This window comes from Ensifer sp. Root278, assembly GCF_001429285.1.
GTDB lineage: Bacteria > Pseudomonadota > Alphaproteobacteria > Rhizobiales > Rhizobiaceae > Ensifer.
The window spans coordinates 57,175-286,250 of sequence record NZ_LMJJ01000043.1; the positions used below are offsets into that span (position 1 = coordinate 57,175).

Below are 229,076 nucleotides of genomic sequence, written 5' to 3' on the forward strand. Positions count from 1 at the left end.
AAGCGCCTCCTTGATGCGGCTGTAATACGCCTGTCACGCTGAGTTTCTATCGCAAGAAGGGTAACCACCGCTCAAGAGAGGCTCTCCCATGCGTAAACTTCTCCTCGCCCTGGCATCGGCAACGATCCTTTCCGGCGCAGCACAGGCCGCGACTGTTTATCCCATCGATCGCGCGACGATCCTCGTCGGTTCGCCGTTCGACTTCAAGGTAGAGTTCGATACTGTCGTGAAACCGGAAGACGTGAAGGTCACCGTCAACGGCCAGGACTACGAAACCGTTTTCGGCAAGAAGGCCGAATTCGTCGTCGAGGAAAAGGGCGCGGAAGACAAGGTACTCGGTTCCGCCCTCGTCCTGCGCGGCCTGACGATCGGCACGGCCGGCGCCTACAAGGTTGAGGTTTCAGCCGGCAGCGAAACGCAGTCGGTGGGCTGGGATGTCTACGGCACCGCCGCCGAGCCGAAGGCGAAAAACGTCATCTTCCTGATCGCCGACGGCCTCTCCGTCGCCCACCGCACGGGCGCGCGCATCATGTCGAAGGGTATGACGGGCGGCAAGGCGAATGGCCGCCTCGCCATGGACGACATCCCGCCGGTCGCCTTCATCGGCACGTCCTCGACGCATTCGATCGCAACGGACAGCGCCAATACCATGTCGGCCTACATGACCGGCCACAAGTCGCGCGTCAACGCGCTCGGCGTCTATGCCGACCGCACGCCGGCAAGCCTCGACGACCCGAAGATCGAGACGATTGCCGAGGCACTGCGCCGTACCACCAAAAAGTCCGTCGGTATCGTGACGACCGCCGAAGTTGAGGACGCCACGCCGGCAGCCGTCGTCTCGCACACCCGCAAGCGCGGCGACAAGGCGGAGATTGTCGGCATGCTGTTCGATGTCAAGCCGGACGTGCTTCTCGGCGGCGGCTCCGCCTATTTCCTCGGCAAGGACGTACCGGGCTCCAAGCGCAAGGACGACAAGGACTACATCGCGGAATTCAAGAACGCCGGCTACGCGCTCGCGACCGACAAGACGGAACTGGCCGCTGCCACCGGCTCCAACCAGGACAAGCTGCTTGGTCTCTTCCACACCGGCAACATGGACGTGACGCTCGACCGTGAATTCCTCAAGAAGGGCACCGTCGAGAAATTCCCGAACCAGCCCGGTCTTGTCGAGATGACCAAGGTCGCGCTCGACAAGCTCTCCAAGAACCCGGAAGGCTTCTTCCTGATGGTCGAAGCCGCTTCGGTCGACAAGATGAGCCATCCGCTCGACTGGGACCGCGCACTCGTCGAAACGATCGAGTTCGACAAGGCCGTGGGCGTGGCCCGCGAATTCGCTGCTGCCAATCCCGACACGATGATCGTCGTCACCGGTGACCACACCCACGGCGTCGCCATCATCGGCACCGTCGACGACGAGAAGCCGGGCGAGGACATGCGCGCGAAGGTCGGCACCTATGACGACGCCGGCTTCCCGAACTACGAGGACAAGGACGGCGACGGTTATCCGGATCGCATCGACGTCACGCGTCGTCTCTTCCTGGCCGCCAACAACGGTCCGGATCACTACGAAACCTTCCGTCCGAAGCTGGATGGTCCGTTCGTTCCGGCCGTGCAAAACGAGGCGAAGGAATATGTCGCCAACGAAGCCTATAAGGACGTTCCCGGCGCCGTCTTCGTCCAGGGCAACATCCCGAAGGATGGCGACAGCGGCGTTCATGCTGTCGACGACGTCGTGCTTCAGGCGGCCGGTCCTGGTTCGGAAGGCTTCCGCGGTTACATGGAACAGAGCGACGTCTACCGCGTGCTTGCCGACGCCTTCGCCCTCGGCACCGCGAAGGACTAAGGGCTTACATCCCTTTGACGGACAGGCGGTCCCGCGCCGCCTGTCCGCATGATTGCGAATGAAGAGGGAAAGCACGGCCATGACCGAAGAAACCCGTAGGTTTTTCAACAGACGGCGGGTGCTCGGCGCGCTCGCGGCCCTGCCCATCCTGTCCCTCTCCCGCCCGGCGCTGGCGGCGGAGACGCTTGGCTTCGGCGAGCTCTACAAGAGCTTTGGCGTGCTGGGCCTCGAGTTTTCCGACAAGGTGAAGCGGCTGAATGGCCAGGACGTCACCGTAAAAGGCTTCATGGCGCCGCCTTTAAAGGCCGAAGCGAATTTCTTCGTGCTCACCGAAATTCCGATGTCGCTCTGCCCCTTCTGCTCTTCCGACGCGGACTGGCCGGACAATATCGTTGTCGTCTATCTCGCCCGCAAGCAGACCTTCGTGCAATTCAACGCACCGATCGAGGCGCAGGGCGTACTGGAATATGGTTCATGGATCGATCCGGAAACCGGATTCGTCAGCCAGCTTCGCCTGCGCGAAGCCGCATTCAATACGGTCTGACGATGCTGGCGCTCGCTATTTCCGGCCTCACGATGCGGTTTCCCGGCCTCGACGCGCCGGTGCTCGCCATCGACCGGCTCCACATTCCGGCCGGTGGTCGGCTTGCAGTCACCGGCGCTTCGGGCTCCGGCAAAAGCACGCTGGTCAACGCCATCACGGGGCTTGAAATCGCAACCAGCGGTTCCGTTTCCTGGGGTGGGACGGACATCGCCCGCCTTTCGGCCGGACGCCGCGATGCCTTCCGCGCAGCGCATATCGGCCTCGTCATGCAGGATTTTCATCTTTTCCCCGGCCTTTCGGCCTTCGAGAATGTCGTGCTGCCGGTCCGGCTCTCCCGCCGCCTGACGCCGGTCGAGCGCGAGCGGGCGCTGCATCTTCTCGAAACCACCGGCATCGCTCGCCCGAACCAACCCATCGAGACCCTGTCGCGCGGCGAAATGCAGCGCATCGCGGTGGCACGGGCACTGTTGTCAAAACCTGGCGTGATCGTCGCTGACGAGCCGACCGCCAGCCTCGACCGACGCACAGGCAACGAGGTGGCCGAGCTGATCGTCCGGCTCGCCCGCGAGCAGGGCGCCACACTCGTCGTCGTCACCCACGATCCGGCCCTGGTGGATAGGCTTGACCGTCGGATCGGCCTCGACGGCGGCCGCATCGTCGAAGACAGCGCGGAGGCGCGCGCTGCGTGATCCGTTTCATCCTCGCCGATCTTCGCCGGTTCAAGGGTGGTGCGCTTGCCGTCATCGTGCTGATAGCGCTCTCCGTCGCGCTCAGCGTCACCGTTACCTTGCAGGAGCGCGCCGTCAGGCTCGGCAGCGCCCGGGCGGCGGAAAATTTCGATCTGCTGGTCGGCGCCGCCGGCAGCGAAACCCAGCTTACCCTCTCGGCCGTCTTCCTCCAGCCCTCGCCGCTGCCGCTGATGTCCGGCAGCGTGCTGGCCAAACTCTCCGAGGACCCGCGCGTCGATTTCGCCGCCCCGGTTGGCTTCGGCGATTCCGCCGATGGTTATCCGGTGGTCGGCACAACCGTCCAACTCGTATCGGCTCTCTCGCCAACGCTCGCTGAGGGTGCGATCTTCGCTCGCCTCGGCGATGCGGTGATCGGCTCGGACGTGCCGAAGCGGTTGGGCGCACAGATCAAGCCGATGCATGGTGCAGCCGACGAAGGCGGTCATGCCCACACCGAGCTCGTCTACGAGGTCACCGGCCGCATGGCCCCGACCGGCACCGCCTGGGACCGGGCGATCCTCGTGCCGATCCGCGCTGTCTGGCAACTGCACGGTATGGCTGGGGACGGCGGACACGCCCATGACCACGTGACCGAAGGTACCGCGGCGACCGATCATCATCATGCCGGCGAAGCATCCGAACGCTCGGCCGCAGACGAGCGCGACCGCGAAACGCATGTCGAGGGCGATGCGGCGCTCGACGAGCATTTCGATACCGATACGCCCCGCATTCCCGCCGTTCTCGTCAAGCCGAAGACGGTCGCCGATGCCTATCGCCTGCGCCAGGAGTATCGCGGTGAGACCACGCTCGCCGTCTTCCCCGCCGAAGTGCTGACCCGTCTCTACGCCACGCTCGGTGATGTGCGCAGCCTGCTGCTGGCGATCGCCATCGGCACGCAAGTCATCGTCATCGCCGCCATCCTTCTGGTCACGATCATGCATGTCGGCGCCCGCCAGCGGCAGATCGGCGCTCTCAGGGCCTTCGGCGCGCCAGGACGCGCGGTCGTCGCCATCGTCTGGGGCGAACTCTTCCTGCTCTTCCTCGCCGGTTTCGGGCTCGGCATTCTCATCGGCTATGGCGCGGCGCAATTGATCTCGGCCACCGTCACCGCCACGACGGCCATCCGCATGCCCGTGGAGTTCGCCCGCGAGGATGTTTCGCTGGCCGCCTGGTTCGGGGTTCTGGCTGTGCTGGTATCGATCGTGCCGGCGCTCTCGGCCCTGCGTCTCAGCCCGGCAACGGCGCTGAGGGCCTGACGCCGCCTCGTAATCATTGCCGCGTTCGAACTACCAGTGCTGCCGTTTGCCACCCTGAGCAGCGATGCGGCGCAGGGGTATTTCGCCGACGGCCTCGCGGAAGGCCTCATCACCGATTTTCCAAAGTTCAAGGCCTCCTGGTGATCGCCCGTCATTCGAGTTTTGCCTATCGCGCGCTGGATTTGCGCGATCGCCAACGTCCGCTATCTGGGGCTTTCCGCCGCAAGCCCAGAAACTGCGAAGTTGAAACCGTTGACTACGACAAGTCCGCACATTGGATGACTCGCGTTTTCCTCGCCTTGAGCGTTAACTGTGTTGTTCTGGCGGAGGAGACAAATCATGGCCATTTATCTCACGCGCTTCAGCTACACGCCCGAAACGTGGGCGCGAATGATCGAAAACCCCGAGGATCGCCGAGAGGCGGCGCGCACTTACATTGAATCCGTTGGCGGAAAGCTCCATGGGTTCTGGTACGCCTTTGGCGAGCATGATGGTTGGAATCTGTGGGAGGCGCCTGATAATATATCGATGGCGGCAGTCGCCCTTTCTATTGGCGCAGGAGGCGCGCTCAGTTCTATTGAGACCACTGTTCTGCTCAGCGTCGACGATACGATCGAAGCCTTGGAAAAGGCAAAGTCAATTCGGTATCGTCCACCGGCAGCGTAGGCGGCGACCCACTGCTTGCCATCATGTTGAGATGCGTGCTTCGTGCGTATCTCCGTCGCCGGCGCAAGCTGTCTTTGAATAACGCTGGAGGCAAGAAGAGTCGAGAATGGGTCGACAGTGGCCGCTGATCGCAAATTATCCGATGTTCATGCACGAAGTTGACTCGTAGACGAGCGATGACCCCGTTATGTGCTTCTAGCATCGCATAATGTATCGACCGGAACTGGTCACCAATTGCCTGTCTGCGCCGGTCAGCCGATCGGGCGATAAAACCAAGCCAACAACAGGCTATAGCGGCCGGTAGATTTACTCGGCCCGTGGCTCGCGTTGGCAGAGATAATTTGCAGGGTTACCAGCCACTTGCCTTGCCAATCACGATGACCGCCCGGTGGCGAGGAAAGTAGTTGCAAGCGGGGTCGCCTCAGATGCATCCGCGGGAGCGACGTCCAGGCCATGCGCCGCTCGGTTCATGGCGGTGGCGTCACTAAATGGGGTTGGATCATTCGGAACACCGAACGCGCAAGCTATTCTCCATTCGGAAATCCGAACATTGCCCAACGGCTCGGCAAACCGCAACGTTTGACTTCAATGACTTAGCGGCACGGCTCGGGCCCGCTCGAATTGGCACGCCTGTTGCTCTCTTCAGGTGACACTCGCTCGGCAGCGGGTGGATGGAGAGGAGTAAAACGCCCGATGACTGTTGCCTTGAGCCGTACAGAGCATGATCTGCTCGGGGACCGTGAGGTCCCCACGGACGCCTATTACGGCGTTCACACGCTGCGCGCCGTCGAAAACTTTGCGGTGACCGGCATCCCGATTTCACACTATCCGGATCTGATCCGCGCGCTCGCGCAGATCAAGATGGCGGCGGCGCGGGCGAACATGGAGCTGGGACAGCTCGATGCCGAGAGGGCCGAGGCGATTGTTGCCGCCTGCCACGAAATCGAGGCCGGCGCGCTCAACGAACAGTTCGTGGTGGACGTGATCCAGGGAGGAGCCGGTACGTCCACCAACATGAATGCCAACGAGGTCATCGCCAATCGGGCGCTTGAGCTCCTGGGCCACGCCCGCGGCGACTACCGGCGCCTGCACCCGAACGAACATGTCAACCTCGGCCAGTCAACCAATGACGTCTATCCGACGGCGCTGAAGCTTGCGACCTACAGCGGGATCTTCCGCCTGATCGATGCAATGGCCTATCTCCGCGCAGCCTTCGAACGCAAGGCAGACGAATTCCACGACATCCTCAAGATGGGGCGGACCCAACTGCAGGATGCAGTGCCGATGACGTTGGGGCAGGAGTTCTCCACCTACGCGGTGATGCTTGGCGAGGACGAGCAGCGGCTGCGCGAAGCCGCACTACTGATCCGCGAGATCAATCTCGGCGCGACTGCCATCGGCACGGGCATCACCGCCCATCCCGATTATGCGGCTCTGGTTTGCCAGTTGCTCGCGGAGGATAGCGGCGTGCCCGTGATCACTGCGCCCAATCTCATCGAAGCCACACAGGATTGCGGTAGCTTCGTCCAGCTGTCGGGCGTCTTGAAGCGCGTGGCGGTCAAGCTTTCCAAAGTCTGCAACGATCTTCGCCTGCTTTCCAGCGGACCGCGGGCGGGCTTCGGGGAGATCAACCTGCCGCCGCGCCAGGCTGGCTCCTCAATCATGCCCGGCAAGGTCAATCCGGTGATCCCTGAACTCGTCAACCAGATCGCCTACGAGGTGATCGGCAACGACCTGACGGTGACCTTTGCGGCCGAGGCGGGCCAATTGCAGCTCAACGCCTTCGAGCCGATCATCGCCCACAGCCTGTTCAAGAGCATCGGCCACCTCAGCCGGGGATGCCTGATCCTCGCCGACAAGTGCGTCGACGGCATCACCGCGAACCGCGAGCGCCTGGAGGCGAGCGTGCTGGGTTCGATCGGCATCGTCACCGCGCTCAACCCCATCATCGGCTACGCCAATGCGACCGAAGTCGCGGCGGAGGCGCACCGAACCGGAAAGGGTGTCGCCGAACTCGTGGAGGCGCGCGGGCTGATGACCGCCGAAGCGCTCGCCGAAGTCCTGCGCCCCGAGGCGCTGACCCAGCCGCGCCCGATCACGGCGCGCAGCTGAACCACCCATCTGTTGACTGAAAAACCGCCCGGATGGACCGGGCGGGGGAGGAAGGAGATTATCATGAAGATAAACAAGCAGACGACCTGGATCGTCATCGCAATGATCCTGGGGGTTGTCGTCGGCTACGGCTGCAACGTGCTCTCGGGCAGCCCGGCCGTGGCGAAGGATATCGCCGGCTATTTCGCGATGGTGACCGACATTTTCCTGCGGCTGATCAAGATGATCATAGCGCCGCTTATTTTCACGACCCTCGTCGCCGGCATGGCTGGCATGGGCGATGCCCGGACCGTCGGCCGTATCGGCGGCAAGGCGCTCGGCTGGTTCCTGATGGCGTCGCTCGCATCGCTGGCAATCGGCCTCGTCTTCGCCAATCTTTTCCAGCCCGGCGCCAATGTTGGCGTGCCGTTGCCCGATGTCTCGGCCTCTGCTGACCTGAAGACCTCCTCGCTCAATCTCAAGGACTTCATCACCCACGTCTTCCCCCGCAACATCTTCGAGGCGATGGCGAATAACGAGATCCTCCAGATTCTCGTCTTCTCGGTATTCTTCGGTCTCGCCCTCGGCAGCTTGAAGGACACGAAGGCTCGAGCCCTGATCGAGGTCATCGAAGGCGCCGTCCCGGTCATGCTGAAGGTGACGGATTATGTGATGCGTTTCGCACCGGTCGGCGTCTTTGCTGCCGTCGCCAACGTCGTCACCGTCCAGGGTCTCGGCATCCTGATGGTCTACGGCAAGTTCGTCGGCAGCTTCTACGCAACGCTCGTCGTGCTTTGGGCCGTGCTAGTCGGCGCAGGATTCCTGGTGCTCGGCGCGAACGTGTTCCGACTGGTCAGGGAAGTGCGCCAGCCGATGCTTGTCGGTTTTTCCACCGCTTCCAGCGAAGCGGCCTACCCGCGCGTCATGGAGAAGCTGGAAGACTTCGGCGTGAAGGAGCGTGTCATCGGCTTCGTCCTGCCGCTCGGCTATTCGTTCAACCTCGACGGCTCGATGATCTATACAGCCTTTGCCGCTCTTTTCATCTCGCAGGCCTACGGCCTGCCGCTCACAATGGAACAGCAGATCGTCATGCTGCTGGTCCTCATGGTTTCGAGCAAGGGCATCGCCGGTGTGCCGCGCTCCGCGCTGGTCGTTGTCGCCGCCGTTCTGCCGATGTTCAACCTGCCGGAGGCGGGCGTGCTGTTGATTATGGGTATCGACCATTTCCTCGACATGGGGCGCACCGCCACCAACGTGCTCGGAAATGCGATTGCCACCACAGTTGTCGCCAAGTGGGAAAACGCGCTCGACATTCCTGACGGAACGGAAGAGCGCACACGCGGAAGACTGGCCGCAGCCGAATAGCAGGACGCCCAAGGACAGTCTGCCCGCTTTCCCTTGAGAAGGCGGGCAGTTTCCCGCACGCTCGCTCGGTCTCATCGGATGTGGTAGGGAGCCGGATCAACAACAACACCGTTGCGGCGTGTGCATCCGCTTCCATTCGTTCCCATGTCGATCGCCTCTTTCATTCGCAAATACGGTTTGCTGCTGCCCGGCCTCGTCGCTATTGCGCTTGCCGCCGGCATTGCCGGCTTTCGCGTCAGCGAGAACCTGGGGCTCGCTGAGTTGCAAAGAACGGGAACCCAACGCCTCGAAGTCTACGCCACCAGCCTGAACAGGCAGATCGACAAATACGCCTACTTCCCTGCGACGCTTGGACTGGAGCGGGACGTAATCGACCTGGTCGCGCGCGGAAAACCGCTCACCGACACCGTCAACCGCTACCTCGAACAGCTCAACCACCGGGCGGGCACGCTGTCTATCTATCTGCTCGACCGGCAAGGACATGTGGTTGCTACCAGCAACTGGAACCGACCTGACAGCTTTATCGGAGAGGACCTGTCCTACCGCTCCTACTTCACAGATGGCATGCGGGGCCGGCCCGGCCGGCTCTTCGGCATCGGTATCACCCGCGGCGAGCCGGGCTACTATCTCTCTTCGCCGTTGCTCGCGAATGGCGAGGTTGTAGGCGTTGCCGTGGTCAAGGTCAGTCTTGAACAATTGGAGCAGTCCTGGGCGACCGTCGAAGTGCCCGTCATCGTCACTGATCAGAACGGTGTCGTCATCCTCGCGTCAGTGTCATCCTGGAAATTCACGACGCTGCGCCCGTTGCCGGATCAAGAAAGGCGGCGGCTGGAGCGCAGCCTGCAATATAACGCCCGCCCGCTTCCCTCGCTCGGCCTGACGCGTGAGGAGGCTTTCGATGAAAATGCTGTCCTCGTGCGGCTTGCTCTGCCGTCGGACGTCGACGGCGGCTCCAAGTTGTCCGGCAATTTTCTGGCGCAGACTGCTCCCATGGGCGACACTGGCTGGTCGCTGACCGTGCTCTCGCCCGCCGGCGAGGTCAGGGCTATCGCCTGGACACGCGCCGCGCTGGCGGCGATCGCCAGTGCCTTCGTCGGCATCTTGCTGGTGCTGCTCGACCAGCGGCGGCGGCATCTGCGCGACCGGCTGCGGGCGCGAGAGGCGTTGCAGCGCGCCCATGACGAACTCGAACGCAAGGTGGAGGAGCGGACACGGACGCTACGCGCGGCGCAGGACGAGCTCGTCCATGCTGCCAAGCTGGCAACGATCGGTCAGATTTCCGCAGGCCTTGCCCATGAATTAAATCAGCCTCTGGCAGCGCTACGCACGCTTTCCGGCAATGCGGTCAAATTCCTCCGTCGCGGCGACATCGCGACCGCCGAAAGCAATCTGGACCGCATCGGCAGCATCGTCGATGGCATGGGCACGCTCACCAACCAGCTCAAGTCCTTCGCCCGCAAATCCTCCGGCATGCCGGGCCCGGTCGATGTCCGACGCGCCGTCGACAACGCGCTGTTCCTGCTCGCCCAGCGCCTGCGCCGCGCAAACGTGACCATAACCACCGAGATTGGGGCGGAAATGACGGCGCTCTGCGACGCCAACCGCCTGGAGCAGGTCATGGTCAACCTGATTGCCAATGCGCTGGATGCGATCGAGGGCATTGCGGCACCCATGTTGCGCATTCGCGGCCGGCGCGAGGCGACGCGCGTGATCGTGGAGGTCCATGACAATGGGCCGGGTCTGCCGGAAGACGTGCGCGAGCACCTCTTTGAGCCATTCTTCACGACCAAGGAAAGCAACAGGGGATTGGGGCTCGGCTTGGCCATTTCATTGGAAATCGTGCACCATTTCAGTGGAACGCTGTCGGGGGCGAACCATCCCGAGGGCGGCGCGGTTTTCACCGTCGCTCTTCCCGCAGCCGATATCGGAGAAACGCCATGGGCGACCACCTCAAGGTCCTGATCGTCGAGGACGAACCGAACGTCCGGCTCGGCTGTCAGCAGACGCTCGAGCTCGAAGGCATGGCGGTCTTGGCGGTCGAAAGTGCCGAAAAGGCACGGCAGCTCGTTGCTGCGGATTTTCCGGGTGTCGTCGTCACCGACATCCGCCTGCCGGGCGATGACGGCATGGCTCTCATGCATGACCTCCTACGGCAGGATCGCGACCTGCCGGTGGTCCTGATGACTGGCCATGGCGATGTTTCTCTGGCGGTCCAGGCGATGAAGGACGGAGCGCACGACTTCATCGAGAAGCCGTTCTCGCCCGACTATTTCGTTGAGATTGTGCGGCGGGCGCTGGAAAAACGCACGCTGACGCTGGAGGTGCGCGAATTGCGCGCGCGACTTGAGAACAGGCAATCGACCGCCAGCCGCATCATCGGAGATTCTGCTGCCATCGAGCGCGTACGCCATCTCATCGGCGAGCTTGGAAATAGCGCAGCCGACGTGCTGATTCAGGGCGAGACCGGGACCGGAAAGGAGCTCGTCGCGCGCTGCCTGCATGATGCGAGCCCAAGGCGTAGCGGCAATTTCGTCGCCATCAATTGCGGCGGCGTGCCTGAGAACCTGTTCGACAGCGAAATCTTCGGCCATGAGCCTGGAGCCTTCACCGGCGCCGCCAAGCGCCGGATCGGCAAGATCGAACACGCCAATGGCGGCACGCTGTTTCTCGACGAGATAGAAAGCATGCCGATGGCCATGCAGGTCAAGCTGCTCCGGGTGCTGCAGGAACGCACGCTCGAGCGTCTCGGGTCAAACACCCCGATCCTCGTCGACTGCCGTGTCATCGCTGCGACCAAAGTCGATCTGGCAGTACTTGCCGAAAAAGGCGAATTCCGCGCTGATCTCTATTATCGCCTGAACGTCGCGACACTGCCCTTGCCGCCCTTGCGCGAAAGGCGCGAGGACATCGGTCTCCTGTTCGAGCATTTTGCTCTGCAGGCTGCATCACGCCACGAGCGCCCCGTGCTCGCGCCTGACGCCGAACGCACGCGATGTCTGCTCGCTTACAACTGGCCCGGCAACGTGCGCGAGTTGCGCAATGTCGCCGAGCGCTGCGTGCTGGGGATCGCAGCCGGCTTCCCGCCCTTTGGTGGGGCGACAGGCACCGCCCCTCGGCCGCTGGCGCGAACCGTCGAAGCCTTCGAGCGTGCCCTTATCGCCGAAGCCCTCGGCCGCAACGGCAACAGCCTAGCCCGCGTCAGCGAGGAATTGCTAGTGCCGAAGGCGACCCTGCATGACAAGATCCGTAAGTATGGCTTGTCGTGATGCTGGTCCATCCGCGTTGGGTTGCGGTGTGGTTATATCCTTAAGATCGAATGTTGCTCAATCGCTTTCGCCGGGGACGAGAGCCATGGGCCAGAGAAATCGCTCAGACCTCGCCGGGTAGTAATCTGCAAAGGCTGGCATCGTTGCAAGCAGGGACTCGGCAAGCGCAATCCCGAGGTCGCGCAGCGACAGACTGAAGGATGTCAGACGGGGCGACAGGAATTGCGAATGCGGGCTTTGGCGTCCGATGATCGCCATGTCTCGCCCGGGCTTTATCCCGGCTTCGACAAGCCCCCGATAAAGGCCGACAGTGATTGCTTCGTTGATGAGCACGATTGCCGTTGGCCGGTCCTCAAGCGCGCTCAGTTCGCGGGCGATCTGGTATCCTCCCGCCTCGTTCGGGGTTGAACGAAAAACGTGACGCTCGTCGAGGTGAAGCCCGTGTCGGGCGAGGGTCGCCCGGCACTGATCCGCGAAAACGTAGCCGAGATTCATGTCGTCGTGAGGTCGTGTAACGGCGATGTGCTTGTGGCCGCGGGAGACGAGCCGATCGATGGACGCCTCGGCCATGCCCTCGAAATCGAGATCAAGCCAGGGCTGACCGACATCCGTCAAGCTTCGTCCAAGCGTGATGAACGGGATCTTGCGTTTGGCCAACAGTTCGAAACGAGCGTCGTGGCGCCGGGTCGCCGAAAGAATGATGCCGTCGGCAAACCCACGCGCAACCACGCGTTTCAAATAGTCGTTGGGATCCTCCTCGGAGGAGCAGAGCAGGGCAACAAGATCGAGCTTGTGACGGGCAAAGACGGTCTGAACACCGTCGAAGACGCTCATGAAGAAGGTGTCACCCTGACCGGTAATTTCGGAGCCGGTCTGCATCATGAAGCCGATGACGCCGGTCGCGCCCTTCCTGAGCGCACGGCCTGATTGATTGGCGACATAACCAAGGGATTCTGCTGCTTCAAGAACCCTTTTTCTGGTTTCCTCGTTGACGTCGGGCTTGCCGTTCAGCGCGCGCGATACCGTGCCGATAGAAATATCGAGGTGTTCGGCAAGTTCGCGAATCCCCTTCATTTTTCCGCGTTCCTCCCCAGACCCGCGATTGGTCATTTTCTCACCTCTTGACATAAAAACCCGTTGCCGCATAGTATCGTAAACGTTTACGGAAGCCAATTGAGGAGTTGCCGCTTCCGTTTCTTGGAGGAAATCACGTGAGACACAGGGCCGTTTTGTGCGGGTGCGGAGCTATGGCCAAAGGGTGGCTAAGAGCTCTGACGCAGAGCAAAGTTCTTCGAGAGAAGGTAGAGATTGTCGGCCTTGTCGATCTTAATCAGGCGACCGCAGACGCGCTCGCCGCAGAATTCCACCTTGGCCACATCCTGATCGGTACGGACCTGACGGAGGTTCTTCGCGGAAGCCGGGCGGACCTGCTCTTCGACATCGTCGTTCCTGCGGCGCGGCGCGCGGTGGTCGCTGCCGGTCTTGCGCATGGTTGCCACGTTTTGAGCGAGAAGCCGATGGCCGCCACGCTCGATGAGGCGCGCGAATTGCGCCGGCTTGCGACCGCGGCCTCGCGCGTTCACGCCATCGTGCAGAACCGCCGCTTCATCGGTGGTGTCCGTCGCATCCGTCGCCTCATCCAGTCCGGCGCCTTGGGCGAGCTGACGGCGTTGCATTGCGACTTCTTCCTCGGTCCGCATTTCGGGGGATTTCGCGAGCAGATGGACAATGTCCTGCTTCTGGACATGGCCATTCACACCTTCGACGCAGCGCGCTTCATGTCCGGCAAGGAACCGCTCGCGGTCTATTGCCACGAATACAATCCTGAGGGTTCCTGGTATCGCCATGGCGCCGCCGCCAATGCGATCTTCGAGTTTTCCGACAACGTTGCCTTCACCTATCGCGGTTCCTGGTGTGCTGAAGGCGCGAACACGAGCTGGGAAAGCGCGTGGCGCATAACAGGTTCGAAGGGCACGTTGCTTTGGGATGGCGGCGAGCGCTTTGAGGCCAATGTCGTCACAGGCAGCGAAGGTTTCCTGCGTGCCGTAGAGGCGATCGCAGTGCCTGAGGCCGAAGACAGTGCCGACACCAACGGCCACACGAGCGTCATCGAGCGTTTCATCCGCGCGATCGATGCGGGAACCGTGCCGGAAACCGACGGCAGCGACAACATCAAGAGCCTTGCCATGGTCTTCGGCGCGATCGACAGCGCGCGCGAGGGCAAACGCGTTACCATTGCAGCCTAGGGAGCCCATTTTGACCAACCCCAGCAAATCCATTCGCATCGGCACGATGATCTCGGCCACCAAGGGCGGCGCCGACAGGCGCATCGGCCAGATCGCCGACATGGGCTTTGAGAGTTTCGAGCCCTTCTTCTGGCAGACGACCAACGGCCAGGATCTTGCCGAACTTGGCAAACGTTGCGTGGCGGCAATCGGCGACCGCGACATCACCATGTCTACCCTTGGCATGTTCGGCAATCCGCTGGAGACGACAGAGATTGACGAACAGACTCTCCAGGGCTGGCGAGACTGCATCGACAACGCCCACCACTTCGGCGCCACCTGCGTCGCCGGTTTCACCGGCCGTCTTCGCGGCAAGCCGCTGACCGACAGTCTGCCGCGCTACCGGAAAATCTGGTCAGAGCTATCAAAGCGCGCAGGCGACAGGGGCGTGAAGATCGCCTTTGAAAACTGCGCCATGGACGGCAACTGGCAGAGCGGTGACTGGAACATCGCGCACAATCCGGACGCCTGGGAGCTGATCTTCAATGAGACGCCGGACGATCATATCGGGCTCGAATGGGAACCATGCCATCAGATGGTCTATCTGATCGATCCGCTGCCGCAGATCCGCAAATGGGCAAAGAAGATCTTTCACGTGCATGGCAAGGACGCCACGATCCGTTGGGACGTCATCCGCGAACACGGGATCTTCGGCAAGGAGAAATTCGTCTTCATGCGCACGCCCGGCTTCGGCGACACCAATTGGACCGACGTGATTTCCGAACTTCGGCTGGCCGGCTGGTCCGGCTCGATCGATATCGAAGGCTGGCATGACCCGGTCTATCGCGACGAACTGGAGATGACCGGCCAGGTCCATGGCCTGAATTACCTTAAGACCTGCCGGGGTGGCGACTTCGTCATCGACCCGGCCTGAGACGTGCATGTCGGCCGGCATGGAGGATGCCGGCATCGGGATAACCAAAGGAGGAGAAAATGGCTATCCGCGGATCCGCAATCCTGGGCGCTCTCGCCCTTGCAGGTGTCTCTCTGTTTGGACTTTCAGCCAAGGCGGAAGATGTCACGATCAACGTCTGGTCGCTCGATCGCGACATCCAGCCCGCACCGAACCTGATATCGGACTTCAACAAGCTGAACACGGGCATCAAGGTCGAATATCGCCAGATCCAGTTCGACGATGTCGTCAGTGAGGCGATGCGTGCCTATTCGACCGGGCAGGCACCCGATATCATCGCCATCGACAATCCGGAACATGCGCTCTTTTCGTCACGCGGCGCCTTCCTCGATCTAACCGACATGATCGCAAAGTCGACCGTGGTGAAGACCTCGAACTATTTTCCGGGACCTCTTGCCTCCACCATGTGGGACGGCAAGAACTATGGCCTTCCCAAAGCGACGAACACGATTGCGCTCTACTACAACAAGGACATGTTCAAGGCGAAGGGGCTCGATCCGAGCAAGCCGCCGCAGACCTGGGATGAACTGGTCGATGCGGCTCGCAAGCTGACGGATCCTTCGGCGAACGTCTACGGGCTCGCCTTCTCGGCCAAGGCCAATGAAGAGGGGACATTCCAGTTCCTGCCCTGGGTCCAGATGGCCGGCGGCAGCTACGAGCACATCAACTCGGAAGGTGCCGTCAAGGCGCTCGACATCTGGAAAACCATCATAACCGAGAAACTGGCCTCGCCGGATACGTTGACCCGCGGACAGTGGGATTCGACCGGCACCTTTAACTCCGGCAATGCCGCCATGGCGATCTCCGGTCCGTGGGAGCTCGACCGAATGGTGAGCGAAGCGAAGTTCGACTGGGGTGTGGCGCTGCTGCCGGTGCCCGAGGCCAGTGCGGAGCGTTCGTCGGCCATGGGCGATTTCAACTGGGCGATCTTCTCCAACACGCAGCACCCCGCCGAGGCGTTCAAGGTGCTCGAATACTTCGCCTCCCAGGACGTCCGCATGTTCAAGGACTTCGGGCAGCTGCCCGCTCGATCCGATATTGCCATCCCTGAGACTGGTGTGCCGCTGAAGGACGCGGCCCTCAAGGTCTTCATCGAGCAGCTCAAATTCGCAAAGCCCCGTGGACCCCATCCGGAATGGCCGAAGATCTCCAAGGCCATCCAGGACGCAATCCAGGCGGCCTTGACCGGGCAGATGACGTCGAAAGATGCCCTCGACCAGGCGGCTGAAAAGATAAAGGCAGTCCTTGGCTAAAGCCTCTGGCAAGGCGGCCTGCAGGCTTCCGGACGGACCGGAACAGCCGGCCGCCTTTCACAAGCGCTTAATCCGCTTGAGGCGCTCGGGCGGAAAAACCGCAAAACCATGCCGGCGAGGCCGGCGTGCTTCTGGTCGTTCTAGTTTGCAGGCCGAGTTGTGCGAGCGGTATATGCTGGCGCCTTGGCGGCGGAGGAGCTCATGAAACGCTTTCTATCCAGCATGATCGATGGTCGCGGCTTCGATATCGGCCTTGTCGGCCTGCCGCTCGCGTTCCTGCTCACGCTCTCCGGTCTTCCGCTACTCTACAATATCGCCATGAGCCTCCAGGAGGTCGACATGTTCAGCCTCGGGAGCTTCTGGCGCCCTTTCGTCGGCCTCAAGAACTACCGTGATCTGTTCGCTCAGCCGGAAACGTGGCCGATCCTGGTCAATACCGCGACCTTCGTCGTCGCCTCGATCGCGGGTCAGTTTCTTGTAGGTTTTGGCCTGGCATTGTTCTTCTGGACGAATTTTCCGGGCGCCTCGTGGCTGCGGGGTCTGTTCCTAGTGTCCTGGGTGATGCCCGGTCTTGTGGTCGGTGCGATCTGGAACTGGATCCTCTCGGGCGACTTTGGCGTGCTCAACTTTATCCTGCGTGAAACCGGCCTCATCGACGGCAATATCTTCTGGCGCTCGGACCCCGGCTTTTCGCTCTGGGCCGTCATCATCGCAAATATCTGGCTCGGCACATCTTTCAACATGATCCTTCTGTCCGTTGGCCTGTCGTCGATCCCACGGGATCTTTATGAGGCATCCGAACTGGACGGCGCCAATGTCTGGCAGCGCTTCTGGACGATCACCTTGCCGATGATGCGCTCATCCATCGGGGCCATCATCGCGCTCGGTCTGATCTTCACGCTGCAGCAATTCGATCTTTTCGCCGCCATCACCTCGGGAGGACCGAACAATGCTTCGAACGTCACACAATACTGGGCCTGGGATTTGTCGTTCCGACAGTACGATTTCGCCAAGGGCGCGACGATTTCGGTGATCATGATCGTCTTCGTGATGATCGCCTCAGTCGTCTACGTGCGCTCCACACGGCACGAGGTGCGCGGATGAGCCATCAAACCCGCGACCGTCTGCTGCTCGCAATCGCGATCATCCTCGCCGGCATTTATCTGTTTCCCCTCTACTGGATGTACATAACCACGATCAAATCGGGATCGGAGATGTTTGCCACTCCGCCGACCTTCTGGCCGACCGATCCCCAATGGCAGATCTTCGGCAACGTCTGGCAAGGCCGCAACATGGGCCGGTACATCTGGAATTCTCTGGTCATCGCTTGCGGAGCGGTCAGTGTCATCACCGTACTCGGTGTCGGCTGCGCCTATGTGCTGGCGCGCTATCGTAACATTTGGGTCGATATCGGGCTCTTCCTCATTCTCATGTTGCAGGTGCTTCCGGCCTCACTGATGGTCACGCCGATCTTCGTGGGTTTCTCTCAGATCGGGCTGCTCAATTATCCCCGCCTTGCGGTGATCCTTGCGATCGCGGCGAAAAGCATGCCGTTCTTCGTGGTTCTGGTGCGCGCGACCTTCATGAGCGTGCCGCAGGAATTGGAGGAAGCCGCCCTCGTTGACGGCAACTCGAGGGTTGGCGCCTTCTTCAACATCGTCCTGCCGCTGGCACGAAACGGCATCCTTGTCAGCGCCATCCTGATCTTCATGCAGGCGTTCGGAGAGTTCGTCTATTCGAAGTCGATGATCCAGGCGGTGGAGCTGCAGCCGGCAAGTGTCGGACTGAATTCCTTCATGGGACCGAACACCAACGAATGGAACAATATCATGGCCTATGCGGCGATCTACGTGACGCCAATCCTCGCCATCTTCGTCCTCCTGCAACGCCGCATCGTCTCTGGCCTTACCTCGGGAGCGCTCAAATGACCGCCCAGATCGAACTGACCAACGTCAACAAGTATTATGGTGCCTATCATGCATTGAAGGACATCGAGCTCTCGATCCGCAAAGGCAGCTTCACGGCGCTTGTCGGCCCTTCCGGTTGCGGGAAGTCGACACTGCTGCGGTCGCTGGCCGGCCTGGAGAGCATATCGTCCGGCACCCTGAAAATCGCCGGCGAGGTCATGAACGCGATGCCGCCGCGCAAGCGTGACGTGGCGATGGTTTTCCAATCCTATGCGCTCTATCCGCACATGACGGTCGAGGAGAACCTCACCTACAGCCTGCGGATCAAGGGCGTTGCCAAGGCTGACCGCAAGAAGGCGGCCAATGAAGTCGCTGCAGTGACCGGGCTTACGAACCTGCTCGGACGCTATCCGCGTGAGCTTTCCGGCGGTCAGCGCCAGCGGGTGGCGATGAGCCGGGCGATCATCCGCCATCCCAAGGCGTTTCTGTTCGACGAACCGCTTTCCAATCTTGATGCAGCGCTTCGCGTTCATATGCGCAAGGAAATCCGCGCGTTGCACGACCGTTTGGGTGCCACTTCGGTCTATGTCACCCACGACCAGGTCGAGGCAATGACGATGGCGGACCATGTCGTCATCATGCGCGATGGCGTCATCGAACAACAGGGCAGCCCGCTTGAGCTCTATGACCGGCCGGACAACAAGTTTGTGGCCGGGTTCATCGGATCTCCGGCCATGAATTTTCTGCCAGCAGTCGGCGGTCCGGATGGCCGGTCGATCATTCTCGATCTCGGTATGAAGCAAACGGTCTCTCTCGAACGCGCCGTGCAGCCGGGGCGGGCCTTGGTCGTTGGCTTGCGCCCGGAGAACATCGAGCTTGCCCCGGCGGATGAGGGCGTTGTCTCGGTACAGGTGGCGCTGGTCGAATCGACCGGGGCGACATGCTTCTTGACCATGGCAACGACGCCTGAGCTTTCGGTAGTCTTCAACGGGCGATCGCAGGCGCAAGCCGGCGATCGGGTCGGACTGAACTTTGCACCCGCCAGCATTCATCTTTTCGACGCAGATACCGAACGGCGTTTGCCGGACTGAGGGCAGATACTGACCGCCCTATAGCGCGTGGGTTGCTTCGATATGCGACTTTCCGGCTGGCCCTTGCCAGTGGCTCAGGGACGCACCAGCGCATTCCCGTCCGCTTCTTTGAGATAGCTAACAACGGCGTCGGCGATCATGGTCCGATGCCTGCCGATCGTATGTGGCTCTGAGAGGTCACGGCGAAAGATCGTGCCGAACGTATAGCGGTTGGAGACCCGGAAGAAGCAGAAGGCACTGATCAGCATGTGCACGTCGATCGGGTCGGCCTTTCGCTTGAATACGCCTTCAGCGATACCGCGCTCCAGAATGCCGGCAATCGTCTCGATGACCGAGACATTCAGATCGCGGATCGCTTCCGAACGCAGCATATGTGCGGCGTGGTGGATGTTTTCGATGCTGACCAATCGCACGAAATCGGGATTGGCCTCGTCGTGGTCGAACGTACTGGAGATGAGGGTGCGCAGCGCCTCTTCCGGCGCAAGGCTTGCAAGCTTCAAATCCTCCTCAAGTGTGCGGATCTTGCGATAGGCGCGCTCCAGCACGGAGAGGTAAAGTCCCTCCTTGCCTCCGAAATAATAGTAGATCATGCGTTTGGAGGTGCGGGTCCGCTCCGCGATGGCATCGACCCGCGCGCCAGCCAGACCATGCGTCGAGAACTCCTCCGTGGCGACGACAAGGATGTCTTCCTTGGTCCGTTCCGGATCGTTCTTCCGACTTGCCTCAGCCCGCCCCGCCATTCTTTCGTCGTCACTCCCCCGGCGTTAACCGAAATTTTCTCAATAAAACCAATTCGAAACGGGCGGGCCACAGGGACTCGTCATCTCGCCTCCGTTGAAAGTCATATTGAGGTTGCAGGGGTCTTTCAAGAGACTCCTCTTGACATACGTACTAGTTCGTACATTTTGTTATGAGCGATTACGCCTGGAGGAGGGCGTGGTCGCCCCGTGCCCCTGATGCGCATCCCGAAGCCGATACAACGCTCGGGCGCAAAGACGGCACTCTGCTTTGGGAGGAGCGCATGACCCGCATCATCGATTTCTATTTCTTCGCGCTGAAGGTGGCGATTGCCGTGCTGCTCGCCGGCATGGTTGTCCTCGTCTTCGGCAATGTCGTTCTGCGTTATGCCTTCAATCAGGGGATTACGGTTTCCGAAGAGCTGTCACGCATCTTCTTCGTCTGGCTGACATTCCTTGGCGCCGTCGTCGCCATGCGCGAACACGGTCATCTCGGCGTTGATACGGTCATCAAACGTCTGCCACCCGTCGCGGCAAAGATTGCTGTGCTCCTGGGCCATGCGCTGATGCTTTATGCGACCTGGCTGATGATCAGCGGCAGTTGGGCGCAGACGCTGATCAATCTCCACGTCGGTGCACCGGCGACCGGGCTTTCGATGGGCTTCTTCTACGGCGCCGGTCTCGCCTTCGGCATTCCTGCCTTCCTGATCCTACTTGCCGACGCGTTGGCGATCGCCACCGGCCGCATCGACGTGACAACGGCCGAACTCGTGCGCGAGAGCGAGGACGAGTTGGCCCTCGACGATCTTCCCGAGCCGGTGCTCGATCCCGTTTCCGCGAAACGCTGAGGAGCTGGCCATGACCGTTACGATCTTCCTCGGTGCACTCCTTGGACCCATGGCGCTCGGTGTGCCGATCGCCTTTGCACTCATCCTCAGCGGTGTGGCGCTGATGCTTTACCTCGGTCTTTTCGACGCACAAATCGTGGCGCAGAACGTCTTGAATGGTGCTGACAGTTTTCCGCTGATGGCCGTGCCCTTCTTCCTGCTCGCAGGCGAAGTCATGAACACAGGCGGGCTTTCCAGGCGCATCGTCGCGCTGGCGCTGGCGATGGTCGGCCATATTCGTGGTGGTCTCGGCTTTGTGGCGATCTTCGCCGCCTGTATTCTTTCAAGCCTCTCTGGCTCGGCCGTCGCGGACGCGGCTGCCCTCGGAGCGCTACTCCTGCCGATGATGCTGAAGAGCGGTCATGACGCAGCGCGCGCTGGCGGGCTGCTCGCCTCCGCCTCGGTGATCGGACCGATCATACCGCCGTCGATCGGCTTCATCCTCTATGGCGTCGTTGGTGGCGTCTCGATCACCAAGCTTTTTCTCGCCGGCATCTTCCCGGGGCTGATGATCGCTGCGGCCCTTTGCATCACCTGGCTGATCGTTGCCCGCAAGGAGCAGTTCGAGTTGCCGCCAAGGCAGAGCGGCACCGTGCGGCTCAAGGCGCTCGTCGACAGCATCTGGGCGCTGATGCTGCCGGTGATCATCATCGTCGGCCTGAAGTTCGGGGTCTTTACACCAACCGAGGCCGGCGTTGTTGCTGCCGTCTACTCGCTTTTCGTCGCCATGGTCGTCTATCGCGAACTGCCGCCAGCACAGCTCTTTCACGTCTTCGTGTCGGCGGCAAAAATCACCTCCGTCGTCATGTTCCTGGTCGCTTGTGCCGCGGTCTCCGCCTGGCTGATCACGGTGGCCGACGTCCCCGGTGCGCTTGCCTCGCTGATCGAGCCGCTGATGGACAACCAGACGCTTCTCTTGATTGCAATCATGGTCCTGATCGTGCTCGTCGGCACTGCGATGGACATGACGCCGACCATCCTCGTGATGACGCCGGTGCTGATGCCCATCATCAAGCAGGCGGGAATCGATCCGGTCTACTTCGGTGTCCTGTTCATCATCAACAACTCGATCGGTCTGATCACGCCGCCCGTCGGCACGGTTCTGAACGTCATCTGTGGCGTCTCGAAACTGTCGATGGAAGACCTTATGAAGGGCGTGCTGCCCTTCCTGGTCGCCGAGTTGATCGTCCTGTTCCTGCTTGTCCTGTTCCCCGCGCTGGTGACCGTTCCGGTTACCTGGTTCGGGCACTGACCGAAACTTCAAGCTTCAACACGGCCGGCGGAACTACCGGCCAAATCTGGGAGGAGAACATGTTGAAATTGACGAAACTGGCCTTGGGCCTTGCTCTGCCGCTCGCTTTGCTGACGGCCGGACCGACGCTTGCCGAGATCCGCGATCAGACGATCAAGTTCGCTTCGGCCAACAACAAGGGTCACCCGCAGGTGACCGGCATGGAGAAGTTTGCCGAACTCGTGAAGGACAAGAGCGGCGGCAAGATCGAGGTAAAGCTCTTCCCGGGCGGCACGCTCGGCGGCGACGTCCAGACTGTCTCGGCCCTGCAGGGCGGCGTCATCGAGATGACGGTGCTGAACGCCGGCATCCTCGCCAACAACGTCAAGCAGTTCGGCGCCGTCGACCTTCCCTTCCTCTTCGACAGTGGTGCGGAGGCGGACAAGGTCATGGACGGTGCTTTCGGCGACAGTCTCCTCAAGCTTCTGCCCGATACCGGCCTTATCGGTCTCGGCTATTGGGAACTCGGCTTTCGCAATCTCACCAACAATCGCCATCCGGTGACGAAGCTCGAGGACATCAAGGGTCTGAAGATCCGCACGATCCAGTCGCCCATCCCGATCGAACTCTTCAACACGCTCGGCGCCAATGCCGTGCCGCTGCCCTACACGGAACTCTATACCGCGCTCGAGACAGGGACGGTCGACGGGCAGGAGAACCCGGCCGCAAACATCCTGAACGCCAAGTTCTACGAAGTGCAGAAGTACATGACGCTGACCCGTCACCAATACAATCCGCAGATCGTGCTCGTCAGTAAGAAGTTCTGGGATGGGCTGAATGACGAGGAAAAGGCCGTCCTTGAGGCGGCCGCGACCGAAGCGCGCGACTACCAGCGCAAGGTGTCACGCGACGCGGACGCCGCAGCTCTCGACGAAATTCGCAAGACCGGCATGGAAGTCAGCGAATTCAGTCCGGAGGAAACGCAGAAGCTGCGTGATGCCGTCAAGCCGGTGATCGAGAAGTTCAGTGCCGAGATTGGCGCTGAGACGGTTCAGGCGCTGTTCAAGGAGATTGGTGCCGCACGGGGCCAGTAACAGGGTGCGAAGTCTTCGGCCCGCCCGCAAGTCACGGCGGGCCGGAAGCTGGCTGCCCGTACTTGCGGGCTTTGAGGATGGAAACGCAAATCATGACCGAAACGCTTGTAAGACCCTTGAAGGCCGGTCTGATCGGCGCAGGCATTCAAGCGTCGCTGACCCCAGCGATGCACATGGCCGAAGGCGCGGCTCAAGGGCTCCGCTATGTGTACGAACTGATCGATCTTCGCGAAATCGACGCGACGGAAAACGACCTGCCGCGTCTGCTTGCCGATGCTGAACGGCAGGGATTTGCGGGCCTCAATATCACCCATCCATGCAAGCAGGCGGTCATTGCGCATCTTGACGATCTCGCACCTGACGCGCAGCGGCTTGGCGCCGTCAATACTGTCGTGCTCAAGGGAGGGCGGCGACATGGCCACAATACCGACTGGTGGGGTTTTGCCGAAGGTTTCAGGCGGGGGCTGCCGGATGCCGACCTTTCCTTCGCCGTGCAGCTTGGAGCAGGCGGCGCCGGCGTTGCAACGGCCTATGCCGCACTTTCGCTCGGCCTGAAACGTCTAGCGGTTTTCGACCGCGAGCCGGAGCGGGCACAGTCGCTTGCCGAGATGCTGACCGCCCTGTTCCCCGAGGCGGATATCTCAGCCGGCACGGACCTTGCGGCTGCAATGCGGTCGGCGTCGGGGTTGATTCACGCCACGCCGACAGGGATGGCGAACTATCCGGGGCTGCCGCTCGACGGTGACCTTCTCGATCCGCGCCACTGGGTCGCCGAGATCGTCTACTTCCCGCTCGAAACGGCGCTGCTCAAGGAGGCGAGACGGCGCGGCTGCCGCACGCTCGATGGGGGAGGAATGGCCGTCTTCCAGGCGGTCGGCGCTTTTCGACTGTTTACCGGGCTCGAGCCGGACGCAGCGCGGATGCTCAACCATTTCAAGGCCATGACCGGCTGACACTGACGCCGGAAGTTCCAGCAAGGACAGAAACATGAAGACCTCGATAGCAACGGTTTCGCTGAGCGGCGATCTCAAGGACAAGCTGCGCGCCATCGCCAAGGCGGGCTTTGCCGGTGTCGAAATATTCGAGAACGACTTCCTTGCCTTCGACGAAAGCCCGCGCGAGGTCGGCCGAATGGTGCGCGACTTTGGCCTGGAGATCAGTCTGTTCCAGCCGTTCCGTGATTTCGAGGGTATGCCGGAGCCACTCAGAGCCCGGACTTTCGACAGGGCCGAGCGCAAGTTTGACCTGATGCAGGAGTTGGGCACCGACTTGGTGCTCGTCTGCTCGAACGTGTCGCCGGCGGCAGTGGCTGGCATCGACAGGGCAGCCGCCGACTTTTGCGAACTCGGCGAGCGGGCGGCGAAGCGGAACTTGCGCGTCGGTTACGAGGCGCTCGCCTGGGGGCGCCATATCAGCGACCATCGCGATGCCTGGGAGATCGTCCGGCGCGCCGATCACCCGAGCATAGGCCTGATCCTCGACAGCTTTCATACCCTGTCGCGCAAGATCGAGATCAATTCGATCCGCTCGATCCCGAAGGAGAAAATCTTCATCGTCCAGCTTGCGGATGCTCCGCTGATCGACATGGATCTGCTCTATTGGAGCCGGCACTTTCGCAATATGCCGGGCGAGGGCGACCTGCCGGTGACCGACTTTACCCGCGCGGTGGCGGCGACCGGCTATGATGGATATCTGTCGCTTGAAATCTTCAACGACCAGTTTCGCGGCGGTAACGCCAATGCCATCGCGGTCGACGGCTACCGCTCGCTGATCTATCTCGGGGACCAGGTGAAGCGCGCCGAGCCGGACGTCCGCCTGTCGGTTCCTGAGATGCCCCCGCGCGTCGACGTCAAGGGAGTGGCCTTCGTGGAGTTCAGCGCCTCGGAGGACGAGGCGGGCGAGCTCGAAGCGCTGCTCGTCACCATCGGCTTCAGGAAAGCGGCGCAGCACCGGACCAAGCAGGTGGTGGTCTACCGCCAAGGCTCCATCAATCTGGTGATCAACACCGAGCGGGAAGGCTTCGCCAACGCTTCCTATCTGGTTCACGGCACGTCCGCCTATGCGTTCGGCCTCGTGGTCGACGATGCCAAAGCGACTGCTGAGCGAGCCCGGGCGCTTGGCGCTGAACCCTTCGAACAGCCAGTCGGCCCAGGAGAATTGCTGGTTCCGGCGATCCACGGTGTTGGCGGCGGGATCATCTACTTCCTCGACGAGCGATCCGACCTCGCCAGGATCTGGGAGATTGAGTTCGATCCGGTGCCGGACAAGGGAGCGGCGATACCAGCTGGCCTGACGACCATCGATCACATTGCCCAGACCGTCAAATATGAGGAGATGCTGACCTGGCTGCTGTTCTACACATCGCTGCTCGATGTGCGAAAGACGCCGATGATCGACATCGTCGATCCGGCCGGCATTGTTCGCAGCCAGGTCGTTGAGAATGATGCCGGGACGCTGCGCCTGACGTTGAACGGCGCGGAGAACCGCAACACGCTTGCGGGCCACTTCATCGCCGAGACCTTCGGCTCCGGTGTGCAGCATATTGCCTTTGCCACCTGCGACATCTTCGCAACGGCTGAGGCGCTGCGTGCAAACGGCTTCAAGGCGCTGCCGATCTCGCCGAACTACTACGATGACGTCGAGGCGCGCTTCGGGCTCGACGCGGAACTTGTCGAGCGGCTGAGGGCCGAGAACATCCTTTATGACCGGGACGAGAACGGTGAATATTTCCAGCTCTACAGTCCGACCTACGGCGAAGGATTCTTCTTTGAAATCATCGAGCGGCGCGGGTATCGCGGATACGGAGCCGCCAATGCAATCTTTCGCATTGCGGCGCTGAAAAAATACCTGAGGCCAGAGGGTGTGCCTAAAAACTGATCTTCCAACGTCAGCTTTGCGTCGGTAACTGGCACGGCTCAGGCAAGTGCTCATTCCGATCGTTGAGGCGTCCTAGACGACCCAGCGTCACGCACGCACTTGCTATTGATGCTCTTTCCTTCGCGACCGAGGGGTCCGGCGTCGATGGAATGGGCGCCGAACGCTCTCTCGGCGCCCACATAATCAAGCTGGGGGCTAGGTTGTCAGAAGTAGCGAACCTCTTCGGCCTTTATGCTGAGCGGGTCTTTGCCGCGTTTGGACAGCCAGGAGTAGACGGGCGGCGATCGACTCCACGTGGATGTCGAGATCATGCATGGGCCGTCAGTATAGGCGAAGGCCGCAAGGGCTGCGTCCAATTCCCTTCCGTTTTTTCGCCGTTCATGCCTTCACAGGCAAATTCCGGATGTTTCCGATAGATACGGAAGTTCCATAATTAGTCGTACGCCTCAGCGGCCGTCAGATGTTCGATCCGAGGGGAACTTTACTTATGTCGACCGGTTTTGCAGTGGAAAGCGCGAGCAACGAGTTTATGACTGAGAAAATTGTTCCTCCGCCCAAGAAGGGCGATCCCAAACCACGGCCCGTCCGCCGTCCCGAGCCCCAGGACTCGACGCCGAAGTCCGAAGAACGGATACATCCGCCTCGGGACACGAGAGAGGCGCCGGCGCCAAACCCGAATGGCGAGGATGCCACTCAACCGTGACGGCGCGCCGTCGTGCGCCGAAGGCTAGCTGATCTGCCGCCCTTCGCCCGGCGCAGCCCCGACACGCCAAAAGGGGTTCGAGGGCGGGGAAGAACATAGGGCTCGACAGAACCGGCGTCGTGGGTGAGCCATAAAGCTGCCGTTCAATGGTCAGCAAATTGCCCCGGTACCGCCGCACCGAGCCCTTCCCAGCGTTTCATCGTCACTGACGCGTTCGGTATCCAGCCGACGTGAGTGACGATCGAAAGGCCCTATCGCTGCCGATTACGTCATGAACATCATAGAGGAATGAATATGATCACTCGTTACACGCCAATTTCATCGCTGACGGCTGCAATCTTCAGTTTCATGATCTTCAGTCCAGCATCTGCCTTTGAAATTGCTCAGGCGCAAGAGACGCAGCCGACGCAGGGACAGGCCGACAACAAGGGTACGGACGCCGCCATCAGCGAACAAAAGATCGAAGCCTTTGCTGTTGCCTATCTTCAGGTCGACAAGGTCAGGCAGGAATATTCCGCAAAGATAGAAGCAACATCGGACGAGGCGGCGAAGAAGAAGCTGGAGACCGAAGGCAGCAAGAAAATGGTCGAAGCCGTCAAAGCATCGCCGGCCATTTCGGTCGAAGAATATTCGGCAATTCTTACAGCGGCACAGAGCGATCCGGCAGTCGCCAAGAAGGTTCAGGCAGAACTTCAAAAGACCGCTCCGGCACAGCAGTAGGTGGCCTCGGCAGCAATCGGATTGCCGGACACTTGCGTGCGGCCCGCGAACTCATTTTGCGGGCTTCCGCTCCCGAGTGCTAAATACGCAAGGAGGCTTGCTGGCAGGCCCCGTGGAACTGTCGGCTACTAGCGGCCACTTGCCAAATTTTGGCGGCCATTTCCAGCGACCTTTCGAATGCCTGCACCGGCAAACGCGAAACGCGTGTGGAAGTTGTAGGCGCCGGTGAAGACGTTGGGCGTCGGAATGCCGCGGGCCGAGAGCACCGCGCCATCGGTGCCGCCGCACATCGGGATCAGCTTCTTGTCGATCCCGAGTTCGATGCGCCGCGATCACCACGCCATCCTCGAAGAGGGGATGTGTTTCCACGTCACCCCCTGCCACAAGTTCACGAGGAACCCAGTTCTCTTGCTTCCGCGGCATCGCCCGCGCGACAGGAAGGGTGCTTCAACGATCGCATAATGTATCGTCCGGAACGGTCGCTCGGGCAGGCGGATCGCGCATGGCCAGCCCTCCATGCTTTCCACTACGATTTCAGCGACGATCTCCTGACCGTCGGCGCGCGGTTCTGAGCTTGATCGCCATCGCCTCGGAGCCGATAAGAGCGGGAAGCCATAGGGAGAATCGTTGCCATGAGAGCACTTATCCAGCGCGTTTCATCTGCGCGTGTCACCGTCGACGAAACGGTGACGGGGGAAATCGGCAATGGTCTGTTGGTCTTCGTTTGTGCGATGAAGGGTGACTCTGAAAAGGAAAGCGAATGGCTGGCGCGCAAGATTGTCAACCTGCGCATCTTCAGGGACGATGCGGATCGCATGAACCGTTCGCTTGTCGATGTCGGCGGCTCAGCTCTCATCGTCAGCCAGTTCACATTGGCCGCCGAGACGAAAGGAAACCGGCCGGGCTTTTCTACGGCAGCGCCGCCGGAGGAGGGCAAACGCCTATATGAGACTTTCTCTGCCAATTTCTCGGCCCTTGGCGTTGCCGTTGCGAATGGCGTCTTCGGTGCGGACATGCGGGTGGAATTGGCCAACGACGGTCCAGTTACGATCTGGCTGGACACGACGTCCGGCTAACCGCTTCAGGGTCGCATATTAAGCGGAACGAGCTTGAGGCGATGATCACCTATACTCGCGATCGGATCGCCTGGATGAATGACTGTCGGGCCGGGTCAGAGCCCAGGTTGAATAGCATCGACATGCGATCGGAGGTGCCGGGCTTTGAGTTGAATTACTACGAGCGTCGGTGCCCTTTGTTTGCGTCCACCCGCACGGCCGACGGCGCGATCCCTTCCACAAGGTCTGTGCTGAAAAGGTCGCGTCATCTATCGAACGGAACTGCCAGGCTGGCGCCGAGTACGTCAGCTCCGGCTCCTGGCGAGAATTCCTGCGAGCACTGTAATCTCACGTTCGAGCACTTCGGGCGTTATGCCGACGAACCGTCCTTCAAGGCTGAGAGAGATCACGCCATGAACGGCCGCGAAGAACGTCCGGGCACGAATTGCCACGTCTTGGCGAGAAGCATCAGGCATATGTCGCGCGAGTGGTGCTGCGATGAGCCCGATCAGGAAAGCGTGTTCGGCAAGGTGCCACTCCGGAACGGAGACGCCCTCCGGCATCCTATGTTCGAAAAGGGCGGACCACAGGTTTCGCTCTGCTAGCGCGAAGCGCAGGTATGCCAGAGACAGGCTGAGGAAAGTCTCCTCAATGGCCGCTGATGGCGAAATCGCGGTGTTGAGGGTGTTCTCCAACTGTTTCAGCGTCCCCGAGTTGACGTGGAGAATCAGCCCGTCGAGATCATCGAAGACCGTGTAAAGACCACCGAGCGCCGCGCCGGCGCGTTCGGCGATATCCCGCGCGCGCAGGTTCTTCAGCCCTTGTTCGCGAATGAGCTCCGTGCAGGCGACTATCAGCCTTGCCTTCAGGTCTTCCTTCTTCGTTTGACGCTTTCCGACCACCGGTAACCTCATTTTTGAACGTTGTTCATTTTTAACTTGAACATCGTTCATCTTTGTGACAAAAGATTATTGAACATTGTTCATACATGGAGGTGAGGAAATGTTCAAACAAATCGCAACGCTGATACGAGGTCGCGCCCACGAGGCGGAGGAGGCCTTCGGCGATCGGCATGCGCTACCGATACTTGCGCAGCAGATCCGTGATGCCGCGCGCGGCGTCGAAAGCGCACGTCGGGCGGTCGCTCTGGCGATCGCGCAAAATCGCCTGGAAAAAGAAAATGCCGAGAGGCTCTCTGCCCGCATCGATGATCTCGAAGCGCGCGCTATCGCAGCCCTTGAAAAGGGGCGAGAGGATCTGGCTACCGAGGCTGCAGCCTCGATTGCTCGGCTGGAAACCGAACTGCAGAACGCACGTCAGGTTCAGGCGGAATTTACAGATGGAATAGATCGGTTGAGGCAAGCGGTGCGGCAGAGCGAAACGCGCCTGGCTGCGCTGCGCCGCGGCGAGCGCCTGGCCGAGGCACGTGACCGGACGCGGCGCCTTTCCCGAGACGTGCCTGGCAACGATCTGGCTACGCTCAGCGATGCCGAGGCAACACTTGCGCGGCTCGAAACGCGCCAGCGCGAGGCTGAGTTGACGGCCGAGGCGCTAGTTGAGCTGGAAGACCGGCCTGATCCGACCGCGCTTGCAGAGAAACTGGCCGCTGCCGGTTGCGGCCGCCCGCTCATAACGAGCGCTGAAGACGTGCTCGAGCGTCTGCGTGCCAAGGCAAACCCTACTCTTTGAACCCACTATCTCTCAAAGGAAAACGACGATGAACGACAGTCTGATGAAACACTCCCCGGCCTGGACCTCCTTCTCCTATGTGAGCTTCGGCGTGGCCGCCTTCATGGTGGTGATCGGCCTTTACATGATGCCGATCGATCTCTGGGGAAAGGGCTATCTCGCCATGGGCATCCTGATGCTCCTGCAGACGGCGGTAAACGTCACCAAGACGCTGCGCGACAATCTGGAAGCTGAAAAGCTCATCCGCAGGATCGATGATGCAAAGACCGAGAAGCTGCTGCTCGGCATCAAGGCCGACGACGTTTAATTCATCGTTAGCCCTGTCGCCACAAAGCACAACCTGTGAACGAGAGTGAAACGACTTTCATCTAGAACGCTCAAAAAAAGGGGAGACGTTCCGTGAAAAACAATCTCATGACTTCTCGGCGGTTTGCGCCACTCTTCTGGACGCAGTTCCTGTCGGCGTTCAACGATAATTTCCTCAAGAACACGCTCGTCTTCCTCATCCTCGCCACCGTGGCGGCAAATGATGCCGGATCGCTCGTTACGCTGGCCGGCGCCGTCTTCATGGCGCCGTTCCTGCTCTTTTCCGCACTCGGCGGCCAACTTGCCGACAAGTTCGACAAGGCGGTCGTCGCCGAGAGGCTGAAGCGGTGGGAGCTCGCTGCCGCAGCCGTTGCGGTCGTCGGTATTGCGTTCTCCTCCATTGCCGTTCTGCTGGTTGCGCTCTTCCTGTTCGGTGCCATCTCCGCGCTCTTTGGGCCTGTCAAATACGGCATCCTGCCGGACCACCTGGAGCGCAAGGAACTGCCGCGCGCGAACGCCTGGATCGAGGGGGCGACGTTCATCGCCATCCTCGGCGGCACAGTCGTCGCAGGGCTTGCCGCGGCCGATGGCGTCGATCCCTGGCTGTTTGGCCCCATGATGCTCGGCCTCGCGCTCGCCTGCTGGCTTTCCAGCCGCTACATTCCTCGCCTGGGCGCCAAGGCGCCGGACCTTGTCGTCGATCGCAACGTCCTCCGTTCCACGGGGCGGCTCCTCGCTTCACTGCGCAGCGACAAACGGCTCTGGCGCACCGCGCTGATGGCGGCGTGGTTCTGGCTGGTGGGCGCGATCGTACTGTCGTTGCTGCCGCCCATGGTGAAGAACTATCTCGGCGGCGACGAGACTGTGATCACTGCCTATCTCGCCGTCTTCGCCGTGGCGATCGGCGTTGGCTCGGCAATCGCTGCCTGGATGTCCGCAGGACGTATCGTGCTCCTGCCGGCACCGCTCGGCACCCTGATCATGGCGCTGTTCGGCCTCGATCTCGCCTGGTGCGTCGGACATGCCGGTGCGGCCGCAGCGGCCGAGACGCTCTCCGCCTTTTTCGCCGGTCCCTACACTCTGCGCATCGCCATCGATCTGGCCGGCATGGCCATCGCCGGCGCCTTCCTGGCCGTACCCACGCTTGCGGCCCTTCAGGCCTGGGCGCAAGAGGACGAACGATCGCGTGTCATCGGCGCGTCGAATGTATTGTCCGCGGCCTTCATCACCGCCGGCGGCGGCCTTGTCGCCGTCCTGCAGGCGTCCGGCGTGTCGACAGCGGTACTTTTCGCCGGCCTTGCGCTCGCCAATGCCGTGGCGGCCTGGGTCATGCTGCGCACGTTGCCGACCAATGCTTTCCGTGATTTCGTATCCATCCTCTTCCGCGCCTTCCTTCGGCTGGAAGTGGAGGGCCTCGACAATCTGAAAAAGGCGGGGCGTGCGCCGATCATCGCGCTCAACCATGTTTCCTTTCTCGATGGCGCACTGGCCCTGGCGCTGACGGACGAGGAACCGACCTTCGCGGTCGACTACACTATCGCCAAGGCGTGGTGGGTGAAACCGTTCCTGAAGATGTGCAACTTCCTGCCGTTGGATCCTTCGAAGCCGATGGCAACGCGTACGCTCATCAAGACGGTCAACAATGGTGAGCCGCTCGTGATCTTCCCCGAGGGCCGCATCACGGTCACCGGCGCGCTGATGAAGGTCTATGACGGCGCCGCGATGGTGGCCGACAAGACCGGCTCCATGGTCGTACCGGTTCGTATCGACGGGCTGGAGAAGAGCTACTTCTCGCGCCTCAGTTCCTTGCACGTTCGCCGCCGCCTGTTTCCGAAGGTGAAGGTCACCATTCTAGAGCCCGTTCGCCTCTCTGTTCCGGAAGAGCTGAAAGGTCGCAAGCGCCGCATGGCCGCGGGTGCTGCTCTCTACCAGGTCATGTCGATGTTGATGTTCCGCACCACGGATACCAACACCACCGTGCTCGAAAAGGTGATCAAGACGGCCAAGGAGCGCGGATTCAACCGGCTCGCTGTGCAGGACCCGGTCACCGGTTCCCTGTCGTATGGCAAGCTGCTGACGGGCGCGGCCGTGATTGGCGCGAAGTTCAAGTCGCTCTTCCCGGCTGAGAAGGCGCTCGGCGTTCTCTTGCCCAACGCCAACGGTGCGGTCGCAACCATCCTCGGCGTGATGTCCGCCGGCAAGGTGCCGGCAATGCTCAATTTCACGGCGGGCGCGGCCAACATCATTTCGGCCTGCAAGGCGGCGCAGGTCCGCTACGTGCTGACGTCGCGTGCCTTCGTCACCCAGGCGAAACTTGGCCCCGTCGTCGAGGAGTTGGCGAAGACGGTGGAAATTATCTGGCTCGATGATCTGCGCCAGACGATCGGCCTTGCCGACAAGCTGCGCGGTCTCCTGCAGAAGGCACGTCCGCTTGTTCGACGCACAGCCGACGATCCGGCAGTCATACTCTATACCTCCGGTTCGGAAGGAACGCCGAAGGGCGTGGTGCTGACACACCGCAACATCCTCTCCAATGCGGCTCAAGCAGCGTCCCGCATCGATTTCCACTCGGGCGACAAGGTGTTCAACATCCTGCCGGTGTTCCATTCCTTCGGGCTCACCGCTGGTACTGTGCTGCCGCTCATCTCCGGCGTCCCCGTCTATTTCTATCCGTCGCCGTTGCACTACCGGATCATTCCGGAACTGATCTACGCCTCCAACGCAACGATCATCTTCGGGACCGACACCTTCCTGAACGGATATGCACGGACGGCTCATCCCTATGACTTCCGGTCGATCCGCTATTGCTTCGCCGGCGCCGAACCGGTCAGGGCGGCTACCCGTGCGCTCTACATGGAGAAGTTCGGCGTCCGCATCCTCGAAGGCTACGGTGTGACCGAGGCGGCGCCAGTGATTGCGCTGAACACGCCAATGTTCAACAAGGCCGGTAGCGTCGGCAAGATCATGCCGGGCATGGAGTATAGGCTCGATGCCGTGCCGGGTGTCATGGAGGGCGGACGGCTTTTCATCCGCGGCGCCAACGTCATGGCCGGATATCTCCGCGTAGAAGCGCCCGGCGTAATCGAGCCGACGCCGGACGGCTGGCATGACACCGGCGACATCGTCACTGTCGATGAAGATGGTTTCATCGTCATCCGGGGTCGGGCCAAACGATTTGCCAAGATCGGCGGCGAGATGGTTTCGCTTGGCGCTGTGGAGGCGCTGGCGGGAGAGCTGTGGCCGGGTCAGTTGACGGTTGTCGTGTCGCTGCCTGATGCCAAAAAAGGCGAGCGCCTGGTCATGCTCACTGACGCTCCGGGTGCGACACGCGCCGCATTCCTTCGCTTCGCCAAGGAAAAGGGGGCGATGGACATGATGGTTCCCTCGGATGTGAGGGTGGGAGCCGTGCCTGTGCTTGGAACCGGAAAGGTGGACTTCGTCAGTGCTCAGAAGCTTCTCGCCGAGACTGCAAGGACCGAGGACGCCGCCTGATATGGAAAAGGGAGCCGGCTTCAGTCCGGCTTTCCGTCCAGCACGAGAGCATGGGCCGGAAGGCGATACTTCGGAACGGTCGACGGCGCCGGCCCCACGCGCAGGACATTGATCAGCCGGTGGCCGGGTGGCAACGGGAAGCGCTGCCGCATCGCCTCTGCAGCGGACGGTAGATCAGCCAGCACCGCCATCGGCCAACCGGCGAAGCCGAGACGCGTGAAACCCAGCCAGAAACGATAGAAGGCTTGTCCGGAGACGATTGGGCTCTCGTCTTCCGGCCGATGGAACAGGAGGCAAGCCGCGGCGGTTATCGTCTTTCCCGCTTCGGCGACGAGACTTTTGCCGAGGCCCAGCCGATCGGCAATGTCGAAAAGTGGTGAAGCGAGCACATGCTCCGCCAGTGCGCCTTCCAGCCGCCCCATCTGCAGCGCGGCAATATTGAGCCCATCGAAGGCATAGGCCGGATGGGTTGGAGAAAACCGCATCCACGCCACGAGTTCATTGCGGAACGATCTATCGCGCATGATCGACAGACTTGCGCGGTCGTTAAGTGCGGCAATGAAGGCGAGATCCTCGTGGCCGCTGGCGAGCTTTACATCAGCCGTCTCAGCCACCCAGTGCTCGAGCCTTTCGATCTGTTCGGGCGCCGCGGGCAAGAAGCGGGCACGCCATGTGAAGCGCTTGGTGCTCCAGCCGGCAAGCTCCGTGGGCATCGCCGCGCGCGCAAGGGTCAGCCGCGCGGCCAATCGGTAGTCGGGCCTCCAGTCGAGAATGTTATCGCCCCAGAGATCTTCGATGGCCACACCGATCCCGCGCGCGGCGAGCGCCATCACCATGCCCTCGAGCGCCGCTCCACAGGAGAGCCCCATATCGCGACCGGTCGGATCGCCGATGCCGAGGTGCCGGGAGAGGTCGGCAGCAAGCAGAATGCATCCGTCTTCGTCCAGTATCCAGCGGGCCGGCTGGGTATTGTGGACGGAGGGGGCGAGATTGGCCTCAGCCGCCAGATCGACGAGCATGGCGGTGTCAATGCGGCTCATAATGTCTTTCCGAAGAGATGCAGACGATGCAGGGGCCTTGCGCCGGCTTTTTCCACCTGCCTCAGGCTGGCCGCATTGACGTCCGCGATCCAGGTGCCGCCGGCAGTCTCGTAGCCGGCGCGGCGCATTTCTTTGAGCACACGGGCAAGAAGGAGCGGATTGAGGCCGCGCCCCTGATGCTCCGGTTTCACACCCTGGAATATGATCACGGCACGGCGGCGCTTGAGGCGGTGCTTGAGCAGATGCCAGGGCGCACTCAACCCGAGCCGCGAGCCCATCGCCTTCAGCATCGGATTGACGTCGGGTATGGCAATCACCGCACCGGCTGGCGCGCCGTCTTTCTCCGCGACCGCCGAGATGCGTGGATCCATGATCCACTTCATCTCCTTTGCCTGAAAGTCGTATTCCGCACGGCTGACGGGCACGAACATCGGATTGTCGGCGAAGCTCTCGTTGAGGATCAGCCGGGAATCCTCCAATCTCCGTTCGAGCGTTGCCCGCCGGATCGGTGAAAAACGGAAGCCGTCGTCGAAAAGCGCGCGCATTTGCGCACTGGCGAGCAGACCGTCGACTGCCACAGTGCGGACGTCGATTTCGAAGGTGGTCATCGGGAAGCATGGGGCGTACCCCCGGCGTTCCAGCAGGCGGGGCAGATGCGGTGGCCCCCAGATCTGATCCGTATAGGGCGCGTTCTCGAAACCGCCGGTCATGATGCCGACTTGCTGCATGGCAGTCAGGTTGAAGTTTCCGAGGATTTCCCCAAAGCCCTTCGCGCGCGCCCAATCCTCTGCCCGCTCCAACAGGGCGGCCGCGACGCGCTCGTCGTCGGCACAGTCGAAGTAGCCGAAATAGCAGCGATCGAGGCCAAACTTCGCGTTCGATGCGCGGTGCACGTGGGCTGTTATGCGCCCGCGCACGGCGCCGCCTTCATGGGCCGTGAAGATGGCGAAGTCTTCTGCCGTATCGAAGAGAGGGTTCTTTTCAGCTGAAAGGAAACGCCTGAGGTCGCTGAACATCGGCGAGACATAGGGCGTGCGTGCACCGTAGATCTGAAGGGGCGCAGTGAAGAAGGCGTCGATATCCCCCTCGCGGATCTCAATCATGGAGCGGGTTCCTCTCGGAGATCAGCATGGCCATGCGCTGGACGACCTTCAACTCTGTCTCCGCACCCGGTGTGGCAGTGACGGAGGGCATGTTGAGCGCAATGAGCCGGAACGGCCGGTTCGACACCAGCATGACATGGGTGGCCTCGTATTTTTCGAGCAGCCAGGCAAGCTGCTCGGCATCCGATTGGGAAAGGCTGCCCGTTTCGGTAGTGCGCATCAACGGCCGGGCAGCAAAGAGCGCCTTGATCACCGGCAAGTCGAGGTCTGAAAGTTCATTCTCGCCAAGCAAAAGTGCGCCATCCACCAACGGATGGTTCTGTAATTCCTTGAGGAAGCCGAGCGTGTCGTCGATGCGGTCCTCGGCCAGATGCCGGATCAGGCTCTGCCGCCTTTGCTCCGTGCGAAGGCTTAGGCTGTCTTTCCAGATCACGCCAAGCAAGGCGGCGCTGAGGATGACGCTGGCCGCTCGCACCAGCGCTGCCGGTTCGAGCCCGTTTTCGAAGCCGACGACAAGGGCTGCGAGCAGAGCGACCGAAAGCAGGATGGCGAAGGAAACGACCGTGTCACGATGCCCCGCGGCGCGCTGGCCAAGGCTGATCAGCAGCCAGCACAGGAACAGGATCGCGACCCCGCCGAGCCGCACCGGCTGGTCGATGTAGGCCGAGCGGAAATCGGTGACGAGGAGTGGCAGGATCAGAAGCAGCGAGAGGGCCATGCGGTCAACCGCCTGGTTCTCCGCCTTTGACAGGCTCGCCCGGTCGCGCGTTACCGTCATATGCCCGGCGAGAGCGAAGGTGACGAGTTGATAGACGAACAGCAGCGCGACACGCCAGGGCTCGGCGATCGATGCCGGAAGGAAGGCGAGCGCGAAGAAGGTGGCCGCGCCGCCGGCTGCGATCCATTTCGTCGTCCTCGGTGCATGGCGGCGCAACAGACCCTCGGCGAGGAGAACTGTCGAGAGCGGAACGAGGCCCGCAGTTATGATCGTTGCGGCTTTGAAGATGAAGAGGTCCGTCCACCAGGCGAGCACCCGGCTCGCCATCAATGCCGCCAGCACCTGCAATCCAAAGAGGAAGCGGCGGTTCAGCGGGCTTTCCGTATCGAAGCTACGGATGGTGCCGATCAGCACAAGGAGGCCGCCAAGCGCCGCCAGCGAAACGAAACTATCGGCAACGAGCGGCGTGTTCATGGCGCTGCCGGAGCCGCAAGGCGCTTGAGGTAGCGACGTACCAGCGGACGCAGCAGCGCAGCGACGATTGCATTGCGGGGCCGTTCGATGCGCCCGGCATGGAGGTTGAAGAACCAGCCGCGGCAATCGGCGGACTGTGGACGGCCGAGGACCACGTGGATCGCCTCGTAGGCCATCAATGTGCCGGTGGAGATCACCATTGGCGCGAAGGACATGCGACTGCGGGTGCCGGCAATCACTTCGCCGGCGAGCGAAAGATCGACATGGTGGCGTGACGACGAATGGACCATCACGTATTCCGCCTCGCGCAGGAAAGCTTCCGTCCGCTGGTCGGCCGTCAGTGCGTTCCAGGCGGTTCCGGCAGTCGGATAACCGAGCCGCTCTTCCGGCATCGGATCTTGCGGTCGCGTCACGTACACGGAGGGCAAAGGAGACGCATAGGCGTCGATCACCGTCCGGCCGAGGTTTCGCGAGACGCGATAGAGCAGGAGGCTGGCGCCGAGATCGTCCGTCCCGTTGATGACGACGTCCGCGTCGGCAATGAGCGTCTCGGCATGATCGGTCCAATCCGGGCCGAAGACGGTCACGTCCAAGTCGGGATTGATCTTTAGGCAGAGGTCTCGGGTCGCTTCTGCCTTGGGGGTGCCAATAGTGTCGGCAAAACAGAAGACCTGGCGATTGAGGTTCGACAGCTCGAAGCGGTCGATATCGGCGAGGATGAGACGACCGATGCCGGCCCGCGCCAGCGCCTGGATGCAGGCGCCGCCCATACCGCCGGTTCCGCAGACGAAGACGGTCGCCAGTCTCAAGCGTCGTTGCTCCGCCTCCGTGACGAAGCCGATGTTGCGCGTGGTGAAGGCCTCATAGGAGAAGACGCTGCTCATTGGTTTGAAGGCCTCAATATGCCCCACTGCCGACGGCTGTCCGCCCAATGCAAGACCGGTAGAGCCAGCCTTTGGACGAGGATGACGAAACTTGCGACGGCAAGACGACCGAGCGCGTTGCGCGGCACGCTTTCCATGAGGTAACGCTGCGCCGCGTTGAGGTCGAGCTGTCCGATTTGAAGCAGGTCGTCGCCGCGATCGTAGTCGAGTTCGGCCGCGCAGAAATCGTTGTACTCAGCCTTGCGGTGCTTCGGCGCCGCCTCGAAGGTCTTTTTCAGGTTGTCGGAACCGCCCGTATAGGCGTTGGTGATCACGAAGCGATCGGCGTCGAAACCGGCATCAGGACCGACGCCGAAGACATGCCGATGGGAGCCCATGATCGCCGTGGCGATCAGTTGCTGATGCAACGATCGGCGCGCGCCGCGCGTGGGCGCAGGGAAGACGCCACTGAAGGTCTCGGCCACCATGCCGGCAACGGCCGGCACCTGGGTGACATTTGAAATCCAGAGCGGACGAAGCTGGTTGCGCAGGAAAAGAAGAAAGCAGGTGAGACCGTAGAGCACCCAGGAAAGCCCCTGGCTGCGAACTGCGGGATCGATCATCACCAGCCCCAGGTGGAGAACGTCGACGGGTTTGCCCGAGAGAGAGACCTGGATGACCGGCAAGGCGTTGAAGGCGACCGGCTCGCCGTCGGAAACCCGATAGACGACCGTCACGATCGTCCGGGCGAGGGCGTCTTCACGCTCGGAGAAGACGCCGTAGTCCAGCTCTCCATCGGCAACCGATCGCTGCGCGACCTTTCGCAGATCGTGCCGCAGTCTGGCGACTTCCCGCTCGCTCATCCACAGCCCGGGAGCTTCCACGATCCTCGCGCGGAAATCTGGTGAAGTCTTGAATGAGAGGTCGAGGCGCTTCTTCAGCACGACCGATATCAGATTGTACAATGGCCCGGCCCGGCAGCTTCAATTCTAGAATGGAGGTTTGTGCAAGCTTGGGTCGCATCTTCGCGGGAGAGAGCAAACATTTGGTTTAATTTTTGCCTGAGAGCAAGCGCCAACGGTTTGGTGTCAGGCAGTGATGCCGTGATTGTCCTCGCCGACGCCTCTTTTTCTCACAAGAAGCGCAGATCGTCATAAGACAAGCGCCGTGCGTTCAGATGAACGCACAAAAGTACGCTCCAGCACTTTGATTCTAGGGTATCTTTTCGCTTCTAGTTATTCCACTTGAAAGCGGGAGCTCTAGTCGAGCATGACCATATGAGCGGTCAGTTGTTCCTCGAAGAATTTCGAGAACGTCGCGATGCGCGGCGGTAGGGCCTGGTACGGCGGATAGTAGAGTGTCAACCAAAGGTCTGGTGGCGACCAGCCACGCAGAACATGGACGAGCCGTCCGCTGCGAATATGCTCGGCGATATGAAATCCCGGCAGCATCGCCACGCCCCCGCCGTCTGCGGCCATGTCGGCAAGTACCTCGCCATTGTTGGCGCTGAATGCCCTTCCGGCGACGATGGTGATGCTCGAGCCTCCGTCCGAAAGCAGCCAGTTCTCCCGTCGGCTTTCGCCGCTATAGGCGAGACAATCGTCCGGGGTCAGCTCGCTCGGGTGTTGCATCTCAGCGAACCTGCTGCCTGGTGCGGCCACCAATATCCTCGGCACCACCTTGATCTTGCGCCATATCGTGAACTTGTCCGACGGCGCCGACGAGATGCGGATCGCGAGATCGTAGTCGTCGTCAACGATATCGACCAAGCCGTCCGACAGCGAGATCTCGAAGCACATTTTCGGGTAGAGCTCCCGGAAGCCGGAGAGGATCGGCGGCAGCACCGTCTTGCCGAGCCAAGTCGGCGCGCTGATCCTTAAGCGTCCCTGGTCAGCCTTGTGGGCATTCTTGACGTCGCGCCGCGCGTTTTCGAGCGTTTCGACCGCCGGCTGGATCTGGGCGGCAAAAACGGCGCCGTCCGTCGTCAGCGATACCTGGCGGGTCGTGCGAACAAACAACTGGACCCCGAGATCATCTTCAAGCGCGGCAATGGCCCGCGTGACGGCAGCGGGCGTCATATCGAGCTCGCGGGCAACCTGAGCGAAGTTGCGCTTCTCGGCGGCCATCAGGAAGATTTTCAGGGCTTTATGATCGTTCATCTCTATTGTTTCAAAAATCGCAACTCACTCGAAAGAAATATTGCAATTCTGCGACCTAATCAACCCGAGTACATCTCTTCGCATCGACGGACAAGTCAACGAAGAAAGGCACGGGCCATGATCAAGGATATCAAGGGACTGCATCACGTCACCTCCATGGCGTCGGATGCGCAGCAGAACAACAGGTTTTTCACCGACACGCTCGGCCTTCGCCGCGTGAAGAAGACAGTCAATTTCGATGATCCGAGTGTGTATCACCTTTATTATGGCGATGAGAACGGTACGCCTGGTACCGTCATGACGTACTTTCCGTTCCCGCACATGATGATCGGGCGGCCGGGCGTCGGCGAAGTCGGCGAAACCCAGTTCTCCATTCCAAAGGGGGCGCTGGCCTTTTGGAAAGACCGTCTCATTGCGCAAGGTGTGGGTGGTATTCAGACCGATACGGTCTTCGGCGCCAATCGCCTGCGTTTCACGGGCCCCGATGGTGACGGCCTCGCCCTGGTCGAAGCGGCCGACGACGTCCGCGCCCCCTGGCTTGCCGAGGGCATTTCCGAGGCCAACGCCATCCGCGGCTTCAGCGGTGCCCGCTTCAACCTTCACGACACTGCGGCGACCGAAGAACTCCTCCGTTTCATGGGCTATGAGCGTTCTGAAATCGAAGGGGACGTCACGCGGTTCATCATTCCCGGCGGCAACGGTGCAGACACGATCGACTTGGCGGCGCTCCCGAAGACACCGTTTGCCCGCCAGGGGGCAGGTTCGGTCCATCACATCGCCTTTGCGGTCGAGAACCGTGAAAAGCAGCTCGAAGTGCGCAAGGTATTGATGGACACCGGCTACCAGGTAACCCCCGTCATCGATCGCGACTATTTCTGGGCGATCTACTTCCGGACACCGGGCGGGATCCTGTTCGAGATCGCAACGAACGAACCCGGCTTCGACCGCGACGAGGATACCGCTCATCTCGGCGAGGCGCTGAAGCTGCCGAACCGATACGAGCCTTTCCGCAACAAGATCGAGGCAAATCTGGCTCCGCTTGCTGCATGAGGTCAGCGCCTGACCGGCGCCACCCGCAAGCAGCGCGTCCACCCTGGAAAACGCATCGGATACGATAGGCAAAGCCACTCTGGGCCGACCCGCTCGGAGTGGCAGCTACACCAATCAAGGATCACCGTCATGAAACTCTATCTCCTGTCACTCGGCGCCGGACTGCTCGTCGGCATTGTCTATAGCCTCCTCAATGTCCGCTCGCCGGCACCGCCGGTTATCGCCCTGGTCGGTCTTCTTGGAATTCTCGTCGGCGAACAGATCGTTCCTTTTGCCAAAACTCTGTGGGGCAAGGAGCCGGCGGTGATTTCCTGGATCAACCAGATCAAACCCCACATGTTCGGTCACATGCCGAAGGGAGAAAACCGGAGCGATGTCGCTGCGGCCCAGCGGGTTCGGATCAAGTCTGATAGCTGAGCCCGCGCCGAAAGCCTTTCCGCGTCCAGCACGAGCCCAATCGAAATGGCAGAGCCGGAACGGCAAGTTCTGAAGCCCCTTCGATACCGAGAGATTGCAACCTCGCTGCCAAACGGCGAAACATTGGCAGGGCCGATCCGACAGGCCCTGTCGACCTCTGGAGAACGATCATGAGCGGAACCAGGCTTTTCTCGCCCTTCGAAATGGGATCGCTTAATCTGCGAAACCGCATCGTCATCGCGCCAATGTGCCAATATTCGGCCACGGACGGGCAGATGACCGACTGGCATCTTATTCATCTCGGTAATCTGGCCATGTCGGGTGCGGCTGTGCTCACCATCGAGGCGACCGCAGTCCTGCCTGAGGGCCGTATTTCCTATGGCGATGTCGGGCTTTATTCGGATGCCTGCGAGCGCGCGATGGGCCGGGTTCTGGACGGGGTGCGTCGGTGGTCCGACATGCCCATCGCCATTCAGCTCGGCCATGCCGGACGGAAAGCTTCCAGCGAAGTCCCATGGAAAGGCGGCCGCCAGATCAACCCGAAGGACGAAGGCGGCTGGAAAACCGTCGCACCGAGCCCTGTCCCGTTCCACGATGACTATGACCATCCGGTTGCGCTCGATCGCGCCGGCCTTGCGCAGGTCCGCTCGGCCTTCGCCGACGCCGCCCGTCGCGCCGCCGCTCTCGGGCTGGACGCTGTCCAGATTCATGGAGCTCACGGCTATCTCCTGCATCAGTTCCTGTCGCCCCTCTCCAACCGTCGCACGGACGACTATGGTGGAACGCTGGAAAACCGCATGCGCTTCCCCCTTGAAGTCTTCGAGGCCGTTCGCGCGGCATTTCCGGCGGACCGGCCGGTGACGATGCGGGTCTCGGCGACCGACTGGGCCCAGAACGGCTGGGATATCGAGCAAACCATTACCTTTTGCCAGGCGCTTGAAGCACGTGGCTGCTCGGCTATTCATGTCTCGTCGGGCGGCCTTGCATCCCACCAGCAAATTGCGATCGGCCCAAGCTATCAGGTACCCTTTGCGCGCGCCGTCAAAGAGAATGTGGCGATACCAGTCATCGCCGTCGGCCTCATTACCGAGTTCGAACAGGCCGAAGCAATCCTGACGACGGGTGATGCCGACCTCATCGCGATTGCCCGCGCCATTCTCTACGATCCCCGCTGGCCCTGGCATGCCGCCGCGCATTTCGGCGAGCGGGTGTGGGCGCCCGATCAGTATCTGCGATCGCAACCCCGACAACTCCGTCATCTCTTCGACCGCTAAAGCCTGTCGCGCAAAAGTGCGCAGCGGTTTTGCGACAACGACATGCGAAACATCAAAAACTTAGAGCGCAAGGAGCGAATCTGAAAGATCGCGACGCGCTTTAGGCAGACGTAAGAACCGGCGCCCCCGCCATACCGATGTCGGATCGCGCCCTGGTTCATTCCGGCGCAGAAAGAAGACCGTCTCCTGCGGCAGGAGACGGTCTCAGCGGCCCGGGGCGGCCCGGGGGTTTCGAAAGGTAGACCTGCGCGGTGCGCCACGTAACTACACTTAGGTATCGGTGCGCCTGGACAAGAAGCTTGTTTTGTCCGGCGAAAACGGCGGGAGCGCAAACGGATCGTCGCCTCCTATCCATCAGTTTCTGCAACAGGCCGTTTGAAGCCCGGCCGGAGAAGGGAAAGCGTCCCATGAACCAATCCGAAAACAATGTGGTTATCGAGCGCCCGGAGCTGCACCGCTTCGAACTGGCGGTCGACGGGGGCATCGCCGCCGTCTACTACCGTCAGGAGGATGGGCGCCTAGTGTTGATCCATACGGAGGTTCCTGAGGAATTGTCCGGCCGCGGGATCGGGTCGCGGCTGGTGACCGGCGTTTTCGACCTCGTGAGAGCGAGCCACCGGAAAGTCGTCATCCGTTGCCCGTTCGTGGCCGCCTGGTACGCTCGCCATCTGGACTATGGCGACGTCGTCGACGGTTGACCGGCGCGACCGACCGTCAAAGCTTGGCGTCACCGCGCGCCGCATCAAGGCCGACGGGTCCGCCGCCTGCGGCAGCGAGGTAGAGGAACACGAAACAGAAGATGATGGCGGCCGTACCGCCGTTCTGAGCCGGATAGAAACCCTGCGGCGCATGGCGCAGGAAATAGGCCGACGCCATGAGGCCGGAAAGAATGAAGGCGGAAAGCCGGCTCTTGAAGCCGACCAGCAGCGTGAAGCCGAGGACGAGTTCGAACAATCCGGCAATCCAGGGCAAGGAGCCGACGGGCGGTCCGCCGCCGTCACTTGCGGGAAAGCCGGTGACCTTCTGCGTTCCGTAGCTGAAGAGGACGAGGGCGGAGACGATGCGCAAAAGGCTGAGCAGATAAGGGGCCAGCTGGTTGGATAAAGCGTGCATGCGTGTTTCCTTTGCAAGCGACCCGGTGAGGTCAATGTGGGCGTGATCTGAAACATTCAAAATAATGACCGGCTTCATGCGAAGCCGGTCTTATTGTGGGTCTGGGGTGTTGCGCGGTGGGCAGATCGCCCCGTTATTTTGCCGGGTTGGGGCCGATCGTCTTGCCGTGGCTGACGCGTTCGTCGCCCTTGTGAACCATGGTGACGGCGTAATCGATGCCCATGCCGTAGGCGCCGGAATGCTCCTTCACCAGCGTGGTGACGGCATTGTAGGTTTCCTTAGGACCTGCTGCCAGGTCACCGGGATGACGCCGGCCTGGACCATGCGGTCCATGGCGTATTTGTGCGCATCGGCCGAGGTGCCGCCGGAGGCGTCGGCRACCATGTAGATCTCGTAGTCGGTGTCATGCATGCACGACAGCGCGAAGGTGGTGTTGCAGACTTCGGTCCACAGCCCGGAGACGACGATTTTCTTGCGGCCGTTGGCGGCATTTTTGGCCAGGGCATCGCGGACGTTCTGATCGTCCCAGGAATTCATCGAGGTGCGTTCGAGAATGTCGTTTTCCGGGAAGACGGCGAGCAGTTCGGGATAGGTGTGGCCGGAGAAGGACCCGGTTTCGACGGTGGTGATGGTGGTTGGAATGTTGAAGACCTTTGCCGCCTTGGCGAGACCGACGACGTTGTTCTTCAGCACCTGCCGATCGATCGACTGAACGCCGAAGGCCATCTGCGGCTGCTGGTCGATGAAGATCAGCTGGCTGTTTGCGGGGGTCAGGACTTCGAGTTTGCTGGACATGGANCCTGCCGATCGATCGACTGAACGCCGAAGGCCATCTGCGGCTGCTGGTCGATGAAGATCAGCTGGCTGTTTGCGGGGGTCAGGACTTCGAGTTTGCTGGACATGGGCTTTCTCCTCTTTGAGCTGGTTGGCAAGCGGGGCGTCGGTGCCCGGCCTTGGCCGGTCTGGGGTGAACTGGTTTGGTGAGAACAGGTGTAGCCGACCGGGTTGCGCTGCTGAATTGCAATAATGATTTCGATTGAATTGCGGATAATGAAATAATTGGTGATGACTCGCGGGTTTGTGTATCCGCCACGGTCAAGGCGGCAGCCGGCGGGGCGTGGGGATGCCGGCGACCCGATCCGTCGTGTGCGGCCAAGCGGATGCCGCGTGCGGTTGTTCGAAAGAGGCGCGTCGGGTTGCGCGCCATACCCGGCGTCGCGCACCGTCAAAACGCAGTGCTTCTGCGCCTTTTCCGATGTATACTTCAGGACAAGCGGGGAAAATGGAGGTAAGCCAATGAATAGGCTAACGATCATTGCCTTGTCCATGGCGTCGGCGCTGACCAGCGTTTCGCCAGCCATGGCATTTCCCACAGCAGCGGACGTCCCGAAGATCGAAACGACGCAAGCGCAACTGGTTCAGTACAGACGATACGGTGGCGGTTACCGCGGCGGTTACCGCGGCGGTTACCGCGGTGGTTACCGAGGTGGTTACGGTGGCGGTTACCATCACGGGCACCACAACGGTGGCGACGACGATTGGGCCTGGGCGCTCGGCGGACTGGCCCTCGGTACGATCATCGGTGGAGCGCTGGCGCAGCCCTATTATGGCTCGGGCTACTACGATCAGGGCTATTATAACCAAGGCTATTACGGCGGCCCGACCTACTATCGCCCGCGTTACTATGCGCCACGCTATTACCGGCAGACCTATTATGGCGGCAACGCGCATACGAGCTGGTGCTATGCCCGCTACCGGTCCTACAGGGCTTACGACGACACGTTCCAGCCCTATTACGGTCCGCGGCAGATTTGCATCTCGCCCTACTGACGGGTCAAAGGCCTTCGAGCGAAGGCCAATATTTGACGAACATAGGCCTATATCCTAGATCTACACCCAACGTCAGGTTTAGGTGGGTGCCATTTGTCGTCCCTCATGCAGATTGGAGAACTGTCGGAACGTGCAGGCGTCAGCCACCGCACGATCCACTATTACGAGCGCCTCGGGCTGGTGAAGCCAGCCGAGCGTGAGGGCACGGGCTATCGCTACTATGACGAAGTGGCCGTCAAGCGGCTGGAAAAGATCGCCGCACTCAAGCGACTCGGCTTGCGCCTCGACGAAATCGCCGCCGTCATCGACCTCTATTTCGAGGATGCAAACGGCATCAAGGGCAAGGAAAGGGTACTGGAAATCCTGGAGGCCCAGCTCGTCAACGCCGATGCCCAGCTTGATGAACTCACTGCATTCAAGCGCGACCTGGAATCCAACATTACCCGTATGCAAGAGCTGATCGCGCAAGCGAGGCGGACCTAGAGCAAGGCCGGCGGGGACAATTGCGTCCACGATCTACACTTAACGTCAAGTTACATATTGCCTCACCCGGTCTCCAAGCCAACCGAAGGAGTTTTGACATGCCTCGCATACGCCCCCTCATTGCGCTCGCTGCTCTCGGTCTCGTCTTCTCGCCAACCACAGCCAGCATTGCGCTTGCGGAAACTCAGAAGGGAACGTCCATGAAATCGGCAACGCTTTCGGCGCAGTCCGTGGCGACCGTCATCAGAACAGTCATGCCGGTTGGCTACGATGAGGTCGCTCGACGCCCTGCCACTCTGGACGGTCAGGGCGCCGAGCTTGTGCGCTATGAGCGAACGGATGGCCGCAACGCGGCGCTTGGTGGCGAGCATTTCAGCACCGTCATCGCCGCGGATGGCCGGCTCAAGGGGTTCGCTCGCATCGACCTTGCTCTGGTTGGCGGTCAACTGCCGACGCGCGAGGAGACGCAGGCGATCGCCATCGATTTCCTGCGCGACGCGGCACCTGATCTCCTGCCGGTGCTGAAGATCAGCTGGATCGACCCCTATGACGAGCCGCTGCGGGTCGCCCGCAATGGGCGCACGGAAGATCTGACCCTGACGGGCATGAAAGTCAAAATGCGGAATACGGCCGATGGCCTCTGGATGTGGGTCATCGTCGGCGCGGACCGCAAGGTCATGGTGTTCGAGCGCGATATCAACTGGATCACATTCCCGGGCCATCGCGGCACGGAAAAGTGGCTTCACGACTCGTGGCTCGTCGAAAACGGACACGATGTTGACCGAGGCTGACCGTCGTCCTCCGATCGGCCGGGACGCCGCCTCTATGCGCTCGCGACCAAGATGCCGGCTGACGACCTCATCCTCCAGTTAAGAGCGCGAAACCGGTCTCTGATGACGATCTTTCCGTGTGTGATGTCCGCGCGGATACCACTTCGGATTTCTTCCGAAAGAATCCTTGCAAGGCGGCGCGAACCGTTTTTGGCGCGGTACAGCCGATCCGATGCCGCTTCGAGGGCCGCTGTTCAAGTTCGATCTGCCGACGTAGTGTCCGCGCATTGATTTCTAAGGCAGGACGGAATGACGACGATCACGATGAACGAAGCGCTCGACCGTGCCGGCACGGGACCCTATCAGTACCGCTTGATTGGCATCTTCGGTTTGGTCTGGGCGGCTGATGCCATGCAGGTTCTTGCCGTTGGTTTCACGGCAGCCTCCATCGCCGCGACGTTCGGTCTGACGCTTCCGCAGGCACTGCAGACCGGTACCCTGTTCTTTCTCGGCATGCTGATCGGAGCGGTTGGTTTTGGTCGGCTTGCCGATCGCATCGGTCGGCGGCGGGTGCTGATTGTCACCGTGGCCTGCGATGCCATCTTCGGCATGCTATCGATCTTCGCACCCAGCTTCGGCGTCCTTTTGTTCCTGCGGTTCCTCACGGGTGCTGCAGTCGGCGGTACCCTGCCGGTCGACTACGCCATGATGTCGGAGTTCCTGCCCGCCCGAAGCCGCGGTCGCTGGCTCGTCATGCTCGAAGGGTTCTGGGCCGTGGGAACGTTGATCGTGGCGGTGGCGGCATGGCTCGTCGCGCTCGCGGAACTCACGGACGCATGGCGCTATATTTTCGCGATCACGGCCATCCCGGCGGTGCTCGGCCTCGGCCTGCGCTTCCTCGTTCCGGAGTCGCCGCTCTATCTGCTTCGTGCGGGCAAGGCTGCCGAGGCAAAAGCCATCGTCAACCAGATGCTCGTCACCAATCGTCACCCTCAGCTCGAAACGACCGTATCGATCGCACTTCCTGCGGCCTCACCGAGTGCCGGCATCTTCTCTGGGGATCTGCGCCGCCGCAGTCTTCTGATCTTGGCCGTGTGGTTCCTCGTTTCGGTATCCTACTACGGCGTCTTCACCTGGATGCCGCCGCGGCTCGCGGGAGAAGGCTTCGGCTTCGTCCGCGGTTATGGTTTTCTCGTTCTGATCGCTTTGGCGCAAATCCCAGGCTACGCGCTCGCCGCCTATGGCGTCGAGACATGGGGACGCCGGCCGACGCTGGTCGGCTTTTGTCTTCTCTCCGCCTTGAGCTGCCTGCTTTTCGTCGTGGCAGATGGGGCGACGATCATCGCAGCGTCGCTGCTCATCATGAGTTTTGCGCTGCTCGGCACCTGGGGCGCGCTCTACGCCTATACGCCGGAGCTCTATCCAACGGAGTCTCGAGCAACCGGAATGGGTGCGGCGGGCGGCATGGCGCGCCTCGGCGGTCTGCTCGCTCCTTCCTTGATCGGCATCCTGGTGACCCAGAGCTTCGGGCTTGCAATCGGCACCTTTGCCGGTTTGTTGCTGGTGGCTGCGATCGCGGCCTGCCTGATCGATGCGGAAACCCGGCTTGCATCGCTGGCGTGAGGTCACGGACGAATACGCCCATTGCTCCCGGTGAAAAGGGCACTAATCACAGAGGTGCGGAAATGGCAGATCTGCCAAGGTGTTGGGACACGATCGGCCTGTGCACAACCGGTGGATAGAATGCGGACAACTCGGGGAGCAATGACGTCGGGCTTTCTGATCGAGAAAACCGTTCTAGCATGCACATGCGGCCGATCCCACGGTCGCTAGTGTAGCAGCTATATCATCGGGACCGGTGCATTGCGCCGGTCCCGATCCTCTATCCAGATCTTTCTTCGGCAGCAGGCGCCGTTCCGCCACGGTTCTGCAACACGCCGCGCCGAGTGCCCGGAGTCAACCGGGTATCACGTGCGCCTCCTCATGTGCGGTGCACGCATAGCTGCATTGCACAATAATTGTTTTCCAGGTGGTCAAAAATCAGGCATAAAGCACACAGCTGATGCATATGGCGGTTCTCCTCCCAATGCCGCCGCAGCAGCTGTTCCCCTCTGGAGGTTTATTGACCTTCACACCTTATGGGCCGCGGTCTTCCGTCGGCCCTTTTTTCTTTTCTGGCCGCGCCTGTTTTCTCCGCTCAAACCGCCCGCGCCAATTGCGTTTCGGCAAAGCGCGTTCTGTAATGCCCTCATCCTGGAGGGGTGGAGGCAGAGCGCGTGGAACCGACACATTTGTTCGAGCTGGTGATTGGCATGTTTGTGGCGATCATCGCCCTGCACTATGTCGCCGACAGGTTCGGGTCACCGCCTTCCGTCGCACTGCTGGCCGGCGGCGCATGGACGATCGCCGTTGGCCGACTGCGCCGGCATCTGATCGGCATCGCCTCGCTGGCGATCGGCGCGGTGTTCTTCACCTGTGCCGTGGTCGCCGTGGTCACGCATCTGCTTTTCCCCTCGCTCCCCTGGGCCGCCTGCGCGGCGCTAGGGGCGATCGTGTCGCCGCCCGACGCGGTTTCGGCCCGTGCCGTGCTGCAGCGTGTGCGGCTGCCTCGGCGGCTGCAGATCCTGCTCGAGGGAGAAAGCCTGCTCAACGACGCGAGCGGCCTAGTCCTCTTCCGCTTCGCGATTGCCGCCGGCGTCACCGGGGCCTTCAGCGCGAGCGAAGCGGTCGGCAGCTTTTTCGTGCTGGCGATCGGCGGCGCCCTTGTCGGTACCGCCATCGGCACGGCCTGGGTCCTGCTTGCGCGCCGTCTTGGCGACGAATACCTGATCATCGCGGCCACGGCCCTGCTGTCCTGGACCTCCTACCTGCTCGGCGAGTTCCTGCATGTTTCAGGCGTCATTGCCACCGTCACCACCGGCCTGATCGCAAGCTGGCACCAGCACACCGTGCTCACGGCGGCAACGCGCATGCGCGGCTCGTCGTTCTGGACCGTCATCGTCTTCCTGATGGAGGCTGCCGTCTTCATTCTGATCGGCCTGTCGCTTCGCGGCGTCGTCGAGCGCGGAGGCGGCTTCGATGTCGTCGCCGCCACCATGTGGTGGCCAATCCTAGCAATTCTCGTGGCGCTCTCCGTCGCGCGCTTTGCCTGGGTGTTTGGCTCGGATTTCGCCATCCGCCTCGGAAACGCCCTTGGGATGGAGCGCTATCGGCCGCTTGGGGCACGCGCGGCAACGGTGGTCTCCTGGGCAGGTGTGCGCGGTGTTGTCACGCTGGCCTTGGCCCTCAGCATACCGGAGGGCTTTCCCGGTCGCGACTTCATCCTGGTGACATCCTTTGCCGTCATCTTGGGGACCGTGCTCGTCCAGGGCACCACGCTCGGGCGGGTGATCGCATGGGCGGGGCTCGTCGAGCCGCCATCGGAAAAGGCGCGCCTCAGCATGAGCCAGGCCGAGGCGGCCATGGCGCAGGCGCAACTCGTGACCATTCAGAGCCACGCTTATGATGGCGGAGGCACCCTCATCCATCCGCAACTGCTCGATAGGTATCAGCGCCGGGCGGTGTCGATCGTCGATTACGCCGAGCGCACGGAGCACTACGCGCCCATTCTTCATGCCCATTTCGACGTCGTGCTCGAAGCGGTCGCAACCGGACGGCGCGAACTCATCCGGCTTCATCGCGCCGGCGAGATCGACGACGAGACGCTGCACGAATTGGAACGGGACCTCGACCTTGAAGAATTGAGCGCGCTCGCCGCCAAGGCGTGAGGAGCGCTCCCAGTGGATAGGGAACAAAGCGCGTCGGCTATTGCCGGCGCCGTTTTATCTCAGGCAAACCGGATCGCGTTTCGGGCGCGGGCCTTGGCCGCTTCTTCTTCGCGGTTGCGCGGCGGCTGCGACGTTTCGAGTGAATAGAGCAATTCCCGGGCGCAGGCCGCGATCGAATTGACGGCGTGCTCGAAGGCCGCCTCGTTGCGCTTGGCCGGTTTGGTTGTTCCGCTCAGTTTGCGCACGAACTGCAACGCGGCGTCATGGATCTCCGCGTCCGTCGCCGGCGGCTCGAAATTGAACAGGGGTTTTATGTTTCGGCACATGACGGGCTCCCGGTCCTCTTCGTTCTCGCTCCTGTAGAGGCCCGGATCTTAATGCTCGTTCCCCATTGGCGAAAGACCTTTGCCGTCTCTCTCCTGCAATCCGACTGTTCGGCGCCTCCTGTCAGGAGCTCCTGCCGTTCGATGCCAAGCGCGTGCCGGCCGCGCGTCCGCCGCTCGGCACCACGACGATCTGCTTGACCTTGCCTTGTTTGAAGGCGGTCAGGAAACGCGGATAGTCGGCGAAGGCGACGCAGCCATGGGATTCGGCGCGCTTGCCGCGCAGCAGATAGCTGTGGGTCAGGAAGCCGTCGCGGCCGTGTTTGTTCTTTCCGTCGATCGGCAGCATGCGGATCGCCTCGACCCCATGGAAGCGCGTCTCGCGCATCTTGAGATTATAGATGTGCGGCGGGGTCGGCCCGGTCATCTTGACACCCACGTAGCGCGGATTATCGGCCATCTTGCCGATGCCGGAATGGGCCTCGAGCACGCTGCCATCGGGCATGTAAACCTTGGCCGCGGTGATGTCGTAGACGGCGACGCCATTTCCTGCCTTCGCTCCGCTGCCGAAAATGTTGCGCAGCGCCTGGCCGAAGCCGGTGCCGGAACTGTTTTCCGTCGGATCTTCCGGCCGGGCATAGGCGAGCTTCGGCTTTGCCGGCGCTTCGCGTTCGCCGGTCTTCCCGGTCTCTTCGGTCTTTGGCGCAGCCTCGACTTCGGCCTGCTCGGCCTCAGGTTTCTCGGTTTCCGCAACAGGCTTCTGCACTTGTTCTGTGCGCGGGCGGAACTGCGGCATGGGACCGACAGACGGCGTGTCCTCATGGCTCGGCAGTGTGGCCGTGTCGTCAGCTGCGTCCGGTTCCGGCTGTTCGGCGAGATCGTCCTCGACGGGCGCGGTCAGCACGGCGGAAAACGCGCTGCCTTCCACATGGCTCTGAGAGGGGGTGGCATAGGCGAGCTGGACTGCCGGCTTGTCAGCGAAACCGCCGGTCATCGGGGCGAAGCGTTCCGACGCAGGCACGCTCAGCGTTGCGGCCTGGTGGCGAGATTGCGCGGAAGCGGAGGGGGCGGAATTGCTGGCGAGCTTTTCCGACGCCAATACCGCTTGCTTCACCGCCGCCGCCAGGCGCGCGCTCTTGCCGAGCATTTCGGCATCTTTCGGAAATTCAAGATCGCGCGCGAATCTCGCTTCGCTGGGCGTCAGGCTTGCGACCACGGCCGGCTGCGTCGCAGCGGCCGCGACGAGCCGCGTCGCCTGGTTGACCCTGGCGTGTTTGTCCCAGGCGCGCTCCTTTGTCTTCTCGGCCAAATGGAGCTGCGGTTTGGGCAGCAGGCGGCCCGAACCATGCGTGAAGGAACTGTTCATCGCGACCATACCGACGAGCGACCACGCAGCCGCGCCGACAAGAGCGGTGCCGCAGCAAGTGATCAGCAATGGACGCAACAGACGATTCAAAGACTGTGGGCGAATGATCTTACTCAACAACGCAAATCAAGCCAGAAATTCACGCAAAAGGCCCTCAGGCCGGCGAGCGACCACCGCTGCGCGACTTCCGGATTGTCCCCTTCTTGACGACTGATGGACAAAAGATGGAGAAGTATGGTTAAATTTTGCTTTCCAAGCGGCGAAAATCAGCATTTTTTCGACGCTCGCCTCAAATCGGCGAGCGAGCCTGCTCGTAGAGGTGGCTAAGGCGCTTCAGGGCCGTCCACTGCGTGCGAGATGCTCGAACAGGCTAAGCGCGGGCGGCGTCAATTGTCCGTCACTGCGGATGCACACCGACAGCCGCCGCACGGCCCATTTTTCCTGAAGGTGAATGACAGCGATCTGAGCGGGCCGGCGGCATCGGCGAGCCGCTTTTTCCGGCACGATGCCGATCCCCACGCCAGCGCCGGCCATGCGGCAGATATCATCGAAGGTGCGCAGTTTCACGCGCAGCTTGAGCCTGGCGCCGAGCTTGGCCGCCTGCCCCTCGATGTGATCCTGCAAGGCGCCGCCCGCCAGGCCGATGAAGCGTTCGTCGAGAAGGTCGGCGAAGCGGACCTGCGTTCTCTCGACGATCGGATGGTCGTGCCGGGCCACCACGACGAGCCGGTCGGTTGCGAAGGGGCTGAGCGTCAAGCCGCTTGTCTCCACCGCATCAGAAAGAATGCCGATCTCGGCGAAGCCGGCAGCGATGCTCCTGGCAATCTCGATGCTTTGCCGCTCCTTCAGGTCGATGTCGATCTGCGGGTTGGCTGCCATCCAGGCCGCGAGCCTTTCAGGAATGAACTCGGTCATCGCTGCGGTGTTGGCGAGGACGCGAACGGTGGCGCGCAGCCCCTTCGCATAGCTTCCCAGTTCACTGCGCATCTGCACCGTCTGGCGGATGATCATGCGCGCATGGTGGACGAGCGCCTCGCCCGCCTCCGTCGGAGTGACACCGCGTCGCCCCCGCGTGAGCAGGGCAACGTCGCCCGCCACCTCCATGGCGCGCAGCCGTTCGCTTGCCGCCGGAAGGGAAAGCCCAACCTCCAGCGCGCCATGGGTGATGCTGCCGGCATCCACGACGGCGAGAAACAGGCGAAGATCATTGAGGTCGAAGGACATTCAGCAAGGATAATCGATAAACAGCCTTCGGGCCAGCCGAAGTCTGGGATCGGGACTTCCGCATTGTCTATGCCGCCGAACCGGCTATGCCGTTCACATGTTCGATGCGTCGTTTTCTTTTCTGTTAGCCGTGGCCGCGACATTTTTCGTCGCCGGTCTCGTCAAGGGCGTGACCGGAATGGGCCTGCCGACCGTGGCGATGGGCGTGCTGGGTGCGCTGATTTCACCGGTCGCGGCGGCAAGTCAGCTGGTTGTTCCGTCCTTCGTGACCAATGTCTGGCAGCTTCTGGCGGGACCCGGCATCCTGTCGCTCGCGCGAAGGTTCTGGTCGATGATGCTGGCGATTGTCGTCGGAACGCTGCTCGGCTCCGCATGGCTGGTGAGTGGGGATACACGGCTGACCACCGCCGCGCTCGGGGCCGCGCTCGTCATCTATTCCGGCTACGCGCTGCTTGCGCGGCCGTTCCGTATAGCTGAACGACAGGAACGGTGGCTCTCGCCGATTGTCGGAACGCTGACCGGCGTGGTGACCGGCTGCACCGGGGTCTTCGTCATTCCCGCCGTGCCCTATCTGCAGGCCCTCGGCCTTGCGAAAGACGACCTCGTGCAGGCGCTGGGACTTTCCTTCACCGTTTCGACTGTCGCATTGGCGGCCGGGCTTGGCGCCCAGGGTATCTTTCAGGCCGAAACCCTTGCACTTTCCGTGATTGCAGTCGTGCCCGCGCTTCTCGGAATGTGGGTGGGGCAACGGTTGCGCGGCAGAGTGGGCGCGCAGGCGTTCCGCCGCGGTTTCCTGTTCTGCCTGTTCCTCTTGGGCGCGGAGATGGCTCTGAGACCCGTGTTTTGAAACCGAGGCATGGATAAACTTGGCAGCCGCTTATCCCGCTGTAGTCGGCAACCGGTAGATTTCGGTCTGTTCCGTCCGACCGGAAAGGCAGTGTTTGCCAAGCGGCGTGAGGTCGGAGCGGCCTTCGGTCAGGAAATCGACGGTTTCACCGCTCAGGAGCACGACGATCTCTTCGCTCGGCGCCACCGACTTGCCGAGCTGCTCGATGCGGTTGCAGACATTCACCGCATCGCCGACGATCGTATAGGCGGACCGCCCGCTCATGCCGATATTGCCCGAGACGACCGGACCGGAATGGACGCCGATGCGCACTCTGAGGGGAGCTAGCCCCTGCCGGCGCCGATCCGCGTTGTCCTTAGCGACCGCAAGCGCAATGGCGCGGGCCGCGCGCATGGCGCGATCGGCATGATCCGGCTGGTCGTCCGGAGCACCCCAAAACGCCATCACGCAATCGCCGATGAACTTGTCGATCGTGCCGCCCTCGTCCTCGATGCATTGGCCGAGTAGATCGAAATGCCTGTTCAGGAGTGCGGCGACTTCGGCAGCGGTGGTCTTTTCGGCCGTGGCGGTGAAATCGACCACGTCGGTAAACATGATGGTCACCGTTCGCTGCGTCGAGACGAGATCTCCGCTTCCCAGCAGATGGCGCACCAGTTTCTTCGGCACGTAGGTTTCGAGCCAGCGCAGCCCGGTCAACATCGTATTGTAGGCGCGCGCCTGTTCGTTCAGCTCCGTGAACAGGCTGCCGGGCAGGGGGCGAAGAGCCGCGAAGTCGAGCATGCCAACGGCGCGGACCTCACGCGCCATGCTGGTGACTGGGCGAACAATCAGACGGCTGACGACCCATGCAATGACGATCGCCGCGAGAAGCACTACGAGACCGGCGACGCCGGCGCGCAGCAGGTCGGAAATCGGTTTCTCCAGGGCTTCGATCGGCACCTCGACGCCGACGATGAGAGGAGCGGGTGCGTAACCGCTGACCTCGCGGGTGAGAATGACACGACCCTTGTCCCCCACTTCCACGACACGAGCCTCCAGCGCCGAGTCGTGGAAGGTCTCGGGTTCCCCATCCCACAATGCGGCAAGGAACGGATCGCCAAGTTCGCTAAGCTTCGGCAGCCGGTGCTCTGCGGACAGGAGCGGATGGCCCGATGCCATCATCGGATGCGCGAGCACCTGATCGCGGCCGTAAAGGACGAAGGGTGTCGTCCCGGGATTCGAGACGGCGATCTGGCGCAGGAAGTCCGAAATGGCATCGACCGTGATCGTTGCCCTGAAGACGCCGGCAAACTGGTCGCCGGCGCTTGCCGGTTGCTGCAGGTTTGTGACCGACGTGCGTATCGCCGGATCTGGAACGAAGTAGACCGGCCCCCATTCGGCCTTGCCGCTACGGCGCGCCTCGTCGATCTCCGTTCGCTCGTTGTCGGTCCTGATCGTGTCGGCGAAGGAAAAGACGCCCTTGGGGCCCTGGGTCACGCCGAAGATTTCGCCATTTGGCTTGACGAAGGAGAGCACGCGCACCTGCGGGGTCGCCGCGAGCGCGCCCGTCATCACCCGCTCCAGGGCCAGCGTGTCCGCCGGATCGAGGCGCCCGGCCCCGACTTCCTTTGCCAGGAACGCCAGCTGGTCCTCAACCGGGGCGAACCGGCTGCCGATTTTCGTCTGGACGGCGTCGAGGCCAAGATGGGCCGATTGGGCGAGCAATTCGCGCGTAGCACCGGCCGACATGTACCAGACGACGGAGAGGATGACGGCGGCTGTCAGAGCCACCAGTGCCGCCATCACGATCGCCAGCGTGCGCGACAGGGATATGGTTCGCTTTCGTGTGTCGGCGTCGACCGCCCCGGTTGTCTGCAAAGACATGCCCCAAGTTGGAAACGGCGCCACATACGTCATGGCGCTCGTAAGGATGATAGTTCTTCTAACGATTCCTGCCCTTTTTTCAAACAGACCGGGGTCCGCTTGGGTAGGCGAAGGCTGCGACGTGATGTGCATCGCAATCGAGCGCTTTTGTGACGCCCGCGCGGAAACTAGTCACGCCTGACGGCCGGTACGCCCCGGTTCCCGGGCGTACCGGCGGGACGCGGTCACTGATCCTCGGCGAGCCGCCGGCTGATGGGCGCAAACTCCGGCGTCGACTTGCGCGGCGTCGTGTCGCGCTCATTGGCTTCCATCTGCTGCCAATATTTCCAGCCGACGGTCTTCGAGCCGAGCTCGTAGTCCATGCCATCCCAGGCATCTTCCCGGAAGCTGTAGAAGGCCCAGTGCAGATCGTCCTCGTCGAGGGCGGTCAACACGTCCTCGAGATAGGTCTTGCAACCCGACCAGCGTCGCATGCAGCCAAATTCGCCGGCGACGAGGCGGTTGAGCGGCACGCCCTTGTCCTTGGCCCATTGTACAGGCCTTGCGAGGTAAGCGGCCGCCCTTGCCCGGTCCCAGGTCTCTTCGCCTTCGCCAAAGGGCACCTTGCCAGGATAGGCATAGGGCTTGTCGCGCTTGATGTTCGGCGCACTGGTCGCCGCATAGGGTTCGTACATATGAAAGCTGTAGAGCACCTTCTGGTCCGTGAGCCCCGATGGCCAGTAGGAAAACGCATCGGCCGCCGCATACCAGCCGGCATCCGCCATGATGGGGGTCGCTGGATCGACCTCGCGGATCGCGGCGATGACGGTCTCATAGAAGGCTTTGAGATCCGAAGCGCTGCCTTGCTTACCGTCGTACCAGGCCTGCATCGCCTGCGGATCGGCGTGCTCGGCAAGGCCATTGTTCTTTTCCGGTGCCGGTTCGTTGACGATGTTGTAGGCGGCGACCGCCGGGTGGTCCTTCAGTTCGCGCGCCAGATCCTGCCAGAAGCTTGCCGCCTGGTCCCACCAGGCCTTGTCTCGCCAAAGCCGGCCGTCGAACTTGTTGCCATTGTTCTGGGCCCAGCGCATGCCCGGCAGTGACAGCGGCGCGATGACCACCTTGAGGCCCGCCTTGTCGGCGTCGTCGAGCGTCTGTCTGAGCGTCTTCAGATCGGCGGCAGGAATACCGTCGTATTTGTCCGCGTCGCCGATCAGGTAGTCGCGTTTTGCCGGTTTCCACTTGTCGTAGGAAAGGCGCACCCAGGTGGCGCCGTAGCCTGCCAGCGCCTTGAAATAGGCCTCGTCCGGCGGCAGCCGGTTGAAGCTGTTGCCGCCATGCTGGGGCTTGTCCCAGAACGTCATGAGATCGGCGGCATCGGCCGAGCCGGCGAGGCTGAATGCGAAGAGGGTGGCGGCAATCAGGCGCATGAATCGGTCCTTCGGGCTCTGGTTTAAGTGCCGCTAACCTACTGGCGGATCGCATCGCCGGTGTTCCCCAGGGAACAGTGCCAGATTTTGTCGGCTTGCAACGGTTCGATCGTATGCTCGTCCCGCGGCGTGACATGGGTGGGGCGCGAGATTACGGGCGGCTGAATGTTTCGGCGAGAAAATCAAGAAACGCCCGGATCTTTGGCGCGACGTGCTGCCGGGACGGATAGATGGCGTAGAGCGTGGTTTCGACCGTCTCCCAGTCGGAGAGTACGCGCTGCAGTCGACCGCTCTTCAGGTCGTCTTCGACATAGGGACGGGGTATCAGGCTCAGCCCGAAGCCGGCGCGCAGTGCGTCCGGGCGAATTGCCGGCAATGCTTCTCGCGGTTGGCCGTGCCGTTCCCGGAAACTGGCCGCAAAAGCCCCGCAGGCCGCTTGGCGAGGTTCTTCACTTCTCATGAAAACAGGCGTTTCCGATATCGCCCTGACGGCGATTGCTCCCGTCATCTGGGGCAGCACCTATATCGTTGCCACCGAGTTTCTGCAGGGCTTCTCGCCGCTGACGGTCGCCCTGTTGCGGGCATTGCCGGCCGGGATGCTACTCCTCCTGATCGTCCGGCGATTGCCGCACGGCATCTGGTGGTTTCGCGCCATTGCACTCGGCGCGCTCAACATCTCGATGTTTCTGAGCATGTTGTTCGTCGCGGCCTATCGCCTTCCCGGCGGCGTCGCGGCAACAGTCGCGGCGGTCCAGCCCTTGATCGTCGTTTTCATCGCAGCGCTTCTCATGAAGGCGCCGATCCGTCCCATGTCCCTCGTCGCGGCCATTGTCGGCATTGTCGGCGTCGCGCTGCTGGTGTTGACGCCGCAAGCGGCGCTCGACGAAATCGGCATTGCCGCAGGCCTCGTCGGTGCCGTTTCCATGGCCTTCGGCAACGTCCTGGCGCGAAAGTGGAAGTCGCCGGAATCGTTGCTCACATCCACCGCATGGCAACTGACGGCCGGTGGCTTGCTTCTCGTCCCCGTGGCCCTTGCCTTTGAACCGGCGGTGCCATTCCCGACCGGTCTCAACCTGCTTGCTCTCGCCTGGTTGAGCCTGATCGGCGCGGCGTTGACCTATGTTCTCTGGTTTCGTGGCATCGCGCGGCTGGAATCGGCGGCGGTGTCGGCACTTCTCTTTCTGAGCCCGCTGACGGCGGTTTTGCTCGGATGGGTGTACCTGGGGCAGTCTTTGAGTGTGGTTCAGATTGTCGGCGTCCTTTTGGTCATCGGCAGCATCTGGCTCAGCCAACGCGTTTCCGCTCGATCGTAAACGGCGCGTTGGAAAGCGACGATCCCGGCCTATACTCCCTGGCGTGCGGAGGGGGCGGGTGTCGTGAAAATCGGAGTGTTCGGTGCCGGCGCGGTCGGCGGTTTTGTCGGCGGATGCCTTTTGGCCGGTGGCGCAGAGGTGATCTTTGTCGGCCGGGCGGCGCGCGGTGCCGCTTGGCGAAAGGACGGGTTGCGCCTGACCGACCTGGATGGGCGTGACGATTTCGTCGCGCCCGAGCGGATCGTTTACTCCGACACGGCTTCCTCCCTGGCGGATTGCGATCTCGTCCTCCTGACGGTCAAATCCGGGCAGACGGGCGGTGCCGCGACCGAGCTCTCTTCGGTGCTGCGCTCCGGCATCCCGGTCCTCAGTCTGCAGAACGGTGTGAGCAACAGCGTCACCCTGCAGACCTTGCTGCCGTCCGCAAAGATCCTGCGGGGCATGGTTCCCTTCAACGTGACGCCCCCCGGCCCCGCCCATCTGCATCGTGCGACGGAAGGCAATATAGCCGTCGCGGATGACCCGGTTACGGCCGCCGCCGCACCGTTCTTCACGGCTACGGGACTGCCTCTCGACCTGCGTCGTGACATGGAAGAGGTGCAATGGGCGAAGCTGCTGATGAACCTCAACAACGCAATCAATGCGCTCTCCGGATTGCCCTTGCGCGCGCAGCTCCAGACACGGGGCTTTCGTCTTTGCCTGGCGCTCGCCCAGCGGGAGGCATTGGAGCTGCTCGCCGCTGAGGGACGCCTTCGGCCGGCGCGCCTGACACCGCTGCCACCGGGTTGGTTGCCGTCCGTTCTCAGCCTGCCGGATGCCCTGTTCCGTGCCATTGCCGGTCGCATGCTGAAGATCGACGCCACCGCACGCTCCTCGATGGCAGACGACCTTGCCGCCGGCCGCTTCCCCGAAGTGGATTGGATCAACGGCGCCGTCGTCGCACTCGCCACCAAGCTTGGCCGTCGGGGGCCGGTCAATGAACGGCTTTGCACGCTGGTCAAAGATGCGGCGACCTCCGGGCGCAAGACGTGGGCGGCGGATGCGCTGCTTGCCGAGCTCAGGCAGAACGTGCGCTCAGGATAGAAGGGTACCGGCTTGCGTCTCGTGGGCGCCGGATGTTTTCACACAAAGCCGCTTGTCGCGCGTTAAAACTTGAGAGCGCCGCCCGGGAACCGGCCCCGTCAATTCAGCAGGCGGACCAGCGCCAGCGCAACGCCCGGGGAAACGGTAACGATGACCAGCCTGATGAGGTCTGCGATCACGAACGGCATCACGCCTCGGTAAGTCTGCGCGATCGGCACGTCGGTCGCCAACTTGTTGATGATGAAGACATTGAGGCCGATCGGCGGGGCGGAGAGGCCAATGCCGACGACGATCAGGACGAGAATGCCGAACCAGATGGCGACGTCGTCCGGCGGCATGCCGAGGTCGAGCGTCATGACGATCGGGATGAAGACGGGAAGGGTGAGCAGGATCATCGCCAGTTCGTCCATCACGGCGCCGAGCACGATATAGATCAGCAGCATGCCGCAAACGACAGCGTAGGGCGGCAGCCCGGACTCCCCGATCATCGATGCGAGCATCATGGGCATCTGGGTCAGCGCCAGGAATGCGCCGAAGACTTCCGCCCCAAGCAGAATCAGGAAGATCATCCCGCTGGTTTCGGCTGTCTGCAGCAGCGCGTTCTTCAAGGCTGCAGGGCTCAGCGTCCGTTGCAGCAGGCCGATCGCGAGCGTCACCGCGGCACCGACCGCAGCACCTTCCGTCGGCGTGAACACCTCGCCATAGATTCCTCCGACGACCGTGACCGCAACGGCGGCGGCGGGTACGACGGCGAAATCCGCGGCGAGCAGAAGCAGGCCGAAGATTGCCAGCAATATCGCACCGACGGTGCTGAGCGAACCCAACAACCAGCCGACGGTACCGCCGACAAGCAAGACCAGCCCCGCCGGCCGCGCCCAGAACGGACGCTGCGTCTTTGCGACTTCGACGACCGTCACTGGTGGCGCGAGATGGGGCTTGCGCCGCACTACCACGGCAATCGCGATCAGATAGAACGCCGCTGCCAGCAACCCCGGCACCAGGGCGGCCTGGAACAGCTTGGCGATGTTCTGCTCGGCGGTGATTGCATAGATCACCAGGATGACCGAGGGCGGAATGAGGATGCCGAGCGTACCGCCGGCGGCGATGGTGCCGGTTCCAAGCCCGGCATCGACCCGCGCGCGGCGCAGTTCCGGCAGTGCCGCGCGTCCGAAGGTTGCGGTGGTTGCGACCGACGAGCCGCAGATCGCGCCGAAGCCGGTGCAAGCCGCAATCACCGCCATCGGCATTCCGCCCCTGAACCGTCCGAGCCTCCGCTCGGCCACCCGGAACATGGTCGCGGCGATGCCCGATTGTTCGGCAAGCGCGCCCATCAGGATGAAGAGGGGAATGACGGATAGCGTATAGCTGGCAAACTGGCTGTAGGTGTTGGTCTGCAGGTAATAGACCAGCGCGTGCGGGCCGGAGAGATAGGCATAGCCGGCGGCGCCGACTGCGAGCATGGCGAGCGCGATCGGCATTCTGATGGCGATCAGGACCAGCATCGCAGCGAAGCCCAGGCAAGCGATGGCAAAGCCGCTCATCGAGGGCCTCCGATCTTGAGAATGGCGACGGACAAGCCGATGACGGATGCGAGCGCTGCCAGCGCGGCGCAGGTCAGATAGACCGGCCAGATCGGCCAGGGCAGCTGGATCAGCGTCGTTCCGTACAGACGCGCCTCCAGGCCGCCGGTGAGAAGGCCCCAGGCGAAGAATGCCAGGCAGGCGGCCAGCACGAGGTCCCAGGCACCGTCGATGACCCGTGTGACACGTGACGGAAGGGCGAGCGTAAAGGTATCAACGGCAATGTGTCCGTTGCGCGCCTGGGTGTAGCCGAGGAATGAGAAGACGGCGACACCGATCGCGACCTCCACCAGTTCGTAGTCGGCCGGCACCGGCCGATTGAAGAGCCAGCGACCGAGGACGCTGATCGTCACCAATGCGGCTGCGAGGCAGACGAGCGTTCCACCTATGAGTGCCAATCCGGCCGCGAGGCGCTCGACCCCGCGGCGGCGCGGCACATTCACCACGCCCTCGTGCATTGCTTGTTCCGTCATCCTGGCCTCGAGCTCTTGAACGGTCCGATGCGCCCGAGTGCAGGCGCCTACTGCATAATTCCTCAAATTGGCATCGACTTAAGGACAAAATTATGCAGCAAAACTAAAGTGTTACAGCGACCTTAGCGCGCCTAAAAAGACGCGCGGCGCTGTAAGGCTGGCAGCGCCTTTCAGGCGTTCGCGTATTTCTGAACGAGCCCCTGGGCGGCATCGATCAGCGCCTGGCCGTCGAGGTCCTTGGCCTTCATGTCCTCGATCCACTTGTCGTGGACGGGCTTGGTCGCCGCGACCCACTTCGCCTTTTCGTCCTCGCTGATGGCACTGATCGTTCCGCTTCTGGATGCTTCGATCGCGGCCCGCACTTCGACGCCGACGCTATCCCACATCTCGCCGGCTTTTCTGGCGAAGGTCATGCCGCTGTTGGCGTCCAGCACCGCCCTCAGGTCGGCCGGCAGCGCCTCATACTTGCCCTTGTTCATCGCCAGGAAGAACGTTGCCGTATAGAGCGTCGGGGAACCCGGGATTTCGGTATGGAACTTGGTAAGCTCGTTCACCTTGATGGACGGCACCACTTCCCAGGGGATGACGCAGCCGTCGATCGCGCGCTGGGCCAGCGCTTCCGGCACCTGCGGGATGGGCATCCCGACCGGGGTCGCGCCCAGGGCTGCCAATGCCCCACCGGCAAGACGGGTCGGATTCCGCAGTTTCAGGCCGACCAGATCGGCACCGGACTTCACTTCCCTGTTGGTGTGGATCAATCCGTGGTCGTGGGCCCAGAAGCACAGCAATTGCGTGTCGGCGGTTTCCTTCAGGACATGCGTCTGCCCGTATTCCTGGCACGCCTGGGCGTTGACGATCGCTTCCTTCGCCGCAACGAAAGGAAGTTCGAACACCTCGGTGGAGGGGAAGCGCCCAGGCGTGTTGCCAGGTAGGGTCCAGACGATATCGACGACGCCGTTGGCCGCCTGATCGTAAAGCTGCGGCGGCTTTCCGCCGAGCTGCATAGCCGGAAAGATATCGACCTTGATCGCGCCCTTGCTCTGCTCCTCCAGGGTTTTCGCCCATGGCAGCAGGAGCCGTTGATGGACGTTTGACGCCGGCGGCAGGAAATGGTGCAGCTTCAGCGTGACTGCGCTCTGGGCGCGCGCAGCACCTGTTCGCAAGATGAGAGGGGCCGCAAGCATGGCTCCGCCGGTCTTAATCAGGCTCCGTCTGTTCAGTATCATAGATCCCTCCCATTGATCTGTTTCGATCCACCCGGAAACAGGGCACGCCTGTGTCGCTTCACGTCAACTCAAATGACGGCGATCCGACGGTGATGCAGGCCCTCCTCGATGGCTTGAACCTTCCTCGCTCCTCATCGGGAACATTCAATCCATTAACATGTTAAGTTTATTTTGAACCGGCTGTCAAGCGACGTCGCGCGATGGGTCCGGGCGCCGATCGGGCAGCCCATGTTCTGGCTCTGGGCTTGCGCCTTGCCAATCGAAAGGCAGCCGACCGCAGCTTGATCGAGGACGTGAATTGTCCCCCACGCCGCTCGGCGTGGAGGACAATTCTCTGTGGGATTGACCCGTTGCTCTGCCTCTCAAGAGAGCGTCTCAATCATCATCGGAAGACGAGTTCGACGACGAATTGGAGGACGAGTTCGAGGAGGAGTTGCTGGAGCTGTTCGAGCTGGAGTTGCTCGACGAATTGGAACTGCTGTTCGAGCTGGAGTTCCGCGAGGCGTTCGACGAGCTATTGGAACTGCGGTTGGAGCTCCAGCTCCCACGTCCATCGTCGTCCCGGCCATAGCGCGCGTGGCTTGTTTTGCCGTTGCCGGTGGCTTTCTGCAGGAAGCGGGTGACCGAATCGTCGGCGACGGCAGGTGCGGGTGCTGCCGCGCCGACCACCAGAAATGCACTCAGAATTGCGAGGACCTTCTTCATGACGTTTCTCCTTTGCGGGGACAGCCTCGTTGACTGCAAGGGAGGAACGTCGGCCGAACGTGGTTATTAGCCCGGCAGTGGGGGCCACAGGACGTCCAGAAATTCTTGAAAAAATTGCAGTCCCGCGCTTGAACCGCGAAAATCGAGATCCCATTTCTCCGCCAACCCGCTGGTCCGGGCCCCTCTGGCGAGAGCTTCGGCACTCTTGCGATGTCGGACCTTATTCCGACAACATGTGCCTAATGGGGACCCGTCTGTGGACTTTTCCTTCATGTCTGAAGTGTGGCTGGGAACGCCGCTCTGGATGTGGGCGAGCTTCTTCGCCCTCGTCATTACCATCCTGTCCTTCGACCTCGGCATTCTCCATAAGGAGAACAAGGAGATCGGCGTCCGTGAAAGCGTCAAGCTTTCGGCCTTCTACATCGCGCTCGGCCTGACCTTCGGCGGCTGGGTGTGGTGGTACCTCGGTTCCGAGTCCGGCCTCGCCTATATGACGGGCTTCGTGGTCGAAAAAACGCTGGCGCTCGATAACGTCTTCGTCATCGCCCTGATCTTCTCCTTCTTCGCCGTGCCCCGCATCTATCAGCACCGGGTCCTCTTCTGGGGTATTCTCGGCGTCATCGTGCTGCGCGCAATCATGATCGGCGTCGGCGCGACCCTTGTCGCTGAGTTCGCCTGGATCCTCTATATCTTCGCGGCGTTCCTCATCATCACTGGTATCAAGATGCTGGTCATGAAGGAGGCCGAGCCCGACGTTTCGAACAACATGCTCGTCCGCTTCATGCGCAGTCGCTTCAACGTCACCGAAGAGCATCATGGCGAACGCTTCTTCGCGAAGCTCGTAAACCCGAAGACGGGCAAGATGACCTGGTTTATCACGCCGCTCTTCATGGCGCTGGTGATGGTCGAGGTGGCCGATGTGATCTTCGCAGTCGACTCGGTTCCCGCGATCTTCGCGATCACCACGGACCCCTTCATCGTCTATACGTCGAACATCTTCGCTATCCTCGGCCTGCGCGCCCTCTATTTTGCCCTTGCCGCGATGATCCATCGCTTCCGCTACCTGAAGCCTGCGCTCGCCGTCGTCCTGATCTTCATCGGCTCGAAGATCTTCGTTGCCGATCTCCTGGGGCTTGAGAAATTCCCGGCGGCTCTCTCGCTCGGCGTCACCTTCGCGATCATTGCCGCTGGCGTGGTCTGGAGCCTCGTGAAGGAAGAACAACAGCCCGCATAACACCGCGTCGTTGGGTTCAAGGATAGCGAAGGCGGCGCTCCGCGAGGGGCGCCGCCTTCGTCTATTGGGAAGAACGACAGCCGCACCAGGGCGATCACAGCCCGAGTAGTTGGAACCGCAGGGCGACTGTGCCTTCCAGAGTTTCGCCGGGCGCCAGTCTGACGAGGCCACCGTTTTCGGGCTGCCGGTGCGCGTTCGGTCGATGGCTCATCGGTTCGAAGCAGAAGAAGTCGGCGTCGGTGGAAGGAGAATAAAGGACGAAGAAACGAAAGTTCCCGTCGGCGTCGAGCGAAAGCGCAAGGCCGGTTTCCGGCCACTCGATGCGCATCTTTCCATCCCAGCCGTCGAAGGCATTGTTCAGCCAGCCGGGCGGCAGTGGCGCGCCGGAGGTAAAGTCCAAATCCTGCGGAATTGACTGCGCCGCACCCGGCAGGTGGTTCTCCCGTTCCGTCCAGTAGTGATCGGCGTGGGCAAAAAGGCGGGTTCCCGGCGTGCGCGGAAAATGGGGATGAAAGCCCAGTCCGTAGGGGAGCGCCTGCGCGGCCCGGTTGGTGACGGTGAGCGAAAGGGTCAGGTTCGCACCATCGATCGTCATGGTCTGCACCGCCTCATAGGCGAAGGGCGTGGATGCGTTTGCCTCGTGCCGGTAGTGCAACGCAAGGGAATGACGGTCCTGGTGAAGGATCGACCAGCGCCGAAGCCAGCCGTCGCCGTGGAGCACCAGCGGGTCGGACGTATTGGATGCGAGCGTGTAATCGCGACCTTCGAAGTGGAAGCCATTGTCCTCGATGCGGTTGCCGAAGGGCACCAACGGAAAACACGCTTCGGCGCAGAGCACCTGAGAGGCGAGACCTGGCGCCGGCGTCGGCGCGAGCACGGGAATACCGTGCCAGCGGGTCGAAAGGATGGCGCCGCCGAGCGGACTCACCTCGACGGTGAGCCCTTCGTCATTTTCGAGGACGAGGATGTCTTCCGCCATTCGCTAGCTGCGGCGGCCGGCGGCGGCCGAGCGCAGATTGTCGAGCAGCACGGCGAGCAGAAGGATCAGGCCGCGCACGACATACTGGTAGAAGGCCTGGATGTTGAGCAGGTTCATGACGTTTTCGGCAATGCCCATAATCAGCACGCCGACGATAACGCCGGTCATCGCCGCACGGCCGCCGGCAAGCGAGACGCCGCCGAGCACGCAGGCCGAGATGACCGAGAGTTCGAGACCGGTCGCTGCGTTCGGCTGGCCGGAGGTGATGCGGGAAGCAAGCAGGACGCCGGCAACGGCGCAGACGAGGCCCTGCAGCGCGAAGATCCAGATGCGCATATTCGAGACGTTGACGCCGGCAAGGCGCGAAGCCTCGGGGTTGCCGCCGATCGCCAGTGTGTTCTTGCCGAAGACGGTGCGGTTGAGCACGAAGCCGAAGACGACGAAGAACGCGCCCATCACCCAGATCGGCGTCGGGATACCCAGGAACTTCGACAGCGCCAGCTGATAGAAGCTCGGATCGTTGATGCCGACCGCGCGGCCGTCGGACGCGATCAGCGCGAAACCGCGCACGATCTGCATGGTGGCAAGCGTGGTGATCAGAGCGTTGATGCGGAAATGGGCGATGACGACACCGTTGACGAGGCCGACGAAACCGCCGCACAGGAGCGCGGCAACGAGGCCGATAAGGATCGAGCCCGAAGCGTTCGACGCCATGACGGCGGCCATGCCGGAAAAGGCGACGGTGGAGCCGACCGAGAGATCGAAGTCGCGCGAGGCAAGGCAGAACATCATCGTGCAGGCGACGATGCCGATGGTGACGACCGATTGCAGCAGGCCCAGCATGTTGCGTTCGGTCAGGAAGTTTGGAACCGTCAGCGCGACGATGGCGAAGGCGACGGCAAAAATGACGACCAGACCCTGTTCGCCGAGAAGAAGTTTTTTCAAGGAAGTCATGACGGCTGAACCTGCTCGGTTGGAACATCGGGAAGGGCGGCGGCGAGGATGCGGCGCTCGTCGAAATCGGCGCGCGCAATATCGGCGGCAATCCGGCCCTGGCACATAACGAGGATGCGATCGGTGATGCCCATCACCTCGGGCAGCTCGCTGGAAATGACGACGATCGCCATGCCCTGAGCCGCGAGTTCGTAGAGAATCTCGTAGATTTCCGATTTCGCGCCGACGTCGATGCCGCGCGTTGGCTCGTCGATGATGAGGACCCTTACGCCCTGTTCGGACAGCCAGCGGCCAAGGATCACCTTCTGCTGGTTGCCACCGGAGAGATTGATGATGTCCTGCTTGCGCGATGGCGTGCGCACCCGAAGCTTGGCGATGAAACGATCCGCAAGCTCGGCTTCCTTTTTCAGGTCGAGGATGCCGAAGGGCGAGAAGTGCCGGCGGGACGAGATCGCCATGTTTTCTTCGATGCTGCGCCCCTGGACGATGCCGTCGAACTTGCGGTCCTCCGGACACAACACCATGCCGGCCCTGATCGATTGTGGCGGACTGTCGGCCGGCACGGTCGTGCCGTCGATTGTCACCGTTCCCTGGTGGCGTCTGTCTGCACCATAGACCAGCCGGGTCATCTCGCTGCGGCCGGCGCCGATCAGGCCGAAGAAGCCGAGAATCTCGCCGCGCCGGACGGAAAAGCTCAAGGGCGTTTTCAGTTTCGGACCGGAGATGGTGTCGACGCGCAACCGTTCGGTTCCGAGGTCGCGTGTCCGCCAGCCCCAGATGTTGGAGATCTCTCGCCCGACCATCTCGGCAATGATCTGGTCGCGCGTCACTTTGGAAATATCAGGATGATGGGCCGCAAGCTTGCCGTCGCGCAGTACTGTCAGGCTGTCGCAGAGCCGGAAGATTTCGTCGAGACGGTGCGACACGTAAAGGATCACGGTGCCGTTCGAACGCAGGCGCTCGATGAGCGCAAAGAGGATTTCGCTTTCCCGCGACGACAGCGACGATGTCGGCTCGTCGAGCGCGATGACCCGCGCATCGAGCATGACCGCCTTGGCGATCTCGACCATCTGGCGCTCGCCGATCGAGAGCGAGGCGATCTTGGCTGAGGGATCGACGTCGATGCCGATTTCGGAGAGCTTCTCGCCGACAATGCGGATCAGCCGGCGGCGATCGATCACCCCGCCCTTGCCGGGAAAGTGGCCGAGCCAGAGGTTTTCGGCGACCGTCAGCTCCGGAACGAGCTGCAATTCCTGATGGATGACGATCACGCCGGCGCGAAAGGCGTCACGCACGGAACGATAGCTCTGCGCTTCGCCATCGATCAGGATCTCGCCCTCATCGGCCGACTGGTCGCCGGAAAGCAGGCGGATGAGCGTCGACTTGCCCGCGCCGTTCTCGCCCATGAGCCCATGGACGGCGCCCTTGCGCACGGAAAACGAGACGTCCGACAGCGCCTGGACGCCCGGATAGCCCTTTGAGATGGAACGGAATTCAAGAAAGTCTTGCATGCGCGGCTCCGAGGTGGAACGCCCGGCGGCCAAGCCGCCGGGCTGATAGTGTCGCGAGCAGCGACTACTCGATTCCGAGGTCCTTGCGCACGGCTTCGTAGTTGTCGCGCAGGGCAAGCTGGCCTGCGGTCAGGGTCAGCTTTTCCGGCTCCTTGCCGTTGGCGATCCACTCATACATGTTGAGTGCGGTCTCGTAACCGTGACGCTTCGGCGAGATGATGACGGTGCCGAAGAAGCCGGTGGCCGAGGGCTTCTTGAATTCGTTGATCGCCGAATCCGCGCCGCCGATGCCGACGCCGATCATGCTGTCGGCGGGAATGCCAACCGTCTCGGTCGCGCGCACAGCGCCGAGCACCGCTTCGTCATTGAGGCCGATGGCGACCCACTTCTTGATGCCGGCATTCTTGTTCAGAACGATCGTCGAGGCGTTCAGTGCTGCCTCGGTGTCGGTCTTTGCCTGCGGGGCGTCGAAGATGTTGGCTTCGGGAAGGCCGTTGGCTTTGAGCACCGAGAGGGCGCCCTCGACACGGTCGACGGCGGTCGGGAGCTGGTCGTAAGAAACGCGGATGGCGCCGACGTCCTTCATGTCCCAGCCACGCTTCTTGACCTCGTCGACGATCGCCTGGCCGACGGCTTCGCCGATTTTCGTTGCCGAGATGCCCATATGCGGAACGTCCTCGATCGGGCTGCCATCGGCGTTGACCAGCCGGTCGTCGACCGTCATCAGTTTGAGCTCATTGGCGGCCGCCTTGGCGACGATGCCGGGGCCGAGCTTGACATCAGGCGTGCAGACGATGAAGCCCTGTGCGCCCTGGGCGCCGAGGTTGTCGATCGCCGACTGAACCTTCTCGCCGTCTTCAGCGCCGATCTTCACCAGCGTGAAGCCCTTTTCCTTGGCGGCGACGTCGGCGAACTTCCACTCGTCCTGGAACCACGGCTCTTCCGGCTGCTTGACGATGAAACCGATCTTGACGTCGGCAGCGAACGCTGAGGTTGCCGTGAGCACGGCGACGGTACCAGCCAGAATGGCTGCCTTGATAAAGCGCATGATCTCTCTCCCTGGTGAACTGCCTCCTGCAGTGGACATTTGTGTATGATGAATCATCATATTCGTCAATTGCCTTTGTATGATGAATGAGATAGTGGTGTATAACGATAGCAGCGTGCTTCGGTGCGTTGTCGCGTTCGGGCGTCTGCGCTAAGCAGCAGCTGGGAGACGCGAGCGGGAGGAGATGGCGGTGGAAGAACAGCAGCACCAGAGTGCCATTGAGGAACGCGGCCAGCGCCGCCCACGCGTCCAGAAGAACGTGACGCGCGCAATCGCTTCGGACATCTGCGCCGACGTTTTTCCGGTCGGCTCCTATCTGCCGCGTGAGAACGATCTTTGCGAACGCTATGGCGTCAGCCGAACCGTCATTCGCGAAACGCTGAAGGTGCTTGAATCAAAGGGAATGGTCCGTGGACGTTCCCGGGTCGGCACCGTCGTCTGCAACAAGGACGAATGGAACATTCTTGATTCGCAGGTGCTTGAATGGATCGGCGAGCGCATCTTCGAGTTCGACCTCTTGAACTGCATTCTGGAAGCCCGCCGGGCGATCGAGCCAGCGGCGGCGGAGTTTGCCGCCGAACGCGCCACCGTTCAGGAAATCGCCGATCTCGAACGCGCCTGGCAGGCGATGCGTGACGGCGAGCGCGATCTCGTTGGTTTCACCGATGCCGACGTCGCCTTTCACACATGCCTGCTCAAGGCCAGCCACAACCAGGTCTTCTTGCAACTCGTCGGCATTATCCAGGCGGCGCTGAAGTTCTCGCTGCACGCCTCCAACGAAGTCGCCGATCGCCGTGACGAAGCCGTCGACATTCACGGCGAACTGGTCGAGGCGCTGCGCCTGCGCGACAAGGCGCGGGCGCGCGACTGTTCGATGCGCATGCTCGACCTTGCGGCGCGCGACCTCAAGCTTGCCGTCGAACGTCACCGACCCGCCCATACGGCGGGCTGAAATCCTCTCTGAAGCGGCCATCGCCGCCTCGTTGCACCCAGCGGATATCGCACCATGAAAATCACCAAGCTCACCACCTATATCGTTCCGCCACGCTGGCTGTTTCTGAAGATCGAGACGGACGAGGGCATCGTCGGCTGGGGCGAGCCGGTCGTCGAAGGTCGAGCCCTGACGGTGGAAGCCGCGGTTAACGAGCTCTCGGACTACCTGATCGGCAAGGATCCGCTGCTGATCGAAGACCATTGGCAGGTCATGTATCGCGGCGGCTTCTATCGCGGGGGGGCGGTCCATATGTCGGCACTTGCCGGCATCGACCAGGCGCTCTGGGACATCAAGGGCAAGGCCTACGGCCAGCCAATCCACGCGCTGCTCGGCGGACAGGTGCGTGACCGCATCAAGGTCTATTCCTGGATCGGCGGCGACCGTCCGTCCGACGTCGCCAACAATGCGCGCGATGTCGTTGCCCGCGGCTTCAAGGCGATCAAGCTCAATGGTTGCGAGGAGATGCAGATCGTCGACACCTGGGAGAAGGTGGAGAAGGCGGTCGAGACCATCGCAACGATCCGCGAGGCGATCGGCCCGCATATCGGCATCGGCGTCGATTTCCACGGTCGCGTGCATCGGCCGATGGCCAAGGTGCTGGCGAAGGAACTGCAGCCCTTCAACCTGATGTTCATCGAAGAACCGGTGCTTTCGGAAAACCGCGAGGCACTGAAGGAAATCGCCAACCATTGCTCGACGCCGATCGCGCTCGGCGAAAGGCTCTATTCGCGCTGGGATTTCAAGTCGGTGCTTTCAGACGGCTATGTCGACATCCTGCAGCCGGATCTGTCGCATGCCGGCGGCATCACCGAGTGCCGCAAGATCGCGTCGATGGCGGAAGCCTACGACGTGGCACTGGCGCCGCATTGCCCGCTCGGACCGATCGCGCTCGCCGCCTGCCTTCAGGTCGACGCCGTCAGCTACAACGCCTTCATCCAGGAGCAGAGCCTGGGCATCCATTACAATACGGGCAACGACATCCTCGACTACATCTCCAACAAGGAAGTCTTCCATTACGCAGACGGCTTCGTGTCGATCCCGCAGGGACCGGGCCTCGGCATTGAGGTGGACGAGCAATATGTCATCGAACGCGCGAAGGAAGGCCATCGCTGGCGCAACCCGATCTGGCGCCATGCCGACGGCAGCGTCGCCGAGTGGTGAGGAGCGCGGACATGGCGGGTCGTCTCGAAGGAAAGCGCGTCGTCATCACTGGGGCGGCTCAAGGCATCGGCCTTGCTATTGCCGACACCTTCCTTGCGGAAGGCGCGAGCCTCTACCTCATCGATCGTGATGGCGGTCTGCTGGCGACCGAGGCCGAACGGCTCCGTGCGACCGGCGGAAAGATCGGCTACACCACGACCGACATCACGGATGCGGATGCCATCGAACACGCGATTGCCACGGCCAGCCGCGAGATCGGCCAGCCGAACGCGCTGGTCAACAATGCCGGCGTCAACGTCTTCTTCGAGCCGCTGAAACTCTCGGATGCCGACTGGCAGCGCTGCTTCAACATCAACCTCAAGGGCGCATGGAACTGCAGCAAGGCCGTGCTGCCGGGCATGATCGCTGCGGGTGGCGGCGTCATCCTCAACATCGCCTCGACCCACGCCTTCACCATCATCCCGCACACCTTCCCCTATCCCGTCGCCAAACATGCGCTTCTCGGCATGACCAAGGCGCTGGGGCTGGAATATGCCGGGCAGGGCTTGCGGGTGAATGCGCTGGCACCCGGCTACGTGCGCACGCAGAAAGCCGTGGAATACTGGAACTCATTTCCCGACCCGGCCGCGGCGGAAGCCGAAACGATGAAGCTTCATCCCGGCGGTCGCATTGCGACGCCGGAGGAAATCGCCAAAGCCGCCCTCTTCATGATTTCGGACGAATGTCCCTTCATGAACGCCACCTGCCTGACGGTCGATGGCGGGGTGAGCGTGCTGCATCATCCCTAAACCGTCGGCTGATGCGCGCGCCTGTATGGCGATCTCTGCTACAGCAGACGGGTAGAGCATCCTTTTTCATTGGAACGGCGCTGGGCACCAGGCGGTTCGGAGACCGAAGCATCACGGCCGCGACCCATCCTCACTTCCACATGGAACGCATCCGGGCGCCGACATCGATGCGGATCTGCTTGGCGCTGCGTTCGCCGACGGCCGCCGAAATCTTCGGCCAGTTCGTCGTCTCGAAGAACTGCAGCAGCGTCGCCGGAATGAAGCGGGTCCGCGATGCGTAGACATGCCGGTCGCCTTGGCTGTTCTGGCCGTAGGTGAAGAACCTTTGCGGCGTCACCAGCGCCAGGTGGTCGCGCGCCCGGGTCATGCCGACATAAAGCAGTCGCCGCTCCTCTTCGAGTTCGGCGGTTGTGCCGACACCAAGATCGGACGGGATGCAGCCGTCGACGACATTGAGCATGAAGACCGAGCGCCATTCCTGTCCCTTGGCAGAATGAATGGTCGACAGGATCAGGTAGTCCTCGTCGAGCAGGGGCACGCCTGCCTGGTCGCTGGTGGCATCCGGCGGATCGAGCGTCAGTTCGGTCAGGAAACGCTCGCGGTTCTGGTAGCCGCCGGCGATCTGCTCGAGTTGCACGAGGTCGGCCTTGCGCGTTTCGGCGTCTTCGTGGATGCGGTCGAGATGCGGTTCGTACCAGGCGCGCGCCGTCGCGATTTCTCCCGGCCATCCCGCGTCCGCTTTCCGCAGAGCGGAAACGAGATCAACGAAGCTCGCCCAATCCTCCCCGGTCTTGGGTGGCGCTGGAATTTCCGCGAGCGCTGCGAGCGGTTCCGGATCGGCGGCGATCGCGTCTAGGATTTTGCCTGCCGTCTGCGGGCCGATCCCGGGCAGCATCTGCAACAGCCGGAAGCCGGCGACGCGGTCACGCGGGTTCTGCGCGAAACGCAAGGTTGCCAGCAGATCCTTGACATGGGCGCTGTCAAGGAACTTGAGACCGCCGAATTTCACGAAGGGAATGTTGCGACGGGTGAGCTCGACTTCGAGCGTGCCGCTGTGGTTGGCGGAGCGAAACAGCACCGCCTGCTGCTTCAGGGCTATGCCGACCTCGCGGTTGGCGAGAACCTGCTCCACGATATAGGCGGCCTGGTCCGCCTCGTCCTTGACGGTGACAAGCTGCGGGCGCTGCTCGGACTGCCTGTCCGTCCAGAGGTTCTTGGTGAACCGTTCCCGCGCAAGCCCGATGACGCCGTTGGCGGCAGCGAGGATCGGCTGCGTCGAGCGATAGTTTTGATCGAGCGTGATGACGTCGGCGGGTTCCGGCGAAAACGCATTCGGGAAATCGAGGATATTGCGGACCGTCGCGGCCCGGAAGGAATAGATCGACTGGGCGTCGTCTCCAACGACGGTCAGGCCTTGGCCCTCGGGCTTGAGCGATAGCAGGATCGAGGCCTGAAGGCGGTTCGTGTCCTGATATTCGTCGACCAGGATATGATCGAAACGACTGCTGATATCCTGCGCCAGCTCCGCGTCGGAAACCATCTGGGCCCAGTAGAGAAGGAGATCGTCGTAATCGAGCACGCTTTGCGCCTGCTTTGCCTCGACATAGCCGGCAAACAGTTCCTTCAATTGCTGTTCCCAGCTCACAGCCCAGGGATACGCGGTCTTCAAGACGTCGATGATCGAGCTTTCCGAGTTCACGACGCGCGAATAGATCGCAAGGCACGTGCCCTTTGTCGGGAAGCGGCTTTCCATCTTGGAGAAGCCGAGCTCGTGGCGGACGAGGTTCATGAGATCGGCGCTGTCTTCGCGATCATGGATGGTGAAATCCGCGCCAAGGCCGATCTGTTCGGCATAGATCCTAAGGATCCGCGCGCCGATCCCGTGGAACGTGCCGGCCCAGGAAAGTGCATCCGTCATGACGGCGGCATTGTCGCCGAGCACCTGGCGGCAGATGCGTCCGACCCGGCGCGTCATTTCAGCGGCGGCACGGCGGGAAAAGGTCATCAGCAGAATGCGACGCGGATCGGCACCATTGACGATCAGATGCCCCACCCTGTGGGCGAGCGTGTTCGTCTTGCCCGACCCGGCGCCGGCAATAATCAGCAAAGGGCCGCCGACCTGGCCTTGCGGCAATCCCACACCATGCACCACCGCCTGGCGCTGGCGGTCATTCAGTTTTTCGAGATAGGCGGCGCTCATACGTGTCCAAGCGTTGTCAGCAAGATTCCCAAAATCTTCGTTCCGTTTCATCTCCTTGAAAGAGTTCACGGATTCCGCTTCACGGCGTCAAACTCTTCGCCCGAAGCAGATGACTCGGAACAAAAATGGAACGTATCAGCTTCGATTGCCGCTGGAAACCCGGCTGGCCGGGCTTTCACAGGCTGCTATGCCGCAGAATATCCGGAACATCGAGGAGCGGAGCCGTGGACGGCCGAATTTTCGATCTCGAGAAGCAGATCCGGGGGCTATTGGTCACCGTGTTCGGAAACCTTCGACCTGGCCTTCGGTGCGCCGAACAAGCCAACCCGTCGGTGTTTAGATTGCCCGGGCCACGACCTGCGCAGCGACCGACACCAACAAGGTTGCCAGAGCGACGGCCGTGCCAAATCGTGCGATCTTCATGCGGCGCCCGCGTGCGCCATCCCAATCGTAACCCATCGTGCTCTCCCATAGGCATCATGCCATGGGTCCGATGGTGGGCAAACTTCGTAACAGGGGAGTAAATTTGCGATTGCTACTTCTGCGGGTCGAGCTGGTGCCCTTGGTGAGTGACAAGCAGCATCTCCCGCGCGCGCCGGGCGCGCGCGGGAGTGGAATGAGCGGTTACACGCTCTTGCGCGTGACGAAGCGGGTTTCCAGATAGGCTTCGATCGCCTCGGAGCCGCCTTCCGTGCCGTAGCCGGAATCCTTGATACCGCCGAAGGGCACCTCCGGTAGCGCCAGGCCGAGATGGTTGATGGAGATCATTCCGCTCTCGACTTCGCTTGCGAGGCGATGGGCGCTTCGCTCGGAGCCGGTGAAGGCGTAAGCCGCAAGCCCGAACGGCAGGCGGTTGGCCTCATTGATCGCCTCATCGAGCTCGTTGAAGCGGTTGATGATGGAGACGGGACCGAAGGGTTCGTCATTCATGATACCGGCGCTGACCGGCACGTCGGCAAGCACCGTCGGCTCGAAGAAATAGCCCCGGTTGCCGATACGATGACCGCCGATTGCGAGCCGGCCGCCATGCTCCACGGCATCGGCGACCAGGCTTTCGATCGCGGGGATGCGCCGCTCATTGGCCAGCGGCCCCATGTCGATGCCAGTCTCGAGGCCGTTACCGACCTTGATCTTCCGCGATGCGGCGACAAAACCTTCAAGGAACTGGTCTGCCACCCGTTCCTGGACCAGGAAGCGGGTCGGCGACACGCAGACCTGACCGGCGTTGCGATACTTGCTACCGGACATGATCGCGACGGCCTGCTCGATGTCGGCGTCCTCGGTGACGATGACAGGGGCATGGCCGCCGAGTTCCATCGTCGCGCGCTTCATGTGCTGGCCGGCGAGTGCCGCCAGCATCTTGCCGACCGGGGTCGAGCCGGTGAAGGACATCTTGCGGATTACCGGATGCGAGATCAGATACTCCGAGATGACCGCCGGCACGCCATAGACGAGGTTGACGACGCCTGCGGGAATACCAGCATCGACGAAGCACCGGATCAGTTCGGCCGGCGATGCCGGTGTTTCCTCGGGTGCCTTCACGATGATCGAGCACCCGGTGGTCAGCGCGGCGGACAGCTTGCGTACGACCTGGTTGATCGGGAAATTCCAGGGCGTGAAAGCGGCGACCGGGCCGACGGGCAGCTTGACGGTCATCTGGGTGACATCGGGCGTGCGCGGCGGAATGATCTGGCCATAGGCGCGCTTTCCCTCCTCGGCAAACCACTCGATGATTTCGGCGGCGCTGAGGATTTCGCCCTTGGACTGGGCCAGCGGCTTGCCCTGTTCCCGCGTCATCAGCCAGGCGATGTCGCCGGCACGCTCGCGCAGCAGCGCCGCTGCCGTTCGCATGACCTTTGCCCGGTCGAAAGCCGAGGTCGCACGCCAGACTTGGAAACCTTTTTGGGCGGCGTTCAGCGCTTCATCCAGATCCGCCACTTCTGCCCAGGCCACTTGGCCAATCGTTTCCTCGGTGGCAGGGTCGATGACGGGAATGGTCTTGCCCGCGCGCGCCGGCCGCCAGGTGCCGTCGATATGAAGGAGGATATCGGGATACTGGGTCATGGGGGAACCTTTGAAGATTGACGTCTATCGCTTCGAGTGCAGGACGCGCCGGTGAGGAAAGTGCGAAGGAGCGCGATGCCGATCAGTTGGGCGCTTCCGCCGGCAATATCAAGACGCGATTTGTCAGGAATAGGCGTGTCGGGTTTGAAGCCCGATGGCGATGGGGGATGGGGGCTACCCGCGATGATGTGCTCTGGCGATCGCGCCAGACCTTGAACATTGATCCTTCCAGCAGGCGGAATTCACGGCCGCGTCAGCAGCATCGAGATGCCCTGTCCGACGCCGATGCACATGGTGGCGATCGCACGCTTCGCACCGTGCTCCTCAAGCTCCAATGCTGCCGTCAGCGCCAGGCGTGCTCCTGACATGCCAAGCGGATGGCCGAGCGCGATGGCGCCGCCATTCGGATTGACGTGGGACGCATCGTCGGCAAGTCCGAGCTGCCGCATGCAGGCGAGCGCCTGTGCCGCGAAGGCTTCGTTCAGTTCGACGATATCGATGTCGCCGATATCAAGACGGAGGCGCTCCAGGAGCTTGCGGGTCGAAAACACAGGGCCGATGCCCATGATGCGTGGCGGAACACCCGCCGTTGCCATTCCGTCGACCCGGGCGAGAGGCTTTAGACCGTAGCGTTCGACCGCTTGGCCGGAGGCAAGGATGAGGGCAGCCGCGCCGTCGTTGACGCCGGAGGCGTTGCCGGCCGTTACCGTGCCGTTGGCGCGGAACGGTGTCGGCAGACTGGCGAGCTTCTCGATGGTCGTTTCGCGCGGGTGCTCGTCTTGCTCGACGCATGTCGTCTCGCCCTTGCGTGCCTTGATCGCATAAGGGGCGATTTCGCGGGCGAAACGCCCGCTCTTTTGCGCAGTGGCCGCCCGGGCCTGGCTGCGCAGTGCAAAGCCGTCCTGGTCTTCGCGCGAGATGGAAAACTCGGTCGCGACGTTTTCGGCGGTCTCCGGCATGGAGTCGATGCCGTATTGGGTTTTCATGACAGGATTGACGAAGCGCCAGCCGATCGTCGTGTCATGGATTTCAGTGCTGCGCTGGAACGGGCTTTCGGCCTTGGGCATGACGAAGGGCGCGCGCGACATGCTCTCGACGCCGCCGGCGACGATAATCTCGGCTTCACCCAGTCGGATCGCGCGGGCGGCGTAGCCGACGGCGTCCAGCCCGGAACCGCAGAGCCGGTTGATCGTCGTTCCGGCTGCCGTCTCGGGCAACCCGGCGAGCAAGGCGGCCATGCGCGCGACGTTGCGGTTGTCTTCGCCCGCCTGGTTGGCGCAGCCAAGAACAACCTCATCGATCGCCTCAGTCGGAACGGACGAAACGCGCGCCAGCGCCTCGCGGATCACGTGGGCGGCAAGATCGTCCGGGCGCGCGCTCGACAGCGCGCCGCCATAGCGACCGATGGGCGTGCGGACGCCGCCGACGATATAGGCTTCACCCATGGGATTTGTCCTTGCTTTGCTCGGCTGTAAACATCGGCCCGCCCTTATGCGCGGGAAAGCCGTAGCCGTTGATCAGCACCAGATCGATGTCGCCGGGACGTGCGGCAATGCCTTCCGCCAGCAGGGCCGTTCCTTCGTCGGCCATCGCTTTCAGAAGCCGGCTCATGATCTCGTCCGCGGTGAAATCGCGCGGCGTGATGTTCTTCACCGCCCTTGCGGTGTCGATGATCGCAGTGACCTCGGGATCGACGGTCCGCTTGCCATCGGGATAGGCGTACCAGCCGCGGCCGCTCTTGCGCCCGAGACGCCCCGCTTCGCAAAGCCTGTCGGCGATTTCGACATAACGGGCAGCGGGATCCCGCGTCGCAGCCTGTCGCTTGCGGCGCGCCCAGGCGATATCGAGCCCGGCCATGTCATTGACGGCGAAGATACCCATCGGAAAACCATAGGCCTCGAGCACGGCGTCGATCTGCTCAGGCAGTGCCCCATCCTCCAGCATGAACTCCGCCTCGCGGCGATAGGCGGAGAAAACTCGGTTGCCGATGAAGCCTTCGGTGACGCCTGAGACGACGGGCAGCTTGCCGAGACGTTTGACGAAGGCAAGCGCGCTCGCCAGCACGTCAGGTGTGGTCTTGGCGCAGTTGACGACTTCGACAAGCCGCATGACGTTGGCGGGCGAGAAGAAATGCAAGCCTACGACCCGCGACGGATCGGCTGCCGCGGCTGCAATCGCATCGGGATCGAGGTAGCTCGTATTGGTCGCGAGGATGGCGCCGGGTGCGACGATGCCGTCGAGCCTCTGAAACAGCTGCGTCTTGACCTGAAGGTCATCGAAGACCGCTTCGATGACGAGGTCGGCTTTCGCGAGGTCTCCGGCCTCCGCGGTCGTCTGCAGTCGCGCGAGGCAGTCGTCGCGGCCGGCCGCAGTCAGCCGTCCGGAGCGCAGGGTCTTGTCGAGGGTCTCGGCGATACGTGCCCGCCCGCTGGCGGCGGCTTCTTCCGTCTGCTCCAGCGCGACCACGCGATAGCCGGAGGTCAAGGCGGAGACGGCGATGCCGGAACCCATCAACCCGGTGCCGACGACACCGACGGTCTCGATCCTGCGCGGCGATACCTTGTCGAGCCCCTCGACCTTGCCGGCGGCACGCTCGGCAAAAAACACGTGTCTGAGCGCAGCGGACTCGGTGGAATCGCGCAAACGCAGGAAGGCCGCGCGTTCCTCGCTCAGGCCTTGTTTCAAATCGAGTTCGCCAGCTGCCTTGACGAGGCGAACGGCCTCTGCGGGGGCGGCTTGGCCGCGGGCTTTCGCCAGAACCTTGGCTGCAGCGACGTCCACGGCTGCGGCGTCCGCCGGCGGAACGGCGATCATGCCGGTCCGGTGGAGCGGTTTGGCAGCGCGTTCCTGCACGAAAGCCAGTGCGGCACCTACGGGATCGGCGGCAACGCTGTCGGCAAGGCCAAGCGTCACAGCTTCGGCGGCCTTAACGGCACGCCCGGTTCCGATGAGGTCTATCGCCACGACGATACCGGTCAGACGCGGCAGGCGCTGCGTCCCGCCTGCGCCCGGGACGAGGCCGAGTTTGACTTCGGGGAGGCCGAATGATGCCTTCTCGCCGGCGACGCGGCCATGGCAGGCGAGCGCGAGTTCGCAGCCGCCGCCAAGGGCGGCGCCATTCACTGCGGAGATGACAGGCTTGTCGAAGGTCTCGATGCGCTCGATCACGTCCGGAAGCGTCGGTTCGACCGGTGGTTTGCCGAACTCCCTGATGTCGGCGCCACCGATAAAGGTGCTGCCGGCGCCCGTGATGACCACGCCGCTAATCGTCGGGAGACTGGCCGCATCGTCGAGCGCCGCCATCAGGCGGGAGCGGACATGGGCAGAGAGCGCGTTCACGGGCGGATTGTCGATGGTGACGACCAGAACGCCGCCTTCAATACGAGCGGATACGCTCTCAGAAAATCGGACCTCGGACATGGTGGCAGCCTCAGTCGGGGATGACGGCCGTGGCCTGGATCTCGATCTTTGCGCGGTCCTCGACCAGCGCCACGACCTGCATCGCCGCCATGGCCGGGAAATGCCGGCCGATGATCTCGCGATAGGCCTGGCCGATGCCGCGCAGATTACCGATATATTCCTGCTTGTCGGTGAAGTACCAGGTCATCGTGGTGATGTGTTGCGGCTCCGCGCCGCCGGCAGCGAGCACAGCGACGACGTTCTTCAGCGTCTGGCGCACCTGCTCGACGAAATCGTCGGTCTCAAACTCGGATTGCGCATTCCAGCCGATCTGGCCGCCGACAAAAACGGTGCGGCCCGTTGCAGCCACGCCGTTGGCGTAGCCGATGGGCTTTGCCCAGCCTTCAGGTTGCAGGATGGTGTGCATCGGTCGTCTCCAGATGTTGTGTCAGCGCAGCGCGGATGTCGTCCGGCCATGCCAGTGAAGCGTGATTGTCGAGCGAGGTGGCGACGACGCGCTGTTTCGCCGTCCAGAGCACCGTGTCCCTTGCCGAGACCGTATGCTCCATGTCGAGCGACGACCGACCGATGCCGTGGACCTTGAGCGTGAAATCAAGTTCGTCGCCCTGAAAGCCCGGGCGAGTGAAGGTGAGATCGAGGCGCACGGTCGGCACGCCGATCCGCAGCCCGTCGTTCATCGTCCTCCAGGGAAAGCCGAGCGACGCGAAGAAGTCCTCCGTCACCCCGACGAGAATGTTGAGGTAGGACGGGAAATAGGCGATGCCCGAGGGGTCGCAGTCTCCAAAGCGCAGCGGTCTATTGGCCCTAAACATGATCTCGATCTCAGTTCGCGAAGGCGGCGATGCCGGTGATGGCACGACCGAGGATCAGAGCGTGGATGTCGTGCGTGCCTTCGTAGGTGTTGACCACTTCGAGGTTGACGAGATGGCGGGCCACCGGAAACTCGTCCGAAATGCCGTTGCCGCCGAGCATGTCACGGGCAGTCCGGGCGATTTCCAGTGCCTTGCCGCAGGAATTCCGCTTGAGGATCGAGGTCAGCTCGACCGGCGGGTTGCCTTCGTCCTTCATGCGTCCGAGGCGCAGGCATCCCTGCAGGCCAAGGGCAATTTCCGTCGCCATGTCCGCCAGTTTCTTTTGGATCAGCTGGTTGGCGGCGAGCGGCCGGCCGAACTGCTTGCGGTCGATGACGTATTGCCGTGCCGTCTCGTAGCAGGACTCAGCCGCACCGAGGGCGCCCCAGGCGATGCCGAAGCGCGCGGAGTTGAGGCAGGTGAAGGGGCCCTTCAGCCCGGTCACATCGGGCAGCATGTTTTCTTCCGGCACGAACACCTCGTCCATGACGATCTGGCCGGTAATCGATGCCCTGAGACCCACCTTGCCGTGGATCGCCGGCGCGCTGAGCCCCTTCCATCCCTTTTCGAGGATGAAGCCGCGGATCAGACCATCCGCGGTCTTCGCCCAGACGACGAAGACGTCGGCGATCGGCGCATTGGAGATCCAGGTCTTGGAGCCGGAAAGCAGATAGCCGCCATCGACCTTGGTGGCCTTGGTGATCATCGAGCCGGGATCGGAACCATGATCGGGCTCGGTGAGACCGAAGCAGCCGATTTTCGTGCCGGCAATCAGTCCCGGCAGGTATTTGCGTTTCTGGTCCTCGCTGCCGAAGGTATAGATCGGCACGATCACCAGGGAAGACTGGACGCTCATCATCGAGCGGTAGCCGCTGTCGATGCGTTCTACTTCGCGGGCGATCAGACCGTAGGAGACGTAGTTGAGGCCCGCGCCGCCGTATTCCTCGGAGACCATCGGTCCGAGCAGGCCGAGTTCGCCCATCTCGGCGAAAATCGACGGATCGGTCTTCTCGTGGCGGAAGGCCTCCTGCACGCGCGGCGCCAGTCGGTCTTCGGCAAAACCTTGCGCGGTGCGCCGCACCATGCGTTCTTCTTCGGTCAACTGCGCATCCAGGTTGAATGGATCCTGCCAGTCGAATGACGCCTTCGAACCATGCATGTTCGACATCCCCCTCGTTATCGTCCCGTACCTTTCATCAGCTCGCGGCCGATGATGAGCTTTTGAACCTCGGTCGCGCCCTCGTAGATCCGCAGTGCCCGGATCTCACGATAGAGCCGTTCGGTGATTTCGCCGACGCGCACGCCGCGGCCGCCGAAGAGCTGCAGCGCCTGGTCGATGACCCATTGTGCATTCTCGGTCGCCGTCATCTTGGCCATGGCCGCTTCCCGCGTGGTCGGCCGCTTCTGCACGTCGCGCTGCCATGCCGTGCGGCAGGTCAGAAGGGCGGCGGCGTCGATCGCAGTCGCCATCTCGCCGAGCGTGCTTTGCGCTGTCGGCAAATCGGCAAGGGTTGCGCCGAACATCTTGCGGTTCTTTGCATGCGCCACTGCCTCGTCGAGCGCCCGGCGGGCAAAGCCTGTTGCGGCGGCCGCGACGGAGGGGCGGAAGATGTCGAGCGTGCGCATGGCGATCTTGAAGCCTTCGCCGGGGCTTCCGAGAAGCTGCGACGCCGGGATGCGGCAATTGTCGAAGCGAAGCCGGGCAAGCGGATGCGGCGCAATGGTCTCGATGCGCTCGGCGATCGTGAAACCCGGCGTGTCGGCGAAGACCACAAAGGCGGAAATGCCGCGCGTGCCGGGCGCTTCGCCGGTGCGGGCAAAGACGGTGTAGACGTCGGCGATGCCGCCGTTCGAGATCCAGGTTTTCTCGCCATCGAGCACGAAATGATCGCCCTCGCGTCGCGCACTACAGGCCATCGCTGCGACATCCGAGCCAGCCTCGGGTTCGGAAAGCGCAAAGGCGGAAATCCACTCGCCGCGGCTGACCTTGGGCAGGACGGCCTGCTTCAGTGCCTCGGAACCGGAAAGGCTGATCGCGCCGGTGCCAAGCCCCTGCATGGCGAAGGCGAAATCGGCAAGACCGTCGGTATAGGCAAGCGTTTCGCGGATGAGGCAGAGCGACCGGCTATCGATCTCCTCGCTTGCGCCGCCAAATGCTTTCGGCACGCAATGGCGAAGCACGCCTGCGGCGCCAAGGGCGCTGACGAGGTGTTTGCACGCGGCATCGGCATTTGCGTGATCGATCTCGCCGAGGCCGCCACGGGATACGAAGTCATCCAGCTCCGTAGCAAACGCACGATGACCATCGTCGAAGAACGGCCAGTCGAGATGGTCGCGGGTTGGTGGGCGCAAAGCCGTGTCACGGGAACTCATGCTCAATTCCCTTTGAATTCCGGCTTCGCCTTGGCGGCAAAGGCCTCGAAGGCGCGGCGGAAATCGCCGGTCGCCATGCAGATCGCCTGGGCCTGGGCTTCCGATTCGATCAGCTGGTCGATGCCCATCGCCCATTCCTGGTCGAGCATCTTCTTTGTCATCGCATGGGCGAACCAGGGGCCATCGGCGATGGTGCGTGCGAATTTCTGCGCCTCGGCAAGCAGCGACGCACGCTCGTGCAGGGCGTTGTAGAAGCCCCAGGCATGACCCTCGGGCGCGGTCATGACCCGGCCGGTGAAGAGCAGTTCGGCGGCGCGGCCTTGGCCGATGATGCGGGGAAGAATGCCGCAGGCGCCCATGTCTGCACCCGCGAGCCCAACGCGCGTGAAGAGAAAGGCGGTCTTCGCTTCCGGCGTCGCGACGCGGAAATCGGAAGCCATCGCCAAGATAGCCCCGGCGCCGGCGCAAATTCCGTCCACGGCCGCGATCACGGGTTGGGGGCAGGCGCGGATCTGGCGCACCAGTTCGCCGGTCATGCGGGTGAAATCCAAGAGGTCCGGCATCGACATGCGCGTCAGCGGCTCGATGATTTCGAAGACGTCGCCGCCGGAGGAGAAGTTGTCGCTGGCGCCGGTCAGCACCACGGCGCGCACGTCGCTGGCGCGGGCAAGCGACCGGAAGAGGTCGCAAAGCTCCTCGTAGCTCTCGAAGGTCAGCGGGTTCTTCTTTTCCGGACGGTTGAGCGTGATCGTCGCGACCCGGCCGTCCGCGTCCGTTTCGAACAGGAAGTGCTTGGCCTTGTAGTCCTTAAAGGCGCGCTTCTTGGCCTGCATCGGGTTTGTCATCTCTATCCTCCGAGAACTTCGCCACCGGCAACGGCGATCGCCTGGCCGGTGATTGCGGTCGCTCTTTCCGACACCAGCCAGGAGACCGTGTCTGCCACCTCATCCGGGGTCACCAGGCGCCCTTGCGGATTGGAACGGGCAAGGCTGGCACGTGCCTCCTCGCGCGAACGACCGGTCTTCTCGCTGATCGTGTCGAGTGCGCCATCGATCAGCGGCGTGTCGGTGAAACCCGGGCAGACGGCATTGACGGTCACGTCGGTTCGCGCCAGCTCGAGTGCCAGAGCGCGCGTCAGCCCGACGACGCCGTGCTTCGATGCGCAATAGGCAGATACATAGGCATAGCCGGTGAGGCCCGCCGTGCTTGCGACATTGACGATGCGGCCGTTGCCGGCCCGGCGCACGGAGGCAAGGGCTGCCTGCGTTACGAGAAAGACGCCGGTGAGGTTGATCGAGATTACCCGCTGCCAGAGCGCGAGATCGGTCTTCTCGAACGGCGCCGAGGGCGCTTCGCCGGCGCAGTTGACGAGAACGGCGATCTCTCCGCTCTTGGCAATCGCAGCCGCAATGCCTTGCTCGATGGCGGACGGGTCGGTCACGTCAAACCCATGGTGGACGTGGGCTTCGCCGCCCGATGAGAGAATCTCTGCTCGCACGGCTTCCAGCGGTGCTGCGCGTCGCCCGGCAAGGCTGACGATATGGCCGTCGGCGGCAAGCGCAAGCGCGATCGCCTTGCCGATCCCGCTGCCCGCGCCTGTGACAAGGGCGTGCCTCTTGCTCATGGCTTGCCCGCCGTCGTTGCCGCACGCGTTAGATTGTTCACATATTGCGCGCGGGCGGAGTGGTACTGCTTGGGCCAGGGCTGATCGTCATAGCCGATCTTTGCCGCCTCATGCATGACGAAGGATGGGTCGGCCAGATGCGGGCGGGCAATCGCGCAGAGGTCGGCGCGACCGGCAGCGATGATGGAATTGGCGTGGTCGGCCTCGGATATCGCCCCGACGGCAATCGTCGCGACCTGGATCTCGTTGCGGATCTTGTCGGAAAAGGGTGTCTGGAACAGGCGGCCGTAGACCGGCTTTTCCTCTTTCACCACCTGACCGGAGGAGCAGTCGATCATGTCGGCGCCGGCCTCCTTGAACAGGCGGGCAAAGATCGCCGCGTCCTCGGGCGTGTTGCCGCCTTCGTGCCAGTCATGCGTCGAAAGGCGCACCGACATCGGCCGATCCTCGGGCCAGGCCTTGCGGACCGCATGGAACACCTCGAGTGGGAAGCGGGCGCGAGCCGCATGGTCGCCGCCATATTCGTCCGTGCGAAGGTTGGTGAGCGGCGACAGGAAGCTCGACAGCAGGTAGCCGTGCGCCACGTGCAGTTCGAGGATGTCGAAGCCGAGATCGCGGGCCCGTTCGGTAGCGTGCACGAAGTCCGCGATGACGCGGTCCATGTCGGCACGCGTCATTTCGCGCGGCATGTCCGAATGCTTGAGATAGGGCAGGGCAGACGCCGAGATGAGCGGCCAGGCGCCTTCGCTCAAGGGCTGGTCGATGCCCTCCCAGGCGAGCTTGGTTGCGCCCTTGCGTCCGGCGTGGCCGAGCTGGATGCCGATCTTGGCGGGTGTCTGCTGGTGCACGAAATCGACGATCCGCTTGAAGGCATGCGCCTGCTCGTCGTTCCAGAGACCGAGGCATCCGGGCGTGATGCGGGCATCGGCCGATACGCAGGTCATTTCCGGGAAAACGAGAGCGGCGCCCCCCATGGCGCGCGCGCCGAGATGCACCAAGTGGAAATCGTTCGGCACGCCATCGGTCGCCGAATACATCGCCATCGGCGAAACGACGATGCGGTTCTTCAGCGTCAGGCCGCGGAGCTTGAACGGCGTGAACATCGGCGGCGGGACCGTGCCGTTTGCGGCCGGCTCGACGCCGGCGCGTTCGGCAAACCAGCGCTCGAAGCCTTCAAGCCAGTCCTTGTCGCGGAGGCGAAGGTTCTCGTGGCTGATGCGCTGCGAGCGGGTCAGCATCGAATACATGAACTGCTCGGGCTCCAGCGTATCGGCATAACGCGTGCCGGCGACTTCGAACCACTCCATGGCATTGCGGGCCGCATTCTGGATGCGGGCGACATCGACCCGGCGTACCTCCTCGTAAGCAGCGAGAACGGCGGGGATATTGGCCTTGTCGTGGCCGAGAATGTCGAACTGCCGGGTGAGCTCGATGGCGTCGTCGATCGCAAGCTTGGTGCCTGAGCCGATGGCGAAATGGGCTGTATGGGCGCTATCGCCCATCAGAACGACGTGGCTGCGGCCGTTGAAATGGCTCCACTTCTCGCAGATCAGCCGACCGAAATTCAGCCAGGCCGAGCCACGCAAATGGCGTGCATTGGTCATCAGCTTGTGGCCGTCGAGGGTCCCGGCAAAGAGCTTTTCGCAGAATTCGATCGACTGCTGCTGGTCCATCTGGTCGAGACCATGGGCCCTAAAGACGTCATCGGTGGTCTCGACGATGAAGGTCGAGGTGTTTTCGTCGAAGCGGTAGATGTGCGCCTGGAACCAGCCATGTTCGGTGCGCTGGAAATCGAAGGTGAAGGCGTCGAACTGTTTGTTCGTGCCGAGCCAGACATAGCGGTTCGGCCGAACGACCATATCGGGCCGGAAGACGTCGGCGTATCTGTTGCGGATGCGCGAATTGACGCCGTCGGAGGCGATGATCAGATCCGCGTCGGCGAACTGCTCGTCGCTCTCGACATCCTGCTCGAACACCAGTTCGACGCCGAGTTCGAGGCAGCGCTCCTGAAGGATGTTGAGCATCTTCTTGCGGCCGATGCCGACGAAGCCGTGGCCGGTCGTCCTGATCTTGCGGCCCTTGAAGACCAGCTCGATATCGTCCCAATGGTTGAAGGAGATCTCGATCGCCTCGGCTGTCTCCGGATCCCATTGGCGCATCGATTGCATGGTGGCATCCGAGAAGACGACGCCCCAGCCGAAGGTGTCGAAGGCGCGGTTCCGCTCGACCACGGTTACGTGGTGTTCCGGGTGCTGGCGCTTCATCAGCAGCGCGAAATAGAGCCCGGCTGGCCCGCCACCGATACAGACGATCCGCATGTCGTTCTCCTCCCGAGTTCCGGCTGCGTGGGTCGCTGTCGAGATGCCGTTGGCCGTCATCCCGGACTGCTGGGAACAAGGTGGACTCGTTCGGGAGAAATTTCAAGCTTAAAATTGTTTTGGGTCGACGTGATGCCTATACGCGCGTTCAGACGACGGCGCGTGGTCATCACGCCGCTCTATGCTCTTGGGAAAAGGGAAGAGTGTTGCCCTCAGGAGTTGCGGGCCAGGGAAGCGATAACGGACCGCTTGAGCTTGGCAAGCTCGTCCATCAGCACGCCACCGTCCTGCGGTGAAACACCCGCGAACAGGTCGGAGATCCAATCGGCATGGGTTGCTGCCATCTTCTCGAATTCGGCGCGGCCGAAGGGGGTCAACGCGATGACCTGCACGCGGCGATCCGTCGGGAGCGTCGTGCGGCTGATGTGGCCGCTCTCGGTCAAGCGCTCCACCAGCACCGTAATGTTGCCGGGCGAAACCATCATGCGCTTCGAAACTTCGCCCAGCACCATGCCGTCAGGGGCGCGTTCGAGCTGGGCCATCAGGTCGAAGCGCGGCAAGGTCGAATCGAATTCTTCCCGAAGCCGGCGACGAATCTCGCTCTCGACCAGCGTCGAGCAGGTCAGCAGGCGCAGCCAGAGCCTGAGCTCGGCGCGGTGATCGCCTGGAGCTTCGAGCGCCTTGGTCTCGCCATCCACCCATTCCGGCGAAGTATCGAACTTGTCTTCACCCATCATTGCAAACGCCCGCTTCTTTTCCTGCGCCTTGGCAGGCACTTCCCTGTCTCTTTGCTTTTAGAGACGTTTCCGGCTCTTGGACAGGCTGTCACGCGCCGTCATTTGGACGCATGCCGCGGCAACAGCGCTGCAGGGCGGCCGCCATCTTCGGACTGGTCGTAGACATTGACCGTAAAGCCGATGTGGTCGGTCATCAGCTTTCGGGCGCGGTCGACGTCGCGGTCGAGTGCGGCCTCCATCAATTCCGTATGATGCTCTATCGCCATCGCGTCCTGCAAGGCGGCAACCGCTTCCTCGTAGCCCTCGCTCATCCCTGCCGCAGCGCGCAGTGTGGGGGCAAGGCTCAGGAAACGGTGGTGGCGGCGGAGCTGGTCGGAGATCGTCGCCTGGAAGCGGGAAAGCCAGCTCGATCTCGCCGCACCGATCAGCGCGGTGTGAAAGGCGGCATGCTTCTCGTCCCACTCGTCGATCTCGCTTTCGGAGACGTTTTCGACGGCAATCTTGCAGCGCGACAAGCGATAGTGGGCGGTGACGACGGCGGACTCCCATGCGCTGTCACCATTTTCGATCGACTCGATGAGCAGCGGAATTTCGACGACCTGCCGCGCTCGGGTGAGGTCGTCGAGCGCCTCTCGCGAGACCGGCGCGACGGCAAAGCCGCGATTGCTGATGGCCGTGACAAGACCCTCCGCTTCCAGCCGCGACAGCGCTTCGCGCAGAGGCGTCCAGCCGATCCCGTAGCTTTCGCGCAGCGCGCTCAGCTTCATCGGTGCGCCGGGCTGCAGCCGCGTCGCCAGAATGTCGCGGCGGAGCAACCGGTAGGCCGATTCGGTTTTGGTCGACTGTTCGTGGTCTTGCATCAAGTTCCCTTAACGCCCACATCGGATCGACACAATTATATATAGTTCTGCGGCTCAGATGAAAATATATATATTTATTTGACAAGACCTCCGACCGTCGCCATCATCCACGCACGCCGCCGAGGAGGGCGGTAACGCTCGTCAAATTCTGGGAGGGATGTATGAGCAGGCTTAAGAGCACTTGGCTTTCGGGGTTGGTCGTCGCCGGCGCAATGGCGTGGGGGCTGGGAACGGCTGCCGCTGATCCGATCCGCATCGGCATCGCCAACTTCGGCGAACATCCACAACTGAGCGCGTCGATCGCCGGCTTCAAGAAGGCGCTGGCTGAAAACGGCTTCGTCGAAGGCAGCGACGTCGTCTACACCGAGAGCCACACCAATTTCGACGCCTCGCTGGTTCCGCAGATGATTGCCAAGCTGCAGGCCGAACAGCCGAAACTGATCTACACCATCACGACGCCGGTCTCGCAGATCGCCAAGAAGGCGCTCGCCGGCTCCGGCATCCCGGTTGTCTTTTCTGCCGTCACCGATCCGGTGGCCGCCAAGCTCGTTCCGTCCTGGGAGGCCGGTGACGAGGGGATGACCGGTGCGACGGACCTTCAGGACGTTGGCGCCGTGATGGCCTTTACCCGCAAGCTGCTGCCCGAAGCCAAGCGCTTCGGCGTGCCCTATAACCCGGGCGAGGCGAACGACACGGCGCTGCTCGACAAGATCAAGGAAGCCGCACCTGCCGCCGGCTTCGAAGTCGTCGCTGTCGGCGTCGACAACGTCAACGACATTCAGCAGCGCATCGCCTCCTTCGCCGGCAAGGCCGACGTGATCTACACGCCCGCATCCAACCTGCTGCAGCCGGCAATCGGTGCCGTTTCTGCGGCGGCACGCCAGGCAGAGATCCCGATCGTCAATTCCGACGATGGCGCCGTCCGCGATGGCGTCGTGCCGGCAAGCTTTGCCGTCAACTACGAGCAGGTCGGCGTCAATGCCGGCAAGATCGCTGCGGAAATCCTCAAAGGCAAGGACCCGAAGACCATCGCGCCGTCGCGCCCGAGCTATGAAGACCACGCGCCGCTGATCTCGAAAAAGGCGACGGCCGCCTTCGGCATCGAAGTGCCGGCAGCGCTCGCCACCGACTGCAGCTGCGTCGTCGACTGATCTCCAATTGGTCTCAACAGTGGCGGCGCCGGGAGCGCCGTCACTCCACGGATAGGGGGAGCCAATGCTGGAAATCAGATCGGCCCGCAAGGTTTTCTACAAGGGGCAGGCAGACGAGAAGGTCGCGCTCGACGGCCTCAAACTCAGCCTCGCCACAGGCGAATTCGGTGTCGTCATCGGCTCGAACGGCGCCGGCAAGAGCAGCATGCTCAACGCCATCTCCGGCGCGCTCGTGCTCGATAGCGGCCAGGTCGTCATCAATGGCGACGACGTGACGGCCATGCCCGTGCACAAGCGTGCCATGCGGCTTGCCCGCGTTTTCCAGGACCCGATGCGCGGCACCGCCGCCAGCATGACGGTGGCGGAAAACATGTTGCTCGCCGAACTGCGCAGCAACAAGCGCACCCTGCGTCGCGGGCTGAATACGACGCGGCTCGCCACCTACAAGGAACGGCTGTCGCTGCTAGGCCTTGGCCTCGAAAACCGTCTCGATACGCGGGTGGAGCTTCTGTCCGGCGGACAGCGGCAGTCGCTGTCGCTGATCATGGCGGTCGGCGGTGAGCCGGAACTGCTGCTGCTCGACGAGCATACCGCAGCACTTGATCCCCGCACCGCCGATATCGTCATGCAGGCAACGATCCGCGCGGTCGAGGCGCTGAAGCTGACGACGCTGATGGTGACACACAACATGCAGCATGCGGTGGACTTCGGCCACAAGGTGATCATGCTCGATGCCGGGCGCGTCCGCCTCGAGATCGACGGCAAGGAAAAGGCCCAGACGACCGTGCCTGAGCTGATCGGCCATTTCTCCGTCAAAACCGACCGCATGTTCCTGGCGAGCTGACGATCATGGATATTCTTCAAAACACCATCGCGAGCTTCGTCTCGCTCGTTCCCGTCACTCTGGCGCAGAGCCTGATCCTCGCCTTCGTGGTGCTCGGGATCATGATCCCGTTCCGCATGTTGAGCTTCCCGGATCTGACCAGCGAAGGCGCGTTTCCGCTCGGCGGCTGCGTCTGCGGCGTGCTGATGGCGGCGGGGATGTCGCCGCTGGCCGCGATCGCCATCGCGCTCGTCGCCGGCTTCGTTGCCGGCTGCTGCACGGCTTTCATCCACCTGCGGTTCCGGATCCACACCCTGCTCGCCGGCATCCTGATGATGACGATGCTCTATTCGATCAATCTGCGCATCATGGGCCGGTCGAACCTCTCGGTCTTCGGCGCAACGACGGTGTTCGACTGGGCGCCGGGGCTGCAGCCGGGCTTCCCGGCAAGCAAGATTGTCGTTGCCGGTTTGATCGCGCTCGTTGTCTTCTTCGTGCTCTATCATTTCTTCCGCACCGAGAAGGGCACCGCCGTCCGTGCCGTCGGCGCCAACCCTGATATGGCCGAAGCGCAAGGCATCAACGTCTGGCTGGCGACGATCGGCGGTGTCGGGCTTGCCGGCGCGTTTTCCGCAGGCAGCGGCGCGCTGATGGTGCAGTCGCAGGGCTTCGCCGACGTCAACATGGGCCTCGGCATCCTGATCAACGGCCTTGCGGCGCTCATGATCGGCGAGGCGATCGTCGGCAAGCAAAGCGTGCTGCGCCAGCTCGCGGCCCCCTTTGTCGGTGCGATCGTCTACTATCAGCTCGTCTCCTTCTGCCTGGCAGCCGGTATGCCCCCGCCGGACCTGAAACTTGCGACCGGCCTGTTCGTTCTCGCCATGCTGGCTCTTCCGAGCCTCAAGCGAAGCCGCGGACCGGCACCTGCCCGCGAAACCGTTCGCGAATAGATGAGGACCACCTTCATGAATGCAGTTCCTGATTTTGTTGCGATCGAGGCGATGGATGCGGCCGATGTGCTGCGTCCGATGCGCGAGCGTTTCATCTTGCCGCAGAACCTGATCTACCTGGACGGCAACTCGCTTGGCGTCGCCTCGACCGCCGCTTTCGACGAACTTCGCAAGGCCGCGACCGAGGAATGGGGGCAGGATCTCATCCGCAGCTGGAACACGGCCGGGTGGTTCGAGATGCCGCTTGCGCTCGGTGACCGGGTCGGGCGGCTGATCGGGGCGGCCGCCGGCCAGACTGTCGTTTGCGATACGACGTCGATCAACATCTACAAGGCCCTGCACGCGGCCATGGCGCTGCGGCCCGATCGCTCTGTCATCGTCAGCGAAGGCGGCAGTTTCCCGACGGACCTCTACATGGCCGAGGGCGTGGTTTCGACGCGCTCGGGCGCTTCGTTGCGGCTCGAAGGGGTCGATGCGCACGATATCGAGGACCTGATCAACAGCGACGTTGCCGTGGTTCTGGTCAACCATGTCAACTACAAGTCCGGTGAACTGCGCGACATGGCGGCGCTGACACGCAAGGCGCATGAGCATGGCGCGCTGGTCATCTGGGATCTCTGCCATACCGCCGGCGCCCTGCCTGTCGATCTCGATGGCGCCAATGTCGATTTTGCCGTCGGCTGCACCTACAAGTACCTGAACGGCGGTCCTGGCGCGCCTGCCTTCATCTATGCCGCGACCCGTCATCACGGCGATATCCGCCAACCGCTCACCGGCTGGTGGGGCCATGCCCGCCCCTTCGCCTTCGAGAAGCACTATGCGGCCGGCGAGGGCATCCGTCGTTTCCTCTGCGGCACGCAGCCGATCCTGTCGCTGCGGGCGCTGAAGGGCGCGCTCGACGTCTGGGACGAAGTCGACATGAACCAGTTGCGCGAGAAGAGCATCCGGCTCACCGATCTCTTCATCACGCTCGTCGAGGCGAAATGCGCTGCCTACGGCCTGGAACTCGAGAGCCCGCGCGACGGGACAAAACGCGGAAGCCAGGTTTCGTTCAGCCATCCGAACAGCTACGAGATCATGCAGGCGCTCATTGCCCGTGGCGTCATCGGCGATTTCCGCGCCCCCACGACGATGCGCTTCGGCTTCACGCCGCTCTATGTGAGCTATGCCGATGTTTGGCGGGCGGTCGGAATCCTTGAAGAGATCCTTCTCACGGGCGCATGGCAGGACGCGCGCTTTGCGGTCCGCGCAGCCGTGACCTGATCTCGATGGTGGACTGCGGGCGGTCTGCCGTCCGCAGTCGAAAGCCGAGTCATAGGTCGCGATCCGCACGCCCGAACGCGTGAGGCAGACAGGAGACTTCGCAATGACTGCGCCGCAGCGCCCGACACCGGACGAAATCGCGGACGCTCGCGGCCGCATCGCTCCCCACTTCGCGCGAACCCCGCTGGTGCGGCTCGACCTTGGGTTCCCGGACCGCCAGATCTTTCTGAAACTGGAGACGCTCTCTCCGATCGGCGCCTTCAAGCTTCGCCCGGCGCTGAACGCACTCTTGTCGCGTGATCCGGCCGATCTGCAAAACGGCATGGCCGTCACCAGTTCCGGCAACATGGCCTATGGCATGGCCTGGGCCGCCCGCCTCATCGGTGTGCCGATGGTGGCCTACATGTATCGCGGCGCGCCGCAGACGAAGATCGACGGCGTGCGCGAGCTTGGCGGCGAGGTGCGCTTCGTCAGTACCGCGACCTGGTGGGACTACATTACCGATGCGGCCCGTCCGGATGCGCCGGAACTGCTGATCAATCCGGTGACCGATCAGGCGGTGCTTGCCGGCAACGGCTCCATCGGCATGGAAATCATCGAGGACTTGCCCGATGTCGACGTGGTGCTCACCCCCTATGGTGGCGGCAGCATGACGACCGGGGTCGCAAGCGCTGTCAAGGCCACTTCCGACCGTTGCCGTGTCTTCGCCGTCGAGGATGACAGCGCCGCTCCGGTTTCGGCGGCACTTGCGGCGGGACGGATCGTGACGATCGAGACCCGCCCGTCGTTCATCAAGAGCATCGGCGCGCCATCGCTTGTGCCGCAGCTTTGGCCAGTGGCACGGGAACTCATCGACGGGGCGATTGCCGTCAGCCCGGCCCAGGTGACCGATGCGATGCGGCTTCTGTTCAAAAAGGCCAAAGTCGTCGCCGAGGGGGCAGGGGCCGCCTCGCTCGCCGCCGCGATCTCGCGGCCCGACCTGACCGGAAACATCGTCTGCGTCATCTCGGGCGGCAACATCGACGCGGCTGCCTATTCCGTGGTCCTTGGCGGCGGCATTCCCTCGGCCTGAACGGCAAGCTCAGACGCCGAGATAGCGGTCCTGAAGTGCCGGTGTCAGCGCTGCCGGCGATCCTTCGAACACCGTCGCACCCTTTTCCAGGACGAAGCAGCGGTCGGCCACCGGAAGCAATTCCGAAAGCGTCTTGTCGACGACGAGGATCGATTGGCCGGCGACCTTCAGCGTGCGGATCGCCGACCAGATGTCCTGCCGGATCACCGGCGCAAGCCCCTCGGTTGCCTCGTCGAGAATGATCAGGCTGGGATTGGTCATCAGCGCCCGGCCGATGGCAAGCATCTGCTGCTCGCCGCCCGAAAGCGTGTTGGCATATTGGTCACGCCGTTCGCCGAGACGGGGGAAGAGCGCGACCACTTTCTCGAAGGTCCACTCGCTGCCGCGGGCCGTGGCAACCAGGTTCTCCATGACTGTGAGATTGGGAAAGCAGCGCCGTCCTTCGGGCACGAGGCCCAGGCCGAGTCTCGCTATCCGGTGCGGTCGCATGCCCGAGATCGCCTTGCCGGCGAAGCTGATCGCGCCGGAGCGCGGCCGCACGAGGCCGAGGATCGAGTTGATCGTCGTCGTTTTGCCCATGCCGTTGCGGCCCATGAGCGCGACCACCTCGCCCTCCCGCACATCGAGATTGACGCCGAAGAGTGCCTGCGATGCGCCGTAGAAGGTTTCGAGACCTTTCAGTTCGAGCAGGCTCACGCGGCTTCTCCCAAATAGGCGCGGCGAACGTCCGGATCGCTGCGGATTTCATCGACCGTACCTGTTGCGATGATGCGGCCATAAACGAGCACGGAAATGCGATCCGCAAGCGCAAAGACCGCGTCCATGTCGTGTTCCACCAGCAGCATCGGCGCTTCATGGCGCAAGCCGTCGAGAAACGACGTCAGCCGCTTCGAGCCCTCCGGCCCCATGCCGGCCATCGGTTCATCGAAGAGAAACGCCTTCGGCGAAAGCGCCAGCGCGATGGCGATTTCGAGCTGTCGGCGCTCGCCGTGGGAAAGCTCTGCCGCCGGCACATGGGCGCGCGCGGCGAGGTCCACACGCTCGAGCATCGCCATTGCCGGCTCGGTCAGGTCCCTATCGCTCGTAACCTGGCGGAAGAAGCGGAAGCTGCTGCCTTGCCGCGCCTGCACCGCCAGCATGACGTTGCGAAGCGCTGAGAACTCCTGCGCCAGCGACGAAATCTGGAAGCTGCGCGCAAGGCCGAGCCTCGCGCGGGCTGCCATGTCGAGCCCGCTGATATCCTCGCCGAGAAAGCGGATGCTGCCGCTGTCGGCCTTGAGCGAACCGGCGATCTGGTGGATCAGCGTGCTTTTTCCGGCACCGTTCGGACCGATCAGCGCATGGATCTGTCCCGGACGAAGCTCAAGGCTGACCCCGTCGGTCGCCTTGAGGGCGCCGAAGGATTTGCGGAGATCGCGGATTTCGAGAACAGGCTCAGACATGGCGCGGCTTTCCGGAGAGAAGGCCCAGCAGCCCGCCGCGTGCAAAAAGCACGATGCCGAGCAGGATGAGGCCGAGGAAGAACTGCCAGCGCTCGGTGATACCGCCGAGCACATATTCGAAGACGACGAAGATCATCGCGCCGGCGACGGGGCCGAACAGGCGGCCCTTGCCGCCGAGGATGATCAGCACGATCAGTTCGCCCGACATGTGCCAGGAGAGCATGGAGGGCCCGACGAAGCGATTGAGGTCGGCATAGAGCGCGCCGGCAAATCCGGTGATCATGGCCGAGGCGGCAAACGCGACGAGCCGGATATTGAAGGGCGCGATGCCGACGGCGGCAAGGCGGATTCCATTCTGTCTCGCCGCCTGCAGGGCGCTGCCGAAGCGCGAACCCTCGACCACGCGGAACAGGAGAAGTGCGGCCATGAGTGCCGCATAGCAGATCAGGAAATAGGGCAGGGGCTTGGCGGTGTTGACGCCGGGAAAGGCGTTGCGCACCGACATCGAGAGACCATCTTCGCCGCCATAGGCCGGCCAGGAGATCGCGAAATAGTAGATCATCTGCGCGAAAGCGAGCGTGATCATGATGAAATAGACGCCTGATGTGCGCAGGCTGATCGCGCCGATCGGCAGCGCGATGAGGCCGGCAACCGCCACGGCCGCTATCCAGATGAGCGGCATCGACGTTGTCGCCGGAATGCCGGCAAACAGCGGCTCGCCATTGAAGGCGTGGGTGGCGAGGATGCCGGCGACATAACCGCCAAGGCCGAAGAAGGCTGCGTGGCCGAAGGACAGCAGCCCGCCGGACCCGAGCGCCAGGTTGAGGCCGACGGCGGCAAGCGCCAGGACGACGACGCGGGTCGCGAGCGTCACATAGAAGGGTTCGCCCATGCCGGCGGCGACAAGCGGTGCGCCGAGAAGCAGAAGGGCAAGCAGCAGGTTGACGGTGGTTTCGCGGCTCATCTTGACCTCACGACTGTGCCGAAAACAGGCCGCTCGGCCGGAAAGCGAGGATGAGGGCCATGACCACATAGATCAGCATCGAAGCGAGCGCCGCGCCAATCGTAGTCGCCTGCGATGCGGGCATGGTGAGCGCCAGGACCGATGGGAGCAGGAAGCGGCCCATCGTGTCGACGACGCCGACGATGACAGCGCCGACAAGCGCGCCCTTGATGGAGCCGATGCCGCCGATGACGATGACGACGAAAGCGAGGATGAGCACCGGCTCGCCCATGCCGACCTGCACCGACTGCAGCGCGCCGACCAGGGCGCCGGCAAGACCCGCGAGTGCCGCGCCGAGCGCAAAGACGACCGTGTAGAGCGTGCCGATGTCGACGCCGAGCGCGCCGATCATCTCGCGGTCGGATTCGCCCGCGCGGATGCGCATGCCGAGCCGCGTCCTGGCGATCAGCAGATAGAGACCGATGGCAACCGCGATGCCGACACCGATGATCGCCAGCCGATAGAGCTGGTACTGGCCGCCGCCGGGCAGAGGCACCGCGCCCTGCAGCATGGGCGGTATGTCGAGATAGAGCGGGAAGGAGCCGAAGAGCCAGCGCGCGCCCTCGGACAGGATCAGGATCAGTGCGAAGGTGGCGAGCACCTGGTCGAGATGGTCACGATCATAGAGCCTGCGGATGACGGCAACCTCGATGATTGCACCGACGCCCGCGGCTGCCGCAAGACTGGCGATCAGGCCGATCCAGAAGGAGCCGGTGGCGGCGGCGACCGTGGCGCAGGCGAAGGCGCCGATCATGTAGAGCGAGCCGTGGGCAAGGTTGATCAGGCCCATGACCCCGAAAATCAGGGTCAGGCCGGCGGCCATTAGAAACAGCATGACGCCGAGCTGTAGCCCGTTGAGCAGTTGTTCGATCAGGAGTGCGGTGAACAAGAGGTCGGTCCAAGCTTGATGTCGGGATGACGGGGGTCATCGACCGGATGGCGGCGTCAGGGCCGCGCATCCGGGCAACGACGGGTGCGAGCGTTACATGCTGCACTTGTCGGCGTAGGCGTCCTTGTGGTCTTCGAAGGCGGTGGCGATGATCTTGTTGGTCAGGACGCCATCGTCTTCCTTCACCACCTCACGAACGTAGATGTTCTGGATCGGGTGGTTGTTGTTGTTGAAGGTGAACTTGCCGCGCACCGACTTGAAGTCCGCCGCCTTGAGCGCCGCGCGGAAGGCGTCCTTGTCCTTGACGCTTGCCTTCGATAGCGCGGCGAGGATCAGGTTTGCTGTATCCCAGCTTTGTGCGGCGTAGATCGAGGGCAGGCGCTTGTACTCGGCCTTGAAGGCCTCCACGAACTTCTTGTTGGCTTCGTTGTCGAGGTCCTTGGACCAGGTCGCTGAGTTCTTGACGCCAAGGGCAGCGTCGCCGATCGCCGGCAGGACGTCCTGGCTGAAGGAGAAGCCCGGGCCCATGACCGGGATGTTCACGCCCGACTGCGCATATTGCTTCATGAAGGCGATGCCCATGCCGCCGGGCAGGAAGAAGTAGACGGTATCGGCGCCGGAGGCGCGGATCTGGGCGATTTCGGCGGCATAATCCGTCTGGCCGACCTGCGTGTAGATCTCGCCGGCAAGAGCGCCCTTGTAGTAGCGCTTGAAGCCGGTCAGCGCGTCTTTGCCGGCCGGATAGTTGGGCGCCAGGATGAAGGCGTTCTTGTAGTCCTTGTTGGCGTATTGCCCCATCGCCTCATGGAAATTGTCGTTCTGGTAGGCGACGTTGAAATAGTTCGGGTTGCAGTTCGCACCGGCCAGTGCCGAAGGACCGGCATTCGGTGAGAGATAGATCACGTCCTGCGCGACCGCGTTCGGCACGACCGCCATGGCGAGATTCGACCAGATGATGCCCGTCATCAGGTCGACCTTGTCGCCCTGGATCATCTTCTCGGCGATCTGAACCGCAAGTTCCGGCTTCTGGGCATCGTCCTCGATCACCAGCTCCACGTCCTTGTTGCCCGACTGTTTGATTGCCAGCGTGAAGGCGTCGCGCATGTCGATGCCGAGGCCGGCGCCGCCGCCCGAAAGCGTGGTGATGACGCCGATCTTCACCGGCTCGGCATGGGCAAGGCTCGACGTCGCAAGCGAGAGGCCAAGAAGGCTCGCTGCCAGAATGCGGTTCATGCTGTTCTCCTCCTAATAGGTTCCCTTATGAGTTGTGTTCTATCAGAGACCCGTGCGCACGTGCCAGAGCTCTGGGAAGAGTTCCACTTCGAGCATCTTCTTCAGATAGGACGCGCCGGATGTACCCCCGGTTCCGCGCTTCAGGCCGATGATGCGCTCGACCGTCGTGACGTGATTGAAGCGCCATCGGCGGAAATAGTCCTCGAAATCGACCAGCTTCTCGGCGAGTTCATAGAGCATCCAGTAGCGCTCCGGGGCGCGGTAGACGGTCTGCCACGCCGCAAAGACCTTGTCGCTTTCCACGCGCGTTTCGCGCCAATCGGTCTTGCTCGCTTCGTCCCCGACGTCGAAGCCGTTGCGCGAAAGCAGCCGGATCGCTTCGTCGTAGAGCGACGGCGCGGCCAGGATCGCCTCGAGCTTTTCCATGATGTCGGGACGGTGCGCGTGCGGGCCGAGCATGGCGACGTTGCGGTTGCCGGCGAGAAATTCGATCGCCCGGTATTGCCACGACTGGAAGCCGGAGGATTGGCCGAGCGATTCGCGGAACGTGGTGTATTCGCTGGGCGTCATCGTGCGCAGCACGTCCCAGGCGCTGTTCAACTGTTCGAAGATGCGCGCCACGCGCGTCAGCATCTTGAAGGCGGGTTCCAGCCGGTCGTCGCGGATCGAGCGGACTGCGGCGTTGATCTCGTGCAGCGCGAGCTTCATCCAGAGCTCCGACGTCTGATGCTGGATGATAAACAGCATCTCGTCATGGGCCTTGGAAAGCGGCTCCTGTGCGTCCAGCACCTTCTCCAGCATGAGATAGTCGCTGTAGGACATGCGTCCCTTGAACGACATCTGGGCGCCTTCTTTCGAAGGATCGTATGATTTGCTCATGGTTTTAGTTCTCCGAGCGCAATCGGAACCGCTGGATCTTGCCCGTGGCTGTCTTCGGCAGGCTCTCCAGGAATTTGACCGATCGCGGATATTTGTAAGGCGCGATCGTCGCCTTGACATGATCCTGCAGGCGCTTGATCGTCGCGTCGTCGGCCGAGACGCCTGAAATCAACACGACATAGGCTTCGACGATCTGGCCGCGTTCGGCATCGGGGGCACCGACGACGGCGCATTCCGCGACTTCCGGGTGCGAGATCAACGCCGCCTCGACCTCGGGGCCGGCGATGTTGTAGCCGGCGGTAACGATCATGTCGTCCGAGCGGGCGGCGAAATGGAAGAAGCCGTCTTCGTCCTGGTAGAAGGCGTCGCCGGTCAGGTTCCAGCCGTCGCGGACATAATCGCGCTGGCGGGCGTCCGCCATATAGCGGCAGCCGGTCGGGCCGCGCACCGCGAGCTTGCCGACCGTACCGCGAGGGACCTCCCGCATCTCGTCATCGACGATCCGGGCTTCGTAGCCACCGACCGGCTTGCCGGTCGAGGCGGCCTTGCGGTCTTCGAAGCGGTTGGAAATGAAGATATGCAGCATCTCTGTCGCGCCGATCCCGTCGAGGATCGGCTTGCCGGTTTTTTCCGTCCACTCCTCGAAGACAGGCCCCGGCAGCGTTTCGCCCGCCGAGATCGCTACCCGGAGCGACGAAAGGTCGGCACCGTTGTCCATCGCCTTCATCATCGCCCGATAGGCGGTCGGAGCGGTAAACGAGATCGTTGCTTTGTACTTCTCGATGATCTCCACCATGTTGGCGGGCGTCGCGTGCTCGAGCAGCGTTGCCGCCGCGCCGAAACGCAAGGGGAAGATGGCAAGGCCGCCGAGACCGAAGGTGAAGGCGAGCGGCGGTGAGCCGACGAAGACATCGTCGGGTGTCACCCCGAGCACCTCCCTGGCATAGCCGTCGGCAATAACAAGGAGATCGCGATGGAAGTGCATGGTTGCCTTCGGGACCCCTGTCGTGCCCGAGGTGAAACCGAGAAGGGCGACGTCGTCACGACCGGTGTGTACCGCTTCGAAGACCACAGACTTGTCGAGCGCAATGCGGTCGAGTTCGGCGTCGTGGTTTGCTGTCCCGTCGAAGCCGACGACCTGCTTCAGGTAGCGACTGTCCTTGGCGCAGGCGATCATCTCGTCCATCAGGCGGGTATCGCAAAGCGTCAGGCTGACCTCTGCCTTGTCGACGATCTTGGTCAGTTCGCCGGCTCTGAGCATCGGCATGGTGTTGACGACCACGGCGCCGGCCTTGGTGGCCGCCAGCCAACAGGCGACCATGGCCGGATTGTTGGCCGAGCGGATGAGCACACGGTGTCCAGGCTTCACGCCGTAGTTTTCGACGAGGGCATGGGCGAGCCTGTTCGTCCAGTCGGACAGCTCCTTGTAGGTTCGCCGGCGCCCGTTGCCGATCAGCGCGGTATGGTCGCCAAAACCCTTGGCGACCATGGCATCCGTCAATTCGACGGCGGCGTTGAGATGGTCCGGGTAGTCGAAGTCTTCGAGACGGAATTCCGGCCATTCTTCCGGTGGCGGCAGATGGTCGCGTGTGAACGTATCGACGTGCGAAGTCGGTCCAAGCATATGGCGGCTGTTCCCTTGTTCAGTTTCTGCCCGTTGTCCAGGCATTTTCAAAGCCGGCTAAAGTTCTGGTCGTCGCGCGGAGCCCTGCCGTGCGAACAGACGCCAAGCCTCGCCGCATCGTCGTCGATGGGCGCATGCCGTCGCTAGGGCGGCTCCAGTGATCGTGATGGGCACAGCGAGACCTCCACTTCTCGGCTGAACATGGGGCAGCATCGCACCAGTCCAAAATTATTTCAAGCCTAAAGTTTTTTTGAATGACGCATTGCGTTTCTTGATGGGGCAGGCGATTTCTATGCGTGGGGAGACATCGAAGGGAGGATTGCATCGATGCTGGAACACCGTGTTTCCGATTGGAACGACGCCTATGCCAATGGCGTGAACATTGCGCGGGGCGACCGGTGGCCGCAGGCATGGGTTGGGCCGGCGGAGGCATTCCGCAATGCGCTTTCGGCATCAGGGCTGGCGAAACTCGACCTTGCCTATGGCGAGCGATCCAGAAATCGCATGGACCTTTTCTTCCCCGATGGCGCGGCGAAAGGCCTGGTCGTCTTCGTGCACGGTGGATTCTGGCTGCAGCTCGACAAGAGCTTCTGGTCGCATCTCGCCGCAGGCGCTGTCGCCAGCGGTTACGCCGTCGCCATGCCGTCCTACACGCTCTGCCCGGAGATCCGTATCACCGGGATCGTCGAGGAAGTCGCCGCGGCAATCGGTGAGGCAGCAAAGCTGGTCGAAGGGCCGCTGATGCTGACAGGCCATTCGGCTGGCGGCCATCTCGTCAGCCGAATGATCACGGCGACCGCGCCGCTCTCGCCGGATGTCCAGGGACGCGTCCGCAACGTCGTCTCGATCTCGGGTGTGCATGACCTGCGGCCGATCATGTCGACCGGGATGAACGAGAAGCTTGCGATCGATGAGGCGGAGGCTCTTTCGCAAAGCCCGGCGCTGCTGCGGCCGATGCGGGATACCCGCATCACCTGCTGGGTCGGCGGCGGCGAGCGCGCCGAGTTCCTGCGCCAGAATGCCCTGCTTGCCAATATCTGGACGGGACTGGGTGCAACCACGGCCGCCATCGTCGAACCGGACAGGCACCACTTCAACGTCATCGACGGCCTTGCCGACGCCGGGCATCCGCTGACGCGAACCCTGCTTTCGGTGTGAAGCGCTGTGCCGGACCAAGGGCGGGTGGTTGCGAAATCCGGGTCGCCCTTCTGGCTCGCCCTCGAAATGTCATCGAGAGGTGCCATAACACCCTAGGGTTATTGGCATAGCCCTCGGTTTCCCCGACGCTTCCAGTCTGTTCGTTGGAGGAGGGGAACATGACACAAAACATTAAACTCGATCGAACCCTTGGTCTGTGGTCCGTGGTGCTGTTCGGGCTTGCCTACATGACGCCGATGATCGTGTTCGGCACGTTCGGGGCGCTGGCCTCGGCAAGCCAGGGCACGACGGCGATGGCCTATTTCATCGCGGCGCTTGCAATTTTCCTGACGGCCGCGAGCTACGGGATCATGGCGAAGGTCTATCCGGTCGCCGGATCCGCCTACACCTACGCCCGCAAGTCGCTGAATTCCGGTGCAGGCTTCCTCGTCGGTTGGGCCGTGCTGCTCGACTATTTCTTCCTGCCGATGGTGATCTGGCTGATCGGCGCCGCCTATCTGGGTTCCGCCTTCCCGGCCGTACCGGCCTGGCTGTGGATCGTCGGCTTCATTGTGCTGACGACGGCGGTAAACGTCATCGGCATCGCTTTCGCCAACCGGGTGAACGTTGTGCTGATGCTGGTGCAGCTCACCGTGCTGATCGCCTTCGTCGCGCTGGCAGCACGCTATGTCGTTGCCATCAATGGCGTCGGTGGGCTTGCGTCGGTGCGGCCATTCTTCGAAGCGAATGTGCCGTTCAGCGCCTCGGTCGCCGGTGCGGCAATCGCGGCCTATTCTTTCCTGGGCTTCGACGCCGTCTCAACCCTGACGGAAGAGACGCGTGACCCAACCCGCACGATGCCGAAGGCGATTATGATCATCGCGGTGATCGGCGGGATCATCTTCACCGGTTCGGCCTATGTGACGCAGCTCGCCCATCCCGGCGGCGAATTTACCTCTGTGGATTCCGCTGCGTCGGAAATCGCTCTGATGATCGGCGGCGATATCTTCGTGACCCTGTTCCTCGCCACGCTCGTGGTTGCCCAGTTCACCTCGGGGCTTGCGGCACAGGCGAGCGTCGGTCGGCTGCTTTTCGCCATGGGCCGCGACGGCGTGTTGCCGATGGGGATCTTCGGCAAGCTGCATGAGAAATGGCGCACGCCGGTGTTCAACCTCGTGCTCGTCGGCATCGTCGGCCTGCTTGCGCTCACACTCGACGTGACGACCTCGACGTCCTTCATCAATTTCGGCGCATTCCTCGCCTTCACCGCCGTCAATGTCTCGGTGATCGCGCTCTATCTGCAGGGCAACGCAATCGTCCGGCCGCTTGGCGCGCTGCTGGGGCTTGTCGTTCCGGCTGTCGGCGCGGTCTGCGACCTGTTCCTGCTGTGGAATCTCGATGGCCACGCCAAGCTCCTGGGTATCATCTGGCTGGCCATTGGGGTGTGTTATCTCGCCTACCTCACCCGGTTCTTCCAGTCAGCGCCGCCGGAAGTGGAGTTCGTCGAATGATCAGCGGCGGCTGAGGAAGAGATGGAAGAGCTCCGCCTGGCTGGAAATGGAGAGCTTGGCATAAGCCTGGCGACGATGGACCTTGACCGTATTCGGCGAGAGGCCGAGCGTCGCTGCGATGGAGTAGGTCGAGTGACCCTTGAGGATCAGGGTCACGATCTCCAGCTCCCGTTTCGAGAGCAACGGGTGGCTGATCGTCGCCGCGGCGTCATCCTCCTCGCGGGGCGGGTCGAACCGCGCGCGCCAGTGCCGTTCGGCGAGTGCCCGCACGATCGGCGCAGCACTTTCCAGCCGGGCGATGTCACGGCGGGAGAAGCCGGGCACGTCGCCGATGCGCGAGAGCGACAGCACGGCATCGACATGCGGAAGCTTCAAAATGAAGCCGATCTCATCGACGATGCCGGTCGCCTGGTAGTGGCGGCGGAAGTATTCCGTCTCGGTGAAGCGGTCCGGCGCCAACCGTCGCATCACCAGGACGCCGCCGTCGAGTTTTGCGTTGCGGACAGCATCGTAGAACGGGTCGAGGATATAGGCGCCGGCAAGGTAGTGATCGACGATGGTGACGCGGTCGCCGACGATGCGCTCGTTATGGAGATCGAAGGCCTTGCCGCCTGGCGAATAGGCAAAGCCGTTCATCATTTCGAAGGCGACGAGTTGCCGAAGCGCGCGCTCCAGGGTTTCCGGGAAGCCGGGCTCGCCGAGGTTCGATATGGCCTCTGCGAGCCCGGCGTTCCAGGCATCGATATAGGCGCTCGCTCCGCCGGATGTTGCTGCCACGTCCATTCCCCACCTGTCGAAGACAAGACCTAGCACGGAGTCCGCAGTCATGCAGACGGTTTCTCGCACCCTTGCGCCCACGCATCCGCTCGACCTGCCCGCAACGGAGATCGCTGCCGGCATCCGCGCCCGCCATTTTTCGGCTGAAGCGGTCGTTGTCGAATCGCTGCGCCGCGCGAAAGTCGTCAATCAGACGCTGAACGCATTCACGCTGCTGCGGGAGGAGGCGGCAATCGCATCGGCGCGGGCGGCTGACGAACGCGTCGCAACCGGCGGTGACACGCCCGCTCTTCTCGGCGTCCCCTTCGCCGCCAAGGACCTGACACCGACCAAAGGCGATCTCACCACGCTCGGCTCCTGGACGCGTGGAAATTGGATTCCAACGGAGACGGCGCTGTGCATCGAGCGGCTGGAGGCTGCCGGCGCGATCCTGATCGGCAAGACGACGACGCCGGAATTCGCCCATTCCAGTTTCACGTCGAGCCCACGCTGGGGCGTGACCCGCAATCCCTGGAATCCGGAGCGAACCTCCGGCGGCTCCTCGGGCGGATCAGCGGTCGCTGTCGCGACCGGCGTGGTTCCCTTCGCCGAAGGCACGGACATGGGCGGGTCGGTGCGCATTCCTGCAGCACTTTCGGGCGTCGTTGGCCTCAAGCCCAGCCTGGGGCGAATTCCGATGACCATCCTGCCGAGCGTCTTCGACAACATATCCCATTTCGGCCCGCTGGCGCGCACCGTCAGCGATGCTGTCGCTTTCATGGCAGCGGCTGCCGGCCCCGATGATGCGGATATCGCCTCGTTGCCGCTCTCCTTCGCGGCCGACCGGGCAAGAGCAGGCTCACTTGCGGGCCGGCGCTTCGCCCTTTCGCTGGACCTTGGCTACTACAGCGTCGATGCCTCCGTGCAAGCCGCGATCCTTGCGGCGGTCGAGCAGCTTCGTGCGGCTGGCGCCACGGTGGAACCCGTGGACATCGGCTGGTCCCGCGCCGTCAACGACCAGTGGTACGATCTCTGGTGCGTGTTCATGGCCGCATTTTTCGGCGACGCGATCGATGGCTACCGCGAGCGCATGGACCCGATCGTCGTCGAGCTCATCGAACGCGGGCTTGGTATGAATGCTACAGTCTACAAACGGGTGGAACTGCTCCGGACTGCGATGTGGCGTGATCTCGCCATGATCCTCGCCCGCTACGATGCGCTGCTCTGCCCGACTTGCGCGGTCACGGCCCCCTCGGCTGACGCGGACGACAACGACTACATTGCCGATACGCCGGACGGGCGCTTTCGCGGGCTGGACATGACCTGCCCGTTCAACCTGCTGCCGCAGTGTCCAGCCCTGTCGGTGCCTGTCGGCCTCGCCAATGATGGCCTCCCAGTCGGCCTGCAGATCGTCGGTCGCCGCTACGCCGATGAAGACGTGCTGTCGCTCGGCGGTGCCATCGAGAGCGTGTTGCAGGCTTCGGGTCTTGCCGTCGGCCGGGCGGAGCGGTGGCGCTGGTAACGTGCGCGCCGCCGACGATCGGCCGGCTCCGACCCCTCAAAGCAGCAGGAGCTTCCTCAGCACCGAAACGACTTCCACGGCTTGCTTTTCGGCGATGTCACATCGGGCGATGAACTGGAATTAATTAAATCAATTGCTTGATTGTTGTTGTACCGGCGTGTTCCGCGAATGCGAAGCTCGGTATCGAAGAATCCGCCGATCGCGCGAGGGGCGGTCACCTCGCACTGACCGGCTAGTGAGCCACGCCATGACTTGGTGTCAGCGAATGAAGATCAGCGCCATGCCGAGGACGACGAGGGCAGCACCGGCCCAGGCGCCGGCGGCAGGCCGTTCGCCCGTCCTCAGCCACAGCATCGGCAGGATCATGACCGGCGAGGTCGCGGACAAAGTCGATACGATGCCCACCTTGCCGCCCGAGAGCGCGAAGAGCAGCAGCGTCATCCCCATGCCAAGAGCGAGGACCCCGGTCAGTGCGGTCATTGCGGCAACCTTCAAGGTCAGCGGCGCCCTCGGCTTGACCGATGGAATGGGCAGCTGGATCAGGATGCTCAGGCAGAAGGCGGCAATGCCGACACGCAGCATGGAGGCGACAAAAGGATCGATGCCGGCGGCCATGACCGGTCGTACGATGATCGAGCCGATCGCCTGGCCGGTGGCGGCGCCAAGACCGAGCAGGACGCCGATCCAAAGCGGCCCCTTGACCTTTTCCCATTCGTGCATCTGCGCCCGGCGCTTGCCGAAGAGAATGGCGAGGAACACGCCGGTGGCCGTCAGCGCGATGCCTCCAATCGCGGTTGGTGACAGCGCTTCGCCAAGCACCAGCCAGCCGAGCAAGGCGGCGATCGGCGCGTTGAGGGCGAAGAGGATGCCGGAGCGGCGCGGACCGAGCCGGTTGAGCGCGGCAAAGAGCAGCGTGTCGCCGATGAAAATGCCGATCAAGCCGGACAAAAGCAGCGGCGTGAGGCTTGTCGCATCCAGCCCACGCCACGCCCCGGTGGCGAGCACATAGATTGCCAGAAGTCCCGTGACGAAGATCTGCCGAAGGCGGTTGAAGGCGGGTGCGCCGAGGTGGCCGGCCGGTCCGGCCGAGATCAACCCCGTCAGGGCCCAGCAGGTCGCGGCCCCCAGCGCGGCGAGTTCATGAATTGGCATGATATTCCGATCGGTAGACTGCGGCCCCGAAGGAGCTCTCCTCGGCCTCCGTTAAAGCTTGAGCGAACGGCATTCGTCCAGCGCTTTTTCAGCCGCATCAACAGGGCGCTTCGTGCCGGGCGGCAGACGCTGCAACAGCGCTCATCATGGTCGTCTTGTGCCCACAGGCGATATGTCCAAGGGCCCACGCGCCGACGTTGATTCCGAATGAATTTTTCAGCACTTTTCGCCAGGCGATTGGAACGCCTGAAGCCGGCTGCCGTTAGGTTGGACATCAAAGGAATCCGCCATGAAAAAGCTCCTGATTGCCCTTCTGGTCTTCGGAGCGCTCGCGGCCGCGGGCGGCCTGAGCCTCGGCTATCTGTCGCGACGGGAGGCTACGGTGCCGATTGAAAAGACCTACGGTCCCGATCCGGTCCTGGTCGAACCAAAGGTGGAGCTCGTGCCATCCGTCGCTGTCGCGGAAGCCACGCCCTGGCCTGCAGGCATGATGCCATCGGCCGCGCCGGGCCTTGCCGCCAAGGAATTTGCGGGCGGCTTCGATCATCCCCGCTGGCTGCACGTGCTGCCGAATGGCGATGTGCTGGTCGCAGAAAGCAATGCGCCACCCCAACCCGACCCCGGCTTTTCGGTGCGGGCCTTTGCTGCTCAGCTCATCCAGGGCAGGGCCGGCGCCCGAAGTAAGAGCGCCAATCGCATATCGTTGTTGCGCGACGCGGACGGTGACGGCGTGGCGGAAACGAAAACGCCCTTCATCACCGGGCTCAATTCACCGTTCGGTATGACATTGCTCGACGGTAAGCTCTTCGTAGCCAATGCCGATGCGATCGTGGCCTTTCCCTATCAGGAAGGCGCGACCGAGATTACGGCGCCCGCAGAGAAGATTGTCGACCTACCCGCGGGCCGCAACCATCACTGGACGAAGGACGTCATCGCCAGCCCGGACGGGACCAAGCTTTACGTCACGGTCGGCTCCAATTCCAACGTCGGCGAAAACGGCATGGAGGAGGAAAGGGGACGCGCCGCGGTGCACGAGATCGACCTTTCCACCCGGCAGATGCGGCCGTTCGCATCCGGACTTCGCAATCCCAACGGCCTCTCATGGCAGCCGGATAGCGGTGAGCTATGGGTTGCCGTCAACGAGCGCGACGAACTCGGGCCCGATCTCGTTCCCGATTACATGACCTCGGTCAAGGACGGCGCCTTCTACGGCTGGCCCTATAGCTGGTACGGGCAGCATGTCGACGAGCGGGTGAAGCCGCAGAAACCCGAACTGGTGGCGCGCGCGATCAAGCCGGACTATGCGCTCGGCCCCCACACCGCCTCGCTCGGCCTGACCTTCAACACCGGCGACGTGTTCGGCCCGGAGATGAAGAATGGCGCCTTCGTAGGCCAGCATGGCTCGTGGAACCGGATCCCGCGCAGCGGCTACAAGGTCATCTTCGTGCCTTTCAGCAACGGCAAGCCTTCCGGCCCGCCGCGGGATATCCTGACGGGTTTCCTGACCGACGACGGCAAGGCGCTCGGCCGTCCGGTCGGCGTCGCAATCGCCCGTGATGGCGCGCTGCTTGTTGCCGACGATGCCGGCAACAAGGTGTGGCGGGTCGCCCCCATGCGGTGAGCGATCTCGCGGCTTAGGGGGCACTGGGGCATTTGTGCAACTATTTGGTTGCGCATCTGTCTGCGATCCCTATACTTGCAACCAAATCGTTGCACGAAAGGAAAGCGTCATGAGCTCGTTCGATCGTATCGAGAAGGCAATCCTGTTGCGCGCGCCCATCGAGCGCGTCTGGCGGGCGATAACCGATGTCTCGGAATTCGGGCAGTGGTTCGGCGTAAAGCTGAACGAGCCTTTTGCTCCGGGGCGGGCGATAGCCGGCTCTTTTAAGGGAGAGTTCAAAGCGGAGGACATTGCGAAATATCAGGCTTCGATCGGGATCGAGCCGACACCGATCCGCCAGCCCGAGCCGAATGCCGTTTTTTGCACCGTCGAGGAAATGGATGCGCCGCGGCTTTTCAGTTTTCGCTGGATACCCTATGGCCTCGATGCCGAATGCGATCCCGCGCGGGAACCGACGACACTCGTGGAATTCCGGCTGGAAGCCGTTGCCGGGGACACACGGCTGACCGTCACGGAATCCGGCTTCGAAGGCGTGCCGGCGCATCGGCGCAAGCGCGCATTTCTCATGAATGACGGTGGCTGGAGCGCCCAGATTGAAAACATCAAGCGCCATGTCGAACACGCCTGAGCGAGAACTGGCGGGCGTCTTCGCCGCCCTGGGCGATACGACCCGCCTTGCGCTGATCACGCGGCTTTTGGCTGCCGGTGCCCTGACGGCAACCGCGCTGTCCGAGGGGCAGGCGATCACCCGGCAGGCGATCGTGAAGCACCTGCAGGTGTTGGTAGCGGCTAGGCTGGTGGTGCACGAGCGTCACGGCAAGGAGGTCCTCTACGCGGTCGATCCGCGCCGTCTCGAAGAGGCGCGCGCGTTCCTGACGGCAATCGCTGAGGGTTGGGACAAGGCGCTTGGCCGGCTCAAGTCGCTTGTCGAGGCGCCCTGACGCGAGACACCCAACCGCGCTGGGCCGCTCGGAGCAAAGTGCGTGCCCGCCGGCAACCTGGGTGACCTGGCCGGTGATCCAATCGGACGCGTCGCTGCGAAGAAACAGCACTGCGGCTGCAATTCGATGGTTGCCGACGGCCTTAGCCGTGGATGCTTTTTCGCCGACGGACCGCCTGCCGACACGCGCGGCGAGCGCCTTGCCTAGGTTCGCGAAGCCTATATCGCGCCGATCAAGGTCGAGAGCCCCCACCCGGTCGCTCCCCGCACTTGCCCGTGATCGGTCCAATCGACTGCTCCAGCAGGCTTGAAATCGAAACGCCCCGCTACAGTTGTCTCCTTTTGGTCACCGGGCGTGGGACCAATTTCACAAGCGGATTCGTGATCGCAGTCTTTAGCGGTGGTCCCCGTAGATCGCTGGCCGGGACCCGGAGTGCAGACATGAGGCAGAGTTCGTCCGGCGTCGATAGCTCCTGGATCAAGAAGGCGGATGAACTGGCGGCTCTGTTTCAGTTCACGGATGCGCTCTATCGTGCCAATTCGCTGGCCGACATTTTCGATGCCACGTTCGATGCGATCGAGCGAGCCTTGCGCTGCCGCCGCGCCTCCATCCTACTTTTCGACTCTGCGGGGGTGATGCGTTTCGTCGCTTCACGCGGGCTCTCCGAAGGCTATCGCCGGGCGGTCGACGGTCACTCACCGTGGAGGCCCGGTGACCGCGAAGCCACCCCGATTTTCGTCAGCGACATAGAGCTTGCCGAAGAGCCTCAGGCGCTCAAGGACACCATAAGGGGCGAGGGGATTCGCGCGCTCGCCTTCATTCCCTTGACCGCCAACGGCGTGGTCATTGGAAAGTTCATGACCTATCGCGAAGTGGTGCATGTCTTCACGGAGGAGGAGGCCGTCCTCTCCCTGACGATCGCTCGGCAACTGGGCTTCAGCATCGAGCGCAGACGGACCGAGGAGGCGCACCAGCGTGCCGAGGAGGGACTTCGCCGCAGCAACGAGCGGCTGCGGATCATCCTCGACAGCGCCAGCGAGTATGCGATCATCACGCTCGACGGTGCCGGACGGATCGCAAGCTGGAACAGTGGCGCCGAACGGCTGCTCGGCTATCGCGACACCGAGATCCTCGGTCAGCCGGGTGACATTTTCTTCAGCCCGCAGGACCGAGCATCGGATGTCCCCGAGCAGGAGATGCGAACGGCGCGCGAGGAGGGGCGCGCGACCAACGAACGCTGGCACTATCGCGAGGATGGATCCCGTTTCTGGGGCTCCGGCGTCATGCTTCCCGTCGAGGAGAGCGGACCGGATCGCTATCTCAAGATCTTCAGGGATCGAACCGAGGAGCGCAGAGCACAAAAGCGCCAGAAGCTGCTGATCGGTGAGCTCAACCATCGTGTGAAGAACACGCTTGCAACCGTGCAGTCCCTTGCCGAACAGACGTTGAAGAGTGCCGATAAGCCGGAAGCCTTTGCCGAAGCGTTCAACGGCCGACTGCTTGCTCTTGCCGGGGCACACGACCTGCTGACCCGCGAGGCATGGCAGGCGGTGTACCTGAACGACATCGCCCGGGCGGTTCTCGCAGCCTGGATCGAAGACGGGCGCGTGGCTCTCCACGGGCCTGCGATCCGCATCAGCCCGAAACAGGCCCTGCCGCTTTCGATGGCGTTCAACGAATTGCTGACCAATGCGATCAAATACGGTTCTCTATCGAGCCCCGGTGGCCGTGTTGCGCTGTCATGGCAATGTAGAGACGTGTGCACGGTCCGGTGGGAAGAGCGCGGAGGACCACTGGCATCGCCCCCTCAGCGGCAGGGTTTCGGGCTGCGCGTTCTCAACCGCGGCCTCGCCAACGAACTGGGACACCCCGTCGATCTCCGGTTCGAGCCGGAAGGTGTCACCTGCACGATCGCGATGGACTTCGTCGACGGTGAGCGTGCCGGCATGGACGACAAGGGGGAATGACCATGTCTGGGATATTGACGGGACGCCGGATACTTGTCGTCGAAGACGAGATGCTGGTGGCCATGTCGATCGAGGACACCTTGGTCGATGCCGGCGGCGAAGTGATTGGTCCTGCGCCAACCGTCGGGCGGGCATTGGGGTTGCTGCAGGAGGAGACGAAAATCGACGCCGTCGTGCTGGACATGAATCTCCAGGGGCACAGCGGGCTCCCGGTCGCCGACGCATGCGATGAAAGATCGATCCCGTTTCTCATATTGAGCGGCTATGGCGACACGGCCCTGAACGGCACGCACCATGCGGCCCCGATCCTTTCCAAGCCCTTCGCGAGTGCGGTGCTGGTGGAGACGCTCAAGACGCTTTTCGGAGGCAACCGCGCGTGACGGGCCCGGGTCGTACCCGGTTGCTGACACCAGCACCGATTGCGTACAGCCGGGATGAGGAACCGCATTTCATCCCGCGGAGTTTGTTCGTTGGACCCAAATGCGTTGGGTGGCCCAATGTGTCGGGTGGATTGTGATCATGAACGCGGAACGCTGGATTCATATTTGCGTCGACATGCAGCGAATGTTCAACGAGGAGACGCCGTGGCAGGTGGATTGGATGGCGACGATCTCCGACCAGGTGGTGGAGGTCGCTAGCCGCTTTCCGGATCGCACCATTTTCACCCGGTTCGTCCCGCCACATTCGCCGGCGGAAATGCCGGGCATGTGGCGGCCCTACTATGAAAAATGGCCGATGATGACCGCGACACGGCTCGATCCGGGCCTGATCAATCTCCTTCCTCCCTTGCAGCGTCTGGTGCCGCCCGCCCGTGTTCTCGACAAGCGCACCTATTCCCCCTGGTTAAGCGGCAAGCTGGAAAGCCTGCTCGCTCACCAGGATATCGGAACGATCGTGGTGACCGGCGGTGAGACGGATGTCTGCGTCCTGGCGACCGCGCTCGGAGCGATCGATCTTGGCTACCGGGTGATCCTGTTGAAGGATGCGGTCTGCAGCTCGGTCGATCAGACGCACAATGCCGCGCTCGAGCTTCTCGGCAATCGCTTTTCGGTTCAGCTGGAGATCGCAACGACCGATGAGTGGCTTGCGCAGGCGCGGGCTTAGGCGCGGCCCATTCGGGAACCTTTGCGCGCCACCCTGTTCGCCGCCCTTCAAGCCATGCTTGGTTCCCTCTCTGGCGATGCCCGGCTGGCCATCAGCCCCATGAGCCCGACACCGATGATCGCTGCCGCATAGATGTCGGTCGTAAGCTGGTAGCCCACCGCCTTCGCCAGGAAGCCGGCCAGAATTGCCGGCAGGCTGAACGCCAGATAGCTCTGGATGTAGATGGTAGACAGCAGCCCGGCGCGCTCCTCGGCTTTTGCCAGCGGCATGACCGAGCCGAGCGTGGCGAGGAAGCTCGTGCCGAAACCCATACCGGTGAGAAGCGTGCCGACGATCAGGATGGGCACATAGGCGAGATGGGTTCCGGCGACCACGGTCAGCATGCCGAATGTCGTGCTCAAGACACCGAAGGTCAGGTTTGCCTTGGGGTTGCGGGCGCGGCGAAGGAAGACGCCCAACGCGCCGGCGGCCATCAGCGCCGCGACCACGGCGCCTCCGGTGAGCGGGTTCTTGCTTCCCGTGGTGGCGGCGACAAGCGAGGGGACGAGTGAGAGGTAAAAACCCCCAAGCGCCCAGTTCGCGATATTTACGGGGGTGACGAGCGCCAGCGGCCGCTTGGCGCGCTGCGGAACGGCGATCCGCGGCATGAGCGAGGACAGCGCTCCGGGACGACGCGCGCCGGTTTCAGGGATCAGCCAGATCGCCGCCGCCTGGACTATGAAGCCGACGAACAGCAGCACATAGATGAGATGCAGCGGAAGGGGGCCGTACTGGATCAGCGCGCTGGTGCCGAGCGCCCCGACCGCCAGGCCGATCAAAGGTGCGAGCGAGTTGACCAGCTGTCCCCTGACGTGATCGACATCGACGAGCGCCGCGCCGATCGAAGCGCCGGCAACGCCGGTCGCAAGACCCTGCACGATGCGTGCTGCGATCAGCCAGCCGGTTCCGTCGGCAAGGACGAACAGAGCCATCGCTGCCATCTCGACGAGCAGCGCTGCGAAAATCACCGGCTTGCGCCCGAGATGATCCGAGATCGAACCGGCGATCAGCAATGCCACGAGAAGTGCGAAGGCATAGACCGCGAAAATAACGGTCATCTCCACCGGGCTGGCGGCGAAGTTCTCCTGGTAGAAGCGGTAAAGCGGGGTTGGGGCCGAGGAGGCGCCGAAGAATGTCGCGAGCGTGACGGCGTAGAAGGCAATGGGATTTGCCGCGCGAGTGCTCTCTCTGGATTCGGAGGATGAAGACATCTATATAACCCTTAAAGCTAAATCGTTGCGTTTCGCAGATTTAGGTATGCTTCGCGCTAAAAGCAAATAATTTGCTTTTATGTTGTTGTGAGAATTTCTGAAGCATCGGCCGCACGGCCGAAGAAAGACGGGGTTGGAGCGAATGGCGACAAAGGAAAGCCCGCGGCCGGGCGGACGAAGCGCCCGGGTTCAGGCATCGGTTCACAAGGCCGTGCAGACCTTGCTGGCGACGCTCGAGCGCACCGAGGTCACAGTTCCGCTGATCGCAGCGGAAGCGGGCGTCACGCCTTCGACCATCTATCGCCGCTGGGGCGACCTGCAGGAATTGCTCGCCGACGTCGCGGTCGAGCGGCTGCGTCCCGACATGGTGCCGGTCGACACCGGAAGTTTTGGCAGTGATCTGATGGCCTGGGCCGAGCAATATGCCGAGGAAATGTCCTCGGGGCCGGGTCGCGAAATGATCCGTGACGTGCTTGCGGCGCAGGATGGCAGCGGTGCCTACCAGTGCTGCAACTTCACCAGGCAGCAGATCGAAGTGATCGCCGAACGCGCCGAGGAGCGTGGTGAAGTCTTTACGGATGTCGAGGCCGTTATGGACGGCGTCGTCGCGCCGATCATGTACCGGATCCTCTTCGGCGGTGCGCCGGACGCGGCGCATGTCGAGCGTCTGGTGACGGCATCGCTGGCATCAAAGCCGGCGCCTTGAGGCGTAGTTGCTTCCAAGAAGCATAACACCCGCATCCCGCGTAGGTCTGGTGAGGATCCCGCAACCGGAACCTAAACCCGTTCCCGGGGTTGGAACGCCTGCTCAACACCTGTTCTGGAGGATGCGAGATGAGACCGTTCCACAAGAGTTCCCTTCTGGCTGGCCTTGCGACTATTGTGATCTTGGCCGCCGGCGGCGTTTCGGCCGAAACCCTGAAGTTCAAGGCGGACATGACGGGATCGGGTGAGGTGCCGCCGAACGAAAGCGCGGGCAAGGGCACAGGCGAGATCACCCTCGATACGACGACGAAGAAGGTGACCTGGACGGTGACCGCCGATGGCCTGTCGGGGGATGCGACCGCCGCCCATTTCCACGGTCCGGCAGCCGCGGGCGAAAATGCCGATCCGGTCGTCGACATCTCGACCTCGATGAAATCTGGTTCTGCCGAGCTTACCGATCAGCAGCTCGCAGATCTGCAAGGCGGAAAGTGGTACCTCAACATCCACACGGCGAAATTCCCCGACGGCGAGATTCGCGGCCAGGTGGAGAAGGCACAGTAGACGCTGGCGGTCTTCTACTTCACTGCGCCATGGGCCAGTCCGCTGACCAGATAGCGCTGCATGAACAGCGCGATCAGGTAGACCGGGGCGATGCCCGCGAGCGAGGCTGCGGCCATCTGGCCGAAATTCACCAGCCTGTCGCCCTGGAAAAGAGAAATGCCGACCGGCAGCGTTCGCGTGGCATCGGAGAAGGTGAAGGCCGAGGCGAAGAGGAACTCGTTGTAGGCGAGCACCGTGACGATGATGAAGGTCGCCACGATGCCGGGCGCAATGATCGGCACCACGATCTGCAGCAGAATGCGCAGCGGCCCCGCTCCGTCGATGGCGGCCGCCTGCTCGATCTCGAGCGGCATCCGGCGCAGGAACGGTGTCAGCAGCCAGAAGGCGACGGGCACGTTGGCAAGCCCGTAGATCAGAACCAGGCCGGCGCGCGTGTCGAGCAGGCCGCTCGTCCTCAGCAGGAAGAACAGCGGGATGAGTGCGACGATCGGCGGCGCCATGTAGCTCGAGAGCGTCACGTCCGAAAGCCATTGGCCACCGATCTTCAACCGCAGGACCGCGTAGGCCGACGGCAGCGTGAGCGCGATGGTGAGCAGCCCCGCCAGCAGCGACACGGTTACGGAATTCACGATGAAGCCGATGACATTGGCCGCCTCGAAGGCCGCCGGCCAGTTGGCAAGGGTCGGCGCCGTCGGCCAGAACGAGCCGTTCAGCACGTCGTCCTTCGTCTTCAGGGAAACGGCGATCAGATAGAGGATGGGCAGGGCGAAAAAGCCGACGATCGGTGCCGTTGCCAGACCCAGCCAGAGATGGTGTCCGACGCGCCTCATAGTTCGCGCCTTTCGAAACGCTGATGCAGGCGCACGACCGGCAGCGTCGCCAGACCGATGACCAGCGCATAGACGATCGTCTCGGCGGCCGCCCGACCGACATCGAACTGCTCTATCGCCCGGCGATAGATGGAAAATCCTGCCGAGGTCGTCGCAAACCCCGGACCGCCGAAGGTGAGGATGTAGACCAGGTCGAACAGCTTGAACGAGAGGATCAGCTTCAGGAGGTAGATGGACGAGAGCGGGGCGGCGACGAGCGGCAGCGTGATATGCCAGAAGCGCTGCCAGCCATTCGCGCCATCGACGAGCGCAGCCTCGCGCACACCCTCCGGGATGGTCGAAAGCGCTGCGAAGCAGAGGATGACGATGAAGGGCGTCCATTGCCAGAGATCGGCGACGGCGATCGCCAACCAGGCCAATAGGGGGTGGCCGAGGAAAGAGATCGGCTGGGAGATCACGCCGTAGTTGATTAATGCGCCGTTCAAGAGCCCGCCTGCGGGCGCGAAGATCAGCTTCCAGGCGATCCCGACCATGACGGGCGGCGTCATCAATGGCAGCAACACAAGGCTCATTAGGAAGCGGCCGCCTTTCAGCAGCGACGTGAAAAGCAGCGCGATCAGGAAACCCAGTGCGAGCTGCAGCAGCGACGTCGACAGCGCGTAGGCGACGCTTCTGCCGATTGCCGAAAGGAAGATCGGATCCTGAAGCGCCGTTGCGAAGTGCTTGACGCCGACGAAGCCGCGAAACGGTTTTCCAAGCGTGCTCTTGCTGAAGGCAAGCCCCAGCAGGAAGACTGTCGGGTAGAGCGTCGTGACGGCCAGTGCGAACACGACGGGAGCGATCCACAAGGCGCGGCCGAGACGCGCTGCAAGGATGCCTCGTCGCGCGGAATGGCGCTCGGCGCCCGGCTCGAGAGCGTCGAGGGTGAAGGCGGTCATGCCGCCTCTGCCAGAACCGGCCGCGTCGGCCCGCTGCCGGCCCGCGTGGCAACCAGCATGTCCTCGATGTCATCGAGGTCACCGGGCGTGAGCGCGACGGTTGCCGCTTCGATCCAGCCGTCGATATGCGTTGGCTGACGTGCCCCAATGATCGCCCCGGTCACACCGGGCCAGGAGAGCGCCCAGGCGGCAGCGATCGCGGCAATGGTCGTCTCGTGCCGCGCGGCGATGGGCCTCAGTCCCTCGGCGAAAGCGAGATTGCGGTGGAGCGCCTCGCCGGAAAATTCCTCGTCGCGCGACCGCCAGTCGTTCGTCGGAAGCGCCCGGGCGCGGGCCGGCGTGAAAGCGCCAGTAAGCAGGCCCGACTGCAGCGGACTATAGGCGATGACGCCGCTGCCATGCGCGCGCACCCAGGGCAGGTCGTTCTCGGCGAACCTGCGTTTGATCGCGGAAAAAGGTGGCTGCACCACGTCGACGGGAGCGACCGTGGCAGCGCGCTCCAGCAGTTCCCGGTCGTGGTTCGAAAGACCGATGGCCCGGACCTTGCCCTCTTTCTTGAGGTCGGCAAAGGTTGCCCAATAGTCTTCGACCGGTGTGCCGTCGTTGGTCGGCCAATGCATCTGGTAAAGGTCGATGACCTCGACGCCGAGCCGCTTCAGCGAAGCCTCCACCTCGCGGCGCAGCGATTTGGCATTGCCGATGCGGGCCGGAAGGGCGTTGCGATTGTCCGGATCCCATACCAGCCCGGCCTTGGTGAAGATCAGCGGGCGCTCGGATTTCGGCAACGTCGAGAGCGCTTCACGAACGATCGCCTCGGAATGACCGAGACCGTAGACCGGTGCCGTGTCGATCCAGTTGATGCCGCGCTCGACCGCATGACGGATAGCTGCAATGGACTGGCTGTCGTCCTGGCTTCCCCAGCCCCATCCCCAATCGGGGCCGCCGATCGCCCAGGCGCCGAAGCCGACGGGAGTGATGTCGAAGCCGGTACGGCCGAGCCTGCGCTTCGGCAAGATTTCCGTGGTCATGATCTTTCACCTCTAAAGAGAAGAGGGGGCGCTGCCGGGAGGAAGCGAGCGCCCCCAGGGAGCAATCAGCCGTTGGTCTCGATGATCTCGGTCCAGGCCTGGTGGGCATCGGCGATCGCCTGTTCTGCGCTCTTGGTGCCGGCCAGCGCCAGCGCCAGCTCGTCGGTCAGCGCGTTTTCGAGCTTCGGCGCATAGACGGCGGTCGGCCAGGCAAGGCTGTTTTCCAAGGCGCCGTCGTCGAGCAGCGGCTGCACGAGCGGCTGGAACGCCCTAAACTTCTCCGACTTCAGGCCCGACTGGCGGTCCGGGTCGATGCCGGATCCGGTCAGCGCCAGCAGCTGCTCGTGATAGTCCTTACTGGTGGCGAGCTTGATCAGGTCCCAGGCGACATTCTTGTTCTTGGATCCGCTGGTGATCGCAAAGCCGAAGCCGGCGTTGAAGGCGAGGCGCGGCGTCTTGTTGCTGCCGCCGGTCGGAATACGGGCCACGCCCCATTTGTCGACGATCTTCGAGCCCTTGGGATCCTGGGCGTAGCCGCCAAGATCGGTCCAGAAATCGATCTGCGCCGCCTTGCCGTTGAGAAAGGCGGGCAGGCCTTCCTCAAAGCGCGTTTCGAGCGGGGTCGGCAGCGCGTGGGGTGCGGAGGCGAGCAGCGACTTCAAGGCCTCGACGGCCTCGGTGCTGTCAAGCGCGGAGGTGCCGTCCGGCTTCAGGAAGTTGCCGCCGAAGCCGGTCAGGCGGTTGGCATAGGTCGAGAGGATGATGACCGGGATCTTGGCGCCCAGGACGGCCGCGCCATAGATGCCGTTCTTCGATTCGGCCTCGGTGATCACCTTGGCGTTCTCGTTGTATTCGTCCCAGGTGGAGGGCGCCTTCAGGCCGTAACGGTCGAAGAGTTCGCGGTTGTAGAACAACAGGTGGCTGTCGCCGTCATAGGGCAGGCCATAGCGGCGGCCGTCGTGCAGCGTGTACTGGTCGTAGATGGTCTGGATGAAATCTTCCGGCTGGATCTCGACCTTGTCGCGCTCGATAAGGTCGGTCACGTCCTCGATCACGCCGTCCTCGGCAAGCTGACCCTTGTAGGTGTAGAAATAGTCGATGACGTCGAACTGGTTGGCGCCCGATTGCACGTCCAGCGTCGCCTTGACGCTGACCTGGTCATAAGGCACCGCCGTGACGTTGACCTTGGCGCCGGTCAGCTTCTCGAAGTCCTCGGCAATCTTCTTGCCGGTGACGACATGCGGCTGGATGATCAGCAGATTGATCGTGCGCCCGGCGTACTTGTTGCCGGAAGCAAGGGCCGTCGACGAGGCAAGTGGGGCGATGAAGGGCAGGGTGCCCGCGGCGGCAAGCGATTTCAGCACGCTGCGGCGGCGATAGGCCTGGCCGAAAATGGAAATGGACATGGAATCCTCCGTCGAGATCTGAGTTCTGGCGGTCGGCGATGGCGTACGCCAATCCGTTGGCCGGCGGTCTGCGCCGTGCGACTTTGCTTCAGCATCATGGGGGAGAAGAGGATTCTGATACACAGATAATACATATATTTTATGGATTATATGAGAACGATTTTCCTGCGGCGAGCCGCCGGTCGGGGTAGGAATTTCTCAGGCGACCCGATCGCCGCATGAATGCCGTTGGAGGCGGAAGACGCTCCCGTCGGCGCTGTTGCGGGAACGAGCCGCGCCAGACCGTAGAGACGGCAGAGGAAGCCGATTGGGCCTACTGCATGTTTCCTTTAATCGTAGCCGGTTAAAGGACAAAAACATGCAGCAAATCAAAGTGCTACAGCGACCTTTGCGCGTCTGATAAGACGCGCGGCGCTGTAGGCGCTCAGACGCTCAGGGCCCAATCGCTGTGGTCATACCTCGAAGACGTCCTCGAACGATTCCGGGAAGCTCTGGCGGGCAACCTTCTCGTTGATGATGAGCAACGCTTCATAGGACACGGGATCGAAATCCTTGTCGACCGGCAGCACCTCGCGTCCGAACAGGAGGTTCAGCCGGGCGGCATCGAGATTGCCGCGCTCGAAAGGTTCCGCACCGAAATGATGCCAGAGGGCGTGGAGGAAGGCCGCATCGATGCGGTGCGCCCCAGATCCCGGCCGGGCATGGCGAGGCAGCGCCTTGATCGGCGTTGCCCCCTTGGGATTGGCCCGACGGATGACGAACTGGATGCCCGTGCCCGGCATGGCGTAGGGAAAACCCCGATGTTTCGTCATATCAGCCAGCTTGGCCATTCTGTTCTCCTTACGCGGTCTGCTTCTCGACGATCTTGTCCTCAGTCTTCGTGTCGAAGTCGGAGGCGTCGTGACGCTCATGCAATTGCTCGGCCGGATCGCCGCTCAGCCGGTTGACCATGCGGCCGCGCTTGACCGCCGGGCGAGCGGCAATTTCGGCCGTCCAGCGCTGGACGTGCTCGTAGCTCTGAACCTCGAGGAAGGTGCCAGCGTCGCCATAGGCCTGGCCAAGTGCCAGGTTGCCATACCAGGGCCAGGTCGCCATGTCGGCGATGGTGTATTCGGAGCCGGCGAGGAACCGGTGGTTGGCAAGATGGCGGTCGAGCACATCGAGCTGGCGCTTCACTTCCATGGCGTAGCGGTCGATGGCGTATTTGATCTGCATCGGCGCATAGGCGTAGAAATGACCGAAGCCGCCGCCCAGGAACGGTGCCGAGCCCATCTGCCAGAACAGCCAGTTCAAGGTATCGGTGCGGGCGCGAAGCTCGCTCGGCAGGAAGGCGCCGAATTTCTCAGCGAGATAGGTGAGGATGGAGGCCGACTCGAAGACGCGGACCGGCTCGCCGCCGCCCTTCGGCTGATGGTCCGTCAGCGCCGGGATCTTGGAGTTGGGGTTGACGTCGACGAAGCCGGAACCGAACTGGTCGCCATCGCCGATCCGGATCGGCCAGGCGTCATATTCGGCGCCCGAATGGCCCGCCGCCAGAAGCTCTTCGAGCATGATCGTGACTTTCACGCCATTCGGAGTCGCGAGCGAATAAAGCTGCAGCGGGTGCTTGCCGACCGGCAGGTCCTTGTCGTGTGTCGGTCCGGCGATCGGGCGGTTGATGCTGGCAAACGCGCCGCCGTTGCCTTTGTCCCAGGTCCAGACCTTGGGAACTTGGTAGCCGGCAGGGAAATTGTCAGCGGGGGATTTTTCGGTCATGAAATCTGTCCTTGTCGTCTAAAGGCATATCCAACGGGCAAGCAACGTCACAAAACATGCGATGTCGGCCAGCTGCTTCGCGCAGTTCTATACCGTCCTTTCGGTACCTGCCAGAAAAACGGTTTCTCTTCGTGCCCGCGCGCTAGCAAGCAAGTTTCGGAGACGTGCGACTTTTTCGACATGCGCATGTCCGCTTTGGCCAGCGGGAACACCAGCGGCAGATCGCCCGCCGCGGTGCAGCATCAACCGCGCCGTGCCGCCTCGATCGCGGCCACGTCGATTTTGCGCATGTCCATCATGGCCTCGAATGCGCGCTTCGCCTCGCCGCCGCCGGCCGCCAGCGCTTCCATCAGGACCCCGGGCGTGATCTGCCAGGAGATCCCCCATTTGTCCTTGCACCAGCCGCACGCGCTTTCCTCGCCGCCATTGTTGACGATGGCGTTCCAGTAGCGGTCGGTCTCTTCCTGATCGTCGGTGGCGATCTGGAACGAGAAGGCCTCGTTGTGCTTGAACATCGGCCCCCCGTTGAGGCCGAGACAGGCGACGCCCGCAACGGTGAACTCGACCGTCAACACATCGCCCTCCTTGCCGGACGGATAGTCGCCGGGCGCCCGGTGCACTGCGGTCAGACGGCTGTCCGGGAAGACCTCGGCGTAGAACCGCGCAGCGGCTTCGGCGTCCTTGTCATACCAGAGGCAGATCGTGTTCTTTGCCATAGCCTTGTTCCTTTCGCGTTGAAGGCTTGCGGCCCTCTCCATGGGGTCTCATACGAAATAGGTAGCAGCCCGGTTATCTCCAGCCCGAAAGTGCTAGTGCGCTTTGCTGAGCGCAGATGATGACGACGCCACCGCTTGCGGCTTCTACGCGTCGGTTCGATCGCGTACGATCTGATTTCCGTTCGTCGCAAGATCAATCGTCTACATATGTGAACGATAAGTCTATTTTCGGCAGTCTACAGAGGTAGCGTCCACGCGAATATATCCATGGCATCAACCATGGAGAAACCGACATGCACACTATCGCTGAACCGATCTTCACCGCGGGCTTTCCGCTCGGCAGTTCCGCCGGACTGGTCACCGCGTTTGAATGGCTCGGCCAACCCTACCGCCTCACCCGCGTCGACATGCTCGGTGAAATGCGCACCGAGGCCTATCAGCGGCTGAACGGCCGGGTCGAAACGCCCGTGTTGGTCACCGACGAAGGGCGTGTCCATACGGAAACGATGGCGATCGCGCTGTGGCTCGAGGGGCGGGACCATGAGCGCCGCATCAGCTTCGCGCCCGGAACCTACGAAGCCGACCGGATGCATCAGTTCATCGCTTTCCTCAACACCGGCTTCACCGGTGCCTTCTTCCCGATGTGGGTGGCGCTGGAGGCGGAAGAGGCTACGGAAGAATATCGCCAAACGCTCCGCGTCTTCGGCCGTGAGTTTGTCGCTAAGCGCCATGCGCAGCTCGAGGCGATGATGGGGGACAGCGACTACCTGCTGGGCGGCCGGCCGACACTGGCCGATGCGGTTTTCGTCGGCGTCGCCCGCTGGGTGGATTTTCACGAGGCGATCGAGCCCGAGGACTATGAACGGAACTACCCGCGCATCCATGCGCTGCGCAAACGCATCGAGGCTGATCCCGCATTCCGCTTCGCATTGGCGATCGAAGACGGCGAACCTGCCGCCGGCAACGGTTCGATGAAAGGTCTCGTTCCGCTTGAGGACGTGTTGCGTTTGACGGGCGCGATTGCGGTCTGAGCCGCCGGAGTGTTGCGCGCCGATGGTCGCGGCGCGCGACCTGCCACGCTGTCAGAGGCGCCGCGCGAAATCGATGATCGCGTCGCTCACGAGGTCCGGACGCTCCTGCGGGAGCCAATGTCCGCTGCCGGGCACGACGATCTTGCCCTTGAGTTGGGGGACGAGGCCGGGCATTGCATCGATGATATCGAGCATCCCCGGTATGCTGAGCCCGGTGTCCCGCTCGCCGATCATGAACAGGGCCGGTACATCGACCATGACGCCGGCGAGCGCCGCTTGCAGTTGCCAGTTGCGATCCAGGTTGCGGTAGTAGTTCAGGCCACCGCGAAAACCGGAGCGAGCGAAAGCCGCCGCATAGGCGTCGAGGTCGGCAGCGGTCAGCCAGTCCGGCATTTGCTGCGGATCGGGAAGGGCTGCGAGCAGCCCGTCGCGCCGCGAGACCATTCCGAACGGATTTGGCGTCTGGTCTCCGGCTTGCCGCGGGCCGGCCTCTCCCGAAGCCGCGAAGAGGATTTTCCGCAGCGCCTGTCGAATGTCCCGCTCCAGTTTTTCCTCGGCGATGCCGGGTTCCTGGAAGTAGAGTGTGTAGAGTTGTGCCTCATCGGTCTGCGGGAAGATGCGGGTTGGCGGCACGGGTGGCTGGGCCATCATCGGAACGCTGATCGCGACCACGCCGCGGAAGCGGTCGGGCCGCATCTGCGCCGCCTGCCACGCGACCGTCGCGCCCCAGTCGTTGCCGACGATGAGGGCGGTCTCTGCGCCGAGGGCGTCCAAGAGCGCGACCATATCCCCGACAAGGTGAAACAGGGTGTATTCGTCGATCGCCGAGGGGCATTCCGTATGCCCATATCCGCGCATGTCCGGCGCCACCGCACGAAATCCGGCCTTGGCCAGCGCCGCGATTTGATGACGCCAGGCGTGGGCCGTTTCCGGAAAGCCGTGGCAGAAGAGGACAAGTGGCCCTTCTCCCTGTTCGACGACATTCATCCGGATCGTTCTCGTCTCGATGGTGCGAGCAGGCATTTTCGGTCCTTCCGCTCTTGATGTCGTACCGCAGATGGCGCTCGGCGCGGCGCTACACGGCCATGCGGCCGCCAACAGACAGGCCAACATCGTTCGTCTTCGCATCCCTGGGCCCTTGATTCCGTAATTATCTAAGTTACAGAATTGGGTGAGGTCAAGTATGCGTAACAATAAAAGTTACGCTTTAGGGGTGGCATATGAAACGAGACAGCCGGCTGGCGCGCATGATCCACGTGCTCATCCATATGGGGCTTTTGGGCGGGCGCGAGACCTCGGAAACCATCTCAAAGATGCTGAACACCAATCCCGTGGTCGTGCGCCGCACGATGGCGGCGTTGAAGCGCAAGGGCGTGGTGGGTTCAGAGGGAGGGCGCGGTGGCGGATGGGTGCTGCTGCGGTCTCTGGACGACTTGACGGTCCTGGACATCCAGAAAGCGCTCGACGAAGGCGAGGTTTTGTCCGCCGGCGTTTCGGAAGATCATCCAACCTGTCCGGTGGAGCGGGCGGCGAACGCCGCCCTGGTGCAGGCCTTCGACAAGGCGGAGAGCACTCTGCTGGACGAGTTCGCAAAGCTCAGGCTATCGATCATCGCGGAGCATGCCCTGTCGGCGGACAGGCAGCTGACACGGCACCAAGACGGAAGAAATGATGGCTGACAACAGCGCTGACCATCCGCGTTTCGTATGGCGCGGCGACTTCGCGAATGCCGAGTTGAATGCGCTGCATGCCGAGTGTTTCGAACACGCGCTTGCCGGTGACGATTGGTGGAAACAGGTGAACACCTTCAGCCTCGGCTGGGTTTGCTTGCGTCTCTCGGGCAAGCTTGCCGGTTTCGTCAATGTCGCCTGGGATGGCGGTGTGCACGCTTTTCTGCTCGACACCATGGTCTCAGCGCCCTGGCGGCGAAAGGGTTACGCGCGCCGGCTCGTCGAAGAGGCGGTGGCAAATGCAAGGCTGTCGGGTTGCGAGTGGCTGCATGTCGACTTTGATGCGCATCTTCGCGACTTTTACCTTGAAGTCTGCGGGTTCGTTCCCACGGATGCCGGCCTGATCCGCCTTCGCCAGGACTAGCGAATGCGAGCCCCGATCGGGGCTTCCGTTGCGAATTAAAGATGAGTAAAGAAGGAAGGAATTAGATCGAGGCGCGGCCTCTGATTCCCCGAGCATTGGGCAATTGATGACGTTCCAGCCACGGATGCAGAACAAGATCTCCGGCTTCAAGGTCCTCGGCGGTTTGCGCCGCCGGGAATGGAACGGGATCATCGCCGACGTCTGGGATGTCGAATGCGAGGCGCGGGCGGGCGGTCACTATGTGTCGGATGATCCGCGCATGTTCATCGTGCTCGATGCCCAAGGCGGGAGCCGCTGCAACGTCAAGCTTTCGCCCGGCGGCCCCGGGACGGTGCAGAACTATCGCGAACAAGGTCTTTCCTACATCCCGGCGGGCATGGAAATCTGGGCCGATGTCGTCGATGTGCAATACATCCGCCATCTCGATCTGCACTTCAATCTCGATGTCCTCAGCCGACGGCTGATGGAAGACCTCGACGCCAGCCGTTGCAACGCGCCCCGGCTGATGTTTCATGATGAGCGTTTCCTGCAACTCGCACGGCTCATCGCTGCGGAGTGCCTCAATCCGCAGCCATTGCATGATCTCTACGGGGACGGCCTCACGGTCGCGCTGTTCATCGACCTGATGAAGCTCAACCGTGCCGATCCGCGCAAGCGCAGTCCGCTTGCTGCCTGGCAGATGCGCCGCGTGGCCGATTACATCGAGGAGAACTTCGGCCGCAACATCCGGCTTGAGGAATTGGCAACGCTTGCCGGGTTGTCGCAATCGCATTTCAGTCATGCCTTCAAGGCCTCGACCGGCATGCCGCCGCATCAGTGGCAGACGAAAACGCGCGTCGAACGGGCCAAGCAACTCCTGCTCAAGAATGACGCGTCGCTGACGGCGATTGCCGTCGAGACCGGGTTTTCGGACCAGGCGCATTTCACCCGGGTCTTCCGCAAGGTTGTCGGCACAACGCCGGCGCAATGGAAGCGGAGCCGATTGGCCTGAGCAAATCGCCGCGCGCACGGGCGATTGTTCGCCGCAAATTGCCCAGGATCGTTCAATTGTCGCGGATCGCTCCAAGCGTCGGCATAATAGTTGATATAAACACTCATCTTATAGGGATTACTTTCTAACGCCGCATATCGCTCCGGGGATTGGCGCGATGGGCGGCTCGGGGCGATGAAGAGATGATGGTGAGTGGCAGGGCGGCAGGTTTCGCCGAATGGCTGGCAGATGGGGTAGCCGGCATTGCAATTCTGGCAGCGGGTGCCGCGATCGCGCAGGACGCGCCGGCGACCCGGCTGGAAAAGATCGAGGTCCAGGCTGGAGCGACCGCAGACGACGCAACCGGTCCGGTCGAGGGCTATGTCGCCAAAGCGACGACCACCGGCTCGAAGTCTGCCACCCCGATCAACGAAATTCCCCAATCCGTATCGGTCATCGGCCGCGACGAGCTGGACGATCGCGGCGTCGTCAACAAGATCGACGAGGCGCTTCGCTATACGCCCGGCGTGATGGCCGAGCCCTTCGGCGTCGATCCGGATACCGACTGGTTCTACATCCGCGGCTTCGATGCCACGCAGACCGGCGTCTTCCTCGATGGCCTCAATCTTTTCTCCTACGGTTTCGGGGGTTTTCAGATCGATCCGTTCATGCTGGAGCGCGTCGAGGTGCTGAAAGGGCCGGCGTCTGTGCTCTATGGCGGCGCCAATCCGGGCGGCATAGTCAGCCTCATCAGCAAGCGGCCAAGTGATGGGAGCTCCACCTATGTGGAGACCGGCATCAACAACAATGGCAATGCCTTCCTTGGCATCGACGTGAACCGCCCGTTGGACGATGCGATCAACTACCGCGTCACCGGCAAGGTCTCCGGCGGCAACAACTACACCGACCACTCGGAAGACATGCGCGGGTTCATCCTGCCGCAGATCACCTATCAGCCCGACGATGCGACCAGCCTGACGGTCTACGGCCTGCTGCAGGGCCTTGATCAGGTCCATACCGGTGGCGGCTTCCTGCCCTATGTCGGGACGGTCGTCGATGCGCCGTTCGGCAAGATCGATCGCAAGGCCTTCTTCGGCGAACCGGCTATCGATACCGGCACCTATGTGCAGCAGATGCTCGGCTACGAGATCAAGCACGAGTTCGATAGCGGTTGGCAGTTCAGCCAGAACCTGCGCTACGGTCACCTCTACAAGCATGAGAACGGCCCGTATACCTACGGCTATTACGATCCGAGCCTGCCGTTCCCGGTTTCGCCGACGCCGGCCACACCTGACAATCTGCTCTATCGCCTGGGCTTTGAGGCGACCTCCAAGGTCGATACGTTCGGCGTCGACAATCGTCTTGAGGGCGAATTCGAGACCGGCGCGCTCGATCATACGCTGCTGGTCGGACTCGACTACAAGCTCTTCCGCCTGGATCACGTCCAGGCATCGTCGGCGGCAACGCCGATCAGCGCCACGGATCCGGTCTACGGCGCACCGCAGCCGGCCAACGCCATCTATATCAACCAGGTGATCACCCAGCAGCAGCTCGGCGTCTACGCGCAGGACCAGATTCGATTCGGCGACGGTTGGCTCGTCACGCTCAATGGCCGTTACGACTATGTCGACACCAAAACTGACAATGGCCCCACCTTCTGGGCTCCGACGCAGAACTCGAGCTTTGATTACAGCGAGGGCGCCGTCAGCGGCCGCGCCGGACTTGCCTATGAATTCGACAATGGGCTGACCCCCTATGTCAGCGTTGCCACCTTCTTCAATCCGATCGTGGCGGTAACGGCAACCGGCAACACCAAACCCGAGGAGGGCGAGCAGTTCGAGGCCGGCGTCAAGTACGAGCCATACTTCTTTGATGGCGTGTTGACGGCGTCCATCTACCAGCTGACCAAACGCAATGCTTTCGTGACCGACCCGTTGACGAGCATTTCCACCCAGACGGGCGAGGTGCGTTCCCGCGGCATCGAGCTCGAAGGCAAGGTCAATCTCAACGAAAGCTGGAAGGTGATCGCCGGCCTCGACTTCATGGATATCGAGGTGACCGAGGACGCGAACCGCGCGCTGGTCGGCAAGTCGCCCTATCTCGCTCCCGATGCGCAGGCCTCGTTGTGGGTCGATTACACCGTGCAGCAGGGCGCGCTCGAGGGCGTCAGCCTCGGTGCCGGTGTTCGCTACCGCGGCGAAAGCTGGGCGGACAAGGAGAACACGGCGAAGGTGCCTTCCTCGACGGTGTTCGATGCCGGGCTGCGCTATGAAAAGGACGGATGGGGTGCCGCTCTCAACGTCACCAACCTTTTCGACAAGGAATATGTGAGCGGTTGCAGCGGCGTGCTCGTCTGCGGTTACGGCGACGCCCGAACCGTCACGCTCAAGCTCAGCAAGACATGGTAGACTGAGCCCATGGGCGGGGCCGGAGTGTACCGGCCCTGCGCCACTTCGCGTACAGGTTGAGCGTCGTTTCTGCGCCACAACCACTGTCTGGCGAGCCGCCCGGCTGCTATGTCGCGGGCGGGCATTTCCGCGCGATCGGTGAGGCGATCGACGTCTCCTCGAAGTCGCTGGTCTCTCGCCTACCTGTTCCAATTCCGCGGACGAACCGACCTGGCAAACGGGTTTCCGCAGAGCGTTTGACAAACACATAGCCAATTGGCTATACGTCATCCCATAGCCAATCGGGTATGAGACATGTCGCAGTTACAAGATGCGGTATTTCGGGCACTTGCAGATCCCACACGTCGCGGGCTCTTCGAACACCTCTGCCGCCAAGGAGATACGACGGTCGTCGGATTGCTGGCCGATGCCGGGGTTTCGCAGCCGGTCGTGTCCAAGCATCTGAAGATCCTGAAGGCGGCAGGGCTCGTGCACGATCGGCATGAAGGCCGTTACACCTATTACAGCGCCAAGCGCGAAGCTCTTGCCACCCTGGTCGATTGGACGACCGAGATGGCCGGCTTCTGGCAGGAGCGCTTCGATGATCTCGATGATTTACTAAAGAGAATGGACCAATGAACGAAACAACCGAAACAACACGCTCTGTCGTGGTCGAACGCGAATTTTCTCATGCGCCGGAAAAGATCTGGCGCGCGCTGACCCAGCCCCATCTGATTGCCGAATGGCTGATGCGGAACGATTTCGTGCCCGAAGTGGGCCGTCGCTTCACGCTTTCGGCCGACTGGGGACAGTCGATTGCGAAGTCGAAACGATTGAGAAGGACCGCTCGCTCGCCTATCGCTGGGACACAAAAGATCTCACCAGCGTCGTCACCTGGACACTCGTTCCCACCAACGGCGGCACCAACTTGCGTATGGAACAGCGCGGCTTCAAGGCGGATCAGAAGTCTTACTACCAGGGCGCAACCGTCGGGTGGCGACGCTTCATCGACCAGCTGGCCGAAGTTGTCGCAAAGCTCGACTGACCATCTCCCGGCTTCAGGACCCTTTCTCAAACAACGAGGTGCCAGAAATGACCGCTCTCATCCGAACAATCCATCGCTGGACGTCGGTGCTTTTCTCGCTGGCCGTTGCGGCGATCTTTGCCGGCATGGCTCTGACGACGCTTCCCGAATGGGTCTATCTCATGCCACTGCCGCCGCTTGCCGTGCTTGTGCCGACCGGCCTCTATCTCTTCGCGCTGCCCTATCTGAGCAAGCCGCGAGAGAGGATTCAGGCGGCCGAGTAGGGGCGGCAGCCTGCCAGTTTATCCGGCCGGAAGAGCCGGGCTGGCGAAGCGCTTTCGGTACTCTGCCGGCGTCACGCCGACATGGCGCATGAAGGCACGGCGCAGCGTATCGGCATCGGAAAAGCCGCATTGAGCCGCGACCTGCTTGGGGGCTTCGTGTCCCTGCTCGAGAAGGCGGCGGGCAGCGTTGACCCGCGCCTCCTCGACCCAGGTTGCCGGCGTGATGCCGACCTCGCTGCGGAAGAGCCGGGAGAAACGGCGCGGGCTGAGATCCATCCGGCTGGCGAGTCTTGCAACGCTGTGATCGTGCGCGGATTGGCCGCGATCCAGCGCTGCAATTCCTGAAGCGCGGACCGGCCCGCTGGCATGGCCTCGCCCTTGCGGCTGAACTGCATCTGCCCGCCGGGCCTTTTGAAGAACATCACCAGCTGGCTCGCCACGCGTTTGGCGATCTCATGCCCGAGGTCCTCCTCGACCAGTGCCAGCGCCAGGTCGAGCCCCGCCGTCACGCCGGCCGCCGTGCGCGCCGGCCCGTCGCTGACATGGATCGCGTCCTCGTCGACGGTGACCTCAGGAAAGCGCCGCGCGAGATCTTCGGCGACGGCCCAGTGCGTAGTCTCGCGCCGCGGCAATTTCTGCTGCGTGATCCGCTGCTCGCACTGGCACGGCTGAGGCGTCCTGTGCGCGGGGATGCCACATGTCCTGAGGCAGCCCCGCGCCTGTCAGCCTATTCCAAAAGACACTCAATCAACGCTCGTGTTGCGGAAGAGAGATGACGATGCGGCGGGTAGATGAGGGAGAAGGGCCGCGATCGGCCGCCAAAATCCGGCAGGAGTTCGACCAGGCTTCCCTGCGCCAGGCGATCGCGCACGACGAAGTCATAGGTCTGACATATGCCAAGGCCCGCCTCTGCCAGGGATACGGTGCCGAGCACATCATCCTCGACATGGACAGGACCCTGCGGCACCCAGTCGATGTCATGCCCATCGACCCGGAACAACCACGGACCGGGACGGCCGGTTCTCGGCATGATGAACAGCAGGCACGTATGTGCCGTAAGATCGTCGATCGAGCGTGGCAGCCCGTGCCGCGCCACATAGGCGGGAGATGCCACCAACCTTAGCGGTGCGTCCTCGAGTTTTCGCCCGATCATGCCGCTATCGGGAAGTTGGCCGAGTCGTATGACCAGGTCGTAGCCTTCCGCGACCAGATCGACGTTGCGGTTGGCCACTGACAGTTCGACGATGACCGACGGGTGCTTCAGCGCGAAGCGTGTCAGCTTTTCCGGCAGGCGGAAATGACCGTAGGTGGTGGAAACGCTGAGGCGGACCCGACCGGCCAGAATGCCTGTGCCTTGAACGGCCCGCTCCGCCTGATCGATCGTCTCGAACGCCGAGCGGACCTGTTCCAGATAGGTGCGTCCCGCTTCCGTAAGGCTGATGCGCCGCGTCGTTCGCCGCATCAGTTGGGTCCCGAGCTTCGTTTCCAGCCGGGTGATCGCCCGGCTCAGCACCGAAGGCGTCGTACCGAGCGCCACGGCGCCGGCCGTCATCGAACCCCTGTCCATGACCGTGATGAAAGCCTCGACGTCGGCGAGGTGATCGAAGCGGCGCATCTTTGCCTTTCAAGACCAAATCATTTCCTTCTAAGCGAATTTATCGCCGAAATCGGAGATAATAAATAGACGCCATCAGCAACGCCCGCGACGTCGGGCCCATTCCAAAAAGGGAAGTGATGATGACGGAGACAGCCCCGTTAGCCGGAAAACCCGTGCTTTTCGTTCTCACCAGCCACGGCACCAAGGGCGACGGCGGCCAGCCGACCGGCTTCTATCTCGGTGAGGTCACGCACCCGCTGGCCGTGCTCGAAGCGGCTGGGATCTCCGTCGAATTCGCGTCGATCAAAGGGGGTGAACCGCCGATCGACGGTCTCGATCTCGAAGACACGATCAACCAGCGCTATTGGAACGACGAGGCGTTTCGCGCCGCGATCCGCACGACCGCCAAGCTCGATGAGGTCGACCCCTCGCGCTACGCTGCGATCTTTTTCGCCGGCGGCCACGGCGCCATGTGGGACCTGCCGCAAAGCGGCGCGGTCGACCGGGTGACCCGTTCGATCTTCGAGGCCGGCGGTGCTGTCGCGGCGGTGTGCCATGGCCCGGCGGCGCTCGTAAACGTCAAGCTTTCCGGCGGCAGCTACCTGGTGTCCGGTCGTAATGTCAGCGCCTTCACCGATTCAGAAGAACGCGCCGTCGGTCTCGACAAGACCGTGCCCTTCCTGCTCGCCAGCACGCTCGTAGAGCGCGGCGCGCGGCATCACCCGGCGCCGGACTGGACGTCGAAGGTGGTCGTCGATGGCCGATTGATCACCGGCCAGAATCCGCAGTCCGCCACAGGCGTCGGCGAGGCCCTTCGTGACGTTCTTGTCGCCTGAAAACCCAGTTGCAGGAGGTCGTGAGACTTCCATTTGGAGATATAAAAATGAAAATGCTGATGACCCTGACGGCGACGATGGCAATCGTCCTCGGCGCCACGCACGCGCATGCCGGCAATATCCTGGTCGTGCTTTCGGATGAAAACAGCCTGGACCTCAAGGATGGCAAGGTTTTCGAGACCGGCTTCTACCTCAACGAATTGATGCAGCCGGTGAAGGCGTTCCTGGACGCCGGCCACGAGTTAACCTTCGCGACGCCGAAAGGCATGGCGCCCAGCGTCGACCGTACGTCGATCGACAGGATGTATTTCGGCGGCGATGAAACGGCGATGCGGGAAAGCGAAGCGCTGCTCGGCAAGCTCAAGATCACCTCGCCGGCGGAGACACCGGTTGTCAGTCTGTCGCGGGTGGAACAGATCGGCTACGACCATTTCGATGCCGTCTATGTTCCGGGCGGGCATGCGCCGATGCAGGATTTGCTTGTCGACGCGGACCTCGGCGAGTTGCTTCGGCATTTTCACGCGAGCGGCAAGACGACCGCCCTGATGTGCCACGGGCCGATCGCGCTTCTGTCGACACTGTCCGAGTCGGTTGCGTTTACCGGCGAACTGGCAGCGGGCCGTCAGGCTGCCGCCGATGCCGGCTGGATCTATGCCGGCTATCGGATGACGGTCTTCAGCAATGGCGAGGAAGAAATGGCCAAGCCGCTGCTGAAGGGCGGCGAGATGAAGTTCTATCCGCAGGATGCGCTAACCTTGGCTGGCGGCGCAATCGCCAACGGTGATACGCCCTTCCAGCCGAACATGATCGTCGACCGCGAACTGATCACCGGCCAGAACCCGGCGAGCGCCACGGAGGTCGCGGCAGAGATCCTGAAGCGCGTCCAATAGACTCTTATTGTCGCGGTGGCCCTCGGGGCTCGCTTAGATTTCGTTTGCGAATTAAGTCTATGCAATGCATAGGTTTTTGATCGCCTTCACGAGGTTGCTCCGAGGTCGCTCATGCCCATCGCAAGTCTTGCCATGTATGTCAGTCCGGCGCCGCTGAAGGATGCGACGCGGCAGTTCTGGGAGGCGCTGGCGGACCGCCTTCGTGCCGTGGGGGTCGATGCGCCCACGGCTCTGCAAGAGGATATGCGCTATGACGAGGCCTGGCTTCGTCCCGACCTCCTGTTCGGCCAGACCTGCGGCTATCCCTATGTCCAGCGTCTGCGCGGTCAGGTGCAACTGGTGGCGACGCCGGTCTACGGACTGCCGGGCTGCGACGGTCCGCTCAAATGCAGCTTCATCATCGTCAGCGCCAAGTCCGCCGCGCGCTCGATCGAAGATCTGCGGGGGGCACGCGCGGCGATCAACGATCCCGGCAGCAATTCCGGCTACAACCTGTTCCGCGCCTCTGTGGCGCCCCATGCGATCGACGGACGGTTCTTCTCGTCGGTGCTTCAGACCGGCGGCCATGTGGCGAGCATCGACGCGGTTTCGAGCGGGGTCGCCGACATCGCGGCGATCGACTGCGTGACCTTCGGCAACACCTTGCGCTTCGACCCCGATCGCGTCGCAGGCGTGCGCATTCTGGCGGAGACAAAAAAGGGTCCGGGTCTGCCTTTCATCACCGCGGCATCGACGCCGGCAAAGGATCTCGTGCTGCTGCGCCGCGTGCTTGCGGAAACCATCGCAGATCCGGCGCTTGCTGAGATCTGCGATACGCTATCGCTGCGCGGTATCAGCCTGCTCGGAGACAGTGATTACGAGGCCCTGGCGGCGCTTGATCGCGATGCTGCCGGTCAAGGATACCCGACGATCGCCTGACGGTTCATCGGCACATGGCGACCTGTCGCGAACACAACGACCGAAATAGAATATAAATTACATAGAATAAATATTTTACCGCTGCGGCGTTTGGCGCAAGCAGTATTCCCGTTTGCGCCGCTTCGCCGCAAAGCCATGCGGCGCGTTCCCATTGGCCGGCTTTTTATATTGGCGATTGAAATCTATCGCTTTTCCGGCCGGACACCGCATGTCGACTGATGCACTGCCCCCACAATCGAACCTAACTGCCATCGCCCGCGTCGAATGGCAGACCATAGCGCTGGTCGTGGCCATTTATGGTGGCTTTCTCGCTCTGACCTGGTTCTGGCAGTCGCTTCCGATTGTCCTCGTGATCGGTCTTGGCGGCTGGCTGATTGCCTGGCACGGCTCGCTGCAGCATGAGGTCATTCACGGGCACCCGACGCGCAATCAGCGTATCAACGATGCGATCGGATGGCCGCCGCTGTCTCTCTGGCTGCCCTATGCGATCTATCTGGAAGGCCACCTCGTCCACCATCGCGACGAACATCTGACGGATCCGATCGAGGATCCGGAGTCCTCCTATTTCACCCGGGCCGCCTGGGAAGGCATGGGCAAGGTGGGGCGGAAGCTTGCAGAGTGGAACACGACTTTGCTCGGTCGGCTGACGCTCGGGCCGCTGGTCATGATCCTGAGCTTCCTCGCACAGGAACTGGTGCTGATCGTGCGGGGTGACAGGGAGCGGGCAAGGACCTGGCTCTCGCACGGGGCAGGCGTCGCCATCGTGCTCGCCTGGGTCGTCGCGGTCTGCGGCATGCCGCTCTGGCTCTACCTTTTCGGCTTCGTCTATGTCGGTGCCGCACTGACGCGGCTTCGCTCCTATGCGGAACATCGTTATGCCGGCCATCACGAGGAACGGACGGCGATCGTCGAAGACACGCCGCTTTTCGGTCTCTTGTTTCTCTACAACAACCTGCATGTGCTGCATCACCAGCGGCCGGGTATTCCCTGGTACCAGATCCCGGCACTTTATCGCCGGCACAGACGTGCGCTGCTGGCGATCAACGGCGGCCTCGTCTATCGCGGTTATCGCGATGTGGCCCGTCGCTTCCTTCTGAAGCCGCATGATGATCCGCGCCATCCGCAGCATCTCTGATGTTACGGACGCGCGCCGCCATCCGCGAAGGCCTGCGCGAAGCCCTAGGCGCCTCGCGTGTGGCGCGCCCGGTGGTGGGCGACGAAGGCGCGCACGGCCGCCGAGCCTTCGACCTTGCGAGAGGCGACCGCGAGGTCCGACGTGACGCGGTTTCGCGCCAGTGAAACATAGCGCACGCCGGGCAGCTGCAGGCATTGCAGCGACTGCGGCACGAGCGCGATGCCGAGCCCCACCGCGACCATGCTCATGATGGTGGTAAAATCTCGGCCTGTTGCACTGACCTTTGGCGCCAGCCCGGCGTCCTTGCAGGCGTCGAGCGTATTGGAGTGGAAGCCGACATCGGCGGGTTGGCGCGGCGTTATGAAGGTCTGGTCCGAGAGCGCTGCGAGATCGATCGCATGCTGGGCGGCGAGCGGATGCGCCTCCGGCAGCGCCACCACCAGCGGCTCGCGCAACACGGTGGTCGTCGTCAGGCCGGCCGGGATCGGCGCTGGCGGGCGGATGTAGCCGAAGTCGAGTTCGCCTTCCGAGATCATCGTGAGTTGCTGGCGCATTTCGATCTCGACAAGCTGAAGCTCGATGTCGGGAAATTCTTGTCGGAAGGTAGTCAGCGATTCCGTCAGCACGCCCGAATAGGCGGCCGAGGCGACATAGCCGATCGATATTCTGCCCGTCTGGCCGCGGCCGACCCGCTGCAGTTCGGACAGCGCGAGGTCGGCCTGGGCGACGATCTTTCGGGCCTCATCAAACAGCAATTGCCCCGACAGTGTCAGCTGCACGGAACGTTTCGCGCGGTTCAGCAGCGGGATGCCGACCAGGCTTTCCAGATTGAGGATCTGCTGGCTGAGGCCGGGCTGGGCAATGCCGAGCCGGGCGGCGGCGCGCTCGAAATTCTTTTCCTCCACGAGAGCGATGAAATAGCGCAGATGGCGAAGTTCGAAGGTCGCGGCGCGTGGCGATTTTGGAGCCGACATGGGGCCTCGCAATGCAATAACTGAAAACGATGCTGTGCGCGCATATCATAATCGATAGTTCTGAAAAATCCTGTGCCGAGTTATTGGAAAGCCGGAAAATTTGACTATAGAAAGATGACAAAATTACTCCAGATTGAGCGCGCAGATGCCGCGCGCGCAGAGGCTTTCGTCATCCCATGTCACGCATTCATTGGCTGCTGTTAACGTCCGTCGCCTTCGTGGGGTCCGCCGGACAGAGCGCACTGGCGCAGCAGCAAGCCGAGACCAAGCTTGAGGCGATCGTCGCGAAAGGCGACAGGGAGGCCGGCGGCCCGGTTGAGGGCTATGTGGCGAAGTCGAGCCGCACCGCTTCGAAGTCCGGCGCGCCCCTGCTCGAGACGCAGCAGTCGGTGTCCGTCATCACCCATGACCAGATCGAGGCGCAGGGTGCCCAGACCGTGGGGCAGGCGCTGAATTACACGCCCGGCGTTTTCGGACAGCCCTTCGGCGCCGACCCCCGCTTCGACGCGCCGATCATCCGCGGCTTCGACGGTCGCCAGGTCCAGTTCCTGAACGGGCTCAGGATGATGCGCACCGCCGGCGCACCGGCCGTTGAAATCTACGGGCTTGAAAACATCGACGTCCTTCGCGGACCCGCTTCGGTCATGTATGGCCAGGGCAATCCGGGCGGCATCATCAACATGATCAGCAAACGGCCGGTCTTCGAGAATTTCGGCGAAGTCGGCGTGCAGGGCGGAAGCTACGAGACCTTTGGTGGCTTCTTCGATTTCGGCGGTACGCTTCGCGAGGAGTCGGATTTTGCATACCGGCTGACCGGTCTTGGCAAGAACGCCGCTGCCCAGGTCGACGAACTGGACAACGATCGCTACTTCATTGCGCCGGCGCTGACCTGGCAGCCGGACGAGGACACCAAGCTGACGATCCTTGCGAGCGTCCAGCACGACAATCCCGGCACGCCCTCGGGCCTGCCGCCGCAATATACGCTGAACGCCACCGACTTTCGCCTGCCGCGCGACTTTTATGTCGGCGACGAATCCTTCGACCGCTCCAGCCGCACGCTGACAAACCTCGGATACGAACTCGAGCATCGCCTGAGCGAGAACTGGATCTTCCGGCAGAACTTCCGCTACACCGACTTCGACTGGGACTACCAGTCGCTTGGCATGTCGACGCTTGGTCTTGCCGCTGACGGCCGGACACTCCGCCGAAACGCGACCTTCCAGGACGAGGCGCTCAACACCGTCAATATCGACAACAATCTGCAGGGCGAATTCTCGACCGGCGAGGTCGACCATACGCTGCTTGTGGGCCTCGACTATCGCTACTTCGACAACAATGTGCGCACCCGCTTCTTCCAGGCAACGCCGCTCGACGTGCGCTCGCCAAGCTATGGCGGACCGATCCGGCTGATCGCGCCGACGCTCGATACGACCGTCGATAGCGAGCTTTTGCAGCTTGGCGTCTACGTGCAGGACGAACTGGCGCTCGGAGGCTGGCGCGCAACGTTGGGCCTCAGGCAGGATTGGACCAGCAGCTCGGGAACGTCGCTCAATGGGCTCTCGCGCGTTTCCCGTCCGCTCGACCAGGACGATCATGAGCTGACCGGCAGGGCCGGCCTCAGCTATATCTTCGACAATGGCATTGCGCCCTATGTCAGCTACTCGACGTCCTTCGAGCCGGTGATCGGCGCTGCTCCGGACGGCAGGCCTTTCGAGCCGACTTCGGGCGAGCAGGTCGAGCTCGGCGTGAAATACGAACCCACGGATTGGAACGGCTTCTTCACGGCGGCCGTCTACGACCTCAAGCAGAAGAATGTGCTGCGCACCATCGCCGGCATTTCGTCGCAGATCGGCGAGGTCAATGTCCGCGGCCTGGAACTCGAAGGTGTCGCGAGCATAACACAAGGGCTCGATTTGCGGGCGGCCTACACCTACACGGATGCCCGGATCGCAGCGGGCGCCGACGACGGCAATCGCGTCGAAAACGTGCCGGAGCATATGGCGAGCCTCTGGGCGAACTACACCTTCCAGGAAGACACGGCACTCGAAGGTCTCGGCATTGGGGCGGGCGTGCGTTATGTCGGCCAGCGCTACGGCAACAGCGCCAACACCTTCGAACTAGATTCGGTCGTGCTCGCCGATTTCGCGCTCTCCTATAAGAAGAATGGTTACAAGGCGTCGCTCAACGTTCAAAATCTCTTCGACAAGGACTATGTCGCAAGCTGCAGCTCGTTCGGCTGCTACTACGGCGACGGCCGCACGTTTATGGGGAAGCTGACCTATAGCTGGTAGCGAATTGAGAGAGCGGGCATTGGGTCCTTTTGTCAGTCGCCGGGAGCTGCTTCTCGGCGCGGCGCTTTTGCTCGCCGCGCCGATGGCCAGGGCCGGCGCGCCCTTGCGCATAGCCGCGATCGACTGGGCGATGCTGGAGACGCTGTGCGCGCTCGGCCTTACCCCGGTCGCCGCGACGGAGCTCATTCAGTTTCGAAGCGATGCCGTCGAGCCCGACTTACCTGCAGATGTCGTCGATCTCGGTCTGCGCGGCTCGCCCAATTTCGAACTGCTTCACCTGCTCAGGCCGGACCTGATCCTGATCTCGCCGTTCTATGTACGCCACGAGGCGGCGCTCGGCCGGATCGCGCCGCTTTTCTCCCTGCCATTCTACGTGCGGGGCGAGCCGCCTTTCGAAAAGGCGCTCGCAGCGGTGAAGGCGCTCGGCGAGCGTCTCGGACGCTCCGACAGGGCGGAGGCGCTGCTGAAGGAGATAGTCGGCGAAATCGAAGGCTTTAGGCAGACGCTCGCTCCCTTCGCGAACAGGTCCACCTATATCGTCAATATCGGCGACGCGCGGCATGTCCGCGTCTTTGGTTTCGACAGCATGTTCGGCGACATGCTCGCCCGGCTCGGCCTGCCGAATGCCTGGACGGATCGTTCGCGCTTCACCTTTGCGGCACCCGTCTCGATCGAAAACCTGGCGGCAGATCCCGACGCACGCATCGTCATCGTTTCCGAGGTGCCGGTCGAGGCGCGCAGTGGCCTTCGAAACAGCATCATCTGGAATTCGTTGGAGCCGGTCCGCAAGGGGCGGGTCATCCAGCTCGCCAACGTCAATCCCTACGGCGGTGTTACTGCGGGCCTGCGGTTTGCGCGCCTCTTTGCCGAGGCGATGCTTGCAGGAGACCGGCGCGGATGACGATGCGGGCATGGTCCTTCCTGTCGGCCAGCCTGCTCGCCAGCCTCATGCTCTTCGCGCTGGCCGCATCGAGCCAGGTCCCGTTTTCGCAATGGGGAGACCTGTTGGCCCCTCCCGCCGAGCTCACGCTCGACAAGATCATCCTGGCCTATAGCCTGTTCCCGAGGGCAGCGGTCGCTCTGGTCGCGGGCGCCGCACTCGGACTATCCGGGGCGCTTCTCCAGCAATTTCTGCGCAATCCGCTTGCCGATCCCTCGACCCTCGGCATCTCGGCCGGCGCTCAGCTCGCGATCGTAGCGGCGACGCTCTATGTGCCTGAGATCGTCGACGGCCACCGAACTTTGGTCGCGCTCGCCGGCGCCGCCGGGGCAGCGGCGATCGTCTTCGCGCTCGGTTGGCGTCGGGCTTTCGAGCCGGTGACGATGGTGGTCTGCGGCCTGCTTGTGGGGGTGACAGCCGCAGCCCTGTCCGCAGCGATGACGCTCGCGCGGGGTGAGTACCTCATGTCGCTTGTGACCTGGAACGGCGGATCCCTCAGTCAGCAGGACTGGTCAGTGTTCCAAAGCCTTGGCCTGGAGTTGGTGCTCCTCGGCCTGTTTGCCGGCCTGTTGATCCGCCCGATGTTGGTGTTGGGGCTTGGCGACACGAGCGCGCGCAGCCTGGGTGTCAATCTCGGTGGCATTCGCTTCGCAATCGCCGCGATCGCCACGGCACTTGCCGGCTTCGTCGCCTCAGCGGTTGGCCTGGTGAGCTTCGTCGGCCTTGCCGCCCCAGCCTTCGTGCGCGCCTGCGGTGCCCGCCGCCCAGCGGCGATCGTCGCGCTGTCGCCACTTGCGGGGGCGCTTTTCCTCTGGCTCTGCGACAGCATCGTGCAAACCGTCGCGCGTGCCTCCAGCGAGAATTTTCCGACGGGCGCGGTCACCGCACTTGTTGGCGGTCCTTTGCTGCTCTGGCTTCTGCCCAAGGTGCGAAGCATGGAAGTGCCGCACGAGGCGCGGGAAAGCGTCCACCGCGGCAATCTGAAAATAGCATTTGCCGCCTTTCTGGTTCTCGTGCCGGTCCTTGTCGCGATCGCATTCGTCGTCGGGCCGTCCGGACATGGCTGGAAGATCCTGAGTTGGGCGGAGACGCTCGACTTGGCACCGCTCAGATGGCCTCGGCTCCTGGCGTCTGCCGCGGCCGGCGGCCTGCTGGCCGTGACCGGCGCGATCCTGCAGCGCATGACCGGCAATGCAATGGCCAGCCCCGAGGTCGTCGGCGTCAGCGGCGGTGCCGGCCTTGGCTTTGCCGCAGCGCTCACATTCGCGCCGGATGGCGGCACAGTCGTGGTCTTCACTGGCGCAGGGCTCGGCGCGCTCATTGCCATGCTGGCGGTGCTGGTCTTTGCCAGCCGCCGGCATCTGCCGCCGGAAAAGCTGTTGCTTGCGGGCGTGGCGGTCGGTTCCTTCAGTTCGGCCGTCCTGTCGGCGCTGCTGGCGATCGGTGATCAGCGGTCGTGGCAAATTCTCTCCTGGCTCGGTGGTTCGGCATCCACGGCAACGCCGGCGACTGCGATTTTCCTCGGCATTCTTTCTCTGCTCGTCGTTGCCGCGGCACTGCTGTTGAGCCGCTGGTTGACGATCCTGCCCTTCGGACCGTCGATCGCCCTGTCGCTTGGCCTGTCGGTGCGGTTGAGCCGCGTGCTTCTTCTGCTTCTTTCGGGTGCTGCGACCGGTGCGGCGTCCCTGCTTGTCGGGCCCTTGAGCTTTGTCGGGCTCGTCGCGCCGCATATCGTCCTGCGCGCCGGTCTCGTCACGGCGCCGCAGCACCTGGCAGGCTCGTTCCTGCTCGGCTCGATCCTGATGGCCCTTGCCGATTTCGGCGCCCGCACGGCGACCTTCCCCTACGAGCTGCCGCTCGGCCTCTTCGCGGCACTCGTCGGCGCGCCCTACCTCATCTGGCTTCTGGGACGGCACAGATGATGGTGAACCAGCTTCCGGTGCTTCCGATTCCGTTCGCGGATGCAGCCCTGAGCCACGCAGTGCCGGCTGAAGACGATGATCTCGTCAGCCTGGACAGCATTCTCGAGCCAGGGCCGGTTGCGAACGCACTGGATGGACTGTTGCGGCGGTGGGGGCCGGGCGATCGCCGGGCCGCGGCGTCGCTATGGACGCAGGGTTACTTCGGCCGGCTGCTCAGACCCGTTATCGCCTATGGCCTCGTTCACGACATCTGGTTTTCGATGACGTTACCGGACGTTCAGGTCGGCCTATCCGATATGGCGACGCCCGTCCGGTTCGTGCTGAAACGCGCGGCTCCCGCTCCGTTGAGCGCGCGCCTGCGGGGGATTGTCGAAGACAATGTGCGACCTTTGATCGTCCGGATGGCGAACGTGACGGCCACGTCCGAACGGGTGCACTGGAGCAATGCGTCCTTCGCGTTTTGCCGCGCCTGCCGTCATGTTGATGATCTTTGGTCACAGGAGGCCATGCCGGTAGATGTCGCGGCGCGCTTGCGCGAGATGGAGACGCTGATCGCTGCGGACCATCCCCTTTTTCGGCTGACGCAGACGATCCCGGGTGTCGCGGGCGGTGCCTGTCTCCAGCGCAAGGTCTGCTGCATCCGCTACAAGCTCGACGGCCTGAAGAAATGCGGCACAGCCTGCCCGATCAATGCTTCGACCTTTTGCAGTCAATGATATCTATCGATGAGACCAACAGCAGGTCCAGCAATCCTGTCCGGAACGAAAAGATGCAGAACCACGCGACTGAAACTCCACCCATCGCCCGCGACCAGGCCGTTCTGTCGCTCCATGATGTGAGCTTTGCGATCGATGGGCGCAACCTGCTGCACCCTCTGACGTTGGAGATCCCGGCCGGGCATTCCATCGCGCTGATCGGCCATAATGGTTCCGGCAAATCGACGCTGCTCAAGCTGATCGGGCGACAGCTCGCGCCGACGACTGGGCGTATCGATTTCGAGGGAAAGCCGCTTGCTGGCTGGGGAACGCGGGCCTTCGCCCGGCGGCTCGGCTATCTGCCGCAGAATACGCCGCCAGCACCCGGCATGCTGGCACGGGAACTGATCGCACTTGGCCGCTATCCCTGGCACGGCGCGCTCGGCCGCTTCGGGGCGGCCGACAAGGCGAAGGTCGAAGAGGCGATCGAGGTCACCGGCATCGAGCCGTTTGTCAACCGGGAGGTCGACAGTCTGTCGGGCGGGGAACGCCAGCGCGTTTGGCTTGCCATGCTCGTCGCCCAGGATGCCACCTGCCTGCTGCTCGACGAGCCGATCTCCGCCCTCGACATCGGCCACCAGCTCGAGGTGCTGGCACTGACCCGCGACCTTTGCCGGGACAAGGGCATCACCATCATCTCGGTACTGCACGAGATCAATATGGCCGCGCGTTTCTGCGACCGCATCGTGGCGCTCCATTCCGGCCGCCTTATCGCGGAGGGCACGCCTTCCGACATCATGACGCCGGAAGAACTGGCGCGGATTTACGACGTGCAGATGGATGTTCTGGAACAGCCCGTCAGCGGACGCCGCGTCGCGCTGGCGCGGTAGGCCACACGGCCACGGATCTGGCCGATAGTCCGACCGAGCGCGTACTGAACAGAGGTCCCGTTTGCTCGAACGGCGAGGACGGGCTTCGCCGTCCCAAGCGATCAAGAGCCACAGATCCCAATAACAACCCGGCATTTGGCACCAAGGCGCCTGACCCGCAATTGACATGAGTCAATGCGGCAGCCTCGTCCTTCGGGCCTATTCCCGGTTGTGTTTGAGTGGTCGCGGGCTATTCTCGTGGTCCGTTTTGATGGTGGGACGCTGAAATGGAAAAAGCCCGGAAGAATTGGCTCCTGGTTGGTCTGGTCATTCTGGCGCTCGCGGGCGGCTACTATGCCTGGCAGAACATGGATCGCAATGCGCTACCCGCCGGGATCGCGAGCGGCAACGGACGCATCGAAGCAGTTGAGATCGACATCTCGACCAAGACGGCAGGCCGGATAAAGGAAATCCTGGTGGATGAGGGCGATTTCGTCACTGCCGGCCAGGTGCTCGCCCAGATGGATACCGTGCAATTGGAAGCGCACAAGCGGCAGGCCGAAGCGCAGCAGCAGCGTGCGATCATCAGCGTCGAAGCGGCGAAGAACCTGGTCACGCAGCGCGAAGCGGAAAAGGCGGCGGCGGAGGCTGTCCTCGCGCAGCGGCGCGCACAACTGGACGCTGCCGAACGGCGGCTCGCCCGGTCCGAACAACTCGTGAAGACGAGCACCGTTTCGCAACAGGTGCTCGACGACGACAGGGCCACCGCCGAGGGCGCGCGCGCTGCCGCCAGCGCCGCGGAAGCATCGCTCGCCGCGTCAAATGCGGCGATCAATTCGGCGAAGTCCCAGGTCGTCGATGCCGAAGCCTCGGTCGAGGCGGCCAAGGCGTCGGTCGAAAGCATCATCGCCGACATCAACGACAGTACCCTGGTCTCGCCGCGCGACGGCCGTATTCAGTATCGTGTGGTCCAGCCGGGCGAAGTGCTGGCGGCCGGCGGCCGCGTGCTTAATCTCGTCGATCTCGGCGATGTCTACATGACGTTCTTCCTGCCGACGGATCAGGCCGGACGCCTGTCGATCGGCAGCGAAGTCCGGCTCGTGCTGGACGCCGCACCGCAATACATCATTCCCGCCAAGGTTTCCTATGTCGCCGACGTCGCGCAGTTCACGCCGAAGACGGTCGAGACGGCAGAGGAGCGGCAGAAGCTGACCTTCCGCATCAAGGCGCAAATTCCGAAGGAACTGCTGAAGAAGTACATCCGCATGGTGAAAACCGGTCTTCCGGGCGTCGCCTATGTGAAAGTCGATCCGAATGCAGAGTGGCCGGCGAGCCAGACCGGCACGCTGGTGCAGTGATGGCAGCCCCTGATCGGGCCGGCCTGCCGCCGGCAGAGCCCGTGGTTCGTCTGAGCGCCGTCACGCTTTCCTATGGCAAGACCAAGGCGCTGGATGACGTGACGCTCGACATACCCTCGGGCTGCATGGCCGGGCTGATCGGGCCCGACGGCGTTGGGAAATCGAGCCTGCTGTCACTCGTCGCCGGCGCACGCGCCGTACAGGCGGGGCGCGTCGAGGTGCTTGGCGGCGACATTGCCGATGCCGGCCATCGGCGCCGGACCTGCCCGCGTATTGCCTACATGCCGCAGGGTCTTGGGAAGAACCTCTATCCAACGCTTTCCGTCTTCGAGAATGTCGACTTTTTTGGCCGGCTCTTCGGCCACGATCGCGAGGAACGCGAGAGGCGGATTGCCAGCCTGCTCGAAAGCACCGGGCTTGCCCCCTTTGCGGAGCGCCCTGCCGGCAAGCTCTCCGGCGGCATGAAACAGAAGCTCGGGCTTTGCTGCGCGTTGATCCACGATCCCGATCTCCTGATTCTCGACGAGCCGACGACCGGCGTGGACCCCCTGTCGCGACGGCAGTTCTGGGAGCTGATCGACGACATCCGCTCTGAGCGGCCGGGCATGAGTGTCATCGTCGCGACCGCCTATATGGAAGAAGCGGCGCGCTTCGATTGGCTGGTGGCAATGGATGCGGGCCGGGTGCTGGCAACGGGCACGCCCGATCAACTGCTTGAAAAGACCGGCGTCGACACGCTTGACGCCGCCTTCATCGCGCTGCTTCCCGAGGAGATCAGGGGCGAACATCACGACGTCGTCATTCCGCCGCGCCCCGAAGGCGCGAGCGACGACATCGCCATCGAGGCGAACAACCTCACCATGCGTTTTGGCGATTTCGTTGCCGTCGACAATGTGAGCTTCCGCATCGGCCGCGGCGAGATCTTCGGCTTCCTCGGCTCCAACGGCTGCGGCAAGACGACGACGATGAAGATGCTGACGGGCCTGCTTGCCGCCAGCGAAGGGAAGGCAAAGCTCTTCGGGCGTGAGGTCGACCCGCGCGACATGGACGTGCGTCATCGTGTCGGTTACATGTCGCAGGCCTTCTCGCTCTATACCGAGCTCACGGTCCTGCAGAACCTGGAACTGCATGCCAAGCTGTTCGGCATGGCGGCGGACAGCATTCCCAAGCGGATCGAGGAACTGGCGAAGCGCTTCGATCTCTCGGATGTGATGGAGGCCTTGCCGGACGCCTTGCCGCTCGGCGTGCGCCAACGGCTCTCGCTTGCGGTCGCGCTGATCCATTCACCCGATATCCTCATCCTCGATGAACCGACATCCGGCGTCGATCCCGTGGCGCGCGACAGTTTCTGGCAGATCCTCGTCGATCTCTCCCGCAACGATCAGGTGACGATCTTCATCTCCACCCACTTCATGAACGAGGCGATGCGCTGCGATCGCATGTCGCTGATGCACGCGGGCAAGGTGCTCGTCAGCGATACGCCGGCCGGCATAATGAAAAGCCGTTCGGCCTCGACGCTGGAGGAGGCTTTCATCGCCTATCTGGAAGAGGCGATCGCCGGGGCAAAGCAACCGGCGCCCGCAGTGGTCAGGGCCAAGGCGCCGTTGGAGCCCGTCGAGACCAAACGGCCTCCGAAGTCAGGGTTTTTCGACGTCGGGCGGATGTTCAGCTATACCCGCCGCGAAGCGCTGGAACTGGTGCGCGATCCCATCCGCGCGACGCTTGCCACCATCGGCACGGTCATCCTGATGTTCGTCATCGGCTACGGCATCAACATGGATGTCGAGGACCTGACCTTCGCGGTGCTCGACCGCGACCAGACGACGACCAGCCGCGACTACATCCTCGAGATCGCCGGTTCGCGCTACTTCATCGAGAAGGATCCGATCACCGACTATGCCGATCTCGACCGGCGTATGCGCAACGGCGAACTGAGTCTCGCAATCGAGATCCCGCCGGGCTTTGCCCGCGATGCGGCGCGCGGCGACACGGTGGAGATCGCCGCCTGGATCGATGGCGCGATGGCGAGCCGTGCCGAAACGGTCAAGGGCTATGTGCAGGGACTGCACGCCCATTGGCTGACCGGCAAGATCCGCGAACGCTATGGGGCGGCTGCGACCACCGGCAGCTTCAAGATCGAGACGCGTTTCCGCTACAACCCGGATGTCAAGAGCATCGTTGCCATGGTGCCGGCGGTCATCCCGCTCCTGCTGATGCTGATCCCGGCCATGCTCTCGGCGCTCAGCGTCGTGCGCGAGAAGGAGCTGGGGTCGATCGTCAATCTCTATGTCTCGCCGGTGACGCGGCTCGAATTCCTGATCGGCAAACAGATCCCGTACATTGCCCTGGCGATGCTCAATTTCGTGCTGCTGACGGCATTCGCAATCTTCGTGTTCCGGGTGCCGTTTACCGGCAGTCTGCTCGCCTGGACGGTCGCAGGGCTGATCTACGTCTCGGCGGCAACGGCCATGGGGCTCGTCATCTCGACCTTCATGTCGAGCCAGATCGCCGCGATCTTCGGCACGGCGATCCTGACGCTCATTCCGGCAATCCAGTATTCCGGGATGATCGATCCGGTCTCCTCGCTCGAAGGGGCGGGCGCCTTCATCGGCCAGATCTACCCGACCACACATTTCATGACGATCGCCCGCGGTACCTTTTCCAAGGCTCTGGGCTTCGGTGACCTCGGCGGCGCCTTCGTGCCGATGCTGATCGCGGTGCCGGTGCTGCTCGCGGTGGGCACGCTATCCCTCAAGAAACAGGCGAGGTGACGATGCGCCTGTCCCATATCTACCATCTCGGCATCAAGGAACTCTGGGGGCTCTGGCGCGATCCGATCCTGCTGATCCTGATCGTCTATTCCTTCACGCTGTCGGTCTATACCGGCTCGACCGCGATGCCGGAAACGCTGAACCGTGCGGCAATCGCCATCGTCGACGAGGACCGCTCGCCGGTTTCGACGCGGATCTCGACGGCTTTCTATCCGCCCTATTTCGTGCCGCCGCAGATGATCACGCCGGCGGAAATGGACCGCCGCATGGACCAGGGGCTCGATACCTTCGCGCTCGACATTCCGCCGAATTTCCAGACGGATCTATTGGCCGGCCGCTCCCCGACGATCCAGCTCAATGTCGACGCAACGCGCATGAGCCAGGCCTTTTCCGGCAATGGCTACATCCAGCAGATCGTCACCGGCGAGGTCTCGGGCTTCCTCGATCGTCACCGCAGCGAGCAGAAACTGCCGGTCGATCTGGTTCTGCGGGCGCGGTTCAATGCCGAGCTCAACAAGGGCTGGTTCGGCGCGGTGATGAACGTCATCACCAACATCACCATCCTGTCAATCGTGCTCACGGGTGCCGCCCTCATCCGCGAGCGCGAACACGGGACGGTGGAGCACCTCCTGGTCATGCCCGTGACCCCGTTCGAAATCATGGTCAGCAAGGTCTGGTCGATGGGGCTGGTGGTGCTGCTCGCCTCGGCGGTCTCGCTGATCGTCGTCGTCAAGGGCGCGCTTGCGGTTCCGGTGCAGGGCTCGTTCGCGCTGTTCCTGCTGGCAACGGCCCTGCAACTCTTTGCGACCACCTCGATGGGCATCCTGCTTGCCACGATTGCCGGCTCCATGCCACAGTTCGGTCTGCTGCTGATGCTCGTACTCTTGCCGCTACAGGCCCTGTCCGGGGGCATGACGCCGCGCGAAAGCATGCCCGAGATCATCCAGAACATCATGCTGGCGGCGCCGAACACACACTTCGTCATTCTGGCGCAGGCGGTTCTCTTTCGCGATGCCGGTCTGGACGTGGTCTGGCCTCAGCTTCTTGCCTTGCTGCTGATCGGCGCCATCCTCTTCGCCTTTGCCATGCGGCGCTTCCGGGTGTTCCTGAAGTAGGCATCCCATACATGGCTGATCGGTTGACGTGACGTGCCGACCGACCAGCGCTTTGTCGGAAAAACGCTATTGTCGGCACCGTGCGCGAGGCGTCAGGCGGGAATGAACTTTCCGTCGTAGCGCACGCGAAAATTCCGGCGTTGGGCGTCTTCCTGGAAGCAGACAAACACCAGTTCGAGATCGTGCGTGCTGCTGCGTCTGCCAAGCAGGCTCAACGTGATCACGATGACGCCGCCATAGGTGCGCGTCAGATTGATGGCGGCGCGCCGGATTTCATTGGTTCCGGCATCGTCCCGGTCTTCGCGCCGCTCGTATACCTGCCAGAAACGCGCGCTCTCCCAGGCGGACCGCAGGGCTTCGGTTATCTCGGCCTTGAACTCGTCCACCGACCTGCCCTTGCTCCATGAAACGGTCCGCTCGGTGTGATCGCCAAAGATATCGAGATAGCCGTCATAGTCGTCCGGATCGGAAAAACACCGCTCGATCATTCCGAATGCTACGTCGTCGGAAATTGCTGCCTTAAAGAAAATCGTCATCGAATCGCAATCCTGCCTTGAGCGCCTATGTTGTCAAAGCGTCGACGGTGTATCCAGCCCCTCGGCGTCTGATCGCCGCCGCGCGAACAACTATCGTCTCGCTGCAATGGCTTAGGTGGGTCGATCGCATCGCGCCGGCGGCCGATTCCGCGTCCATGATCGTTGCCTTATGTTCGGGCTCCATGCTATCTTTGGTTTCATTATTGACTGACGCAACTTTCATTTCTCTTTCGCCATCCCGCGCACGTTCGCAGCAATGGATGCGAAAGAACTGTTTGTTTTGATAGTCATATTTGCAGAATGAAATTTGCGGGGGGCCGCGCACCACGCTGATGCGAAAAGGGATCGGGCGAGATCCCTGGACCGCCGGCGCAGGGACAGTCGGGAGAGGGACAGTTTTTTGATCGGCATGGCATTTCCACGAGAAGTTTTCTCGCGTTCAGTGGTCATTGTCTGTCTGTTGGTTGGGCTCCTGGCCTCGGCCGCGACGGTTCGAGCGGCGCCGGCTGGCGGCGCTGACATGCAGTTCTTCGTGGTTCGCAGCGGTCAGCCAGGGTGCGAGCCAACCTGTCCGGAGTGGATATCGGCGGAGGGGACGATCGTTCGCGAAAGCCCGGCGCAGTTCAAGAAGCTGCTCAAAACCATCGGCAAGCGCCGCCTGCCGGTCGTGGTGACGTCACCTGGGGGAGACGTCGACGCTGCGCTGGCGCTAGGGCGGCTCATCAGAGCGCGAAGGCTTGAAGTGGCGGTCGGCAAAACCCGCTTCATCGGTTGCCAGCCGCAGCAGAAGGATTGCCGCGAAAACGACGGCAAGGGCGCCCGCTATATCGGTATCGCCTATTCGGGCGGAGCCTACTGCAATTCGGCCTGTCCGCTGATGTTCGCCGGCGGAACCCGCCGAGTGGCCGGGGAATGGGCCTATCTCGGCGTTCACCAGATCACCACTGTCTTCGTTCAGACCCAGACGCGGTATCGGGAGGAGTACCGTATCGTCAACGGCAAGAAGAAGGTGACCAGCAAGAAGGTCGTCAGCCGCAAGAATGTCGGCAGCCGCAAGATCTACGAGATGACCAAGGCGCAGGAGCGCGAGTTGACCGCCTACCTCGCGGAAATGGGCATCGGCCGCACGGTTATCGATCTGATGAAGATCACGCCCGCCTCCGATATGCGCAAGATCGAACCCGTCGCGATGACCGAGATGAAATTGATCACGCAGCTGGGCGGGGTCGAATTGCTGACCTCGGTCGAGACCTGCAGAACGGTACCGGCGTCCGCCAATTGTCGGGTTTTCGTCATGTCGGACCTGAAGCGTTAGACCAGGGGATTTGGGTTGGAGACCGGAATGCGAATATGGAGTTCTCCCGTCGGCGCAGCCACGCCCCGCCTGCTACGGGTTGCGCTGGTAATCTGTCTGCTGGCCGCAAGCCTGTTGATGGAGCGGCCGGCAATGGCGGCTGAGCAGGAGATGCGGTTTGTCGTCGTGCGCTCCAACCAGGCCGGGTGCGAGCCGACATGTCCGGAGTGGATTTCCGCCGCGGGCACCATCGGGCCGAAGACACCGGCCCTGCTGAAGGCAACCTTGAAGACGCTCGCAGGCCGCAAGCTGCCATTGGTCCTGCGATCGCCCGGTGGCGACATGGCGGCTGCGATGGCACTCGGCCGCCTCATCCGCAAAAGCAAACTGAGCGTGGCGGTGGGCACGACCGTTTTCTTCGGGTGTCAGCGCGATCAGAAGAACTGTACCGCAAACGACCAAAAGGGAGCCGCCTATATCGGCAAGGCCGTTTCGCTCGGAGCCTGCTCACAGGCATGTACGCTCGTCCTTGCGTCAGGCAGTCGACGGCTCGCGGGAGAAGGGACGATCGTCGAAGAGATTCCGATGGTGACTGGAAACGAAGCCAGCAGCAAAAAGCTGGCGGCCTACTATGATGAAATGGGCGTGCGCTACCAGATGCTGGCCGAGGGCCCGCGCGATGCGGCTGGCAATCCCGGTCTCTGGCAATTGTTCAAGGCCCTTCTGCTGACGAACACGCTGGCAGTGGACCAACTGGTCGATGCGCAGATTTGCAAAAGCACGCCTGCGCCCGACAATTGCCGCGTCTTCACCACGATGGATCTGGAGTAGCTGCGCCCAAATAATTGTCGGCCAGTCTCGGCCGTCGATCCGTCTCCCGCCAAGATCTCCGGGCGACGCACGCGGGTCTCCAGGCGGGCAAGGAGCGATGGTGGGTTGAGGTGGCAGCAAGCAATGGCTATGTGGTGCGTTCCGTACTCAACGAACCATAAGGCCAATCGGGATGATCCCAGCGTTTCTCGTTACCCATTCCGGTGGCTTCCATGCCGACGAGCTGTTGTCCACCGTCATTCTCACGCGGCTTTTCCCGCAGGCTCGCCTGATCCGCAGTCGGGCTCCGGAATGGATCAGGCCCGGTGCAGACCGTATCGTCTACGATGTGGGTGGCCAATATGACGCCGCGGCCGGTATCTTCGATCATCACCAGCGCGGCGCGCCGCTGAGAGAGGACGGCCAGCCCTACAGTTCGTTCGGGCTGATCTGGAAGCACTACGGCCGCGACTATCTCGCCGCTTCAGGCGTTCCTGAAGACCATATCGAGGCGGTCCATGCGGCCTTTGATGCACGCTTCGTGCTTCCGGTCGACCTGGTGGATAATGGTGCGCTCGACCCTTCCGTTGCCGGGCCGCTCGCAGGGCTCACCCTGCCGGCGCTTTTGGAAACCTTGAAGCCGGTTTTCGACGAGGCCGGCCAGGAGGCTGACGATCGCGGCTTTCAGGCGGCCCTGGCGGTTGCCCGTGCGCTCGTCGAGGCCAGCGTCGCCCAGCGCGCCGCCAAGCTCAGAGCCGAGGCACTCGTTCTTCAGCAAATCGCCCGTGCCGGGGATGGTCGCGTTCTCGAGCTGCCGATGGGCATGCCCTTCCGTCCGGCCGTCGTGAAGTCCGGTGCCGATCACCTGTTGTTCGTCGTTCACCCGCGTGACAAAGACTGGTGCCTGACGGGCATCCGCAAGGCCGATGAGGGCTTTGAGCTTCGCGCAGACCTGCCCGCAGCCTGGGCCGGCCTGACCAACGGAGAACTGGAAGCGGCCTGCGGGGTCGCGGGCGCAAGCTTCTGCCACAATGGCCGCTTCATCGCGGCTGCCGCAACGCGCGAAGCTGCCCTTGCCATGGCCGCGTTGGCCGTCGCAGAGGCCACGTCGCTTGCAAGTGAAACCAAGGCGTAAGCCAGGACATGCCCTGCTTCGGGCCGGCGCTGCCCGGAATCGGCTGCACATGGTCCGACCGCGGCGCGGTCGGCCACAAGACGCAGCTTCGCGCTAGCTTTTGGCGAGCCCGCTACCCGCAGTCCTGATGAAATCGACGAAGGCGCGTAGCGCCGCCGGCATTTGCCGTCGGCTCGGATAGTATAGATAGAGGCCGCCGTAGTAGGGGCACCAGTCCTCGAGCACCCGAACAAGTTTTCCTTCGTCTATCAGCGACAGCACCTGATCCTCGAAGGTGAAGGTCACGCCGGCTCCGGCAAGGGCAGCGTCCACCATCATGTCCTGGTCGTCGACGATCAGGGGGCCGCTCACTTCGACCTGAAGTTCCACGCCGCCGCGCTCGAATTCCCATGCGTAAAGCCGGCCGCTGCCGAAGCGCAGTCCGACACAGGGGAGTTCCCTCAGGTGATCGGGAGCGGTCGGTTTTGGAAAGCGCTCGAAGAAGGAACGCGTTGCCACAATCGCCGTGCGCTGGCGCGGCCCGATCGGTACGGCAATCATGTCCTGCGCGATGACCTCGCCGAAACGAACGCCGGCGTCGAAACCCTCCGACACCATGTCGACGAGGTCGTTGTCGGTGACGATCTCGATGCTGATTTTCGGGTAGGCTTCGAGAAAGCGTGCGACCAAAGGCAGAAGCACCATCTTCGCGGAGGCGCGCGCCGCATTGAGTTTCAAGCGCCCGACAGGTGTGCCCCGGAAGTTGTTGAGGTCGTCAAGCGCATCCTCGATGTCGCGGAAGGCGGGGGCGACGCGCGCGAGCAGAAGTTCGCCCGCTTCCGTCAACGCGACGCTGCGGGTCGTTCGGTTGAAGAGGCGGAGATCGAGCCGCTCCTCAAGTGCCTTCAGGGCATGGCTGAGTGCCGATGGCGTGCAGCCGACCTCGTCAGCGGCGCGGCGGAAGCTTCGGTGCCGGGCCAAAGCCAGGAAGGAGGACAGGTCGGAAGGCGATACGGTTCTCATTGATGAATTTTACTCATTAGCTCAAGGAGAATCCAGTCGATTTTCTCAGCAGATGGAGCGCGGTAAAACCTTCTCAGCCGCCGACGATGGAGCGGCGAAACAAACAGGAGGTTCACATGCATACATGGTTCGTTACCGGAGCATCCCGTGGATTTGGTGCTCTCATCGTTGAGAAGGCACTCGCCAAGGGCGATCAGGTCGTCGCGACGGCGCGCAATCCGAAGGCGATCGCCGAGCGTTTCGGCAAACAGCCCAACCTTCTGGCCGTAGCGCTCGATGTTACCGACGAGTCCCAGGCGCATCAGGCCGTCGGGCAGGCGATCGCCCGCTTTGGCCGGATCGATGTTCTGGTCAACAATGCCGGCTACGGACTGCTCGGTGCGGTCGAAGAGGCAAGCGGTGCCGAGATCGAGGCCCTGTATCGCACCAACGTCTTCGGCCTGCTGGCCGTCACCCGTGCCGTGCTGCCGCACATGCGCCGCCAGCGTTCGGGACGCATCCTGAACTTCTCGTCGATCGGCGGCTATCGCAGCGGCCCTGGCTTCGGGGTCTATTGCTCGACGAAGTTTGCCGTTGAAGGCCTGACCGAAGCGCTCGCAGCAGAGCTTGCCCCGCTCGGTATCCATGCGACGGCGATCGAACCCGGTTACTTCCGCACCGACTTTCTCGACTCGACCTCACTCGGCATCAGCCCGATCGAGATCGAGGACTATGCCGAGACGGCCGGCTTCGTTCGCAGCAAGGCGAAGGAGATCAGCCATAACCAGCCGGGCAATCCCGACAGGCTGGCAGAGGTCTTGATCTCGTTCGCTGATGCCGAAAATCCGCCGGTGCGGTTGCCGCTTGGCAGCGACACGGTGGCCACGATCGAAGCCAAGCACGCATCGGACGCAGAAATCCTTGCCCAATGGCGTGCCGTGTCCCTCTCGACCGACTTTGAACCGGCCGCATAAGCGTCGAGGAGCGGCGGTCGACCGTTCCCTCAGAGGCCCCGCCATCGTGCGGGGCCTTCTCGTTGGCTGAGCCAACCTCGGTCCGCGCTGTCGCAGCTCACTCAACCGTTCAACGCTGCGCGTCTTCCGCATGCTTGGATCCCGTAGGTCTTGTCGCCAGCCAGAAGAGCAGCGAGGTAAGGCTGATCGCCGCGCCCATCAGGCAGACGCCGTTCCATCCCGCATGCGTATAGGCGACCGTGGAGAGAGAGGATCCGATCGCGCTGCCGAGCGAATAGAAGAGCATGTAGGCTGCCGTCAGTCGGTTCTGCGCTTCCGGACGGACGCGATAGATCAGGGCCTGGTTGGTCACGTGGACCGCCTGGAGCCCGAAGTCGAGGACGAGCACACCGGCGATCAGCCACAGGATCGAGTGATGCAGCAATGAGATCGGCAGCCATGCGATGAGCATAAGCGCGAGTGCAATCCCCGTCGTCGCCTGGCCAAATCCGCGATCGGCCCAATGGCCCGCACGAGAAGCGGCCAAAGCCCCGGCGATCCCTGCCAGACCGAAGAGGCCGACCTCGGTATGCGACATGGAGAAGGGCGGTGCGCTCAGCGGCAGGACAAGCGGGGTGAGCAGGGTCGTCACGTTCGCGAAGATCAGCATGGCGATCACGCCGCGGGTGCGCAGCACCGGCTCTTCCCAGATCAGCTTGAAGGTGGAGCCGACAAGGCGGGGGTAGCTGAGCTTGCTCGTTTCCCGTCTCTGGTGCGGCAACAACCTGTACAGCAGGCCGGCGATCAAGAGCGTTGCGACACATGATGCAAGATAGACCGATCGCCAGCCGGAGAGATCCGTCAGAAGGCCCGCGACGGTGCGTGCGGAGAGGATGCCGATCACGATGCCGCTGGTGACAAACCCCACCACCCGGCCGCGTTCTGACGGTTGGGCCAGGCTGGCCGCATAGGCGACCAGCGCCTGTGTCAGGACGGCCAGCATGCCGACCGCCGCGATCGCGGCCATCAGCATTTCGGCGTTGGCCGAAAGGGCGACGAAGCCGAGCGCGACCACTGAAAGCAGGGATTGAATGATGATGACCTTGCGGCGATCGAAAAGGTCGCCAAGAGGAACAAGCAGGACCAGGCCGAGCGCGTAGCCGATCTGCGTCGCGCCGACGATCAAGCCGGCGCTGGTCTGCGAAAGGTCGAGATCCGCGGCCATCACATCCAGCAGGGGGTGGGCAAAATAGGCGTTGGCGACCGCAAGGCCAGAGGCGAGGGCAAAGAGTGTCATCATCGGGCGCGTCAACAGTGATGCCGTGGCATCTCCGGCATTTGGGCGCGCAGCGTCGTTTGCGGCGTCGATCGACGCCGCAGCAGCTCCACCATCCATTGGACTTCTTCCTTATTTCGGTTTAATAATGAAACCAAATTTATGGATACCGATTTGGTTTCATAATGCAACCAAAATCTCGTGGCCGCGAGAGAGGAGAGTTCGTATGGTGGCGCGCAGAAGCCTCAAGGGAGACTACTGCCCCAGCGCGCGATCTCTGGACGCGATTGGCGACTGGTGGTCGCTGCTGATCGTGCGCGATGCGTTCGACGGGCTCCGGCGTTTTAGCGATTTTCAAAAGAGCCTCGGCATTGCCAAGAACATCCTGACGGAGCGCCTACGCACGCTCGTCGATCGCGGCATTCTGGAGACGGTTCCCGTCGGAGAGGCGAAAGCGCGGGTCGAGTATCAATTGACGGCGATGGGCCGGGACCTCTTTCCTGTGATGGTCGCCTTGCGCCAGTTCGGCGAAAGGCACCTCTTTCAGCCCGGCGAGGAGCATTCCCTGCTGGTCGAAAAAGAAACAGGACTGCCTGTGAAGCTCGACATCCGCACACAGGATGGCAGGCCGATCGAGGCCGACGAGACGGTCCTGATCAAGGTGCCCGAAGACTGACCGTGCCTGCAACGCCCGGCGCAGGCGAACCGATCTAACTTTAGACGAATATTCAGTTTTCTCTGCTAGCTTGCTGGAGTCCTTCCGCAGCCGGGGAAATTGGTAATGGGCGTTGTCACGCTAGACCAGGTAGAGAACCAGATCGCGCGCGGCTTTCGTTATCTGCAATTCTCGCCGGAGATCGAGGCGCTGTTCCGCAAGGAATATGCGGCCGAGCGTGTGCGGCTCGCGGTGATCTGGGGCGTGATCGGCGTTTTCATCTACGATCTGGTCTATTTCGGCGATCGTACGATGCTGCCCGACGTGTTCAACGAGCTGCTCGTTGTCCGCTTCCTGGTGTTCACGCCTTTCGTCATCGGCTGTATCCTGGCCGTGCGCCGCTGGCCGGATGCGCTTCTCTACGACGTTCTGGCGGTGGCGATCGCCGTGCTGGGCGTCACCTTGCCGATGGCTGCGGCCACGCAGAGCGCCAGTTCCTACCTGTTCGTCTATCAGAACGGCAACTCCGCCGCCTTCCTGTTCTTCGTCATTGCCTTGCGGCCACGCTTCTTTGCCGTCGTGATCGGGCTCGCGCTGCTGTGCGCTTCCCATTTCACCACCACGCGCCTGACCGGCGCCTTCGACGATGTCACCTATTCCGGCATCATCACCTTCTATTTGACGCTGTCGATCTTCCTGGCGGTCAGCGCCTATTTTCTGGAGCAGAAGGACAGGCAGAATTTTCTCAACCAGTTGAGAGGAATCCTTCTCTATCGTCAGCTTGAGCGTAATGCCGAACGGGATGAACTGACGGGACTGTTGAACCGCCGCTCGCTGGCGCGGGTTGGCGAGATGCTGTGGAACGACGCGCCTCGCCTGGCGCCGGTTTCGGCGATCCTGCTGGATATCGACCACTTCAAGCGGTTCAACGACGTTCACGGCCATATCGAGGGCGACGCCTGCATCCGCGACACGGTGGATGATGCCTCCTTCGTCTTCCGTTTCGGCGGGGAGGAGATGCTGGTGCTCGTGGCGGATCGGGAGCCGCTGCAGGCGTTGGCGATGGCCGAGCGTATCCGCACGGCGATCGAACGGCTCGCCATTGCCCATCGCGGACTTGGCAATGGGTGCGTGACGGCAAGCCTGGGCGTCGCCTCTGCGCTTGCGACTGAGACGACGCTTGAAAAGCTGCTGCAAAAAGCAGACGCGGCTCTCTACGAGGCAAAGCACATGGGCCGCAATACGGTCGCTTTGGCAAGCGCGCCGAAGGCCGGCGCGCAGGTCGCCTGAAACACGGGGATTGCCGCTCAGCCAATGATCGCCTTCGGCTCGAGGAAGGCTTCGAGGCCGAAGGGCCCGAATTCGCGACCGATGCCGGAATGCTTGAAGCCACCGAAGGGAGCCTGGGCATCTGCCGGCGCCTCGTTGAGGACCACGCGACCGGCCTCGAGCCGGCTGGCCACGCGGCGCATGCGTTCCACATTGGTGCCGAGAACGTAGGACTGCAGGCCATAGTCCGTGTCGTTGGCGATGGCGATCGCCTCGTCTTCGTTGCGATAGGAAAGAACGCTGAGGACGGGGCCGAAGATTTCTTCCCGCGCGATCCGCATGCCGTTGGTGACATCGGTGAAAACGGTGGGGCGAACGAACCAGCCACGTTCGAGCCCTTGCGGGCGACCTTCGCCGCCGGCAAGCAGCTTTGCTCCGTCCTCCTGACCGAGACGAATATAGGACTGGACGCGCTGCCATTGTCTGGCGCTGACCATCGGGCCGATATCCGAGGTCGGGTCGCTCGAAGGGCCGATCTTCAATGCCGAGACGGCGGTGGCGAGACGCGAGGTCACTTCCGCTAGTCTCCGCTCCGACACCAGAAGCCGGGTGCCGGCAATGCAGGCCTGGCCGCTGTTGCGGAAGGCGGAAGCAAGCACGCGCGGGATGGCGTGGTCGAGATCGGCATCGTCGAGCAGGATCTGCGGCCCCTTGCCGCCGAGCTCCAATGTTACGCGCTTGAAGCTCTCCGCCGCGGTTCGAAGGATCGTCCGTCCGGTCGTGGTCGAGCCGGTGAAGGTGATCTTGGCGATGCCAGGGTTCTGGCTGAGCTCGGCGCCGACGACATGGCCGTAGCCATTGACGACGTTGAGCACGCCGCGCGGCAGACCGGCTTCGTGCAGCGCTTCCAGCAGAGTCTGGGTCTGGATGGCGCTCATTTCCGACGGCTTGATCACGATCGTCGTGCCGGCCGCGATTGCGGTGGCGAGCTTGGTGCAGATGAAGCCGATGTTGCTGTTCCAGGGGGTGATGGCGGCGGCAACCCCAACCGGTTCCATGACGACCGCGGCGTTGCCGATCTGCCGGGTAAAGGCATAGCCAGCCACGGTCTTCGCGGCGACCTCGAAAACGTGCGAAGCATGCGGCACTGAGAAAGCGAGGAAGGACTGCGGTGCGCCGTATTCGGTCGCCATGGCCTCATGCAAGGCATCGGCGTGCGCAGCGACGGCGTCGCGCAGCGCCTGCAGCATGGCAATGCGCTCGGCCGGTGTCGTGCGCCGCATCGCGGGGAAGGCGCGCCTGGCGGCTGAGATCGCGGCGCGGGCGTCTTCCGCATCGCCGAGACGAACCTCGCCGATCTTCTCCTCGGTGGCGGGATTGAAAAGCTCGAAGCGCTCGCTGCCCTCAGGGGTAACGAAAGCGCCATCGACATAGATCTGCTCGATCATCTTCATCGTTCGGTTTCCTGTTGCGATGAAGGGGATATGCGCCGGAAGCATCGCTAGGATAAGATCATCAATCATAGACAGGTTGATGAGGAAAATAGCGCAATGAGACCCAGTCTGTCCGAACTAGAGGCGGTGACGACGATCGCGCGGCTCGGCGGCTTCCGGGCCGCTGCCCGTGAACTCGGCGTTTCGTCCTCCGCGCTCAGCCATGCCGTGTCGGCGCTGGAGGAGCGGCTGGACGTCCGCCTGTTCAACCGGACGACCCGGTCGGTGGCGCTCACAGCGGCGGGCGAGGCCTTCGTCGCCGAGGTCCTGCCGGCTCTCGCCGCGATCGACGGTGCCGTCGAGAGGGTGACGGAATCCCGGTCGCGGCCGACCGGGACGCTTCGGCTGAACACCTCGCCCGGAGCGGCACGCATGGTGCTGCAGCCGCTGCTGATGGAATATCTCCGGCGCTTTCCGGAAATGGCGGTGGAGGTGGCGACCGACAATGCGCTGGTGGACATCGTCGCCCTCGGCTTCGATGCCGGCTTCCGGCTGGTTGAGGCGGTGCCGCCGGACATGATCGCAGTGCCGGTCACGCGCCAGTCGCGCATGATCGTCGTCGGATCGCCGGATTATTTCCGGGAGAGGGCGGCGCCTCAGCGACCGGCCGATCTCGTGAATCACACTTGCATTCGGGCGCGCATGGCGAGCGGCCGGATTTATCACTGGGAGTTCTCGCGTCATGGCGAGAGCGTGGAGATCGATGTGCCCGGACGGCTCATTCTGGACGAGAGCGGGCTGATGCTCGAGGCGGTACTGTGTGGCGCAGGGCTGGCCTATCTCTCCGACTATGCGGTCCAGGAGCACGTCGCTGCCGGACGGCTGGTGCAGGTTCTCGAGGATTGGACGCCACCCTATGACGGCCTTTGCCTCTATTTCTCCGGCCGGCGACACGTACCGGCAAAGCTCCGGGCGTTGATCGAGCTCGTCAGAGAGCTGCGTGTCGAGGGCGGGGGCGCGGATGTTGCGCCTTGAATCTCGATGAGAAAGTGAGACGAACCGGACAGGTTGGGCGCTCGACTGCCGTTTCGTTGGCCATGGCGAGAAACCGGAAAAACCGCCATGTTCGCCATCCCTGCCGCGTCCGGTTGACACGGTTCGCGCTCAGATAGGTAATCCGCCCTCGGAGCGAAAAGTTCCGCTTCTGCAACGGGATACGGTCTCCGGCCAAGGACGCTCAGGCTCGGCGGCGAGGCGTCGAGGCAATTGGCTGGAAAAATAACATGACTATTACAGACAAGTTTATTTACGCGTGCTAAGAGACGTCGCGTTCGTTTGGCCACCCGGTCCACCGATCGCGTCGCGGCAAGCAGTGCGAACGACGCTGGACGCCACATCAAAGTTGTTTTGTTCGGATCAGACGCCTTGGTCGACATGGAAACGCGCCATCAGGTCTATTTCACCAATCGTACCGCTTTGGTCGCCTATGCCACGCGCATCGTCGGGTCGCGTGAGACTGCCGAAGACATCGTGCAGGAGGCATTCATCCGCTTCGCGCCGGCCAACACCGACAATGGTTCCCAGGGCCTCTCGCCTGCCTATCTCTACAGGATCGTCCGCAATCTGTGCCTCGATCTTCTCAAGCGTCGGAAGATAGAGGCGCGGGAGGAACAGGACGAGCCGCCGTTCTGGTCGATGCCGATCGAGATGCCGACGCCCGAAGACATTGCCGTGGTGGCCGACGAGATCCGGCGCATTTCCGGCGTCCTCGACGATCTTCCCACGGACGTTCGTGTTGCCCTTGAGATGCACCGCTTCGGTGGATACACCCTGGAAGAAATCGCCGCCCACCTGAATATCTCGGTCGCAACCGCACATCGCCATGTTCGCACCGCCATGATGCGGGTGGCGACAACTCTGGCGGGCGATGCCTCATAGAATTTTGGGCCGGCGTGAAAAAAAATCCGAAGCAATTCGTCTTTGTGACAGACCGAATGATTCCGCTACTGCATGTTGCCTTTAGTCGTACCCGACTAAAGGACAAAAACATGCAGCAATTCAAGGTGCTACAGCGACCTTTGCGCGTCTGATAAGACGCGCGGCGCTATAGTGTCTCGTCGAACACGTAACCAGCAGGCAGAACTTTGACAAAGGACAACCAGATACCGGAGGCGTTGCTCGAAGAGGCCATGGACTGGTTTCTCGAACTGAAGGCGCGTCCGAACTGTCGGGAGACGGAAGTCGCATTCCGGACCTGGTTAGGCAGGTCGGAGCTGCATGCCCGATCCTGGGAGACGGCGTTGAAAACCTGGCAGCTGCTCGGAGAAACGCCGCCGGTTCATGAGCACCTTTGGCGCGGCGCCACGCCATTGGTTTCATCTGCGGCAACCACCGGCCAACCGAAGCGCTGGGCGGCCAGAACCTTGGTTGCCGGCACCGCAGTCATGGCGCTTGCCGCCTGCCTGGTGCTGTTCGTCGCGCTCCCGTCGCTGCTGGTGTGGTGGCAGGCCGATCATGTGACCGAGACCGCTGAGAGCAGGACGATCACGCTGGAGGACGGCACAACTATCCAAATGGGCGGCGGCAGCGCCATCGCAACCGAGATCAACACCGCGGCCCGGCACGTCCGCCTTCTCAAGGGCGAGGCCTATTTCGATGTTGCACGCGACCCGTCGCGTCCGTTCGTCGTCGATGCCGGCGGCGTGGAGGTTTCGGTTCTCGGCACCTCTTTTGACGTGCAGCTTGCGAGTACGGAGACAACGGTCGAGCTCGCCCACGGCACGGTGGCCGTTTCGTACAGCGGGGAAAACCATAAGCAGAATTTCGAACTCGCGCCGGGAGAAATGGCGACGGTGGCGCATGCGACGGGTGCTGTCACCCGAAGCGCGATCGCGGCCGAAGAGATCGGCGCCTGGCGCAGCGGCAAGATGTTCGTCAACAACGTCACCGTTGCCGCTGCCACCGAGCGGCTGCAACGTTACCATTCCGCCTGGATCTCCATCCCGCAATCCGACCTCGCGGCGCGACGGGTAACGGGCGTCTATGATCTCACGGATCCCGATCACGCTCTTCAGGCGTTGGTGCAGCCGTTTGGTGGCAAGGTGCGCGAGGTGACATCCTATGGCCGCGTTCTGACGCAATTTTAATTTGGACTCAAAAATTCAAGAAAAAATCGCGGACCGGTGAAAAAAAATCCGGAGCCCGTCGTCTTTGGTCCGAAGCGCCTGCCCGAGAGGCAGCGCGCTGATCATCGAGACGGGGGTAAAATGAGTTCGCCGAAATGCCGCAAGGGACATCTTTCCTTCAATGCAGGATATAGCCATGCAGGACTGCGCCTGCTGACAACGACGGCGATCGTCGGGCTTTCCTCCCTTGCCTTCATGCCCCTTTCCGTCGCCTCCGCCCAAGAGACGACGTCGCGCATCAGCACCGCCCGCACGTTCAACATTCCGTCGCAACCGCTGGCGAGGGCATTGAATGCCTTTGGCCGGCAATCCAGCCTGCAGGTGACCCTGGCTGCAGCGACGTCCGAGGGCATTCGTTCGACCGCCGTCAGCGGCACGCTGGAGCCGCAGCAGGCCCTGGCGCAGCTGCTCTCAGGCACGGGCATCTCCTACAGGGTATCGGGCGGAACGGCGCTGATCGGCTCGGCGACGGCGGCCGGCAGCGGTGACGGCGTGGATGCTTCCGGCGCCACCGTCCTCGACCCGATTTCCGCCTTTGGCAGTGGACCGCTCGGCGCCGGCGAGCTCGTCATCTCGTCGGAGGACCTGAAGCTGAAGAACCCCGCCAACATTGCCGACGTCTTTTCAGGGGAGCCGGGCATAGCCGTCGGCAGTTCGCTGCCGATGTCGCAGAAGGTCTATGTCCACGGGATCGAGGAAACGAGCCTTGCCGTGACCATGGACGGCGGCCGCCAGAACAACAAGGTCTTCCATCACAATGGCACGAACCTCATCGATCCGGGCCTCCTGAAGGCCGTCAGCGTCGATGCCGGTGTTGCCCCGGCCGATGCAGGCCCGGGAGCGCTCGCCGGTGCGATCGCCTATGAAACGATTGATCCGCGCGACCTGTTGGATGCCGATAGCTTCGGTGGCTTCGTCACGTCGAGCTACAATTTCAACAGCGACACGGTGACCACGGGCCTCTCTGCCTATGGCATGCATGAAGGGCTCGAGTTCCTGGGCTATTTCAACTTCGGCAAGGGCAACGATTTCACCGCCGGCAACGGCAAGGAGGTCGAAGGCACGAGCACCAATCTGCTGAGCGGCCTCGGCAAGCTCGCCTACGAGTTCGACAGTGGCGACCGTTTCGAGATCAGCCACGACCGTATCAATGACGATGCACCCCGGCCGTTCCGCGCCAATGTGGGTTCGATTTCGAACCCCAAGCCGTGGGAGCCACGCATCCGCGACTATACGCTCGACCGGCAGAACACCGTGTTCACCTATACCGACAGCACGCCGGAAGGGTGGTGGGACCCGAAGCTCCTGCTTGCCTACAGCAAGACAGAGGTCGATCTGCCGATCTTCCCGAAGCCGGCACCGGGCGTTCCGAAGACCTATGACGCCACCGGCACGTCGGATAGTTTTAACGGCAAGTTCGAGAACAAGTTCCCTTTCGACATTGGCAATGTGATTGCCGGCATCGACTTCTACAGCGACAAGGCGGAGCTTGAGGATCTCTACGATCCCGGTACCGAGAAGGCGCGCAATGTCGGCATTTACGCGCAGGCGAGGCTAGAACCCTGGGAGAGGACACGCCTTTCCTTTGGCGCGAGAGGGGATAACCAGCACTTTACCGGAACGACGGGGGAGAAATGGACCAGCTCGGGCTTCAGCGGTAACGTCTCGGGCGAATACGATCTCATCGAGGATCTCTTGATCGCCAAGGCCGGCTACTCGCATGTCTGGGCGGGTATTCCGCTTGCCGAGAACTTCATCATCAATCCCAATTGGGACTATGGCAACGGTCCGAAGCCGGTAACGGCCGACAATTACATCTTGGGACTGGAGGCCAACTACAACGGCTTCATAGTCGAGGGCAGTGTCTTCCAGACCGATCTCGATGATGCGCGCGCACCGCGCTTCCGGGCAGACCTCGGCATCGCCGCCCATGATGTTCGCTCTCGCGGATTCGAAATCGGTGGCGGCTACAATTGGGGTGATGGCTATTTCAAGGTGAAATACGCCAATATCGACGTCGAGATCGACGGCAAGCCTGCCGATTCCGACCTCGGCACCTATCTCGCAGCACCCGCTGGCCAGATCATCACGCTCCAAGCGATCCACACGCTGGCCGACTGGGGCGTCACCTTCGGTGCCGACGCCGAGATTGCGCTCGACTACGACGACGTCGCTGCCGGCAGCAAGCCCCTCGAGGGCTACGAGGTCTTCAACGCCTTTGTCGAATATGTACCGCCGCAACGGCCAAACCTGACACTGCGGGCCGAGCTCAAGAACATCTTCGACGAAACCTATTCGGACCGGGCGACCTACGGCCAGGAGTTCGGGAACGTGACGCCGCTCTACGAACCCGGCCGTTCCTTCATCCTGACCGCCCGAGCGACCTTCTAGGCCGACGGTCCGCAATCGTGGCTGCCGCGTCCTCCCCGCGGCAGTCGCCTCAAGACGCGACGGCGGCCACCCAAGGGCCGCCCGAGCCAGTGAAAGCCGAAACAGGAGTTCCAGATGCAAGAAGCGACCACCCATTTTGCAACGGACGACGGCCAGAAATACCTGACGCAACTCTGCAAGCACTTCGCCCACAAGATCGACGTCGAACAGGCTGGCGATCGCGCCGAGCTCCGGTTCTCCTGCGGGACCGGTTATCTCCAGGCGACACCGGATGGCCTGAGCATCCGCGCCCGATCGCCCGGCGAGGCCGATCTCGCCGACACGAAGTCGGTCATCGAAAGCCACCTTCTGCGCTTCGCATTTCGCGAGGAGCCGGGATCGCTCCACTGGCAGGCTGCCGGCTGAGCGCCACGGGCTGACAACGCTCTCACTAAGAAAATTCAATGTGTTGGTCGAAAACGCCCAACGCCATTGCGCGGCTATGCGTGTCGCGTGCCGAGGATCGACAGGATGCAATCGTCTAGGCAAATCGCAGAAATCGCCACCTTTCAAAGCTTCGCCAACTGCTACCTGCGCGAAGTGAATCCGGGTATCCGGGTCATGCACCGAACCGCCGCCGGCGCTTTCGACTGCGTGGAATGGTCCCTTCCGAGGCAGCACATGATCGTGCGCGTCGAGGTGACGTCGCCGTCCCTTTGCGGCCCGCATCACTTCGGCCGGGTCTGGGGCAGGGGCGTTTCCGACGGGACATGGCGCCAGATCGAACTGATCTCGGCGCTGCATATCCTCATCCACGAGTGCTACCGCCAGGGCGATGAAAACCAGGCGGATACCTTGCGCGGCTTTGAACTCGAACTGCTGATGCGGGTGCTCGAAAGCTATCAGCAGACTGCACTCTACATCGATAAGGCGGAGCCCGAGCCGGCGAGCGGCGGCCATTTCATCGAAGCGGAGCAGTCGCTCGTCTTTGGACACTGGCAGCATCCGACGCCGAAGAGCCGGCAGGGCATGACCTACTGGCAGCAGGAATCCTATGCGCCGGAACTGCGCGGTGGGTTCAGATTGCACTATTTTGCCGCCAGGGCGGAGTGTGTGCGACACGCGTCCGCCCGTTCGGCGGCGGCCCATGAGATCGTCCGTTCGCTGATGGGGCCGGACGCAGAGAGCATCGCGCTCGGGAGCGACGAGCACCTGCTGCCGATGCACCCGCTCCAGGCGGAAGCGCTGCTGCTCGATCCCGATATTCAGGCTATGTTTGCCGAAGGGAAGCTGCGCCCCCTCGGTCCAGCGGGCCCCGTTTTCACGGCGACCTCATCGGTGCGCACGGTCTACGCCTCCGATGCGGATTGGATGCTCAAGTTCTCCCTGCCTGTCCGCATCACCAACTCGGTGCGTCTCAATCGGCGCCAGGAGCTCGAGGCGGGCGTCGCCATGGCGAAGTTCATCGATTGCATCGGCTTTGCCGCGCGGTCCCGCAACTTCCGGATCATCCAGGACCCGGCCTACATCACGCTCGACCTGCCCGGCCGGAGCGAAAGCGGCTTCGAAGTCATCCTGCGGGAGAACCCGTTTTCGGGCGTAAAGGGCCGTGGCGTTGTGACCGTTGCCGCCCTGACGGCCGATCCGCTTCCGGGACAGATTTCCCGCCTGGAGCGCCTCGTCCGAGCTCTCGCCGCGCGCACGGGTGAAAGCCTGCTGGGCGCGGTCCTCCTGTGGTTCCGACGTTATCTCGATTGCGCGGTCGAGCCTTTGATCCGCCTTTATGACGACTATGGCATCGCGCTCGAGGCGCATCAGCAGAACAGCCTGCTGGACATCGCCGACGGTTATCCCTCTGCCAGCTATTATCGCGACAACCAGGGCTTCTATCTCTCCGAACGCTATCGCAGCCTGATCGTCAGCCATGTTCCCGAGACGCAAACGATCGCCTCACTCTATTTTGCCGACAGCGAAATCCGCGACCGCTTCGCCTACTACCTGATCGTCAACCAGGTCTTCTCGGTCATCAGTCGCATGGGCCATGACGGCGTCTGCGACGAGAGCCTGCTCTTGCGCGAACTGCGCCTGCATCTCGAAGGTTATGCCGCCCGCATGAGCGGAGCCGGCCGCGAATTCGCGCGTCATGTCCTCGACCTGCCGACGATCGCCTCCAAGGCCAATCTGACGACCCGCCTCTATGACGTGGACGAGCTGCAATCCAATCACGCACCGACGCTGTACCGCCCCGTGCCGAACCCGCTCAGGGCGCCGGCCGTCCTGACAGTGCCGAGGACCGATCATGCCATTGCCTCTTGATCTCAAGGGACGGCCGGAGGAGCGGGTGCTTCGCCAGCTCGTTGTTGCGCTGCTGTTCGAGGGCATCGTCGATGCCAGTGAGCGAGTCCACGGGGATGCGGTCGACTTTTCTTGGTCGCTCGGCGGCCGGGACTACCGTTGCCGCGGCGCGATTGGCCCCTTCGGACGGCTTCGCCTGGTGCCGGATTCTGTAGAGATGCGCCAAGACACGGACAGCTGGGTCGCGCCGCCGCTGGCGCAACTGGTTGCCGCTTTGCCGGGCAGCGGTCCGACACGCGGAAAGCTGCTCGACGAGCTCACGCAGACGATCGCCTTCTGCCAGTGGAACGAACGTCACCTCCCTGCGCGGTCGCGGCGCACGATGTCCTTCGCCGAACTCGAAGGCGCACTTGATGAAGGGCATCCGTACCATCCCTGCTTCAAGGCGCGCACCGGCTTTTCCTTCGCCGACCATGCGGCCTACGGACCGGAAACGGGCCGGGCATTCCAGCTCGTCTGGCTGCTGGTGGCACGCAAACATCTTCACCAGGCAATGCCCGGCGGCGAGGATGCCTTCTGGCGCGTGGAACTCGGACATGAGGTGTGGGCCGAGCTGCTCGCGAAGCAGCAGCAACGCGGCGTCTCGCCGGAAGATTTCGGGCTTGTCCCGCTGCACCCCTGGCAGTGGCGCGAACTGCGCGAAACTGAGCTTGCCGGTTGGATCGCATCGGGGGACATCCATTATCTGGGGCCGGCCGGCGACCGCTACACGGCGACGCAGTCGGTGCGCTCGCTGCTGAACCAGGACCGGCCTCATGCCGCGGGCATCAAGCTGCCGCTCAACATCGTCAACACCTCGTCGCGGCGGACGCTCGAGCCGCATTCGGTCTGCACGGCGCCGGTGATCTCGCGCTGGATTGCCGGGATCGTCGGGAACGATCCGGCCTTTGGCGAACGCTACCCGCTCACGATCCTGCAGGAATATGCCGGGATTATCGCCGATCGCGACGGACCTTTGGCGGGCCAGGTAGCGGCGATCTGGCGCGAGAGCGCTGAAGCCACCCTTGCAACGGGCGAGGCTGTCGTTCCCTTCAATGCCCTGATGATGGTCGAGGCGGACGGACGCCCGTTCGCCGACGACTGGATCCGCCGCTTCGGCCTCATGCCGTGGATCAACCGGTTGATCGAGATCGCCGTCCTTCCGGTCTGGCATCTGCTCGTCCATCATGGCCTGGCGGTCGAGGCGCACGGGCAGAATATGCTGCTCGTTCATCGCGACGGCTGGCCGGTCAGGCTCATCCTGCGCGATTTCCACGAGAGCATCGAGTTCTCGCCGGGCTTTCTGCGCGAGCCGGAAAAGGCGCCGGACTTCCTGGCACTGAACCCGGCCTACCGTGATGCTGAGCCGGACCAGTTCTATTGGACGGACAATCTGGATTCGCTGCGCGAATTGGTGATGGACACGCTGTTCGTCTACAATCTCAGCGAGATCTCCCATTTGCTCGACCACTGCTACGACCTGCCGGAGCCACTGTTCTGGCAGCGGGTCCAAAACGTGCTCGCGTCCTATGAGAGCGAGCATGGGGCGACCGAGCGGCTGAGCCAGCTCGGCTGTGGCCAACCCCGCATTCTCACCGAGTCCCTGATGACGAGGAAGCTCCTCGCGGCGAAGCCCGAATACCACCACACGGTGCCGAACAGCTTGGCCGCGAAAGCGCTTCAACGAAGGAGAAAGTCATGATACGCATCGATGACAGGCTCTACGACGAGTCCTATTTCGGCGAAACATCGGCACGATTGGCCGCCGAAGTCGGCCTTCGCGAACGCGATACCGGCCGCTATGCCGTTTGTTTTGCCGAGACGGTCGACTGGCTGTCGCTGTTCTTCGCCATCCGCAAGGCGGGCGCGAGCGTGCTGCCGATCCACCCCGGAACACCCTATCCGGCCGCACGCAAGCTCGCGATCGGCGCCGGTTGCGATCGGCTGTTCTATAACAGCCTGACGGCCGAAGTTCTCGGGGAAGCCGAGGACGCTTCGCCGCAGGGAACGCTGCTGCAGATGAGTTCCGGCACGACAGGCGCGCCGAAGTGCATCGCGCGCAGCTGGCAGGAGATCGGCGCCGAAATCGAAAGCTATGTTCGCACGTTCCGCGAGCCGGAGGACATGACGCCGGTCATCGCCTGCCCGACCACCCATTCCTACGGGCTGATCTGCGGCATTCTGGTGGCGTTGAGGCGCGGCCAGACGCCCGTGATCGTCAACACCGGGAACCCGAAATATCTGCTGAAGGTGCTGCGCGAAACGGAGCGGCCGTTGCTCTATTCGTCGCCGGCGATCCTGCACACCTTGGCGCGGCTTCTGCCCCAGGGCGAACAGATCCACGCGACGATGACGTCCGGCACCCTGCTCCCCGATCCATGGTTTGCCGATATCCGCGCCAAGAGCCAGTTCATGTTCCAGCAATATGGCTGCTCCGAATCCGGCTGCATCGCCATCAATCCGGATGTCGCCGCCGCTGGCGACATGGGCTTCGTGCTGCCGCATCTTTCCGCGGAAACGGGCAGCAGTTTCGAAGACGCCGGAGAGATTGTCGTCAGGAATGGCGATGGCGCGCCGATCCACACGCGTGATCTCGGCTATCGCCGCGCCGACGGCATGCTGGTCTTCGTCTCGCGTCTGGACGACATGATCAATGTTTCCGGCCTCAACGTCTATCCGAAGGACGTGGAGGATGCCGTCATGGCCATGCCCGCGATCACCGATGCGGTCGCCTTCCGCAAGAGCGACCGTTTTGCCGGGGAGCGCGTCGCTCTGCTCTTCAGCGCCGAGGTCCAGGTGGCGCCGCAGGCGGTACGCGAATGGTGCAGCCGCCATCTCGCGGGCCACCAGTTGCCGATGGAGATCCTGCAGGTCGACGCGGTCCCGCGTCAGGCGAACGGCAAGATCAGCCGTCGCGATGTCGCGGCCCGCCATATGGCAGGGGAGTTCAACAGGCCGATGGCGGGAGCTGCATCATGAGCGAGAACGAAATCCTGGCGGCGATCGAGACCGTTCTCATCGAAAAGATGGCACATGGGCACATGGAGGGGTTCGGCCCGGATGCCCGCCTCAACGAAGACCTCTATCTCGATTCCGTCCTGATCCTGGAGATCTTCCTCAATCTCGAGCTCGAATACGGACTTTCCGTGCCGGAAGAGGCGATCGCAAAACAGGAGATCGTGACGGTCGGCGATCTCGTCTCGCTCTATCTGCCGAGGACAACGGGTACCGTCGTTCCCGCCTTTCCGCTCACAGGCGGGACGACCGACGAGGGTGTCCATGGCGAAGCCTATTATGACATCAAGGTGCATTGCTTCGTCAGTTGCGTCTCCGATGGCTTGAAGCGAAACGGGCTGGACCAGCGGCCGTTCTATTTCGGTGTCTGGGATGCGAAGTTCGCGGTCAGCGACCGCTTCGAGCTTCTCTATCACGCACCCGACATTACCCAGGAATTCTTCCGCGGCTGGTTCGAGCGGCTCTACGGTGTCTCCTTCGTCGAATGGTACGATCCGGAGCGCACCAAGCTCGACAACCTCGCAGTGCTCACCGGTCTTCTCAAACAGCGCAGCGAAACCGGCTCGGTCATGGTCATGCTCGATATGTTCCATCTGCCGGAGCGCGAGAACAAGTTTAATCAGAACCCGTTTCCGCACTATCTCATGCTGCAGGAGACCGCCGATCCCGAGACCTGGTTCGTGCATGATCCGGACTATCGCTGGGAAGGCGAGATCGCCAAGGAAAAGGTCATTCACGCGATCCTGCAGCCGACGGTCGGCGGCGGCTACGTCTTCGATAATGCCGAAGCGCGCGCGCCGCACGCGGAAGACCTGAAGGCCTATTTCGAGGCATGCTTCGTCAGAGACCGTAATCCGCTTGTCGACGCCGTCCGCGAAATCGTCGCCGCGCACCTCGACGAACGAGACGGGCTTATGCTCTCGAATCTTGGCGCCGCGGTGCGCGAATTGCCCGTCATCACCATCCGCAAATACGCCTATGAACACGGCTTTGCCTTCTACTGGCGGGCGCTGAAACTACCGGCGGCGGAATTCGAGGGGTGGTGCGCGGAAATCGAGGCGCTGGTTCAGGCGCTGAAGACCCTGCACTACGCCGTGATGAAACTCGCTCAGACCGGCGATCGGTCCCTGGCGGGACCAGTCCTTGAGCGTCTCGACGAAGCGGACCGGCTGGAAACAAAGCTTAAAGCCAGGCTCGCTGAGGTCTTCGATCTCTGGTGCGACCTCGTCCTTCCCGCAGAAGTTCCCCATTGAAGAGAGTTGCACGATGAGAGTTTCGCTCTGCACCATCACCTTCCGGCATCATCTCATCTCGCTCGATGAGATCGCCGCCTGGGCGGAGGCCAACGATTTCCAGGGCATCGAGCTCTGGGGCGCGCATGCGCGCAACCTGGCGCCGCGCTCGGATCGCAACGCCGAATGGCTCGACGGCTACGGCCTGTCCGTGCCGATGATCAGCGACTACTTGCCGCTTGATGGCGATACGGAAGCGTTGCGGCACAAGACAGTGGAGCTTTGCAGGCTTGCCCGCCGCTGGCGCACCCGCAAGATCCGCACCTTCGCCGGAAGCCGCGGCAGTCTGGCCGTCGGGGCGGACGAGCGGCAACGGATCGTCGCTCGGCTGAAGGAGATCTGCGAGATCACCGCCAGCTACGGCATTCAGCTGCTTGTCGAGACGCACCCGAAGACACTGGCCGACACGGCGGCCTCGACCATGCAACTGATCGAAGAGGTCGACCATTCCCATTTCGCAGTTAATTTCGACACGCTGCATGTCTGGGAGGGCGGTGACGATCCGGTTGCGGTCCATCGGGCCATGAAGCCGCACATCCGCCACTACCACCTGAAGAACATCGTTAGCCGGGCGGATCTCACCGTCTTCGAACCGGCCAATGTCTATGCCGCCGCCGGCAACAGGCGCGGCATGACACCCTTGTTCGAGGGAACCGTCGACTACGATCGATTCCTCCGGGAGATTTCCGGCGATCCGCTGGCCGATGCGTCGCTGGAGTGGTTCGGCAATGATTGCCTGGACACCCTAAGGCGCGACCGCAGGCAGGTGCGCCAGGCGATCGAAGGCGGCGAGCGCCCGTTGCTGACGGCAAACGTCTAGGAACGTGTGCAGAAAAGCCTTCGCGGCGGACTCGGCAGTCCGGCACGAAAGTGAGTAGAACACCGCGCTTTAATCGAACAGCGCGGTGTTCGATGGAGAAGGGCGAAAGTCGGCTGTGTCAGCCGTCCTTGTAGTAGTAGCTGTAGCCGTTGAGCGCCGGCGCGCCGCCAAGATGAGCGTAGAGGACGCGGGATCCTTCGGGGAAGAAGCCCTTGCGGGTGAGATCGATCATCCCCTGCATGGATTTACCCTCATAGACCGGATCGGTGATCATCGCTTCGGTGCGGGCCGCAAGCCGGATCGCCGCGTTCGTTTCCTCGGATGGTACGCCATAGGCGGGGTAGGCGTAATCGGGATTGATGACGATCTCGTTTTCGCGGATCGCCCGGTTGAGCCCGACCAATTCGGCTGTGGAATCGACGATGTTGCGGACCTGGGCGCGGGTTTGCTCGAGCGTGCCCGATGCGTCGATGCCGATCACCCGCTCGGCCCGGTCCTGCGCCGCAAAACCGACGATCATGCCGCCCTGGGTCGAACCGGTGACCACGCAGACGACGATGTAATCGAAGGTGAAGCCGAGTTCCTTCTCCTGTTCCGCGACCTCTTCGGCAAAACCGACATAGCCGAGCGCGCCATATTTGTGCACCGAGGCGCCGGCCGGAATCGGATAGGGTTTGCCGCCCGCATCCTTCACCGACTGGATCGCGTCCTCCCAGCTCTTGCGGATGCCGATGTCGAAGCCGTCATCGACCAGCCGGCTGTCCGCCCCCATCAGCCGCGTCATCAGGATGTTGCCGACACGATCATAAACAGCATCATAGTGCGGCACCCATTTTTCCTGGATCACCACGCATTTCATGCCGATCTTCGCTGCGGTCGCAGCGACCATGCGGGTGTGGTTCGACTGCACGCCGCCGATCGAGACCAGGGTGTCAGCGCCGGAGGCGATCGCATCCGGAACGATGTATTCGAGTTTCCGGAGTTTGTTGCCGCCCATGGCAAGACCGGAATTGCAGTCTTCGCGCTTGGCATAGATCTCGACTTTTCCGCCAAGTGCTGCCGTCAGCCGCGGCAGATGCTCGATCGGCGTCGGGCCGAAGGTGAGCGGGTAGCGTTCGAACTTTTCGAGCAGTGACATTGATCCAGGCCTCCGTGTGGAAATTGTAGGCAAAGGATAGGGGAAGATGCGTGAAAGGTGCTCTCTAATTTCCTGTTCTGGTTTTTTGCAGATGAGATAGAGTTCTCAAACGATTTCGTTGTTCTTCAAGATTGTGGCTCAGAAATGAAAGATTCTTCCAACGAAGATTTCGACAGGATCGACATCAAGATCCTGCGCGCCCTGCAATCAGAGGGCCGGCTGACAAATGCTGACCTGGCCGAGCGGGTGAATGTCAGTCCGGCCACCTGCCACCGGCGGACGCAAAGGCTGTTCGACGAGGGTTACATTACCGGCGTTCGGGCGGAAATCGCACCCGCTGCCGTCGGTCTCGGCGCTTTGGTGATGGTCGGCGTGGTGCTCGACCGTTCGACGCCCGAAAGTTTTGCGGCCTTCGAAGGCGCGGTGATGGAGATGAAGGAAGTGCTCGACTGCAACCTGGTCGCCGGCGATTTCGACTATCTCCTGAAGATCCGCGTCCGCGACATGGCCGATTTCAACAAACTGCACGGCCTGAAGCTGATCGCCTTGCCCGGAGTGCGCCAGACCCGGACGTTCTTCGTGATGAAGGAAGTCAAGGAGAACGCGCGGCTGCCGTTCTGACGGCCGTCATACGGTTGGCCGCCCGCGCAGGAAGGTGCGCGCGGCTCACCTGTCTCGATCGAGAAGGATGCGGCCGGCTTGACGCAGTCCGCCTAGACCTGGACGAAATGGTCCTCGGCGACCTGTTGATAGCGCCGCTCGACCGGAACGTAGTCGGGCGCGCGCAAGGGGCTTTTGAGCTCGTCGCTCGCAACGCCACGGCGCGTGTGGCGGCGGGTCGGGTCGGCGATCGGGACGGCGGCGATCAGCTTCCCGGTATAGGGGTGCTGCGGGTTTTCGAACACCTGTGCGCGTGAACCGATCTCGACGATTTCGCCGAGATGCATGACCGCCACACGGTGGCTGACGCGCTCGACGACCGCCATGTCGTGCGAGATGAACAGGTAGGCGAGGCCGAGGCTCGCCTGCAGGTCGAGCAGCAGGTTGATGACCTGCGCCTTGATCGAGACGTCGAGTGCGGAAACGGATTCGTCGGCGACGATCACCTTCGGGTCGAGCGCCAAGGCGCGCGCGATGCAGACGCGCTGGCGCTGGCCGCCGGAGAATTCATGCGGGTAGCGCGCCGCCATGTCGGGTTGCAGGCCGACGCGTTCGAGCAGGTCGGCAATCCTCTCGCGGGCCTGGCGTGGCGTGCCGAGCTTGTGTTCGAGATAGGGCTCGGCAATGGCCGCCCCCACCGTCATGCGCGGATTGAGGCTCGCGAAGGGATCCTGGAAGATCATCTGCATGGTGCGGCGCATTTCGCGCAAGCTCTTGCGGTCCATCGCCAGCACGTCCTTTCCGTCAAGCATCACCGAGCCGCTTTCCGGTTCGATCAGCCGCATGATCGCGCGGCCGGTCGTCGATTTGCCGCAGCCGGATTCGCCGACGAGCGACAGCGTCTCGCCCGGCTGCAGGCTGAACGAGACGTCTTCGATCGCGTGCACGCGGCCCTTGAGCTTGCCGAGCAGGCCCGCATGGATGTCGAAGCGCTTGACGAGGTTCTTCACCTCAAGGATCGGCTTGCGGTCGGATTGAACCGTGTCGGTCGCTTCAGCCACGGTACCCGGAAGACCGGTTGCCGCATCGATGACCGGAAAGCGCATAGGCTGGGGCTCGCCCTTCATCGCCCCGAGCATCGGCACTGCCGAAAGAAGCGCGCGGGTATAGGGATGTTTCGCCCTGAGGAAGATGTCTTCCGTCTTGCCGGTCTCGACCGCGTCACCGCGGAACATCACCACGGTGCGATCGGCGATCTCGGCGACGACGCCCATGTCGTGGGTGATGAACAGCACCGAGGTGCCTTCCTCCTCCTGCAGCACTTTGATCAGGTCGAGGATCTGGCCCTGGATGGTGACGTCGAGCGCCGTCGTCGGCTCGTCGGCGATCAGGAGCTTCGGACGGCTTGCAAGCGCCATGGCGATCATCACGCGCTGGCGCATGCCGCCGGAGAAGCGATGCGGATACTCGTCGAAGCGCGAGGCGGCCGAAGGGATACGGACCTTTTCCAGAAGGCGAATGGTTTCTGCTCTCGCCTCCGCCTTCGACATCGGGCTGTGGCAAAGCAGGGCTTCGGAGATCTGGTCGCCGATGGTGAACAGCGGATTGAGGCTGGTCATCGGCTCTTGGAAGATCATCGCGACGTCGTTCCCGCGCACATGACGCATCTCGGATTCGGGCAGGTCGAGGATGTTGCGGCCGCCCATCATCACCCGGCCCTCGACGCGGCTCGTTTCCTTCTGCAAGAGCCGCATGATCGAGAGCGAGGTGACGCTCTTGCCCGAACCGGATTCGCCGACAATCGCGACGGTCTCTCCCGGCGCCACCTGGAAGGAGATGTCGCGCACGACGGGCTTCCATGCGCCATCGACCAGGAACGAAGTCGTCAGGTTCTCGACGGAAAGAACAGGCGTCGTCGAGCGGGCCTCTGCGATTGCGGTGTCGGTCATGTCGGCTCCTCCGCCTGTTGCTATGCGTCTTGTCGTTTTCGGTGTCCGGTCAGTCGGGCCAGCGCAGCAGGCCGGCGAAGCGCCGGGCGTTGCGCTCGCTGAGCGAGGTGGCGATGATCTCGTTCGAGGCGCGCGCCTTGTCGAGTTCCTCGGCAAGGCGGCTTGCGACCACCTTCTCCTGGCCGGGGTGCAGGTTGCACGGGTCGAGATAGAAGTAATTGTGCTCGGCCTCGTGGTCCCGCACGATGATCGGCGGTGTGCCGCGGGCGAGCGCGTCGGCGAGATCCCAGGCGGTGATGTGGGCTTCCTGCGGGTCGATGTTGACGCGCAGGCGGTCGAGCGGGTTGTTGGTCGGATCGGCCTCGACCACCGGCTTGATGCCGGGGCGGCCGCTCAGCGTCTCGTGCCAGAGGTTCAGGTAACCGGTTTCACGCTCACGGATGCCGGCGTGGTCGCGCTTTTCCCAGGCTTCGAGTGCCGCCATCACGCCCAGCATGCTTTCCTTGCCGACCTTCATGCCGCGGCCGATGCCGAGGTTCTGCAGGAAGGTGTTGCGCACCAGGTCCTTTTTTCCGGCGACGATGCCCGAAGTCGGGCCACCCAGGAACTTGTGGCCGGAATAGAGCACGATGTCGGCGCCCTCATCGAGGAAGATGCGCAGATCATATTCCGAGGCCGCGTCGACGATGACCGGCACCCCCTTCGAATGGCAGACCTCGGCAAATTCCTTGAGCCCCAGGAGGCCGTATTGCACCACATGGTGCGAGACGACGTAGACGGCGCAGGCCGTACGCTCGTTGATCGCGCCCTCCAGATGGTAGCGATAGGCCGATGTCGCCTGGCCGACCAGCACCGGCTTGGCGCCGGCGATGCGGATTGCCTGGTCGACGGGCGCGCCGTAGCTCACCACATGGCCCATTTGGATGACGACCTCGTTCTTGAGGCCGCTGGTGTCGGGCAGGCGCTCGATCGCGGCAAGGTCGCTGCCGGTCATGGTTCCCGAGACGGCAAGGCTGATGCCGGCGGAGCAGGACGCCGTGACGAAGCCGGCTTCGGCACCCGTCAGCCGCGCGATCACGGGGCTCACCTTGCGCTGCAGGTCGTTGATCTCGACGAATTGCGGCAGTATGCCTGTCATCGCGGCGATCGCTTCCGGGACCACGATCGATGCGCCGAGCCCGGTCATCGTGCCGGAGACGTTGATAACGGGACGAAGTCCGAGAGCTTCGCGAATGTCACGGTCAGGCATAGTGGTCTCCATGTGATTTTTTGGCAGGCGATTTTCTGGCAGGCGAAACGGATAGACTATTCCGTTTTCGCGGAATATCTACCATAGTAATGAAGTATGGGTGAGGCCTTCCGCCATCTGTCGCGGCCGCCATCGAGGGCGCGGCAGCAGCGGGACCCGACACTTTCCCGGCAGGCGCAATTCGAGCCGCGCAGGAGTTGAGCAGTGGACAAGACGATGACCGGCGTCGAGCCGAACGAGGACATAGAAACGACCGGCAAGCCGCGCCGTTCGCGCGTGAGCGGTATGGACCGCGCCTTGCAGGTGCTCGATTTCCTTTACGAGACGGGTTCCCCGAGCGGCGTCTACGCGATTGCCAAGGCAGTCGGCGCGCCGCTGTCGACGGCCTATGTGATTGTCGACGACATGGTCGAGAAGAACCTGCTCAGCCGCGATGCCGATGGGCTCGTCTGGCTTGGCGACCGGCTCTATCATTATGGCCTCGCCTATGCCCGTTCGCTCGATTTCCTCGGCGTTGCCACCCGCGAGATGCATGACCTTGGTCGGGAAGTGTCCGAAACGATCCAGCTTTGCGGTCGCGACGGCGACTACATGCAGGTGCTCGCCATGGCCGACGGTCCCGGCCATTTCCAGGTGACCTCGCGCGTCGGTACCCGTGTGCCGCTCAACTGGACGGCATCCGGTCGCCTGCTCGTCGGCCATCTGCCGGCCGACGAAAGGCTCGAGCTCTTCCGCCGCTGCGCCCGCACCTCGCCGACCGGCCGCGCCGACATCGATCCGGCGGCACTTTCCGATCAGGCCGGCAGCGCGCTTGCAGCAAGGCTGTCTATCCAGGCCGGCGAATCCGATTACGCGGTCGCCTGCGTCGCCGCTCCCATTCTCGACGACAAGGGCAATTGCGCCGCGACGATCTCCATCGTTCTGCCCGAGCAGAAGATCGTCGACGACCGGGCGTTCTACGCCGATCACGTCAGGGTATCCGCCGAGCGGATCGAGAAGATGATGGGCTGGCGCAGCCATTGATCCAACCTCCCGTCGTTAATCGTGCAGAGCGACGATCGCTTCGATCTCGACGGTGATGTTGCCGGGTAGCGACCCGAAACCCACCGCCGAGCGCGCATGGCTGCCGGCCTCGCCGAAGACATCCATCATCAGGTCCGAGCAGCCGTTGATGACGCGCGGGTGCTCGGCGAAATCCGGAACGGCATTGACCATGCCGAGGATCTTGACGATGCGCTTGACCCGCCCGAGGTCGCCCAGTGCATCGTGCATGACGGCAAGCAGGTTGATGCCGGTCAGCCGGGCGTGATCATAGGCGCTGTCGATATCGACATCGGCGCCCACCTTGCCGGCGTGCAGATGGCCATCGACTTCACGCGGGCCCTGGCCTGAGAGGTAGAGGATATTGCCTTCGCGCACATGCGTCACGAAATTGGCGATCGGCGGCGGCGCCGGCGGCAGGTTGATGCCGAGGGCCTGAAGCCGTTGATAGGGCGAGACGGCGGCAGGGCTGTCTTTTTTCTGATCCAGACTGTTCACGCGATGTCCTGTCATTTCTGTATTCTGTCGTCTCGAGTCAGCGGTAGCCGAAGCCATGGCTGTGATCGGGGCACTCGATATGCGGCGGCTGGTAGCGGTTGGCCGCGACCACCTCAGCGCCCATGACCGCGTAGCGTGGCTCGAAGAGGCGGTTGAGGTGCGCCTCCGCCCCAAGGGAATCGAAGACCCGCAGTTCCGAGTCGACGAGGTCGAAGAGGGTGAACTCGGCGCGGGCGCCGACGCTCAGGAGATTGTCCATCGGCAGGCGGATCACCGAGGCCGGCGCCTGGGTCACGGCCTCGACCACCTTTTCAAAGGGCATGCCGACGCTGAGCAGCTTCGACATGGTGGTGCCGAGATCCCAGACGGACTGGTTCATGCTGCGCAGATGTACGTCGGTGGAGATTGAGAAGGGCAGCAGTCCGCGGGCGATCGCGACTTCCGCGACGCGGAAGGAGAAGGAGGCGCCGCCATGGCCGATGTCGAGGCGGATGCCTTCGCCGGCGCAACGTTCTGCAAGCTCGAACAGGTCCTCGTCCTCGATGATGCTGGAGCCGGCCTTGCCGTTGAAGCAGTGGGTGACGATGTCGCCGGGGCCGAGGATCTCCAGCACCTCGTCATAGAGCGCCGGGGGTTCGCCGACATGCACCATCATGGGGACCTTCAGGATCTTGGCGATCTTCTTACCGAGCTTGACCGGCGTCACGCCCCAGGACCCGGTGATCATATGGCTGGCACGAACCTTCAGCCCGACGATGTGCTCGCGGTTTTCCTGGTAGCAGGCGATGATGCGGTCGATGTCGATCGAGCGGATGTCGGAGAGTTCACTGACGCGGTTGCAGGCGACAAGGCCGATCGAGCCGAGATTGAGAAACGCCTTGATGCGCTCGCGCGACGGCTCGATGATGTATTCGCGAAAGCCGTGGAAATTGGCTTCGCCGGCGGAACCCGCATCGACGATGGTGGTGACGCCGCGCTCCATGCCGCAAAGCTGCGGGCGCACGGAGATGTCGGTGCCGCCATGCCAGACATGGGCGTGCAGGTCGATCCAGCCGGGCGAGATCCAGGCGCCGTGACCCTCGACGCGACGCACGCTGCCGGATGCGTCCAGGTTCGGGCCGAGGGCCGAGATGCGGCCTCTGCCATCGACGAGTATATCGATCGTTTCGGCCGGCGCGTCCACGCCGAAGGCGACGGGTTTCACCTGCCGGATCAGGACCGGACCGGCGTCCTTGGTTGCGTTCGTCATGACTTACAGATCCTTTCTGAGGCGGGGGTCAAGCATGTCGCGCAGGCCGTCTCCGACCATCTGCAGCGACAGCACCGAAAGCACGATGGCGATGCCGGGGAAGAGCGTCACCCAGTCGGCCTGACCGATATATTGGCGACCCGAGGCGATCATCGTGCCCCAGGTGGGAATTTCCGGGCTGACGCCGACGCCGAGGAAGGAGAGGCCGGCCTCGGCCAGCATGGCATGGGCAAAGAGGAAGGTGCCCTGCACCAGCACCGGAGACAGAAGATTGCGCAGCACATGCCGCGTCATGATGTGCGGCGTCGAGATGCCGAGCGCGCGCGCCGCCTCGACGTAAGGAAGCTCGCGGATCACCAGCGTCGAGGCGCGCACCACGCGGGCGAGCCTCGGTGCATAGACGATGCTGAGCGCAATGATGACGGTGGTCAGCGATGGCCCAAGCGCGGCGACAAGCGCAATCGCAAGGAGGATGTCCGGGAAGGCCATCATCGCGTCGATGACGCGGGCGATCGGCGTGTCGAGCTTCGGGAAGAAACCGGCGAGCAACCCGAGCACGACGCCGATCACGGTCGCGAGCGTGACGACGGCAGCACCGACGAGGAGCGACAGCCGGCCGGCATAGATAGTGCGGGAGAAGACGTCGCGGCCGAATTCGTCGGTGCCGAAGAACCATTGCAGGCTCGGCGGCTGCAGCCGGTTGACGATCGACAGCTTGCCGGGCGCATAGGGCGCGATGAGCGGCGCGAAGACGGCGAGCAGCACGAAGACGGTCAGCACGATCAGGCCGAAGGCCACCGTCTTGCGCTTCAGCAGGCGGCGGACGAACTTGCGGCCCTCGCTCTCGGCGGGGACTGATACGGTGACGGTCATCAGTAGCGTACCCTTGGATCAACGAGGAGATAGAGCATGTCGATCGCGAAATTGATCAGCACGTAGAGGGCGGCGATCACCAGCAAGGCCCCCTGGATCACCGGATAGTCGCGGCGAAGCACGGCGGAGACGACGAGGTTGCCGACACCCGGCAGGCCGAAGACCGTCTCGGTGACGACGGCGCCGGAAATCAGCACGGCGGCGGTCAGGCCGATAATGGTGAGGATCGGGATCAACGCGTTCTTGAGAGCATGTTTCATCACCACCTTGCGCTCGCCAAGCCCTTTGGCTCGGGCGGTGCGGATGAAATCGTCGCCGAGCACATCGAGCATCGAAGCGCGGGTGAAGCGCAGGATCAGCGCGGAGGAAACGACGCCGAGCGCGATCGCCGGCAAGGTCAGGTGATACATGCGCTCGGTAAAGGAGGAGCCAGGCCCGCCATAGCCGGAAACCGGGAACCAGCCAAAGCGCACCGCAAACACCTGGATGAGAATCAGGCCGAGCCAGAAGCTCGGTATGCTGGCGGCGAGCATCGCAAGCGTGGTTGCCGCCTGGTCGACGAAGGAGCCGCGCTTATAGGCGGCGTAGATGCCGATCGGCAGCGCGATGGCGCAGGCGATCACGATCGAGAACAGCGTCAGGAAGAAGGTCGGCTCGGCGCGTTCGGCCAGCGCTGAGGTCACCGGCTGATTGAGGAAGATCGACTGCCCGAGGTCGCCCCGCAGCAACTGGCCGATATAATAGACATATTGCAGGCCGAGCGACTGGTCGAGGCCGAGCCGGGTGCGCAGCGCCGCAATGTCCTCCTGGGTCGCTTCCGGACCGAGCATCACGGCGGCCGGATCGCCCGGTGTCACGCGGACGATGACGAAAACGATTGTGACGACGATCGCCATGACGACGATCATGCCCATCAGCCGCTGGAAGATGTAGCGTAACATGGTGGCCTCGAACCTTTCCTGTGCGCCGCAACCGCCGGAGCGGGCAACGGCGCGCCCTTCCGGCGGGCGCCAGGCTTGTAGCCGGGCGCCCGCCGAAGTCCCTGGGAGGGTGGGAGCTTACTTCTTGATCGAAGCGTTCCAGAAATACGGCCATGGCGCCGGGGACACGCCTTCAAGCGTCTTCGACTTTGCCGAGAGCGCGTTGAAGTCGCCGATCTTGATGAAAGGCACTTCTTCGAAGATCACCTTCTGCACATCGGCCCAGAGTGCTACGCGCTTGGCCGGATCGGATTCGGCGTTGAAGGCATCGACGGCCTTGGCGCGGGCGGGTGTGTCCCAGTTGCCGGGGGCCTTGGTTGACATCATGCCGATCAGCGCCGGCTCCGGCAGGAAGGGGCTGTGGGTGATGTAGATGTCCCAGAGCGTCGGGTCGGCGCGGCGCTGCGTCAGCGTCGCCCAGTCGACCACCTGCAGATCGACCGTGAAGCCGGCGAGCTTCAGATACTCGGCGGCGACCTGCGCCATCTTGTAGTGGAACTCGTACTGGCGGCTCGTCAGGATGCGCAGCGGTTCACCCTTGTAGCCGGCGGCCTTCAAGAGTTCGCCAGCCTTTTCCGGGTCGGCGATGTTGTAGGCGCCTTCGGTGCCGGCATCCGTCCGCCAGGTGAATTGCGACGGATAAAGTGCTGCATGGAGCGCATAGAAGTCGGTGCTGCCGAAGGCGGCGGCCATCATGTCTTCCATGCTGAGCGAGGCGCGGATCGCCTTGCGCAGATCGAGGTTCTTGGTCATGCCGTTGCCGGAGTTCAAGACGAAGACCGGCCAGCCGAACGGCTGGAGCATGACGGGATCGGAGGCGCTCGAACCCTTCACGCGATCGAAGGATTCGACCGGCAGGGAGTCGACATAATCATACTGGCCGGAGACGGCCGCCTCGACGCGGGTGTTCGGGTCCGGAACCGGCACGAAACGGATTTCGTCGGCATACTGGTGGCGGGCGCCGCCATAGCCATTGGCCTCGCCTTCCGGCGACGTGTAGGCATCGTAGCGGGTCAGCTGGATATACTGGTCCGCCTTGCGCTCCTTCAACTGGTAGGGGCCGGTGCCGACGAAATCGGTCATCGGCTCGGCCTGCTTTTCCGAGGGAAGCACGATCGCCGCGGAGTTGTTGAAGGCGAGCAGCGAGACGAGCGGTGCGTAAGGGGTGTTGAGCGAGATCTTGACCGTCAGCGGGTCGACCGCCTCGATGCCGGCAATCGTGGTTGCCGTCTGCTTGCCGCGCGAGGCGACCTTCGTCCAGCGCTCGAGCGAGGCGACGACGTCCTTGCTGTCGAGATCGCTGCCATCATGGAACTTGACGTTCGCGCGCAGCTTGATCGTGTAGGTTTTGCCGTCGGCGCTGATCTCGGGCAGGCTGGCAGCAAGCAACGGCGTTGGCTTCCAGTCCTTGTCGAAGGTGTAGAGCGTCTCGAAGATGTGCTGCGAGATGATGCCGACGAGGTCGGCGGTCGATGCCATCGGGTCGAGCGTCGGGGGCTCCCCGACCGTCGCGACGTTGATGACGCCGCCCTTTTCCTGTGCAAAGGCAAGGGTTGCCGATGCCACGAGCGCGGTTCCGATAAGCAATGCAAGTTTGGTCGATTTCATATTTGTTCCTCCTCATATTCCATAGTTATGCTATGTCGTTCTTTATTTTGGAATATAAAAGTCCACGAAACCGGAAATGTCAACCGATCGTCGTCGTCACGTCACGCAGCTTTGCGGAAAAGTCCGTTGATGGGGGCGGGAAAGGCGCTCGGCGGAGACCGGCGTTGAGCCCCGCAATTGCGTTCTGCGCCGGTCGCTGGAGCTATCGCGATGGCTCGCGATTTGTTAGCTCAGAGTCCGGTTCGAAAATGGAGCGCGCAAAGTGAAGGTCATCGGCCTGATTGGCGGCATGAGCTGGGAGAGCTCGGCCGAGTACTACCGCATCATCAACGAGACGGTTCGCGGCCGCCTGGGTGGCGTGCATTCGGCAAAATCGCTGATGTGGTCGATGGATTTCGGCGAAATCGAACGGCTTCAGCATCATGGCGACTGGCCGGCGCTGACGGAGGAGATGATTGCGGCGGCGCGGCGCCTGGAAGCTGGCGGCGCCGATTTCCTGATGATCTGCACCAACACGATGCACAAGATGGCAGCCGACGTTTCGGCGGCCGTTTCCATTCCGCTGCTCCATATCGCTGACCCGACGGCGCAGAAGATCAAGGCCGCGGGCCTGAGCAAGGTCGGTCTGCTTGGAACCGCCTTCACGATGGAGCAGGATTTCTACAAGGGCAGGCTGAAGGACACCTTCGGTCTCGATGTTCTGGTGCCGGAGGCGGACGACCGCGCCAAGGTGCACGAGATCATCTATCGAGAACTCGTCGCCGGCATCGTCAAGGACAGCTCGCGCGACGCCTATCGCGCCGTCATCGCGCGCCTGGTCGATGCGGGGGCCGAGGCGATCATCATGGGCTGCACCGAGATCATGCTGTTGATTTCGCAGGCCGACAGCCCGGTTCCGGTGTTCGATACGACTGAAATTCATGCGCTGGCTGCGGTCGACCTCGCGCTCGAAGGCGCGTGAGACGCCTAATGGCCCGCTGAGCAGCCGCCGCGGCCGGTCGAGGATAGTCATCATCGACCGGTGCAAAGTGGCAACGGCCGGCTGGTCGCCGGCCGTGGTCGTGAGCTTTAGTGCAAGGTGAACTCTCGGGGCTCGCCCTGAAACAGGCTGATCAACGCGATACCTTGCTGCAACAGAAGTTCGGCCGCCGGCAGATCGCCAACGACCAGGTCGTCAGCACAGCTGATGATGATGTTGGCGAGGCTGATCGAATTCTCTGCAAACCGGTCATCGCCGATCTCGTAGGCCTTCTCGGCCGTTGCTTCGAGTGCGTCTGCGACGAGCGCCATCATGTCCGAGCGCTCGTGGAGCGTCATCTTGTCCAGTGTCTTGGCGTCAAGCGTCTTGGCAGAAGTCTGCATGATTACCTTCCCTATTGTTCAAGCCGGAATTGGCCGCGCCGGCCGGGGGCCGGGGGAAAAGTCTACGACTGGGATGGAGTGCTGAAGGGAGCCGGCGTCGAACGCGGCTTCATCATTAAGATCGTGAATAGCGGCGCGGGATGCAAGGAATGGCTACTATGCGCCCTGCGCATGGGTCGGCGGATCGAAAGTGAAGAGGTGCCTTCGAGACGCTCATATGGGTGGTGTTCGTCGGTTATGCCAGACTCTCGTCGACCGTCAGGCGATCGGCAGCGCATTCCCGGGCGAGAAAGTCGATCAAGGTGCGAACCGACGGCAGAAGCCCGCGCCTTGAGGGATTGCCTTGGCTGTTACGCGCGGCCCACGGCTTGCTGGGCGTCCTGCGCGCTCACGCGAGCGGCCGGCTTCAAACGGCCGGTCAAAAGCAGGCTGACGGCGAGGAAGGGTACGAGCACGCCGAGACCGAAGCGCATGTCGCTGTGCTCGGCGATCAGGCCGATAAGTGGTGGTCCGAGCAGGAAGCCGAGCAGAGCGATGAAGGACAGGATGGCGACGCTGGCTGCGGCCGGTCGGTCCTTCTGGTCGGCGGCCGCCGTGACGGCGAGCGGGAAGCCGACGGAGACCCCGAAGCCCATGGCGGCAAAGCCGAACAGCGCTGCCCAGGCGGCGGGGCTTGCAACGACCAGAAACAACCCGGCAATGCTGGCGATGCCACAGGCGCGCGCAACCGCCACCGGACCGTAACTCGCCTTCAGCCGGTCACCGGCAAAACGGCCGGCTGCCACCATGAAGGCGAAGATCGAATAGCCGAAGCCGGCGCTGGCGCTGAAGAGCCCGAAGACATCGCGCAGGAAAACGGCCGACCAGTCTGCCACAGCGCCCTCGGTCATGGTGATGCCGAAGACGAAGAAGCAGACGCCGAGAAGCGCAAAGCTCGGTAGCCGCCCCCTGGACGGCGCCGCCTCTGCAGCCGCGGCCTCGCCGGTTTGGAGGAGCGGCAGCTTTCTGGCGAAAAAGACGCTGATCGGCAGCATGACCGCGGCCGCCAGCGGCACTGCCCATTCCGGCGCGACGTGGAGCGCGGCGAAGCCGACGCCGATCAGGCTGCCGGTCATGATGCCGAGACTCCAGAAGCCGTGACAGGTGCTCATGATCAACTGTCCGGAGTGCTTCTCGATCGCATCTGCCTCGACGTTGAGGCCGAGCTCGAGGGTTGCCAGCGCCACACCGACGATGGCAAGAGCGACGAAGAGCACTTCGATGCTCGAGGCCCATGTCGGCAGCCAGACCAGCGCCAGGAAAACGACGAAGCCATAGAGGATCGTGGCGCGGCCGCCGATCCAGGCGACGAAACGTCCGGCGAAAGGCAGCGTCAGCAAAATGCCGACGGGCATGCCGAGAAGCGCGATCGCCAGTTCGGCCGGTCCAAGGCCGAGCTTCTGCTGCACATCGGGGATGCGCGGCAGCCAAGCGCCGAAGGCGATCGGCTGAAGGAAGAAGATCAGCATGATGAGCCGTTGATTGGTCATGCGCATTGGTCCCCAACAGGTATCGCATCGCACGATCAACCACGGCAGCGGCGGCCGGGGTGATGTGGTCTATGAAGCAATTCTGATATTCTGAAAATCGTTTTCAGAGCTTGTCGCGCACGACAGGGGCCGTCAAGGCTAGAAAAAGTTGCCAAGCCGGAAAGCTATGTCTTTTCGGTCGAATGGGCGGGAAGTGTTGCGGATGTGTCGCCACCAATTCCGCCATTGGTCTGGTCGCGATGAAAAAAATGTACACGCCGGGCAAGGAGGCGGGGTCTAACGCCTCCCGCGCCGTTGCGGGACTTTCGCTTCATCGCAGCAATTTCAGGGATCCCGTCAGCGATTTGACCCACTTGGTGGCACCGGCCAGTCCAATGCCGTCGATCGTTTCCTCCGAGAGATCACGCTCGGGGAATTGCGTTTCATAGTCCGCATAGCTGTGCAGAGAGCGCGCAAAAGCCGGAAACGGCACGATGATGCGGTCTTCCTCTTTCGGCAGCGCCTTCAGGAGCAACGCGCCGATCGTCCTGCTGTCGGCCTGCAGGATCGGGATGGGTCGGTTGGAACTGATGTCGATCGTATTTTGATTGCTGTCGGTAAGGTGCTGATTGCCGAGAACGGGCATGGCCGCGCCGATGCCGATGGAAATCGCCGCGATGGTGTTGGCGAGATGACCCGGCGGCAGCTCCGGATTGACGATAATGGCGAGGCGGATGTCCTGAAGCACGGTGGTCTATTCCTTCTCTGTTTCTCGACGGGGAGAATAGACCGGGCCTTGAGGTAAGTTCTTTCGGATGTTGCGGAGATTTACGAATATGGGGTAGTTTCTACCTGCATTGACAAAGCATGAGGTAGGATGTGCCTACAATCTTGACGCCCGCCGATGTGAAGATTTTGACCGCGCTGCAGAATGACGGGCGCCTGAGCAACCAGGCGCTTTCGGAGGAAGTGGGCATGTCGACATCGCCCTGCTGGCGGCGCGTGCGCCAGCTTGAGGATGATGGCGTCATTCAGGGCTATATGGCTGTCCTGAACCGGAAGGAAATCGGCTTGGGAGTGCTCGCCTTCATCCGGGTGAAGATCGACAGCCATACCGAGGCGGAAGCCGATGCTTTCGCCGATGAAGTGATGAAGCTCGACAGCGTTGTCGCCTGCTACAGCATAGCCGGTGATGCGGACTTCCTTCTGCAGGTCGTTTCATCCGACCTCGATTCCTATTCGGATTTCGCCATGAAAGTGGTGCGACGGCTGCCCTGCATCAAGGAAATGCAGACGACCTTCGTGCTGAAGGAGATCAAGGCGTTCAACGGACTCCCGCTGCGCGCAACGATCGGTCAACGCTGAGCGGCGTTCCGCTGTCAGGAGGCGGACGCCATCAACGGATCTTCCTTCACTGCCTCGACAAGAAAATCGAGAACGGTTCGCACACGCAGCGGCATGTTCCGGCGCGACGGATAGACGACGCTGATCGGCAGACGCGCTGGCGGAAAGTCCGGCATCAGGTTCACCAGCCTGCCAGCTTCGATGTCGGGGCAGGCGAGGATGTGCGACAGGATCGCCAGGCCGCTTCCCGCAAGCACCGCACGGTGCACGGCCACCGCATTGTTGGCGACGAGACGCGCTGCAATGCGCACGAAGATGTCGTCGGAACCATCGGAAAAGGTCCAGGAGCGTCCGTCACCGGCACGACTGTAGCAGATGCACTCGTGGCCCCCGATCTCGTCAGGCGTTTTCGGTGTGCTCCTTCCGTCCAAATAGCCGGGTGCTGCAACGAGGAAGGCGGTCGTCCAGCCGATGCGCCGGCACATCAGGCTATTGTCCGTCACAGGCCCGAGGCGCACTTCGAGATCAATGCCTTCGCCGACCAGATCCGACGACTCTTCACGGAAGATCAACTCGACCGACAGGCCGGGATGCCGCTCGAGAAAGCCGGCGAGCCGATCGCTGACATAAAGGCCGAGGGGTGCGGGCAGGGTGAGCCGGACTCGACCGGAGACCGAGGCAGTCTCGGCACACGAGGCTTCGTTCAGGGCGTCGACCGCTTCCACCACCCGGAGCGCCATCGGGATCATGTGCTCGCCCTCGGCGGTAAGCGCCAATGCGCTCGTCGTCCGGTGAAGAAGGCGCGTGTTCAGGTGCTCCTCGAGAGCCGATACCTGCCGCGAGACCGCCGGCTGCGTCAGGTTGAGATCGAGTGCGGCGGCGGAAAACGAGCCCGTCTCCGCCACGCGCAGGAAGGCTCTCAGCGCTGAGACAATATCCATCCGGTCCCTCAAACGTTTCGGCATAAGCCTTATGCGCCGAGTGTATGACCATCGCGCTTTACTGTCCAGTAATTACGGATATCTTGTATCCATAAGGATAGATAATATCCTTAATTACGGAGCGAACCCATGACACAGCGCCTGAACTACGCACAGCATTCCCCCGAGTTCTTCAAGAAGATCTCCGACCTCAGCCTCAGCCTGAGGGACAGCGTCATCGAACAGAAGATCCGCGACCTCGTGAACATAAGGGCCTCGCAGATCAATGGCTGCGCCTTCTGCGTTGACATGCATGTGAAGGAGGCAAAGATTCACGGCGAGAGCGAACTGCGTCTCTACCACGTCGCGATCTGGCGTGAATCGAACCTCTTCATCCCGCGCGAACGCGCAGCGCTTGCCTGGGCCGAGGCGGTTACGAAACTGCCCGAAGGCGGCATTCCGGACGAACTTTACGAGCGTGTACGCGGCCAGCTTTCGGAGAAGGAGATCTCCGATCTCACCTTCTCCATCATGGTCATCAATGCCTGGAACCGCGTCAGTGTCGCCTTCAAGGCCGTGCCCGGTTCGGCCGACAAGCTCTATGGCCTCGACAAGGCCGGACTGAACTAAACCCTGTTCCTGAGTGATCGAACAACGCGGCCAGCCGCCGCAACGATTGGAGGATCCCATGAAAATCGTCATTATCGGCGGAACGGGCCTGATCGGCTCCAAGACGGTCGAACGCCTGCGCAAGCAAGGCCATGAGGTGGTTGCCGCCTCTCCGAATACGGGCGTCAACACCATCACCGGCGAAGGTCTCGCCGAGGCGCTTTCCGGTTGCGAGGTGGTCATCGACCTCGCCAACTCGCCCTCCTTCGAGGACAAGGCGGTGCTCGAGTTCTTCGAGACCTCCGGCCGCAACCTGCTTGCGGCGGAAAAGGCTGCCGGCGTCAAACACCATATCGCGCTTTCGGTCGTCGGGACCGAGCGTCTGCAGGAAAGCGGCTATTTCCGCGGCAAGCTCGCCCAGGAAAAACTGATCAAGGCCGGCGGTATCCCCTATACGATCGTGCATTCGACCCAGTTCATGGAGTTTTTGGGCGGCATCGCCCAATCCGGGACTGTCGGCGACACCGTGCACCTCTCGCCGGCCTATGTGCAGCCGATCGCGTCCGATGACGTCGCCGATGCCATGGCCGCGGTCGCGCTTGCCGCCCCGGTCAACGGCACGATCGAGATTGCCGGACCGGAGCGCTCACGCCTCAGCGATCTCGTCGCCCGCTACCTCAAGGCAAGCGGCGACAACCGCAAGGTCGAGGCCGATCGGGAGGCTCGCTACTTCGGCGCGCTGCTGCAAGACGGCTCGCTGGTCTCCGACAACAATCCCCGCCTCGGCCGGATCACCTTCGAAGAATGGTTCGCCACGGCTCCTCGCAAGTGACCACATACGGGTGCGCCGGCGGCGCACCTCCAGCCCCCTGAAAGGACTTCCGACATGATCAAGTCTCTCATCGCCGCCACTGCGGTCGCCACCGCATTGTTCGGCACGGCCGCTGCGGGCGATGCTGCCAAAGTCACCCTGGTCTATGAGCACGAGTTGCCGAACGCGCCGGGCAAGAGCATCAAGGGCGTTCTGGTGGAATATGGGCCCGGCGGCTCTTCGGAGGCGCACACCCATCCGAGCACCGCCTTCATCTATGCGACGGTGCTGGAAGGCTCGATCCGAAGCCAGGTCAACGATGGACCGGTCAAGGTCTACAAGGCCGGCGAGAACTTTTCGGAAATGCCCGGCGACCGTCACGGCGTCAGCGCCAACGGCAGCGAGACAGAGCCCGCCAAGCTGCTCGCGGTCTTCGTCGTCGATACCGCCGAAAAGGAACTGACCTATCCGATGAAGTGATCCCTGCAGGACCGGCCGCACAAGCGCCCGGTCCTGCAATTTGTCTGCAATCGTTGGAGCCCAAGATGTTCGCCGACCAATTACCGTTGCCGCTCGTGCTGATCAATCTTCTTGGCATCACCGGCATCGTTGTCTGGCATGTGCAGGGGCGCCGTCGCCCGCTCGCCAGGCTGATTGTCCAGATCCTCTTCTTCTGCGTGATGACGGCGGTTCTCCTCCTTTCCGGCATCATGCCGCATCGGAGCGACGATCAGCATCTTCAGGGAGCGCTCGCCTTTCTGGCGACGTCGGCACGGGTGCTGTGGTGGACGCACCTCGCCTGGTCGCTTATCGGCTTCGTGCGTCTCTACATCGTCCTTGAAAGGCGGCCGCAGGAGGCCCGCCTGCTGCAGGACCTCATCGTCGCCATTGTCTATCTCGGCGTGGCACTGTCGATACTGGGCTTCGTCTTCCGGGCGCCGATCGGCACGCTGGTTGCGACCTCCGGGGTGGTTGCCATCATCTTCGGTCTCGCGCTTCAAAATACGCTCGGCGACGTGTTCTCGGGTATCGCGCTGACGCTGGGGCGGCCCTTTGCCATCGGCGACTGGATAGTGCTTGGCGACGGCACCGAAGGCCGTGTCATCGAGAACAACTGGCGTTCCACGTTTCTGCTCACCGGAGCGCACAATGTCGTCGTGCTGCCGAACAGCGCGCTCGCCAAGGTCGGGCTCACCAATCTCAGCCGTCCGGACGAGACCCATCAGATCGCTTTGTCGATCCGTCTTGCCGCGGATCATCCGCCACGCCGGATCGAAGAAACGATGCAGAGAGCTCTGCAAGGGTGCGGCCTGATCGTGCGCGAGCCGCCGCCGGTCGTCGCCCTCAAGGCGATCGACGCCGTGGCCGTCGAGGTCGAACTGCAGTTTCGCGTCAAGAACCCGGCTGAGCGGACGCCGGCACGCAACGAGGTGATCGACCGCGTTCATGAACAATGCCGTCTAGAGGGTCTCTCGCTTGCGCCGCCGCCTCAGGCCTATTTCTACGTGCCGCCTGCCGGCACAGACGCCGGTTTTCGCTCAGCCGGCGCGCTCTAGAACCCACGCGAAACTCCGTTTCAAGAGATCCGAGGGAATTTCCTGCGAGAGGATCTCGATCAGGTCGGATAGGCGCACGCTGCGCAGCTTGTCGCGCCAGGCTTCGTCGGCCTCCCACATGATGCGCGCCACCGCGCACGGCGTCTCTTCGCAGTAGCCGGGTGCGCGACAGGGATTGTTGGCCCTGATATTGGTGCAGACGAAGGTTCTCGATCTGCCTTCGACCGCCTCGACGATTTCGAGAAAGGTCAGCTCGGCCGGCGCTTTTGCCAGCCGGTATCCGCCCGATGGACCGAGGGTCGTGTGGACGAGACCGGCCTGCGAAAGGCTCTGCAGCGCCTTCGACAGATACTCCTTGGGCAGCCCGTGAAATTCCGCCAGCGCCTTGGTTGAGAGGTAGCGGCCTTCAGGCAGGCCGGCGAGAATGGCACAACAGTGCAACGCCCATTCGACTTGGCTTTTGAGGATCATGTCTTCGTCCGGCGGATGCCAAGGTGCATATTAAGGATAACAAATATCCCTATTTTTCTGCTGTGTAAACAGTGTCAAACCGATGCGGCCGGTCCCGTCTTCATGGTGCGGCACGCACGACGCGGAAAATCAGGAGAGGTTCGGCGATCTCGGCGCTGAGCCGCCCCTTGAGGATTTCAGCGAAAACAGCGCCGCCGCTGGAGTGCCGCCGGTGGCAGGCCCGGCGGACGAAAGCGCGCAGGCCGAGCCAGATCATCGCGAGCGCCAGTACCGCAAGCGCATTACCGAGCGAAATGGTGACAAAGTTGTAGCCATCACCGCGCAGCGTCAGCAGGACGAAGCCGACCGCGCCGATGGAGAAGGCCGAGGACCACAGAAGCAGTTCGAGGCTCTTGCGCTCCTGTCGCCAGGCAAGGCCGAAGAAAACGGCGAAGACCACCAGCGTCGCGAACGAACTGAGCATGATCGTCGGGGTATGCAGGATGTCCGCCGTCGTCTCCTGATGTTGGTGCGGAACCTTGCCCGACAACCGTAAAGCTTTCGCAAATGGCTGCGCTTTCGACCTGCGCTTGATGTCGAGCAGCCCGTAAGCGGCGGCCACCGAGGCAGGAAACGGGTTGAATTCGTCGCCCTCCGGCACGATTTTGATAGTAGAGACACAGGGAGGCTATACGGATGGGGCAGGCAGGACATCGCTATTTCATCTTCGAGACTGCGGCCGGCTTCTGCGGCATCGCCTGGAACGATGTGGGCATCACGCGATTCCAACTGCCGACCCGGGCGGCAGAGGCAACCCAGCGGCTGCTGTTGCGGCGTCTGTCGGCCGCCGAGGCTTCCCAGCCGACACCCGAAATCCGGGAGGCAGTGGAGGCCGTCCAACGCTACTTTGATGGCAAGGAGGTCGATTTCTCCGGCTTTGCGGTCGATCTGGAAGGGCAGGATGAGCTTTTCCAGCGCATCTATGCTGCGACCCGCCAGCTGCGCTGGGGGCAGACGACCACGTATGGCGCGCTGGCAAAGGAACTGGGCGCAGGCCCGGAAGCCGCGCGCGACGTTGGTCAGGCGATGGCCAAGAACCCGGTGTCCCTGATCATCCCCTGTCACCGGGTACTTGCCGCCGGCGGCAAGATCGGTGGGTTCTCGGCGCCTGGCGGTTCCACCACCAAGACCCGCATGCTGGAGCTGGAAGGCATACATCTGGGGCAAGCGCCCGAACCGACGCAACAGTCCTTCGGTTTTTAAAGATATCGACAATCGTCAGGCCGACCGGACACTCAAAGCGCTTTTGCTCAAACAATTGTGCGCGGCCCGCGTGCGCAAGCGCGTGAATATTGACTGAGGGTTGCGCGTTGCTACCTTCTTTCCGAGAGGTTCTCAGGCTCGCTGCTCAATATATGTTACAAGCTTTATCGGCGCTTCGAGAAATATATAGTATTTTCAATCTGTTGCTGATGCAGCCCGATCGGATTAATTCTGATTTTCTCATGACAGACTATCAGAACGGAAATATTTTAGGCACCGCAACTTGTCGCGAACGAATCCTGGGGGTGACGCATGTCCATCAGTTCAGGAACGCCGTGCCGCAAGGACCGTACGCCGACCGGGATTGTGATAGAACACCAGACGCTCGTGCGCAGCGTCATCGTTGCCGTTCTCGAATACGAACTCTCCGGTTGGAATTTTATCGATATGGTCTCGACCGACAGCCTGGACCAGGCGCTCGGGTACGATGTGCGTTTAATCGTGCTGGACCTGAGCGCTCGAAACGACGGCGGGTGCAACTTGCATGATGAGCTTGCGGAAATCCGCAAGCGCTTTCCGGACGTGCCGGTTGCGGTGCTCTCGGACACGGACGACAGGACGACCGCTGCCGATGTCCTCAAGCTTGGAGTTCGCGGCTTCTTCACGACGTCCTTGCGGATCGAGCTTGCGCTTGCCGGCTTGCGGCTGGTCCTTGCCGGCGGCATCTTCTGTCCAGACCCGCTTGCCGCGCTCACCGAATGCGCGGCTGCCGCTCGTCATATCGAAAGGGTGCCGATCAGCGCTTATCGAAGCGAGTTTGCGCTCGCCGACTTCACGCCGCGCGAGGCGGACGTGCTCGCGGAATTGCGATGCGGCTCTTCGAACAAAGTGATCGCTGGAAAGCTCAATCTTTCCGACCATACGGTGAAAATGCATCTGCAGCACATCATGCGCAAATTGCAGGTGCAGAACCGCACCGAGGTCGTCGCCTTGCTTGCAGACCGGGGAACCGCCGGCAACGGTCATGGCGTCGCCACCAACGGCAGCAGCATCGTCAACGTGATGTCTTTTCGAGCATCTCGCTGAGCGTTGCGGCCGTCAGCATGGCTTCGGCCAATAGCCTCTTGAGCTTCTGATTTTCCAGTTCGAGCGCCTTTACGCGCTCCGCATCGAAATTGGGGCCCCTGCTTTGCAGCGATTGCCAGCGATAGAAAGTCGGCTGGCTGATGCCATGCCGGTGGCAGACATCGGCTACGGTCGCACCGTACTGATGCTCCTTGAGGATCTCCAGGACTTCGTCGTCATTGAACTTACGTTTGCCCATCGCAGCTGTCCTTCCGGGAACCGACTGGCACATATGATCGCGGGGCCGGATAACAGAGCCCATGTGGTACGCCCACGGCGTTCCGCGCGGCACGCCTCAGTTCTCGCGAAATGCGGTGTTGAAACTGTCAAGCAACGGACGCAGCGCGTAAAGCGCCACGCTGCTCGTACCGGTCTCTATCATGGCCCGCACCGGCATGCCCGGTACCATCTCCACGCCCGGCATATGGCTTAGCCGCTCATCGGTAACGCGGATTGTTGCCGCGTAGTAGGTGTGGCCGGTTTGCCGGTCGACCAGATGGTCGGCGGACACATAGGCGACCGTGCCCTTCAGCAGCGGTACCCGCCGCTGGTTGTAAGGAATGAGATGAACCTGTGCCTCGAGCCCGGCATGGACCTGGGCGATATCTTCCGGCTTCACCCGCGCCGCGACGACCAGTGCGCCGGCGTCCGGCACGAGGTCGGCCAACGGCTCTCCAGCGCCGATGACGCCGCCTGTCGTGTGGACACGTAGATCCATGATCACTCCGTCGTCGGGCGCTCTGATCTCGGTTCTCGCCAATTGATCATCGATGGCGTTCAAACGCTCACGCAGCTGCGCCAGCTGGTTTTCCGTATCGCGCAGTGTGAGCGCGACTTCATTCAGCCGGTCGCTGCGCAGCTTGACGATATAGGACTGTGACTCGCTGATAACCTGGTGGGCGCGGGATATGCGCGCGGAGACTTCGCCGATCTGACCGCCGATGTCGGCCCTTTCCCGCGCCAGGATGAGAACCCGGCTCTTTCGTTCGAGACCCTTCGCGGTGAGCGCCGAAACCGTCTCAAGCTCCTGGCGCGAAATGGCACTCCTCTCCATCAGGGACGCCTTCTGGGCGCTCAGTCCGGCGACTTCCTCCAGCACTTCCTTGATCTTCTGCTGCGTGATCACGATGTCGGACTGCATCACCTGGCGACGGGCATCGAATATATTCTGCTGACCGTCGAGAATGTCGTGGATCACCCGGTAGTTGCCGGCTTGCTCCACGAGATCGGGGGGAAAGGCGACCTGATCCCAGCCGTTCTGCTCAGCGGTGAGCCGCGCCTGTCGCGCCTCCGCATCCCAAAGTTGGCCGCGAAGGCTGTCCCGTTCCGAACGCGGCTTCGTATCGTCGAGCTTGATCAGCACCTGGCCGGCGGACACGGCATCGCCGTTGCGCACAAGGATCCGCCTGACGATTCCGCCTTCGAGATGCTGGATGGTCTTGCGGTTCGCCTCGGTTTCAACGACGCCGGACGCGATCGCGGCGCTGCTGAGCGGTGCGAGAACCGACCAGATGCCCAGGCCGAAAACAAAGACGCCGATCAGCAGGTTTCCCGTCCAGGCGACATGCCGCAGCCGCGACATCGGTGAGGCTTCGGCAAGCGTCACCGGAAGGCGGGTGGAGACCGCTGTGGAGGGCTGGGGCCCGGCTATCCCATTGGCGTCGCAGGCATAGCCTACAATTTCAGGGCCGCGTCGGGTCAGGTCGGATTTGATGAGCTCCATCGTTCTCGCGCCTCCCTTCTCACGTGCCCGCTCGGGCCGGTGGCTGCAGATAGGTATCGAAGACCCAGTCGCTGTCGCCGAAGGCTTCGATCGTGCCATTGCGCATGATCGCGATCTTGTTGGTCACCGGGAGAATGCCCATGCGGTGCGTGATGATGATGATCATCATCCCCATGGCGCGCATGCGGGCGATTGCTGCAAACAATCGGCGTTCGCCGTCGTAATCCAGACTGGAATTGGGATCGTCGAGGACGACGAGGGCGGGATTGCCGTAAACCGCGCGCGCCAGTCCCAGCTGCTGGCGTTGGGCCCGAAGCAGGGTCGCGCCGCCATCGCCGACATCCGTCTCGTAGCCCTGAGGCAGTTGCATGATCGCATCGTGCAGCCCGACAAGCTTTGCCGCTTCGATGACCTTGCCGACGTCGGTTCCGTCGAGCCGGCCGACGACGTCCTTCACCGCGCCGCCGAAGAGTTCGATGTCCTGCGGCAGGTAGCCGACATGACGCATGCCGCCGCCGAGCCGGAGGGTGGCAATATCGACGCCGCCGAGCAGGGCGCTGCCGCAGGTCGTCGGCTGAACGCCCGCTATGATGCGGCCAAGCGTCGACTTTCCGGAACCGGATGGACCGATCAGCGCAAGACAATCGCCCGGCGCCAGCCGCAAAGTAACGGCATTCAGTATCTGACGGTTGCCCGAAGGAAGCATGTAACCGACGCGGTCGAGCACGAGCCCGCCCGCTTCGGGCATCGGTATCGTGCGTGCGCTCTCCTGCGACGCGATCGATATCAACATCGCGTTGATGCGATTGAATGCGGCATAGGCGAAGGCCACGGCGCGCCACCCGCCGATCGCGCCCTCGATCGGGGCAAGCCCGCGACCGAGAAGCAGGCTGGAGACGAAGATGATGCCGGGGTTTCCGCTTTCCTCCAGGACGAGCCAGGCTGCGGATCCCATCATCAGGATCTGCGCCAGCATGCGCACCGATTTCGAGAGCCCGAGAATGGTTTCGGTGCGCTTCATCGCATCGTCTTGCGCCTGTCGTGCGGTCTCGGCGTCGCGATAGACGAGTTGGGCGGCGCCATTCTGCATGTTCATCGCGCGGATGACCTGGATATACCGCAACGCCGTCGCGAAACGCATGTGGCTGCGGGAGAGCGCCAGGTTCGCTTTCATTAACGGCTGCCGGGTCGCGAATTCCGTCGCGATGGCGAGCAGCAGCAAGGTGAGCGCGGTGAATAGCCCGATGGTTCCGAGCAACGGATGGACTAGGAACAGAAGCAGCAGGAAGATCGGCGCCCAGGGAACGTCGAAAAGCAGCGAGCTGGCCGGGGCGTCGAGGAACTGGCGCAGGATCGATAGGTCGCGGTAGCAATCGTTGGCGAGGTTCGTTTCGGTGCGGGCGCCATATTCGAAGCAGGCCGTCAGCACGACGGGCCGCAAGCGGTGATCGAGCCAGCTGCCGATCCGCGACAGCGCGGCGCGGCGAACGATATCCAGGATCGAGCCGACCAACACCGCTGCCGCGATGATGAGCGTCAGCATCAACAGCGTGTCGGCGCTGCGGCTCGACAGGACGCGATCGTAGATCTGCAACAGGTAGATGGAAGGCGCCAGCAGGAACAGGTTGTAGGCGCAGCTATAGAGGAAGACCAGCAGGAACGCTCCCGTGCAGGCCTTGAGAGCCAGGACCAGATGGGTTGGAGAGTGCTGCGCCCCTGTCGGATTCGTCGTCATTATCGGATCTCGATCGGATCGGCATGATCGATGCTGATGCGGTCGGCTTGGCTGCTTCAGGCTTCTTTTGCTCGGGCTCGATCCGTGGCCAAATGCAACTCAAAGGTCCCGTAGCGTTCTTGCACGCCGCGACACAGGTGAAAGGAGGATCGCCGGCCATGGCCGGCGATCCTTGTCGAGCGACTCAGATACCGATGTCGCTGATGTTGCCTAATGTGTTGTCGAAATTGTCGAGAACGTTCGAGACCGCCGTGGTGGTAGTCGTCGTGGTGGTTTCCGAGATCGGGTTCGAATGAACCAGAGCGGCGGAAATATCGCCACCGAGCGCCGTTGCGCCGCTGCCGCCAGCCCCGCCCATGCCCGAGATGATCGTCGCACCTTGGTCGGCGAGCAGGGTCGTGGTTTGCGTAGCGGTGGTGTTAGCACCTACCGTTGCCGTGTTGCCGCCGCTGGTGTTGCTCTGGTCGCCACTCGAGGTCGGATTGCCGCCTGCGCCGCCTGCACCGCTGTTGGTAAGCGAAGCAAGGACGGCGATCGGTACCTGGATGAAGCCACCGCCATCAGCGCTGCCGGTGCCCCAGGCCGCAGCCTGGCCGACGTCATCGCCGTTGTCGACGGTGGGGACTGAGCCGACGACGGTCTGCGTCGGGGCAACCGTGACAACTGGGGTGTAGTTGATATCGCCGTTGTTGGTGCCGTCGCCGCCGTTGCCGGCGCTCGCGTCGCCCGCGACGGGATTGGTGAAGTTGATCGTGTCGGTGGTTAGTTGCGAGATAGGCATAGCGTCGCTCCTCTACTTGTTGCCCCGTAGTCTTGGACGGTTCGATGCCACAGCACACCGCCGCAGCGGGGGACAGCGCGAAGATATGGTGCGCGTGATCATCGGGGGGAACCAGCCGGACATTCGGGGACGTTCCTTTGGGTAGGGTCCGCCCGCGCTTCAGGCTTCGGCCGGCGTCAAGCGCTCCGGCGGCGCGCGGTTTCAAGTATATTGGCCGTGGGTGATGGTGGCAGAACGCCATGTCTCCGTGGCGCCAGAGCCGCTTGTTGGGCTTGATCTGGAATGCGGCGGGTCAGCCGTGCAGGACGTCGTCGATCAGCGCGGCATTGGTCTCGGCGATGTTGCCTTCGCCGCCCGCTCCCCCGATGCCGCCGATCTGCAGTGTATGCTGGTCGACGAGCAGGTGGTTGAGCTGGTCCGCCTCGGCGGTGCCGCCGGCGGGCACGGCGATGTTGAGCGGGTGGAAGTAGCCGATGTTGACGTCGACTGCGCTGCCGTTCGAATAGCCGTCACCGCCGCCGCCGGCGACCCCGCTTCCGGTGAAGATCGTGTCCGATGAGAGGTTGAAACCACCGCCCTTGCCGCCGATGCCGGCGATCTGCACGCCGCCCTGGTCGAAGATCACGTTGTTCGACTGCGTGGCGTGGGCATCGCCGCCGGCCGCGCCGACAGCAATGTTGATGGGCGAGAACACAGCGACGTTCACGTCGACCATGCTGCCGATGAAAGTGCCGTCACCACCATGGCCCGCGTAGGCGTCGCCATTGAAAATGAACGTCGCGCCCTGCGGCTGGGCCGGCGCGGTATTGCCGGCAACGTTATGATCCCCGCCGGAGCCGCCAACACCGCCGATCTGGGTGGCGCCTTGAAGGAAGGCGGCATTGTTTGTTTGTCCGGCCGTGGAGGTCGAACCCTGACCGGCCGCGACAGCCAGGTTCAAAGGCGCAAACACCGCGGTGTCGGTGCTGACGAGGCCGCCAAAAAAGCTGCCGTCGCCGCCACCGCCGGCCACGCTGCCGCCGCCGTGGCCGCCGGCAACATTACCATTCCCGCCTTCACCGCCGATGCCCGCCATCTCGGTGACGTGCTGATTCATCAGTGCGGTATTGCCTTGGTGCGCATCGGCGTCCGTGTGCGAGCCGGCGATTGCCGCGTTCGACGGTGTGAACATTGCCAGCGTGTTGCTGCCGATCGTACCCAGGCTTGTGCCGTCGCCGCCGCTTCCGGCGGAGTTCTGCGCCGGCGCTATGTCGAGTGGAAGCCACGTCGGGACCAGTGCGAGATGTCCGCCGGCAACTGTGCTCTGATTGGAGTTCGCGTTCGGTGCCTCTTCCGACAAAAGACGAGTTTCCGCCATCGCCATCACTCCCATAGACTTCATCCCTCGCAGCACGATCATGCGACGTGTACGAGCGCGCATCGCGAGCTATTTTGAAGGCGGTTGCGGCAAAAGGTGAGCCTGCAATTCGGCTACGTCCGTTCGGGGAGGTCATTAGCCAATCGGCTATCGTGGCCAGGCACCCCGAGTGGTAATGCAAGGCTCACTTCGGCAGTGTCGCGCGCATTTGGCGCGGCGACTGGCCGAAGGTCTTGGCAAATGTCCTGGAGAAATGCCCCGCGCTTTCGAAGCCGACTTCGAGGGCGATCTCGATGAGCGAGGCATCGGTCTGGGCGAGAAGGTGCTTGGCGCGTTCCAGCCGGAATTTCCTGTAGACGTGCGCGGGCGACATCTTGGCTTTTTCCATGAACAGGCGCTCGAGTTGCCTGCGTGACAGACCGACGGAGGCCGCCAGCTCAGGGATCGAGAGCGTGTTCTCGGTATTCTGCTCCATGATGATAAGCGCAGCGTTGAGGCGGGGGTCGTTGCTCTCGATCGCGAGCGGCTTCCTCGGCTGGACATGAAGATGCGAGCGGGCCTTGTCGATCTGCAGGACTTCCAGCGCATTGCGCTCCGCCTCCCTGCTGATGTGGAGGCGCACGATGTGGGCGGCCATGTCGGCCGCGCTGCTGCCGCCGGCGCAAGAGCCGCGGGTGCGGTCGAGATTGAAGAGGCGGTCCGAGCGCACCTTCAAGTCCGGGAAGCGTTCGCGGAACGCCTGATAGTGGAGCCAGCTGACGCAAACGACGTGCCCCGCCATGAGCCCGGCTTCCGCCAGGATGAAGGTGCCGGTGCACAGGCCGATCAACGGCACTTTCTTCGCGGCTGCCTTCTTCAGGAAAGCGATCGTCTCGTTGTCGATCGGGTGCTCGTTCTTGAGCAGGCCGCCGACCATCACGATGTAGTCGAACTGGCCGGGATCGACGAGGTCAGACGTGGGCGCCACCTGTACCCCGCAACTGGATGCGATCAGATGGCGGGTGTTGCCAAGCACCTGCCAATCGGCACGCACGCGGCCCGATTTATCGAGCTCGTCGCTCGCCAGCCGAAGCGTGTCGATGAAGAGAGCGAAGGCCGAGAGTGTGAACGACCGGGCGAGCACGAAACCTATCTTGAGGCGATTGGCTGCAGCATCGTTGGATTTCGTGTTCATCGTCATTGCGAACCCACTTTAAACTCGTCATGCCCATTGGTTGGCGCGCAGGTCACTTGTCGCGGCCCGACGGTCGTCGCGCGACTTTGCAAGCGCCGATAACAGGAACCGCAAGCCTCCGGTTCCGCCGAACCTGGTCCCGATCCGTTATCCTATCTGAAATCTGCGTGCTAGGGGATCACAATCATCCACGAAGATCAGCCGGCGCCCGATGCGCTCTACTCTTTCAGTTCCCTGCTGGCTGTTGCTCATCGCGGGATGAAGCAGACCTGCAACGGGCACCATGTCGCATGACGACAGCCTGCGATCAGAATGGTCTAGAGTTGTAATATTAGAACAAAAAAAGTTTGACATTTCAATCGAAAGAATAGTTATAAAGATAACAACAAATCGTTTGGATCTATCAGATGCTCGCCATTGTCGCTGATGACCTGACCGGCGCACTGGATGCCGCGGCGCCGTTTGCTGCGAGGGGCTTCCATGTCGAAGTCGCATTGGCGATCGAAGCGATCGGCGATGCTCTGGGGGCAGGTCCGGACGTGCTCTCGATCAATCTCGGCTCGCGCGAACTGAGCGCCGAAAGTGCCAGGCAACGTGCCGCAGCCGCTCTCGGCGCGCTCCCTTCCAGTTGGCGGATCTTCAAGAAGATCGACTCTCGTCTGAAAGGCAACATTGCCGCCGAACTCGATGCGATGTTCTTCCATTCTGCCTTAGTGGCGCCGGCCATTCCTGCCTTTGGCCGGGTGGTGACATCCGGCCGCGTTCAAGGCTTTGGGGTGGATGCGCCCATTTCCGTTGCCGAGAGGCTCGGCCGGCATGCGGCAAGAGCCTTGATCCCGGATGCATCCACCGAGGCCGAAATGCGCGCTCTGCTCGAAGAGGCGGAGCGAAGCGGCACCGATCTGCTGATCGGAGCGCGTGGCCTGGCCGAAGCGCTTGCCGAGCGGATGAGTGACGGAGAGGAAGCAAGCGCTGCCGAAATGTCGGGTGGCCCGGCCTTGTTCGTTATCGGGTCCCGCGACCCGATTACCCTTGCCCAGATCGACGCGCTTCGCAGTGTCCTTGCTCTTTCCTACCTGCCGGCGCCGAATGGGCGGCTTGTCGGGTCAAGCGACGCTGGCGGCGCGATCACCCTCGTTCAGGCGGTGCCGGGCGAAGGGGAGGTGACGCCGGAGGCGGTTTCCGAGGCGCTTGCTGAAAGCGTTTGTCAGGGCCTTGTCGAAGCGGCAGGAACGCTGCTTCTGTCCGGTGGCGCCACCGCAGAGGCGGTTCTGAAGAAAATGGGCGTTCAGCGCTTTCGCCTGCTTGGTGAGTGCCTGCCGGGCCTGGGCTTGGCTGAGGTCGATGGACGTTGCATCATCGCCAAGTCCGGCGGATTCGGCGTGCCGGACACGCTGAAGGAAATCGCGGAGGCTGTCCTCCGCAAGATGGGATGACGGATGGGACTGGAGAACGGAACAGCACGCAAGAGCCTCGGCGATCTCGTCTTTGAGCGCATGCACCGAGCGATCAAATCCGGCGCCTACAAGCCGGACGAGCGCTTGCCGACTGAGCACGATCTGGCAAGCGAGTTCGAGGTTTCCCGCCCGATCATTCGCGAAGCGCTGCGCCGGCTGCGCGAGCAGGGTTTCATCTATTCGCGGCGCGGCGCTGGCAGCTTCGTTCGCGCTGTCGGCATGCGTGAGCCGCTTGGCTTCGGGCAGTTGGAGAACGTCGCCGATCTTCTGAACTGCTACGAGTTCCGCCTGACGGTCGAGCCGGCTGCAGCTGCAGCTGCGGCCGAGCGGCACGACGCTGCCACCTTGGCCGCCATCCGTCAGGCACTGGAACTGATGCGGGACGCCACCAACCGGCAATCGCACCGGGAGGATGCGGACTTCCAGTTTCATCTCGCGATCGCGCGCGCCGCCCAGAACAGTTATTTCTTCACGGCGATGGAAGCGCTGAAGGACCATATCGCCGTCGGCATGCGGTTTCACGGTGCTTCGGTCAAGCGGGAGACCACCGGGCTGACGCGCGTCTTCGCGGAGCACGAGGCGATTGCCGAAGCCATTGCCGCGCGCGAAGCCGCAAAGGCGAGACAACTCATGCAAGACCACCTCGCCGGGTCCCGCGAGCGCCTGTTCCAGGCGACCAAATAGTGATCTCGAATGCGAAAACCCCGGCTGCTGCCGGGGTTTGATTTTTGCAGTGGCCGGTGGGTCAGAAGGCTGCCCTGTAGACGGCGAGCACGTCTTCGACGCTCATATCGACGGGATTGTTGTCCATCAGCCGGCGGTTGGCATGGGCCTCGCTGGCATAAAGCGGCAAGTCGTCGGCATTTGCGCCGTGGGCGGCAAGCGACATTTCGATGCCGAGATCGCGGCAGAAGCCGCATGCTGCATCCAGGAGTTCCCGGGGGGACAGATTTTCGCCAAGACCTAAGGCCTGGGCGACTTCCGCCGTCTTGCTCACGGCTACCGGCTGGTTGAAGGCGAGCACGTGCGGAAAGATGATGGCATTTGCCAGGCCATGGGGCAGGCGAAGCCTCGTGCCGAGCGGATAGGCGATGGCATGTCCGGCAGCGGTGTTGACCGGGCCAAGGCAGATGCCGCCGTAGTAGGAGGCAAGCATCATCCCTTCACGTGCCTCGGTATCGGCACCATCCCTGACTGCGCGCGCGAGATACTTGCCGGCGAGCTTGAAGCCCATACGGGCAAAGCCGTCGATCATCGGATGGGCGCGCCGATTGGTGAAGGCTTCCACGCAATGGGCCATGGCGTCGACGCCGGTGGCCGCGGTTACCGCCGACGGCACCGAATAGGTGAGTTCCGGATCGAGAACGGCGAAGTCAGCGATCATGTGTGGGCTTTCGACCGCGATCTTGTTCCCCTTGGCGGGATCAGTGATCAGCGAGCGGATACCGGCCTCCGAGCCGGTGCCGGCGGTCGTGGCGACCTGGGCAAGGCGCGTTTTGCGGCCAAGAACCCGGTTTGGCCCGGCGACATCGGCAAGCGTCTGCTCCGAGTCCCAAAGCACGGCAACCAGCTTGGCGACGTCGAGTACCGATCCGCCGCCAAGGCCGACGATGAGGTCCGGCTTGCTTTGACGCGCAGCGTCGAGCGCGGCGTTGAGCGTATCGACATCGGGTTCGCCCGGGATGGCGTCAAACACCGTGACGCGGCCCGAAAGCGTCAGGCGATCGACGAAGCCGGCGGTGATCGGCGTTGCGATGACGAGCACCGAACCGGCGTCGGCCGCCCAGGTGCCGACGTCTGCGATCGTGCCGGCGCCGACGGCGAGGCGACGCGGCTGGTGAAGGGTAAGGGGAGCGATGGTCATCGTGTCATCCTCGCTTGGCGTCACCCGCGACGAGCTTGCGGGCATAGGCGATGGCGGAATTCATGTTGCCGTGGTTGGCGATGCCCTGGCCGGCGATGTCGAAAGCGGTGCCGTGATCGACCGAGGTTCGGTCGATCGGCAGGTCAACCGACACGTTCACGGCGGTATCGAAGGCGACGAGTTTCACCGGGATGTGCCCCTGGTCGTGATACTGCGCGACCACGAGGTCGAAGGCGCCGGAATAGGCGCGGTGGAACACCGTGTCGGCGGAGATCGGGCCATAGGCATCGATCCCTTCTGCCCGCGCCGCCGTGACGGCCGGCGCGATCTGGTCGTCATCCTCGGTGCCGAAAAGGCCGTTCTCGCCGCAATGGGGATTGATGCCGGCGACTGCGATTTTGGGTGCCGCGTAGCCGATGCGTTTCAGATGGGCGTCGCCGGCGCGGATGGTGGCGAGAACCCGTTCGGTCGTCGAGCGCCGGATTGCTTCCTGCAGCGCCACATGGGTCGAAACGTGGATGACCTTGAGGCGCTCGGAGGCAAGCAGCATGTAGGCAGCCTTCGATCCCGTGAGGCTGCGCAACATGCCGGTGTGGCCGTCATAGTGATGACCGGCAAGGTTGAGGGCTTCCTTGTTGATCGGCGCCGTCACGATGCAGCCGATGACGCCGGCTTCGGCGTCGCGCACCGCCATTTCGATGAAGCGGAAGGCGGCGTCGCCGGCGACCGGGCTCAACTGTCCCCAGGGAAGCGGCGCGCCCTCGATCGGCAGATCCACGACATGTGCGGTGAGATCAATCTCGAGGCCAAGGGCCGCACGGGCCGCCTCGAGCGTGGCGAGATTGCCGTAGATCCGGATCGTGTCGCGCTCTTGCTGCGACATGTCGGCGAGGGCACGCACCGAAATCTCGGGGCCGACGCCGCACGGGTCGCCCATGGTTATGCCGATGATGTTGCTCATGAAGGTCTCCGTTGGTCGGCGTGGTCCCAGCCAGGGGCCAGGCGAACATATTTGATGGCGCGCCGGTGGTAGGTGTAGGCGAGATGCACGGCCCCGTCCGGTCCCTCAAGCAGCCAGGGATAGGACATCTCCTTGTTGCGGCCGTCGGTCGAGTCGTTGGAAAGGCACGTGCCGGGGCCGTCTTCGATCAGCAGCCGGACGGGAAAGGTCTTGCCGCCATCCTCGGAGAGGCAGAGGGCGACCGGCGCGCGCCGGACACCCCAGATTGGAACGCAGCCGCCCGTGGGGTCTGCGTCGGGGCGGCTGTCGTTCTCGCCGATTTCGTCGTAAAGCGAGGTGCGCCGCTCGGCGGTGTCGGCCGCGCTGACGGGATTGCAGATCATCGCGATCCGACCATCGGCAAGGCGCAGGGCGGCGATCGAGGAATTGTTGTTCGGGACGTCGCTTGCCTCGGGCGCGGACCAGGTTCGGCCCTCGTCGAGGCTCTCGGTCCTATAGACCCAGTCGGCCTGCCGCCGGCGGAAGAGGGCGGTAAGGCGGCCATCGCCGAGTGATACCGGCGACATGTGCACGCAGCCAATGGAACGCTCCAGTTCTTCGAGCTGCCATGTTTCCCCTTGGTCGAGCGAGATGCCGATGGCCGCGGTATCGTGGCTTCCGTTCCACTTCTGACCGGGGCGCTGAACGCAGCGGAAGATCGGCAGCATCCATGCGCCGTCGCCGCGGACCACGAGGGGCGCGCGGATGAAGCATCCACGCGGGAGGTCGAGATAGCGGCCCTCGGTCGTCGTCAGTGCCAGCGGGTCGGATGCATCGCGGCGGATCTCTGCCATCCGGATCCGGCACTCATCCTGATTGCCGGAGGGTTGGGACGTGTGGAAGAGCCACAGCCTGCCGTCGGGTGCGGTGAAGAGCACCGGGTTCTGCTCCGAATGCGCAGGGTCAAAGCTCAGGCGCTGTGGCGGACCCCATTGCGTAGCGTCCTTTGGCAGGACGGAAGCAAAGATCGAGATATCCGACTTGCCCTCGAGCGTACCGCCGAACCAGGCGCAGGCGAGCGCGCCATCTGAAAGCAGATGCAGAAAGGCAGCATGGTTCTGGATCATCGGCGAAGGCAAGAGCGCTTCCATGCGCCCGGGGGAGGCGGATTGAAGCAGGCCATTCATGCCGCGGGCGATTTCTTCAGGGTTCATGGGCTCCTCCTGTGTGCTTCGAAAATCGCTGAATTTTCAAAGTTGTCAAGTTTGATAAAGTTACAAATTGACCTGTGTTTGCTCGTTTATGTCATTAATATATTGAATTTACGTAATTATTTATTGTGAGAATTCTAGAATGAATTTTACATCGCAAATTAATTTGACAAACTTGAGCGAAAAGTGGATTGTCTGGACAAGCCGGCGAGAGGATGCCGGGGAGGAGGATCTCATGCCGGAAGCCAGCCCCCAGGGGGCCAAGATTGCTGTCACCTTCGCGGTCGGTGCCGCGATTCTGGCGGCAGTCGACGCGGTGATCGTGCGGGTGCTGAACGGTGCCGTGCATCCCTTCGTCATTGGCTTCTTCCGTGCCTTTTTCGGTGCGGTCATCCTTTTGCCCTTTGTTGTCCTGCGCCCATCCGTGCTCAAGTCGAGCCACCCCTTGCGTCAGCATGCGGTGCGTGCCGGCTTCAAGCTGCTCGCCATGGTCGCCTTCTTCGCCGCCTTCAGCTGGGGTCCGCTTGCCGACGTGACGGCCATCGCCTTCACCTCGCCGATCTTCCTGTTGCTCGGCGCCGCGCTGGCGCTGGGCGAAAAGCCCGGCGCGGCGATGATCGGTGCGGTGGCGCTTGGTTTCGTGGGTGCGATGCTGATCATTGGCCCCTCGGGCGCCGGCTTCAGCTTTGCCATCCTTCTTGGGCTTACGGGCGCGGTGCTCCAGTCGACCATTCAGTTGATCCTGAAGTCGATGTCGAAGGGCGACTCGACATCGACGCTTGTCGTCTGGAACCTCCTCTTGACCGTTCCGATCGCGCTTTTTTTCGCTCTACCGTTCTGGGTTATGCCGGGGGCGAGGGAGATGACGCTTCTGGCGCTGCAAGGCGTCGTCGGAACTGCCTGCATGGGGATGATGACTCACGCCTTTTCGCTCGCACCCGCCACGATCGTCGCGCCGGTCGATTTCCTGCGCCTGCCGCTCGTGGCGCTCGGCGGCTTCGCGCTGTTTGGGGAACACATTGCCCTCACCACCCTTTGCGGTGGCGGGCTCATCGGTTGTGCGGCGCTGATCGCTGCGCGATCCGGAAAAGCAACATCCGGCTGAACGAATTTCACCAGGGAGGAAATGCCGTGAAGAAACTGTTTGTCTTGAGTGCGCTCATGCTGAGCTCCGCTCTTTCGCCCGCCTTTGCCGGGTCCGGCCCGATCAAGATCGTGCTGGCCGAGGAAGCGGACCTGCTCGAGCCCTGCATGGCGACGCGTTCGAACATCGGTCGCGTCATCATGCAGAACGTCAGCGAAACACTGACCGAACTCGATGTTCGCGGCGACAAGGGCGTCATGCCGCGGCTTGCCGAAAAATGGGAACAGAATGAAGACGGCAGCTGGCGCTTTCACCTGCGTCAGGGCGTCAAGTTCTCGGATGGCACGACCTTCGACGCCAAGGATGTCAAGCACAGCTTTGACCGTATCATGAGCGACAAGAACACCTGCGAGTCGCGTCGCTATTTCGGCGGCATTACGGTGACCCCCACTGTGGTCGACGATTACACGATCGACTTCAGCGCCGATCCGGTCCAGCCGATCCTGCCGCTCTTGATGTCTCTCGTCACGATCGTGCCCGAAGAAACGCCGCTTGAGTTCATCCGCGAGCCGGTCGGTACCGGTCCCTACAAGCTCACCAACTGGACGCCGGGGCAGCAGATCGTGCTGACGAGCCGCGACGACTATTGGGGCACGAAACCCGAGGTCACGGAAGCCACATATCTGTTCCGCGCCGACCCATCGGTGCGCGCCGCCATGGTGCAGACCGGCGAGGCCGATCTCTCGCCGTCGATCTCGCAACTCGACGCCACCAATCCGGCCACGGACTTCTCCTACCTCGACAGTGAAACCGTCTACCTGCGCATCGATCACAACATCGAGCCATTGAACGACGTTCGCGTTCGCCGCGCGCTCAACATCGCCATCGACCGCCAGGCCTTCCTCGGCACCCTGGTTCCCGAAAGCGCACTGCTCGCGACCGCAATCGTGCCGCCGCCGACGCTTGGCTGGAACCCTGACGTAAAGGTCTTCCCCTATGACCCGGAAGGCGCGAAGAAGCTGCTCGAGGAAGCCAAGGCCGATGGCGTGAAGGTCGATACGCCTATCACCATCATCGCCCGTTCAGCAAACTTCCCGAACGTGACCGAGATCATGGAAGCCATTCAGGCACAGCTTCAGGAAGCGGGCTTCAAGGTCGAGCTGAAATTCGTCGAGGTTGCCGAGCACGAACAGTACTATTCGAAGCCCTTCAAGGAAGGCCGCGGTCCGCAGATCGTCGCTGCCATGCACGACAATTCCAAGGGCGATCCGTCATTCTCGATGTTCTTCAAGTATGCGACCGACGGTACGCAGTCCGGCTTTTCCGATCCGAAGGTTGACGACTTGATAAAGCGTGCATCGGCTGCCGTCGGCGAGGAACGTGCCAAGCTCTGGTCCGAACTGATCGCCTATGTGCATGACGATGTCGTCGCCGACGTCCTGCTCTTCCACATGGTCGGTTTCTCGCGCGTTTCCGAGCGGCTTGATTTCAAGCCGACGATGGCGACCAACGGGACGCTGCAACTCTCGGAGATCAAGATCAAGTAATCTGCCCTGGCGGACGATCGGTTCGCCAGTCACAACAGAAATCAAGGCGGTGGGATGATCCCGCCGCCGGATTCCTTCGAGGGCGCCATGCTGAAATTCGTTCGAAAACGCGCCGTGGCCAGTCTGATCTCGCTCGTCGGGCTGCTCGTCATGGTCTTCTTCCTGTCGCGGTTGACGGGTGATCCGGCCGCCTTGTTCCTGCCGGTCGAAGCCTCCGCGGAGATGAAGGCGCAGTTCCGCGAACTGCATGGCCTGAACGATCCCATGCTGATGCAATTCGCGCGTTACGTCGGCGACGTCGTGACCGGCGATTTTGGCGAATCCCTGCGCAAGGCCCGCCCCGCTCTGGAGGTCGTGCTCGAGGCCTTCACATGGACGCTCTGGCTTGCCGTCATCACCATGACGCTCGTCGCCGGTGCTGCGATCGTCGTCGGCTCGCTTGCCGCCTTCCGCGCCGGCGGTTTTTTCGACCGGCTATCTTCGCTGATCTCGCTGGTCGGCGCTTCCGTTCCCGATTTCTGGATCGCCATCGTCGCGATCGTCGTGTTTTCGGTAAACCTCGCCTGGCTGCCGACTTCGGGCACGGGGTCTCTGCTTCATTGGATCCTGCCGATCTCGGTTCTGTTCATCCGGCCTTTCGGCATCATCGTGCAGGTAGTGCGCGGCTCTATGATCGGGGCACTGTCCTCGGCCTATGTGAAGACGGCGCGCGCCAAGGGCGTCAAATCCGGGCCGATCATCTTTGTGCATGCACTGCGCAATGCCATGCTGCCGGTCATCACCGTCATCGGCGACCAGGCGGCGAGCCTTCTGAATGGCGCAGTGATCGTCGAGACCATCTTCGGATTTCCGGGGGTCGGCAAGTTGATGATCGATTCCATTTTGCAGCGCGATTTCAACGTCGTGCTTGCCGCCATCCTCGTCACGGCTCTGGCGATCTTCCTCATGAACCTGCTCATCGACCTCGCCTATGCGCTGCTCGATCCGCGAATTCGACACTGAGGAGGCGACCATGACCCTCCAGACTGCCGATACCGTCATTGCCGAAGAACCGCGCTTCGCGATGCGCATGTTCCGCATGCTGCTTGCCGACAAGTTCGCGCTATGCGCTGCGATCTTCCTGATTTTCGTGCTGATCCTGGCGATCGTGGGGCCGAGCTGGCTCGGCGATCTCGCGACCAAGCAGAACCTCAGAGGGCGCAACGCCGTGCCTTTCGACTGGGAGCGCGGATGGGTCTGGTGGATGGGGGCCGATGCTCTCGGGCGACCGTTGCTTGCCCGCATGATCGTTGCCACCCAGAACACGCTGATGGTGGCCGCAGGTGCCGTCGCGCTTTCGGCAACCGTCGGCACCTTCCTCGGCCTTGTCGCCGGCTTTGCCTCGCCGCGCGTCAATCAGGTCATCATGCGGCTCGCGGACGTCATCATGTCCTTCCCGTCGCTGCTGATCGCCGTCATCGTGCTCTATATTCTCGGCTCGTCGATCCTCAACCTGATGCTGGTGCTGGCGATCACGCGCATCCCGGTCTACTTGAGGACGACGCGCGCCGAAGTGCTGGAAATCCGCGAGCGCATGTTCGTGCAGGCGGCGCGCGTGATGGGCGCATCCAGCAAGCGCATCCTCTTCCGCCACATCCTGCCGGTGGTGCTGCCGACACTGACGACGCTTGCCACGCTGGATTTCGCCTATGTGATGCTGGCGGAAAGTGCGCTCTCATTCCTCGGTATCGGCATCCAGCCGCCGGAAATCACCTGGGGGCTGATGATCTCTCAGGGCCGCCAATACCTCACCAACGCTTGGTGGCTTTCCTTCTGGCCCGGGCTTGCGATCATCCTCACCACCATGTCGCTGAACCTCCTGTCGAACTGGCTGCGCATCGCGCTCGATCCGGTGCAGCGCTGGCGCCTCGAAATGAAAGGTCGCAAGAATGGCTGACCATCTCCTGGAAGTCCGCGACCTTTCGGTCGAGTTCCACACCGCAGTCGGCGTGGTGAAGGCGGTCCGCAACATTTCCTACCACCTCGACCGTGGCGAGACCCTAGCGATCCTCGGTGAGAGCGGGTCCGGAAAGTCGGTCTCCTCCTCGGCGATCATGAACCTGATCGACATGCCGCCGGGACGCATCAGCTCCGGAGAAATCCTGCTCGACGGTGCCGACCTGCTGACGATGCCGGCGCATGAAAGGCGCAAGGTCAACGGGCGTCGAATCGCCATGATCTTCCAAGATCCGCTGAGCCACCTCAATCCGGTCTATACGGTCGGCTGGCAGATCCGCGAGGCGCTCACCACCCACGGAACCGATGCTGCCAAGGCTGCGTCTGAGGCGTTGCGACTTCTGACGCGAGTCGGCATCCCCGACCCCGAGCGCTCACTGGACAAGTATCCGCACGAATTCTCGGGCGGCCAGCGTCAGCGCGTCATGATCGCCATGGCGCTAGCGCTCCGCCCGGACCTCCTGATTGCCGATGAGCCCACGACGGCGCTCGACGTCACGGTGCAGGCCGAGGTGCTCGCTTTGCTCGAGGAATTGCAGCAGGAGACCGGAATGGCGGTTCTCATCATCACCCATGATCTCGGTGTCGTCGCCGAGATCGCCGACCGCGTCGTCGTGATGGAGAAAGGCGTCCTGGTCGAGGCCGGCACGGTGAGCGAGGTTTACAAGAACCCGCAGCATCCCTATACGAAAAAGCTCATTGCCGCCGCCCCCGGCAAGGGCGAGATGCACGCACCTGCGGCTCGCGCCGAGCCTGTTCTCTCGGTCCGTGACGTGCGCAAGCGCTACGGCTCCTTCGAGGCGTTGAAGGGCTTGTCCTTCGATCTCATGCCCGGCGAGACCATGGCCGTCGTCGGCGAGAGCGGCTCGGGCAAGTCGACGCTGGCGCGTATCCTGCTGCGCCTCGACGAACCGGATAGCGGTAGTGCCTTGTGGAAGGGCCGCGACCTATTCACCATGTCGCCCGCCGAACTCTATAAGCTGCGCCGCGACCTGCAGATGGTGTTCCAGGACCCTACGCAATCGCTCAATCCGCGCATGACGGTCTATCAGCTCATCTCCGAGGCCTGGGTCATCCATCCGGATATCCTGCCCAAGGCGAAATGGCGCGAGCGCGTGGCTGAACTTCTGGTGCAGGTCGGTCTCGGTCCGGAACACATGGGTCGCTACCCGCATCAGTTCTCCGGCGGCCAGCGCCAACGCATCGCAATCGCCCGCGCACTTGCGCTCGAGCCGCAGCTCATCATCTGCGACGAGGCGGTCTCGGCACTCGACGTCTCGGTTCAGGCCCAGGTGATCGCGTTGCTCGACAGGCTGCGCAAGGAAATGGGCATCGCCTTCATCTTCATCGCCCATGACCTGCCAGTCGTGCGCGACTTTGCCGACCACGTCATGGTCATGCAGAAAGGCAACATCGTCGAGCTCGGCACGGTGCGCGAGGTGTTTGATACGCCGCGGCAAGACTATACGCGCGCGCTACTCGCCGCAGGCCTCGACCCCGATCCCGACGTCCAGGCCGCTCATCGCGCCGCCCGTCTTCAGCGCGCGTCTTGAGACGCGCCCATTCAAAGGAATGCCCGCATGACCAAGCAAGCCTTCGTCGCCCTCGTGACCTGCTTCAACGAGGACGAGACCATCAACTACCAGGCCACGCGCGCCCAGGTCCGCCGCCAGGTGGCGGCGGGCAACAACATCATGTGCGCCGGTACCAATGGGGACTTCACCGCGCTGACCTTCGAGGAGAAGGTGCGCCTGACGGAAGAGGTGGTCGATGAGGTCGGCGGCCGGGTCAAGGTGATTGTCAATGCCGGCATGCCGGCGACCTTCGAGACGGTGAAGCTTGCCCGCGAATTCGACCGTATCGGCGTCGATGGGATCGCTGTCATCACACCGTTCTTCATCGCCTGTACGCAGGATGGCCTTGTCCGCCACTTCTCGACCGTTGCCGACGCCGTGAAGACACCCGTCTACCTCTACGACATCCCGGCCCGCACGCAGAACCACATCGAACCCGACACCGCGCGCACGCTTGCCGGCCACGGCAACATTGCCGGCATCAAGGATTCCGGCGGCGCAAAGGAGACGCTGGAGGCCTATCTGCAGGTTGCTAGGGAGGTCGAAAGTTTCGAGGTCTATTCCGGCCCAGACCACCTCGTGCTTTGGGCACTGCTGAACGGTGCGGCCGGCTGCATTTCGGGCCTCGGCAACGCCATGCCGCATGTGCTTGCCGGCATCCTGAAGGCGTTCAATGCAGGCGAGATCGGCGAAGCCGAAAAGCAGCAGGCGATCTTTACCGCTTTTCGCACCGACCTCTACGCGCTGGGTTTCGCCCCGGCCATGGTCAAGCGCGCGCTCTTCCTGCAGGACGCCTCCGTCGGCGCCAGCCGCCAGCCGGCCCTGCTTCCGAACGCAGAGCAGGACGACCAGATCGCGGAAATCCTCCGCAGATACGAACTTCTGGGGTGATGCCGCCAGTGCCGGCGACCACACGGCAGCCGGATCGGCGATGGAAGGCTATTCACGCGCCGGCTTCTGCAGAAGCTGGTTGAACAGTTTTCCCAGGGTGCCGCTTTCCTCCGCAGGCTGCTCCGTTTCAGCAGCCGGTTGCTGGTCGGGCTGCTGCCCCTCCGGTGCCGGTTGCTCGGTGGCAACGTCCGGCGTCACGGGTTGTTCTTCAGCCGGTGGCGCGGGTGGCGTCTCGCTGCCTTCTGTCGCCTTGCCACCGATGATCTCTTCGATGGAGAGTTGATCGCCTCCGTCTTTCGCTGGCTTGCCGATAGCGCCACCAATGATGTCGCGGATCGATCCGGCCTTTCCTTCGCCGGAGAGCAGCTCGTCGAGCTTCAGCTTCCCGGTCGGCAAGCCCAGCTTCTGCAGCGCCGAGAGTGCGGCGTCCGGGTTCTTCAGCAGGCCTGAGAGATCGGGATAGATGCGCGGGGCAGCAAAGGAACCCTCGATCATCACAGGCACGCCGATGCCTTCGGTCGCGATAGCGGCGCCCTGGCCTTCGAGTGAGGCGACGACGCGTGGATCCAGGCGGAAGTTCAGCTGGTCGTTTGGAAGGTTTGCCTCACCGCTGCCGCTCATACGCACCAGCGGGCCGATGAGTTTGATATCTTCGGTGCGCGCGACGCCGTTTTCGATGGCAAAGGATGCCCCAAGCTCGGTGAAGCCGGTCGCCTTGTTTTCGTTCTGCTTGAAGCCCGACGACATCAGGCCGACAAGGTTGTTGTAGACATCGGCGACGTCGATGCCGCGGATGGCGCCGTCGAAAAAGCGGACATTCGCCGACCCCTGAAGCGCGCGCTTGAGCGCGCCGGCCGTAGCGCCTGCGCCGGTGATGTCGAACTGGGCTTGCAATGCGCCTTCGAGATACTTGAAATTTGCAAGGTCGATCAGCAGCGGGGCGGCCGAAGCGCCGGCGATCGAGGCCTTCAGGGCGATCGAAGCGTCCTCTCCCGTGCCGTCAGCTCTAAGGTTTGCGGCCATCCGCCCGCCATAGAACGGGCTTTCGGGAAGGTCGAGGCTGGCCACACCCTGGGAGATCACCAGGGTGGTTGCTACCGGTCCGGCAAAGACGCGGCCATAGCCGAGCTTCTCCGCGTCGACCTTGATGGATGCATCGATCGTTCGAAGCGACGACAGGTCCAGCGGCGCGTCGGGGGTGGGGCTGCCTGCTTTGCCCTTCGCTTGCGACGGTGCGGGGCGTGCACCGGCAAGCCGCGCGAGGTCGAGTTCGGCGAAATGGAGCGCGCTGGATATCTTGAGGGGCGTGCCCAGCTCTACGGAACCGTTGCCGGTTCCTTCGACCCCGTTGACGGACAAGGTGGCTTTTTGAAACGCAACGCCGGTGGGGCTTGCGTTGACATCGCCCTTGAAGGCGAATTGCTCGACGCTGTCGCCGCCGCCCTGGCCGAACCAGGCAAGAAGCGCGCGCAGATCCGTGGCCGCGAAGTTCACCTTGCCGGCATAGCTGCCCGCGAGCGCCGCCTTGCCGTCAAGGGAGAGTGTCGCTTCTGGCATGCGCAGATCGAGTGTCAGGGGCAGCTCACTCGAACCCGAGAGCAGTTCGCGGACCGGTAGTCGCAAATCGATATCGGCTGCTTTCCCGCGCCAGACCAGGTTGCCGGATAGGAGCACGGGCTTGGTAAGATCGTCGATCTGGACCGCCAGCTTCTTGATCGTCACTTCGCCCATCGATGGGTCGGTGACACCGGGTGCTACGAAGGTGGCGTCGCGCAGGCTCGCAGTGCCGCTCAGGTTGACGGTCTTTCGGAACGCATCTCCGCCGAGCCCGCGGAACGCAAACCCGGTATCCATCGCAAGCGTTCCCGACAGTGAAACCGATTGGCCGGCGAGGCTCGCGAGCTTGGAGATGTCGAGCCCTTTGCTTGCGACGCGTCCCTTGAACGTCGGCTCGCTCTTGCGGACGTCGGCGGTGATTTCGGCCGAAATGCCGCCGGCGTCTATGCCGAGATGTTCAAGCCGGGTCCTGAGCAGCCCATCCTTCAGCGTTGCCGTCAATGCCGCATCGGAGGCGGAAATATCGTTGACGGTAATGGCGCCCACAGTGACGCTGACATCGGCATCGAAGCCGGCGAGTGCCTGCAAGCCGGCCGAGGCCGACTGCCTTTCCGATTGCCCTGCCGGTTGTGACGACCCCGAGGCGCTGGTTCCGACAAACGCGCTGAAATCCAGCTGATCGGCACTGAGGTCGGCCAGGAACCGCGGCCGGTCACCGGGAATGAACAGCGCATCGAGGCTGAGCTCTTCGTCCCCCGCTAGCAGCTTGCCGCCGCGGATCTGGTAGCTGCCGTTGCTGTTGAGCGCCACCTGCCCGCTGGCCTTGAGCTCGGTCAGGCCCGGCGCAAGCAGGGGGTCGGCTTCCACCGAGAGGCTGAGGTCAGCGGGCTTGCGCTCAAGGAGAGGGCGAAGCGGGGAGACGGAGAGAGCGACCTGGTAGCGCCGGTCTTCAAGCCGAGCACCGGCCGAAAGCGAAAGCTCGCCGTCGATGTCAGGGGCCTGGAGTGTAAGGTCGAGATCGCTGACAACGTCAGCTGTCCCGGCGGCGTTCTCTTGTCTCAGCGTGCCCCCGGTGATCGAAATCGTATCGATGGCGCTTCGTTCGAGGAAGGCGACCAGGGCTGCGAGCGGGTCGTTCTGCTTGGCCTCGCCATTGCCGCCCCCGCCGTCTTCCACCGTCGATGCGTTCTCCGGTTTCTGCCGTATCACCACGACCGGCCGGGTGAGCCTGACCTCCTTGACGTGCAGGCGGTTCGACCACAGCGAGGAGAGCGTCACGGAGCCTGCGACTTCGCCAATCTCTGCCGTCACGCCATCGCTTTGCGCATCGAGCGAAACATCCTCGGCCACAACAGCCAGATGGGGGATGACGGAGAGCCGGACGGGACCCTTCAGCGCGATCGAACTGCCCGTCGCGCTCGAGAGCTGACGGCTGAGCTCGGCGCGCATCCAGTCGCTGGAAACAAAGCTCGGCAGGACAATGAGAGAGACGACTGCGAGAACCCCGAGCGCCAGCAGGCCGAGAAAGAAACGCCGCATGTGTCTCTCCGTTGCGATAGCAATTGATTCGGTATCGTTTTCCACGGAGGCGTGTTTTGCAACTCTTGCGGTGTGTTCACCTGGACGCCGCGGGACTTCCCGCATCTGCAGTGATGTCCGTCGTCGTCTGTGCTTCGATGTTCGTAGTCGATACGTTTCCGGCTGCCGGCGCGTAGTTTCGCGGGCGATGGACGAGCGTGACCAGCACGAAAGACAGGATCATCAGCAGGTACCAGGCGCCGAGCTTCTGGAGCGAGACCGGGGTCCAGCCGTTGTGCTGCGAGGGATAGATCCAGGCGCGTGACCAGGTGCCGATGTTCTCGGCAAACCAAATGAACAGGGCGACGAGTAGAAAGCCGAGAAGCAACGGCATGCGGTGCCGAAACCGGAAGACGCGATAGTGCACTGTCGTGCGCAGAAACAGGACCGCCGTGATCGCAAACAGCGCGTAGCGCAGGTCGATGACGAAGTGGTGCGTAAAGAAATTGGCATAGATCGCCAAGGCGAGCAGCATCGTCGCCCAAAGCGGCGGATAGTTGCTGTAGCGCATGTCGAGGATACGGGTCACGCGGGCGAGATAGGAGCCGACGGCGGCATACATGAAGCCCGAGAATAGCGGAACGCCGCCGATGCGGAAGATGCTTGGCTCCGGGTAGATCCAGGACCCGACCGACGTCTTGAAGATCTCCATCACCGTGCCGACGATGTGGAAGATCAGAATGACCTTGGCTTCGGCGACGGTCTCAAGCTTGAAGACGAGCAACGAAATCTGGATGACAAGGGCCGCGACGAAAAGGAAATCATAGCGGGCAAAGCCCATGTCCTCCGGCCAGAACAATTTTGTCGCGAGCATCAGGGCGAGCATGGCGCCGCCGAAAAGGCAGGCGAAGGCCTGCTTGATGCCGAATACCAGGAACTCCGTCAGGCCGCCGAGGAGGCCGGCCGCCGGCAGCCGATCGAGCAGGCGGTGCGCCGCAGCGTCGATACGCGCTTCCCGGCTCGTGAAACGCCTATCGTCCGCCATTCGAGCCATCAGTACCGCCTCCGCTTCGCCGTTGGGGACGCGATGCCGGGACAATGCGGTTGAATTAAGGGTGGACAACAACTGCCGGGTGGGCGGACAGGCAGCCGCCCCTGCGGGTTGCCCGCCTCACCGGGGGAAGGAATAGCGCTCGACGATCGACCAGATTTCCCTGTTGACCACCTGCAACTGCTCGATGACTTCGTTGATCCGCAAAATCTCCGCATCGTTGATCTGCTCGATCTTGCCGTATTTGATCGTGTCCTTGCTGTCGAAGATCGCCATCAGCTGGGTGCTTGCCTGGTCTCCGGTCTCGTCGAAGGAATAGATGCAGTGGCTGTATTTGTTGCGAAGCTTCGCTTGCCGGCCCAGCTGCTGGGTCAGCGCGAGGATTTCCTGCCGTTGGTTCAGAGGTGTCTTGTTTGTTTTGGCCAATCGCTCGACCAGCTCGATCCGAGCCCGCGTCGTGTTCAGCGTCAGGAAGATGATGATCGCGGTTTCCTTGTCCACGCGCGCAAGACCGGCGATCAGATAGATGAGCAGGCTTTCCGTGTTGGTCCAAGTGTAGTTTAGCTGTCCGATCAGGAGAAGGATGTCGTGAAATCTCGCCATGGGCACCTGCCGAGCTTCTGTTCAAGAACAATAGTGTTTCAGAATAGCGCATTCCCGTCGTCAGTACATTCTCCCAATACGGCTATGCGGCGCACGCATTCGGTGCCGTTGAGCTTTGTGCAAGGAATCCGTTTAAAAGCAATTTCTAATAGGTACTACATTGGGCGGACCGGCGGCTAAGTCAATGCTACCCCGGCAAGGCTAGCCCGAAGTGGCAGCTTACAACGCATGTCTGTTTGCGACAGACTTGCCTCCGTAATCGGCGAGCAGGACGTGTTCAGGCCTTTGAGGGCTAGTACTGCAGCGAATTGGAGAATGCCCTTTTCAGAACCTGAAACCGCTGCTCTCCACCAAGTAAAGGGAGAGTCAGCCCAATATTAAATTGATTGCATATTAGAGCATATAGGCGCGCAAGCGCCTCGGAGGATCCAAACTTTCATCAAATCCAACCGCAGCCCGCCAATGGCCCAAATCCGCGTAAGAGAAGAATGCGGTTCGGCTATGGCGGCCTCAACTTGAGGTGATCGTCATGAGCAAGGACAAGAATATTCTGTTCCCATGGGACCCGAGCCAGGATCAAAGCCAGGACCAGGACCAGGGTCAAGGCCAGGGTCAAGGGCAACTGCAAGCTGAGCTCCAGGCCCAGCTCCAAGGCCAGGGACAAGGTCAGGGCCAGGGACAAGGCCAGGATCAGGGTCAAGACCAGGGCCAAGGCCAGGGTCAGGATCAGTCGCAATACAGCGAATCCTACAATGGCAACCTGAACGGTAACGGCAACCTGAACGGCAACGGCAACGGCAACCTGAACGGCAACGGCAACCTGAACGGTAACGGCAACGCCAACCTGAACGGTAACGGCAACCTGAACGCCAACGGCAACCTGAACGCCAACTTCAACGAAAACAAGACCGACGTTGACGTCGACAGTAAGACCAAAGTCGACGTGGATGTGGACATCGACCTCGACGGCTACAAGCCGTCGGACGACGACTTCAACGACATCGACCATTCCAAGATCGACGGTATGGCCAGCACGAGCTTCAAGGACATCTTGAATGACTCGCTCAACGGCAACAACAACGTTGCCAATGTCTTCAGCCAAAACGCCATCATGTCGGACGACGACAAGGCTGAAAACATCCACAACAGCGGAACGCTGAACCAGAACGGCAGCGCCTGGGGTGGTATCGCCAAGTCGGGTGACGGCATCCAGTCCGGAGCAGACGGTGGCGAGGGCGGAAGCAAAGCTTATGCCGATGGTGGCGCCGGTGGTGACGGCGGTCACACGGTCGGCGGCTTTGCCGCCGGCGGTAAGGGTGAGGGCGGTGATTCCGACAACGACGGCGACGCAACTGGCGGGCACGGCCTTGGTGGTATTGCAGCCAGCGTTGGCGTCGGCGCCGATGGCACAAGCGGTGACGCGAACGGTGGTGCCGCCACAGGTGGTGCCGGTGGTCAGGGTGCTGCTGGTCTCGGCGTAGGTCTTGGCCTCGGTCTTGGCCTCGGTGTCGGCGCAGCAGGCGGCGGTGATGGTGGCGACAACACAGCCGGCGCCGGCGGTCAGTCTGGCAACGTCCAAAGTGGGGATGGTGACGGCGGTGACGGCGGTGATGCTGGTGACGGCGGCGACGCTGGCGGCTTCATCCTGCCGATTCTGAACTTCGCTGGAGACGGCGGCGACGGCGGCGACGGCGGCGATGGCAACAGTGTTGCACTCGGCAGGACCGGCAGCGCTGACGGTGGCGAATCGGGCGATGCCGGCGACGGCGGCAATGCTTTCGGCGCAGGCCTCGGGGCTGGTGGCGGCTACGGCGCAGGCGTTGGCTACGGCGGTGACGGCGGTGCCGGCGGCGGTGCCAGCGCCAACGGTGGAGCCACGGGTGATGCCTATGGCGGTGACGGAACCGGTGGCGCGGCGGCCGGTGGCCATGGCCTCGGCGGTCTTGCTCTCACGGGCTCGTGGGCCAGTGGCGGTGAAGGCGGTGCTGCCTATGGCGGCGACGCCTGGGGCGGAGACGGTGGTGCCGGCGGCAACGGCGGCTTTGCCACGAATGGCGACGGTGGTGCAGGTGGCAATGCCGGCACTTGGGGCTCCTTCAATGGCGGCGACTCTGTGGTCGAGGGGCTCTCCCAGGCGACGGCAGATGCCGTGATCGACACCAACGCCTTCAACCAGCAGATCGTGCTCGGCGCGAACCTGCAGGGCAACACGATCGACATGACAGTCGTCGGTGGCGACTACCATGCCGACGTAATCGGTCACGACGACAACGCTTGATTGTAAGCGACGCGGCCGGTTGCGATCATTCGCAATCGGCTTCGAACCGGGCTGCGCGGGTCTCCCGCGCAGCCCGTCATGACCCGATGCGCTTAGGGGCACTACCCGCTACCAAAAGGAGGCCCTGACCTTGTATTCCGCAAAAATCACCGAAACCATCGCCCATTTCATAGGTCTCTTCCAACTCTCGATCGAGGACGCCCGCCTACGCGAAGCGCACGAGAAGTTCGACCCCAACCGAGAGATTCACAAGGACCCGAAGGACCTTGAAACCGCCCCGGTCAAAGTGCAGGCGCCGTACGATCTCGACGACTTCAATCCCGACGTTCCCTACCGGCCGCTCGATACGGACATTTATACGCCCGTTCCATACGGCTATGCCGGCTTGCCTTTCCCGCAGTACCCACACTCTGAAGGGACGTACGGTCGTCCGGAAGCCGATGGCGCCGTGCAGAACTCGTCGTTCAAGTCGACCTATTTCAGCACCCCGCACATCAATCCCCCGGGTTCGGTCGTGGTCTACAGTCAGCAGACCGCCGAGCTCTCGGACAACGACTATGTCAACATGGGCGGACACGGCCTGAAATCCGTCCTGCACATCGATAGCAGTGCGGTCATGGCGGAACTCATCGAAGGCTCGCTGCAGATTTCGCCGCTAGGCCTCGAGGATCCCGCAGGCTCTGCCGAAACCGTCGCCAGCCTGGTGACGACCACCGCCGCGACGCTCGATGCCTACTCTGCCGGCGATGAAAGCCAGGTGGGCGGGCTGGCCGCCAGCACATTCGTCGCGAAGGCAGCAACGCTTGAAGGCGTTTATGTCAACGGCGATCTGGTGGAGACCGCGCCCGTTCTCAAGGACCATCTGCCGAACCAGGACGAAACCGAGGAAACGCCGGAACCTGAACTGACGGAGGGCCCGAAGGAGGCGAGTGGTGCCGTTGCGCATGGCGAAGGGGAGGTTGCGATCTCGGCCTCGGTAGAGCTGGAGGCCGGCAGCAATACGCTGGTGAACGAGGTTGTCATCACAAACAATTGGCTGCAGTCGAACGTCCTCGCCGTTGCCGGCGACCATGTTCAGCTCAACGCCATCGTCCAGACCAATGCCTACTACGACAGCGATCTGGTAAGCTCCGCGCTTTGCGGCGGCAGTCTGGCGGCGGACAAGGCGACCGAAGCGCTCAACATCGCGTCATTCAAGCACGTCGCTTCCACGGAAACGACACATAACGAGTCGGGTGTTTTCCCAAAGGCATGGGCGATCACCGAGGTCAAGGGCGACCTGATGATGGTGAACTGGCTCCAGCAGTTCACGTTCATGTCCGACAACGACACCGCTATCCTGGCGGCCTCCGGCTCCAAGCTTTCGATCATCGCCGGCGACAACACCTCCGCCAATCAGGTGTCGCTGCTTGAACTGGGGTTCCGCTACGACCTGATATTCGTCGGCGGAAACGTCTTCGACGCCAACATCATCCACCAGACGAACATCCTGCTCGACAACGATTTTATCGGCGCCGTCGGCGGATTCCAGATGAGTGGAAACGGATCCGTTTCGACCGGCGGAAACCTGTTGTGGAACTATGCCAATATCGTCGAGGCCGGTGGCGCCAGCGCCGTGAACCCGATGTCGGAAGGATATCTCTCGGCCTTGCAAGACCTTGCGGAAGGCAAGGACCCTTCGTCGAAGGACTTCATGCACGACGCCGCATTTGCCGGACTGCTGGGCCTGCGTGTGCTCTATATTTCCGGCGATCTGCTCAGTCTCAACTACATTTCGCAGACCAACATCCTCGGCGACAGCGACCAGGTGACGCTGGCAATGAACGCGCTGACGGCGCTTCCGGATGCGGATTGGACCATCTCGACGGGCTCGAACGCCCTGCTCAACTATGCCGGGATCGTCGATGTCGATACTGGCGGGACGATCTATGCCGGCGGTGACGTCTATTCGGACGAAGTCCTTTTCCAGGCCGAACTGATCAAGGATGAACCCTATCTTGGAAGCGAGGATCCCGACGCGCTCGTCAGTGAAGCGGTGGTATTTCTCGGCGATGACATGTTGGCGCCGGATCCCGGGCCCCAGTCGCCCGATCACGAACCGCCTGGCCACCAGAAAAACGGGCACAAGAACCACGAAGCAAAGGATAACGGACATTCCGACCATGGGTCGGCGCATAACGGGTCGCACTCGATCGATTCGGCAGACGCCGATCCGATGCAAAGCGTATTGGCCTGATCGGGACGCGGGAGGAAGACATGACCGACCGTGGCAACCCCTGGCAAGCGTCTACAGAGGGCGGTGGCGTGGCTTCGCCCGGCGCCGCAGAAGGGGGACGGCAACCGGAAAAGCCCGATGCAGAGGCCGTCCGGCGGCAATTGATCCGCCAGCTTGACCAACAGGAATACAGTCTGGATCGCGCTGTAAAGGAGATCGACGGGGTGGCGGACCAACTTCGAAGAGCGGCAGCAAACGGCTCCAACGAAAACGAGAACTGGGCCAATAAGGCAGCAGTCCCGCTTCCGGGACCGGGCGCCAGGGTCGCGAGCGTCACGCCCGCGCCCATCGACATTACCCCCCCGCCGACAAATACCGCATCCGCGACAGCAAAGTCCCCGCCCGCGCCAACGGGCACCGCAGAGGCTGCCAGCTTTACGCCGCGGCCCTGGCCCCCCAGAGCCGAGACCCCTTCCAAGGTCGAGACGCATCCGAAAAACGAGACACCGGCGAAGACGGAGACCCTGTCCGCCTTGCGCGATCGGATGTCGGTGGAACGGCAGCCGTCTCAGGACGAGCAAAAGCCGGAACCGCGTGCCGAGCGGCCGGTTATCTGGCCGACGGCCGAGATGAAGGAGAGGAGCTCGCCGCCCGGCATGGTCGTGATCGATGGCGATCGCGGACCCATCAAGGCCGAGGCGCGATCGCCCGGCAAGGGCGGTGGCTCGTCCAGCGGCAATGGTGGCGGCGGCGGTGGTGGCGTCTTTCATAAACGCCTCGGACCCGTCGATTTTTCCGCGAGCCTCAAGGCTGGCCTCAAGGCGATCCGTCAGAATCTGATGATCGTGATGGTGTTCACAATCGCGACCAACGTGCTCGTTCTGGCGATACCGGTCTATCTGTTCCAGATCTCGGACCGGGTGCTGACCAGCCGGTCGCTCGACACGCTGGTGATGCTGACGGCCCTGATCGTCGGCGCCGTGGTGCTGCAGACGATCTTCGACGGTATTCGCCGCATGATCCTCATGCGGACGGCGGTCGAAGTCGCCGCTCAGCTCGGCGCACCGATCCTGAGCGCGGCCGCGAGGGCATCCCTTCATAGCAATGGGCGCGAGTATCAGACGCTCGGGGATTTGCAGCAGCTGCGCTCCTTCCTGGTTTCGGGCACGCTGCTTTCCTTTCTCGATGCGCCGATCGCCCCTTTCTTCGTGCTGGCGGTGTTCCTCATCCACCCCCATCTCGGCGCGATCGTGCTCACATCGGCCTTTCTGCTTCTGATCATCACGCTGATAAACCAGAAGGCGACCGCGCGAGGCTTCGGTGAAGCCACCAACTACCAGACGAAAGCCAACCTGCATCTCGATTCGATGTCGCGTAATTCGCAGATCATCAATGCGCTGGCGATGATCCCGGAGGCCGTGCAAATCTGGGGCAAGGACATGGCCGGTTCGCTCAAGGCCCAGGTGCTGGCGCAGGACCGCAACATCGCCTTTGCGTCGCTTTCCAAGGCTGTGCGCCTTCTCACCCAGGTGACGATGCTCGGCTGGGGCGCCAATCTCGCGCTCCACGGTCATCTGACCGGCGGTATGGTCATCTGCGCCTCGATCATCGCCGGCCGCGCGCTCGGTCCGATCGAGGCGGCGATCGAAGGTTGGCACCAGGTCATCCAGGCCCGCGCCGCCTATGGACGCATCTCCTCGCTGCTGCAGACGTCGCCGTTGAACTTCGAACGGCTGAAGCTGCCGCGGCCAGAGGGGCGGCTCGATGTCGAACGCCTGCTCTTCGTCCCGCAGGGCACCAAGCGTGTCGTGCTGAACGGCATCACCTTCGCGCTCGAACCGGGCGATTCCCTCGCGGTGATTGGCAGTTCCGGCGCCGGCAAGACGACGCTCGGTAAGATGCTCGTCGGTTCGATCCTGCCGACCTCCGGCAACGTCCGGCTCGACCTGATGGATCTGAGGAACTGGGATCAGCGTCAGTTTGGTGAGAGCATCGGCTATCTGCCGCAGGATGTGCAGCTCTTCCCGGGCACGATCAAGGCCAACATTGCCCGCATGCGCGAGGATGCCACGGACGCGGACATCTATGCCGCCGCCAAGCTCGCTGACGTGCACGACATGATCGCCATGCTGCCGCATGGATATGAGACGGTCGTTGCCGCTGACGGTTCGCCCTTGTCGGGTGGCCAGAAGCAGCGCGTGGCGCTTGCCCGTGCCTTCTTCGGCAATCCGCGCATAGTGGTGCTGGATGAGCCGAATTCCAATCTGGACACGTCGGGCGAGGCGGCGCTGACCCGAGCACTCACGCATGCAAAGCGCGAGAAGATCACCGTCGTCACCATCACCCAGCGGCCCGCCCTTCTCAACAGCGTGGACAAGGTGCTGCTCCTGGTGAACGGCACGGTCGCGCTCTTCGGCCACCGGCAGGACGTCCTCAAGGCGCTCGCTGCCCGTGGGGTGAACACCGAAGGCAACCCGCTCGACCAAACGCAGCTTCCGTAAGCGACCAGGACGGACATAGCTCTATGACGGACATAGCCAAAGTACAGGACCTGACGTGGTACGCGGAGGTTCCGCGCTCGATCTGGCAACACACACTGATCGGCGTCGTGCTGATAGCGATCACATTCGGCGGGTTCGGCTTTTGGGCCGTTACTGCGCCGCTGGCCGCGGCCATCATCGCTCAAGGGAGCTTTGTCGCAACCGGCCAAAACAAGGTGATCCAGCATTTCGAAGGGGGGATCATCAAGGACATCCTGGTCAGCGAGGGCGATCACGTGACTGTCGACCAGCCGTTGGTGCTGCTGGACGAAACGGCGGCGCTCGCCAATGAGCGCCAGTTCTTTCTGCGGCGGGCACGGCTGGAGGCGATCGTCGCCCGCCTCAATGCGCAGACGCACGGTCTGAAAGAGATCGTCTTGCCCGATATCCTGACCCCGCACCTGAAAAATGACCCGGAGATCGGCCCGATCGTGCAAAGCCAGCAACTCAGCTTCCAGACCTGGAGAAGCAAGCTGGAAAGCGATCTCGGCTTGCTGAAACGCAACATCGAGAGCCTGGAATTCCGGTCGCAAGGCTTCTCGGAGCAGCTGAAGTCGGTTCGGGAGCAGCGCCGGCTGCTGCAGGAGGAATATGAAGGCAAGAAGACGCTGCTTGCGAAAGACCTGATCCGCAAGACGGAGATCAAGACCATCCAGCGGGCAATCGCCGACGCAGAAGGTCAGATCGGCAGGCTGATGTCCGAAGTCTCCGAAACGGGCTCCCAGATGCTCAAGCAGGAACAGCAGGTCAACCAGACCGAACAGAGTTACCGCGAGGCGGCGCAGGACGACTTGCAGAAGGCAGAGGCTGAACTGGACACGGTGCGCGAACAGCTGCGCGGGGCCACCAACGTTCTTCGCCGCGCCACGATCAACGCGCCGGTGACCGGTACGGTGATCAGGATGCACTACCACACGTCCGGCGGCGTTATCGAAAGCGGCAAGCCGATCATGGAGATCCTGCCGGCTGACGTGCCGCTGATCATCGAGGCCCAGGTGCTGCGCACCGAGATCGACAACATCAAGGTCGGCGAGAAGGCAACCGTACGGTTGACGGCTCTCAACCAGCGCACGACGCCCGTGCTGAACGGCCAGGTCTTCTATGTATCGGCCGATGCCCTGCCGGTGCAGACTCAGGAGGGGACGCGCGAGGTCTACGTCGCCCGCATCAGCCTGCCGACGAGCGAGCTTGCAAGGGTGCATAACTTTGCCGTGACGCCGGGCATGCCGGCGGAAATCCTGATCCAGACCGCTGAACGGACCTTCTTCGACTATCTTACCAAGCCGATCCGCGACAGCATGGCCCGCGCCTTCATGGAAAACTGACCGAGGCCTTCGCGTTCTGCCTTGCCGACTGCCCGAGATCTGAAATGATCTGGGAGGGAAGGTTACATTGGTTCTCCCGCAAGGCTTCAGTTCGCGGCGAAGCAATAGAAGAGGCCTTCGCCGCCCGTACCCTTGAAAGCTTCGATGGTGCAGCCTCCCCGCGTCGTGTGCGACGAGTTCCAGGATTTGGCTTCGGCGGAATCGTTCGGGCCCGTGCGGTCGCTGTGGCCGACGATCGCCGCGCCGTCGGCGCCGCCCATCGTCCAGTTGCCGCAGGTATCGGGTGCCGCAGTGCCATCCGCCTTCGAGCCGGTCAGGATGTCATGACGGTTGGGTGTGTCGCCACGCCCGTTGATGACCTCGCCTTTTTCATTGAGCGCGGTCTGTTTGGTGAGGTTGTTCTTGTCGCTATGGAGCGAGGCCACGTCGTCGGCGATCTTCTCGCCCTTGGCGTTGTACCATGGCCCCTTGCCGATCCGGTCCTTGGCATTTTCGGCGTCGGTGGACAGATAGGCTTTCCACGTCTTGCCGGTCGAGCCGGCCGCCTTTGCCAGGGTGTCGCAATAGGCGTCTGCGCCCGTAAGCCCGCCAAGATCGCCGCCCTTTCCTGGGTTCACGCTGGTGACGAAGAAACTCATGCTGGTGTCCTGGGCATGGGCCGCTCCGGAGCAGGCCAGGACGAATGCGAGAGCTGCAAGTCCGCTTTTCATTGGTCTCTCTCCCATCAGGTTTCGGGGAAGCCTAATGGTCGCGCTTGGCGGAGTAAAATCGAAATGGCGTGATGAACGAGGGGAAGTGTCCCTCTGAGGCGCGGGGGCCAGGCATCGTGTTGCGCGCCGGACGCATGGCTGGCTTGCGAAATCCCATCTACGATTTCGGCGCGATCGCTGTATATTCAGATCATCGAAGCGATGCACCTCCTCCCGCAAAGCTTCGACAGGTAAACGACCTTCTCCTCCTCCCAAAGGTCGTTTGCGAGATCAGCGCCACTCCTCCTCCCAAGGTTGCTGATCGGTTTTCTAAGAGCCTGCCGCTCCTCCCGCGGCGGGCTCTTTTGTTTTCACCGGATGGGACGCCAGCTTGCGCAGCATGGACCTGACGCGACGGCGGATGATGACACGCCCCAACTCTGCGGAACAAAGTGCCGGCTAGATAGTTGAACCTCCGGGAGGTTCCAATGTCGATCCGGCACTTGAAATCCAATGTGGAGCAGAAATCGCCGCGGTGGGCGTTCCACCATGGCGCGGGACGTCTCCGCCGGGCGGAAAGTGACGATACAGGCAGCCGACTGGTCGCTGAAGTGCAGCGTGAGCAGATCGTCGACGCGGGCGACGGCGGCCTGGTAGCGCCGGACCTTGCAGCCACCCCTGTACCCGATCGCAGCCGCCAACCGCCTCCACACGACTACAGCCGTCCCGCGACGAAGATCGGCAAGCTGCTTTCCGCCCAGGCCATGCGCGACGAAGATGGCGCCGGCGGGCCGGTCTGGTTGGCCGTGCTCGGCGATAATACCAGCGAAGCCATGCGACAGTTCATGGGGCTGGTGTTTGCCTTTATCTTCCTGTCGGCAGTCTTCTTCTGGTTTCTTACGTAGCGCGGCAACGAGTGTTGTGTGACTGGAAGTCACCCTATCTCTGCAACGCCGCCACGGTTGACGACCAAAGGCCGAACCCTAGATTACCGGCGACATCCCGCCTCATTCCAACGCCAGCGAGATCATCATGCACTACAGAACCTTCGGCCGTAGCGGCCTTCGCGTATCCGAAATCGGTTATGGTGCCTGGGGCATCGGCAAGAGCCATTGGCGGGGAGCGACCGATGACGAGTCCGCCCGCGCCCTCAATCGCGCCGTCGATCTCGGCCTCAACTTCATCGATACCGCGCTTGGCTACGGCCAGGGCCACAGCGAGAAGCTGATCGGGGCTTTGCTGCGCGAGCGGTCGGAGACGATCCATGTCGCCACCAAGATCCCGCCGAAGAACATGCAATGGCCTGCCCACGCCGGCACGCCGGCCGAGCAGACCTTTCCGGCCGATCATGTGATCGCCTGTACCGAGACGAGCCTGCGCAATCTCGGCGTCGAGACGATCGACGTGCAGCAGTTCCATGTCTGGTCGGATGAGTGGGTCGGTCGCGGCGACTGGCTGGAGGCGGTCGAGCGACTGAAGCGCGACGGCAAGATCCGTTTCTTCGGCGTCTCGATCAACGACTACGAACCGGACAACGCACTGAGGCTGATCGAAAGCG

At 62.6% G+C, this 229,076-nt stretch carries 205 protein-coding genes and 5 pseudogenes (1 of these 210 running past the window's edge); 117 read left to right on the plus strand and 93 right to left on the minus strand.

Going from position 1 to position 229,076, the window contains the following annotated elements:
* Positions 1-88 precede the first annotated feature (88 nt).
* The 9 genes from ASE60_RS29490 to ASE60_RS29530 all read left to right on the plus strand — a co-directional run bounded on the left by ASE60_RS29490 (position 89) and on the right by ASE60_RS29530 (position 11,759).
* On the plus strand, positions 89-1,843 hold the full coding sequence (locus tag ASE60_RS29490) for an alkaline phosphatase (RefSeq protein ID WP_057255155.1): 1,755 nt from the start codon (positions 89-91) through the stop codon (positions 1,841-1,843).
* Between the two features lie 79 nt (positions 1,844-1,922).
* Positions 1,923-2,387, plus strand: a complete 465-nt coding sequence (locus tag ASE60_RS29495; RefSeq protein ID WP_057255156.1) for a hypothetical protein — start codon at positions 1,923-1,925, stop codon at positions 2,385-2,387.
* A gap of 2 nt (positions 2,388-2,389) precedes the next feature.
* On the plus strand, positions 2,390-3,076 hold the full coding sequence (locus ASE60_RS29500) for an ABC transporter ATP-binding protein (protein WP_057255157.1): 687 nt from the start codon (positions 2,390-2,392) through the stop codon (positions 3,074-3,076).
* A complete protein-coding gene (locus ASE60_RS29505) occupies positions 3,073-4,371 on the plus strand; it encodes an ABC transporter permease (protein ID WP_057255158.1) in 1,299 nt (432 codons plus the stop codon). The genes ASE60_RS29500 and ASE60_RS29505 overlap by 4 nt, the downstream gene beginning before the upstream one ends.
* A gap of 339 nt (positions 4,372-4,710) precedes the next feature.
* Entirely contained in the window at positions 4,711-5,037 is a 327-nt protein-coding gene (locus tag ASE60_RS29510; protein ID WP_057255159.1) for a GYD domain-containing protein, read from the plus strand.
* Positions 5,038-5,730: 693 nt separating this feature from the next.
* Positions 5,731-7,149, plus strand: coding sequence for an aspartate ammonia-lyase (gene aspA, locus ASE60_RS29515; protein ID WP_057255160.1), 1,419 nt, complete (start codon positions 5,731-5,733; stop codon positions 7,147-7,149).
* A 63-nt stretch (positions 7,150-7,212) separates the two neighbouring features.
* Complete coding sequence (locus ASE60_RS29520; protein ID WP_057255161.1) at positions 7,213-8,493, plus strand: dicarboxylate/amino acid:cation symporter; 1,281 nt, start codon at positions 7,213-7,215, stop codon at positions 8,491-8,493.
* 144 nt (positions 8,494-8,637) lie between these two features.
* Complete coding sequence (locus ASE60_RS29525) at positions 8,638-10,455, plus strand: ATP-binding protein (protein ID WP_057255162.1); 1,818 nt, start codon at positions 8,638-8,640, stop codon at positions 10,453-10,455.
* A complete protein-coding gene (locus tag ASE60_RS29530; RefSeq protein ID WP_057255163.1) occupies positions 10,431-11,759 on the plus strand; it encodes a sigma-54 dependent transcriptional regulator in 1,329 nt (442 codons plus the stop codon). Before ASE60_RS29525 ends, ASE60_RS29530 begins: the two co-directional genes overlap by 25 nt.
* A gap of 57 nt (positions 11,760-11,816) precedes the next feature.
* Here the strand turns inward: ASE60_RS29530 and ASE60_RS29535 are convergent, their stop codons facing one another.
* Positions 11,817-12,833: a LacI family DNA-binding transcriptional regulator gene (locus tag ASE60_RS29535; RefSeq protein ID WP_057255164.1), complete on the minus strand. Its 1,017-nt coding sequence runs from the start codon at positions 12,831-12,833 to the stop codon at positions 11,817-11,819.
* Positions 12,834-12,970: 137 nt separating this feature from the next.
* Between ASE60_RS29535 and ASE60_RS29540 the strand changes: the two genes are divergently transcribed.
* From ASE60_RS29540 to ugpC, 6 genes are all read left to right on the plus strand, one after another.
* Complete coding sequence (locus ASE60_RS29540; protein ID WP_082616221.1) at positions 12,971-14,005, plus strand: Gfo/Idh/MocA family oxidoreductase; 1,035 nt, start codon at positions 12,971-12,973, stop codon at positions 14,003-14,005.
* A 10-nt stretch (positions 14,006-14,015) separates the two neighbouring features.
* Positions 14,016-14,918, plus strand: coding sequence for a sugar phosphate isomerase/epimerase (locus ASE60_RS29545; protein ID WP_057255166.1), 903 nt, complete (start codon positions 14,016-14,018; stop codon positions 14,916-14,918).
* 59 nt (positions 14,919-14,977) lie between these two features.
* Positions 14,978-16,210 carry a sugar ABC transporter substrate-binding protein gene (locus ASE60_RS29550; RefSeq protein WP_057255167.1) on the plus strand — a complete coding sequence of 411 codons (1,233 nt, stop codon included), beginning with the start codon at positions 14,978-14,980 and terminating at the stop codon, positions 16,208-16,210.
* Between the two features lie 201 nt (positions 16,211-16,411).
* Positions 16,412-17,314 (plus strand): sugar ABC transporter permease, encoded by a 903-nt coding sequence (locus ASE60_RS29555; protein WP_057255168.1) that lies wholly within the window; start codon positions 16,412-16,414, stop codon positions 17,312-17,314.
* Positions 17,311-18,138, plus strand: coding sequence for a carbohydrate ABC transporter permease (locus ASE60_RS29560; protein WP_057255169.1), 828 nt, complete (start codon positions 17,311-17,313; stop codon positions 18,136-18,138). The genes ASE60_RS29555 and ASE60_RS29560 overlap by 4 nt, the downstream gene beginning before the upstream one ends.
* Positions 18,135-19,208 carry a sn-glycerol-3-phosphate ABC transporter ATP-binding protein UgpC gene (ugpC, locus tag ASE60_RS29565; protein ID WP_057255170.1) on the plus strand — a complete coding sequence of 358 codons (1,074 nt, stop codon included), beginning with the start codon at positions 18,135-18,137 and terminating at the stop codon, positions 19,206-19,208. The genes ASE60_RS29560 and ugpC overlap by 4 nt, the downstream gene beginning before the upstream one ends.
* Positions 19,209-19,282: 74 nt before the next feature.
* On the opposite strand, the gene ASE60_RS29570 is transcribed toward ugpC, so the two are convergent.
* Positions 19,283-19,948 carry a TetR/AcrR family transcriptional regulator gene (locus tag ASE60_RS29570; RefSeq protein WP_057255171.1) on the minus strand — a complete coding sequence of 222 codons (666 nt, stop codon included), beginning with the start codon at positions 19,946-19,948 and terminating at the stop codon, positions 19,283-19,285.
* A gap of 281 nt (positions 19,949-20,229) precedes the next feature.
* Here ASE60_RS29570 and ASE60_RS29575 point away from each other — a divergent pair, with 281 nt between their 5' ends.
* The 6 genes from ASE60_RS29575 (at position 20,230) to ASE60_RS29600 (ending at position 27,457) form a co-directional block, all read left to right on the plus strand.
* Positions 20,230-20,793, plus strand: a complete 564-nt coding sequence (locus ASE60_RS29575) for a TRAP transporter small permease (protein ID WP_057255172.1) — start codon at positions 20,230-20,232, stop codon at positions 20,791-20,793.
* A gap of 10 nt (positions 20,794-20,803) precedes the next feature.
* Positions 20,804-22,084, plus strand: coding sequence for a TRAP transporter large permease subunit (locus ASE60_RS29580; RefSeq protein WP_057255173.1), 1,281 nt, complete (start codon positions 20,804-20,806; stop codon positions 22,082-22,084).
* Positions 22,085-22,143: 59 nt separating this feature from the next.
* Positions 22,144-23,157, plus strand: a complete 1,014-nt coding sequence (locus ASE60_RS29585) for a TRAP transporter substrate-binding protein (protein ID WP_057255174.1) — start codon at positions 22,144-22,146, stop codon at positions 23,155-23,157.
* A 92-nt stretch (positions 23,158-23,249) separates the two neighbouring features.
* Positions 23,250-24,110, plus strand: coding sequence for a shikimate dehydrogenase (locus ASE60_RS29590; protein WP_057255532.1), 861 nt, complete (start codon positions 23,250-23,252; stop codon positions 24,108-24,110).
* A 34-nt stretch (positions 24,111-24,144) separates the two neighbouring features.
* Complete coding sequence (locus tag ASE60_RS29595; RefSeq protein ID WP_057255175.1) at positions 24,145-26,034, plus strand: bifunctional sugar phosphate isomerase/epimerase/4-hydroxyphenylpyruvate dioxygenase family protein; 1,890 nt, start codon at positions 24,145-24,147, stop codon at positions 26,032-26,034.
* A gap of 997 nt (positions 26,035-27,031) precedes the next feature.
* Entirely contained in the window at positions 27,032-27,457 is a 426-nt protein-coding gene (locus ASE60_RS29600) for a DUF4168 domain-containing protein (protein ID WP_082616269.1), read from the plus strand.
* 79 nt (positions 27,458-27,536) lie between these two features.
* On the opposite strand, the pseudogene ASE60_RS35900 reads toward ASE60_RS29600, so the two are convergent.
* Positions 27,537-27,777, minus strand: a pseudogene (locus tag ASE60_RS35900) (hypothetical protein); the annotation flags it as partial.
* Between the two features lie 312 nt (positions 27,778-28,089).
* Between ASE60_RS35900 and dtd the strand changes: the two are divergent.
* Positions 28,090-28,533 (plus strand): D-aminoacyl-tRNA deacylase, encoded by a 444-nt coding sequence (dtd, locus tag ASE60_RS29605; protein ID WP_057255177.1) that lies wholly within the window; start codon positions 28,090-28,092, stop codon positions 28,531-28,533.
* Positions 28,534-28,817: 284 nt separating this feature from the next.
* On the opposite strand, the gene ASE60_RS29610 is transcribed toward dtd, so the two are convergent.
* The gene (locus ASE60_RS29610; protein ID WP_057255533.1) at positions 28,818-29,414 is read right to left on the minus strand and encodes a TetR/AcrR family transcriptional regulator; all 597 of its coding nucleotides are present in this window, start codon (positions 29,412-29,414) and stop codon (positions 28,818-28,820) included.
* A 100-nt stretch (positions 29,415-29,514) separates the two neighbouring features.
* On the opposite strand from ASE60_RS29610, the gene ASE60_RS29615 reads away from it, so the two are divergent.
* From ASE60_RS29615 to ASE60_RS29625, 3 genes are all read left to right on the plus strand, one after another.
* On the plus strand, positions 29,515-30,201 hold the full coding sequence (locus tag ASE60_RS29615; protein WP_057255178.1) for a PspA/IM30 family protein: 687 nt from the start codon (positions 29,515-29,517) through the stop codon (positions 30,199-30,201).
* 28 nt (positions 30,202-30,229) lie between these two features.
* Positions 30,230-30,508, plus strand: a complete 279-nt coding sequence (locus ASE60_RS29620) for a YiaA/YiaB family inner membrane protein (RefSeq protein ID WP_057255179.1) — start codon at positions 30,230-30,232, stop codon at positions 30,506-30,508.
* A 92-nt stretch (positions 30,509-30,600) separates the two neighbouring features.
* Positions 30,601-33,999, plus strand: coding sequence for an acyl-[ACP]--phospholipid O-acyltransferase (locus tag ASE60_RS29625; protein WP_057255180.1), 3,399 nt, complete (start codon positions 30,601-30,603; stop codon positions 33,997-33,999).
* Between the two features lie 20 nt (positions 34,000-34,019).
* On the opposite strand, the gene ASE60_RS29630 is transcribed toward ASE60_RS29625, so the two are convergent.
* The 6 genes from ASE60_RS29630 to ASE60_RS29655 all read right to left on the minus strand — a co-directional run bounded on the left by ASE60_RS29630 (position 34,020) and on the right by ASE60_RS29655 (position 40,356).
* Positions 34,020-35,039, minus strand: coding sequence for a hypothetical protein (locus ASE60_RS29630; protein WP_057255181.1), 1,020 nt, complete (start codon positions 35,037-35,039; stop codon positions 34,020-34,022).
* Complete coding sequence (locus ASE60_RS29635) at positions 35,036-36,142, minus strand: GNAT family N-acetyltransferase (RefSeq protein WP_057255182.1); 1,107 nt, start codon at positions 36,140-36,142, stop codon at positions 35,036-35,038. Before ASE60_RS29635 ends, ASE60_RS29630 begins: the two co-directional genes overlap by 4 nt.
* Positions 36,135-37,334, minus strand: coding sequence for a hypothetical protein (locus ASE60_RS29640; RefSeq protein ID WP_057255183.1), 1,200 nt, complete (start codon positions 37,332-37,334; stop codon positions 36,135-36,137). The genes ASE60_RS29635 and ASE60_RS29640 overlap by 8 nt, the downstream gene beginning before the upstream one ends.
* A complete protein-coding gene (locus ASE60_RS29645; RefSeq protein WP_057255184.1) occupies positions 37,331-38,218 on the minus strand; it encodes a ThiF family adenylyltransferase in 888 nt (295 codons plus the stop codon). The genes ASE60_RS29640 and ASE60_RS29645 overlap by 4 nt, the downstream gene beginning before the upstream one ends.
* Complete coding sequence (locus ASE60_RS29650; RefSeq protein WP_156414748.1) at positions 38,215-39,162, minus strand: hypothetical protein; 948 nt, start codon at positions 39,160-39,162, stop codon at positions 38,215-38,217. Before ASE60_RS29650 ends, ASE60_RS29645 begins: the two co-directional genes overlap by 4 nt.
* A 294-nt stretch (positions 39,163-39,456) precedes the next feature.
* Positions 39,457-40,356: a LysR family transcriptional regulator gene (locus ASE60_RS29655; protein ID WP_057255185.1), complete on the minus strand. Its 900-nt coding sequence runs from the start codon at positions 40,354-40,356 to the stop codon at positions 39,457-39,459.
* A 117-nt stretch (positions 40,357-40,473) separates the two neighbouring features.
* Here ASE60_RS29655 and ASE60_RS29660 point away from each other — a divergent pair, with 117 nt between their 5' ends.
* The 4 genes from ASE60_RS29660 (at position 40,474) to ASE60_RS29675 (ending at position 43,795) form a co-directional block, all read left to right on the plus strand.
* On the plus strand, positions 40,474-41,406 hold the full coding sequence (locus tag ASE60_RS29660) for a VOC family protein (RefSeq protein ID WP_057255186.1): 933 nt from the start codon (positions 40,474-40,476) through the stop codon (positions 41,404-41,406).
* A 129-nt stretch (positions 41,407-41,535) separates the two neighbouring features.
* On the plus strand, positions 41,536-41,823 hold the full coding sequence (locus ASE60_RS29665) for a XapX domain-containing protein (RefSeq protein WP_057255187.1): 288 nt from the start codon (positions 41,536-41,538) through the stop codon (positions 41,821-41,823).
* A 170-nt stretch (positions 41,824-41,993) separates the two neighbouring features.
* On the plus strand, positions 41,994-43,097 hold the full coding sequence (locus tag ASE60_RS29670; protein ID WP_057255188.1) for an NADH:flavin oxidoreductase/NADH oxidase: 1,104 nt from the start codon (positions 41,994-41,996) through the stop codon (positions 43,095-43,097).
* A 407-nt stretch (positions 43,098-43,504) separates the two neighbouring features.
* Entirely contained in the window at positions 43,505-43,795 is a 291-nt protein-coding gene (locus tag ASE60_RS29675; RefSeq protein ID WP_057255189.1) for a GNAT family N-acetyltransferase, read from the plus strand.
* 16 nt (positions 43,796-43,811) lie between these two features.
* Here the strand turns inward: ASE60_RS29675 and ASE60_RS29680 are convergent, their stop codons facing one another.
* The 3 genes and pseudogenes from ASE60_RS29680 to ASE60_RS34955 form a co-directional block, all read right to left on the minus strand.
* Complete coding sequence (locus tag ASE60_RS29680; RefSeq protein WP_057255535.1) at positions 43,812-44,210, minus strand: DoxX family protein; 399 nt, start codon at positions 44,208-44,210, stop codon at positions 43,812-43,814.
* A 133-nt stretch (positions 44,211-44,343) separates the two neighbouring features.
* Positions 44,344-45,005, minus strand: a pseudogene (locus tag ASE60_RS29685) (hydrolase).
* Positions 45,006-45,009: 4 nt separating this feature from the next.
* Positions 45,010-45,112: pseudogene (locus ASE60_RS34955) on the minus strand (hydrolase); the annotation flags it as partial.
* Positions 45,113-45,506: 394 nt separating this feature from the next.
* Between ASE60_RS34955 and ASE60_RS29690 the strand changes: the two are divergent.
* From ASE60_RS29690 to ASE60_RS29710, 5 genes are all read left to right on the plus strand, one after another.
* Positions 45,507-46,040: a BA14K family protein gene (locus tag ASE60_RS29690; RefSeq protein ID WP_057255190.1), complete on the plus strand. Its 534-nt coding sequence runs from the start codon at positions 45,507-45,509 to the stop codon at positions 46,038-46,040.
* A 93-nt stretch (positions 46,041-46,133) separates the two neighbouring features.
* Positions 46,134-46,523 carry a MerR family transcriptional regulator gene (locus ASE60_RS29695; protein ID WP_200964214.1) on the plus strand — a complete coding sequence of 130 codons (390 nt, stop codon included), beginning with the start codon at positions 46,134-46,136 and terminating at the stop codon, positions 46,521-46,523.
* A 98-nt stretch (positions 46,524-46,621) separates the two neighbouring features.
* Entirely contained in the window at positions 46,622-47,314 is a 693-nt protein-coding gene (locus tag ASE60_RS35345) for a hypothetical protein (RefSeq protein ID WP_200964215.1), read from the plus strand.
* A gap of 288 nt (positions 47,315-47,602) precedes the next feature.
* Entirely contained in the window at positions 47,603-48,916 is a 1,314-nt protein-coding gene (locus tag ASE60_RS29705; RefSeq protein WP_057255192.1) for an MFS transporter, read from the plus strand.
* Between the two features lie 653 nt (positions 48,917-49,569).
* A complete protein-coding gene (locus ASE60_RS29710; protein WP_057255193.1) occupies positions 49,570-51,060 on the plus strand; it encodes a sodium:proton antiporter in 1,491 nt (496 codons plus the stop codon).
* Between the two features lie 59 nt (positions 51,061-51,119).
* Here ASE60_RS29710 and ASE60_RS29715 read toward each other — a convergent pair whose 3' ends face one another.
* The 3 genes from ASE60_RS29715 to ASE60_RS29725 form a co-directional block, all read right to left on the minus strand.
* Entirely contained in the window at positions 51,120-51,386 is a 267-nt protein-coding gene (locus ASE60_RS29715) for a DUF2277 domain-containing protein (RefSeq protein ID WP_057255194.1), read from the minus strand.
* A 121-nt stretch (positions 51,387-51,507) separates the two neighbouring features.
* Complete coding sequence (locus tag ASE60_RS29720; RefSeq protein ID WP_244495732.1) at positions 51,508-52,827, minus strand: DUF2778 domain-containing protein; 1,320 nt, start codon at positions 52,825-52,827, stop codon at positions 51,508-51,510.
* A 255-nt stretch (positions 52,828-53,082) separates the two neighbouring features.
* Positions 53,083-53,973, minus strand: coding sequence for a LysR family transcriptional regulator (locus tag ASE60_RS29725; RefSeq protein WP_057255196.1), 891 nt, complete (start codon positions 53,971-53,973; stop codon positions 53,083-53,085).
* 97 nt (positions 53,974-54,070) lie between these two features.
* Between ASE60_RS29725 and ASE60_RS29730 the strand changes: the two genes are divergently transcribed.
* Entirely contained in the window at positions 54,071-54,820 is a 750-nt protein-coding gene (locus ASE60_RS29730) for a sulfite exporter TauE/SafE family protein (protein WP_057255197.1), read from the plus strand.
* Positions 54,821-54,850: 30 nt separating this feature from the next.
* On the opposite strand, the gene ASE60_RS29735 is transcribed toward ASE60_RS29730, so the two are convergent.
* The 3 genes from ASE60_RS29735 to ASE60_RS35905 form a co-directional block, all read right to left on the minus strand.
* The gene (locus ASE60_RS29735; protein WP_156414749.1) at positions 54,851-56,683 is read right to left on the minus strand and encodes an adenylate/guanylate cyclase domain-containing protein; all 1,833 of its coding nucleotides are present in this window, start codon (positions 56,681-56,683) and stop codon (positions 54,851-54,853) included.
* Between the two features lie 224 nt (positions 56,684-56,907).
* A complete protein-coding gene (locus ASE60_RS29740; RefSeq protein ID WP_057255199.1) occupies positions 56,908-58,092 on the minus strand; it encodes a cellulase family glycosylhydrolase in 1,185 nt (394 codons plus the stop codon).
* Between the two features lie 151 nt (positions 58,093-58,243).
* Positions 58,244-58,468: a LysR substrate-binding domain-containing protein gene (locus tag ASE60_RS35905; RefSeq protein ID WP_057255200.1), complete on the minus strand. Its 225-nt coding sequence runs from the start codon at positions 58,466-58,468 to the stop codon at positions 58,244-58,246.
* An 82-nt stretch (positions 58,469-58,550) separates the two neighbouring features.
* Here ASE60_RS35905 and ASE60_RS29750 point away from each other — a divergent pair, with 82 nt between their 5' ends.
* Both ASE60_RS29750 and ASE60_RS29755 read left to right on the plus strand, forming a co-directional pair.
* Positions 58,551-59,405: an EamA family transporter gene (locus ASE60_RS29750; RefSeq protein WP_057255201.1), complete on the plus strand. Its 855-nt coding sequence runs from the start codon at positions 58,551-58,553 to the stop codon at positions 59,403-59,405.
* Between the two features lie 63 nt (positions 59,406-59,468).
* Positions 59,469-60,488 carry a 2-dehydropantoate 2-reductase gene (locus ASE60_RS29755; protein ID WP_057255202.1) on the plus strand — a complete coding sequence of 340 codons (1,020 nt, stop codon included), beginning with the start codon at positions 59,469-59,471 and terminating at the stop codon, positions 60,486-60,488.
* A gap of 98 nt (positions 60,489-60,586) precedes the next feature.
* On the opposite strand, the gene ASE60_RS29760 is transcribed toward ASE60_RS29755, so the two are convergent.
* The 4 genes from ASE60_RS29760 to ASE60_RS34250 all read right to left on the minus strand — a co-directional run bounded on the left by ASE60_RS29760 (position 60,587) and on the right by ASE60_RS34250 (position 64,472).
* The gene (locus ASE60_RS29760; protein ID WP_057255203.1) at positions 60,587-62,029 is read right to left on the minus strand and encodes a TRAP transporter large permease; all 1,443 of its coding nucleotides are present in this window, start codon (positions 62,027-62,029) and stop codon (positions 60,587-60,589) included.
* A complete protein-coding gene (locus ASE60_RS29765; protein ID WP_082616228.1) occupies positions 62,026-62,541 on the minus strand; it encodes a TRAP transporter small permease in 516 nt (171 codons plus the stop codon). The genes ASE60_RS29760 and ASE60_RS29765 overlap by 4 nt, the downstream gene beginning before the upstream one ends.
* 170 nt (positions 62,542-62,711) lie before the next feature.
* Complete coding sequence (locus tag ASE60_RS29770; RefSeq protein ID WP_082616230.1) at positions 62,712-63,767, minus strand: TRAP transporter substrate-binding protein; 1,056 nt, start codon at positions 63,765-63,767, stop codon at positions 62,712-62,714.
* 375 nt (positions 63,768-64,142) lie between these two features.
* Positions 64,143-64,472 (minus strand): hypothetical protein, encoded by a 330-nt coding sequence (locus ASE60_RS34250; RefSeq protein WP_082616232.1) that lies wholly within the window; start codon positions 64,470-64,472, stop codon positions 64,143-64,145.
* 256 nt (positions 64,473-64,728) lie between these two features.
* Here ASE60_RS34250 and ASE60_RS29780 point away from each other — a divergent pair, with 256 nt between their 5' ends.
* Positions 64,729-65,706 carry a TerC family protein gene (locus ASE60_RS29780; protein WP_057255206.1) on the plus strand — a complete coding sequence of 326 codons (978 nt, stop codon included), beginning with the start codon at positions 64,729-64,731 and terminating at the stop codon, positions 65,704-65,706.
* A gap of 94 nt (positions 65,707-65,800) precedes the next feature.
* Here ASE60_RS29780 and ASE60_RS29785 read toward each other — a convergent pair whose 3' ends face one another.
* The 4 genes from ASE60_RS29785 to ASE60_RS29800 all read right to left on the minus strand — a co-directional run bounded on the left by ASE60_RS29785 (position 65,801) and on the right by ASE60_RS29800 (position 70,198).
* Complete coding sequence (locus ASE60_RS29785) at positions 65,801-66,685, minus strand: aldose 1-epimerase (protein WP_057255207.1); 885 nt, start codon at positions 66,683-66,685, stop codon at positions 65,801-65,803.
* A 3-nt stretch (positions 66,686-66,688) separates the two neighbouring features.
* The gene (gene araH, locus ASE60_RS29790) at positions 66,689-67,639 is read right to left on the minus strand and encodes an L-arabinose ABC transporter permease AraH (RefSeq protein WP_057255208.1); all 951 of its coding nucleotides are present in this window, start codon (positions 67,637-67,639) and stop codon (positions 66,689-66,691) included.
* A complete protein-coding gene (gene araG / locus ASE60_RS29795; protein ID WP_057255209.1) occupies positions 67,636-69,150 on the minus strand; it encodes an L-arabinose ABC transporter ATP-binding protein AraG in 1,515 nt (504 codons plus the stop codon). Before araG ends, araH begins: the two co-directional genes overlap by 4 nt.
* 64 nt (positions 69,151-69,214) lie before the next feature.
* A complete protein-coding gene (locus ASE60_RS29800; RefSeq protein WP_057255210.1) occupies positions 69,215-70,198 on the minus strand; it encodes an arabinose ABC transporter substrate-binding protein in 984 nt (327 codons plus the stop codon).
* Between the two features lie 184 nt (positions 70,199-70,382).
* Here ASE60_RS29800 and ASE60_RS29805 point away from each other — a divergent pair, with 184 nt between their 5' ends.
* From ASE60_RS29805 to ASE60_RS29815, 3 genes are read left to right on the plus strand one after another with little or no spacing between them, the layout of a single operon-like run.
* Positions 70,383-71,150: a FadR/GntR family transcriptional regulator gene (locus ASE60_RS29805; RefSeq protein ID WP_112996504.1), complete on the plus strand. Its 768-nt coding sequence runs from the start codon at positions 70,383-70,385 to the stop codon at positions 71,148-71,150.
* A 54-nt stretch (positions 71,151-71,204) separates the two neighbouring features.
* On the plus strand, positions 71,205-72,353 hold the full coding sequence (gene dgoD / locus ASE60_RS29810) for a galactonate dehydratase (RefSeq protein ID WP_057255211.1): 1,149 nt from the start codon (positions 71,205-71,207) through the stop codon (positions 72,351-72,353).
* 11 nt (positions 72,354-72,364) lie between these two features.
* Entirely contained in the window at positions 72,365-73,141 is a 777-nt protein-coding gene (locus ASE60_RS29815; protein WP_057255212.1) for an SDR family oxidoreductase, read from the plus strand.
* Between the two features lie 130 nt (positions 73,142-73,271).
* Here the strand turns inward: ASE60_RS29815 and ASE60_RS29820 are convergent, their stop codons facing one another.
* The 14 genes from ASE60_RS29820 to ASE60_RS29880 form a co-directional block, all read right to left on the minus strand.
* Positions 73,272-75,341, minus strand: a complete 2,070-nt coding sequence (locus tag ASE60_RS29820) for an ATP-dependent helicase (protein WP_057255213.1) — start codon at positions 75,339-75,341, stop codon at positions 73,272-73,274.
* Between the two features lie 336 nt (positions 75,342-75,677).
* Positions 75,678-75,800, minus strand: a complete 123-nt coding sequence (locus tag ASE60_RS36125) for a hypothetical protein (RefSeq protein WP_255571072.1) — start codon at positions 75,798-75,800, stop codon at positions 75,678-75,680.
* 165 nt (positions 75,801-75,965) lie between these two features.
* Complete coding sequence (locus ASE60_RS29825; protein ID WP_057255214.1) at positions 75,966-77,405, minus strand: NAD-dependent succinate-semialdehyde dehydrogenase; 1,440 nt, start codon at positions 77,403-77,405, stop codon at positions 75,966-75,968.
* A 242-nt stretch (positions 77,406-77,647) separates the two neighbouring features.
* Positions 77,648-78,850, minus strand: coding sequence for a 3-oxoadipyl-CoA thiolase (pcaF, locus tag ASE60_RS29830; RefSeq protein ID WP_057255215.1), 1,203 nt, complete (start codon positions 78,848-78,850; stop codon positions 77,648-77,650).
* On the minus strand, positions 78,843-80,825 hold the full coding sequence (locus ASE60_RS29835; RefSeq protein ID WP_057255216.1) for a 3-hydroxyacyl-CoA dehydrogenase NAD-binding domain-containing protein: 1,983 nt from the start codon (positions 80,823-80,825) through the stop codon (positions 78,843-78,845). Before ASE60_RS29835 ends, pcaF begins: the two co-directional genes overlap by 8 nt.
* Before the next feature lie 10 nt (positions 80,826-80,835).
* Positions 80,836-81,231, minus strand: a complete 396-nt coding sequence (locus ASE60_RS29840; RefSeq protein WP_057255217.1) for a RidA family protein — start codon at positions 81,229-81,231, stop codon at positions 80,836-80,838.
* Positions 81,209-81,640 carry a thioesterase family protein gene (locus ASE60_RS29845; RefSeq protein WP_057255539.1) on the minus strand — a complete coding sequence of 144 codons (432 nt, stop codon included), beginning with the start codon at positions 81,638-81,640 and terminating at the stop codon, positions 81,209-81,211. The genes ASE60_RS29840 and ASE60_RS29845 overlap by 23 nt, the downstream gene beginning before the upstream one ends.
* A 7-nt stretch (positions 81,641-81,647) precedes the next feature.
* Positions 81,648-82,835 carry an acyl-CoA dehydrogenase gene (locus ASE60_RS29850; RefSeq protein ID WP_057255540.1) on the minus strand — a complete coding sequence of 396 codons (1,188 nt, stop codon included), beginning with the start codon at positions 82,833-82,835 and terminating at the stop codon, positions 81,648-81,650.
* A 17-nt stretch (positions 82,836-82,852) separates the two neighbouring features.
* Positions 82,853-84,049 (minus strand): acyl-CoA dehydrogenase family protein, encoded by a 1,197-nt coding sequence (locus ASE60_RS29855; protein ID WP_057255218.1) that lies wholly within the window; start codon positions 84,047-84,049, stop codon positions 82,853-82,855.
* 2 nt (positions 84,050-84,051) lie between these two features.
* Entirely contained in the window at positions 84,052-84,894 is an 843-nt protein-coding gene (locus tag ASE60_RS29860; protein ID WP_057255219.1) for an enoyl-CoA hydratase family protein, read from the minus strand.
* A 2-nt stretch (positions 84,895-84,896) separates the two neighbouring features.
* Positions 84,897-85,673: an SDR family NAD(P)-dependent oxidoreductase gene (locus tag ASE60_RS29865; RefSeq protein WP_057255220.1), complete on the minus strand. Its 777-nt coding sequence runs from the start codon at positions 85,671-85,673 to the stop codon at positions 84,897-84,899.
* Positions 85,670-87,991, minus strand: a complete 2,322-nt coding sequence (locus ASE60_RS29870) for a bifunctional salicylyl-CoA 5-hydroxylase/oxidoreductase (protein ID WP_057255221.1) — start codon at positions 87,989-87,991, stop codon at positions 85,670-85,672. Before ASE60_RS29870 ends, ASE60_RS29865 begins: the two co-directional genes overlap by 4 nt.
* Positions 87,992-88,203: 212 nt before the next feature.
* Positions 88,204-88,725: a MarR family transcriptional regulator gene (locus ASE60_RS29875; RefSeq protein ID WP_057255541.1), complete on the minus strand. Its 522-nt coding sequence runs from the start codon at positions 88,723-88,725 to the stop codon at positions 88,204-88,206.
* Between the two features lie 101 nt (positions 88,726-88,826).
* Positions 88,827-89,588: a GntR family transcriptional regulator gene (locus ASE60_RS29880; protein ID WP_057255222.1), complete on the minus strand. Its 762-nt coding sequence runs from the start codon at positions 89,586-89,588 to the stop codon at positions 88,827-88,829.
* Between the two features lie 161 nt (positions 89,589-89,749).
* Here ASE60_RS29880 and ASE60_RS29885 point away from each other — a divergent pair, with 161 nt between their 5' ends.
* From ASE60_RS29885 to ASE60_RS29905, 5 genes are all read left to right on the plus strand, one after another.
* A complete protein-coding gene (locus ASE60_RS29885) occupies positions 89,750-90,739 on the plus strand; it encodes an ABC transporter substrate-binding protein (RefSeq protein ID WP_057255223.1) in 990 nt (329 codons plus the stop codon).
* A gap of 64 nt (positions 90,740-90,803) precedes the next feature.
* Positions 90,804-91,583 carry an ABC transporter ATP-binding protein gene (locus ASE60_RS29890; protein ID WP_057255224.1) on the plus strand — a complete coding sequence of 260 codons (780 nt, stop codon included), beginning with the start codon at positions 90,804-90,806 and terminating at the stop codon, positions 91,581-91,583.
* A gap of 5 nt (positions 91,584-91,588) precedes the next feature.
* Positions 91,589-92,512, plus strand: coding sequence for an ABC transporter permease (locus ASE60_RS29895; protein WP_057255225.1), 924 nt, complete (start codon positions 91,589-91,591; stop codon positions 92,510-92,512).
* 15 nt (positions 92,513-92,527) lie between these two features.
* On the plus strand, positions 92,528-93,775 hold the full coding sequence (gene kynU, locus ASE60_RS29900; RefSeq protein WP_057255542.1) for a kynureninase: 1,248 nt from the start codon (positions 92,528-92,530) through the stop codon (positions 93,773-93,775).
* Positions 93,776-93,878: 103 nt separating this feature from the next.
* Complete coding sequence (locus ASE60_RS29905) at positions 93,879-94,847, plus strand: pyridoxal-phosphate dependent enzyme (protein WP_057255226.1); 969 nt, start codon at positions 93,879-93,881, stop codon at positions 94,845-94,847.
* A gap of 9 nt (positions 94,848-94,856) precedes the next feature.
* Here ASE60_RS29905 and ASE60_RS29910 read toward each other — a convergent pair whose 3' ends face one another.
* From ASE60_RS29910 to ASE60_RS29940, 7 genes are all read right to left on the minus strand, one after another.
* Complete coding sequence (locus ASE60_RS29910) at positions 94,857-95,543, minus strand: ABC transporter ATP-binding protein (RefSeq protein WP_057255227.1); 687 nt, start codon at positions 95,541-95,543, stop codon at positions 94,857-94,859.
* A complete protein-coding gene (locus ASE60_RS29915) occupies positions 95,540-96,289 on the minus strand; it encodes an ABC transporter ATP-binding protein (RefSeq protein ID WP_057255228.1) in 750 nt (249 codons plus the stop codon). Before ASE60_RS29915 ends, ASE60_RS29910 begins: the two co-directional genes overlap by 4 nt.
* Positions 96,282-97,253, minus strand: a complete 972-nt coding sequence (locus ASE60_RS29920) for a branched-chain amino acid ABC transporter permease (RefSeq protein WP_057255229.1) — start codon at positions 97,251-97,253, stop codon at positions 96,282-96,284. Before ASE60_RS29920 ends, ASE60_RS29915 begins: the two co-directional genes overlap by 8 nt.
* Before the next feature lie 7 nt (positions 97,254-97,260).
* Positions 97,261-98,181 (minus strand): branched-chain amino acid ABC transporter permease, encoded by a 921-nt coding sequence (locus ASE60_RS29925; RefSeq protein ID WP_057255230.1) that lies wholly within the window; start codon positions 98,179-98,181, stop codon positions 97,261-97,263.
* A gap of 93 nt (positions 98,182-98,274) precedes the next feature.
* Positions 98,275-99,414, minus strand: coding sequence for an ABC transporter substrate-binding protein (locus tag ASE60_RS29930; RefSeq protein ID WP_057255231.1), 1,140 nt, complete (start codon positions 99,412-99,414; stop codon positions 98,275-98,277).
* A 42-nt stretch (positions 99,415-99,456) separates the two neighbouring features.
* Positions 99,457-100,293, minus strand: a complete 837-nt coding sequence (gene kynA / locus ASE60_RS29935; RefSeq protein WP_057255232.1) for a tryptophan 2,3-dioxygenase — start codon at positions 100,291-100,293, stop codon at positions 99,457-99,459.
* A 4-nt stretch (positions 100,294-100,297) separates the two neighbouring features.
* Positions 100,298-101,917, minus strand: a complete 1,620-nt coding sequence (locus ASE60_RS29940; protein ID WP_057255233.1) for a benzoate-CoA ligase family protein — start codon at positions 101,915-101,917, stop codon at positions 100,298-100,300.
* Between the two features lie 327 nt (positions 101,918-102,244).
* Between ASE60_RS29940 and ASE60_RS29945 the strand changes: the two genes are divergently transcribed.
* Together ASE60_RS29945 and ASE60_RS29950 are read left to right on the plus strand one after the other, a co-directional pair.
* Complete coding sequence (locus ASE60_RS29945; RefSeq protein ID WP_057255234.1) at positions 102,245-103,075, plus strand: alpha/beta hydrolase; 831 nt, start codon at positions 102,245-102,247, stop codon at positions 103,073-103,075.
* 158 nt (positions 103,076-103,233) lie between these two features.
* Positions 103,234-104,565 carry an APC family permease gene (locus ASE60_RS29950; protein ID WP_057255235.1) on the plus strand — a complete coding sequence of 444 codons (1,332 nt, stop codon included), beginning with the start codon at positions 103,234-103,236 and terminating at the stop codon, positions 104,563-104,565.
* On the opposite strand, the gene ASE60_RS29955 is transcribed toward ASE60_RS29950, so the two are convergent.
* The gene (locus tag ASE60_RS29955) at positions 104,566-105,342 is read right to left on the minus strand and encodes a LuxR C-terminal-related transcriptional regulator (protein ID WP_244495733.1); all 777 of its coding nucleotides are present in this window, start codon (positions 105,340-105,342) and stop codon (positions 104,566-104,568) included. It lies immediately after the preceding gene.
* 49 nt (positions 105,343-105,391) lie between these two features.
* Between ASE60_RS29955 and ASE60_RS29960 the strand changes: the two genes are divergently transcribed.
* On the plus strand, positions 105,392-106,843 hold the full coding sequence (locus tag ASE60_RS29960; protein ID WP_057255237.1) for an amidase: 1,452 nt from the start codon (positions 105,392-105,394) through the stop codon (positions 106,841-106,843).
* Positions 106,844-107,101: 258 nt separating this feature from the next.
* Here the strand turns inward: ASE60_RS29960 and ASE60_RS29965 are convergent, their stop codons facing one another.
* Positions 107,102-107,995, minus strand: coding sequence for a DMT family transporter (locus ASE60_RS29965; protein WP_057255238.1), 894 nt, complete (start codon positions 107,993-107,995; stop codon positions 107,102-107,104).
* A gap of 289 nt (positions 107,996-108,284) precedes the next feature.
* On the opposite strand from ASE60_RS29965, the gene ASE60_RS29970 reads away from it, so the two are divergent.
* From ASE60_RS29970 to ASE60_RS29995, 6 genes are all read left to right on the plus strand, one after another.
* The gene (locus tag ASE60_RS29970) at positions 108,285-109,616 is read left to right on the plus strand and encodes a sorbosone dehydrogenase family protein (RefSeq protein ID WP_057255239.1); all 1,332 of its coding nucleotides are present in this window, start codon (positions 108,285-108,287) and stop codon (positions 109,614-109,616) included.
* Positions 109,617-109,725: 109 nt separating this feature from the next.
* Entirely contained in the window at positions 109,726-110,244 is a 519-nt protein-coding gene (locus ASE60_RS29975) for an SRPBCC family protein (RefSeq protein ID WP_057255240.1), read from the plus strand.
* Entirely contained in the window at positions 110,210-110,557 is a 348-nt protein-coding gene (locus ASE60_RS29980; protein WP_244495734.1) for a metalloregulator ArsR/SmtB family transcription factor, read from the plus strand. Before ASE60_RS29975 ends, ASE60_RS29980 begins: the two co-directional genes overlap by 35 nt.
* A gap of 440 nt (positions 110,558-110,997) precedes the next feature.
* Complete coding sequence (locus tag ASE60_RS29985; RefSeq protein ID WP_057255242.1) at positions 110,998-112,524, plus strand: HWE histidine kinase domain-containing protein; 1,527 nt, start codon at positions 110,998-111,000, stop codon at positions 112,522-112,524.
* A 2-nt stretch (positions 112,525-112,526) separates the two neighbouring features.
* Positions 112,527-112,904: a response regulator gene (locus ASE60_RS29990; RefSeq protein ID WP_093232700.1), complete on the plus strand. Its 378-nt coding sequence runs from the start codon at positions 112,527-112,529 to the stop codon at positions 112,902-112,904.
* Between the two features lie 139 nt (positions 112,905-113,043).
* Positions 113,044-113,628, plus strand: coding sequence for an isochorismatase family cysteine hydrolase (locus ASE60_RS29995; protein ID WP_057255244.1), 585 nt, complete (start codon positions 113,044-113,046; stop codon positions 113,626-113,628).
* Positions 113,629-113,675: 47 nt separating this feature from the next.
* On the opposite strand, the gene ASE60_RS30000 is transcribed toward ASE60_RS29995, so the two are convergent.
* Positions 113,676-114,878, minus strand: coding sequence for an MFS transporter (locus ASE60_RS30000; protein WP_057255245.1), 1,203 nt, complete (start codon positions 114,876-114,878; stop codon positions 113,676-113,678).
* Between the two features lie 142 nt (positions 114,879-115,020).
* Here ASE60_RS30000 and ASE60_RS30005 point away from each other — a divergent pair, with 142 nt between their 5' ends.
* Positions 115,021-115,584: a TetR/AcrR family transcriptional regulator gene (locus tag ASE60_RS30005; RefSeq protein ID WP_057255246.1), complete on the plus strand. Its 564-nt coding sequence runs from the start codon at positions 115,021-115,023 to the stop codon at positions 115,582-115,584.
* A gap of 128 nt (positions 115,585-115,712) precedes the next feature.
* Positions 115,713-116,144 carry a CHRD domain-containing protein gene (locus ASE60_RS30010; protein WP_057255247.1) on the plus strand — a complete coding sequence of 144 codons (432 nt, stop codon included), beginning with the start codon at positions 115,713-115,715 and terminating at the stop codon, positions 116,142-116,144.
* Positions 116,145-116,158: 14 nt separating this feature from the next.
* Here ASE60_RS30010 and ASE60_RS30015 read toward each other — a convergent pair whose 3' ends face one another.
* The 7 genes from ASE60_RS30015 to ASE60_RS30045 all read right to left on the minus strand — a co-directional run bounded on the left by ASE60_RS30015 (position 116,159) and on the right by ASE60_RS30045 (position 122,817).
* Entirely contained in the window at positions 116,159-116,974 is an 816-nt protein-coding gene (locus tag ASE60_RS30015; RefSeq protein WP_057255248.1) for a carbohydrate ABC transporter permease, read from the minus strand.
* Positions 116,971-117,912 (minus strand): sugar ABC transporter permease, encoded by a 942-nt coding sequence (locus ASE60_RS30020; protein WP_057255249.1) that lies wholly within the window; start codon positions 117,910-117,912, stop codon positions 116,971-116,973. The genes ASE60_RS30015 and ASE60_RS30020 overlap by 4 nt, the downstream gene beginning before the upstream one ends.
* The gene (locus ASE60_RS30025; protein WP_057255250.1) at positions 117,909-118,940 is read right to left on the minus strand and encodes an aldo/keto reductase; all 1,032 of its coding nucleotides are present in this window, start codon (positions 118,938-118,940) and stop codon (positions 117,909-117,911) included. The genes ASE60_RS30020 and ASE60_RS30025 overlap by 4 nt, the downstream gene beginning before the upstream one ends.
* A gap of 65 nt (positions 118,941-119,005) precedes the next feature.
* Entirely contained in the window at positions 119,006-120,346 is a 1,341-nt protein-coding gene (locus ASE60_RS30030; protein WP_057255251.1) for a sugar ABC transporter substrate-binding protein, read from the minus strand.
* A gap of 452 nt (positions 120,347-120,798) precedes the next feature.
* Positions 120,799-121,176, minus strand: coding sequence for a hypothetical protein (locus ASE60_RS30035; RefSeq protein ID WP_057255252.1), 378 nt, complete (start codon positions 121,174-121,176; stop codon positions 120,799-120,801).
* Between the two features lie 10 nt (positions 121,177-121,186).
* The gene (gene yghU / locus ASE60_RS30040) at positions 121,187-122,101 is read right to left on the minus strand and encodes a glutathione-dependent disulfide-bond oxidoreductase (protein ID WP_057255253.1); all 915 of its coding nucleotides are present in this window, start codon (positions 122,099-122,101) and stop codon (positions 121,187-121,189) included.
* A 242-nt stretch (positions 122,102-122,343) separates the two neighbouring features.
* Positions 122,344-122,817: a VOC family protein gene (locus ASE60_RS30045; RefSeq protein ID WP_057255254.1), complete on the minus strand. Its 474-nt coding sequence runs from the start codon at positions 122,815-122,817 to the stop codon at positions 122,344-122,346.
* Positions 122,818-123,110: 293 nt separating this feature from the next.
* Here ASE60_RS30045 and ASE60_RS30050 point away from each other — a divergent pair, with 293 nt between their 5' ends.
* The gene (locus ASE60_RS30050) at positions 123,111-123,848 is read left to right on the plus strand and encodes a glutathione S-transferase family protein (RefSeq protein ID WP_057255255.1); all 738 of its coding nucleotides are present in this window, start codon (positions 123,111-123,113) and stop codon (positions 123,846-123,848) included.
* Between the two features lie 51 nt (positions 123,849-123,899).
* Here ASE60_RS30050 and ASE60_RS30055 read toward each other — a convergent pair whose 3' ends face one another.
* Complete coding sequence (locus ASE60_RS30055) at positions 123,900-124,871, minus strand: alpha/beta hydrolase (RefSeq protein WP_057255256.1); 972 nt, start codon at positions 124,869-124,871, stop codon at positions 123,900-123,902.
* A gap of 197 nt (positions 124,872-125,068) precedes the next feature.
* Between ASE60_RS30055 and ASE60_RS30060 the strand changes: the two genes are divergently transcribed.
* From ASE60_RS30060 to ASE60_RS30090, 7 genes and pseudogenes are all read left to right on the plus strand, one after another.
* Entirely contained in the window at positions 125,069-125,527 is a 459-nt protein-coding gene (locus ASE60_RS30060; RefSeq protein ID WP_057255257.1) for an Rrf2 family transcriptional regulator, read from the plus strand.
* Positions 125,520-125,942, plus strand: coding sequence for a GNAT family N-acetyltransferase (locus tag ASE60_RS30065; protein WP_057255258.1), 423 nt, complete (start codon positions 125,520-125,522; stop codon positions 125,940-125,942). The genes ASE60_RS30060 and ASE60_RS30065 overlap by 8 nt, the downstream gene beginning before the upstream one ends.
* A gap of 106 nt (positions 125,943-126,048) precedes the next feature.
* Positions 126,049-126,933, plus strand: a complete 885-nt coding sequence (locus ASE60_RS30070; protein WP_057255259.1) for an AraC family transcriptional regulator — start codon at positions 126,049-126,051, stop codon at positions 126,931-126,933.
* A 188-nt stretch (positions 126,934-127,121) separates the two neighbouring features.
* Positions 127,122-129,320, plus strand: coding sequence for a TonB-dependent siderophore receptor (locus tag ASE60_RS30075; protein ID WP_244495735.1), 2,199 nt, complete (start codon positions 127,122-127,124; stop codon positions 129,318-129,320).
* 294 nt (positions 129,321-129,614) lie between these two features.
* Positions 129,615-129,938, plus strand: a complete 324-nt coding sequence (locus ASE60_RS30080; RefSeq protein ID WP_057255261.1) for a metalloregulator ArsR/SmtB family transcription factor — start codon at positions 129,615-129,617, stop codon at positions 129,936-129,938.
* A pseudogene (locus ASE60_RS30085) lies at positions 129,935-130,344 on the plus strand (SRPBCC domain-containing protein). The gene ASE60_RS30080 and the pseudogene ASE60_RS30085 overlap by 4 nt, the downstream one beginning before the upstream one ends.
* A gap of 47 nt (positions 130,345-130,391) precedes the next feature.
* Positions 130,392-130,607: a hypothetical protein gene (locus ASE60_RS30090; protein WP_057255262.1), complete on the plus strand. Its 216-nt coding sequence runs from the start codon at positions 130,392-130,394 to the stop codon at positions 130,605-130,607.
* Between the two features lie 18 nt (positions 130,608-130,625).
* Here ASE60_RS30090 and ASE60_RS30095 read toward each other — a convergent pair.
* A pseudogene (locus ASE60_RS30095) lies at positions 130,626-131,233 on the minus strand (helix-turn-helix domain-containing protein); the annotation flags it as partial.
* 101 nt (positions 131,234-131,334) lie between these two features.
* Entirely contained in the window at positions 131,335-132,222 is an 888-nt protein-coding gene (locus ASE60_RS30100; RefSeq protein ID WP_057255263.1) for a LysR family transcriptional regulator, read from the minus strand.
* A gap of 119 nt (positions 132,223-132,341) precedes the next feature.
* Between ASE60_RS30100 and ASE60_RS30105 the strand changes: the two genes are divergently transcribed.
* The 4 genes from ASE60_RS30105 (at position 132,342) to ASE60_RS30120 (ending at position 135,983) form a co-directional block, all read left to right on the plus strand.
* Positions 132,342-133,040 carry a type 1 glutamine amidotransferase domain-containing protein gene (locus tag ASE60_RS30105; protein ID WP_057255264.1) on the plus strand — a complete coding sequence of 233 codons (699 nt, stop codon included), beginning with the start codon at positions 132,342-132,344 and terminating at the stop codon, positions 133,038-133,040.
* A 59-nt stretch (positions 133,041-133,099) separates the two neighbouring features.
* Positions 133,100-133,930: a type 1 glutamine amidotransferase domain-containing protein gene (locus tag ASE60_RS30110; protein WP_244495746.1), complete on the plus strand. Its 831-nt coding sequence runs from the start codon at positions 133,100-133,102 to the stop codon at positions 133,928-133,930.
* A gap of 111 nt (positions 133,931-134,041) precedes the next feature.
* The gene (locus ASE60_RS30115; protein ID WP_057255266.1) at positions 134,042-134,848 is read left to right on the plus strand and encodes a PhnD/SsuA/transferrin family substrate-binding protein; all 807 of its coding nucleotides are present in this window, start codon (positions 134,042-134,044) and stop codon (positions 134,846-134,848) included.
* Positions 134,849-135,056: 208 nt separating this feature from the next.
* On the plus strand, positions 135,057-135,983 hold the full coding sequence (locus ASE60_RS30120) for a fatty acid desaturase (protein ID WP_057255267.1): 927 nt from the start codon (positions 135,057-135,059) through the stop codon (positions 135,981-135,983).
* 44 nt (positions 135,984-136,027) lie between these two features.
* On the opposite strand, the gene ASE60_RS30125 is transcribed toward ASE60_RS30120, so the two are convergent.
* Positions 136,028-136,957, minus strand: coding sequence for a LysR family transcriptional regulator (locus ASE60_RS30125; protein ID WP_057255268.1), 930 nt, complete (start codon positions 136,955-136,957; stop codon positions 136,028-136,030).
* 176 nt (positions 136,958-137,133) lie between these two features.
* Here ASE60_RS30125 and ASE60_RS30130 point away from each other — a divergent pair, with 176 nt between their 5' ends.
* The 8 genes from ASE60_RS30130 to ASE60_RS30165 all read left to right on the plus strand — a co-directional run bounded on the left by ASE60_RS30130 (position 137,134) and on the right by ASE60_RS30165 (position 148,918).
* Positions 137,134-139,248, plus strand: a complete 2,115-nt coding sequence (locus ASE60_RS30130) for a TonB-dependent siderophore receptor (protein WP_057255269.1) — start codon at positions 137,134-137,136, stop codon at positions 139,246-139,248.
* Positions 139,249-139,330: 82 nt separating this feature from the next.
* Positions 139,331-140,149 (plus strand): iron-siderophore ABC transporter substrate-binding protein, encoded by an 819-nt coding sequence (locus ASE60_RS30135; RefSeq protein WP_082616272.1) that lies wholly within the window; start codon positions 139,331-139,333, stop codon positions 140,147-140,149.
* Positions 140,146-142,110, plus strand: coding sequence for a Fe(3+)-hydroxamate ABC transporter permease FhuB (gene fhuB / locus ASE60_RS30140; RefSeq protein WP_057255271.1), 1,965 nt, complete (start codon positions 140,146-140,148; stop codon positions 142,108-142,110). The genes ASE60_RS30135 and fhuB overlap by 4 nt, the downstream gene beginning before the upstream one ends.
* Positions 142,107-142,826, plus strand: a complete 720-nt coding sequence (fhuF, locus tag ASE60_RS30145; protein ID WP_082616238.1) for a siderophore-iron reductase FhuF — start codon at positions 142,107-142,109, stop codon at positions 142,824-142,826. The genes fhuB and fhuF overlap by 4 nt, the downstream gene beginning before the upstream one ends.
* Positions 142,827-142,879: 53 nt before the next feature.
* Positions 142,880-143,695: an ATP-binding cassette domain-containing protein gene (locus tag ASE60_RS30150; RefSeq protein ID WP_057255273.1), complete on the plus strand. Its 816-nt coding sequence runs from the start codon at positions 142,880-142,882 to the stop codon at positions 143,693-143,695.
* Positions 143,696-143,961: 266 nt separating this feature from the next.
* Positions 143,962-145,032: an HlyD family efflux transporter periplasmic adaptor subunit gene (locus tag ASE60_RS30155; protein ID WP_057255274.1), complete on the plus strand. Its 1,071-nt coding sequence runs from the start codon at positions 143,962-143,964 to the stop codon at positions 145,030-145,032.
* Complete coding sequence (rbbA, locus tag ASE60_RS30160) at positions 145,032-147,803, plus strand: ribosome-associated ATPase/putative transporter RbbA (protein WP_057255275.1); 2,772 nt, start codon at positions 145,032-145,034, stop codon at positions 147,801-147,803. Before ASE60_RS30155 ends, rbbA begins: the two co-directional genes overlap by 1 nt.
* Before the next feature lie 2 nt (positions 147,804-147,805).
* A complete protein-coding gene (locus ASE60_RS30165) occupies positions 147,806-148,918 on the plus strand; it encodes an ABC transporter permease (RefSeq protein ID WP_057255276.1) in 1,113 nt (370 codons plus the stop codon).
* A gap of 92 nt (positions 148,919-149,010) precedes the next feature.
* Here the strand turns inward: ASE60_RS30165 and ASE60_RS30170 are convergent, their stop codons facing one another.
* Positions 149,011-149,454, minus strand: a complete 444-nt coding sequence (locus ASE60_RS30170) for a hypothetical protein (protein WP_057255277.1) — start codon at positions 149,452-149,454, stop codon at positions 149,011-149,013.
* Positions 149,455-149,974: 520 nt separating this feature from the next.
* On the opposite strand from ASE60_RS30170, the gene ASE60_RS35910 reads away from it, so the two are divergent.
* The 3 genes from ASE60_RS35910 to ASE60_RS30190 all read left to right on the plus strand — a co-directional run bounded on the left by ASE60_RS35910 (position 149,975) and on the right by ASE60_RS30190 (position 152,693).
* Complete coding sequence (locus ASE60_RS35910; RefSeq protein WP_244495736.1) at positions 149,975-150,769, plus strand: hypothetical protein; 795 nt, start codon at positions 149,975-149,977, stop codon at positions 150,767-150,769.
* A 15-nt stretch (positions 150,770-150,784) separates the two neighbouring features.
* On the plus strand, positions 150,785-151,579 hold the full coding sequence (locus ASE60_RS35915) for a hypothetical protein (RefSeq protein WP_244495737.1): 795 nt from the start codon (positions 150,785-150,787) through the stop codon (positions 151,577-151,579).
* Positions 151,580-151,751: 172 nt separating this feature from the next.
* Entirely contained in the window at positions 151,752-152,693 is a 942-nt protein-coding gene (locus ASE60_RS30190) for an MYG1 family protein (protein WP_057255281.1), read from the plus strand.
* 93 nt (positions 152,694-152,786) lie between these two features.
* Here the strand turns inward: ASE60_RS30190 and ASE60_RS30195 are convergent, their stop codons facing one another.
* Positions 152,787-153,695 carry a LysR family transcriptional regulator gene (locus ASE60_RS30195; RefSeq protein WP_057255282.1) on the minus strand — a complete coding sequence of 303 codons (909 nt, stop codon included), beginning with the start codon at positions 153,693-153,695 and terminating at the stop codon, positions 152,787-152,789.
* Positions 153,696-153,811: 116 nt separating this feature from the next.
* Between ASE60_RS30195 and ASE60_RS30200 the strand changes: the two genes are divergently transcribed.
* Entirely contained in the window at positions 153,812-154,648 is an 837-nt protein-coding gene (locus ASE60_RS30200; protein ID WP_057255283.1) for an oxidoreductase, read from the plus strand.
* Positions 154,649-154,757: 109 nt separating this feature from the next.
* Here the strand turns inward: ASE60_RS30200 and ASE60_RS30205 are convergent, their stop codons facing one another.
* Positions 154,758-156,023 carry an MFS transporter gene (locus tag ASE60_RS30205; protein ID WP_057255284.1) on the minus strand — a complete coding sequence of 422 codons (1,266 nt, stop codon included), beginning with the start codon at positions 156,021-156,023 and terminating at the stop codon, positions 154,758-154,760.
* A 106-nt stretch (positions 156,024-156,129) separates the two neighbouring features.
* On the opposite strand from ASE60_RS30205, the gene ASE60_RS30210 reads away from it, so the two are divergent.
* Together ASE60_RS30210 and ASE60_RS30215 are read left to right on the plus strand one after the other, a co-directional pair.
* A complete protein-coding gene (locus ASE60_RS30210; protein ID WP_057255285.1) occupies positions 156,130-156,579 on the plus strand; it encodes a helix-turn-helix domain-containing protein in 450 nt (149 codons plus the stop codon).
* Between the two features lie 105 nt (positions 156,580-156,684).
* The gene (locus ASE60_RS30215) at positions 156,685-157,848 is read left to right on the plus strand and encodes a GGDEF domain-containing protein (protein WP_057255286.1); all 1,164 of its coding nucleotides are present in this window, start codon (positions 156,685-156,687) and stop codon (positions 157,846-157,848) included.
* Positions 157,849-157,865: 17 nt separating this feature from the next.
* Here the strand turns inward: ASE60_RS30215 and ASE60_RS30220 are convergent, their stop codons facing one another.
* Positions 157,866-159,281, minus strand: a complete 1,416-nt coding sequence (locus ASE60_RS30220; protein ID WP_057255287.1) for an aldehyde dehydrogenase family protein — start codon at positions 159,279-159,281, stop codon at positions 157,866-157,868.
* Between the two features lie 96 nt (positions 159,282-159,377).
* On the opposite strand from ASE60_RS30220, the gene ASE60_RS30225 reads away from it, so the two are divergent.
* The 10 genes from ASE60_RS30225 to ASE60_RS30270 all read left to right on the plus strand — a co-directional run bounded on the left by ASE60_RS30225 (position 159,378) and on the right by ASE60_RS30270 (position 172,276).
* Positions 159,378-160,295, plus strand: coding sequence for a LysR family transcriptional regulator (locus tag ASE60_RS30225; protein WP_057255288.1), 918 nt, complete (start codon positions 159,378-159,380; stop codon positions 160,293-160,295).
* Between the two features lie 399 nt (positions 160,296-160,694).
* Positions 160,695-161,198, plus strand: coding sequence for a sigma-70 family RNA polymerase sigma factor (locus ASE60_RS30230; RefSeq protein WP_057255543.1), 504 nt, complete (start codon positions 160,695-160,697; stop codon positions 161,196-161,198).
* Between the two features lie 206 nt (positions 161,199-161,404).
* The gene (locus ASE60_RS30235) at positions 161,405-162,406 is read left to right on the plus strand and encodes a FecR family protein (protein WP_057255289.1); all 1,002 of its coding nucleotides are present in this window, start codon (positions 161,405-161,407) and stop codon (positions 162,404-162,406) included.
* Between the two features lie 120 nt (positions 162,407-162,526).
* Entirely contained in the window at positions 162,527-164,836 is a 2,310-nt protein-coding gene (locus ASE60_RS30240; RefSeq protein WP_057255290.1) for a TonB-dependent receptor, read from the plus strand.
* Positions 164,837-164,950: 114 nt separating this feature from the next.
* Positions 164,951-165,241, plus strand: coding sequence for a DUF2218 domain-containing protein (locus tag ASE60_RS30245; protein ID WP_057255291.1), 291 nt, complete (start codon positions 164,951-164,953; stop codon positions 165,239-165,241).
* Positions 165,242-165,346: 105 nt separating this feature from the next.
* On the plus strand, positions 165,347-167,131 hold the full coding sequence (locus ASE60_RS30250; protein ID WP_057255292.1) for an IucA/IucC family protein: 1,785 nt from the start codon (positions 165,347-165,349) through the stop codon (positions 167,129-167,131).
* The gene (locus ASE60_RS30255; RefSeq protein ID WP_057255293.1) at positions 167,115-168,851 is read left to right on the plus strand and encodes an IucA/IucC family protein; all 1,737 of its coding nucleotides are present in this window, start codon (positions 167,115-167,117) and stop codon (positions 168,849-168,851) included. Before ASE60_RS30250 ends, ASE60_RS30255 begins: the two co-directional genes overlap by 17 nt.
* Positions 168,848-170,128: an AMP-binding protein gene (locus tag ASE60_RS30260; RefSeq protein WP_057255294.1), complete on the plus strand. Its 1,281-nt coding sequence runs from the start codon at positions 168,848-168,850 to the stop codon at positions 170,126-170,128. Before ASE60_RS30255 ends, ASE60_RS30260 begins: the two co-directional genes overlap by 4 nt.
* The gene (locus ASE60_RS30265) at positions 170,125-171,417 is read left to right on the plus strand and encodes a DUF6005 family protein (protein ID WP_057255295.1); all 1,293 of its coding nucleotides are present in this window, start codon (positions 170,125-170,127) and stop codon (positions 171,415-171,417) included. Before ASE60_RS30260 ends, ASE60_RS30265 begins: the two co-directional genes overlap by 4 nt.
* A 13-nt stretch (positions 171,418-171,430) precedes the next feature.
* Entirely contained in the window at positions 171,431-172,276 is an 846-nt protein-coding gene (locus ASE60_RS30270) for a sugar phosphate isomerase/epimerase family protein (protein WP_057255296.1), read from the plus strand.
* Between the two features lie 118 nt (positions 172,277-172,394).
* On the opposite strand, the gene ASE60_RS30275 is transcribed toward ASE60_RS30270, so the two are convergent.
* Complete coding sequence (locus ASE60_RS30275) at positions 172,395-173,414, minus strand: 1-aminocyclopropane-1-carboxylate deaminase (RefSeq protein ID WP_057255297.1); 1,020 nt, start codon at positions 173,412-173,414, stop codon at positions 172,395-172,397.
* A gap of 144 nt (positions 173,415-173,558) precedes the next feature.
* Here ASE60_RS30275 and ASE60_RS30280 point away from each other — a divergent pair, with 144 nt between their 5' ends.
* The gene (locus ASE60_RS30280; protein ID WP_057255298.1) at positions 173,559-174,035 is read left to right on the plus strand and encodes an Lrp/AsnC ligand binding domain-containing protein; all 477 of its coding nucleotides are present in this window, start codon (positions 173,559-173,561) and stop codon (positions 174,033-174,035) included.
* Positions 174,036-174,127: 92 nt separating this feature from the next.
* On the opposite strand, the gene ASE60_RS30285 is transcribed toward ASE60_RS30280, so the two are convergent.
* A complete protein-coding gene (locus ASE60_RS30285) occupies positions 174,128-175,963 on the minus strand; it encodes an ABC transporter ATP-binding protein (protein ID WP_057255299.1) in 1,836 nt (611 codons plus the stop codon).
* 49 nt (positions 175,964-176,012) lie between these two features.
* Positions 176,013-177,212 (minus strand): aminotransferase class V-fold PLP-dependent enzyme, encoded by a 1,200-nt coding sequence (locus ASE60_RS30290; protein WP_057255300.1) that lies wholly within the window; start codon positions 177,210-177,212, stop codon positions 176,013-176,015.
* Between the two features lie 216 nt (positions 177,213-177,428).
* Between ASE60_RS30290 and ASE60_RS30295 the strand changes: the two genes are divergently transcribed.
* Positions 177,429-178,235 carry an IclR family transcriptional regulator gene (locus tag ASE60_RS30295; RefSeq protein ID WP_057255544.1) on the plus strand — a complete coding sequence of 269 codons (807 nt, stop codon included), beginning with the start codon at positions 177,429-177,431 and terminating at the stop codon, positions 178,233-178,235.
* A gap of 15 nt (positions 178,236-178,250) precedes the next feature.
* Here ASE60_RS30295 and ASE60_RS30300 read toward each other — a convergent pair whose 3' ends face one another.
* From ASE60_RS30300 to ASE60_RS30320, 5 genes are all read right to left on the minus strand, one after another.
* Positions 178,251-178,742, minus strand: coding sequence for a RidA family protein (locus ASE60_RS30300; RefSeq protein ID WP_244495747.1), 492 nt, complete (start codon positions 178,740-178,742; stop codon positions 178,251-178,253).
* A gap of 46 nt (positions 178,743-178,788) precedes the next feature.
* Positions 178,789-180,000, minus strand: a complete 1,212-nt coding sequence (locus tag ASE60_RS30305; RefSeq protein ID WP_057255302.1) for an amidohydrolase/deacetylase family metallohydrolase — start codon at positions 179,998-180,000, stop codon at positions 178,789-178,791.
* Positions 180,001-180,003: 3 nt separating this feature from the next.
* Positions 180,004-180,873 carry an ABC transporter permease gene (locus ASE60_RS30310; protein ID WP_057255303.1) on the minus strand — a complete coding sequence of 290 codons (870 nt, stop codon included), beginning with the start codon at positions 180,871-180,873 and terminating at the stop codon, positions 180,004-180,006.
* Positions 180,873-181,814, minus strand: coding sequence for an ABC transporter permease (locus ASE60_RS30315; protein WP_057255304.1), 942 nt, complete (start codon positions 181,812-181,814; stop codon positions 180,873-180,875). Before ASE60_RS30315 ends, ASE60_RS30310 begins: the two co-directional genes overlap by 1 nt.
* 117 nt (positions 181,815-181,931) lie before the next feature.
* Complete coding sequence (locus ASE60_RS30320) at positions 181,932-183,461, minus strand: ABC transporter substrate-binding protein (RefSeq protein WP_057255305.1); 1,530 nt, start codon at positions 183,459-183,461, stop codon at positions 181,932-181,934.
* 262 nt (positions 183,462-183,723) lie between these two features.
* On the opposite strand from ASE60_RS30320, the gene ASE60_RS30325 reads away from it, so the two are divergent.
* Positions 183,724-184,422 (plus strand): aspartate/glutamate racemase family protein, encoded by a 699-nt coding sequence (locus tag ASE60_RS30325; protein WP_057255306.1) that lies wholly within the window; start codon positions 183,724-183,726, stop codon positions 184,420-184,422.
* A 107-nt stretch (positions 184,423-184,529) separates the two neighbouring features.
* Here the strand turns inward: ASE60_RS30325 and ASE60_RS30330 are convergent, their stop codons facing one another.
* The 3 genes from ASE60_RS30330 to ASE60_RS30340 form a co-directional block, all read right to left on the minus strand.
* Positions 184,530-184,823 (minus strand): hypothetical protein, encoded by a 294-nt coding sequence (locus ASE60_RS30330; RefSeq protein ID WP_057255307.1) that lies wholly within the window; start codon positions 184,821-184,823, stop codon positions 184,530-184,532.
* A gap of 350 nt (positions 184,824-185,173) precedes the next feature.
* A complete protein-coding gene (locus ASE60_RS30335) occupies positions 185,174-186,352 on the minus strand; it encodes an MFS transporter (protein ID WP_057255308.1) in 1,179 nt (392 codons plus the stop codon).
* Between the two features lie 310 nt (positions 186,353-186,662).
* The gene (locus tag ASE60_RS30340; RefSeq protein WP_057255309.1) at positions 186,663-187,079 is read right to left on the minus strand and encodes a DUF2000 domain-containing protein; all 417 of its coding nucleotides are present in this window, start codon (positions 187,077-187,079) and stop codon (positions 186,663-186,665) included.
* A 131-nt stretch (positions 187,080-187,210) separates the two neighbouring features.
* Here ASE60_RS30340 and ASE60_RS30345 point away from each other — a divergent pair, with 131 nt between their 5' ends.
* A complete protein-coding gene (locus tag ASE60_RS30345; RefSeq protein ID WP_057255310.1) occupies positions 187,211-187,696 on the plus strand; it encodes an Lrp/AsnC family transcriptional regulator in 486 nt (161 codons plus the stop codon).
* 14 nt (positions 187,697-187,710) lie between these two features.
* Here the strand turns inward: ASE60_RS30345 and ASE60_RS30350 are convergent, their stop codons facing one another.
* Positions 187,711-188,616, minus strand: coding sequence for a LysR family transcriptional regulator (locus tag ASE60_RS30350; protein ID WP_057255311.1), 906 nt, complete (start codon positions 188,614-188,616; stop codon positions 187,711-187,713).
* A gap of 129 nt (positions 188,617-188,745) precedes the next feature.
* Between ASE60_RS30350 and ASE60_RS30355 the strand changes: the two genes are divergently transcribed.
* The 4 genes from ASE60_RS30355 (at position 188,746) to ASE60_RS30370 (ending at position 191,571) form a co-directional block, all read left to right on the plus strand.
* Positions 188,746-189,225 (plus strand): carboxymuconolactone decarboxylase family protein, encoded by a 480-nt coding sequence (locus tag ASE60_RS30355; RefSeq protein ID WP_057255312.1) that lies wholly within the window; start codon positions 188,746-188,748, stop codon positions 189,223-189,225.
* A 58-nt stretch (positions 189,226-189,283) separates the two neighbouring features.
* Entirely contained in the window at positions 189,284-190,036 is a 753-nt protein-coding gene (locus ASE60_RS30360) for an SDR family oxidoreductase (RefSeq protein ID WP_057255313.1), read from the plus strand.
* Between the two features lie 54 nt (positions 190,037-190,090).
* Entirely contained in the window at positions 190,091-190,495 is a 405-nt protein-coding gene (locus ASE60_RS30365) for a cupin domain-containing protein (protein ID WP_057255314.1), read from the plus strand.
* A gap of 65 nt (positions 190,496-190,560) precedes the next feature.
* Positions 190,561-191,571, plus strand: a complete 1,011-nt coding sequence (locus tag ASE60_RS30370; RefSeq protein ID WP_057255315.1) for a mechanosensitive ion channel family protein — start codon at positions 190,561-190,563, stop codon at positions 191,569-191,571.
* Here ASE60_RS30370 and ASE60_RS30375 read toward each other — a convergent pair.
* Positions 191,554-192,042, minus strand: coding sequence for an Rrf2 family transcriptional regulator (locus tag ASE60_RS30375; RefSeq protein ID WP_057255316.1), 489 nt, complete (start codon positions 192,040-192,042; stop codon positions 191,554-191,556). The genes ASE60_RS30370 and ASE60_RS30375 overlap by 18 nt on opposite strands.
* Positions 192,043-192,142: 100 nt before the next feature.
* Complete coding sequence (locus ASE60_RS30380) at positions 192,143-192,682, minus strand: hypothetical protein (protein ID WP_057255317.1); 540 nt, start codon at positions 192,680-192,682, stop codon at positions 192,143-192,145.
* A gap of 35 nt (positions 192,683-192,717) precedes the next feature.
* Between ASE60_RS30380 and ASE60_RS30385 the strand changes: the two genes are divergently transcribed.
* Positions 192,718-193,284 carry a methylated-DNA--[protein]-cysteine S-methyltransferase gene (locus ASE60_RS30385; protein WP_057255318.1) on the plus strand — a complete coding sequence of 189 codons (567 nt, stop codon included), beginning with the start codon at positions 192,718-192,720 and terminating at the stop codon, positions 193,282-193,284.
* 312 nt (positions 193,285-193,596) lie between these two features.
* The gene (locus ASE60_RS30390) at positions 193,597-194,370 is read left to right on the plus strand and encodes a response regulator transcription factor (protein WP_057255319.1); all 774 of its coding nucleotides are present in this window, start codon (positions 193,597-193,599) and stop codon (positions 194,368-194,370) included.
* Here ASE60_RS30390 and ASE60_RS30395 read toward each other — a convergent pair.
* The 6 genes from ASE60_RS30395 to ASE60_RS30420 all read right to left on the minus strand — a co-directional run bounded on the left by ASE60_RS30395 (position 194,339) and on the right by ASE60_RS30420 (position 201,185).
* Complete coding sequence (locus tag ASE60_RS30395; RefSeq protein WP_057255320.1) at positions 194,339-194,608, minus strand: transposase; 270 nt, start codon at positions 194,606-194,608, stop codon at positions 194,339-194,341. The genes ASE60_RS30390 and ASE60_RS30395 overlap by 32 nt on opposite strands.
* 96 nt (positions 194,609-194,704) lie before the next feature.
* Positions 194,705-196,132, minus strand: a complete 1,428-nt coding sequence (locus ASE60_RS30400) for an HlyD family type I secretion periplasmic adaptor subunit (protein WP_057255321.1) — start codon at positions 196,130-196,132, stop codon at positions 194,705-194,707.
* Between the two features lie 19 nt (positions 196,133-196,151).
* Positions 196,152-197,867, minus strand: coding sequence for a type I secretion system permease/ATPase (locus ASE60_RS30405; RefSeq protein WP_057255322.1), 1,716 nt, complete (start codon positions 197,865-197,867; stop codon positions 196,152-196,154).
* A 184-nt stretch (positions 197,868-198,051) separates the two neighbouring features.
* Complete coding sequence (locus ASE60_RS30410) at positions 198,052-198,648, minus strand: hypothetical protein (RefSeq protein ID WP_057255323.1); 597 nt, start codon at positions 198,646-198,648, stop codon at positions 198,052-198,054.
* 292 nt (positions 198,649-198,940) lie between these two features.
* Positions 198,941-200,005, minus strand: coding sequence for a hypothetical protein (locus ASE60_RS30415; protein ID WP_057255545.1), 1,065 nt, complete (start codon positions 200,003-200,005; stop codon positions 198,941-198,943).
* A gap of 184 nt (positions 200,006-200,189) precedes the next feature.
* Positions 200,190-201,185, minus strand: coding sequence for a GlxA family transcriptional regulator (locus ASE60_RS30420; protein ID WP_112996463.1), 996 nt, complete (start codon positions 201,183-201,185; stop codon positions 200,190-200,192).
* A gap of 401 nt (positions 201,186-201,586) precedes the next feature.
* Here ASE60_RS30420 and ASE60_RS30425 point away from each other — a divergent pair, with 401 nt between their 5' ends.
* Together ASE60_RS30425 and ASE60_RS30430 are read left to right on the plus strand one after the other, a co-directional pair.
* On the plus strand, positions 201,587-202,615 hold the full coding sequence (locus ASE60_RS30425; RefSeq protein ID WP_057255324.1) for a four-carbon acid sugar kinase family protein: 1,029 nt from the start codon (positions 201,587-201,589) through the stop codon (positions 202,613-202,615).
* Between the two features lie 3 nt (positions 202,616-202,618).
* Entirely contained in the window at positions 202,619-203,320 is a 702-nt protein-coding gene (locus ASE60_RS30430; RefSeq protein ID WP_057255325.1) for an FCD domain-containing protein, read from the plus strand.
* A gap of 61 nt (positions 203,321-203,381) precedes the next feature.
* On the opposite strand, the gene ASE60_RS30435 is transcribed toward ASE60_RS30430, so the two are convergent.
* Genes ASE60_RS30435 through ASE60_RS30445 form a run of 3 tightly spaced genes read right to left on the minus strand, consistent with a single transcriptional unit; the run spans position 203,382 to position 206,654 of the window.
* Entirely contained in the window at positions 203,382-204,500 is a 1,119-nt protein-coding gene (locus ASE60_RS30435) for an iron-containing alcohol dehydrogenase (RefSeq protein WP_057255326.1), read from the minus strand.
* Positions 204,501-204,504: 4 nt separating this feature from the next.
* Positions 204,505-205,461 carry a 4-hydroxythreonine-4-phosphate dehydrogenase PdxA gene (gene pdxA / locus ASE60_RS30440; RefSeq protein WP_057255327.1) on the minus strand — a complete coding sequence of 319 codons (957 nt, stop codon included), beginning with the start codon at positions 205,459-205,461 and terminating at the stop codon, positions 204,505-204,507.
* Positions 205,458-206,654, minus strand: a complete 1,197-nt coding sequence (locus ASE60_RS30445) for an exo-alpha-sialidase (protein WP_057255328.1) — start codon at positions 206,652-206,654, stop codon at positions 205,458-205,460. The genes pdxA and ASE60_RS30445 overlap by 4 nt, the downstream gene beginning before the upstream one ends.
* A 232-nt stretch (positions 206,655-206,886) precedes the next feature.
* On the opposite strand from ASE60_RS30445, the gene ASE60_RS30450 reads away from it, so the two are divergent.
* The 6 genes from ASE60_RS30450 to ASE60_RS30475 all read left to right on the plus strand — a co-directional run bounded on the left by ASE60_RS30450 (position 206,887) and on the right by ASE60_RS30475 (position 213,742).
* Positions 206,887-207,756, plus strand: coding sequence for a DMT family transporter (locus ASE60_RS30450; RefSeq protein WP_057255329.1), 870 nt, complete (start codon positions 206,887-206,889; stop codon positions 207,754-207,756).
* A 26-nt stretch (positions 207,757-207,782) separates the two neighbouring features.
* A complete protein-coding gene (locus tag ASE60_RS30455) occupies positions 207,783-209,282 on the plus strand; it encodes an ABC transporter substrate-binding protein (protein WP_057255330.1) in 1,500 nt (499 codons plus the stop codon).
* Between the two features lie 87 nt (positions 209,283-209,369).
* On the plus strand, positions 209,370-210,284 hold the full coding sequence (locus ASE60_RS30460; RefSeq protein ID WP_057255547.1) for an ABC transporter permease: 915 nt from the start codon (positions 209,370-209,372) through the stop codon (positions 210,282-210,284).
* A gap of 10 nt (positions 210,285-210,294) precedes the next feature.
* Positions 210,295-211,218, plus strand: a complete 924-nt coding sequence (locus tag ASE60_RS30465; protein ID WP_057255548.1) for an ABC transporter permease — start codon at positions 210,295-210,297, stop codon at positions 211,216-211,218.
* The gene (locus ASE60_RS30470) at positions 211,211-212,830 is read left to right on the plus strand and encodes an ABC transporter ATP-binding protein (RefSeq protein ID WP_057255331.1); all 1,620 of its coding nucleotides are present in this window, start codon (positions 211,211-211,213) and stop codon (positions 212,828-212,830) included. The genes ASE60_RS30465 and ASE60_RS30470 overlap by 8 nt, the downstream gene beginning before the upstream one ends.
* A 27-nt stretch (positions 212,831-212,857) precedes the next feature.
* The gene (locus ASE60_RS30475) at positions 212,858-213,742 is read left to right on the plus strand and encodes a dihydrodipicolinate synthase family protein (RefSeq protein ID WP_057255332.1); all 885 of its coding nucleotides are present in this window, start codon (positions 212,858-212,860) and stop codon (positions 213,740-213,742) included.
* Between the two features lie 48 nt (positions 213,743-213,790).
* On the opposite strand, the gene ASE60_RS30480 is transcribed toward ASE60_RS30475, so the two are convergent.
* From ASE60_RS30480 to ASE60_RS30490, 3 genes are all read right to left on the minus strand, one after another.
* Complete coding sequence (locus ASE60_RS30480) at positions 213,791-216,838, minus strand: AsmA family protein (protein ID WP_057255333.1); 3,048 nt, start codon at positions 216,836-216,838, stop codon at positions 213,791-213,793.
* Positions 216,839-216,914: 76 nt separating this feature from the next.
* Complete coding sequence (locus ASE60_RS30485; protein WP_082616242.1) at positions 216,915-217,862, minus strand: DUF817 domain-containing protein; 948 nt, start codon at positions 217,860-217,862, stop codon at positions 216,915-216,917.
* 126 nt (positions 217,863-217,988) lie between these two features.
* A complete protein-coding gene (locus ASE60_RS30490) occupies positions 217,989-218,471 on the minus strand; it encodes a hypothetical protein (protein WP_057255334.1) in 483 nt (160 codons plus the stop codon).
* A 529-nt stretch (positions 218,472-219,000) separates the two neighbouring features.
* On the opposite strand from ASE60_RS30490, the gene ASE60_RS30495 reads away from it, so the two are divergent.
* The 4 genes from ASE60_RS30495 (at position 219,001) to ASE60_RS30510 (ending at position 226,829) form a co-directional block, all read left to right on the plus strand.
* Positions 219,001-220,749 (plus strand): hypothetical protein, encoded by a 1,749-nt coding sequence (locus ASE60_RS30495; protein ID WP_057255335.1) that lies wholly within the window; start codon positions 219,001-219,003, stop codon positions 220,747-220,749.
* Positions 220,750-220,879: 130 nt separating this feature from the next.
* Positions 220,880-222,985: a type I secretion protein gene (locus tag ASE60_RS30500; protein WP_200964217.1), complete on the plus strand. Its 2,106-nt coding sequence runs from the start codon at positions 220,880-220,882 to the stop codon at positions 222,983-222,985.
* A gap of 20 nt (positions 222,986-223,005) precedes the next feature.
* Positions 223,006-225,465 (plus strand): type I secretion system permease/ATPase, encoded by a 2,460-nt coding sequence (locus tag ASE60_RS30505; RefSeq protein ID WP_057255336.1) that lies wholly within the window; start codon positions 223,006-223,008, stop codon positions 225,463-225,465.
* A 23-nt stretch (positions 225,466-225,488) separates the two neighbouring features.
* On the plus strand, positions 225,489-226,829 hold the full coding sequence (locus ASE60_RS30510) for an HlyD family type I secretion periplasmic adaptor subunit (protein ID WP_057255337.1): 1,341 nt from the start codon (positions 225,489-225,491) through the stop codon (positions 226,827-226,829).
* A gap of 86 nt (positions 226,830-226,915) precedes the next feature.
* On the opposite strand, the gene ASE60_RS30515 is transcribed toward ASE60_RS30510, so the two are convergent.
* Positions 226,916-227,539 (minus strand): hypothetical protein, encoded by a 624-nt coding sequence (locus tag ASE60_RS30515; RefSeq protein WP_057255338.1) that lies wholly within the window; start codon positions 227,537-227,539, stop codon positions 226,916-226,918.
* A 467-nt stretch (positions 227,540-228,006) separates the two neighbouring features.
* On the opposite strand from ASE60_RS30515, the gene ASE60_RS30520 reads away from it, so the two are divergent.
* Both ASE60_RS30520 and ASE60_RS30525 read left to right on the plus strand, forming a co-directional pair.
* The gene (locus tag ASE60_RS30520; protein WP_057255339.1) at positions 228,007-228,423 is read left to right on the plus strand and encodes a hypothetical protein; all 417 of its coding nucleotides are present in this window, start codon (positions 228,007-228,009) and stop codon (positions 228,421-228,423) included.
* 127 nt (positions 228,424-228,550) lie between these two features.
* Positions 228,551-229,076, plus strand: the 5' portion of a protein-coding gene (locus tag ASE60_RS30525) for an aldo/keto reductase (RefSeq protein WP_057255340.1). 446 nt of this gene lie beyond the right edge of the window; 526 of the gene's 972 nt are visible here — the first part of the coding sequence; its start codon is at positions 228,551-228,553; the stop codon falls past the right edge of the window.

Coding starts and splice junctions, on each gene's coding strand:
- ASE60_RS29770 (WP_082616230.1), bottom strand. CDS start 63,767: ATGATACTGAACAGACGGAGCCTGATTAAGACCGGCGGAGCCATGCTT.
- ASE60_RS30020 (WP_057255249.1), bottom strand. CDS start 117,912: ATGACCGCCTTCACCCTCGACGCTCTCGAGCCGGGCGCCGAGCGCCAT.
- ASE60_RS29520 (WP_057255161.1), top strand. CDS start 7,213: ATGAAGATAAACAAGCAGACGACCTGGATCGTCATCGCAATGATCCTG.
- ASE60_RS29620 (WP_057255179.1), top strand. CDS start 30,230: ATGAACGACAGTCTGATGAAACACTCCCCGGCCTGGACCTCCTTCTCC.
- ASE60_RS29715 (WP_057255194.1), bottom strand. CDS start 51,386: ATGTGCCGAAACATAAAACCCCTGTTCAATTTCGAGCCGCCGGCGACG.
- ASE60_RS30200 (WP_057255283.1), top strand. CDS start 153,812: ATGCATACATGGTTCGTTACCGGAGCATCCCGTGGATTTGGTGCTCTC.
- ASE60_RS30210 (WP_057255285.1), top strand. CDS start 156,130: ATGGTGGCGCGCAGAAGCCTCAAGGGAGACTACTGCCCCAGCGCGCGA.
- ASE60_RS29490 (WP_057255155.1), top strand. CDS start 89: ATGCGTAAACTTCTCCTCGCCCTGGCATCGGCAACGATCCTTTCCGGC.
- ASE60_RS29640 (WP_057255183.1), bottom strand. CDS start 37,334: ATGAACACGCCGCTCGTTGCCGATAGTTTCGTTTCGCTGGCGGCGCTT.
- ASE60_RS30480 (WP_057255333.1), bottom strand. CDS start 216,838: ATGCGGCGTTTCTTTCTCGGCCTGCTGGCGCTCGGGGTTCTCGCAGTC.
- ASE60_RS29920 (WP_057255229.1), bottom strand. CDS start 97,253: ATGAGCCGCGAAACCACCGTCAACCTGCTGCTTGCCCTTCTGCTTCTC.
- ASE60_RS30365 (WP_057255314.1), top strand. CDS start 190,091: ATGATCAAGTCTCTCATCGCCGCCACTGCGGTCGCCACCGCATTGTTC.
- ASE60_RS30135 (WP_082616272.1), top strand. CDS start 139,331: ATGGCCAGGGCCGGCGCGCCCTTGCGCATAGCCGCGATCGACTGGGCG.
- ASE60_RS30405 (WP_057255322.1), bottom strand. CDS start 197,867: ATGACGACGAATCCGACAGGGGCGCAGCACTCTCCAACCCATCTGGTC.
- ASE60_RS29555 (WP_057255168.1), top strand. CDS start 16,412: ATGAAACGCTTTCTATCCAGCATGATCGATGGTCGCGGCTTCGATATC.
- ASE60_RS29585 (WP_057255174.1), top strand. CDS start 22,144: ATGTTGAAATTGACGAAACTGGCCTTGGGCCTTGCTCTGCCGCTCGCT.
- ASE60_RS30070 (WP_057255259.1), top strand. CDS start 126,049: ATGACGTTCCAGCCACGGATGCAGAACAAGATCTCCGGCTTCAAGGTC.
- ASE60_RS30000 (WP_057255245.1), bottom strand. CDS start 114,878: ATGTCTTCATCCTCCGAATCCAGAGAGAGCACTCGCGCGGCAAATCCC.
- ASE60_RS30335 (WP_057255308.1), bottom strand. CDS start 186,352: ATGACCAATCAACGGCTCATCATGCTGATCTTCTTCCTTCAGCCGATC.
- ASE60_RS30065 (WP_057255258.1), top strand. CDS start 125,520: ATGGCTGACAACAGCGCTGACCATCCGCGTTTCGTATGGCGCGGCGAC.
- ASE60_RS29945 (WP_057255234.1), top strand. CDS start 102,245: ATGCTGGAACACCGTGTTTCCGATTGGAACGACGCCTATGCCAATGGC.
- rbbA (WP_057255275.1), top strand. CDS start 145,032: ATGGCAGCCCCTGATCGGGCCGGCCTGCCGCCGGCAGAGCCCGTGGTT.
- ASE60_RS29600 (WP_082616269.1), top strand. CDS start 27,032: ATGATCACTCGTTACACGCCAATTTCATCGCTGACGGCTGCAATCTTC.
- ASE60_RS30385 (WP_057255318.1), top strand. CDS start 192,718: ATGGGGCAGGCAGGACATCGCTATTTCATCTTCGAGACTGCGGCCGGC.
- ASE60_RS29630 (WP_057255181.1), bottom strand. CDS start 35,039: ATGAGCCGCATTGACACCGCCATGCTCGTCGATCTGGCGGCTGAGGCC.
- ASE60_RS30450 (WP_057255329.1), top strand. CDS start 206,887: ATGCCGGAAGCCAGCCCCCAGGGGGCCAAGATTGCTGTCACCTTCGCG.
- ASE60_RS29875 (WP_057255541.1), bottom strand. CDS start 88,725: ATGGGTGAAGACAAGTTCGATACTTCGCCGGAATGGGTGGATGGCGAG.
- ASE60_RS30155 (WP_057255274.1), top strand. CDS start 143,962: ATGGAAAAAGCCCGGAAGAATTGGCTCCTGGTTGGTCTGGTCATTCTG.
- ASE60_RS30190 (WP_057255281.1), top strand. CDS start 151,752: ATGATCCCAGCGTTTCTCGTTACCCATTCCGGTGGCTTCCATGCCGAC.
- ASE60_RS29835 (WP_057255216.1), bottom strand. CDS start 80,825: ATGTCCGAGGTCCGATTTTCTGAGAGCGTATCCGCTCGTATTGAAGGC.
- ASE60_RS30420 (WP_112996463.1), bottom strand. CDS start 201,185: ATGACGATGAACACGAAATCCAACGATGCTGCAGCCAATCGCCTCAAG.
- ASE60_RS29665 (WP_057255187.1), top strand. CDS start 41,536: ATGAAACTCTATCTCCTGTCACTCGGCGCCGGACTGCTCGTCGGCATT.
- ASE60_RS35910 (WP_244495736.1), top strand. CDS start 149,975: ATGCAGTTCTTCGTGGTTCGCAGCGGTCAGCCAGGGTGCGAGCCAACC.
- ASE60_RS30510 (WP_057255337.1), top strand. CDS start 225,489: ATGACGGACATAGCCAAAGTACAGGACCTGACGTGGTACGCGGAGGTT.
- kynU (WP_057255542.1), top strand. CDS start 92,528: ATGAATGCAGTTCCTGATTTTGTTGCGATCGAGGCGATGGATGCGGCC.
- ASE60_RS30310 (WP_057255303.1), bottom strand. CDS start 180,873: ATGACCGTCACCGTATCAGTCCCCGCCGAGAGCGAGGGCCGCAAGTTC.
- ASE60_RS29905 (WP_057255226.1), top strand. CDS start 93,879: ATGACTGCGCCGCAGCGCCCGACACCGGACGAAATCGCGGACGCTCGC.
- ASE60_RS30220 (WP_057255287.1), bottom strand. CDS start 159,281: ATGAAGATGATCGAGCAGATCTATGTCGATGGCGCTTTCGTTACCCCT.
- ASE60_RS30445 (WP_057255328.1), bottom strand. CDS start 206,654: ATGAACCCTGAAGAAATCGCCCGCGGCATGAATGGCCTGCTTCAATCC.
- ASE60_RS29930 (WP_057255231.1), bottom strand. CDS start 99,414: ATGAACCGCATTCTGGCAGCGAGCCTTCTTGGCCTCTCGCTTGCGACG.
- ASE60_RS29645 (WP_057255184.1), bottom strand. CDS start 38,218: ATGAGCAGCGTCTTCTCCTATGAGGCCTTCACCACGCGCAACATCGGC.
- ASE60_RS29705 (WP_057255192.1), top strand. CDS start 47,603: ATGACGACGATCACGATGAACGAAGCGCTCGACCGTGCCGGCACGGGA.
- ASE60_RS29840 (WP_057255217.1), bottom strand. CDS start 81,231: ATGCACACCATCCTGCAACCTGAAGGCTGGGCAAAGCCCATCGGCTAC.
- aspA (WP_057255160.1), top strand. CDS start 5,731: ATGACTGTTGCCTTGAGCCGTACAGAGCATGATCTGCTCGGGGACCGT.
- ASE60_RS35345 (WP_200964215.1), top strand. CDS start 46,622: ATGCCTCGCATACGCCCCCTCATTGCGCTCGCTGCTCTCGGTCTCGTC.
- ASE60_RS29575 (WP_057255172.1), top strand. CDS start 20,230: ATGACCCGCATCATCGATTTCTATTTCTTCGCGCTGAAGGTGGCGATT.
- ASE60_RS29895 (WP_057255225.1), top strand. CDS start 91,589: ATGGATATTCTTCAAAACACCATCGCGAGCTTCGTCTCGCTCGTTCCC.
- ASE60_RS29985 (WP_057255242.1), top strand. CDS start 110,998: ATGAGGCAGAGTTCGTCCGGCGTCGATAGCTCCTGGATCAAGAAGGCG.
- ASE60_RS30375 (WP_057255316.1), bottom strand. CDS start 192,042: ATGATCCTCAAAAGCCAAGTCGAATGGGCGTTGCACTGTTGTGCCATT.
- ASE60_RS29965 (WP_057255238.1), bottom strand. CDS start 107,995: ATGCCAATTCATGAACTCGCCGCGCTGGGGGCCGCGACCTGCTGGGCC.
- ASE60_RS29730 (WP_057255197.1), top strand. CDS start 54,071: ATGTTCGATGCGTCGTTTTCTTTTCTGTTAGCCGTGGCCGCGACATTT.
- ASE60_RS30355 (WP_057255312.1), top strand. CDS start 188,746: ATGACACAGCGCCTGAACTACGCACAGCATTCCCCCGAGTTCTTCAAG.
- ASE60_RS29820 (WP_057255213.1), bottom strand. CDS start 75,341: ATGAGCGCCGCCTATCTCGAAAAACTGAATGACCGCCAGCGCCAGGCG.
- dtd (WP_057255177.1), top strand. CDS start 28,090: ATGAGAGCACTTATCCAGCGCGTTTCATCTGCGCGTGTCACCGTCGAC.
- ASE60_RS30250 (WP_057255292.1), top strand. CDS start 165,347: ATGCAATCGTCTAGGCAAATCGCAGAAATCGCCACCTTTCAAAGCTTC.
- ASE60_RS29525 (WP_057255162.1), top strand. CDS start 8,638: ATGTCGATCGCCTCTTTCATTCGCAAATACGGTTTGCTGCTGCCCGGC.
- ASE60_RS29670 (WP_057255188.1), top strand. CDS start 41,994: ATGAGCGGAACCAGGCTTTTCTCGCCCTTCGAAATGGGATCGCTTAAT.
- ASE60_RS30390 (WP_057255319.1), top strand. CDS start 193,597: ATGTCCATCAGTTCAGGAACGCCGTGCCGCAAGGACCGTACGCCGACC.
- ASE60_RS29865 (WP_057255220.1), bottom strand. CDS start 85,673: ATGAGCAAGAGGCACGCCCTTGTCACAGGCGCGGGCAGCGGGATCGGC.
- ASE60_RS30280 (WP_057255298.1), top strand. CDS start 173,559: ATGAAAGATTCTTCCAACGAAGATTTCGACAGGATCGACATCAAGATC.
- pdxA (WP_057255327.1), bottom strand. CDS start 205,461: ATGAGCAACATCATCGGCATAACCATGGGCGACCCGTGCGGCGTCGGC.
- ASE60_RS30505 (WP_057255336.1), top strand. CDS start 223,006: ATGACCGACCGTGGCAACCCCTGGCAAGCGTCTACAGAGGGCGGTGGC.
- ASE60_RS29590 (WP_057255532.1), top strand. CDS start 23,250: ATGACCGAAACGCTTGTAAGACCCTTGAAGGCCGGTCTGATCGGCGCA.
- ASE60_RS30370 (WP_057255315.1), top strand. CDS start 190,561: ATGTTCGCCGACCAATTACCGTTGCCGCTCGTGCTGATCAATCTTCTT.
- yghU (WP_057255253.1), bottom strand. CDS start 122,101: ATGACCGAAAAATCCCCCGCTGACAATTTCCCTGCCGGCTACCAAGTT.
- ASE60_RS30195 (WP_057255282.1), bottom strand. CDS start 153,695: ATGAGAACCGTATCGCCTTCCGACCTGTCCTCCTTCCTGGCTTTGGCC.
- pcaF (WP_057255215.1), bottom strand. CDS start 78,850: ATGGGTGAAGCCTATATCGTCGGCGGCGTCCGCACGCCCATCGGTCGC.
- dgoD (WP_057255211.1), top strand. CDS start 71,205: ATGAAAATCACCAAGCTCACCACCTATATCGTTCCGCCACGCTGGCTG.
- ASE60_RS29655 (WP_057255185.1), bottom strand. CDS start 40,356: ATGAACGATCATAAAGCCCTGAAAATCTTCCTGATGGCCGCCGAGAAG.
- ASE60_RS30425 (WP_057255324.1), top strand. CDS start 201,587: ATGCTCGCCATTGTCGCTGATGACCTGACCGGCGCACTGGATGCCGCG.
- ASE60_RS30270 (WP_057255296.1), top strand. CDS start 171,431: ATGAGAGTTTCGCTCTGCACCATCACCTTCCGGCATCATCTCATCTCG.
- ASE60_RS30285 (WP_057255299.1), bottom strand. CDS start 175,963: ATGACCGACACCGCAATCGCAGAGGCCCGCTCGACGACGCCTGTTCTT.
- ASE60_RS29510 (WP_057255159.1), top strand. CDS start 4,711: ATGGCCATTTATCTCACGCGCTTCAGCTACACGCCCGAAACGTGGGCG.
- ASE60_RS30205 (WP_057255284.1), bottom strand. CDS start 156,023: ATGGATGGTGGAGCTGCTGCGGCGTCGATCGACGCCGCAAACGACGCT.
- ASE60_RS30475 (WP_057255332.1), top strand. CDS start 212,858: ATGACCAAGCAAGCCTTCGTCGCCCTCGTGACCTGCTTCAACGAGGAC.
- kynA (WP_057255232.1), bottom strand. CDS start 100,293: ATGAGCAAATCATACGATCCTTCGAAAGAAGGCGCCCAGATGTCGTTC.
- ASE60_RS30460 (WP_057255547.1), top strand. CDS start 209,370: ATGCTGAAATTCGTTCGAAAACGCGCCGTGGCCAGTCTGATCTCGCTC.
- ASE60_RS30275 (WP_057255297.1), bottom strand. CDS start 173,414: ATGTCACTGCTCGAAAAGTTCGAACGCTACCCGCTCACCTTCGGCCCG.
- ASE60_RS30025 (WP_057255250.1), bottom strand. CDS start 118,940: ATGACCACGGAAATCTTGCCGAAGCGCAGGCTCGGCCGTACCGGCTTC.
- ASE60_RS30465 (WP_057255548.1), top strand. CDS start 210,295: ATGACCCTCCAGACTGCCGATACCGTCATTGCCGAAGAACCGCGCTTC.
- ASE60_RS29825 (WP_057255214.1), bottom strand. CDS start 77,405: ATGACCCAGTATCCCGATATCCTCCTTCATATCGACGGCACCTGGCGG.
- ASE60_RS30295 (WP_057255544.1), top strand. CDS start 177,429: ATGACCGGCGTCGAGCCGAACGAGGACATAGAAACGACCGGCAAGCCG.
- araH (WP_057255208.1), bottom strand. CDS start 67,639: ATGACTTCCTTGAAAAAACTTCTTCTCGGCGAACAGGGTCTGGTCGTC.
- ASE60_RS30330 (WP_057255307.1), bottom strand. CDS start 184,823: ATGCAGACTTCTGCCAAGACGCTTGACGCCAAGACACTGGACAAGATG.
- ASE60_RS30080 (WP_057255261.1), top strand. CDS start 129,615: ATGTCGCAGTTACAAGATGCGGTATTTCGGGCACTTGCAGATCCCACA.
- ASE60_RS30015 (WP_057255248.1), bottom strand. CDS start 116,974: ATGAGGCGCGTCGGACACCATCTCTGGCTGGGTCTGGCAACGGCACCG.
- ASE60_RS29885 (WP_057255223.1), top strand. CDS start 89,750: ATGAGCAGGCTTAAGAGCACTTGGCTTTCGGGGTTGGTCGTCGCCGGC.
- ASE60_RS29550 (WP_057255167.1), top strand. CDS start 14,978: ATGGCTATCCGCGGATCCGCAATCCTGGGCGCTCTCGCCCTTGCAGGT.
- ASE60_RS30315 (WP_057255304.1), bottom strand. CDS start 181,814: ATGTTACGCTACATCTTCCAGCGGCTGATGGGCATGATCGTCGTCATG.
- ASE60_RS29595 (WP_057255175.1), top strand. CDS start 24,145: ATGAAGACCTCGATAGCAACGGTTTCGCTGAGCGGCGATCTCAAGGAC.
- ASE60_RS29530 (WP_057255163.1), top strand. CDS start 10,431: ATGGGCGACCACCTCAAGGTCCTGATCGTCGAGGACGAACCGAACGTC.
- ASE60_RS29535 (WP_057255164.1), bottom strand. CDS start 12,833: ATGAAGGGGATTCGCGAACTTGCCGAACACCTCGATATTTCTATCGGC.
- ASE60_RS29915 (WP_057255228.1), bottom strand. CDS start 96,289: ATGTCTGAGCCTGTTCTCGAAATCCGCGATCTCCGCAAATCCTTCGGC.
- ASE60_RS30395 (WP_057255320.1), bottom strand. CDS start 194,608: ATGGGCAAACGTAAGTTCAATGACGACGAAGTCCTGGAGATCCTCAAG.
- ASE60_RS29560 (WP_057255169.1), top strand. CDS start 17,311: ATGAGCCATCAAACCCGCGACCGTCTGCTGCTCGCAATCGCGATCATC.
- ASE60_RS29760 (WP_057255203.1), bottom strand. CDS start 62,029: ATGAGCGGCTTTGCCATCGCTTGCCTGGGCTTCGCTGCGATGCTGGTC.
- ASE60_RS30515 (WP_057255338.1), bottom strand. CDS start 227,539: ATGAAAAGCGGACTTGCAGCTCTCGCATTCGTCCTGGCCTGCTCCGGA.
- ASE60_RS29860 (WP_057255219.1), bottom strand. CDS start 84,894: ATGACAAACCCGATGCAGGCCAAGAAGCGCGCCTTTAAGGACTACAAG.
- ASE60_RS30435 (WP_057255326.1), bottom strand. CDS start 204,500: ATGACCATCGCTCCCCTTACCCTTCACCAGCCGCGTCGCCTCGCCGTC.
- ASE60_RS29740 (WP_057255199.1), bottom strand. CDS start 58,092: ATGCGCCTGATTGCCGCCACCCTCTTCGCATTCAGCCTCGCCGGCTCG.
- ASE60_RS29615 (WP_057255178.1), top strand. CDS start 29,515: ATGTTCAAACAAATCGCAACGCTGATACGAGGTCGCGCCCACGAGGCG.
- ASE60_RS36125 (WP_255571072.1), bottom strand. CDS start 75,800: ATGGGTTACGATTGGGATGGCGCACGCGGGCGCCGCATGAAGATCGCA.
- ASE60_RS30360 (WP_057255313.1), top strand. CDS start 189,284: ATGAAAATCGTCATTATCGGCGGAACGGGCCTGATCGGCTCCAAGACG.
- ASE60_RS30100 (WP_057255263.1), bottom strand. CDS start 132,222: ATGCGCCGCTTCGATCACCTCGCCGACGTCGAGGCTTTCATCACGGTC.
- ASE60_RS30350 (WP_057255311.1), bottom strand. CDS start 188,616: ATGGATATTGTCTCAGCGCTGAGAGCCTTCCTGCGCGTGGCGGAGACG.
- ASE60_RS30265 (WP_057255295.1), top strand. CDS start 170,125: ATGAGCGAGAACGAAATCCTGGCGGCGATCGAGACCGTTCTCATCGAA.
- ASE60_RS29880 (WP_057255222.1), bottom strand. CDS start 89,588: ATGCAAGACCACGAACAGTCGACCAAAACCGAATCGGCCTACCGGTTG.
- ASE60_RS30165 (WP_057255276.1), top strand. CDS start 147,806: ATGCGCCTGTCCCATATCTACCATCTCGGCATCAAGGAACTCTGGGGG.
- ASE60_RS30060 (WP_057255257.1), top strand. CDS start 125,069: ATGAAACGAGACAGCCGGCTGGCGCGCATGATCCACGTGCTCATCCAT.
- ASE60_RS30415 (WP_057255545.1), bottom strand. CDS start 200,005: ATGGCGGAAACTCGTCTTTTGTCGGAAGAGGCACCGAACGCGAACTCC.
- ASE60_RS30215 (WP_057255286.1), top strand. CDS start 156,685: ATGGGCGTTGTCACGCTAGACCAGGTAGAGAACCAGATCGCGCGCGGC.
- ASE60_RS30410 (WP_057255323.1), bottom strand. CDS start 198,648: ATGCCTATCTCGCAACTAACCACCGACACGATCAACTTCACCAATCCC.
- ASE60_RS30105 (WP_057255264.1), top strand. CDS start 132,342: ATGATGACGGAGACAGCCCCGTTAGCCGGAAAACCCGTGCTTTTCGTT.
- fhuB (WP_057255271.1), top strand. CDS start 140,146: ATGACGATGCGGGCATGGTCCTTCCTGTCGGCCAGCCTGCTCGCCAGC.
- ASE60_RS30520 (WP_057255339.1), top strand. CDS start 228,007: ATGTCGATCCGGCACTTGAAATCCAATGTGGAGCAGAAATCGCCGCGG.
- ASE60_RS29570 (WP_057255171.1), bottom strand. CDS start 19,948: ATGGCGGGGCGGGCTGAGGCAAGTCGGAAGAACGATCCGGAACGGACC.
- fhuF (WP_082616238.1), top strand. CDS start 142,107: ATGATGGTGAACCAGCTTCCGGTGCTTCCGATTCCGTTCGCGGATGCA.
- ASE60_RS29500 (WP_057255157.1), top strand. CDS start 2,390: ATGCTGGCGCTCGCTATTTCCGGCCTCACGATGCGGTTTCCCGGCCTC.
- ASE60_RS30290 (WP_057255300.1), bottom strand. CDS start 177,212: ATGCCTGACCGTGACATTCGCGAAGCTCTCGGACTTCGTCCCGTTATC.
- ASE60_RS30030 (WP_057255251.1), bottom strand. CDS start 120,346: ATGTCCATTTCCATTTTCGGCCAGGCCTATCGCCGCCGCAGCGTGCTG.
- ASE60_RS29675 (WP_057255189.1), top strand. CDS start 43,505: ATGAACCAATCCGAAAACAATGTGGTTATCGAGCGCCCGGAGCTGCAC.
- ASE60_RS29950 (WP_057255235.1), top strand. CDS start 103,234: ATGACACAAAACATTAAACTCGATCGAACCCTTGGTCTGTGGTCCGTG.
- ASE60_RS30110 (WP_244495746.1), top strand. CDS start 133,100: ATGACCCTGACGGCGACGATGGCAATCGTCCTCGGCGCCACGCACGCG.
- ASE60_RS30470 (WP_057255331.1), top strand. CDS start 211,211: ATGGCTGACCATCTCCTGGAAGTCCGCGACCTTTCGGTCGAGTTCCAC.
- ASE60_RS30230 (WP_057255543.1), top strand. CDS start 160,695: ATGGAAACGCGCCATCAGGTCTATTTCACCAATCGTACCGCTTTGGTC.
- ASE60_RS30485 (WP_082616242.1), bottom strand. CDS start 217,862: ATGGCGGACGATAGGCGTTTCACGAGCCGGGAAGCGCGTATCGACGCT.
- ASE60_RS29635 (WP_057255182.1), bottom strand. CDS start 36,142: ATGATTGAGATCCGCGAGGGGGATATCGACGCCTTCTTCACTGCGCCC.
- ASE60_RS29495 (WP_057255156.1), top strand. CDS start 1,923: ATGACCGAAGAAACCCGTAGGTTTTTCAACAGACGGCGGGTGCTCGGC.
- ASE60_RS30240 (WP_057255290.1), top strand. CDS start 162,527: ATGAGTTCGCCGAAATGCCGCAAGGGACATCTTTCCTTCAATGCAGGA.
- ASE60_RS30150 (WP_057255273.1), top strand. CDS start 142,880: ATGCAGAACCACGCGACTGAAACTCCACCCATCGCCCGCGACCAGGCC.
- ASE60_RS30305 (WP_057255302.1), bottom strand. CDS start 180,000: ATGACGAACGCAACCAAGGACGCCGGTCCGGTCCTGATCCGGCAGGTG.
- ASE60_RS29815 (WP_057255212.1), top strand. CDS start 72,365: ATGGCGGGTCGTCTCGAAGGAAAGCGCGTCGTCATCACTGGGGCGGCT.
- ASE60_RS30130 (WP_057255269.1), top strand. CDS start 137,134: ATGTCACGCATTCATTGGCTGCTGTTAACGTCCGTCGCCTTCGTGGGG.
- ASE60_RS29805 (WP_112996504.1), top strand. CDS start 70,383: ATGGCGGTGGAAGAACAGCAGCACCAGAGTGCCATTGAGGAACGCGGC.
- ASE60_RS30045 (WP_057255254.1), bottom strand. CDS start 122,817: ATGGCAAAGAACACGATCTGCCTCTGGTATGACAAGGACGCCGAAGCC.
- ASE60_RS30320 (WP_057255305.1), bottom strand. CDS start 183,461: ATGAAATCGACCAAACTTGCATTGCTTATCGGAACCGCGCTCGTGGCA.
- ASE60_RS30495 (WP_057255335.1), top strand. CDS start 219,001: ATGAGCAAGGACAAGAATATTCTGTTCCCATGGGACCCGAGCCAGGAT.
- ASE60_RS30255 (WP_057255293.1), top strand. CDS start 167,115: ATGCCATTGCCTCTTGATCTCAAGGGACGGCCGGAGGAGCGGGTGCTT.
- ASE60_RS29995 (WP_057255244.1), top strand. CDS start 113,044: ATGAACGCGGAACGCTGGATTCATATTTGCGTCGACATGCAGCGAATG.
- ASE60_RS29890 (WP_057255224.1), top strand. CDS start 90,804: ATGCTGGAAATCAGATCGGCCCGCAAGGTTTTCTACAAGGGGCAGGCA.
- ASE60_RS30245 (WP_057255291.1), top strand. CDS start 164,951: ATGCAAGAAGCGACCACCCATTTTGCAACGGACGACGGCCAGAAATAC.
- ASE60_RS29855 (WP_057255218.1), bottom strand. CDS start 84,049: ATGAGTTCCCGTGACACGGCTTTGCGCCCACCAACCCGCGACCATCTC.
- ASE60_RS30090 (WP_057255262.1), top strand. CDS start 130,392: ATGACCGCTCTCATCCGAACAATCCATCGCTGGACGTCGGTGCTTTTC.
- ASE60_RS30430 (WP_057255325.1), top strand. CDS start 202,619: ATGGGACTGGAGAACGGAACAGCACGCAAGAGCCTCGGCGATCTCGTC.
- ASE60_RS34250 (WP_082616232.1), bottom strand. CDS start 64,472: ATGAAGAAGGTCCTCGCAATTCTGAGTGCATTTCTGGTGGTCGGCGCG.
- ASE60_RS29870 (WP_057255221.1), bottom strand. CDS start 87,991: ATGCGGATCGTCTGTATCGGTGGCGGGCCAGCCGGGCTCTATTTCGCG.
- ASE60_RS29785 (WP_057255207.1), bottom strand. CDS start 66,685: ATGGCGGAAGACATCCTCGTCCTCGAAAATGACGAAGGGCTCACCGTC.
- ASE60_RS29750 (WP_057255201.1), top strand. CDS start 58,551: ATGAAAACAGGCGTTTCCGATATCGCCCTGACGGCGATTGCTCCCGTC.
- ASE60_RS29940 (WP_057255233.1), bottom strand. CDS start 101,917: ATGCTTGGACCGACTTCGCACGTCGATACGTTCACACGCGACCATCTG.
- ASE60_RS30260 (WP_057255294.1), top strand. CDS start 168,848: ATGATACGCATCGATGACAGGCTCTACGACGAGTCCTATTTCGGCGAA.
- ASE60_RS30400 (WP_057255321.1), bottom strand. CDS start 196,132: ATGGAGCTCATCAAATCCGACCTGACCCGACGCGGCCCTGAAATTGTA.
- araG (WP_057255209.1), bottom strand. CDS start 69,150: ATGCAAGACTTTCTTGAATTCCGTTCCATCTCAAAGGGCTATCCGGGC.
- ASE60_RS29970 (WP_057255239.1), top strand. CDS start 108,285: ATGAAAAAGCTCCTGATTGCCCTTCTGGTCTTCGGAGCGCTCGCGGCC.
- ASE60_RS29990 (WP_093232700.1), top strand. CDS start 112,527: ATGTCTGGGATATTGACGGGACGCCGGATACTTGTCGTCGAAGACGAG.
- ASE60_RS30225 (WP_057255288.1), top strand. CDS start 159,378: ATGAGACCCAGTCTGTCCGAACTAGAGGCGGTGACGACGATCGCGCGG.
- ASE60_RS30115 (WP_057255266.1), top strand. CDS start 134,042: ATGCCCATCGCAAGTCTTGCCATGTATGTCAGTCCGGCGCCGCTGAAG.
- ASE60_RS30010 (WP_057255247.1), top strand. CDS start 115,713: ATGAGACCGTTCCACAAGAGTTCCCTTCTGGCTGGCCTTGCGACTATT.
- ASE60_RS29800 (WP_057255210.1), bottom strand. CDS start 70,198: ATGCGCTTTATCAAGGCAGCCATTCTGGCTGGTACCGTCGCCGTGCTC.
- ASE60_RS30120 (WP_057255267.1), top strand. CDS start 135,057: ATGTCGACTGATGCACTGCCCCCACAATCGAACCTAACTGCCATCGCC.
- ASE60_RS29975 (WP_057255240.1), top strand. CDS start 109,726: ATGAGCTCGTTCGATCGTATCGAGAAGGCAATCCTGTTGCGCGCGCCC.
- ugpC (WP_057255170.1), top strand. CDS start 18,135: ATGACCGCCCAGATCGAACTGACCAACGTCAACAAGTATTATGGTGCC.
- ASE60_RS30050 (WP_057255255.1), top strand. CDS start 123,111: ATGCACACTATCGCTGAACCGATCTTCACCGCGGGCTTTCCGCTCGGC.
- ASE60_RS29850 (WP_057255540.1), bottom strand. CDS start 82,835: ATGCATGGTTCGAAGGCGTCATTCGACTGGCAGGATCCATTCAACCTG.
- ASE60_RS29960 (WP_057255237.1), top strand. CDS start 105,392: ATGCAGACGGTTTCTCGCACCCTTGCGCCCACGCATCCGCTCGACCTG.
- ASE60_RS30490 (WP_057255334.1), bottom strand. CDS start 218,471: ATGGCGAGATTTCACGACATCCTTCTCCTGATCGGACAGCTAAACTAC.
- ASE60_RS29765 (WP_082616228.1), bottom strand. CDS start 62,541: ATGACGGAACAAGCAATGCACGAGGGCGTGGTGAATGTGCCGCGCCGC.
- ASE60_RS29660 (WP_057255186.1), top strand. CDS start 40,474: ATGATCAAGGATATCAAGGGACTGCATCACGTCACCTCCATGGCGTCG.
- ASE60_RS29725 (WP_057255196.1), bottom strand. CDS start 53,973: ATGTCCTTCGACCTCAATGATCTTCGCCTGTTTCTCGCCGTCGTGGAT.
- ASE60_RS30170 (WP_057255277.1), bottom strand. CDS start 149,454: ATGACGATTTTCTTTAAGGCAGCAATTTCCGACGACGTAGCATTCGGA.
- ASE60_RS29735 (WP_156414749.1), bottom strand. CDS start 56,683: ATGTCTTTGCAGACAACCGGGGCGGTCGACGCCGACACACGAAAGCGA.
- ASE60_RS29580 (WP_057255173.1), top strand. CDS start 20,804: ATGACCGTTACGATCTTCCTCGGTGCACTCCTTGGACCCATGGCGCTC.
- ASE60_RS29690 (WP_057255190.1), top strand. CDS start 45,507: ATGAATAGGCTAACGATCATTGCCTTGTCCATGGCGTCGGCGCTGACC.
- ASE60_RS30125 (WP_057255268.1), bottom strand. CDS start 136,957: ATGTCGGCTCCAAAATCGCCACGCGCCGCGACCTTCGAACTTCGCCAT.
- ASE60_RS30035 (WP_057255252.1), bottom strand. CDS start 121,176: ATGGCCAAGCTGGCTGATATGACGAAACATCGGGGTTTTCCCTACGCC.
- ASE60_RS30055 (WP_057255256.1), bottom strand. CDS start 124,871: ATGCCTGCTCGCACCATCGAGACGAGAACGATCCGGATGAATGTCGTC.
- ASE60_RS30005 (WP_057255246.1), top strand. CDS start 115,021: ATGGCGACAAAGGAAAGCCCGCGGCCGGGCGGACGAAGCGCCCGGGTT.
- ASE60_RS29680 (WP_057255535.1), bottom strand. CDS start 44,210: ATGCACGCTTTATCCAACCAGCTGGCCCCTTATCTGCTCAGCCTTTTG.